At 71.8% G+C, this 176,884-nt stretch carries 148 protein-coding genes, 1 rRNA gene and 3 pseudogenes (1 of these 152 cut by a window edge); 67 read left to right on the top strand and 85 right to left on the bottom strand.

The window, feature by feature from the left end; all coding sequences use genetic code 11:
* Nucleotides 1–812, bottom strand: the 5' portion of a protein-coding gene (cobT, locus tag C2L59_RS25250; RefSeq protein ID WP_103351988.1) for a nicotinate-nucleotide--dimethylbenzimidazole phosphoribosyltransferase. It extends 202 nt beyond the left edge of the window; only the first 812 of its 1,014 coding nucleotides appear in the window; its start codon is at nt 810–812; its stop codon lies beyond the left edge, outside the window.
* A 13-nt stretch (nt 813–825) separates the two neighbouring features.
* A complete protein-coding gene (locus tag C2L59_RS25255; RefSeq protein WP_103351989.1) occupies nt 826–1,467 on the bottom strand; it encodes a bifunctional adenosylcobinamide kinase/adenosylcobinamide-phosphate guanylyltransferase in 642 nt (213 codons plus the stop codon).
* A gap of 36 nt (nt 1,468–1,503) precedes the next feature.
* On the opposite strand from C2L59_RS25255, the gene C2L59_RS25260 reads away from it, so the two are divergent.
* Nucleotides 1,504–2,427: a cobalamin biosynthesis protein gene (locus tag C2L59_RS25260; protein ID WP_103351990.1), complete on the top strand. Its 924-nt coding sequence runs from the start codon at nt 1,504–1,506 to the stop codon at nt 2,425–2,427.
* Nucleotides 2,424–3,905, top strand: a complete 1,482-nt coding sequence (locus C2L59_RS25265; protein WP_103351991.1) for a cobyric acid synthase — start codon at nt 2,424–2,426, stop codon at nt 3,903–3,905. Before C2L59_RS25260 ends, C2L59_RS25265 begins: the two co-directional genes overlap by 4 nt.
* A gap of 214 nt (nt 3,906–4,119) precedes the next feature.
* Here the strand turns inward: C2L59_RS25265 and C2L59_RS25270 are convergent, their stop codons facing one another.
* Genes C2L59_RS25270 through C2L59_RS25280 form a run of 3 tightly spaced genes read right to left on the bottom strand, consistent with a single transcriptional unit; the run spans nt 4,120 to nt 5,757 of the window.
* Nucleotides 4,120–4,725, bottom strand: coding sequence for a DUF4190 domain-containing protein (locus C2L59_RS25270; RefSeq protein ID WP_103351992.1), 606 nt, complete (start codon nt 4,723–4,725; stop codon nt 4,120–4,122).
* A 47-nt stretch (nt 4,726–4,772) separates the two neighbouring features.
* On the bottom strand, nt 4,773–5,528 hold the full coding sequence (locus tag C2L59_RS25275; RefSeq protein WP_103351993.1) for a CbtA family protein: 756 nt from the start codon (nt 5,526–5,528) through the stop codon (nt 4,773–4,775).
* A gap of 19 nt (nt 5,529–5,547) precedes the next feature.
* A complete protein-coding gene (locus C2L59_RS25280) occupies nt 5,548–5,757 on the bottom strand; it encodes a CbtB-domain containing protein (protein ID WP_013228805.1) in 210 nt (69 codons plus the stop codon).
* A 287-nt stretch (nt 5,758–6,044) separates the two neighbouring features.
* Between C2L59_RS25280 and C2L59_RS25285 the strand changes: the two genes are divergently transcribed.
* Nucleotides 6,045–6,941, top strand: a complete 897-nt coding sequence (locus tag C2L59_RS25285; RefSeq protein ID WP_103351994.1) for an ROK family protein — start codon at nt 6,045–6,047, stop codon at nt 6,939–6,941.
* A gap of 54 nt (nt 6,942–6,995) precedes the next feature.
* Here the strand turns inward: C2L59_RS25285 and C2L59_RS25290 are convergent, their stop codons facing one another.
* Together C2L59_RS25290 and C2L59_RS25295 are read right to left on the bottom strand one after the other, a co-directional pair.
* Nucleotides 6,996–8,393, bottom strand: coding sequence for a Dyp-type peroxidase (locus C2L59_RS25290; protein ID WP_103351995.1), 1,398 nt, complete (start codon nt 8,391–8,393; stop codon nt 6,996–6,998).
* 233 nt (nt 8,394–8,626) lie between these two features.
* The gene (locus tag C2L59_RS25295; protein WP_103351996.1) at nt 8,627–9,265 is read right to left on the bottom strand and encodes an RICIN domain-containing protein; all 639 of its coding nucleotides are present in this window, start codon (nt 9,263–9,265) and stop codon (nt 8,627–8,629) included.
* Nucleotides 9,266–9,533: 268 nt separating this feature from the next.
* On the opposite strand from C2L59_RS25295, the gene C2L59_RS25300 reads away from it, so the two are divergent.
* On the top strand, nt 9,534–10,523 hold the full coding sequence (locus tag C2L59_RS25300) for a helix-turn-helix transcriptional regulator (RefSeq protein WP_103351997.1): 990 nt from the start codon (nt 9,534–9,536) through the stop codon (nt 10,521–10,523).
* Between the two features lie 17 nt (nt 10,524–10,540).
* On the opposite strand, the gene C2L59_RS25305 is transcribed toward C2L59_RS25300, so the two are convergent.
* Entirely contained in the window at nt 10,541–11,113 is a 573-nt protein-coding gene (locus C2L59_RS25305) for a TetR/AcrR family transcriptional regulator (protein WP_103351998.1), read from the bottom strand.
* Nucleotides 11,114–11,191: 78 nt separating this feature from the next.
* On the opposite strand from C2L59_RS25305, the gene C2L59_RS25310 reads away from it, so the two are divergent.
* Nucleotides 11,192–12,064 carry an SDR family oxidoreductase gene (locus C2L59_RS25310; protein ID WP_103351999.1) on the top strand — a complete coding sequence of 291 codons (873 nt, stop codon included), beginning with the start codon at nt 11,192–11,194 and terminating at the stop codon, nt 12,062–12,064.
* A gap of 58 nt (nt 12,065–12,122) precedes the next feature.
* On the opposite strand, the gene C2L59_RS25315 is transcribed toward C2L59_RS25310, so the two are convergent.
* Both C2L59_RS25315 and gltB read right to left on the bottom strand, forming a co-directional pair.
* The gene (locus tag C2L59_RS25315) at nt 12,123–13,574 is read right to left on the bottom strand and encodes a glutamate synthase subunit beta (protein ID WP_103352000.1); all 1,452 of its coding nucleotides are present in this window, start codon (nt 13,572–13,574) and stop codon (nt 12,123–12,125) included.
* Nucleotides 13,567–18,138, bottom strand: coding sequence for a glutamate synthase large subunit (gene gltB / locus C2L59_RS25320; protein WP_103352001.1), 4,572 nt, complete (start codon nt 18,136–18,138; stop codon nt 13,567–13,569). Before gltB ends, C2L59_RS25315 begins: the two co-directional genes overlap by 8 nt.
* A 534-nt stretch (nt 18,139–18,672) precedes the next feature.
* On the opposite strand from gltB, the pseudogene C2L59_RS25325 reads away from it, so the two are divergent.
* Nucleotides 18,673–19,281 (top strand): annotated as a pseudogene (locus tag C2L59_RS25325) (YigZ family protein); the annotation flags it as partial.
* Nucleotides 19,282–19,546: 265 nt separating this feature from the next.
* Complete coding sequence (locus C2L59_RS25330) at nt 19,547–22,249, top strand: GH92 family glycosyl hydrolase (RefSeq protein ID WP_103352002.1); 2,703 nt, start codon at nt 19,547–19,549, stop codon at nt 22,247–22,249.
* Nucleotides 22,250–22,297: 48 nt separating this feature from the next.
* Here C2L59_RS25330 and C2L59_RS25335 read toward each other — a convergent pair whose 3' ends face one another.
* From C2L59_RS25335 to C2L59_RS25345, 3 genes are all read right to left on the bottom strand, one after another.
* A complete protein-coding gene (locus C2L59_RS25335; RefSeq protein WP_103352003.1) occupies nt 22,298–22,864 on the bottom strand; it encodes a GNAT family N-acetyltransferase in 567 nt (188 codons plus the stop codon).
* Between the two features lie 40 nt (nt 22,865–22,904).
* The gene (locus C2L59_RS25340; RefSeq protein WP_199199249.1) at nt 22,905–23,162 is read right to left on the bottom strand and encodes a hypothetical protein; all 258 of its coding nucleotides are present in this window, start codon (nt 23,160–23,162) and stop codon (nt 22,905–22,907) included.
* 129 nt (nt 23,163–23,291) lie between these two features.
* On the bottom strand, nt 23,292–23,747 hold the full coding sequence (locus tag C2L59_RS25345; RefSeq protein WP_103337692.1) for an Lrp/AsnC family transcriptional regulator: 456 nt from the start codon (nt 23,745–23,747) through the stop codon (nt 23,292–23,294).
* A gap of 80 nt (nt 23,748–23,827) precedes the next feature.
* On the opposite strand from C2L59_RS25345, the gene C2L59_RS25350 reads away from it, so the two are divergent.
* Complete coding sequence (locus tag C2L59_RS25350; RefSeq protein ID WP_103352005.1) at nt 23,828–24,856, top strand: Glu/Leu/Phe/Val dehydrogenase dimerization domain-containing protein; 1,029 nt, start codon at nt 23,828–23,830, stop codon at nt 24,854–24,856.
* 141 nt (nt 24,857–24,997) lie between these two features.
* Here the strand turns inward: C2L59_RS25350 and C2L59_RS25355 are convergent, their stop codons facing one another.
* Nucleotides 24,998–25,813 carry a PHP domain-containing protein gene (locus C2L59_RS25355; protein ID WP_103352006.1) on the bottom strand — a complete coding sequence of 272 codons (816 nt, stop codon included), beginning with the start codon at nt 25,811–25,813 and terminating at the stop codon, nt 24,998–25,000.
* 57 nt (nt 25,814–25,870) lie between these two features.
* On the opposite strand from C2L59_RS25355, the gene C2L59_RS25360 reads away from it, so the two are divergent.
* Nucleotides 25,871–28,606, top strand: coding sequence for an FAD-binding and (Fe-S)-binding domain-containing protein (locus C2L59_RS25360; RefSeq protein ID WP_103352007.1), 2,736 nt, complete (start codon nt 25,871–25,873; stop codon nt 28,604–28,606).
* On the opposite strand, the gene C2L59_RS25365 is transcribed toward C2L59_RS25360, so the two are convergent.
* From C2L59_RS25365 to C2L59_RS25380, 4 genes are read right to left on the bottom strand one after another with little or no spacing between them, the layout of a single operon-like run.
* Nucleotides 28,607–29,170 (bottom strand): TetR/AcrR family transcriptional regulator, encoded by a 564-nt coding sequence (locus tag C2L59_RS25365; RefSeq protein WP_103352008.1) that lies wholly within the window; start codon nt 29,168–29,170, stop codon nt 28,607–28,609.
* Nucleotides 29,171–29,213: 43 nt separating this feature from the next.
* A complete protein-coding gene (locus C2L59_RS25370) occupies nt 29,214–29,411 on the bottom strand; it encodes a ferredoxin (protein WP_103352128.1) in 198 nt (65 codons plus the stop codon).
* A 2-nt stretch (nt 29,412–29,413) separates the two neighbouring features.
* On the bottom strand, nt 29,414–30,628 hold the full coding sequence (locus C2L59_RS25375) for a cytochrome P450 (protein WP_103352009.1): 1,215 nt from the start codon (nt 30,626–30,628) through the stop codon (nt 29,414–29,416).
* Complete coding sequence (locus C2L59_RS25380) at nt 30,625–31,134, bottom strand: PadR family transcriptional regulator (RefSeq protein ID WP_103352010.1); 510 nt, start codon at nt 31,132–31,134, stop codon at nt 30,625–30,627. The genes C2L59_RS25375 and C2L59_RS25380 overlap by 4 nt, the downstream gene beginning before the upstream one ends.
* Before the next feature lie 116 nt (nt 31,135–31,250).
* On the opposite strand from C2L59_RS25380, the gene C2L59_RS25385 reads away from it, so the two are divergent.
* Entirely contained in the window at nt 31,251–32,441 is a 1,191-nt protein-coding gene (locus tag C2L59_RS25385; RefSeq protein ID WP_103352011.1) for a cytochrome P450, read from the top strand.
* 42 nt (nt 32,442–32,483) lie between these two features.
* On the opposite strand, the gene mtnA is transcribed toward C2L59_RS25385, so the two are convergent.
* The 4 genes from mtnA to C2L59_RS25405 form a co-directional block, all read right to left on the bottom strand.
* A complete protein-coding gene (mtnA, locus tag C2L59_RS25390; protein ID WP_103352012.1) occupies nt 32,484–33,485 on the bottom strand; it encodes an S-methyl-5-thioribose-1-phosphate isomerase in 1,002 nt (333 codons plus the stop codon).
* 322 nt (nt 33,486–33,807) lie between these two features.
* Complete coding sequence (locus C2L59_RS25395) at nt 33,808–34,602, bottom strand: PIG-L family deacetylase (protein WP_103352013.1); 795 nt, start codon at nt 34,600–34,602, stop codon at nt 33,808–33,810.
* A gap of 134 nt (nt 34,603–34,736) precedes the next feature.
* The gene (locus C2L59_RS25400) at nt 34,737–35,528 is read right to left on the bottom strand and encodes an Fpg/Nei family DNA glycosylase (protein ID WP_233223664.1); all 792 of its coding nucleotides are present in this window, start codon (nt 35,526–35,528) and stop codon (nt 34,737–34,739) included.
* 55 nt (nt 35,529–35,583) lie between these two features.
* Nucleotides 35,584–36,210 (bottom strand): glyoxalase, encoded by a 627-nt coding sequence (locus tag C2L59_RS25405; RefSeq protein ID WP_103352015.1) that lies wholly within the window; start codon nt 36,208–36,210, stop codon nt 35,584–35,586.
* Nucleotides 36,211–36,453: 243 nt separating this feature from the next.
* Here C2L59_RS25405 and C2L59_RS25410 point away from each other — a divergent pair, with 243 nt between their 5' ends.
* Complete coding sequence (locus tag C2L59_RS25410) at nt 36,454–37,152, top strand: GNAT family N-acetyltransferase (protein ID WP_103352016.1); 699 nt, start codon at nt 36,454–36,456, stop codon at nt 37,150–37,152.
* Nucleotides 37,152–37,364, top strand: a complete 213-nt coding sequence (gene infA, locus C2L59_RS25415; protein ID WP_103352017.1) for a translation initiation factor IF-1 — start codon at nt 37,152–37,154, stop codon at nt 37,362–37,364. Before C2L59_RS25410 ends, infA begins: the two co-directional genes overlap by 1 nt.
* A 51-nt stretch (nt 37,365–37,415) precedes the next feature.
* Here the strand turns inward: infA and C2L59_RS25420 are convergent, their stop codons facing one another.
* Nucleotides 37,416–37,877: a phage tail protein gene (locus tag C2L59_RS25420; RefSeq protein WP_103352018.1), complete on the bottom strand. Its 462-nt coding sequence runs from the start codon at nt 37,875–37,877 to the stop codon at nt 37,416–37,418.
* Nucleotides 37,878–38,028: 151 nt separating this feature from the next.
* Here C2L59_RS25420 and C2L59_RS25425 point away from each other — a divergent pair, with 151 nt between their 5' ends.
* On the top strand, nt 38,029–38,574 hold the full coding sequence (locus C2L59_RS25425; RefSeq protein ID WP_103352019.1) for a hypothetical protein: 546 nt from the start codon (nt 38,029–38,031) through the stop codon (nt 38,572–38,574).
* Between the two features lie 3 nt (nt 38,575–38,577).
* Complete coding sequence (locus C2L59_RS25430) at nt 38,578–39,558, top strand: hypothetical protein (RefSeq protein ID WP_103352020.1); 981 nt, start codon at nt 38,578–38,580, stop codon at nt 39,556–39,558.
* 9 nt (nt 39,559–39,567) lie between these two features.
* Here the strand turns inward: C2L59_RS25430 and C2L59_RS49195 are convergent, their stop codons facing one another.
* Both C2L59_RS49195 and C2L59_RS49200 read right to left on the bottom strand, forming a co-directional pair.
* Nucleotides 39,568–39,711 (bottom strand): hypothetical protein, encoded by a 144-nt coding sequence (locus tag C2L59_RS49195; RefSeq protein ID WP_233223666.1) that lies wholly within the window; start codon nt 39,709–39,711, stop codon nt 39,568–39,570.
* 38 nt (nt 39,712–39,749) lie between these two features.
* Nucleotides 39,750–39,887, bottom strand: a complete 138-nt coding sequence (locus C2L59_RS49200) for a hypothetical protein (RefSeq protein ID WP_233223667.1) — start codon at nt 39,885–39,887, stop codon at nt 39,750–39,752.
* Nucleotides 39,888–40,207: 320 nt separating this feature from the next.
* Here C2L59_RS49200 and C2L59_RS25440 point away from each other — a divergent pair, with 320 nt between their 5' ends.
* Nucleotides 40,208–40,531 (top strand): YciI family protein, encoded by a 324-nt coding sequence (locus tag C2L59_RS25440; protein ID WP_103352021.1) that lies wholly within the window; start codon nt 40,208–40,210, stop codon nt 40,529–40,531.
* Complete coding sequence (locus C2L59_RS25445) at nt 40,528–41,754, top strand: RNA polymerase sigma factor (protein ID WP_103352022.1); 1,227 nt, start codon at nt 40,528–40,530, stop codon at nt 41,752–41,754. The genes C2L59_RS25440 and C2L59_RS25445 overlap by 4 nt, the downstream gene beginning before the upstream one ends.
* Before the next feature lies 1 nt (nt 41,755).
* Here the strand turns inward: C2L59_RS25445 and C2L59_RS25450 are convergent, their stop codons facing one another.
* On the bottom strand, nt 41,756–42,994 hold the full coding sequence (locus tag C2L59_RS25450; RefSeq protein WP_146060430.1) for a hypothetical protein: 1,239 nt from the start codon (nt 42,992–42,994) through the stop codon (nt 41,756–41,758).
* 162 nt (nt 42,995–43,156) lie between these two features.
* On the opposite strand from C2L59_RS25450, the gene C2L59_RS25455 reads away from it, so the two are divergent.
* The 6 genes from C2L59_RS25455 (at nt 43,157) to C2L59_RS25480 (ending at nt 59,335) form a co-directional block, all read left to right on the top strand.
* Nucleotides 43,157–43,495, top strand: a complete 339-nt coding sequence (locus tag C2L59_RS25455) for a hypothetical protein (protein WP_103352024.1) — start codon at nt 43,157–43,159, stop codon at nt 43,493–43,495.
* A gap of 28 nt (nt 43,496–43,523) precedes the next feature.
* Nucleotides 43,524–44,306, top strand: coding sequence for a hypothetical protein (locus C2L59_RS25460; RefSeq protein ID WP_103352025.1), 783 nt, complete (start codon nt 43,524–43,526; stop codon nt 44,304–44,306).
* Between the two features lie 263 nt (nt 44,307–44,569).
* Nucleotides 44,570–48,826 carry a LamG domain-containing protein gene (locus C2L59_RS25465; RefSeq protein ID WP_103352026.1) on the top strand — a complete coding sequence of 1,419 codons (4,257 nt, stop codon included), beginning with the start codon at nt 44,570–44,572 and terminating at the stop codon, nt 48,824–48,826.
* A 68-nt stretch (nt 48,827–48,894) separates the two neighbouring features.
* The gene (locus C2L59_RS25470; RefSeq protein WP_233223668.1) at nt 48,895–55,812 is read left to right on the top strand and encodes an RHS repeat-associated core domain-containing protein; all 6,918 of its coding nucleotides are present in this window, start codon (nt 48,895–48,897) and stop codon (nt 55,810–55,812) included.
* A gap of 2 nt (nt 55,813–55,814) precedes the next feature.
* The gene (locus C2L59_RS25475) at nt 55,815–56,060 is read left to right on the top strand and encodes a DUF2283 domain-containing protein (protein WP_103352027.1); all 246 of its coding nucleotides are present in this window, start codon (nt 55,815–55,817) and stop codon (nt 56,058–56,060) included.
* Between the two features lie 95 nt (nt 56,061–56,155).
* Complete coding sequence (locus tag C2L59_RS25480) at nt 56,156–59,335, top strand: tetratricopeptide repeat protein (protein ID WP_146060431.1); 3,180 nt, start codon at nt 56,156–56,158, stop codon at nt 59,333–59,335.
* Between the two features lie 29 nt (nt 59,336–59,364).
* Here C2L59_RS25480 and C2L59_RS25485 read toward each other — a convergent pair whose 3' ends face one another.
* The gene (locus tag C2L59_RS25485) at nt 59,365–60,027 is read right to left on the bottom strand and encodes a dienelactone hydrolase family protein (protein ID WP_103352029.1); all 663 of its coding nucleotides are present in this window, start codon (nt 60,025–60,027) and stop codon (nt 59,365–59,367) included.
* A complete protein-coding gene (locus tag C2L59_RS25490; protein WP_103352030.1) occupies nt 60,024–60,731 on the bottom strand; it encodes an arginase family protein in 708 nt (235 codons plus the stop codon). Before C2L59_RS25490 ends, C2L59_RS25485 begins: the two co-directional genes overlap by 4 nt.
* 65 nt (nt 60,732–60,796) lie before the next feature.
* Between C2L59_RS25490 and C2L59_RS25495 the strand changes: the two genes are divergently transcribed.
* Complete coding sequence (locus tag C2L59_RS25495) at nt 60,797–62,149, top strand: TrpB-like pyridoxal phosphate-dependent enzyme (protein WP_103352031.1); 1,353 nt, start codon at nt 60,797–60,799, stop codon at nt 62,147–62,149.
* 223 nt (nt 62,150–62,372) lie between these two features.
* Here the strand turns inward: C2L59_RS25495 and C2L59_RS25500 are convergent, their stop codons facing one another.
* Nucleotides 62,373–63,647: a diguanylate cyclase gene (locus C2L59_RS25500; RefSeq protein ID WP_103352032.1), complete on the bottom strand. Its 1,275-nt coding sequence runs from the start codon at nt 63,645–63,647 to the stop codon at nt 62,373–62,375.
* Nucleotides 63,648–63,855: 208 nt separating this feature from the next.
* Here C2L59_RS25500 and C2L59_RS25505 point away from each other — a divergent pair, with 208 nt between their 5' ends.
* Nucleotides 63,856–64,113 (top strand): hypothetical protein, encoded by a 258-nt coding sequence (locus C2L59_RS25505; RefSeq protein WP_103352033.1) that lies wholly within the window; start codon nt 63,856–63,858, stop codon nt 64,111–64,113.
* A 30-nt stretch (nt 64,114–64,143) separates the two neighbouring features.
* Here C2L59_RS25505 and C2L59_RS25510 read toward each other — a convergent pair whose 3' ends face one another.
* The 3 genes from C2L59_RS25510 to araD all read right to left on the bottom strand — a co-directional run bounded on the left by C2L59_RS25510 (nt 64,144) and on the right by araD (nt 69,045).
* Nucleotides 64,144–65,343 carry an MFS transporter gene (locus tag C2L59_RS25510; protein WP_103352034.1) on the bottom strand — a complete coding sequence of 400 codons (1,200 nt, stop codon included), beginning with the start codon at nt 65,341–65,343 and terminating at the stop codon, nt 64,144–64,146.
* Between the two features lie 51 nt (nt 65,344–65,394).
* Nucleotides 65,395–67,182 (bottom strand): VanW family protein, encoded by a 1,788-nt coding sequence (locus tag C2L59_RS25515; RefSeq protein WP_103352035.1) that lies wholly within the window; start codon nt 67,180–67,182, stop codon nt 65,395–65,397.
* A gap of 150 nt (nt 67,183–67,332) precedes the next feature.
* Nucleotides 67,333–69,045: an L-arabinonate dehydratase gene (araD, locus tag C2L59_RS25520; protein WP_103352036.1), complete on the bottom strand. Its 1,713-nt coding sequence runs from the start codon at nt 69,043–69,045 to the stop codon at nt 67,333–67,335.
* Nucleotides 69,046–69,121: 76 nt separating this feature from the next.
* Between araD and C2L59_RS25525 the strand changes: the two genes are divergently transcribed.
* From C2L59_RS25525 to C2L59_RS25535, 3 genes are read left to right on the top strand one after another with little or no spacing between them, the layout of a single operon-like run.
* Nucleotides 69,122–69,775: a GntR family transcriptional regulator gene (locus C2L59_RS25525; RefSeq protein ID WP_103352037.1), complete on the top strand. Its 654-nt coding sequence runs from the start codon at nt 69,122–69,124 to the stop codon at nt 69,773–69,775.
* The gene (locus C2L59_RS25530) at nt 69,772–70,275 is read left to right on the top strand and encodes a metallophosphoesterase (RefSeq protein ID WP_103352038.1); all 504 of its coding nucleotides are present in this window, start codon (nt 69,772–69,774) and stop codon (nt 70,273–70,275) included. The genes C2L59_RS25525 and C2L59_RS25530 overlap by 4 nt, the downstream gene beginning before the upstream one ends.
* Before the next feature lie 9 nt (nt 70,276–70,284).
* Entirely contained in the window at nt 70,285–71,271 is a 987-nt protein-coding gene (locus C2L59_RS25535; RefSeq protein ID WP_103352039.1) for a PHP domain-containing protein, read from the top strand.
* Between the two features lie 6 nt (nt 71,272–71,277).
* Here the strand turns inward: C2L59_RS25535 and C2L59_RS25540 are convergent, their stop codons facing one another.
* Together C2L59_RS25540 and C2L59_RS25545 are read right to left on the bottom strand one after the other, a co-directional pair.
* A complete protein-coding gene (locus C2L59_RS25540) occupies nt 71,278–72,123 on the bottom strand; it encodes a chitosanase (protein WP_103352040.1) in 846 nt (281 codons plus the stop codon).
* Between the two features lie 174 nt (nt 72,124–72,297).
* A complete protein-coding gene (locus tag C2L59_RS25545; RefSeq protein WP_103352041.1) occupies nt 72,298–72,888 on the bottom strand; it encodes a TetR/AcrR family transcriptional regulator in 591 nt (196 codons plus the stop codon).
* Between the two features lie 66 nt (nt 72,889–72,954).
* On the opposite strand from C2L59_RS25545, the gene C2L59_RS25550 reads away from it, so the two are divergent.
* Nucleotides 72,955–74,427, top strand: a complete 1,473-nt coding sequence (locus C2L59_RS25550; RefSeq protein WP_103352042.1) for an NAD(P)/FAD-dependent oxidoreductase — start codon at nt 72,955–72,957, stop codon at nt 74,425–74,427.
* A gap of 130 nt (nt 74,428–74,557) precedes the next feature.
* Here C2L59_RS25550 and C2L59_RS25555 read toward each other — a convergent pair.
* From C2L59_RS25555 to C2L59_RS25570, 4 genes and pseudogenes are all read right to left on the bottom strand, one after another.
* Nucleotides 74,558–75,358 (bottom strand): annotated as a pseudogene (locus tag C2L59_RS25555) (integrase core domain-containing protein); the annotation flags it as partial.
* Nucleotides 75,359–75,587: 229 nt separating this feature from the next.
* Nucleotides 75,588–76,475, bottom strand: coding sequence for a hypothetical protein (locus C2L59_RS25560; protein WP_103352043.1), 888 nt, complete (start codon nt 76,473–76,475; stop codon nt 75,588–75,590).
* A gap of 76 nt (nt 76,476–76,551) precedes the next feature.
* Nucleotides 76,552–78,660, bottom strand: coding sequence for a M4 family metallopeptidase (locus tag C2L59_RS25565; protein WP_103352044.1), 2,109 nt, complete (start codon nt 78,658–78,660; stop codon nt 76,552–76,554).
* Nucleotides 78,661–78,793: 133 nt separating this feature from the next.
* On the bottom strand, nt 78,794–79,954 hold the full coding sequence (locus C2L59_RS25570) for a trans-acting enoyl reductase family protein (protein WP_103352045.1): 1,161 nt from the start codon (nt 79,952–79,954) through the stop codon (nt 78,794–78,796).
* A 112-nt stretch (nt 79,955–80,066) separates the two neighbouring features.
* On the opposite strand from C2L59_RS25570, the gene C2L59_RS25575 reads away from it, so the two are divergent.
* The 4 genes from C2L59_RS25575 to C2L59_RS25590 all read left to right on the top strand — a co-directional run bounded on the left by C2L59_RS25575 (nt 80,067) and on the right by C2L59_RS25590 (nt 87,477).
* Nucleotides 80,067–81,230, top strand: coding sequence for a lactate 2-monooxygenase (locus tag C2L59_RS25575; RefSeq protein ID WP_103352046.1), 1,164 nt, complete (start codon nt 80,067–80,069; stop codon nt 81,228–81,230).
* A 118-nt stretch (nt 81,231–81,348) separates the two neighbouring features.
* Nucleotides 81,349–81,582 carry a hypothetical protein gene (locus tag C2L59_RS25580; protein WP_103352047.1) on the top strand — a complete coding sequence of 78 codons (234 nt, stop codon included), beginning with the start codon at nt 81,349–81,351 and terminating at the stop codon, nt 81,580–81,582.
* 150 nt (nt 81,583–81,732) lie between these two features.
* On the top strand, nt 81,733–85,620 hold the full coding sequence (hrpA, locus tag C2L59_RS25585) for an ATP-dependent RNA helicase HrpA (protein ID WP_103352048.1): 3,888 nt from the start codon (nt 81,733–81,735) through the stop codon (nt 85,618–85,620).
* A 99-nt stretch (nt 85,621–85,719) separates the two neighbouring features.
* Nucleotides 85,720–87,477: a sialidase family protein gene (locus tag C2L59_RS25590; RefSeq protein WP_103352049.1), complete on the top strand. Its 1,758-nt coding sequence runs from the start codon at nt 85,720–85,722 to the stop codon at nt 87,475–87,477.
* A 98-nt stretch (nt 87,478–87,575) separates the two neighbouring features.
* Here the strand turns inward: C2L59_RS25590 and C2L59_RS25595 are convergent, their stop codons facing one another.
* Nucleotides 87,576–89,264 carry a bifunctional 3'-5' exonuclease/DNA polymerase gene (locus C2L59_RS25595; RefSeq protein ID WP_103352050.1) on the bottom strand — a complete coding sequence of 563 codons (1,689 nt, stop codon included), beginning with the start codon at nt 89,262–89,264 and terminating at the stop codon, nt 87,576–87,578.
* Nucleotides 89,265–89,596: 332 nt separating this feature from the next.
* Here C2L59_RS25595 and C2L59_RS25600 point away from each other — a divergent pair, with 332 nt between their 5' ends.
* A complete protein-coding gene (locus C2L59_RS25600; RefSeq protein ID WP_103352051.1) occupies nt 89,597–91,231 on the top strand; it encodes an acyl-CoA synthetase in 1,635 nt (544 codons plus the stop codon).
* Nucleotides 91,232–91,286: 55 nt separating this feature from the next.
* On the opposite strand, the gene C2L59_RS25605 is transcribed toward C2L59_RS25600, so the two are convergent.
* Nucleotides 91,287–91,583, bottom strand: a complete 297-nt coding sequence (locus C2L59_RS25605) for a nuclear transport factor 2 family protein (protein ID WP_103352052.1) — start codon at nt 91,581–91,583, stop codon at nt 91,287–91,289.
* Between the two features lie 75 nt (nt 91,584–91,658).
* On the opposite strand from C2L59_RS25605, the gene C2L59_RS50115 reads away from it, so the two are divergent.
* Complete coding sequence (locus tag C2L59_RS50115; protein WP_103352129.1) at nt 91,659–94,616, top strand: LuxR C-terminal-related transcriptional regulator; 2,958 nt, start codon at nt 91,659–91,661, stop codon at nt 94,614–94,616.
* A gap of 134 nt (nt 94,617–94,750) precedes the next feature.
* Here C2L59_RS50115 and C2L59_RS25615 read toward each other — a convergent pair whose 3' ends face one another.
* Complete coding sequence (locus tag C2L59_RS25615) at nt 94,751–95,680, bottom strand: hypothetical protein (RefSeq protein WP_103352053.1); 930 nt, start codon at nt 95,678–95,680, stop codon at nt 94,751–94,753.
* 380 nt (nt 95,681–96,060) lie between these two features.
* Between C2L59_RS25615 and C2L59_RS25620 the strand changes: the two genes are divergently transcribed.
* The 5 genes from C2L59_RS25620 to C2L59_RS25640 are packed head-to-tail and all read left to right on the top strand — an operon-like array spanning nt 96,061 to nt 99,839.
* The gene (locus tag C2L59_RS25620; RefSeq protein ID WP_103352054.1) at nt 96,061–96,813 is read left to right on the top strand and encodes an SDR family oxidoreductase; all 753 of its coding nucleotides are present in this window, start codon (nt 96,061–96,063) and stop codon (nt 96,811–96,813) included.
* Nucleotides 96,810–97,868, top strand: a complete 1,059-nt coding sequence (locus C2L59_RS25625; RefSeq protein WP_103352055.1) for a phosphotransferase family protein — start codon at nt 96,810–96,812, stop codon at nt 97,866–97,868. Before C2L59_RS25620 ends, C2L59_RS25625 begins: the two co-directional genes overlap by 4 nt.
* A complete protein-coding gene (locus C2L59_RS25630; protein WP_103352056.1) occupies nt 97,868–98,524 on the top strand; it encodes a histidine phosphatase family protein in 657 nt (218 codons plus the stop codon). The genes C2L59_RS25625 and C2L59_RS25630 overlap by 1 nt, the downstream gene beginning before the upstream one ends.
* 8 nt (nt 98,525–98,532) lie before the next feature.
* Nucleotides 98,533–99,450, top strand: coding sequence for an SMP-30/gluconolactonase/LRE family protein (locus C2L59_RS25635; protein WP_103352057.1), 918 nt, complete (start codon nt 98,533–98,535; stop codon nt 99,448–99,450).
* Nucleotides 99,450–99,839: a VOC family protein gene (locus C2L59_RS25640; protein WP_233223669.1), complete on the top strand. Its 390-nt coding sequence runs from the start codon at nt 99,450–99,452 to the stop codon at nt 99,837–99,839. The genes C2L59_RS25635 and C2L59_RS25640 overlap by 1 nt, the downstream gene beginning before the upstream one ends.
* A 158-nt stretch (nt 99,840–99,997) precedes the next feature.
* On the opposite strand, the gene C2L59_RS25645 is transcribed toward C2L59_RS25640, so the two are convergent.
* Genes C2L59_RS25645 through C2L59_RS25660 form a run of 4 tightly spaced genes read right to left on the bottom strand, consistent with a single transcriptional unit; the run spans nt 99,998 to nt 103,770 of the window.
* Nucleotides 99,998–100,825 carry an enoyl-CoA hydratase family protein gene (locus C2L59_RS25645; RefSeq protein WP_103352059.1) on the bottom strand — a complete coding sequence of 276 codons (828 nt, stop codon included), beginning with the start codon at nt 100,823–100,825 and terminating at the stop codon, nt 99,998–100,000.
* Nucleotides 100,822–101,514, bottom strand: coding sequence for an SDR family NAD(P)-dependent oxidoreductase (locus C2L59_RS25650; RefSeq protein WP_103352060.1), 693 nt, complete (start codon nt 101,512–101,514; stop codon nt 100,822–100,824). Before C2L59_RS25650 ends, C2L59_RS25645 begins: the two co-directional genes overlap by 4 nt.
* Nucleotides 101,511–103,025: a benzoate-CoA ligase family protein gene (locus C2L59_RS25655; protein WP_103352061.1), complete on the bottom strand. Its 1,515-nt coding sequence runs from the start codon at nt 103,023–103,025 to the stop codon at nt 101,511–101,513. Before C2L59_RS25655 ends, C2L59_RS25650 begins: the two co-directional genes overlap by 4 nt.
* Nucleotides 103,018–103,770 carry a creatininase family protein gene (locus C2L59_RS25660; RefSeq protein ID WP_103352062.1) on the bottom strand — a complete coding sequence of 251 codons (753 nt, stop codon included), beginning with the start codon at nt 103,768–103,770 and terminating at the stop codon, nt 103,018–103,020. The genes C2L59_RS25655 and C2L59_RS25660 overlap by 8 nt, the downstream gene beginning before the upstream one ends.
* Nucleotides 103,771–103,818: 48 nt before the next feature.
* On the opposite strand from C2L59_RS25660, the gene C2L59_RS25665 reads away from it, so the two are divergent.
* The 5 genes from C2L59_RS25665 (at nt 103,819) to C2L59_RS25685 (ending at nt 108,677) form a co-directional block, all read left to right on the top strand.
* Nucleotides 103,819–104,634 (top strand): PaaX family transcriptional regulator C-terminal domain-containing protein, encoded by an 816-nt coding sequence (locus tag C2L59_RS25665; RefSeq protein ID WP_103352063.1) that lies wholly within the window; start codon nt 103,819–103,821, stop codon nt 104,632–104,634.
* A complete protein-coding gene (locus C2L59_RS25670) occupies nt 104,631–105,425 on the top strand; it encodes a tryptophan 2,3-dioxygenase (RefSeq protein WP_103352064.1) in 795 nt (264 codons plus the stop codon). Before C2L59_RS25665 ends, C2L59_RS25670 begins: the two co-directional genes overlap by 4 nt.
* A complete protein-coding gene (locus tag C2L59_RS25675; protein ID WP_103352065.1) occupies nt 105,422–106,615 on the top strand; it encodes a kynureninase in 1,194 nt (397 codons plus the stop codon). Before C2L59_RS25670 ends, C2L59_RS25675 begins: the two co-directional genes overlap by 4 nt.
* A 191-nt stretch (nt 106,616–106,806) precedes the next feature.
* The gene (locus C2L59_RS25680; protein ID WP_103352066.1) at nt 106,807–107,880 is read left to right on the top strand and encodes a Glu/Leu/Phe/Val dehydrogenase dimerization domain-containing protein; all 1,074 of its coding nucleotides are present in this window, start codon (nt 106,807–106,809) and stop codon (nt 107,878–107,880) included.
* Nucleotides 107,877–108,677: a serine hydrolase gene (locus C2L59_RS25685; protein WP_103352067.1), complete on the top strand. Its 801-nt coding sequence runs from the start codon at nt 107,877–107,879 to the stop codon at nt 108,675–108,677. Before C2L59_RS25680 ends, C2L59_RS25685 begins: the two co-directional genes overlap by 4 nt.
* Before the next feature lie 4 nt (nt 108,678–108,681).
* Here the strand turns inward: C2L59_RS25685 and C2L59_RS25690 are convergent, their stop codons facing one another.
* Together C2L59_RS25690 and C2L59_RS25695 are read right to left on the bottom strand one after the other, a co-directional pair.
* A complete protein-coding gene (locus C2L59_RS25690; protein WP_146060432.1) occupies nt 108,682–109,428 on the bottom strand; it encodes a hypothetical protein in 747 nt (248 codons plus the stop codon).
* Between the two features lie 119 nt (nt 109,429–109,547).
* Entirely contained in the window at nt 109,548–110,492 is a 945-nt protein-coding gene (locus C2L59_RS25695; RefSeq protein ID WP_103352069.1) for a LysR substrate-binding domain-containing protein, read from the bottom strand.
* Nucleotides 110,493–110,575: 83 nt separating this feature from the next.
* Between C2L59_RS25695 and C2L59_RS25700 the strand changes: the two genes are divergently transcribed.
* On the top strand, nt 110,576–111,514 hold the full coding sequence (locus C2L59_RS25700) for an MBL fold metallo-hydrolase (RefSeq protein WP_103352070.1): 939 nt from the start codon (nt 110,576–110,578) through the stop codon (nt 111,512–111,514).
* Between the two features lie 48 nt (nt 111,515–111,562).
* Here C2L59_RS25700 and C2L59_RS25705 read toward each other — a convergent pair whose 3' ends face one another.
* Nucleotides 111,563–111,748, bottom strand: coding sequence for a DUF5302 domain-containing protein (locus C2L59_RS25705; protein WP_103352071.1), 186 nt, complete (start codon nt 111,746–111,748; stop codon nt 111,563–111,565).
* Between the two features lie 82 nt (nt 111,749–111,830).
* Nucleotides 111,831–112,787, bottom strand: a complete 957-nt coding sequence (locus tag C2L59_RS25710; protein WP_103352072.1) for a helix-turn-helix domain-containing protein — start codon at nt 112,785–112,787, stop codon at nt 111,831–111,833.
* 124 nt (nt 112,788–112,911) lie between these two features.
* Here C2L59_RS25710 and C2L59_RS25715 point away from each other — a divergent pair, with 124 nt between their 5' ends.
* Genes C2L59_RS25715 through C2L59_RS25735 form a run of 6 tightly spaced genes read left to right on the top strand, consistent with a single transcriptional unit; the run spans nt 112,912 to nt 118,770 of the window.
* A complete protein-coding gene (locus C2L59_RS25715) occupies nt 112,912–114,384 on the top strand; it encodes a carotenoid oxygenase family protein (RefSeq protein WP_103352073.1) in 1,473 nt (490 codons plus the stop codon).
* Nucleotides 114,381–116,078 (top strand): class I adenylate-forming enzyme family protein, encoded by a 1,698-nt coding sequence (locus tag C2L59_RS25720; protein WP_103352074.1) that lies wholly within the window; start codon nt 114,381–114,383, stop codon nt 116,076–116,078. Before C2L59_RS25715 ends, C2L59_RS25720 begins: the two co-directional genes overlap by 4 nt.
* A 4-nt stretch (nt 116,079–116,082) precedes the next feature.
* A complete protein-coding gene (locus C2L59_RS25725) occupies nt 116,083–117,099 on the top strand; it encodes an acetyl-CoA acetyltransferase (protein WP_233223671.1) in 1,017 nt (338 codons plus the stop codon).
* Nucleotides 117,003–117,269 carry a hypothetical protein gene (locus tag C2L59_RS49210; RefSeq protein ID WP_233223676.1) on the top strand — a complete coding sequence of 89 codons (267 nt, stop codon included), beginning with the start codon at nt 117,003–117,005 and terminating at the stop codon, nt 117,267–117,269. Before C2L59_RS25725 ends, C2L59_RS49210 begins: the two co-directional genes overlap by 97 nt.
* Nucleotides 117,266–118,255 carry an LLM class F420-dependent oxidoreductase gene (locus C2L59_RS25730; RefSeq protein WP_103352075.1) on the top strand — a complete coding sequence of 330 codons (990 nt, stop codon included), beginning with the start codon at nt 117,266–117,268 and terminating at the stop codon, nt 118,253–118,255. Before C2L59_RS49210 ends, C2L59_RS25730 begins: the two co-directional genes overlap by 4 nt.
* Nucleotides 118,252–118,770: a pyridoxamine 5'-phosphate oxidase family protein gene (locus C2L59_RS25735; protein WP_103352076.1), complete on the top strand. Its 519-nt coding sequence runs from the start codon at nt 118,252–118,254 to the stop codon at nt 118,768–118,770. Before C2L59_RS25730 ends, C2L59_RS25735 begins: the two co-directional genes overlap by 4 nt.
* On the opposite strand, the gene C2L59_RS25740 is transcribed toward C2L59_RS25735, so the two are convergent.
* Nucleotides 118,760–119,605: an SGNH/GDSL hydrolase family protein gene (locus C2L59_RS25740; protein ID WP_103352077.1), complete on the bottom strand. Its 846-nt coding sequence runs from the start codon at nt 119,603–119,605 to the stop codon at nt 118,760–118,762. The genes C2L59_RS25735 and C2L59_RS25740 overlap by 11 nt on opposite strands.
* Before the next feature lie 111 nt (nt 119,606–119,716).
* Between C2L59_RS25740 and C2L59_RS25745 the strand changes: the two genes are divergently transcribed.
* Nucleotides 119,717–120,946, top strand: coding sequence for a CdaR family transcriptional regulator (locus tag C2L59_RS25745; RefSeq protein WP_103352078.1), 1,230 nt, complete (start codon nt 119,717–119,719; stop codon nt 120,944–120,946).
* Between the two features lie 124 nt (nt 120,947–121,070).
* Here C2L59_RS25745 and C2L59_RS25750 read toward each other — a convergent pair whose 3' ends face one another.
* On the bottom strand, nt 121,071–121,529 hold the full coding sequence (locus C2L59_RS25750; RefSeq protein ID WP_103352079.1) for a hypothetical protein: 459 nt from the start codon (nt 121,527–121,529) through the stop codon (nt 121,071–121,073).
* 85 nt (nt 121,530–121,614) lie between these two features.
* Nucleotides 121,615–122,484, bottom strand: coding sequence for an alpha/beta fold hydrolase (locus tag C2L59_RS25755; protein ID WP_103352080.1), 870 nt, complete (start codon nt 122,482–122,484; stop codon nt 121,615–121,617).
* Nucleotides 122,485–122,551: 67 nt separating this feature from the next.
* On the opposite strand from C2L59_RS25755, the gene C2L59_RS25760 reads away from it, so the two are divergent.
* Nucleotides 122,552–123,283, top strand: coding sequence for a TetR/AcrR family transcriptional regulator (locus C2L59_RS25760; protein ID WP_103352081.1), 732 nt, complete (start codon nt 122,552–122,554; stop codon nt 123,281–123,283).
* A gap of 108 nt (nt 123,284–123,391) precedes the next feature.
* On the opposite strand, the gene C2L59_RS25765 is transcribed toward C2L59_RS25760, so the two are convergent.
* From C2L59_RS25765 to C2L59_RS25780, 4 genes are all read right to left on the bottom strand, one after another.
* Nucleotides 123,392–124,033 (bottom strand): TetR/AcrR family transcriptional regulator, encoded by a 642-nt coding sequence (locus tag C2L59_RS25765; protein WP_103352082.1) that lies wholly within the window; start codon nt 124,031–124,033, stop codon nt 123,392–123,394.
* A 92-nt stretch (nt 124,034–124,125) separates the two neighbouring features.
* Nucleotides 124,126–125,817, bottom strand: coding sequence for an NAD(P)/FAD-dependent oxidoreductase (locus C2L59_RS25770; protein ID WP_103352083.1), 1,692 nt, complete (start codon nt 125,815–125,817; stop codon nt 124,126–124,128).
* Complete coding sequence (locus C2L59_RS25775) at nt 125,814–126,557, bottom strand: carbon-nitrogen hydrolase family protein (protein ID WP_103352084.1); 744 nt, start codon at nt 126,555–126,557, stop codon at nt 125,814–125,816. Before C2L59_RS25775 ends, C2L59_RS25770 begins: the two co-directional genes overlap by 4 nt.
* A complete protein-coding gene (locus tag C2L59_RS25780) occupies nt 126,554–127,945 on the bottom strand; it encodes an amino acid permease (protein WP_103352085.1) in 1,392 nt (463 codons plus the stop codon). The genes C2L59_RS25775 and C2L59_RS25780 overlap by 4 nt, the downstream gene beginning before the upstream one ends.
* A 206-nt stretch (nt 127,946–128,151) precedes the next feature.
* On the opposite strand from C2L59_RS25780, the gene C2L59_RS25785 reads away from it, so the two are divergent.
* Nucleotides 128,152–128,985 (top strand): hypothetical protein, encoded by an 834-nt coding sequence (locus C2L59_RS25785; RefSeq protein WP_103352086.1) that lies wholly within the window; start codon nt 128,152–128,154, stop codon nt 128,983–128,985.
* Between the two features lie 111 nt (nt 128,986–129,096).
* Here C2L59_RS25785 and C2L59_RS25790 read toward each other — a convergent pair whose 3' ends face one another.
* The 6 genes from C2L59_RS25790 to C2L59_RS25815 all read right to left on the bottom strand — a co-directional run bounded on the left by C2L59_RS25790 (nt 129,097) and on the right by C2L59_RS25815 (nt 134,929).
* Nucleotides 129,097–130,389: a HAMP domain-containing sensor histidine kinase gene (locus C2L59_RS25790; RefSeq protein ID WP_103352087.1), complete on the bottom strand. Its 1,293-nt coding sequence runs from the start codon at nt 130,387–130,389 to the stop codon at nt 129,097–129,099.
* A gap of 2 nt (nt 130,390–130,391) precedes the next feature.
* Entirely contained in the window at nt 130,392–131,102 is a 711-nt protein-coding gene (locus tag C2L59_RS25795; RefSeq protein WP_103352088.1) for a response regulator transcription factor, read from the bottom strand.
* A 47-nt stretch (nt 131,103–131,149) separates the two neighbouring features.
* Nucleotides 131,150–131,812, bottom strand: a complete 663-nt coding sequence (locus C2L59_RS25800; RefSeq protein WP_103352089.1) for an IclR family transcriptional regulator — start codon at nt 131,810–131,812, stop codon at nt 131,150–131,152.
* 50 nt (nt 131,813–131,862) lie between these two features.
* Entirely contained in the window at nt 131,863–132,675 is an 813-nt protein-coding gene (locus C2L59_RS25805; protein ID WP_103352090.1) for a sugar phosphate isomerase/epimerase, read from the bottom strand.
* Nucleotides 132,675–133,808 carry a dihydrodipicolinate synthase family protein gene (locus C2L59_RS25810; protein WP_103352091.1) on the bottom strand — a complete coding sequence of 378 codons (1,134 nt, stop codon included), beginning with the start codon at nt 133,806–133,808 and terminating at the stop codon, nt 132,675–132,677. The genes C2L59_RS25805 and C2L59_RS25810 overlap by 1 nt, the downstream gene beginning before the upstream one ends.
* Nucleotides 133,809–133,888: 80 nt before the next feature.
* Nucleotides 133,889–134,929 carry a LacI family DNA-binding transcriptional regulator gene (locus C2L59_RS25815; RefSeq protein ID WP_103352092.1) on the bottom strand — a complete coding sequence of 347 codons (1,041 nt, stop codon included), beginning with the start codon at nt 134,927–134,929 and terminating at the stop codon, nt 133,889–133,891.
* A gap of 214 nt (nt 134,930–135,143) precedes the next feature.
* Between C2L59_RS25815 and C2L59_RS25820 the strand changes: the two genes are divergently transcribed.
* The 3 genes from C2L59_RS25820 (at nt 135,144) to lpdA (ending at nt 137,877) form a co-directional block, all read left to right on the top strand.
* Nucleotides 135,144–135,548: a nitroreductase family deazaflavin-dependent oxidoreductase gene (locus tag C2L59_RS25820; protein ID WP_103352093.1), complete on the top strand. Its 405-nt coding sequence runs from the start codon at nt 135,144–135,146 to the stop codon at nt 135,546–135,548.
* Nucleotides 135,549–135,631: 83 nt separating this feature from the next.
* On the top strand, nt 135,632–136,393 hold the full coding sequence (locus C2L59_RS25825; RefSeq protein WP_103352094.1) for a 1-acyl-sn-glycerol-3-phosphate acyltransferase: 762 nt from the start codon (nt 135,632–135,634) through the stop codon (nt 136,391–136,393).
* A 92-nt stretch (nt 136,394–136,485) separates the two neighbouring features.
* The gene (gene lpdA, locus C2L59_RS25830; RefSeq protein ID WP_103352095.1) at nt 136,486–137,877 is read left to right on the top strand and encodes a dihydrolipoyl dehydrogenase; all 1,392 of its coding nucleotides are present in this window, start codon (nt 136,486–136,488) and stop codon (nt 137,875–137,877) included.
* Here lpdA and C2L59_RS25835 read toward each other — a convergent pair.
* A pseudogene (locus tag C2L59_RS25835) lies at nt 137,867–138,229 on the bottom strand (GNAT family N-acetyltransferase). The gene lpdA and the pseudogene C2L59_RS25835 sit on opposite strands and share 11 nt — an antisense overlap.
* Before the next feature lie 71 nt (nt 138,230–138,300).
* Between C2L59_RS25835 and C2L59_RS25840 the strand changes: the two are divergent.
* The 3 genes from C2L59_RS25840 to C2L59_RS25850 all read left to right on the top strand — a co-directional run bounded on the left by C2L59_RS25840 (nt 138,301) and on the right by C2L59_RS25850 (nt 141,824).
* Nucleotides 138,301–138,873 (top strand): nucleotidyltransferase family protein, encoded by a 573-nt coding sequence (locus C2L59_RS25840; protein ID WP_103352096.1) that lies wholly within the window; start codon nt 138,301–138,303, stop codon nt 138,871–138,873.
* Between the two features lie 22 nt (nt 138,874–138,895).
* Nucleotides 138,896–139,783, top strand: a complete 888-nt coding sequence (locus C2L59_RS25845; protein WP_103352097.1) for an NADP-dependent oxidoreductase — start codon at nt 138,896–138,898, stop codon at nt 139,781–139,783.
* A 136-nt stretch (nt 139,784–139,919) separates the two neighbouring features.
* Nucleotides 139,920–141,824 (top strand): S8 family serine peptidase, encoded by a 1,905-nt coding sequence (locus C2L59_RS25850; protein ID WP_103352098.1) that lies wholly within the window; start codon nt 139,920–139,922, stop codon nt 141,822–141,824.
* A 52-nt stretch (nt 141,825–141,876) separates the two neighbouring features.
* Here C2L59_RS25850 and C2L59_RS25855 read toward each other — a convergent pair whose 3' ends face one another.
* Complete coding sequence (locus tag C2L59_RS25855; RefSeq protein WP_199199250.1) at nt 141,877–142,509, bottom strand: class I SAM-dependent methyltransferase; 633 nt, start codon at nt 142,507–142,509, stop codon at nt 141,877–141,879.
* Between the two features lie 21 nt (nt 142,510–142,530).
* Between C2L59_RS25855 and C2L59_RS25860 the strand changes: the two genes are divergently transcribed.
* Entirely contained in the window at nt 142,531–143,265 is a 735-nt protein-coding gene (locus C2L59_RS25860; RefSeq protein WP_103352100.1) for an SDR family oxidoreductase, read from the top strand.
* Here the strand turns inward: C2L59_RS25860 and C2L59_RS25865 are convergent.
* On the bottom strand, nt 143,262–144,281 hold the full coding sequence (locus C2L59_RS25865; protein ID WP_103352101.1) for an SDR family oxidoreductase: 1,020 nt from the start codon (nt 144,279–144,281) through the stop codon (nt 143,262–143,264). The genes C2L59_RS25860 and C2L59_RS25865 overlap by 4 nt on opposite strands.
* 70 nt (nt 144,282–144,351) lie before the next feature.
* Here C2L59_RS25865 and C2L59_RS25870 point away from each other — a divergent pair, with 70 nt between their 5' ends.
* Nucleotides 144,352–145,230: a LysR family transcriptional regulator gene (locus C2L59_RS25870; protein ID WP_103352102.1), complete on the top strand. Its 879-nt coding sequence runs from the start codon at nt 144,352–144,354 to the stop codon at nt 145,228–145,230.
* On the opposite strand, the gene C2L59_RS25875 is transcribed toward C2L59_RS25870, so the two are convergent.
* Together C2L59_RS25875 and C2L59_RS25880 are read right to left on the bottom strand one after the other, a co-directional pair.
* Nucleotides 145,227–145,799 carry an amino acid transporter gene (locus C2L59_RS25875; RefSeq protein WP_103352103.1) on the bottom strand — a complete coding sequence of 191 codons (573 nt, stop codon included), beginning with the start codon at nt 145,797–145,799 and terminating at the stop codon, nt 145,227–145,229. The genes C2L59_RS25870 and C2L59_RS25875 overlap by 4 nt on opposite strands.
* Entirely contained in the window at nt 145,796–147,241 is a 1,446-nt protein-coding gene (locus C2L59_RS25880) for an ABC transporter substrate-binding protein (protein WP_103352104.1), read from the bottom strand. Before C2L59_RS25880 ends, C2L59_RS25875 begins: the two co-directional genes overlap by 4 nt.
* 104 nt (nt 147,242–147,345) lie before the next feature.
* Between C2L59_RS25880 and C2L59_RS25885 the strand changes: the two genes are divergently transcribed.
* Nucleotides 147,346–148,680 (top strand): LVIVD repeat-containing protein, encoded by a 1,335-nt coding sequence (locus C2L59_RS25885; RefSeq protein ID WP_103352105.1) that lies wholly within the window; start codon nt 147,346–147,348, stop codon nt 148,678–148,680.
* Between the two features lie 6 nt (nt 148,681–148,686).
* Here C2L59_RS25885 and C2L59_RS25890 read toward each other — a convergent pair whose 3' ends face one another.
* The 11 genes from C2L59_RS25890 to C2L59_RS25940 form a co-directional block, all read right to left on the bottom strand.
* On the bottom strand, nt 148,687–149,244 hold the full coding sequence (locus tag C2L59_RS25890) for a GNAT family N-acetyltransferase (RefSeq protein WP_103352106.1): 558 nt from the start codon (nt 149,242–149,244) through the stop codon (nt 148,687–148,689).
* Between the two features lie 85 nt (nt 149,245–149,329).
* Complete coding sequence (locus C2L59_RS25895) at nt 149,330–150,907, bottom strand: glycoside hydrolase family 13 protein (protein ID WP_103352107.1); 1,578 nt, start codon at nt 150,905–150,907, stop codon at nt 149,330–149,332.
* Nucleotides 150,908–150,933: 26 nt separating this feature from the next.
* The gene (locus C2L59_RS25900) at nt 150,934–151,803 is read right to left on the bottom strand and encodes a carbohydrate ABC transporter permease (RefSeq protein WP_103352108.1); all 870 of its coding nucleotides are present in this window, start codon (nt 151,801–151,803) and stop codon (nt 150,934–150,936) included.
* Nucleotides 151,800–152,768 (bottom strand): carbohydrate ABC transporter permease, encoded by a 969-nt coding sequence (locus C2L59_RS25905; RefSeq protein ID WP_103352109.1) that lies wholly within the window; start codon nt 152,766–152,768, stop codon nt 151,800–151,802. The genes C2L59_RS25900 and C2L59_RS25905 overlap by 4 nt, the downstream gene beginning before the upstream one ends.
* Nucleotides 152,746–154,122 carry an ABC transporter substrate-binding protein gene (locus C2L59_RS25910; protein WP_103352110.1) on the bottom strand — a complete coding sequence of 459 codons (1,377 nt, stop codon included), beginning with the start codon at nt 154,120–154,122 and terminating at the stop codon, nt 152,746–152,748. Before C2L59_RS25910 ends, C2L59_RS25905 begins: the two co-directional genes overlap by 23 nt.
* A 238-nt stretch (nt 154,123–154,360) precedes the next feature.
* Nucleotides 154,361–155,368, bottom strand: coding sequence for a LacI family DNA-binding transcriptional regulator (locus C2L59_RS25915; RefSeq protein ID WP_103352111.1), 1,008 nt, complete (start codon nt 155,366–155,368; stop codon nt 154,361–154,363).
* A 1,116-nt stretch (nt 155,369–156,484) separates the two neighbouring features.
* A complete protein-coding gene (locus C2L59_RS25925; RefSeq protein ID WP_370444774.1) occupies nt 156,485–157,702 on the bottom strand; it encodes a sensor histidine kinase in 1,218 nt (405 codons plus the stop codon).
* Nucleotides 157,588–157,905, bottom strand: a complete 318-nt coding sequence (locus C2L59_RS49220) for a hypothetical protein (protein ID WP_233223674.1) — start codon at nt 157,903–157,905, stop codon at nt 157,588–157,590. Before C2L59_RS49220 ends, C2L59_RS25925 begins: the two co-directional genes overlap by 115 nt.
* Nucleotides 157,902–158,576, bottom strand: a complete 675-nt coding sequence (locus C2L59_RS25930) for a response regulator transcription factor (RefSeq protein ID WP_103352112.1) — start codon at nt 158,574–158,576, stop codon at nt 157,902–157,904. Before C2L59_RS25930 ends, C2L59_RS49220 begins: the two co-directional genes overlap by 4 nt.
* A 101-nt stretch (nt 158,577–158,677) precedes the next feature.
* On the bottom strand, nt 158,678–160,852 hold the full coding sequence (locus C2L59_RS25935; protein ID WP_199199251.1) for a discoidin domain-containing protein: 2,175 nt from the start codon (nt 160,850–160,852) through the stop codon (nt 158,678–158,680).
* A 12-nt stretch (nt 160,853–160,864) separates the two neighbouring features.
* Nucleotides 160,865–163,123 (bottom strand): discoidin domain-containing protein, encoded by a 2,259-nt coding sequence (locus C2L59_RS25940; protein ID WP_103352131.1) that lies wholly within the window; start codon nt 163,121–163,123, stop codon nt 160,865–160,867.
* A 198-nt stretch (nt 163,124–163,321) separates the two neighbouring features.
* Here C2L59_RS25940 and C2L59_RS25945 point away from each other — a divergent pair, with 198 nt between their 5' ends.
* Both C2L59_RS25945 and C2L59_RS25950 read left to right on the top strand, forming a co-directional pair.
* Nucleotides 163,322–164,104 carry a class I SAM-dependent methyltransferase gene (locus C2L59_RS25945; protein ID WP_103352113.1) on the top strand — a complete coding sequence of 261 codons (783 nt, stop codon included), beginning with the start codon at nt 163,322–163,324 and terminating at the stop codon, nt 164,102–164,104.
* A 294-nt stretch (nt 164,105–164,398) separates the two neighbouring features.
* Nucleotides 164,399–164,845: a hypothetical protein gene (locus C2L59_RS25950; RefSeq protein WP_103352114.1), complete on the top strand. Its 447-nt coding sequence runs from the start codon at nt 164,399–164,401 to the stop codon at nt 164,843–164,845.
* A 60-nt stretch (nt 164,846–164,905) separates the two neighbouring features.
* Here the strand turns inward: C2L59_RS25950 and C2L59_RS25955 are convergent, their stop codons facing one another.
* The 5 genes from C2L59_RS25955 to C2L59_RS25975 form a co-directional block, all read right to left on the bottom strand.
* The gene (locus C2L59_RS25955) at nt 164,906–166,666 is read right to left on the bottom strand and encodes a choline/carnitine O-acyltransferase (RefSeq protein WP_199199252.1); all 1,761 of its coding nucleotides are present in this window, start codon (nt 166,664–166,666) and stop codon (nt 164,906–164,908) included.
* Nucleotides 166,667–166,671: 5 nt separating this feature from the next.
* On the bottom strand, nt 166,672–167,484 hold the full coding sequence (locus tag C2L59_RS25960) for a class I SAM-dependent methyltransferase (protein WP_103352116.1): 813 nt from the start codon (nt 167,482–167,484) through the stop codon (nt 166,672–166,674).
* A 16-nt stretch (nt 167,485–167,500) separates the two neighbouring features.
* Nucleotides 167,501–168,355 carry an arpA protein gene (locus C2L59_RS25965; RefSeq protein WP_103352117.1) on the bottom strand — a complete coding sequence of 285 codons (855 nt, stop codon included), beginning with the start codon at nt 168,353–168,355 and terminating at the stop codon, nt 167,501–167,503.
* A 91-nt stretch (nt 168,356–168,446) separates the two neighbouring features.
* Nucleotides 168,447–168,977, bottom strand: coding sequence for a DUF4232 domain-containing protein (locus C2L59_RS25970; RefSeq protein ID WP_103352132.1), 531 nt, complete (start codon nt 168,975–168,977; stop codon nt 168,447–168,449).
* Between the two features lie 86 nt (nt 168,978–169,063).
* The gene (locus tag C2L59_RS25975) at nt 169,064–171,661 is read right to left on the bottom strand and encodes a bifunctional FO biosynthesis protein CofGH (protein ID WP_199199253.1); all 2,598 of its coding nucleotides are present in this window, start codon (nt 171,659–171,661) and stop codon (nt 169,064–169,066) included.
* Nucleotides 171,662–171,814: 153 nt separating this feature from the next.
* On the opposite strand from C2L59_RS25975, the gene C2L59_RS25980 reads away from it, so the two are divergent.
* Nucleotides 171,815–173,362 (top strand): transposase, encoded by a 1,548-nt coding sequence (locus C2L59_RS25980; RefSeq protein WP_103352119.1) that lies wholly within the window; start codon nt 171,815–171,817, stop codon nt 173,360–173,362.
* Here the strand turns inward: C2L59_RS25980 and C2L59_RS25985 are convergent.
* The gene (locus C2L59_RS25985; protein WP_103352120.1) at nt 173,347–174,105 is read right to left on the bottom strand and encodes an SDR family oxidoreductase; all 759 of its coding nucleotides are present in this window, start codon (nt 174,103–174,105) and stop codon (nt 173,347–173,349) included. The genes C2L59_RS25980 and C2L59_RS25985 overlap by 16 nt on opposite strands.
* Nucleotides 174,102–174,890, bottom strand: coding sequence for an alpha/beta fold hydrolase (locus C2L59_RS25990; protein ID WP_103352121.1), 789 nt, complete (start codon nt 174,888–174,890; stop codon nt 174,102–174,104). Before C2L59_RS25990 ends, C2L59_RS25985 begins: the two co-directional genes overlap by 4 nt.
* Before the next feature lie 455 nt (nt 174,891–175,345).
* Here C2L59_RS25990 and C2L59_RS25995 point away from each other — a divergent pair.
* A 16S ribosomal RNA gene (locus C2L59_RS25995) occupies nt 175,346–176,864 on the top strand.
* Nucleotides 176,865–176,884 lie beyond the last annotated feature (20 nt).

Below are 176,884 nucleotides of genomic sequence, written 5' to 3' on the forward strand. Positions count from 1 at the left end.
GGTGCGACGTCGCGCGCCACCAAGGCCGCCGCGCCGGAAAACACGCCGTCCAGCAGTACCGGGATGCCCAGGACCGCCGCCTGGACCAGGAAGCCCGCCGTGGCCGCCACGCAGGCGCTGCCCAGGGCCGTCAGGCGCTCGAACGGGTCCTCCGTTCGGCCCTCCGCCCGGGTCAGGGCCGCCGCCACCGCGGCCGTCTTGCGATCGAGGCCCGCCGCGTCGACTCCGGTGCCCGTGCCGACCACCTCCGCCGCCGGGAGGCCCAGGGATGCTGCCACCAGGGCCGCGCACATCGCCGTGTTGCCGATGCCCATGTCGCCCGGGATCAGCACGTCCGTTTCGCGCTCCTCGAGCGCGATCGCCCGGCCCGCCTCGAACGCCGCCTGGGCTTCGCCCGGGAGCAACGCGTCCTCGACGTCGATCGAGCCCGAGCCGCGGCGGATCTTGTGCGCCGTGACCTCCGGCGGAACGTCCGCGCCGTCCCAGTCGACGCCGAGGTCGGCGACCCGTACCCGGGCGCCGACCTGGGCGGCCAGGACGTTGACGCCGCTCTTGCCGGCCAGGAACACCCGCACCATCGCCGCCGTCACTTCGCGCGGGTACGCCGAGAGCGCCGAGACGCCGTGGTCGCCGGCGAAGACGACCACGCGGACGTCGTCCAGGGGGCGTGGCGGGACGCTCCCGTGGGCCGCGGACAGCCAGGCGGCGATCTCCTCCAGCCTGCCCAGCGCGCCGAGCGGCTTGACCAGGCCGTCGAGCCGCTCCAGGGCGGCGGTGCGGGCGGCAGGGTCGGGCACGGGTACGTTGAACACGGGCGCCTCCTGGCTACAGGTCGAGCGCCCGGCCCGCGACGACCAGCACGACCCGGTCGGCGTCGGCGGACACCCGGTTGTTGAGTGCGCCCAGCACATCACGGAACAGCCGTCCGGACGACGTTGCGGGCACCACACCGCTGCCGACCTCGTTGCTGACCGCGACCACCGGCACCCGCGCCGCGGCCCACGCGGCGAGGAAGTCCTCGAGCCGGTCGTCCAGCCGGTGCTCCCAGCCCGGCTTCTGCTGCCACGCGCCGACGTCGTCCAGCACGCGGGACAGCCACGTGCCGAGGCAGTCGATCAGCAGCGGCTCGGTCGCGCTCCGGAGGATGCCCGCGAGGTCCGTGGTCTCGACGGTCTTCCAGTTCGCCGGCCGCCGGGCCTGGTGCGCGGCCACCCGCGCGGCCCATTCGGGATCGTCCTCGCCCGCGGGCAGGCCGGGTGCGACGTAGACGAGGCGCGCGTGGTGGGCGACCAGCCGCTCGGCGTGCCGTGACTTCCCCGAACGGACGCCGCCGAGGACCAGCACCTTGCCTTCGTCGCGCCCGTACCGGCGGAGGGCGCGTGCCAGGGTCTCTAGGTACCCGGCGAGCCGGTGGGTCAGCCGCGCCGACGAACGTGTTCCAGCGGAGGCGGCATCGGACACAGTCATACCCGGCATTGTGGTGCACGCGCTACCGTGCGCCACGTGCCACTCCGTCTAGGGACAAGCGCGGCCGGACTCGTGACCGGATATGGTGCCGACGCTCTGTTCGGTGACCCCCGAACGGGGCATCCGGTCGCCCTGTTCGGTACAGCCGCGGCTCGTCTGGAACACCGTCTGTGGGCCGACTCGAAGCCGCGCGGAGTCGCGTACGCGGCGTTGTGCACGTTCGGCGCTGTCGGCCTCGGCGTAGCCCTTCAGGCGGCGACGCGGCGACGTCCCTTCGCGCGCTTCGCGGCCACCGCTGTCTGTACGTGGGTCGTGCTCGGCGGCCGCGGCCTCGCCGCCGAAGGCGCCGAAATGGCGCGGCTGCTCGAAGCGGGCGAAGTACCCGAAGCGCGTCAGCGGCTCTCGCACCTCTGCGCCCGCGACGCGACGACGCTCGACTCCGCCGAGCTGACCCGCGCGGCCACCGAGTCGATCGCCGAAAACACGTCGGACGCCGTCGTCGCGCCGTTGTTCTGGGGCGCCGTCGCCGGGATCCCGGGTCTCCTCGGCTACCGCGCGCTCAACACGCTCGACGCCATGGTCGGCTACCGCTCGCCGCGCTACCGCCGCTTCGGCTGGGCCGCGGCGCGGGCCGACGACGTCGTCAACCTGGCGCCGTCGCGGATCGGCGCCGCCCTCACGGTGCTGTCCGCCGGCGGCCGGGCGCGGGAGGCCTGGCGGACGTGGCGTCGCGACGGTGGACGGCACCCCAGCCCGAACGCCGGCCAGGTGGAGGCCGCCTTCGCGGGTGCGCTGGACGTCCGGCTCGGCGGGACGAACAGCTACGGCGGCGAGGTCGAGAGCCGGGCACGGCTCGGGGACGGGCGCGAGCCGGAACCGCTCGATCTGCGGCGTGCGGTGCGGTTGTCGCGCCGGGTCGGGGCCGCCGCGGTCGCGCTGGCGGCGGTGGCGGCCCGGTGACCGGCCTGCTCGTCGCGGGGACGACGTCCGACGCCGGGAAGAGCCTGGTCACCGCCGGGATCTGCCGCTGGCTGGCGCGCCGGGGCGTGCGCGTTGCGCCGTTCAAGGCGCAGAACATGTCCAACAACTCGATGGTCTGCGCCGACGGCGCCGAGATCGGCCGCGCCCAGTGGGTGCAGGCCCGCGCCGCCGGCGCCGAACCCGAGGCGGCGATGAACCCGGTGCTGCTCAAGCCGGGCAGCGACCGGCGCAGCCACGTCGTCGCGCTCGGGAAGCCGTTCGGCACCCTCGAAGCGGGGGAGTACGCCACCGGGCGCGCCGGGCTGGCCGAGATCGCCTTCGGCGCCTTCGCCGACCTCAGCTCGCGCTACGACGTCGTCGTCTGCGAAGGCGCGGGAAGCCCGGCGGAGATCAACCTGCGCGGCGGCGACTACGTCAACATGGGGCTCGCGCGGCGGTTCGGGCTGCCGGTGCTGGTCGTCGGCGACATCGACCGCGGCGGTGTGCTGGCGGCGATGTTCGGCACCCTCGCGCTGCTGTCGGCCGAGGACCAGGCGCTGGTCGCGGGCTGGGTGGTCAACAAGTTCCGCGGCGACGTCGGGCTGCTGCGCCCGGGCCTGGACAGCCTCGAAAAGGTGACCGGACGGCCGGTGCTGGGCGTGCTGCCGTGGCTCGACCGCGTGTGGATCGACTCGGAGGACGCCCTCGCGGCGGCGGGGTGGCGCCGCGAGACGCACGGCGGCGGGCTCGGCGTGGCGGTCGTCCGGTTCCCGCGCGCGTCCAACGCCACCGACGTCGACGCGCTGGCCGCGGAACCCGGGGTCACGGTGACGCTGACGGCCGACCCCGACGTGGTCGCGGCGGCGGACGTGGTGGTGCTGCCGGGATCCCGCGCCACGGTGGCCGACCTGACCTGGCTGCGCGACCGCGGCCTCGACACGGCGCTGGCGGCCCGCGCGGCGGCCGGGCGCCCGGTCCTGGGCATCTGCGGGGGCTACCAGATGCTCACCGAGTCCATTGTGGACGAGATCGAGTCCGGCGCGGGGGCGGTGCCCGGCATGGGGTTGCTACCGGGGAAGGTGACGTTCGCGGCGGAGAAGGTGCTGGCCCGGCCATCGGGAACGTGGCGCGGCCACCGGGTGGACGCCTACGAGATCCACCACGGCTCGGTGACCACGACGGACCCGGACAAGTCCTTTCTGGACGGTGCCCGCGCGGGCGCGGTGTGGGGCACGATGTGGCACGGAGCGTTCGAGAACGACGCTTTCCGCCGCGCGTGGCTCACGGAGGCGGCGACGCAGGCGGGGGTCGCGTGGACCCCGGCCCCGGGCGCGCCGGGCTTCGGCGAGCTGCGCGAAGAGATGCTGGACAAGCTGGCGGACGCGGTGGACGAGCACCTCGACACGGCGACGCTGGCGACGCTGCTGGAGCGCGGTGCACCACCGGACCTGCCGTTCGTGCCGCCGGGCGCGCCGTAACGCGGTCAGGGGAAGAGCGCCGGGGCGAGGGTCGGAGTGGCGAGGCAATGCTTCGGCCCTGCCACCCGCGGGGCCGGAGTGGCGAGGCAATGCTCCGGCCCTGCCACCCGCGGGCCGGAGTGGCGAGCCAATGCTCCGGCCGGCTCCGGCCCTGCCGCCCGCGCGAAGCCGCAGCCGGCCCCGCGCGAAGCCGCAGCCGGCCCCGCGGCCCGCCTCAGCGGGGCAACGGACCGGTGAGCCGGCCGGAGCGTCCTTCCAGTCCGCACGTTCCGATACGTGCTCCGGCCGACCACGCCTGCTCGTCCGGTGCGTACCCGACGAGCACCAGTGACTGCGGGATCTCGAAGCCGCCGCCGAAGCGGGTGGACAGGCGGTCCTGGCAGCTGCGGTCGACCTCGGCCGCGGCTTCGGGGTCGCCCGGGTACGGCGTCTGGGGGCTCGCCACCGTGAACGCGTCGAAGACCACGCCGTCGTGCTCGCCCGCGCACGGCACCCGGACCGCGTCGCGGCCGGGGAAGGCCTTGTCGTAGCAGTTCTCGACCTCCATGGCCGCGATCGGTGCGTTCGAGGCGCTCAACGCCGCGAAGAACCACACCGTGCTCACGATCGGCAACGCCACCGCCCAGGCCACGCCCGCGGCTATGCCGCCGATCGCCCAGGCACGGCCGCGGTCGCCGGTCCGGCGGATCCGGGCCAGCGCCGCGATGCCGAACACCATGCCCAGCACCGCCGTGACCCCGAAGCACCCCAGCACCCCGGTGACCAGCGATGCGGTCGCGTACCCGTCCCGCTTGCCGGGCCCGGTCGTCGATTCCCCCATGGGAAAAGCGTAGGGGGACGCCCCGGCCCGGCGAGCTAACGATTCGGTCAGACGGCGACGGCCGTCCGCCGGTTCAGGGCCTTCTCCGCGAACGCGCCGAACGTCAGGCCCAGGGCCAGCCACAGCGTCGCCTGGGTGCCGACCGAGGCCGTGCGGAAGCTCCACAGCGTCGAGCCCGGGAACGTCGCCGGGACCTCGTCGACCGACGGCAGCAGCCAGGCCACCACGCCGATCACGACCAGGTAGCCCGCCGCTGCCAGGAGGAAGCCGTTCCACGCGCCCACTCGGTCCGCCAGCTTGCGGCCGGACACCGTGGCGAGGATGCCGACCAGCAGCGAGACCGCGACGAACCCGAAGTACAGCTCCGTCCGGGAACCGATCGTGCCCGGCTGGCCCACCGCGGGCGGGTTGGCCGGGTACTTCAGGAACGGCACCAGGAACACCACGGCGAACGCGCCCGCCGTCAGGAGCAGCGCCGTCAGCCGGGGGCGCAGGGTGCCCAGCCGGCCTTGGGCGAACGCGAAGGCCAGCGACAACAGCCCGCCGATCGCGACGCCGTACACGAGCACGCCGGTCAGCAGGCCGAGGGTGCTCTGGATGTCGCGGGGGACGAGCTCCTCTTCGTGGTCTTCGGCAGGCGCAGGAGCCGAAGCGTCGTGGGAATGCGAGTGGCCGCCGCCGGATTCTTCGAGGCCGATGGCCGCGTTCACCGACGGCTCACCGAAGGCGTAGGCGAACCCGAACGCAAGCACACCGGCGATCAGGCCCGCGAGCATGCCGCGGACCAGCAAGGTCTTCATCATGGGAGTGCGTGCCCGCCGATCAGTGGCAGGGGAAGGCCAGCAGGTGCCGGCCGTCGTGCACGAACTCGTGGACGTAGGAGTTCGCGAACACCGCCGTGGCGCCCTGCTCGGCGCTCACGAAGTAGAGCGCGATCAGCGCGAGGAGCACCACGAACACCGCCCACGGCACGATCTCACGGATCGGGATGCGGATCGGGAGCGGAACGGCGGGAGCTGCCGTCTGGGTCATGAGTGGCCTCCTCGGGCTTTCGCGGCCTCATCGGGGTCGGTCACGAGGGTCCGGGTCTGGCTTCCCCCTGGCGGGGGTCACAGTGGCGCGACCGCGCGGACTTGCACCGCGTTCCGGAATCTCCTCGTCTGGCCGGTTGAGCGTAGGTCCGCCGTTCCGGCCCCGTCAATGAGGCTTATTCAGCCGTCGGCCGCCGCATGGCATCCGTGATGCCTCGCGACCTGCGTGGGGGGCGCGGCGGCCTGACCAGAATAAGCCTCAAATGTGACAATGCCGCGGTGACTCGAATGGTGGCCGCCCTGGACGTGGGCGGGACGACGATCAAGGCCGCGTTGCTCGACGAGCAGCTGCAGCCCAAGGCGGCGCTGCGCGCGGAGACGGCGCGCGGCGCGGACGGGACGGCGCTGGCCGCGCAGACCGCGGACATCGTGGCCGCGCTCGCCGAGCAGGCGGGCACCGGGCAGCCGGCGGCGGTCGGGGTGGTGGTGCCGGGGATCGTCGACGAGCAGACCCGCGTCTGCCACTTCTCGGCCAACCTCGACTGGCGCGAGGTCCCCTTCGGCGAGCTGCTGGAGGACCGGCTCGGGCTGCCGGTCGCGTTCGGCCACGACGTCACCGCGGGCGGCATCGCCGAGTTCCGGGTCGGCGCGGGCCGGGGCGCGACGAACGCGGCGTTCATCCCGGTCGGCACCGGGATCGCCGCCGCGCTGCTGCTCGACGGCCGGATCCACCGCGCGCACGGCCAGGCCGGCGAGGTCGGGCACATCGACGTCGGCCACCCGGGCCGGTGCGGCTGCGGCGCGACCGGCTGCCTGGAGGCCATCTCGTCGGCGGCCGCGATCGCCCGCCGCTACACCGAGCGCACCGGCCGCCCGGCCGACGGCGCCCGCGAGGTCGTCGAGCTGGCCCGCCGCGGCGACGAGGTCGCGGTCACCGTGGTCCAGGACGCTCTCGACGGGCTCGGCCACGGGATCCGGACGCTGCTGACGCTGCTCGGCCCGGAGGTGATCGTGCTCGGCGGCGGCCTCTTCACCGCGGCCGACTACGTGCTGGAGCCGGTGCGGGAGTGGCTGGCCGCGCACCTGACGTTCCAGAAGATGCCGGAACTGCGGATCGCCGAGCTGGGCGACGAAGCCGGGCGCCTCGGCGCCGGGCTGCTCGCGTTCGACCTGCTGGGGAACTGACGCCGGAGGCCACCACCGGGCGGACCGGTGGTGGCCTCCGTCCCCCCCCCGGGATCAGAGTGAACGCAGGAACGCCAGCGACGGCATGAAGAAGTACTCGCCGCCCCGCACGGTCACCGCCTGGGGGACCGGCTCGGCCGTCCGCTGCGCCGAGCCGCCCCAGTCCACGGTGTAGTCCGACGCCGCGCGCTCGCCCTGGCCGATCACCGGGTCCAGGCCCGGCGTGACGCCGTTGACCCGCGGGAAGCCCGGGTTGTCCGCCCAGAGCGCCTGGGTGAACTCGAACTGGTTGTCCAGCACGGAATTGAAGGCCATGAACAGCAGCCCGACCCCGCCGCTCGGCCGGGCCGCGGGCGGCACGTCGGCGTTCGGGTCGTCCGGTCGCTCCCCGTAGGTGACGCCGCGGCGGGCCATCAGGTGCCGCCGCTCGCCGTCCGGCTGCTCGGCGCCGCCGGAGCCGCGCGGGTTCGTCTTGCGGATGTGCGCCTGGAACGGGCACTTCAGCCCGTCGCGGTCGCTGTCGTAGGTGAAGTTGTTGGACACCGGGCTTTCCGCGCCGTCTTCCCGCTGGGTGGTCAGCGGCGTGCCGTCCTCGAAGCGGCCGATGAGCATCGCCCCGGCCCGCTCGCGGTCGTCGCCGGTTAGGCCGAGCGCGTCGGCCAGATCCGCCTCCGCCTGCTTGAACCGCCGGACGTTCTGCTCCAGTTTGCGGAAAACGAAATAGCTGCCGAAATGCACGCCGGGATCCGGCGCCGCGGTGTCGGGAACCAGCACCTGGTCGAGCGGCGCCGCCGGGTTCCACACGTTGACGCCGTCGGTGTTGTTCTTTTCCGCGTCGACGTCTTCGGTCAGGAACAACGGCTGGCTCCGGCCGTCGACGTACCCGAAGTGCTCGATGCCTTCGCCGCGCGCGTTGACCCGGCCCAGCCCGGTCTCCTCGGCGAGCACCGCCGCCGAGTCCGGCAGCAGGCCGAGGATCTCGTTGCGTCGGGCTGTCGCCGCTTTGTCGGTGGCGTCGCCGACGAGCACGACGGCGTGGATTTCCCCGTGGTAGCTCGGATCGAACGTCGAACGCGGCGGGTCGTTCAGCTTCCGCCGCGTCGCCGGGTCCGTCATCCCGCGCAGGAACGCCTCGTCCGGCGGGATGTTCTCGACGCCCAGCGCACGGTAGCCGGCCGCGGTGAGCCCGACGCCGACGTACGGCGTCCCCGCCGCGCCTCCGGCCTTGAACGTGCCCACCTCGTCGAGGTGGTCCTTGGCGGACTTCATCTTCCCGGTGACCGAGACCAGGAAGGCCCGCGCCTCCGCCGCGTCCCCGAACGCGAGGAACAAAGCGGACAGGTGGTCGCGGACGTGGGCCTTGAGGATGTTCGGCTGCAGTTCGCCGAGCATCGTGGCGGCGTCACCGCTCGCAGTGGTCCAGGCCAGCGTGGTGGACAGATCGACACTCATTCCGGGTCCCCTCCCGTGTGAAAAAAAGCCCGCCTCTCGGCGGGCACCCGGCCGACCGGAAATTCCCCCCTCGGCCGACCGGGTCCCCTGACCACAGAATGCCGTGCGGAGGGCGGGGAGTGCCACCCGCCGGCCGGGTTCACACGAAAGATTAAGTTGAGCGCGAAATGTTTCGCCTGGGAAAGCAAAACGCGGGCCCCGGCCGGGGCCCGCGTTTCACTCGCCGTAACGGATCAGAACCACCACTGCGACTTGGCGCCCGCCATGAAGTCCCACAGCTGCATCCGCGTGCCGTTGCCACCGACCTGGCCCTCACCGGTCAGGTAGCGGTTGCTGGCGGGGTTCTGCAGCCGCAGGTAGCCCTCCGGGTTGACGGTGTCGAGCCACCACTGGTTCTTGCCGCCCGGGCTGTAGTCCCACAGCTGGACCTTCGTGCCGTTCTTGCCGATCGTGGTCAGGTCGGCCTCGAGGTACCGGCCGCTCTGCACGTTCTGGAAGCGGAGGTAGCCCTCCGGGTTCCGGGTGATGTAGAACGCCTGGTTCGCGGCGTACACGTTGCAGTCCCACAGCGCCATGATGGTGCCGTTGGCGTTGATCGTGTTCAGGTCCGCGTCCCAGCAGCGGCCGAACGCGGCCGACTCGATCAGGTACGCGTCGGCCTCGGCGACCTGGGCGCCCGCGACCCCGGCGGTGGACCGGTGCGCGGCCCCCACCTTCGCCGGCCGCAGCTTGATCCCCCCGGCGAGCGTCTGCACGGGCACGTCGGTTCCCTTGCCTTCGGTCTGCGCCGCGCCGGCCTGCGGAACGGCGACCAGCCCGAACAGGCCCGCCGCCGCGGCGACCGTCACCATCAGGCGCTTCATCTTCGTCATGGTTCCCCTTCTCGTCGCTTCACCAGTGACGACAACGGGAGAACGCAGGCGGCAACCGGCCCCGGGCCACTGTGGACCCGGCGCGTGGTGGTGCCGGCGAATCCCCCTCGTCGAGACCGTCAAACCCCCGAAAGCGGTCTCTCCGCCCATCATTCAGGGCGTTTCCGTCGTCGTCGAGGTCATTTCCCGGAGACGACAGAACGCAGGTCAGCGCTGTAACGGAACGAGATCGGGTGCCGATGGACGGGCAGACACCCGGGGGGGACGGTTGCGGATCGAACTGACGGTGCCGGACCTGATCCGCGTCGGGCTCGCGGCGGCGGCCGATCCGATGGGCGAGCTGACGGCGAGCCTGCAGGTCCTGCAGCGCCGCGACGGCGGCCGCAACGCGGCGTCGGCGGCGTTCAACCGGTGGCGCCACCGGGTCTGGCAGGGCCTGCCGGAATCGGCGTCGGTGCTGATGTGGCTGTGCCGCCCGGACGCGCCGGTCCCGGCGTTCCTGCTGCCCGCGGCGGGGCGCTACGACCTGGAGTCCGGGCTCGCCGCGGTGCTCGACGTCGAGCCGGTTGCCCTGAAGACGGCGTTGCGCACGGCTCCGGCCGGCCGCGATCTCCCGGCCTGGGCGGCCGCCCTGGCCGACGGCGACCCGGCGGGCCTGCCCCGGCTGGCGCAGGCGTTGCAGGACTACCACGACCTCGCCCTCACCTCGTGCTGGGACGTCGTGTGCGCCCAGGTGGACGCCGACCTCGGGATGCGCACGCAGGTGCTGCTCCACGGCGGGGTCGACGCGCTGCTGACCGGCCTGCGGCCGAAGGTGCGGTGGGCGGCACCGGTCCTGGAGACCGACGACCGCATCGCCGGGACGCTCCCGTCGGAAGGGACCGGGCTGCTGCTGGTCCCGACGTACTTTTCGGTGGGGCCGGCGCTCGTCCCGCCGTTCCCGGGAGGGACGCCCCGGCTGCACTACCCCTGCGTCCGCCAGGTCACCCACCCCGCGGGGCTCGCGGGGCCGAGCGCCCGGAAGGCGTCGGGGAACGCGCTGGCGGACCTGCTCGGGCCGACCCGGGCGACGGCGCTGGCGACGCTGGCGGTGGGGTGTTCGACGTCGGAGCTGGCGGCCCGGCTGGGGGTGACGCCGTCGGCGGTCAGCAAGCACACCGCGGTGCTGCGGCGGGCCGGGCTGATCATCACGCACCGCGAGCGGAACACGGTGCTGCATTCGCTGACCCCGCTGGGAAGCGCTCTCCTGGAGGGTTGAGTGTCCCTTGAGGACAGTCAACCCAGGGTGGCCGTCGCCGCCAGGAACTCCGCCAGCGCCTCGGCCGCCAGCGCCGCGAAGTCCCGCTCGACCCCCGGCTCGGTCCACCGCGCGAACGCCGTCCAGAACGCCAGCCCGCCGATCTCCGCGGCCAGTCCCGCCGCCGGGTCCGGTACCCCGCGCTCGCGCAGCGCCCCCGCCATCGCGGCCGTGAGCGTCGCGCGCTTGAGGAGGCCGCGCTCCCGCAGGTCGCGGTGGTCCGCCACCACGGCCTGGACCCGGCGGCCACGCTCCTGCCGCTCCGGCCCGAACTCCGCCGCCGCGGCCGCCAGGGCCGACCCGACCGCTTCGGCCGGGGTCGCGGACGCGGGCGCCGCCGTGACGGCGTCGGCCAGGATCCGGCTCAGCAGCTCCTGGCCCGCGAAGAGGACCTCGCGCTTGTCCGGGAAGTGACGGAAGAACGTCCGCTTGGTCAGGCCGGCCCGCTCGGCGATCTCGGCGACCGTCACGTTGTCGTACCCGTGCTCGCCGAACAGCTCCAGCGCGGCGTCCAGCAGTCGCTCGCGCGTGTTCGGCTCCCAGCGGCTCATGCCCCCCAGCCTAGGGGGTGACACCCGGTGTCATCACGGTGCTAGGCTTATGGCACCAAGTGTCATAAGGAGGCTCTCATGCGTGTGTTCGTCACCGGCGCGTCCGGCTGGATCGGCCGGGCCCTCGTGCCCGAACTCGTCGGCGCGGGTCACGAGGTCGTCGGGCTGGCGAGGTCGGACGAAGCCGCCGCGACCGTCGCCGCCCTCGGGGCCGGCGTGCTCCGCGGCGACCTCACCGACCTCGGCGTCCTGGAAGAAGGCGCGAACGGCGCCGATGGCGTCGTCCACCTGGCCTTCGGGCACGACTTCAGCCGGCTGGACGACGCGATCCGGACCGACGCGGCCGCGGTGGCCGCACTGGGGGCGGTGCTGGGCGGGAAGCGGTTCGTCGCCGCCTCGGGGACGCCGATGGTGCCCGGGCGCGCAGCCACCGAGGACGATCCCGCCGTCTTCGCGGGCCCGGTGGCCGGCCGCGCGGACATCGCCCGGGCCGTCCTGCAGACGGCGGAGCGCGGGGTGCGCGCGTCCCTCGTGCGGCTGCCGCGCTCGGTCCACGGCGAAGGCGACGCCCACGGGCTCGTCGCGCACCTGATCGCCCTCGGGCGTGAGAAGGGCATCGCCGCGTACGTCGGCGACGGCACGCAGCGCTGGCCCGCGGTGCACGTCCTGGACGCCGCGCACCTGTTCCGCGTGGCGCTGGAGGAGGCCCCGGCGGGCGCGGTGCTGCACGCGGTGGGCGACGAGGGGGTGCGGATCCGCGACGTCGCCGAGGTGGCGGGGCGCCGGCTCGACCTGCCGGTCACGTCCGTGGCCGCCGAGGAGCTCGGGTTCCTCGGCGGGATCCTGGCGTTCGACCAGCCGGCCTCCAGCGAGCGGACCCAGCGGCTGCTCGGCTGGCGCCCCACCCGGCCCGGCCTGCTCGACGACCTGGAAAAGGGTTACTACGACTGAGAAAGTGGTACAGCGCCGGCGGAGGTGGCGACAGTGACACCTCCGCCGGCGCCGGGTCCTACGCGATCGGCCGGTCCGTCGGCGCGATCGGGCGGGGCAGGACGTCGCGGCCGGTCAGGTAGGCGTCGACGCCGGCTGCGGCGCTGCGGCCCTCGGCGATCGCCCAGACGATCAGGGACTGGCCGCGGCCCATGTCGCCGGCCACGAACACGTTGTCCAGGCTCGTCTTGAACGCCTTGTCGCGGGCCACGTTGCCGCGCGCGTCCAGCTCGACGCCCAGGTCCTCGAGCAGGCCCTGCTTCTGCGGTCCGAGGAAGCCCATCGCCAGCAGGACGAGCTGGGCCGGCAGCTCGCGCTCGGAGCCTTCCACGGGGACGAACTTGCCGCCCTCGTTGCGGACCTCGACCAGCTTCAGCGCCCGGACGCGGCCGTCGGAGTCACCCAGGAACTCCTGCGTGTTCACTGCGTAGAGCCGCTCGCCGCCCTCTTCGTGCGCCGAGGACACCCGGTAGATCATCGGGTACGTCGGCCACGGATGGGCGTCCGAGCGCAGCTCCGGCGGCTTGGGCATGATCTCCAGCTGCGTCACCGAACGCGCGCCCTGGCGGTGCGACGTCCCGACGCAGTCCGCGCCCGTGTCGCCGCCGCCGATCACCACGACGTCGAGGCCCGCAGCGGAGTAAGGCGACTCGGAAAGCTCGCCCGAAGCGACCCGGTTGGCCGGCGGCAGGAACTCCATCGCCTGGTGGATGCCGTCGAGCTCCCGGCCGGGGATCGGCAGGTCGCGCCAGTCGGTCGCGCCGCCGGCCAGCACCACGGCGTCGTAGGACGAAGTCAGCTCGGCGGCCGAAACGTCCACGCCGACGTTCACCGACGTCCGGAACTCCGTCCCCTCGGCGCGCATCTGGTCGAGGCGCCGGTCGAGGCGGGACTTCTCCATCTTGAACTCGGGGATGCCGTAGCGCAGCAGCCCGCCGATCTTGTCGGCCCGCTCGAGGACCACGACGCTGTGGCCCGCGCGCGTGAGCTGCTGTGCCGCGGCCAGGCCCGACGGGCCGGACCCGACGACCGCGACCTTCTTGCCCGTCAGGGCGACCGGCAGCTGCGGGGTCACCCAGCCCTCGTCGAAGGCCCGGTCGATGATCGAGATCTCGACCCGCTTGATCGTGACCGGGTCGTCGTTGATCCCGAGCACGCACGCCGTCTCGCAGGGCGCCGGGCACAGCGTCCCGGTGAACTCCGGGAAGTTGTTGGTCGCGTGCAGCCGCTCGATGGCCTGCTGCCAGTCCTCGCGCCAGGTCAGCGTGTTCCACTCGGGGATGAGGTTCCCGAGCGGGCAGCCCTGGTGGCAGAACGGGATGCCGCAGTCCATGCAGCGGCCGGCCTGCTTCTGCAGCTTCGTCGTGGCGAAGTCCTCGTAGACCTCTCGCCAGTCCATCAGCCGGAGATCGACCGGACGCCGCTTCGGCTCTTCGCGGGTGGTGGTCAGAAAGCCCTTGGGGTCAGCCATGTGCGGCCTCCATGATCGCCTCGTTCACGTCGCGCCCGTCGCGCTCGGCCTGCACCTGGGCGGCGAGCACGCGCTTGTAGTCCTTCGGCATGACCTTCCCGAAGCGGTCCATGCCCGCGTCCCAGTCGGCCAGCAGTTCCCGCGCGACCGCGGATTCCGTTTCGTCGTAGTGCTTTTCCAGGGTCTCGCGCAGGAAGTCCGCGTCCTCGGAGTCGAGCGGGTCGAGGTCGACCATCTCCGGGTTGACGCGGTGCGCGGGCAGGTCCAGCACGTAGGCGATGCCGCCGGACATGCCGGCCGCGAAGTTGCGCCCGATCGGGCCGAGCACGACCATCCGGCCGCCGGTCATGTACTCGCCGCCGTGGTCGCCGACGCCTTCGACGACGGCCAGCGCGCCCGAGTTGCGCACGCAGAACCGCTCGCCGACCTTGCCGCGGATGAAGATCTCGCCGCTCGTCGCGCCGTAGGCGATGACGTTGCCCGCGATGATCTGCTCCTCGGCGACGTAGGAAACGTCCTTCGGCGGCCGCACGATCAGCCGGCCGCCGGAGAGGCCCTTGCCGACGTAGTCGTTGCCGTCGCCGTAGAGCCGCAGCGTGATGCCCTTGGGCACGAACGCGCCGAACGACTGGCCCGCGGTCCCGGTGAAGGTGACGTCGATGGTGTCGTCCGGCAGGCCTTCGCCGCCCCACCGCTTGGTCAGCTCGGACCCGAGCATGGTGCCGACGGTCCGGTTCACGTTGCGGACGGGGAGTTCCAGCCGCACCTTGTCGCCCGAGTTCAGGGCACCCTCGGCGAGCTGGATCAGCGTGTTGTCCAGGGCCTTCTCGAGGCCGTGGTCCTGCAGCGTCTGCTGCAGCCGCAGGCCGGCCGGGGCCATCTCCGGCACGTGGAAGATCGGCGACAGGTCGAGCCCGGCCGCCTTCCAGTGCTCGATCGCCTTGCGCTTGTCGAGGAACTCGGCGTGCCCGACGGCCTCGGCGATCGACCGGAAACCCAGCTCCGCCAGGTACTCGCGCACTTCCTGGGCGATGAACTCGAAGAAGTTGACGACGTACTCGGCCTTGCCGCTGAACTTCTCGCGCAGCTTCGGGTTCTGCGTCGCGACGCCCACGGGACACGTGTCCAGGTGGCAGACGCGCATCATGATGCAGCCCGACACGACCAGCGGCGCGGTCGCGAAGCCGAACTCCTCGGCGCCGAGCAGCGCCGCGATGATGACGTCCCGGCCGGTCTTGAGCTGGCCGTCGGTCTGCACGACGATCCGGTCGCGCAGCCGGTTGGCCAGCAGCGTCTGCTGCGTCTCGGCCAGGCCGAGCTCCCACGGGCCACCGGCGTGCTTGATGGACGACAGCGGCGACGCACCCGTCCCGCCGTCGTGACCCGAGATGAGCACGACGTCGGCGTGCGCCTTGGAGACGCCCGCCGCGACCGTGCCGACACCGACCTCGGACACGAGCTTGACGTGGATGCGCGCGTTCGGGTTGGCGTTCTTGAGGTCGTGGATCAGCTGGGCGAGGTCCTCGATCGAATAGATGTCGTGGTGCGGCGGCGGCGAAATCAGGCCGACACCCGGCGTCGAGAACCGCGTCTTCGCGATCCACGGGTACACCTTCGCGCCGGGCAGCTGCCCGCCCTCGCCGGGCTTCGCGCCCTGCGCCATCTTGATCTGGATGTCGTCGGCGTTGACGAGGTACTCGCTCGTGACGCCGAACCGGCCGGACGCGACCTGCTTGACCGCGGAGCGCCGCTCGGGATCGTAGAGCCGCTCCGGGTCTTCGCCGCCCTCACCGGTGTTCGACTTGCCGCCGAGGCGGTTCATCGCGATGGCCAGGGTCTGGTGCATCTCCATGGAGATCGAGCCGTAGGAGATGGCGCCGGTGGCGAACCGCTTGACGATCTCCGAGACCGGCTCGACCTCCTCGATCGGCACCGGGGCACGCTTGCCGTACTTGAAGTCGAACAGGCCGCGCAGCGTCAGCAGCTTCTCGGCCTGGTCGTCGACGGCCTTCGTGTACTCCTTGAAGACCTCGTACTTCCCGGCCCGCGTGGAGTGCTGGAGCTTGAACACCGTCTGCGGGTTGAACAGGTGCGGCTCGCCTTCGCGCCGCCACTGGTAGTCCGCGCCGGTCTCCAGCTCGCGGTGGGCGGCCCGGACGCCGTCGGCCGGGAACGCGTACTTGTGCCGCTTCGCGACCTCGTCGGCGAGCGTCTCGAAGCCGACGCCGCCGAGGCGGGACGTCGTGCCGGTGAAGCAGTTCTCGATGACCTCTTCGCCGAGCCCGATCGCTTCGAAAATCTGTGCGCCGGTGTAGGACGCGACCGTCGAAACGCCCATCTTCGACATCGTCTTGCGGACGCCCTTCCCGAGCGCCTTGATCAGGTTCTGCGTCGCCTGCTTCGGCGTTACGCCGGGGATCAGGCCCTGGTGGGCCATCTCCTCGACGGTCGCCATCGCCAGGTACGGGTTGACCGCGGCGACGCCGTAGCCGATCAGCAGCGCGATGTGGTGCACCTCGCGCGCGTCGCCGGCCTCGACGATCAGGCCGACCTGCGTGCGCGTCTTCTCGCGGACGAGGTGGTGGTGCACCGCGCCGGTCAGCAGCAGCGAGGGGATCGGCGCGTGGTGCTCGTCGACCCCGCGATCGGACAGCACGATCAGCCGCGCGCCGTCCTCGATCGCCTCCGACACCTCGGTGCGAATCTCGTCGAGGCGCTTGATCAGCGCGTCGCCGCCGCCGTGCACGTTGTACCGGCCGAGCACGGTGACCGCCTGGAACTCCGGCAGGTCGCCGTCGTCGTTGACGTGCACCAGCTTGGCGAACTGGTCGTTGTCGAGCACCGGGAACGGCAGCACGATCCGGCGGCAGCTGGCCGCGTTGCCGTCCAGGAGGTTCGGCTCGGCGCCGATCTGGGTGCCGAGCGCGGTGACGAGCTCCTCGCGGATGGCGTCCAGCGGCGGGTTCGTGACCTGGGCGAACAGCTGGATGAAGTAGTCGAAGATCAGCCGCGGCCGGCTGGACAGCGTCGCGATCGGCGAGTCGTTGCCCATCGAGCCGATCGGCTCCGCGCCGGTGCGGGCCATCGGTTCGAGGATGGCTTCGAGCTCTTCCTCGGTGTAGCCGAACGCCTGCTGGCGGCGCACGAGCGCGGCGTGCAGCGGGACCTCGCGGTCGCGCTCGGGCAGGTCTTCGAGGTGCACGAGACCGGCGTCGACCCACTCGTCGTACGGGTGGGCGGTGGCCAGCTCGGTCTTGACCTCTTCGTCCTCGATGATCCGGCCTTCGACGGTGTCCACGAGGAACATCCGGCCGGGCTCGAGGCGTCCCTTCCGGACGATCGTCGCCGGGTCGATGTCGAGCACGCCGACCTCGGAGGCGAGCACGACGAGGCCGTCGTCGGTCACCCAGTACCGGCCGGGGCGCAGGCCGTTGCGGTCCAGGACCGCGCCGATCTGCGAACCGTCGGTGAAGGCGACCAGCGCCGGGCCGTCCCACGGCTCCATCAGCGTCGAGTGGAACTCGTAGAACGCGCGCCGCGCCGGGTCCATCTCCTGGTGGTTCTCCCAGGCCTCCGGGATCATCATCAGGACGGCGTGGGGCAGCGAACGGCCGCCGAGGTGCAGCAGCTCCAGGACCTCGTCGAAGCTCGCCGAGTCGCTGGCGCCGCGGGTGATCACCGGGTAGATCCGCTTGAGGTCGCCCGGGACCAGGTCGGTCTCCAGCAGCGCCTCGCGGGCGTCCATCCAGTTGCGGTTGCCGCGCAGGGTGTTGATTTCGCCGTTGTGCGCCACGTACCGGTACGGGTGGGCCAGCGGCCACGACGGGAACGTGTTGGTGGAGAAGCGGGAGTGCACCAGGCCGATGGCGCTGGTGACGCGCTCGTCGGTCAGGTCGGCGAAGAAGCGTTCGACCTGCGGCTCGGTGAGCATTCCTTTGTAGACGATCGTGCGCGAGGACAGGGACGGGAAGTACACGTCGTCCTCGACGAGCTCGTGCTCGGCGCGCTTGCGGACGCAGAACGCGCTGCGCTCGATGTGCAGCGGGTCCGAATGCTCCGGCTTCGGGCGGCGCGCGGTGAGGAACAGCTGCGTGAAGTGCGGCATGGTCTCGGCCGCGGTCGGCCCGCAGTGCTCGGTGTGCACCGGCAGCTCACGCCAGCCGAGGACGCGCATGTCCTCCTCGGCGGCGATGCGCTCGATGGTCGTCATGGCCCGGCCGCGGCGCTTTTCGTCCTGCGGCAGGAAAGCCGTGCCGACGGCGTAGGTGCCCGGCTCGGGGAGTTCGAAGTCCACGACCTCGCGGAAGAACTCGTCCGGGACCTGGATCAGCAGGCCGGCGCCGTCGCCGGTGTCCGGTTCGGCGCCACGAGCCCCGCGGTGTTCCAGGTTGCGCAACGCGACCAGGGCCTTGGCGACGATCGCATGATCTCGGCGCCCGGTCAGGTCGGCGACAAAGGCGACACCGCAGGCGTCGTGTTCGTAGTCGCTCCGGTAGAGGCCCTGGGCCTCGGCGTTGCTGAGCTGCTCCCCGGACGGGGGCAGGGAACTGGCACGGTGGGTCACGGCTGGCCGCCTCCCAAGGCGTTGGCGCGACCGGTACTCACTCCATCGAGTGGTTCAAGCTGAACCGGTTAACGAAGTGGTCCGGTACCGCGATGGTCAGTCGAGAACGGTTGCTCTGCTCGAGGTGCAAGATGCCGCGAGGTACCGGCCGAGCGGCGGTGCTCGGAAACCTGGACGCGGAGCATCTGGGAGGCCGCACAACACTGGGCAGCCGAACATGTCGGGTGCTGCGAGCGCGCACAAGCCGGCCACTGTGGTGGGGGCCGTCCGGAGCGCGCGGTGTTACTCCCGGGTTCGCCGGGTCTTATGACGATAGTGTGAATTCGCTGTTATCGACATACGTCGTTGCGCCCGGGTGGGAAATGCCACGCTGGCGTTGACGGGCCCGGGGGTAGTCCCATATGCCGGGCCGGCGCTCCCGAAAAGCGGGCTGATACCTTGCTGACCTGCGGAAACGTCCGTCCGAAGTGGTCCGGGGCGGCTGCCGGGCCCCGGTTGCGGGGTGGGAAGCTGGGTGCATGGCGGACTGGCCCGATGACTGATCGTTATCTCTCCGTGGCTCGCGAAGCGGTCCACGAGATCGAGATCAAGCGCTCGCGGTTCCTCTGCGCGCTCGCCCCGGTGACGTCGGAGGCGGCCGCGCGGGAGTTCATCGCCGGTCGCCGGCGCGCCGATCCGGGTGCGCGGCACCACTGCCACGCGTTCGTTTTGGGGCCGGACGGGCGAACCCGGCGGTCCAGTGACGACGGCGAACCGGCCGGCACCGCAGGCACGCCGATGCTGGAAGTGCTGCGCCGGCGTGAGCTGACCGACACCGTCGCGGTGGTGACACGCTACTTCGGCGGCGTGCTGCTCGGCGCGGGCGGGTTGATCCGCGCGTACGGTCAGTCCGTTTCGGACGCTCTGGAAGTTGCCGGTGTACTAGAACACCGGCGTCTCAGCCTCGTCGAGGTGGCGGTGAGCTACGACCGCGCGGGCCGGCTGGAGAACGACCTGCGCGCGTCGCCCTACCTGCTCCACGCGACCCGGTTCGACGAGCTGGCCCGGTTCGAGATCGGGCTGGCGCCCGGGGAGGCGCCGGCGTTCGAAGGGTGGCTGGCCGACCTGACGAACGGCGAGGCGGCGACGACCGGGCTCGGCGACCACGACCGGGCTCGGCGACCACTGGGTGGTCCACCGCCGCTGACTGGTCCGGTCGCGGATCGGTTGGCGCGCAACGAACTTTCGGAGCTACCGCCGGCGGTCCCTTCCGTGGCACCATGTCCTGCCACCGAGTTCCGGTACCACTTCGATCCCCTGGACGTTGCCGGCGCGGCGCGAGCCGCGCTGACAACGTTGTCACCACTCGTTCTGCTTGCCCGACAACGTTGTCGCCCGGCGGAAGCGTGCGACAAGGAGAGGAAGGGTCATGTCCAGACCACTGGCCAGACGGGTGCGCGCGGCCGCGCTCGCCGCGGTTTTCCTGGGGGCGGGGCTCGTCGCCCCGGCCGCCGGCGCCGCGTCGCTCGCCCTCACGCAGTACGTGAATCCCTTCATCGGCACGGACAACAGCAACTCGCCCAACCCGGTGCCCGGCGGTGCCGGCGGCAGCACGTACCCCGGCCCCGTCGTGCCGTTCGGGATGGTGCAGTTCAGCCCGGACACCCCGACCGCGTCCCCGTCCGGCTACCGCTACAGCGACACCAGCATCGAGGAGTTCAGCCTCACCCACTTCAACGGCGCCGGCTGCGCCAACAACGAAGACCTCGGCCTGCTGCCGATCACCGGAGCGATCGGCACCTCGCCGGGCACCGGCTGGACCGGGTACGCGGGCCGCTACACGAAGGCGAACGAGTCGGCCGCGCCCGGCTACTACAAGAACAAGCTCGACACCTACAACACGACCGTCGAGCTGTCGGCCACCCAGCGGACCGGCTCCATGAAGCTGACCTACCCGAACACGACGTCCGCGCGGCTGCTGGTGAACACCGGCCGCAGCGCCACCGGCAGCCGCAACGGGTCGATCAGCATCAACGGCAGCCAGCTCACCGGTTCGGTGACCGGGGGCGGCTTCTGCGGCTCGTCGAAGACGTACCAGATCTTCTACGTGATCCAGTTCGACCGGGCGCCGAGCGGGTTCGGCACCTGGCTCGGCGGCACGGTCAGCGCCGGGTCCGCGAGCACCAGCGGCACGAACTCCGGCGGGTACGTCACCTTCGACACCTCGGCGAACACGACGGTGCAGGCGAAGGTCGGCATTTCGTTCGTCAGCCTGGCCAACGCGCAGGCGAACCTCGCCGCGGAGAACCCCGGCTTCGACTTCGCCGGCATCCGCGGCGCGGCCGACGCGAGCTGGAACTCCGTCCTCAACCGCGTCCAGGTGACCGGCGGCGCGGCCGACGACCTGCAGAAGTTCTACACGGCGCTCTACCACGTGTTCCAGAACCCGAACGTCGCCAGCGACACGAACGGCCAGTACCGCGGGTTCGACCAGGCGATCCACACCGCGTCCCACACCGTCTACCAGAACTACTCCGGCTGGGACATCTACCGCTCGTGGGCCGCGTTGATCGGGCTGCTCGCGCCGAACGAGGCGAGCGACATCGCGAAGTCGATGGTGCTGGACGGCCAGCAGGGCGGGCTGCTGCCCAAGTGGTCGCACAACAGCAACGAGCACTTCGTGATGACCGGCGACCCCGGGCCGATCATCGTCGGCAGCATGTACGCCTTCGGGGTCCGCGGGTTCGACACCGCGGCGGCGCTGACCCTGATGGACAAGAGCTCGAACGGCGGCACGGCGCAGGGACAGGCGATCCGCGGCCGGGAAAGCGGCTACCTCAGCCGGCACTACGTCTACGAAGACCCGTCGGACTCCCTCGAATACTCGGCGTCGGACTTCGCCATCGCGCAGTTCGCGAAGTCGCTCGGTGACACCGCGAAGTACACCACCTACATGCAGCGCGCCCAGTGGTGGCAGAACGTGTTCGGCACGGACTCGGGGTACGTCCAGCCGCGGGGGAGCGACGGCACCTGGGCGTGGCCGGTCGTGCCGTCGAGCAACAGCGGCTACACCGAGGGCAACCCGTCGCAGTACACCTGGATGGTGCCCTACAACTACCAGGGCGTGCTCAACCTGATGGGCGGCCGCCAGACCGCCGTCCAGCGGCTGGACCACCACTTCACCCAGCTCAACGGCGGCCTCACCCAGCCGTACTTCTACATCGGCAACGAGCCCGAGCACGGCGTGCCGTGGGCGTACAACTACGCCGCCCACCCGCAGGGCACGAGCTCGGCGGTGCGGCGCGTGATGAACGAGTCGTTCACCACCGGCGCGGGCGGCCTGCCCGGCAACGACGACCTCGGCGCGACGTCGGCGTGGTACGTCTTCGCCGCGCTGGGGATGTACCCGGCGACGCCGGGCGCGGACGTCCTGGCGCTGCACGGCCCGCTGTTCCCGGCGGTCTCGATCAGCCGGCCGTCCGGGACCATCCAGATCACCGGTAGCGGTGCCGGCCAGGGCGCCCAGTACGTGCAGAGCGTGAGCGTCAACGGCGTCTCGACGACGAAGTCGTGGATCCGCTACGGCGACATCGCGGGCGCGTCGACGCTGAGCTACTCGATGGGCTCGTCGCCGAGCGCCTGGGGCACCGCGGTGTCCGACGTCCCGCCGTCGTACAACGACGGGTTCACGCCGCCGGCCGCGGCGCCCGAGCTCGGGACGAACCTCGCGCAGGGCAAGGCGGCCACGGGCTCGGCCAGCTGCAATTCGGCCGAGACCGCGGACAAGGCGGTCGACGGCAGCCTGGCGGGCAACAGCAAGTTCTGCAGCACGGCGGCGACGAAGTTCCTGCAGGTCGACCTCGGGTCGGCGCAGAACGTGTCGTCGTTCGTGGTCAAGCACGCCGGCCTCGGCGGCGAGACCACCGGCTGGAACACGGGCGCTTTCACGATCCAGACGTCGACCGACGGCTCGACGTGGACGACCGTGGCGTCCGTGACCGGCTCGCGGGCGAGCCGCACGTACCACCCGATCACCACCCGATCGGCGCGGTACGTGAAGCTCAACCTCACCACGCCGGCGAACAACGGCAACGGCGCGGCGCGGATCTACGAGTTCGAGATCTACCGCTGACCCACCGGCCGTGAAGGGGCGAGGCGGGCTCTGACCCGTCTTGCCCCTTCACGACCCGGCGGACCACTCCTCGCGGGTGATGGCGTACTCGACTTCGCCGTGCTCGCTGCCCGGGGCGCGCTCGTGCTCCGGGAATTCTTCGAAGTACGTGCGGATGAACCGCATCCCCAGCTTTTCCATCACCCGGCGCGACGCCTTGTTCACCGTCATGGTGAACGCCGTCACCTTCGTGACCCCCAGTTCGGTGAAGCCCTTCGCGAGCAGTGCCGCCGAAGCTTCGGTGCCGTAGCCCATGCCCCAGGCCCGCTGGTGCAGCCGGTAGCCGAGTTCCGGCTCGTCCGGCGGATCACCCGGCCGCGGCCGGAAATGGAACCACCCCAGGAAATCACCGGTGCGTTTCTCGATCGCCGCCCAGAACCCGTAACCGGGGAAACGCTCGTAGTAACCGAGGAACGCGGGAAGATCCAGGGTGACGATCTCGGCGCGGTCGGCCGGCTGTCCCCCATTGAGGTACTTCATGACGGCCGGGTCGTCGTAGAGCTCGAAGAGCGCGTCGGCGTCGTTCTCGGTGAACCGGCGGAGGATCAGCCGCTCGGTTTCGAGGAATACGTGCATCGGGTGATGCTGGCAGTAACCCCAGTGTGTGGCAACGTGATTACGCGGCGACGGCGAGGACCTCGTCCAGCGCCCGCGAGCCGGCCTCGGTGAGCAGCGCGGGCACGCGCTCGCCGCACTTGCCGGGGTGCGCGGGTGCGATCAGGCCGAGCCGGGCGAGCCGGTGCACGGTGGACTGGTCGCAGCAGCTCAGGCCGTCGATGAACAGGTCGGGCTCGCAGCTGCAGCTGATCTCGGCGTGGCCCCCGGCCACGGCTCTCAACGTGGCCCGCTCACGATGGTTCAATGCGGTGATCATGGCGGTGCCTCCTTCCCTTCGAACTCATTAGACGCCTCGCCACCGACAGTTTCCGCCTCCGAGCGTGCGAACCCGGGTATTTCAGGGGGACACGTAGGGGTGGCGTGTCGTGCCTTGACAGGGGTACCCCTACGGGAGCGGTTCAAGCGTCGTCTTGCGCAGGTGCCGGAAAACGATCGAGGTCCGGAACCCGACGATCTCGCGGCGCAATGCCAGCCGGTCGGTCAGGAATGCGTGCAGCGCGTCGATGTCCGGGGTGGTGACTTCGATCAGGAAATCGTCGTTTCCCGCCGTGACGTATACCGAGAGCACCTCCGGCAGTTCGGCGATCGACCGCTGGAAGGAATCGATCACCGCCCGGCTCAGCGGCCGCACCTGCGCCGTGACGAGCGCCCGGACGCCGCGGTTGAGGCTCGCCAGGTCGACGTCGGCGTGGTAGCCGCGGATGACGCCGCGTTCGCGCAGCAGCCGGATCCGTTCGAGGCACGTCGAAGGCGCGATGCCGACCTTCCGGGCGATGTCCCGGTTGGTCTGGCGGGCGTCCTCCTGCAACAGCCGCACGATCGCCGAATCAAGTTCGTCCAGCACCGGATCCGCTCCCTCCTCGCCGAATTTCGTTCGGCAACCAAGCTTGGCTGCCGGTTGTCACTCTAACTTCGGCGCTCATGACCGCACATGAGCAGCTCGTAGCCCGCCGGGGCCGTCGATCCGGCATCACCACGATGGTCGCGATCCACTCGACCGCGCTCGGCCCCGCCGTCGGCGGCTGCCGCTTCAAGCCCTACGGCACGCTCGAAGAAGCCGTCGGCGACGTCCTGCGCCTCTCGGCCGCCATGACGGCCAAGTGCGCCGTCGCCGGGCTGGCGTTCGGCGGCGGCAAGAGCGTGATCGCGCCCGAGCCGGGCCGTGTCCTCTCGCCCGAGGAGCGCCGGGCCGTCCTGCTCGACCACGCCGACCTGATCGCCGAGTTCGGCGGCCGCTACCAGGCGGGACCGGACGTGGGCACCGGGCCGGCCGACATGCTGGTGCTCCGCGAAGCCTCGCCGTACGCGTTCTGCACGCCCGAGTCCGCGGGCGGAACCGGTTCCTCCAGCGGCCCGACCGCCCTCGGCGTGCTGGCCGCCCTCCGCGCCGCGACCGGCTCGGCGCCCATGGCGGGCCGCCGGGTGGTGATCAGTGGCTACGGCTCGGTGGGCGCCCACCTCGCGGCGAGCCTGCAGGCCGCGGGCGCCGGCGTCGTCGTCTCCGACATCGACCCCGGCAAGCGGGCGTACGCCGAAAACCTGGGCCTGACCTGGGCCGAGCCGGAGAAGGCGCTCACCCTGACGGCCGACGTGGTGATCCCGGCGGCGGTCGGCGGCGTGCTCGGCCCGGAGACGGTGGCCCGGCTCGACACGCCGCTGGTCGTCGGCCCGGCCAACAACCAGCTCACCGCCGACGCCGTCGCCGACGACCTGGCCGCCCGCGGCATCCGGTGGATCCCGGACTACGTGGCGAGCGCGGGCGGCATCTTCTACACGCTCTCGCGCGAAGCCGAGGGCCTCGGCCACGAGGCCGCGCTGGCCCGCGTCGAGACGATCGAGGACACCGTGCGCAGCATCCTGGCCGCAGCCGAGGCCAACGGAACCACCCCGCTGCGGGAGGCGGCCGCGCTGGCCGGACGCCGGCTCGCCTCCGGTGCGGGATCCGCGTGAGTGGTGGGTCGCGCCGCTGTGGGAGGCGGCCGCGCTGGCCGGACGCCGGCTCGCCTCCGGTGCGGGATCCGCGTGAGCGGTGGGCCGCACGTCGCCGCAGGAGGCAGCTCACTTGCCGTCCGATGGGGTGAATGAACCCGTTCAGTGCCCTCCGGCGGCCTGCCGGAGGGCACTGAACACCTCGGGCGCCGTCGTGCACTCGCCGAGGCGGACCGGCTTGCGGTCGCCGTGGAAGTCGCTCGACCCGGTGACGAGCAACCCCAGGTCCGCGGCCACCTCCCGGAGCCGGTCGCGGACCTGGAGCGGCTGCTCCGGGTGATCCGCCTCGAGCCCGGCGAGCCCGGCGTCGCGGAGGGCCGCCAGCTGCGTGTCGGACACCGAAGCACGCCGCTTGACCGAGCGCGGGTGGGCCAGCACCGCCACGCCCCCGGCCGCGCGGACCAGCGCGATCGCGTCCACCGCGGCCAGGACGTGCTTCGGTACGTCGGCCCGGCCGCCGTCGGCGATCCAGTCCGGGGTGAAGGCGTCGGTGATGCCCGCCGCGGCCAGCGCCGCGGCGATGTGCGGACGGCCGAGCGGGGCGCCCCCGGCGATCGTCCGGACCTGCGCGAGGGTGATCGAGGCGCCCAGCTCGCGGCAGCGCTCGACCATCCGCACCCCGCGGCGGTCCCGGTCGGTGCGGATCAGCTCCAGCTCGGCCGCCAGTGCCTCGTGCCCGGGGTCGACGAACAGCCCCAGCAGGTGCACCTCGGCGTCGTCGAGCCGGCACGAGATCTCGACCCCGGTGATCACCTCGACGTCCGCGGCGGCGGCGGTGGCCGCGGCCAGGCCCGCGAACGTGTCGTGGTCGGTGAGGGCAACCGCCGTCAGCCCCGCCCGGGCGGCCAGCCGCGGGAGTTCGGCGGGCGGCGTCGTCCCGTCCGAGGCCGTGCTGTGCGCGTGCAGGTCGATCGTCATGCCGCGGATCGTCGCACGGGTTCGCCGCGGCGGTGCCCCGTCGACTTGAATGGAGGGGTGGAGATCCTCACCGACGCCGCCACGCTCGCCCTGTACACGACCGACGCCTCCAACTACCGGCACGTGCCCCGCGGGGTGGTGCTGCCGGAGTCCGCCGACGACGTCGTCGCCGCGGTCGCGGCCGCCCGGGAGCGTGACCTGCCGGTGATCGCGCGCGGCGGCGGCACGAGCGTGGCCGGGAACGCGTGCGGGCCCGGCCTGGTCATCGACACCTCGCGCCACCTCGGCGGGGTGCTCTCGCTGGACCCGTCCGCGCGGCTCGCGCGCGTGCTGCCGGGGACGGTGCTCGACGACCTGCAGGCGGCCGCGGCGCCGCACGGCCTGCGGTTCGGGCCGGACCCGTCGACGCACAGCCGCTGCACGCTCGGCGGGATGATCGGCAACAACGCGTGCGGCTCGCACTCGGTGGCCTGGGGGCGCACGGTCGACGTCGTCCGCTCGCTGGAGGTCCTGCTCTACGACGGCACGCGGCTGCGGGTGGGCCCGGACGAGCCTGCCGAAGGGCGGATCTTCGACGAGCTGCGCGCGCTCGTGCGCGACAACCTGGCGTTGCTGCGCAAGGAACTCTCGACGTGGCCGCGGCGCGTGTCGGGCTACGGGCTCGAACACCTGCTGCCGGAGAACGGTTTCGACGTCGCCAAGGCGCTGGTCGGCAGCGAGGGCACCTGCGTGACCATCCTCGAAGCGACCGTTTCGCTCGCCGAGCTGCCCCGCGAGCGGGTGCTCGCGGTGCTCGGCTTCCCCTCCGACATCGCGGCGGCGGACGCGGTGCCGTCGATCCTGCCGTGGTCGCCGCTGACCGTCGAAGGGGTGGACGCCGAGCTCGTCGCGATGCTCCCCGGACGGTCCGGCGACCTGCCGCCGGGCGGGGCGTGGCTGTTCGTCGAGCTGGCCGGCGACGACCCGGCTTCGCGGGCCCGGGACCTGGCCGCGTCGCTCGACCTGACGGGGTTCGCGATCCTCGACGACCCGGCCGCGCAACGCCGGCTGTGGCGCATCCGCGAGGAGGGCGCCGGGCTCGCGACCCGGCTCGCGGACGGCTCGGAGGCGTGGCCGGGCTGGGAGGACGCCGCCGTCCCGCCCGAGCGGCTCGGCGCGTACCTGCGCGAGTTCAAGGACCTCATGCGCGCGCACGGCCGTCGCAGCGTGGTCTACGGCCACTACGGGGAAGGCTGCCTGCACCTGCGGCTGGACTTCGACATGCTGTCGCCGGGCGGGATCGCGGACTTCCGGCGGTTCCTCGAGGAGGCCGCGGACCTCGTGGCCGCGCACGGCGGCTCGCTGTCCGGGGAACACGGCGACGGCCAGGCGCGGTCCGAGCTGCTGTCCCGGATGTACAGCCCGGAAATGCTGGACGTCTTCGCGCGGTTCAAGGCGATCTTCGACCCGGCCGGGCGGATGAACCCCGGGATACTGGTGGCGCCGCGGCCGATCGACGCCGACCTGCGCGTGCGGTCGACGTCGAAGTCCTTCGAGGACCGTGTGTTCCTGGGTTACCCGGAGGATCGGGGCAACTTCGGGCAGGCGATGCGGCGCTGCGTCGGGGTGGGGAAGTGCCGCAACACCAGCGGCGGCGGCGTGATGTGCCCGAGCTACCGGGCCACGCGCGAAGAGAAGCATTCGACGCGCGGGCGCGCGCACCTGCTCGCGGAGATGCTCAACGGCGAGGTCATCACGGACGGCTGGCGCTCCACCGAGGTCCGCGAGGCCCTCGACCTGTGCCTGTCCTGCAAGGGATGCCTGTCGGACTGCCCGGTCGACGTCGACATGGCCACGTACAAGGCCGAGTTCCTGCACCAGCACTACCGGCGGCGGCTGCGTCCGGCGTCGCACTACTCGATGGGCTGGCTGCCGCTGTGGCTGCGGCTCAGCGGTTTCGCTCCCCGCCTGGCCAATCTGGTGGGCCGGTCCCGGTTGGCGGGCCTGGTGAAACGGCTCGGCGGGATCGCGCCGGAACGCGCGTTGCCTACGTTCGCGCCGGCCCCGTTCACGGCGTCGCGCGCGGATCTCCGGCGCCGGGCGTCCGGGGAGCGCCGGGTCGTGCTGTGGCCGGACTCGTTCAACAACTACCTGACGCCCTCGGTGCTCGACGCCGCGTACGAAGTGCTCACCGCGGCGGGCTACGACGTCGTGCTGCCGGACCGCGGAGTCTGTTGTGGACTGACGTGGGTGTCGACGGGTCAGCTCGGCGTCGCGCGACGCGTCCTGGACCGGACGCTTTCCGTGCTGGCGCCGTACCTGGAGGACGGCTACGAGGTGGCGGGCCTGGAACCCAGCTGCACGGCACTGTTCCGCGGCGACCTGCCCGCGCTCATGCCGGGCGACGCGCGTGCCGCACTGCTGGCGTCGCGGACGTTCACGTTCGCCGAGCTGCTGGAGCGCGCCCCGATCCCGTTCGCGGCGCTCGACGTCGACGCGATCACGCAGGTGCACTGCCACCAGCACGCGGTCCTCGGCTTCGGCGCGGACGAGTCGGCGTTGGCGGCCGCGGGCGTCCGGAACACCACCCTGGACTCCGGGTGCTGCGGCCTGGCGGGCAACTTCGGCTTCGAGCGCGGCCACTACGACGTCTCCAAGGCGGTCGCGGAGGACCGGATGCTGCCCGCGATCCGTGCGGCCGCCCCGGACACGGTGGTGGTGTCGGACGGCTTCAGCTGCCGGACGCAGATCGCCCAGGAGTCGGGCCGGACGCCGGTGCACCTGGCGGAGCTGCTGCGCCGCGCGCTGCCGTGACTATTCGGTGCGCTCCAGCAGCGTCCTGGTCGCGGTCAGGACGAGCCGGACGATGTCGCCGGGGTCGGCGCTGGCCAGCGGTTCCTTGCCGGTGATCTCGCGGACCAGCGCGATGCCCATCAGCCAGGCGAGCGCGAGGTCGGCGCGCAGGGCGGCGTCCGGGGCGTCGGTCAGCGTGGCGAGCACGCGAGCGTACTCGCGGCCGACCTCCTGGCGGATCGCGGCCGCGACGCCGTCGCTGCCCGACGAGCGCAGGTACGTCTCCAGCGCCCGGTTCCGCTGGCCCTCGGGGTCCAGCATGCTGCGCAGCGACGTGCTGAAGAGCCGCTCGGGCGGGGTGGCGGCCAGCTGCTCGCGCCCGGACCGGGCGATGACCTCCTCGAACAGCGCTTCCTTGCTGCCGAAGTAGCGGAACAGCAGCGACTGGTTCGCGCCGGCGAGCTTGGCGATGTCCCGCACGGTCGTCCGGTCGAAGCCGCGGTCGGCGAACAGCTGCGCGGCGGCGTCCAGCAACGCCCGCCGCGTCGCGGCCGCGTCCCGTCTGCGGCCGGCCTGTTCCGTCATCGGACGAGGCTAACCGGCAAACCGGACGCGGGCGCGACGGACCCTAGGCGCCGGACAGGCGGATCGCGGCGGCCGGGCAGGTGAGTTCGGCCTGCCGGACCGCGTCCTCCTCACCGGCGGGCGGCTCGGCGGCGAGCAGGACGACCGTGCCGTCGTCCTCGTTCTGGTCGAACGTCTCCGGCGCCAGCAGCACGCACTGGCCGGAGGAGACGCAGCTTCCGGTGTCGACGGTGATCTTCACGTTCACCACTCCACGGGCACGCGCTCGACGCCGCCGGCCACGCGGTTGGTGCGGACCGGGATCTCGTCGAGCCCGACGGCCAGGCGCAGGCCGGGGAAGCGGCGGAACAGCTTGGGGAACACCGTCCGCAGCTCGGTGCGGGCCAGGTTGGCGCCGATGCAGACGTGGGCGCCGGTGCCGAAGGCGAGGTGCACGTTCGGCGTCCGGTCCGGGTCGAACCCGTCCGGGTCGTCGAACACCGACGCGTCCCGGTTGGCCGCGTCGCTGGAGATGAGCACGGCGTCGCCGCGCATGATCCGCGTCCCGGCGATCTCGACGTCTTCGTGGGCGTACCGCAGCAGGCCGGTGCCGCTGGTCGCGGTGAGCCGCAGGATCTCCTCGACGGTCTGGTTCACCTCGCCGTCGGGGTCGGCGGCGAAGCGGTCGCGGCGGGCGGTGTCGGTGAGCAGGAACAGGGTGCCCATCGCGATGCGCGTCGACGTCGTCTCGTGGCCGGCGAACAGGAGCCCGGCGCCCATCCGGGCGAGGTCCTCGTCGGTGAAGGACGGGTCTTCGGCCTGCACGGCCACCATGTCCGAGATGACGTCGGGCTGCGGGTCGGCGCGCTTGGCGTCGGCCAGCTTCAACATGTACGCCATGAACTCCGCCATGGCCGCCTGGGCGTCTTCGCCGCCGTCCATCACCGCGATCCGCTCGGACAGCCCGCGGAAGTGCTCCCGGTCGGCGTACGGCACGCCGAGCAGCTCGCAGATCACCAGCACCGGCAAGGGGAAGGCGAGGAAGTCGGTCAGGTCGACAGGCTCGCCGGGGTTGGCGTCGCGCGCGGCCTGCAGGTCGTCGAGGCAGCGGTCGGTCAGCTCGGCGATCCGGTCGCCGAGGGCGCGCATCCGGGGCGCGGAGAAGGCGGGCGCGAGCATCCGGCGCATCCGCTTGTGCACGTGTTCTTCGGTTTCGAAGTCGCCGCTCGGGCCGTCCTGCAGGGCGGCGTAGGAGATCCGCGACGCCTGTTCCGGCGCCGGGTGCGACCGGCCGAACCGGCGGTCGCGGAAGACCTCCTTGGCCTGCTCGTAGGACGTCACCAGCCAGGCCGGGTCGCCGGCGGGGGTGAGCACCCTGGTCACCGGCGCCTGCTGCCGGAGGACCTCGTAGTCCGGGGCGATCGCGAGCGCGTTCGCCCGGGCGAAGGGGAGTCGAGGCGTCTCTTCGGTGGTGGTCATGCGTGTTCCCTCGGATCGGTGGTGAGGTCGGCGAGCCAGCGGAGTTCGGCGTCGAACTGCCCCAGCACGTGCTGCAGCGCGGCCCGGCTCCACGGATCGGCCTGCCCGGCGGCGAGCCGGCCGAGCCGCGTTCGTTCGGCGACGAGCGCGTTCTTCCGCACGTCGAGGACGCGCGCCCGTTCTTCCGGCCGCAGCCAGGCGAAGTTCCCGACCCGCGCCAGGAACTCGGGCTCGTTGAGCGCGAGCTCACCGGGAAAGTCGGCGAGCAGGTCGTGCAGCAGTTCCCGCCCGACATCGGTGACGGTGTAGACGTGCCGCGGCGGCTTGGCCTCCTGCTCCTCCGCGCTGCGGCTCACGGCGCCCGCGTCGACGAAGCGCCGCAGGGTCGGGTAGAGCGAGTTGTTGGACAGGGTGTGGCCGGTGGACGCCTCCACGGCCTTGCGCAGTTCGTAGCCGTGCATCGGCTCGACGGCCAGCTTGGACAGCAGGAGGATCTCGATCCACACCTAGGTCACCGTAACCTAGGTTTCGGTGACTGGGCAATGGCGGATCGTGACAGGTGGGGAGAAACTGTGTAGCGTTGTAAGCAGCTGCTTACAAACTGGAGCACGGGGGTTTCCGCATGACCGCCACCCACACCGAGCCAGTCGCCTACCCGTTCAACGAGGAGGCGGGGCTCGACCTCGACGAGGCCTACGCGGCCGCCCGGGACGCCGAGGGCCTGATCCGGGTGAAGATGACCTACGGGGAGCCCGCGTGGCTGGCCGCCCGGTACGCCGATGCCCGGCTCGTCCTGGGTGATCGGCGGTTTTCGCGGGCGATGGAGAAGGAGAAGGACGCGCCTCGCCGCTCGCCGGTGCAGCGCGACGGCGGCATCCTGCAGATGGATCCGCCCGACCACACGCGGCTGCGGACGCTGGTCGCGAAGGCGTTCACCGTGCGTCGCGTCGAGCTGCTGCGGCCGCGGGTCGCGTCGCTCGCGGCCGGGCTGATCGCGGACATGAAGGCGGCCGGCGCGCCCGCCGACCTCGTCGACGCCTACGCCCTGCCGATCCCGGTCGCCGTCATCTGCGAGCTGCTCGGCGTCCCGGTCGCCGACCGGCCGCGGTTCCGCGTGTGGAGCGACGCGGCGCTGTCGACCAGCGGCCTGACGCCCGAGGAGTTCGAGCGCAACCGCGAGGAGCTGCGGGACTACATGCGCGGCCTGATCGCGGAGCGCCGCTCGCAGCCGCAGGACGACCTGATGACGGCGTTGATCGAGGCCCGCGACGTCCGCGACCGGCTGACCGAGCTGGAGCTGGTCGACCTGTGCGTCGGCATCCTCGTCGCCGGGCACGAGACGACCGCGAGCCAGATCCCGAACTTCGTCTACGCGCTGCTGGACCAGCACGAGCAGTGGGAGCGGCTGTGCGCCGGCCCGGACCTCATCCCGGCCGCGGTCGAGGAGCTGCTGCGGTTCGTGCCGCTGGGGGCGGGCGCGGCATTCCCGCGGTACGCCACCGAAGACGTCGAGGTCGGGGGCGTGCTGGTGCGCGCGGGCGAGCCGGTGCTGGTCGCGGTCGGCGCGGCCAACCGCGACGGGCTCCAGTTCGACGACGCGGACAAGCTGCGCTTCGACCGGGCGGAGAACCACCACCTGGGCTTCGGCCACGGCGTCCACCACTGCCTGGGCGCGCAGCTGGCCCGGATGGAGCTGCAGGAGGCGCTGCGCGCGTTGGTCACCGAGCTGCCCGGGCTGCACCTGGCCGGCGATATCGTGTGGAAGACGCAGATGCTCGTCCGCGGACCGCGGTCGATGCCGATCGGGTGGTGACCACGAGCCGGCACGGGGAAGTCTCGTGCCCGGCCTCGGCCATCACGGTGACGGACGGCGGTCGCGAGATCGGCCCGCGCCCCCGAAGACGCCGTGCTCGGTGACGACGGCGGTGATGAGGTCGTGCGGGGTGACGTCGAAGGCGGGGTTGAAGACGCCGGCGTCCGGCGGTGTCACGGGCACGCCGGCGTAGTGGGTGAGCTCGCGGGCGTCGCGTTCTTCGATGGTGATGCCGGTGCCGTCGGGGAGCCTTGAGTCCACAGTGGACGAGGGGGCGACGACGACGAACGGCACCCCGTGGTGTTTCGCGGCGATGGCCAGGCCGTAGGTGCCGATCTTGTTGGCGACGTCCCCGTTGGCGGCGATCCGGTCGGCCCCGACGAGCACGCAGTCGACGAGCCCCCGGGCCATCGCCGCGGCGGCGGCGCCGTCGGGCTGGACGCGGTAGGGAACGTCCGCCTCCGCGAGCTCCCAGGCGGTCAGCCGGGCGCCCTGCAGCAGCGGCCGGGTCTCGTCGACGAGCACCTCTTCGACGAGCCCGCGTCCGTGCAGGTGCCAGACGACACCGAGGGCACTGCCCCACCCGACGGTGGCCAGCCGCCCGGCGTTGCAGTGACTGAGCAGCCGGAGAGGCCGCCGCGAGGTGGCGCCGAGCACCACCTCGGCGGCGTACCTCGACGCGGTCTCGTTGAGCCGTTCGTCTTCGGCGAGCAGGTCGAGGGCCTCGGCGAGAACGGCGTCGGGGCCCTGATCGAGCTTCCGGAGAGCGCGTTCGACACCCCAGGCGAGGTTGACGGCGGTGGGCCGCGCGTGGGCGATCAGCTCGGCGTCCTGGCGGACGTCGCCGCCGCCTCGCTGAGCGGCGAGCGCAACGCCCAAGGCCCCGGCGGCCCCGAGCGCGGGCGCCCCCCGGACGGCGAGCCGCTTGACGGCGTCAACGAGTTCGCCGACGGTCCGCAGGGTGAGCAGGCGGTACTCGCCGGGCAGCGCGGTCTGGTCGATGACGACGACGGCGCCATCCACCCAGTCGATGGTCCTGCGCACGTGCGCTCCCTCCAGCCGTGACGTCCCCGTCCATTGAACGGCAGAACGAGACCACCCACCCGTGATGCCCCCGGGATCACGCGAGATGCCCCGCCATCACGCGAGTTCCGTCCCCGATCACGCGAGTTCCGTCCCCGATCACGCGAGTGACGGGTCCGGTCACGCGAGTGCGGCGTACCGGAGCGGCGAACTCGCGTACCCAGAGGGTCGACTCGCGTACCTGCGGGGTCGGTTCGCGTGAGCGAGGCCGGGACTCGCGTGATTGGAGACGGGACTCTCGTGATTGGCGGGGCATCACGAGAAGCTGCGGACCGGCGAGGGGTCAGAGGCCGGCCATCAGGTCGGTTTCCGTGATGCCCGGGCCCTGGCCTGCGCGGATGAACCACTCCGTGCCGAACGCGAACGTGAACGCGTCGTCCGGCATGGCCAGCATGAACATGTCCTCGCTGATCTGGCTCGGGTGCGCCCGCATCGCCGCGCGCTTCACCGGGGCGTACTTCGACACGTCGACCGCCGCCGTGATCTCGGCCTCCGGTTTGCCGAACTCGACGTTTTCCGGCGGCTTCGGCGCCGCCTCCGGCGGGATCACGCCGTCCGCCACCGCCGCTTCGAAGCCGCGCTGCATGAACTCGCGGTTGAACGTCGCCTGGAAGACCCGGGGCGTGCCCGCCAGCTCGGCCGCGCGCACGCCGACGCGGTGGACCTGGATGTGGTCCGGGTGGCCGTAGTCGCCGTTGTCGTCGTACACCGTCAGGACGTCCGCCGACTCCTCGCGCAGGATCGCCGCCAGCTGCTCGGCCGCCTTCTCGACGTCGGCGCGCCAGAAGCACGCCGGGTCGTCGTTCGTCGGCTCGCCCATCATCCCCGAGTCGCGGTAGCCGAGGAATTCGACGCGCTCCACGCCGAGGATCTCCGCCGCCGCGTGCGACTCCTGGACGCGGCGGTCCTCCAGCTTCTCGCCCTCGGCGAGGAATCCGTCGGGTACCTCGCCGACCTCGCCCTTGGTGGCGACGACGAGCACGACCCGGTGCCCCTCTTCGACGGCCTTGCGCATGACGCCCGCGGTGCGGAGGCATTCGTCGTCCGGGTGGGCGTGGAAGGTGACCAGTGTTCCCATGTCCGCGACGGTACCGGCTGCCACCGACAAAAACCGCCCGCGAGGATGCGCACCTGCCCGCCAGGGGCCGCGACCGTGGACGAAAACAGCACGTCGCCGGCACCACGGACCCCACGTCCCCGCCGGCCTGGGCGCTAGGACTGTTCCTTCGGGCACCACCAGGTCGACCGGCCGCCGACGGTGCCGTGGGTCATCTCCGCCCCGCAGCGCGGGCAGTGGTCACCCGCACGCCGGTGGCCGATGATCTCCCCGGTGTGCACGCCGCCGTGGCGGATCGCCGCGCGCAACGCCTTCCGCAGCGCCTTGTGCAGGTGCGCGAGGTCGTCGCCGGACAGCTCGTTCACCGGCCGGGCCGGGCCGAGCGCGGCCTGCCACAGGGTCTCGTCGGCGAGCAGGTTGCCGATCCCGGCCACCACCGACTGGTCCAGCAGCCGCGCCTTCAGCGGCGCCCGCCCGCGGCCGACGCGCTCGGCGAAATCGCGGCGCGAGATTTCCCCGGCGTCGGGCCCGAGCGCGTCGAGGTCCGGATCGAGCCGCACCCGGCTGAGCCGCCGCGTGTCGAACAGCTGCAGCCGTTCGCCGTCGGCGAAGGTGATCCCGAACCGGAACCACTCGGGCTTTTCGTCCCGCTCACGAGCCCGCCCGGGCGGCCCGCTCTTCCCGCCGAACCGCAGCTGCCCGGCCATCCCGAGGTGCAACCCGAGCTGCGGCCCGGCCCGCCCGTCCCGGTTTTCCGTTTCACACCACAGGGTCTTGCCACGCCGATGAGCGCCGGTGAGGCGCCCACCGGTCAGGGCCCCGGCGATGTCCCCGGGCGCGTGCGGGCGGCAGACCCAGTCGTCGTGGTCGTCGACGTCCCGGATCTCCCGGTCGAGGGCACCGGCGAGGACCTGACGGGCGAGTTCCACCTCGGGGAGTTCGGGCACCCGGCCAGTCTGCCGGAAGGTCGTCCGGAACGCCGATCGTCAGGTCCGCGGCCGATCAGGACAGGCTCGCGGCGGCGGTCGTCTCCCAGACGAACCCGTCCGGGTCGGTGAACGGTTCGGACGCGCCGCCGACGGCGATGCGGTGCGAGCCGCTGCCCTCGGGCGAGACTCCGGCGTCCTTCGCGAGCGCCTTGCGCCGGTACAGGGCCAGCTTCACCGGGCTCGACCCCGCTTCGAACTCGACGTACATCTTGCCGAAGCTCTTCCCCACAGCCAGCCCCCGATCGATGTAGAACTTCTTGCTCGCGGCGACGTCGGCGACGCCCAGAAGCAGCACCACGGCGTCGATCTTGCGGGTGGCCGGGCCGGTGTTCTTCTTGGCGGAGGTGGCGAGCTTCCAGATCGTCCCGTCCGGGGCCCGGACCGTGCCGCCGTAGCCCCACATGGACTTCGTGGCGGGCTTGATCGTGGTGGCGCCGGCTTCGAGGGCGGTGCCGACGAGGGAGTCGACGTCGGCGGGCTGCGGCACGGTGAGGGAGAGGGTGAACCCGCGGAAGCCGGCGCTGGGGGCGGCCGAGGCGCGGAAGCGCAGCTGGGTGGTGAGGCCGAAGGCGTCGGCGTAGAAGCGCTCGGCGGCGGCGGGGTCGGTGACTTCGAGGGTGATGATTTCGCTGTTCGTCATGCCGGTAACGCTAGGTCCGGCGCGCTGACCGGCGCTTCTCGATTCCTGACCGGTCCTGGCGGCCGGCTCCGGAAAAAGGAGTGGGCGGGACGCGTGCGGTGCTGATAGCTTGCCGGTGACCGTGGCCCGGCCCGAGGAGGTGAGACCCGTGAACGTTGTACGCAGTGGGTGCTCCCTCTCGTCGTCACGGGCGGGCGGCTGACGTAGGTGTCGCCGGGAGCCCTCCTCCCGAAAGGCGACACCATGAACCACCTGCACGAGCGGCCGGGCCCCACCGGCCGCGGAGAAGTTTCCCGGCGGCCGGACGGCCGCCTCTTCCTCAGCATCGACACGTGGGACGACGCGGACTTCGCGCGGCTCGCGGCGGACATGCTGCCGACCCTGCCGAGGCCGCTGTACACAGTGGTCGACGAAGCCGACGCGGAACTGCGGTCCCGCTGGGAATCGGCCGGTTTCGCGACCCGGCGCCGCGAGTGGGAGTACGTCCTCCCGACGGCCCGGGCCGCGGGTTCCGTGCCCGCGGACGTGACGATCGGCCCGCCGTCCGACGAGCGGCTGCTGCGCTCGGCCGAAGACGTCATCCGCGCCGAAGTCGAGGCGGCGGTGGGCTGGCACGAGATGCCGGCGGAAATCCTGCCCCGCCCGGAAATCCCGGACGTCACCAAGTACGTGGTGGCGGAGTCCGCGGGCGACTACGTGGGCCTGCTCCGGCTGGCGGCGGTGACGCGGCAGCCGCGGATCGGGCTGCTCGCGGTCCGGACGGATCGGCGACGACGCGGAATCGGCCGTGCGTTGCTCGCTCATGTGCTGGATGTGTTGCACCACAGGGGAATCCCGGCGGCATCGGCCGAAGTGAACGAAGCTAACTCGGCGGCGGTGGCGCTGGTCGAGGGCGCCGGAGCCCGCCGGGTGGGCAGCAACCTCGAGCTGGTGTTGCGCTGATGGCCGGGATCGAAGTCGAAGGCACCGTCGTCGAGTGCCTGCGGAACGCGACGTTCCGGGTGGAGCTGGAGAACGGGCACAAGGTGCTCGCGCACATCAGCGGGAAGATCCGGAAGAACTTCATCAAGATCCTGCCGTTCGACCGGGTCCTGGTGGAAGTGAGCCCGTACGACCTCGACCGGGGGCGGATCCTGTTCCGGTACCGGACGTAGGGCCGCGAAAGGGGGAGGCGTCGCCGGGCGGCGTCTCCCCGCGCGGTGCGGTCAGTACTCGCCCTTGATGACGAAGTACGAGCCCCTGATCGTGCCCGCCAGCTTCGACTTCTGCCGCGCGAACCTGAACGACGAGAGCTCCTCCGGCACCTCCATCCCGTCGGACAGCTTGAACCCCACCGCCCGCTTCCCACCCTCGTCGACGGTGTACATCACGTTGATCGACAAGCCGCTCTCGTAGAACACGTACGTCATCCGGATGTTCTCCACCTGGAACGCGGTCGCCTCGAGCGGGGGCGAGGCGATCACGATGCCGCGTTCCTCCTCGAGGATCCGGTGCACCCAGTCGATCGCCGGGCGGGCGTCGGCGGCGGGCTCGACCGTGAAGACGTGGTCGTACTTGTTCTTGAAGTAGCGGGCCTCGTTCGCCCGCAGGCCCGCGAGCGCGCCGGCGACCGGCGACGTCTCCAGGCCGGTGGTCGAGACGGTCCCGAAGTCGACGGCATAGGGCATGGCGCAGTCCTCCGCGTGGGTGTCCGGTCGATCGGGCCTCAGCGTATGCGCAGGCAGTGGCGGTGGACCACTCGAACGCCCGGCGTGTGTAACAGCCCGCCGCGGCGGCACGACTCCGTACCGGAAATGCTGTCCCCGGAAGGCGGTTCGCGTGTCGAGGAGTCTGGTCAGCACGGTCGGCGGGCACCTGGTTTTCGGCGACGCCGTGTCGCGGATAGCCGAGTCCCTGAGCCCGCTCGGCGCGGCCGGCCGGGTCATCGCCGAGTCCTACGCCCTGGTCAGCGAGATGCGCCGGATCAACCTGGAGAAGACGCAGGCCGCCGACGCCAAGGAGATCACGCTCGCGCTGCTCGAACGACGCCGGCAGGAGTCGTCCGAGTCGCTGCGGCAAATGCAAGCGGGGCTCGGCCAGGCCGACCTCAGCGCCCGGGACATCCGCCGGTGCATGGTCAACATGCAGGCGGAGACGGTCAAGCCGGGGCTGGAGCTGGCGGAACGGCGGGCCTACATCGAGCTGACGCAGCACTTCACCACGATGCTCGTCCAGCACCACTCCGACCTGACCGGTGGCGTCGCGCTCGTCGTCGACAAGGTGCTCAACGGCACCGGGGCCACCGCGCTCGTGCCGGCCACGCGCACGCCGAACGCCCGGAAGGCGGGCGTCAAGCGCGGTGGCGACCGCGGACGGCGTCGGTGATCCGTGGCCGGTGACCGCAACGGCTGCGGTGGGTGCGCGCTCGTCGTCCTGGCCGTGTTCGGCGGCCTGCCGCTGACGATGGTGCTGGCGGCCCCGGCGATCGCGGCCCGCATCGCCTCCAGCGGCGCGCCCGCGCTGGCGCCCTACCTGGCGGAATGGCGCTGGGCCATGATCGCCTCGCCGCTGCTCGCGCTGGTGCTGGTCCGCCTCGTCCTGGCCCGGGACGGCCGGCTGCGCGGCCGGTCCGTTCGCCCGGGGAAGCGGTGGCTCGGCCTGCTGGGCCGGGCCGGGGTCCTGCTCGCGGTGGTGAACGTCGCCGTCTTCGCGCAGCTGACCCGGGCCGGGCGCACCGACCACGTCATCGCGGACGGGTTGCCGCTGTTCGTCTTCGCGGCGCTGGCCGGGATCGCGGTGCTTGTCGCGATCGCGCGGTGGGACCGCCGTCCGGACCGCGTCACCGTCGAGCAGATCCGCGTCGCGACGGCGGAGGCCGACCGCGCCCTGCGGCGGGTCCGCGCCGAGAACGAGCGGGTGCGCCGGCAGGGCGAGCGGGTCCAGGCGCGGCTGGCGAACCTGCGCACGCGCCCGGCCGGCCGGGTCGACGTCGCTTTCCCGGCCCTGCGGACGTTCCACCGCGAGTCCTACCAGTGCGCCGACACCGCGCACGTGGCCTACCAGTCCGCCCAAGCTTCGCTCCGCACGATGTCGTACGTGGTGCGCCGCTCGCGGTACACCGCCCCGAACTGGCTGCCGGGCGGCCGCCGGGCACGGGCCGAACTGCGTGCGGCCGCGGCGCAGCTGGCCCGTTCCCACGGCGAACTGCGGGTCCAGGTCGACCAGGGGCTGACCATGGTGCGGACGCTGAACGCGAACACGTCCGAGCTGAAGCACGAGATCCGCGACAGCTGCGGCGAACCGGGGCGGCAGTGGTTCGAGGCGCTGGAAGCACGGATCGCCGAGGCCCGCGCGAGCCGCGCCGGCTGACGACCTCGGTCACCCGGCGGTGGCCAAGACGCGGTTCGGCCGGGCGAACCGCACCGGATCCACCGCGGCCGGGTCGTCCGACAACTCGATCACCGCGGCTTCGCCGGCCGTCCGCCGGACCACCGCGCCCAGCACCGCCGGAACGGGCGGCAACGCCCGGTGGCGGCCGGCGTCGAAGGAGGTCGACCAGCTCAGCCACTCCGGCCAGGCTCCCGGCGGCGGCGGGTGTCACCCGAGCGGGGATCACGCAGTTCCGCCCGGATCTGCTCCAGCGACCACTCGTCCTCGACCCGGCCGGACAACGCGCCCGTCTCCGCCGCGAGCGCCACCCACAGCTCGGTGAGCCGCCGGTGCAGCGACCGAAGGGTCCGGGGTCTGCCGGCCGTGCCACGAGTCCAACGACAGCGTCACGACGTCCCAGGCCCCGGACCGGCTGCGGCCGGTCGTGCACCCGGTGTCCGCCCTCGACGGCTGCCGGGGGCAACGCGCCGGCGGGCAGCGTCAACGTCCACGGCCGATCCGGACCCGTGCGGTACAGCTTGGCATCGCGGCGCGGGAAGATCCTCCGAAACAATCCCGGCGAGAGTGTCGGATCGGGCCGGCGGTGTTCGTAGCCGTGGTGAAGCCGTCCCAAACGCGAGGAGTTCGGATGCAGTACCTGGTTTCCGTGGTCGACGACAAGAGCAACCCCGGCCGCACCGACCGGCAGCCCGCCATCAGCGAGTTCAACGACCGGCTGATCGCCGAGGGCTACTGGGTCTTCGCCGGCGGGCTCGCCGACACCGACGCGGCCACCGTCGTCGACCACCGGGGCGAGCAGGTGGTGGTCAGCGACGGGCCGTTCGTCGAGTCGAAGGAGTACCTCGCCGGCTTCTGGGTGTGGGAGGCGCCCGACCTGGACGTGGTGCTCGAGCTCGCCGCGGAGGCGTCGAAAGCCTGTGACCGGAAGATCGAGGTGCGGCCGTTCCGGTGAACGACGTCGAAGCAGCGGTCACCCGGGCCCACCGCGCCGAGTGGGCGCGCGTCGTCGCCGCCCTGACCAGGCGGTTCGGCGATCTCGACGTCGCCGAGGAGGCGACGGCGGAGGCCTTCGCGGTCGCCGTCGAACGCTGGCCGGCCGACGGCGTGCCGCCCAACCCCGGCGCCTGGCTGACCACCACCGCCCAGCGCAAGGCCATCGACCGGATCCGGCGCGAGAGCAAGCGCGACGACAAGCACAAGGAGGCCCAGGTGCTGTCCGGTGACGACCCACCCGAGCCGCCCGGCGCCATCGGCGACGACCGGCTCCGGCTGATCTTCACCTGCTGCCACCCGGCACTGGCCATGGACGCCCGCGTGGCGCTGACGCTGCGCATGGTCGGCGGGTTGACGATGCCCGAGATCGCCCGCGGGTTCCTGGTCGCCGAAGCCACGATGGGGCAGCGGATCACCCGCGCGAAGGCCAAGATCAAGGCGGCCGGCATCCCGTACCGCGTGCCGTCCGCCCAAGACCTCCCGGCTCGCGTCAACGGCGTGCTCACCGTGCTCTTCCTGGTGTTCAACGAGGGCTACCTGGCGACTGGGCCGGGCGCCGACCCGGTGCGCCACGACCTGACCGCCGAGGCGATCCGCCTCACCCGGCTGATCCACACCCTGCTGCCGGAGGACGGCGAGGTGACCGGGCTGCTGGCCCTGATGCTCCTGACCGAGGCCCGCCGCACCGCCCGCGTCTCGGCGAGCGGCGAGCTGGTCGCCCTCGACGAGCAGGACCGCGGGGCGTGGGACACGGCGCTGATCGCCGAGGGGCACCGGCTGGTGCGCGAGCGGCTGGTGTCCGGGGTGGCACCGGGTCGCTACCAGGTCCTCGCGGCGATCAACGCCGTGCACACGTCCGCGCGCGACATGCGCGACACCGACTGGTCGCAGATCCTCGCGCTCTACGACCAGCTCGTCCGCCTCGACCCGTCGCCGGTCGTCGCGCTCAACCGGGCCATCGCGGTCGCCGAGCTCGACGGCCCGCAGGTGGCGCTGGCGGCCGTCGACCGGCTCGGGGACAAGCTGGCCGGTTACCACGCCTTCCACGCCACCCGCGCCGACCTGCTGCGCCGCCTCCACCGCGGCAAGGAGGCACGGGCGGCGTACGACCGGGCCATCGAGCTGGCGGGCAACAGCGCCGAGACGGCAGCCCTGACCCGGCGCCGCGACCGGCTGCGGTAGCTCAGCCCTTGACGACCCGCACCCAGGTCCGGAAGAACCGGCGATCACCGGCGGCGGGCGGCGGCACGCGCTTGTTGAGCGCGTCGTCGCTGGCCTGCCGCTTGAGCGGGGCGTCGGCCAGGGGCACCGGTTTGGCGGGCGGGATGGAGACCTTCCGGTAGCCGGGCCAGTTTTCGTCGAGCAGCCGGTCGATGACGTCGCCGCTCAGGCCGGCGTCGAGCAGGTTGAGCCGGCTGACTTCGGTGTCCGGCGTCTCGACGATCTCCATCAGGTTGAACCACGTGTTCGCGTCCGCGGTGGGGATCACCTTCAGGTAGCTGGAGAACGGCTTGGTGTCGTTGGTCAGCGAGCGGAAGAACCCGCCGAGACCCGAGCACGCGTCGCGGAACGCCTTCCGCGCGCGGCCGGCGTCCTGGACCACGTCTTCGCCGTAGGTCTTGGTCAGGAACGCGGCGAGCTGCCTCCCGCTCACGGTCCGGCCGCCGAGCTGCGGGCTCATGTGGTGGACGGCCTCGTCCACGAACGCGACGAACTGGTCGGGCTTGATCGACGCGATGCTGATCTCGGCCGGTTTTCCGAGCCGGTCGCGGACCCATTGCAGGTCGGTCCGGAATTCCGGCGGCAGCGACAGTTGGATCTGTTCTTCGTGGTGCGGGACCACGGCCGGGTTGAGGACGTATTCGGGGCCGGGAATGACCACGTCGGTGTCGTAGTTGAGGTTGACGAACAGCGTTTCCCCGTAGGTGTCCTTGTGGAGCGTGTCCCGCCCGATCCCCTGCCGGCGGCGGTAGTAGTGGATCTCGACGAGCACCTTCCACCCGTTCCCGACGAAGCCGCTCTTGCGCAGGTAGTCGAGCTGGTGCGCGGCCATCATGGTGAGCAGGGTGTAGCGCACGAGCTGCCGCGCGGCGCCGACCGCCTGCACCAGCGGGAACCCGTTCAGGTTGGTGGCCAGGGCGTGAATGGGCGCCTTGTCCTTGGTTTCGGTGATCGACGGCAGGTTGATCAGGTCGACACGGTCGAACAACGCCCCCTCTTCGGACGGACCCGGGATGACGGGCAGTTCGAGCGCACCGACGAACAGAAGGTGCTTGTCGAACTTGGCAGGATCTTTCTTGATCCCCTCCTCCAGGGCGGCGACAAGGGATTTCTGCAGTTCCGGATCCGGGCAGTCCCCGACGAGCGGCGTGGCGAGCTTCTCGAGAAGCCTGGCCGATTCGCCGGTTTCCATGGTTGTCATGGATCGATCACATCCTGTGTGTTTGCCGGTATGCGCCCCAGGATATCGGTCGGTGTGGGGTGGGAACGTTGGCCTCAACGGGTGGATTCGCGCGCTGAATGGAGTAGGGTGAAAATATCACCGAATAGCCGGTGGCGAGCCAACCCGTTTCCGTGGAGGACGATGGACGCCAGCGAAGCAGTGACAGAGCTGCTCACGGCTCGCCTCCTGTCGTTCGGCGGCCGGGGCTTCGCCGGAGCGGTCGACCCGGGCACGGCCGCCTACCGGCACCTGGCTCACCTGGGCGCGCAGGCGATCCCGCTGCTCGAGCGGGTGGTCGAGGAGGGAACCCCGGCAGGTCGCGCGTACGCGGCGACGTTGCTCAGCGAACTCGACGAACCAGCGGGCCGCGCGGCGTGGGAGCGGCTGGCCGACGAACCCGGGCAGATCCGCTTCTTCCAGGGGTGCGTGTGCGAGGAGCTGACGCTGGGGGAGTACGCCCGGCGCAGCCTCGACCGGTGATCGGCCGGGGCTGTGGGAACCTGTTGGGGTGGAATCCCTCACGCTGCACGTAACCGCTCGCCGGTACCTGATGGCGCGCTACGACGAGCTCGTCGACCGGTACACCGAGCTGCTCGGCCAGGAACGCGCCGGGTTCGGTCACCAGCCCGAGGCTTGGCGGATCTTCCCGCGCTACAACGTCGTCGCGGCGATTCTCGCCCGGGTCGAGCAGCTCGACCCCGATCGGCTTCCCGCGCTGCCGCGCCTGGTCGATGAGCTCGAAAAGGCGGCGACGGCCCAGTCGGCGTTCACCACACCGGCGTCCAGCAAGGTGGCGGCGGCCGCGATGGCCGAGGAACGGGGGCTGTTCTCCTCGGCCGTGCGGGGGTGGGCCGATCGTCACGACCTGCAGGTCGCGCCCCTGCCGTACCGGCGCGTGCTCGCCCCGGCCGAGTCCGCCGCCCGGCAGCAGGCACTGCACCGGCGATGGGGGCTTGACGGCCGGATGTGGCACCCGATGATCGCCGCGCCGATGCCGCCGGACGTGCTGGTCCTGGCCGAGGCATCCCTCTGGGAGGAGGAGCCCGTCGAGCACGTGCGCGCCGCGCTGCGCGAACGCGGCGGGGGTCGCGTGACGGAGCTGCGCGAGTACGGCGAGGACTACCTCTTCGACGTGGACCTCTTCGCGCCTCGGTACACCGGCGCCGAAGGCGTTTGGAGCGACGACACGCTCTCGTGGATCGCCTATGCGTCTCACGAAGGAACCGTCGCGTTCGGTGGTCATCTCGCCACCGCCTTGGCCGCCTGGCCTGCGATCGACCGATGGCGCTGAGTGAGCCTTCGTGCGAATGGCAACCGGGAAATGTCCCGTTTGAGAGTAAAACGCGCATTGGCGGCTTTTTCGCGACTGCGGGCTCTGCGGCGAATACCCCACTTGGCCTATTCCTTTTCGCGAGCTGATCAGTCAAGGTGATCTTGGGTTCGTCGGGGGCCCGGCTCTGTGCTGGTGTCTTTGACGAGGGGGATCTCGTGCGTTTTCGTGGTGCGCGCTGGCGCGCTCTTTTGCTCTGCCTTGCCGTTTCCGCCGGAACCGTGGTGACGACCGGGACGGCCGGTGCCGGCCCGTCCGCGGCCGTTCCGGGGGCGGCTCCCGACGAGATCACCGCGGCCGCCTACGCCCGTGCGGGTGGCAAACCGGTCGAGGTGACGTCGGAGACCACCGAAACCTCGCAGACGCTGGCCAACCCGGACGGCTCGTGGACGATGACCCAGTACGTCCACCCGGTCCGGGTGAGGCAGGCCGGGACGTGGACGCCGGTCGACACGACCCTGGTGCACCGGGCGGACGGCACCATCGGGCCGAAAGCGGTCACCGTCGACGTCAAGCTGAACCCCGGTGGCGCCGGCTCGGCGGCCGCCCCCATCGTGCAGGCGGGGCAGGGCGGCAAGGAAATCGGTCTGAAGTGGACGGCCGACCTGCCGGCGCCGGCGCTCGAGGGTGACACCGCTACCTACGCCGAAGTGCTCCCCGGCGTCGACTTGACCGTGCAGGCCGGTCCCGAGGGCTTCACCCAGAACCTGGTCATCAAGACGCCGGAGGCGGCGAAGAACCCCGCCCTGCGGGAGATCCCGTTCGGCCTCCACACCCGCAACACCACGGTCTCGGTCGCGGAAGGCGAGGGCCGCGGCACCCCGGCGCAGGCCGCCCCGACCGACGGGCTGGAGGTCAAGGACACCGCCGGGCAGGTCGTCTTCTCCGGGGACGCCTCGCGGATGTGGGACTCCTCCGGTGACGGCTCGCCCGCCGAGCGGGAACTCGGCGAGGGCGGCGGCCGGCGCGAGGCGGTGATGGATGTCACCCTGACGCGCGACAAGGTGACCATCACCCCGGACCAGGCGTTCCTGACCGACCCGGCCACCCGGTACCCGGTGCTGCTGGACCCGGACAGCTGGTGCGATTCGTGCGGGAACCAGGCGCACGTGGTGGTCCAGTCCGGTTACCCGGGCGCGAAGAACTGGAACGCCACGGGCGGGGACCTCTCGAACCTCAAGGCCGGCTACGAAAACTACGACCGGGCCGGGACGTCGCGGTCCTACCTCCAGATGAACTCCGCCCGGCTCGGCGGCACGGTGGTCCACCGCGCCACGCTGAACACCAAGGTCCAGCACAGTGCCAAGTGCGATGGGGACGCCCGGCCGACCGGCTTGTGGCTGTCGAACCCCGCCGGCCCCGACACGACGTGGGCCGCGCAGCCGGGCTGGAGCTACCAGGTGTCCACCATGAACACCGCGAACTGCCAGGACACGCCGGACGTGTCGGGCATCTTCGACGCCACTTCGGCGGCGAAGGACGCTGCCGCGAACCGGTGGTCGAGCACGTGGTTCGTGCTCGCGGCGGCCAACGAGGCCGACGGGATGGCGGCGTGGCGGCGGTTCGACCTGAACCCGTACTTCGCGGTGAACTACGACTCCTACCCGAACTCGCCGGCGAGCCTGTCCATGCAGAACGGCGCGCTCCCGTGCACGAGCGGCCCGAACCGGCCGTGGGTCTACACGAAGACGCCGCAGATCTCGGGCCGGCTGTCCGATCCGGACGGTGGCACGGTCTACGGCAAGTTCGCCCTCGCCTACGGCGCACTGGGCCACAACGTCTACGTCCACGAGAACGCCGCCAACCTGGTCCCGGTGGGGACGGCGGGCCCGAACCAGCAGGCGACGGCCCAGCTCGCCGCGGTCCCGGCCGGGTGGATCAACGAAGACGGCATCTACAACTGGTCGATGCAGGCCACCGACGGCGAGCTGTGGTCGAACTGGGTCGGCAACTGCGAGTTCACCGTGGACACCAAGGTCCCACTGCCGCCGGACCTCGCGATGGCGTCGTGGACGGACCCGAAGGTGCAGGGGGACGCGGCCGACTTCAGCGTGTGGACCTACATGGCGACCGACGGTCTCTACGACATCGACCACTTCATCTACACCACCGACGGTTCCGAGCCCCAGACCCAGGGTTCGCCCACCGCGCCGGCGGTGCAGGGCACGGACGCCAACGGGAGGATGGTCGCCACGGCCGCGCTGAAGACGAGCGCGGTCAACGGGAACCAGAACCTGATCAAGGTCAAGTCGGTCAACAAGGCGGGCATGCCCAGCCCCGACGGGACCTGCCTGGTGATCCCCGACTCCAATCCCGCGCTGGACGGGCCCTCCTGCTCCTACCACGTCCAGCCGCTCACCCCCGGCAAGAACCTGGTCGGCGCCTGGGGCGCCGACGAACCGTCCGGGACGACCCTGGTCGACAGCGCCTCGTCGACACCGGGCAACGCGACGCTGCCCACGCATCCGGCCACCACGGCCGGGGGCGTCACCCGAGGTGCGGGCTACGACCACGGCACCGGCTGGACCCACCCCGACACGGCCGGCTACAGCGACGGCGTGAAGGGCGCGATCACGCTCGACGGCACCAGCGGCTACGCCCAGACCGGCGACCGCCCGCTCGACCCGTCGAAGTCGTTCACCGTGGCGGCCTGGGCGAAGCTCACCGACACGACGCACTCGCAGACCGTCATCGCGCAGGACGGCACCCAGTCGATGCCGTTCGCGCTGCAGTACAACAAGGAAAGCAACGCCTGGGCGATGCGCGTCACGGCCGGGGATTCGGCCACCCCGGCGGCCGACTGGGCCTTTTCGAGCGGACCGCCCCGAACCGGGGTGTGGACCCACGTGGCGGCGACGTACGACGCGTCGACTCAGGTCGCCACGCTCTACGTCGACGGCGTGAAGCAGAGCACGGTGATCACCCGGCCGTGGGCCGCGACCGGACCGGCGGTGCTGGGCGCGACGAAGTGGGCCGGGACCCGTGCCGACTTCTTCCACGGCCAGCTCGACGACCTGCAGATCTGGCAGCGCACGTTGTCCGGCAAGGACGTGCACGATCTGGCCGGGGTGGCCGTCCCGCTCGCGAACTACGGCCTCGCCGAAGGCTGTGGCCCGGAACTGATCTCCGCGACCTCGCGTGTCCCGTCGCTGCAGGCGAGCTGGGCGCTCGGGCAGACCAGCGGGAACACCGCCACCGACGCCACCGGTTACGGCAACGACCTGACGATCGTGGGCGGTCACGCCTGGGTGCCGGGGCACGGCGGTGGCGGTCTGCAGCTCGACGGGACCACCGGCTACGGCACCACCGCCGGGCCGGTCGTCGACACGGCGAGCTCGTACACCGTGTCCGCCTGGGTGAACCCCGCCGACCTGAACGCGGGTTACCTGGTGCTGTCCCAGGCCGGCGCGCACGCGGCGAACTTCGCGCTGCGCTACGACAAGGCAGCCAACCGCTGGGCGTTCGGCGCGTCCCCGGCCGACGACGCCACGGCGTCCATGGTGTGGGCGACCGGGACGTCGGTGCCGCAGGCGGGGAAGTGGACGCTGCTCACCGCGGTCTTCGACCGGAACACGATGCGCATCCGGCTGTCGGTCGACGGGGTGCGCGAGGCCGAGGCGCCCGTCACGACGTCCTGGACGGCGTACGGGCCCCTGCTGCTCGGCGCCGGACCGGGCGGGACGAACCCGTTCAAGGGGGTCCTGGACCAGGGCCGGATCTGGGCGCAGAGCCTCAGCGACGACCAGATCGCCGCGACGCGGCCGCTGAGCTACTACGACTCGGTCACGCAGACCACCGGCACGCCGTCGGGCGAGGTCTCGCTGGGCCTGGAGACGGACACCGCCGGCAACCCCGCTGCGTGCGCGGCGAAGTTCACCATCAACGGCGGTGAGGTCGCGACCCCCCGGCCGGCCAACCTGCGGACCGACAAGTCGTTCACGGTCGAAGCGTGGGTCAAGCACACGTGGACGGCCGCGGACGCGGCGGCCAGCGGACCGGTCGACTCGTCACCGCGCGCGGTCGTCGGCGCCGGGGACGCCCAGTACTCGCCCTTCCTGCTCGGCTACCGGCCGTGGGCCGACGCGTCCGGGACGCTGCACGGCCGGTGGAGCCTGCTGATCGCGCCGTACGCCGCCTCCGGGGCCGACGGCCGGTTCGTCCTCAGCGACGCGGTGGCCGAGGACAACACCTGGGTGCACCTGACGGCCACCTACGACGCCTCGACGGGGTACGAAGCCCTTTACGTCAACGGCGTGAAGCAGGGCTTCTACGTCAACACGCCGGACGGCGGCGGGGTGGCGGCCCGGGACGCGGGCGTCCCGCTGACCCTCGGCCACGGCGTGTGGACGGGTCAGCGCAGCGACGTCTGGTACGGCGGCCTGGCGGGCGTGCGGGTCTACTCCGGGCTCCGCGGGGTCGACGCGATCACCTTCGACAAGCGGGCCGACGACCCCGGCAACCTCTTCGGCGTCACCCACTAGCACCGGCTTCGGCGCGTCGAGCGCCCACCACACCTAGGTAGGCAGACATGACTCACTCGCGTGGCTTCGTGCGCTTCGGCAGAGGCAGACGGGCCCTGGCCCTCGGTCTCGCCGTCGTGCTGCTGGGTTCGGCCCAGACCGCGGCGGCGGAGGCCGCGGCCGGCGGCTGGCACGGACTGGGCTGGGACCTGCCCCCGTTGCAGCAGACCAGCTCGGTGCACGGCGTCGACGGCGGCTTCCGTGCGAAGCCCGTGGCGCCGCCCGGGGCGAGCAGCCCGGCGAAGGTCAGCTGGCCGGCGGCGGCCACGGCCGATGTCGATCTTCCCGCGAGCGGCGGGGCGAAGGCGCCGGCCGGGCCGGCGGTCGCCGTGGCCCGGTCGCACGCGGCGGCAGCGGCGGCCCGGCACACCCCCGGCAAGGTCCGGATCAGCACCCTGGACCAGGCCGCGACGGCCAGGACCGGGATCAAGGGGGTGCTGGTCAAGGTGGAGCCGGTGCTCGGTGACACCGGCGGGCCGGTGAACGTCGACGTCGACTACCGGTCGTTCGGCGACGCCTACGGCGGCGACTTCGGCGGCCGCCTGCACCTCGTGCAGTACCCGTCGTGCCTGCTGACGACGCCGGACAAGGCCGAATGCCACGTCGGCACCCCGCTGGCTTCCGCGAACGACACCAAGACCCGGCACGTCGCGGCCGACGTCACGCTAGGGGAGAAGCAGGCCGCGACCTCGATGCTGGTGGCCGCGGAAGCCGACACCAAGAGCGGTGGTGGCGACTTCGGCGCCACCGACCTCAAGCCGGCCGGCTCCTGGTCGGCGGGCGGCTCGTCGGCGGACTTCGACTACTCCTACCCGATCGGCACGCCCGCGGCGCTCGGCGGGACCGGTCCGTCGATCAGCCTGAACTACTCCTCGAGCTCGGTGGACGGGCTGACCTCGGCGACCAACAACCAGGCCTCGGGTGTCGGCGACGGCTGGAGCCTCTCGGGCGGCGGGTTCATCGAACGTCGCTACAAGAGCTGCAGCCAGGACCTGGGCGGCAACAACGGCCAGACCAAGACCGGCGACCTCTGCTGGTACAACGACAACGCCACCATCTCGTTCGCCGGCGCCAACGGTGACCTGATCCTGGACAAGACCAGCCAGACGTGGCACCCGAAGGACGACGACGGCACCCGCGTCGAACGCCTCACCGGCGGCGCCAACGGCGACAAGTTCGGCGAGTACTGGAAGGTCACCACCCCGGACGGCATCCAGTACTTCTTCGGCCTGAACCACCTGCCCGGCTGGGCCGCGGGCAAGGCGGAAACGCAGTCGACGTGGACCGCCCCCGTCTTCGGCAACAACAACCTCGAGCCGTGCAACGCCACGACCTACGCCGCGTCCTGGTGCAACCGCGCGTGGCGCTGGAACCTCGACTACGTCGTCGATCCCCGCGGCAACGCGGTCGCGTACTACTACCAGCCCGAGACGAACCACTACGGACTGAACCGCAACGCCACCACCGCCAACAACCCCGGCACGCCCTACACCCGCAGCGGCTACCTGCAGAAGATCGAATACGGCTTCAACACCAAGGTCGGCGACACCTTCGGCCACGCACCCGCGCAGGTCCTGTTCGACACGGCCGAACGCTGCTTCCCCGGCGGCACGATCACCTGTGACCCCGGCCAGCTCAACTCGGGGACGGCGACGTCGTGGCCGGACGTGCCCTCGGAGACGATCTGCGCCGCGGGCGCCGTCTGCGTCTACAACTCGCCCTCGTTCTTCTCCCGCAAGCGCTACACCAAGATCACCACCCAGGTCTCCGACGGCGGCGCGGGGTGGAAACCCGTCCGCGAATGGGCGCTGGCGCAGTCCTTCCCGCCCACCACCGACGGCAACAAGACGGCGCTGTGGCTGGACTCGATCACGGAAACGGGCAAGATCGCGAGCCCGAACACCGTCGGCCCGGCGATCACGTTGCCCGCCACGACGTTCCACGCGAAGCCGATGGCCAACCGGGTCAACGCGAGTACCCAGTACACCGCGCTGACCCGCAACCGGATCGACGCGATCACCACCCCGCAGGGCGGGACGACCACGGTCAAGTACGCCGACCCCGAGTGCCGGCCCGGCGGGCCGATGCCCGATCCGGCGAACCTCAAGAACAACACCCTGTCGTGCTACCCGGTGTACTGGAACCCGCCGGGCGCGACCGATCCGGTGCTGGACTACTTCACCAAGTTCCAGGTCACCGACGTCATCGAAGACGCGAACACCACGCAGCAGCCGCAGCAGAAGGTGACCCACTACGACTACCTCGGCGGCGCGGCCTGGCACTACGACGACGACCCGTTCAGCGACCCGAAGTACCGCACGTGGTCGCAGTGGCGCGGCTACGGCGACGTCAAGACGACCACCGGGCTCGGCCCGGCGGGCGGTGACCCGTCCGGCCCGCCGGTGACCACCGAGACGTTCTACCTGCGCGGCATGGAAGGCGCGACGGTCACCAGCCCGAACTGGCACGAGTCGGTCACCGACCGCAAGGAGACCGCCGGCGTCACCCGCGAGACCGTCAGCTACCGGGACGGCCAGGTCGTCGGCGGCACCCTGACCGAGCCGTGGGTGTCGGGCGCGACGGCCACCGACGCCGACGGCCGCACCGCCGCGTACACCGACACCGACACCACCCGGACCCGCACCTGGCTGGACACCACGAGCACCTGGCGGGTGTCGCGCACCCACACCACCCACGGGAAGTACGGGCTCGCGACCGCGGTGCAGACCGAAGGCGACACCGGCGACCCCCAGCAGACCAGCTGCACCTTGACCACCTACCTGGAGAACACCACCGGCTGGCTGCTGAACTCCTCCAGCCAGGTGCAGAAGATCTCGGGTGCCTGCGACGACAAGGCCAACCCGCCCGGGCCCGGCAACATCATCAGCGACACCCGGACCTACTACGACAAGCAGGCCTTCGGCGCGGCGCCCACCGAAGGGAACATCACCCGGATCGACAGCCTCGACGACTGGCCGGCGGGTGGCACGGAGAAGTTCAAGTCCCCGGCCGCGACGACGGTGTACGACAAGTACGGCCGGGTCGTGAGCGCCACCGACGCCCTCGGCCTGACCAGCACGACGGCCTACACCCCGGCCGAGGGCGGCCCGGTCACGCAGGTCGACACGACGACGCCACCGGTCACATCGGCCGCCGGCGCGCCCAAGTTCACCTCCACGAAGTACCTCGACGCCGTTTCCGGCGGCACCGTCGCGAGCAAGGACGCGAGCGGGCTGCGCACGGACGCCGCGCAGGACGCCCTCGGCCGTGTCCTGTCGGTGTGGAAACCCGGGCACAGCAAGGCGCAGAACGGGCCGGCGGACGTCATCTACAGCTACAGCGTCCGCAATTCCGGCGGCGTCAGCAACGTGACCACGCAGAGCCTGCTGGCGAACGGGCAGTACGCCACCTCGTACAGCCTCGTCGACGGTCTCGGCCGCACGATCCAGACCCAGGCGCCGCGCACCGACGACGGCCCCGGCCGGATCATCACCGACACCTTCTACGACTCGCAGGGGCGCACGTACAAGACCCACAACGCCTACTGGAACAGCGGGGCCCCGTCGGCCACGTTGTATGTCACCGATGACGCGTCGGTCCCGAACACGACGTTGGCGACCTTCGACAGCGCGGGCAGCCCGCGGACGAGCGCGTACCTGCTCCACGCCGTCGAACAGTGGCGGACGACGACGATCCCCGACGGCGACCGCACGACCACCATCCCGCCGGCCGGCGGCACCGCGTCGACCACCGTCACCAACGGGCTCGGCCAGACCGTCCGGCTGCTGCAGTACAAGGATCCGACGAAGTACACGCCGGGATCGCCGGCGGACACCACGACCTACACCTACACCCGCAGCGGCAAGCAGGCGACGGTCACGGACACGACCGGCAAGAACGTCTGGACCTTCGAGTACGACCTGAAGGACCGCAAGACCGCGACGACCGACCCGGACACGGGCCGCACGACGTTCACCTACGACGCCGCGGGCCGGCTGCTGACCACCACGGACGCGCGCCAGCGCCTGATCAGCTACACCTACGACAACCTGAGCCGCAAGACGGCCGAGTACGACGGCCCGGCGCTCACCGGCACGAAGATCGCCGGCTGGACCTACGACACCCTGCTGCCCGGGCAGCCGACCGGCTCGACCCGGTTCGCCGGCACCAAGGCCTACACCAAGGAGACCACCGGCTACGACACCGCCGGCCGGCCCACGGGCAGCAAGGTCACCATCCCGCCCGGCGACAAGGGACTCTCGAACTCCTACCAGTTCGGGATCACCTACAACGCGAACACCGGTGCCGTGCGGACGATGAACACGCCGGCGGCGGGTGGCCTGCCGGCCGAGGAACTGTCGTTCACCTACTACGACAACGGCGCGCCGAAAACGATGCTGGCCGCCAACGACTCGGGCGGCGGCACGACCCTGGTCTCTTCGACGTCGTACAACCCGCTGGGTCAGGTGCTGCGCACCAACTTCAACGACGACCTCAGCCCGTACCAGGTTTCGGTGACCAACACCTACGCCGACGGCACGAACCAGCTCAAGACGGTCCAGGCGCAGCGTTCGACGTCGTCGGACTACTGGATCGCCAACCGCGGCTACACCTACAACCAGGTCGGCAACGTCACGAAGATCGCCGACACCCCACCGGACGCGAAGGCCGACGTCCAGTGCTTCCGCCAGGACTACCTGCAGCGCCTCACGGAGGCGTGGACCCCGTCGTCGGGCGACTGCGCGGCCCAGCCGACAACGGCGGCCATCGACGGCGCGGCACCGTACTGGACATCCTGGACCCTGGACGACACGGGTAACCGCAAGACCCAGGTCCAGCACACCCCGACGGGCGACATCACGACGGCCTCGACGTACCCGGCTCCCGGCGCTCAGCGGCCGCACGCGGTCGAAGCCGTCACCACGACCGGGCCGTCGGGCACGTCGAGCTCGGCCTACGACTACACCGACGCGGGCAGCACCAAGTCCCGCGGCCCGGCCGGCTCGGCGCAGACGTTCACCTACGACGCCGAAGGCCGGGTCGCCACGGCGAAGGAGGCCAACGGCGGAGACAGCAGCTACCTCTACGACGCCGACGGCAGCCTGCTGATCACGAAGGACCCGAGCGGCACGACGTTGTCGATCGGGGACATGGAGCTGTTCGTCCCCACGGGCGGCCTCTTCGCGTCCGGCACGCGGTTCTACACCTACAACGGCCAGGTCATCGCGACCCGCCTGTCCTCGACGGGGCTGAGCTGGAAACTGGCCGATCACCAGGGCACGACGTACGCCACGGTGGACGCGGGCAACCTCGTGGTGTCCAAGCGCTGGCAGGACCCGTACGGCACCAGCCGCGGAGCACCGCCGTCGACGTGGCCGGACAAGCACGGTTTCGTGGACGGCTACCGGAACACGACCGGGCTGACCCACCTGGGTGCGCGCGACTACGACCCGGTGTCCGGGCGCTTCCTGACCGCGGACCCGATCCTGGACACGGGCAACCCGCAGGCGTTGAACGCCTACAGCTACGGGAACAACAGCCCGATCTCGTTCAGCGACCCGACCGGCATGATGTGGGGCGCGGAGTGCGGCCCCGACGGCGTCCTGTGTGGCACGGGCGAGGCGATGTCGGACCCGAACTACGTCGACAACCGCGCTTACTTCATGAAGAAGCGTGGGTACAGCCAGCAGTCGATCGACAGCTTCCGGCACATCGCCGCCAACAGCGGCTGCAAACGCGGTTCGGCGTGCAGCAAGCAGCGGGAGGTCGTCCGGGGGCACGTCAAGAAGTACTCCCCGGTCACCGACGATCCCCAGCGCCTGATCAGCCTCTGGTCGTCGCTGGCCCAGCAGATCGACGGACCGCGCCCGTTCTGGAACACGGCCACCGGTACCGGCGACGAAATGGCGTGCTTCGGCCAGCGCGGTTGCCGCATGGCGTGGATCTACCTGCTGGAGCACGGCCAGGACACGGCAGGCGCCAAGGTGATCGCGGCGACGTACTGCGTCGAGCACCTCGACGAGTGCGTGGACGAGAAGAACTTCGACGACATGGTCATGGACGACCTGACCAACCTGCTGATGCTCGGCGCGATGGGCGTCGGCTCCGCCGCGGAGGCGGCGGCGGGCGCGGAGACGGCGGCGGGGGAGGAAGCCGCCGGCGCCCGGACCGGTTGCCCGAACAGTTTCGCGGGCTCCACCCCGGTCCTCCTGGCCGACGGCAGCACCAAGCCGATCGAGCAGGTCGAGGTCGGTGACGAGGTCGAGAACGCCGAGCCCGACGACACGGTCGTGCAACACCACGTCGTGACGGCACTGCACGTGACCGACGAGGACCACGACTTCGTCGACGTCGCGGTCCGGACGCCGGAGGGCCTGCAGACCGTGGTCACCACGGCGCACCACCCCTTCTGGGACGCGACGGCCCACGCCTGGAAGGACGCGGCCGACCTGGCCACCGACGACCAGCTCGCAACCCCCGGCGGCAGCCGGATCACCGTCGGCTCGGTGCACCCTTACCCGGCCTCCCGCCGGACGTACAACCTCACGGTCGACGGCGTCCACACGTACTACGTGCTCGCCGGAACCGCGCCGGTACTCGTGCACAACTGCGGCGGTTACTTCAACGGGCACGCCGAATCGTGCAGTTGCGAGGGAATCGGCGACATCACCAAGGCGGGGCCCGAGGTCGCCGGGGCCGGCGATGCCGCCCTCGGCCTCACCAAGCATGCTCTGCAGCGGCTGCAGCTGCGTGGGGTGTCCGTGGAGGAAGCCCGGGCCGTGCTCGGAAAAGAGCCGTTCACGTACCAGCACGACGGGGTGTGGAAGAGCGGCTACTACGATCCGGGTTCCAAGGTGTTCATCGCGAAGACCATCGACGGCAATATCAACACGGTCATGACCAACGTCGACGGTGCCTACATCCGCCGCCTGCAGGGAGGCCGTTAGCCATGGCCGTCGTCAGGGTCACCTACGACCAGCAAGCCGATGCGGCGTACATCTACTTCACCGACCCGCGGGAGAGCCGCAGCGTCGCCCGGATGTACGCCTGTGATCCCCTCGAAGTCGGCGGGATGGTCAACCTGGACTTCGACGAAGACGGACGGGTCCTGGGTGTCGAAGTGCTCGACGCGCGGTCCAAGCTGCCGCAATACCTGCTCGACGCGGCTGAACGGCTCGAAACGGAGAAGGGATAGCCCAGCCTGCGCTCGGCCACGACCTCCGGACAGAGCCGATCGATCGCCGCCTCCAGGTCTGGTGCCCGGCCCCGCGCGGACGCGATACTCGCACGGTGACTGAGCCCCCCGAGGTCGTGAACGCCGTTGGTGGCTTCGTGTCCGGATCCGTCGTCCAGGCCGGGACCATCACCGGTGGCGTGCACTTCCACGCTCCGCGCGCCGACACCACGCCGGCCGCGGGGCGGGTGCCCGCCGCGGCTCGGCTGTTCGTCGGGCGTGAGGGGGAACTTGCCGAGCTCGAGCGCCTTCTCGCGCAGGAGAAGCGAGCGGTCGTGCACGGGTTGGGCGGGGTCGGCAAAAGTACCCTCGTGGCGCGACACGCGCGGCTGCACGCCGGGCGCTACCGGCTCGTCTGGTGGATCACCGCCGACAGCTCCGCCGCCATCCGGAGCGGGCTGGCCGAGCTCGCCGTCGCCCTGGCGCCCGAGGCCGCCGGGGTGTCCCTCGGCGAGCGCGTCGAATCGGCGATCCGGTGGCTCGGCAGCGCCGGTGACTGGCTGCTCGTGCTGGACAACCTCGCCACCCCCGCCGACGCCGGGGAACTGCTCGGCCGCGTCTCCGGCGGGACCGTCGTCATCACCGCCCGGCAACGCACCGGGTGGCGGGGCCTGGCCAGTCTGGCCCTCGATGTCCTGCCGGCCGGTGACGCCGAAGAACTGCTGACGCGCGTCGTCGTCGCGGAGTGGCCCGAGGGCGGGGTTCCGGCCGCCACCCGGCTGTGCGCGGAGCTCGGGTGGCTGCCGCTCGCCGTCGAGCAGGCCGGGGCCTACCTCGCGCAGACCCGGATCACCGCGTCCGCCTACCTCGACCTGCTCGCCCGGTACCCGGCCCGGATGTTCGCCGCCGCCGGGGAAGGCGGGGACTCGCAGCGGACCATGGCCCGGGTCTGGCACGTCACCTTCGACCGCCTCGCCGACACGCCGGCCGCCGGGACCCTGCTGCGGCAGCTCGCCTGGTACGCCTCGGCCGGCATCCCGCGCGAGCTGTTCGACGGCGACGGGCCCGACACCCTCGACGCGCTGGGCCGGCTCCACGCCTTCAGCATGATCAAGCTTTCCGCCGGCGACATCGCCGTCCACCGGCTCGTCCAGGCCGTCACGCGCACACCCGACCCCGCCGATCCCCATCGCCGGCCGGAGCTGATCGAAGGCGCCCGGATCGCCGCCACCACCCGGCTTCGGGAGCACGTCGACGGCCAGGACTTCCGCGACCCGCGATGCCGGGCCCGCTACCTGGCCGTCCTGCCGCACGCGCAGGCCCTTTTCGGGTTCGCCGGCGCGGAAACCGACGTCGCCGACACCTGCCGGCTCCTGGCGGACGCCGCGGGCTTCCTGCGCGACCAGGGTGACGTGGCCGGTGCCACCGACCTGCTCGAACGCTGCGTGCACAGCACCCGGCGGGTGTTCGGCGACCAGGACCGCTCGACGCTGACGGCCCGCGGCAACCTCGCGAGCGCCTACAGCGCAGCGGGCAAGCTCGACCGCGCCATCCGGATGTCCGAGGAGATCCTCGCCGGCGGCGACGGGACCCTGGACCCCGATTCGCCCGAAATCATGGCCGTCCGCAACAACCTGGCGGTCGCCTACCACTCGGCCGGCGACCTGGCGAGGGCCATCCCGCTGACCGAGGCCGTGCTCGCCCGGTACGAGCGCGTGCTCGGTCCGGACCACCCGACGACCCTCACCTGCCGCAGCAGCCTCGCCGCCTGCTACGAGTCCAAAGGGGACTTCACCCGCGCCATCCCGCTCTACGAGTCCACTTTGGATCGGCGCCGCCGGGTCCTCGGCCCCGATCACCGCGGCACGCTGACGTCGCAACGCAAACTCGCGTCGGCCTACGCGCAGCTCGGTGACCTGGTCCGCGCGGTCGAGCTGCACCAGGCGACCGCCGACGCCTTCGAGCGGGTCATGGGCCCCGAACACCCGGATACGCTGACGGCCCGCGACGACCTCGCCGACGCCCACCTGTCGGCGGGTGACTCCGCGAAAGCCATCGCCGGCTACACGGCGACCCTCGGAATCCGCACCCGCATCTCCGGGCCGCTCCACCCCGCCGCCCTCGACGGCCGGAGGCGGCTCGCCGAGGCCACCCTGTCGGCGGGGCGGACAGCGGACGCCCTCGCCGAGCACCGGCAGATCGTCGCGGACTGCGAAGTGGTCTTGGGCCGCACCCATCCGACGACGTTCCTCGGCCGGGCCGCCCTGGCCAGTGCCCAGCACCGGATCGGGAACCTCGCGCAGGCCATCGCCGGCTACCGGGAACTGCTGTCCGACAGCGAGACGGTTCTCGGCCCGGACAACCCGACCACGCTCGGGTGCCGCGTGCACCTCGCGCACGCGTTGGCCGCGGCCGGGGACGTCCGCCACGCGATCCCCCTGTTCGAAGCCGCCGCAGCCGCCTTCGAACGGGTGCTCGGACGCAGTCACCCGACCACCCTCGGTTCCCGGGACCACCTCGCCGGCGCCTTCCTGTCCGCCGGGAAGGTGGCGACGGCCCTCCGCCTCCACCGGGAGGTCCACGCCGAAGCAGCACGCGTGCTGGGCGAAGAGCACCCGGACACGATCAAATACCTCAGCAGCCTGGCCGCCGCCCACGAGGGGGCCGGCGACGTCGCGACCGCGCTCTCGCAGCACCGGGCCGCGCTCGCGGCCGCCGAACGCGTTCTGGGCGACGACAGTCCGAGCACGCTCACCTTGCGCGGCAATGTCGCCAACGCCCGTGAGTCGGCCGGGGACGTGGAAGGGGCGATCCCGGAGCACGAGAGCCTGCTGGCCGACCGGATCAGGCTCCTGGGGCCCGAACACCCGGACACCCTCCGCACCCGGAACAACCTCGGCCTCGCCTACCTGCGCATCGGCCGTTACGACGAGGCCGGCGCGATGCTCGGGGCGGTGGCCGCCGACCGGGCCCGGATCCTGGGCGCCGACCACCCGGACACCCTCGTCTCCCGGGACAACCTGGCCACGGCCGCCCTCGTGGGTGGCGACACCCCGAAGGCGCTACGGCTTTGGACGGACGTGGTCGCGCGCCGCGGCCGCATCATGGACGACGAGCACCCCGACCTGCTCGGTTCCCTCATCGGCCTCGGAATGGCTCAGGTACGGGAAGGGAACCTCCCCGAGGGGCTTTCCCTCCTGCAGCGCGCATACGCCGGCTTCGCGAAGGTCCTCGGCCCCGACGATCCGCAGACAAGAGCGGTACAAGCCCGCATCGACGAGATCCGGACCTGGTGAAGTATCGACCCACCGGCGTGAGCGCCCGGTCAGGCCGGCAGGGTCCGCCGCAGGAACGCGGTCGTCAGCTCCCACGCGCGCGCCGCCGCCTCCGGGTGGTGGAACATCGGGGCCACGTGGTTGTGAAACGCGTGGCCGGCCTCCTCCTGCACGTGGATCTCGGCCCCGGGGTGCGCCGCCACCGCGGCCTCCACCTCGGCCACGTCCGAGCGCGGGATGTACGGGTCCTGGCCGCCGAAGTGGAACTGGATCGGACACGTCACCCGCGCGAGGTCCGCGATCTGCCCCGCCACCTTCGAGCCGTAGAACGACACCGCCACGTCGGGATCGCCCTCGGCCGCCGCCGCGAAGGCCAGCGAGCCGCCCAGGCAGAAGCCCAGCACGCCCACCCCGCCCGAAACTTCGGGCAGCGCCCGCAGGTGGGCCACCGCGCCGAGCACGTCGGCCAGCCCCAGCGCCGGATCGAAGGAAGCCGCCACCTCCATCGACGCCGCCACGCCGGCTTCGTCGTGCGTCGACGACCAGCCCGGCGCCGTGCGCCGGAACAGCTCCGGGATCGCCACCACGTACCCCGCGGCCGCCAGGCCGGCCGCCACCGAGCGCAGGTAGTCGTCCAGGCCGAAGATCTCCTGGATCAGCACCAGGCCCGGGCCGCGGCCGGACGGCGGGTGCCACAGCGGGAGGTCGGTCATCGCAGGGTCCTTTCCAGGACGTCGGCGACCAGGGCGGCCTGGCGGCCGTCCGGGTCGGGGTCGGGGTCGAACACGGTCAGCTCGAAGCCCGCCGCGCCCGGCCGGGACAACAGCTCCCGCAACACCGGAACCAGGGTGTCCGGATCGAGGCCGCCCGGGTCCGGACTGTCCACTGCGGACACGTACGCCGGGTCGAGGACGTCTTCGTCGCGAACGTAGGGGCGCAGGCCGTCGATGTCGGCCAGGTCGCTCGCGCCCCGGCCGGTCGTGATGGCCAGGTCCTCGCCCGCCGCGGCGCCGACGTGGTCGGCGATGCCCAGGTGGCGGAAGTCGTCGTGGCCGTCGAGGTAGGCGATGCCGTACCGGCCCGCGCGGCGCAGCGCCGGCATGGCGCCCAGGGAGATCGAACAGTCGCCGCCGAGGACGACCGGGAAGCCGCCGGACGCCCGGACCGAGGCCACCCGGTCCGCCAGCGCGCGCGTGTAGGCGGCCAGCGCCGCCGCGTTGCGGACACCGTCACCCGGCTGCCACGTGCCGACGTACCGGCCCGGCGTCACGACACCGCCGTCGGCCGCCCCCAGCCGGTTCAGGATGCCGAGGTCGCGCAGCACGCCGGGGGTCTTGTAACAGCCGGGCACCGCGCCTTCGGCCGGCGGGCGCAGGCCCAGATCGGACGGTGCGTCGATCAGGACCGGGTTCCTCACCCGGTCACCGTACTGGCTCCGGGGCCGGGAGCGTCCTAAGTTGGAGTGCCGACCAAGGAGGCGTGATGGCTGAACAGACCAAATACGTCCTGGACGAAGCCGATCTCCCGACCCAGTGGTACAACGTCGTCCCCGATCTGCCCGAGCCGCCACCGCCGCCGCTGCACCCCGGCACCCGCGAGCCGCTCGGGCCCGACGACCTCGCGCCGCTGTTCCCGCAGGCGCTCATCGCCCAGGAAGTAACGACTGATCGCTATGTCGACATCCCGGAAGAGGTTCGGGAGGTCTACCGGCTCTGGCGCCCGTCGCCGCTGTTCCGCGCGCGCCGCCTGGAGAAGGCGCTGGGCACCCCGGCGCGGATCTACTACAAGTACGAGGGCGTCAGCCCGGTCGGCTCGCACAAGCCGAACACCGCAGTACCGCAGGCGTTCTACAACGCGGCCGAAGGCGTCACGCGGCTGACCACCGAGACCGGCGCCGGCCAGTGGGGCAGCGCGCTCGCGTTCGCCTGCGCCCAGTACGGCCTCGAGTGCGAGGTCTGGCAGGTGCGCGCGTCCTACGACCAGAAGCCCTACCGCAAGCTGATGATGGAGACGTTCGGCGCGACGGTCCACCCGAGCCCGTCCGAGCTGACCGAGTCCGGCCGGGCGATCCTCGAGCAGCACCCCGATTCGACCGGCAGCCTCGGCATCGCGATCAGCGAGGCCGTCGAGCAGGCGGCGCAGGACCCGGACACGCGGTACGCGCTGGGCAGCGTGCTCAACCACGTGCTGCTGCACCAGACGGTGATCGGCGAAGAGGCGCTGAAGCAGTTCGAGCTGGCGGGCGACACCCCGGACGTCCTGGTCGGCTGCACCGGCGGCGGCTCCAACTTCGGCGGCCTGGCTTTCCCGTTCCTGCGCGAAAAACTGGCCGGCCGGATGGACCCGGTGATCCGCGCGGTCGAGCCGGCCGCGTGCCCGTCGCTGACGCGCGGCAAGTACGCGTACGACTTCGGCGACACGGCGGGCCTCACGCCGCTGCTGAAGATGCACACGCTCGGCCACGAGTTCATCCCGGACCCGATCCACGCGGGCGGCCTGCGCTACCACGGGATGTCGCCGCTCATCTCCCACATCCACGAGCTGGGCCTGATCGAGGCGCTCGCCATCGGCCAGCAGGAGTGCTTCGCGGCGGGGGTGCGGTTCGCCCGGTCGGAGGGGATCATCCCGGCTCCGGAGCCGACGCACGCACTGGCGGCGTGCATCCGGGAGGCGTTGCGGTGCAGGGAGACGGGTGAGGAGAAGGCGATCCTCACGGCCCTGTGCGGGCACGCGCACCTGGACCTGCCGGCTTATGGTGCTTACCTGGCCGGGGAAATGGTGGACGACGAGCTGTCCGAAGCGACGCTGGCGGAGTCGCTGGCGACGTTGCCTTGACCCGAGCGCTCGAGTAATCATTCCTTCGCCCCACTCTGTCCCGGGTCCAGGTGTCCGGTTCGATCTCGGGCTCTCTGGATTTCGGCCCGCTCGAAAACGCGGCTGCGATCACCGCCACCAGAATCGCGCTGCCGAAGACCACGGCCAGGATCAGCAACGGAGACATGAAGGCTCCTGCTCGGTATCAGCTCCCGCTTCCGGTGTCCGCCCTCCCTACTGGTAGTCAGAGGGCGTCCGGGATTTCCGGGCGCGTGAGCTCCGTGCGGGCGGTCGCCAGGACCACGCGGTCGCGGCCGCCCGCTTTGGCCTCGAACACCGCGTCGTCCGCGGCCTGCAGCAGGATTGTGTACTCCGTGGCCGTTTCCGGGTACACCGCTGCGCCGATCGAGGCCGTCAAGCCGGTGATCACCTCCGGCTTGCCCGGGCGGATCACCGGGACCGGGACCTCGACGCGGGCGATCGCCGTGCGGATGCGGTCCGCGACCGACGCTATCTCCGCGCTCGTCGTGCCCGGGAGCAGCACCACGAACTCGTCGCCGCCGAAGCGGCCCACGTAGTCGCCGCCGCGGACCGAGCTCTGGATCGCCGCCGCCACCGCGCGCAGGACCTCGTCGCCCGCCAGGTGGCCGTTGCCGTCGTCGATGGCCTTGAAGTGGTCTATGTCGATCATCAACACGCCCGCCGTCGAGGACAGCTCCGCGGCGCGGGCCAGCTCGTTGCGGGCCAGCTGGACCCAGAACTCCGGGGCGAGCAGCGCGGTCTTGGAGTCCGTGCGGGCCGCCGCCTGGAACTGGGGGAGCAGCAGGCCGATGTGGAGCGCCACCGGCGTCACCATCAGCACCGGCAGCAGCCACGGCCGGACCGTCATCACCAGCGCGATGCCGCAGCCGACGCCGACCGCCGCCAGCACGATCAGCACGTCGGACGGGTTGCCGAACGCCTGCCGCGCCGGCTTGCCCGGGTTGCTCATCAGGATCACGACGATCACGAGCACGTAGTTCAGGCCGAAGTAGACGAGCCCGGACACCAGCAGCGCCGTCATCCCGCCGAAACCGTCCAAGTAGGGGACGTACGGCGCCACGTGTCCGGTGCCCACCGAAAGCACCGCACCCGCCGTGGCGCAGGCGAGGATCACCGTGGCGCCGGAAAACACTTTCCGGTGAATCACGCCGCGGCGTTTGTACACCCGGACCCACGAATGGGCGTAACTGACGACGATGACCACAGTGGCCAGTGGCGGGGGCAGCAGGAGGAGCCCGGCGAAGATCCAGATCGACTGGAGGTGCATGTGCGGCCGGCCGTCGGCGGCCAGCTCGCGGATGCGCTCGATGCGTTGCGCCGCTTCGAGGTGCACGATTTCGCCGGCCAGGATCAGGCCGCACCACAGCAGCGACTGGGCCGTGAGCGGCACCAGCGCGGCCGTCGTCACGACCATGATCAACGCCAGCGCGTCGACGACGAGGACGTAGCCGAGCACCGGAGTGGCCAGCTTCCACATCGCCCACGTACGGATACCTGATCGTGGACGTTCTGAGCTGGGCTTTCGCCCTTGGGACCCGGACAATCCCACGAAACGCCCCTCTTCCCAGGACGGAACTCTTCGCGGAAATCGTCACTGTAATCGAATGAACGCGGTGTGTCACTAGGCTGGTCGGGCTACCGTCCGGTCACGCACCGTGCACCATTCCTCACCACCAGGAGAAATCATGTCGCACTTCCTGCCCAACGCCAACATCGTCCCGTCCCGCCGGCGCGCGCAGCGGCCGACCGACTGGACGCGGCAGCTCCCCACCGACTGGACCCGCGCGATCCCGACCGACTGGACCACGCGGCAGCTGCCGACCGACTGGACCGCCCGCGAACTGCCCACCGACTGGACCGTCCGCGAGCTGCCCACCGATTGGACCCGGCCCGGCGTCTCGCCAGCGCTGCCGCAGTGCCCGACCGACTGGACGCGGTCCTGAGCCGTGCCCGGTGACCGGCCCGCGTGCCGGTCACCGGGGCTCCGGCTGCGCCTGCCGCCACCGGTGCGCCGCACCGAACGCCGCCACCACGCCCACCGCGCCCGCACCGGCCACGACGGCGTGGGGCGCCACGCGTTCCGCCGCCAGCCCCGCCAGCACCACACCCACCCCCTGGGACACCCGCAGCGCCGTCAACGCGAACCCGAACGCCTGCGCGCGCTGGGCGTCGGGCGTCAGCTGCACGAACGTCGTGTTCGCGATCAAGTTGTACGAACTGGCCACCCCGGACAGCGTGAGCAGCGCCAAAGTGGCCGCCAGGTCCGGGTGCAGCGCGCAGCCCAGCAGCGCCGCGCACGCCAGCACCGCCAACGGCCCCAGCAGCCGGCTGCGCCGCGCCGGCGGGATCCGCGACAACGCCGCCATGCCGAGCACGTTCCCCAGCGCGTACGCCCCGAGCAGCAGCCCGACCACCACCGCGCCCCCGCCGAGTTCGGCGGCGTACGGCGCGGCGATCGCCTCGCCCGCGATGTAGCAGCCCGACACGCACCCCAGCGCCACCAGCGCGAGCCGCCGCCGGTCGCCGGCCACCACCGTCCAGCCGGCCCGCACGTGCCGCCACCAGCGGACCCCGGAGGACTCGCGCGGTGGCCGCGGGTGGACGCCGCCGACCAGGAACAGTGCCGACACCGCGAAGCTCGCCGCGTCCGCCACGAGGGCGCCGCCGGTGCCGAGGCCCGCCACGAGCAGCCCGCCGAGCGCGAAGCCGGCGACCTGGCCCGCCTGCACCAGCATCATCAGCAGGCCCATCCCGGGCACGAACGTGTCGCCGGGCAGCACCTGCGGCAGCAGGGCGGCCCGCGCCGAGTTCCACACCGGGTTGACGAGCTGGACGCCGACCAGCAGGGCCGCCACCGCCGCCAGCGGGAGGGCCGGCGTCGCCATGACGGCCACCGCGAGGGTCCGCAGGACGTCGGCCACGACCATCACCGTCCGCGGCGGATACCGGTCGGCCAGTCCGGACAGCAGCGGGCCGCCGACGAGGTCCGGCAGGAACGTCAGGGCGTAGGTCAGCGCGGCCCAGCCCGGCGAGTTCGTGCGGTCGTACACCAGGATCGACAGCGCGACCCGGGCCAGCTGGTCGCCGGTGACCGAGACCAGCTGCGCCGAGAACAGCGCCCGGAATTCGGTCACGCCGAGGACGTCCCGGAACCCTGCCGCGCGTCCGTTCATGGACACCCAGGGTACCGTCGCGGGCGCCCAGCGTGAACGGCCGTTAGGAGGTCACTGACCCCCTCCGCAGACGATTTTCGGCTGCGGGTTGTAGTGGACGGTCCGGGTCGAGCGGCTGACCTCGCGGCCGGTGGCGGCGTCCTTGAGCACGCGCGTGTCGGTGGTGGTGAACCCCGGCGCGCCGTTCGAGGCGTGGCAGTTCTCGGCCGGCCCCGGCTTGGGCTGCGGGTCGCTCTGGTTGGTCTGCGCGCCGGGGATCGACTCGACGGTGTAGCGCTTGGTGCCCCACAGCTTCACGGTGATCGACGACGGCGTCCAGATCGTCTGGATCGCGATGCCGGTCGGCGAGTCGTTGGTGAACTTGAGGTCGATGACGCTGGACCCGTTGGGGTTCTGGAACACCGTCGCTTCGCGCGCCGCCGGGTAGCGGCTGATGTAGTAGCTGTGTTCCTTGTGCCCGGCGTCCTTGAGGCCGGCGAAGTACGCCGCGTTGTACAGCGTGGTCGCGAACTGCGAAATGCCGCCGCCGACCTCGCGTCCCGGGGCGCCGTCCTTGATCACGCCCGCCTCGACGTACCCCTGCGCGGTGCCGCGCGGACCGGTGAAACCGTTGAGGCTGAAGGTTTCCCCGGGCTTGACGATGGCGCCGTTCACCTTCTGGGCGACGACGCGGATGTTGACGCCGGAGTCCGCGGCGAACTTCTGCGTCGTGAACTCGCCGACGACCTCCTTGACGCCCAGCTGGTTCGCCTGGTCGGTGGTGACCTTCGCCGGGCTGTCCTTGTAGATCGCCGGGACTTCGCGGCCGTCGGCCTTCTTCAGCACGTCCGGCAGCGGCTTGAGGCTGGGGTCCCAGTCGACGGTCCGGCCGTCGGTGGAGGGGTCGACCGCGGGCTTGCCGCCTTCGAAGACGATGGTCGCGTCCTTGCCCTCCTTCTCGGTGGACTTCAGCTGCGGCCCGGCGGCTTCGGCGATCTTCGCGTTGTCGATCTTCGGCGTCAGCCCGCCGCCGTCGGCCGGCTCGAAGGTGATCGCCGCGGCGATCGCTTCCGGCTTCACGGTGGCGTCCTTGCCCTCGCCCTTGACCACCAGCGGGCCGGAGACGGCGGGGCGCGCGAACCCGTCGAGCGCCGCCTGGACGCCTTCGGGCGTGGTCCGGACCGGCGTGTGGGTCACCGGCAGCGCCAGGGCTTCCCCGCTCGCCCACTTCTCGACGACGGCGGCGGTGGCGGCCGGCACGTCGAGCTTCTGCCCGGGCTTCGGCGGCACGGCGACCGGCTGGACGCCGTCGAACTTCACAGTGCCCTCGGCCGGGTCGCGGTCGATCCTGCCGCGCAGCTGCTCCAGCGCGGCGGTGAGCTTGGCGTCGTCGGCGTGGCTGACGACGCCGACCTCGCGGCTGGAGAACAGCGATGACAGCCGCGTGAAGGGGTTAAGCGGCTGCTCGCCGGCCTGGTCGAGGGTCTGCGGCCAGTCGAGCTTCAGCCCGGCGATGGTCGGCGAGAGCGTGCCCTGGACGTCGCCCGCGGTGACGGCGACCGGGCGGGTCAGCCGCGGCTCGATCTTCCCGCGCAGTTCCTGCTCGGCGGCTTCGCGGCCCATCCCGCCGACGTCGACGCCGGCCACGGTCACCCCGCGCGGGACGCTGCCCTGGCTGACCAGCAGGTCGACGCCGTAGACCGCGACGAGCAGCCCGAACACGCCGCCGGCGATCCAGCCGGCCTTGCGGAGGGAGCGGTTCGCCGTGCGGCCGGCGCCCGGTTCCGGTTCGGGCCGGACGACCGGGAGGACGTCGGTCTGCTCACCGTGTGAGTCGGGCCAGCGCGGTTCGTACGGCAACTCTCCACCCCTTCAACGCGGCGCTGGAGCACGCCGGTGACGAGGTCAGCGTACGGGGCACCCGGACAAGCCGTACGACTCGCCCTAACGGGGGATGAACCGGTCACGGACGGGTGAAGTGGCACTTTCACGTGAAAGTGCCGCTCGGGTTCAGCGGGCGTCGGGTTCCGGGTTGCGGCCCGCCCGGGCCAGGAAGTCGAAGTCGCAGCCTTCGTCGGCCTGCGTGATGTGTTCGCTGTAGAGCGCGCCGTAACCGCGCTCGAACCGAGGCGCCGGGGCCGTCCACCCGGCACGCCGTCGCTCGAGTTCCTCATCGGACACTTCGAGCCGCAGGGTCCGCGCGGGAACGTCCAAGGTGATCAGGTCGCCGTCGCGGACCAGCGCCAGCGGGCCGCCGACGTGCGATTCGGGGGCCACGTGCAGCACGCAGGCGCCGTAGCTGGTCCCGCTCATCCGCGCGTCGGAGATCCGGACCATGTCCCGGACGCCCTGTTCGAGCAGGTGCGCGGGAATCGGCAGCATCCCGTACTCGGGCATGCCGGGGCCGCCGAGCGGGCCGGAGCCGCGCAGCACCAGCACCGAGTCCGCGGTGATCGACGGGTCGTCGATCCGCTTCTTCAGGTCCGGGTAGTCCTCGAACACGACGGCCGGGCCGGTGTGCGTGAGCAGGTGCTCCTCGGCGGCGATGTGCTTGATGACCGCCCCCGACGGCGCCAGGTTCCCGTGCAGCACCGCGACCCCGCCCTCGGCGGCGACCGGGTTGTCCCGCGTCCGGATGACGTCGTCGTTGTGCACCTGCGCCTGGGCGAGGTTCTCGCCGAGGGTGCGGCCGGTGACGGTGAGCCGGTCCGGGTGCAGCAGGTCGGTCAGCCGCGAAAGCAGCCCGGGCAGGCCGCCGGCGTAGTAGAAGTCCTCCATCAGCCAGTCGCCGCCGGGCCGGATGTTCGCGAGCACCGGCACGCGCCGGGCGATCGCGTCGAAGTCGGCCAGCCCGAGCGGGATCCCGCTGCGGCCGGCCATCGCGACCAGGTGGATCACGGCGTTGGTCGAGCCGCCCAGCGCGAGCACGGTGGTGATGGCGTCGGCGTAGGCGCGCTTGTCGAGCACCTGCGTGATGGTCAGGTCTTCCCAGACCATGCCGACGATCCGGGCGCCGCCGGCCGCGGCCATCCGGTGGTGCGCCGAGTCGACGGCGGGGATCGACGCGGCACCCGGCAGCGTCACGCCGAGCACCTCGGCGGCCGAGGTCATCGTCGAGGCCGTTCCCATGGTCATGCAGTGCCCCGGGGAGCGGGCCAGCCCGCGTTCCAGTCCGGACATTTCGGCGTCGCCGATCAGGCCGGCGCGCTTGTCGTCCCAGTACTTCCACATGTCGGTGCCGCTGCCGAGGACCTCGTTGCGCCAGTGCCCGCGCAGCATCGGCCCGGCCGGGACGAAGATCGCGGGCAGCCCCGCGCTGGCCGCGCCCATCAGCAACGCCGGCGTGGTCTTGTCGCAGCCGCCCATCAGGACCGCGCCGTCGATCGGGTAGGACCGGAGGATCTCCTCGGTCTCCATGGCCAGCAGGTTGCGGTAGAGCATCGGGGTCGGCTTCTGGTAGGTCTCCGACAGCGTGGCGACCGGGAACTCCAGCGGGAACCCGCCGGCCTGCCAGACGCCGCGCTTGACCTGCTCGGCGCGTTCGCGCAGGTGCATGTGGCAGGGGTTGATGTCCGACCAGGTGTTGAGGATGCCGATGACCGGTTTGCCGAGGTGCTCTTCCGGGTTGTAGCCGAGCTGGCGGCTGCGGGCGCGGTGGCTGAAGTTGCGCAGTTCTTCGCCGCCGAACCACCGGTGGCTGCGGAGCTCCTCGGGTTGCTTCATGGGTCCAGTATGGCATCTGATATATGATCTGGCGGGCCTGGTTGAATGGGTGCCGACACGACCATAGGAGCGCGCCATGACCGGGACGTTCAGCCTGCCCGCCTCCCGGACCGAAGTGGTCCTGGAGGAGATCCGCCGCGGCATCCTGACCCGGGAACTGGTGCCCGGCCAGCCGCTCGTCGAGGCGGAGCTGGCCGCGCGGCTCGGCGTGTCGAAGACCCCGGTGCGCGAGGCGCTCAAGGTGCTGTCGAACTCCGGGCTCGTGACGTTCAGCCCGTACAAGGGCGCGTCGGTGATCACGGTCGACGCCGAGCTCGCGAAGTCCGTCTACGACGTGCGGATGGTGCTCGAACCGGAGGCCGTCCGGCGGACCGTCGAACTGCGCGACCCGGAGCTGCTCGAGGACGCGGGCGAGGCGCTGAAGGAGGCGTCGACGGCGATCGCGGACAAGGACCAGGCCGCGCTGAGCCTGCTGAACCGCCGCTTCCACCGCGCGCTCTACCGCGGCTGCGGCAACCCGCTGCTGGTCAGCATCCTCGACGACCTCAAGGACCGCGCGGCGCTGATCAGCGTCGTCGGCTGGGAGGCCAACCCCAGCTGGAAGAAGGAGTGGACCGAGCACCGGGCGGTGCTGGCCGCGGCGAAGAAGGGCGACGCCGAGGGCGCCGCGACGCTGCTGCGCGACCACATCGGCGGGTTCCTGGACCGGGTGCTGAAGGCCATCGGATGAGGCTGCTGCTGATCTCGGACACCCACCTGCCGGCCCGCGCCCGCGAGCTGCCGCCGCCGGTCTGGGCCGAGGTTGCGGCCGCCGACGTCGTGGTGCACGCGGGCGACTGGGTCGACGTCGCCCTGCTGGACGAGCTGGAGGAGCGCAGCAAGCGGCTGATCGGCGTCTTCGGCAACAACGACGGCCCGGCGCTGCGGGCGCGGCTGCCCGAGATCGCCCGGGCGGACCTCGGCGGCGTGCGCCTGGCCGTGATCCACGAAACGGGCGCCAAGCAGGGCCGCGAGCAGCGGTGCGACGCGCGGTTCCCGGACACCGACGTGCTGGTCTTCGGCCACAGTCACATCCCGTGGGACACGGTGGCGCCGTCCGGGCTGCGGCTGCTCAACCCGGGTTCGCCGACCGACCGCCGCCGCCAGCCGTACTGCACGTACCAGACCTGCCGCATCGAAGACGGCGCGCTGGTGGACGTCGAGCTGCACCAACTGCCCCGGAGGGGGTAGACAGGTCCCATGGATCCGGCATGGGCGTTGCGGGAGATCGCGTTCCAGCTCGAACGCGCGGGGGAACCGACCTACCGCGTCCGGGCGTTCCGGAACGCGGCGGCGACGGTCGACAAGACCGGCGTCGAGCAGCTGGCGCAGCTGGCCGAAAACGGCACGCTGACGTCGTTGCCGGGCATCGGGAAGGCCACGGCCGGCGTCATCGGGGACGCGCTGGCGGGCCGTGATCCGGCGTACCGGGGGAAGATCGTCGAGAAGAAGCTGCCGGACGGCGAGCCGCTGCGATCGGCGTTGCGCGGCGACTGCCACACCCACTCCGACTGGTCGGACGGGGGCAGTTCGATCGGCGAGATGGCGGTGGCGGGCCGCGACCTCGGCCACGAGTACATGGTGCTGACCGACCATTCGCCGCGGCTGACGGTGGCGAACGGGCTGTCCCCGGACCGGCTGCGGACGCAGATGCAGATCGTCGCGAAGGCCAACGAGCTGATGGCGCCGTTCCGGCTGCTGCACGGCATCGAGGTCGACATCCTCGACGACGGTGCCCTCGACCAGGAGGACGAGCTGCTGGGGCAGCTGGACTTCGTGGTGGCGAGCGTCCACTCGAAGCTGCGCATGCCCGCCCGCGACATGACCCGGCGGATGGTGGCGGCGGTCCGGAACCCGCACACGCGGGTGCTGGGCCACTGCACGGGCCGGCTGGTGGTGGGCCGCGGGCGCCCGGAGTCGGAGTTCGACGCGGAGGCGGTGTTCACCGCGTGCCGGGAGAACGGGGTGGCGGTGGAGATCAATTCCCGCCCGGAGCGCCTCGACCCCCCGATGCGGCTGCTGCGCCTGGCGGCGGAAATCGGGTGTGACTTCACGATCGACAGCGACGCGCACGCGCCGGGGCAGCTGGATTGGCTGGGCTACGGGTGCGAGCGCGCGATCAAGGCGGAAATCGGGCCGGAGCGCATCCTGAACACCCGCACGGCGGATGCGCTCCTGGCCCGGTAGCCGACGTCAGTTGATCGTGTACGAGTCGCCGTACACCTTCCACTTCAGCGGCGTGTGCAGGTCGAAGTTGCCTTCACTGAGGAACTTCGCCTGCTCGGTGTCCACACGGGACGTGTCCGCGTGGGCCTCTTCCTGCTTCATGATGACCTTGCGGGCCGCGAAGAACGCCTTGAGGTACGTCGCTTCGTCGCCGCCCTGGGCCGGGGTCTTCGCCTTCTTCATCGCGGCCTTGCGGATGCCGCCGAAGCTGTCGCTGCTGTCGCCCGGGCCGTACATCACGATGGCGTCGTAGTAGGCGAACTGGCCGAGGTTGCTCAGGCCGTCCGCCTTGCCCTGGTTGACCGCCGGGTTGAAGTACACGCGGTCGCGCTCGTTGTTCTGCGCCGTCTGGAACGCCGAGGTGGCCGCGGCCTGCTTCCACGCGCTCTCGAACGCCGAGCCGAGGCCCGCGTGCGAGTCCGTGCCGTTCACCTTGCGCAGCGCGGGAAGGAACTTGGCCAGCGGGTTGCCCGGGACCGAGTTCGTGTACGCCTCGACGAGTTCGAGCATGTCGCCGGTGCCCGAGCAGAACCCGATGATGCCCGCGGTGTAGCCGCGGCCGTCACCGATGTCCTCGATGTACTTGTACTGCGCCTTCCAGTCCAGCGACGAGTTCTCCGCGCTGGACACCAGCTTCATCGCGATTTCCTTCTTGGCCGGTGCCGAAAGGTCACCGGTCGCGAGGATCGACGCGCTGCTCGCGGCCAGCGGCGCGGGGGCGGCGGAGGAGAGGGCCGGCGTGGTGATCACGAGGGCGGCGACGGAGGCCGCGCCGAGCGTGCCGACGAGGACCGGCCGCAACTTCTTGCTCATGGGGAGGGGACCCTTTCCGCGGGATGCGCCGTCGGAACACGGCGGTTACGGGTGGTGTGGGTGGAGCTGCGGCGTAACGACACGGTAGCGAAGGGTCAGCGGGCTCCACAAGAGGCGGAATTCGTTCATGTTCGTGAACGGTCCAGACCACTCTCCCGCGTCCGGAAAGGACGGTCAGCGGCCCCCGGCGAAGAGGCGGATGACGTCGGGCAGCACGCTCACCGGGATCGTCGGGTCGATCGCGCGCTGGACGCCGAGCCCGATGCCCAGGGACAGCAGCGCCGTCGCGGCGTCGTCGGCCGACATCGGCAGGGTGATCCCGAACCGCTCGGCGAACCCGGTGAGCAGGCCGGCGATCGTGTCGCGGATGGCCTTGTCCCGCGCGGCGAGCTCCGCCCGCACGTGCGGGTCGCGCCGGGCGTTCGTCGCGAACTCGACCTCCAGGGACGTCCACGCCTCGTCGCCGATGCTCCGCTCGGCCCAGATCTGGAACGCCGCGAGCAGCCCGTCCACGCCTTCGGCGCCGGCCAGCGCCTCGGCGACCAGCGCGACCTGCTCGTCGTGGATCCGGTCGAGCACCGCCAGGCAGAGCTCGTCCTTGTTGCGGAAGTTCGAGTACACCGCGCCCTTCGAGTACCCCGCCTCGTCGGCGACCTTCTCCAGCGACGTCACCGAGTAGCCGTCGCGCAGGAAGAGCAGCTTGGCGGTCTCGACGAGCTGCTCGCGGGTGCGGGCCTGGCTTTCCGCGCGGGTGAGTCGGGGCATGCGGGCACTCTAGCGAACTTCGGGATTGGGGTACCGACAGTATTCGAATACTGTTAGTCTCCGGAAATGGAACAACGTGACTTCGCGGTCCTCGTCGTCGGAGCCGGGGCTTCGGGGCTGGGCGCGGCCATCCGCCTCGGCCAGGCCGGCGTCGGCGACCTCGTCGTGCTGGAGAAGGCGGACACGCTGGGCGGCACCTGGCGCGACAACACCTACCCCGGCTGCGCGTGCGATGTCCCGTCCGCGCTGTACTCGTACTCCTTCGCGCCCAATCCCGAGTGGACGCGCGCCTTCGCCGGCCAGGCCGAAATCCGCACCTACCTGCGGGACACGGCGGCGCGGTTCGGGGTCACCGAGAAGATCCGCTACGGCGTGGAGGTGACCCGGGCGCAGTGGAACGAGCGCGACGCGCGGTGGGATCTGGAGACGTCACAGGGCCCGTACCGCGCCCGGGTCCTGGTCGCCGGCACCGGTCCCTGGCACGAGCCACTGGTCCCGGACCTGCCCGGGCTCGGCGGTTTCCCCGGCGAGGTCTTCCACTCGGCGCGCTGGAACGACGGCTACGACCTGGCGGGCAAGCGGGTCGCGGTGATCGGCAGCGGCGCGTCGGCGGTCCAGTTCGTTCCCGAGATCGTGCCGCGCGTGGGGCGGCTGCACCTGTTCCAGCGCACGGCGCAGTGGGTCCTGCCGAAGCCGGACCACCACGTCCCGGGCGTCGAACGGCTTCTCCTGCGGCGCTTCCCGGCGCTGCAGCGGGCCCTGCGCAGCGCCGAATACGGCGCGATGGAGACGCTCGGCTTCGGCTTCCGGCACCCGTGGCTGCTGCGGCAGGTGCAGAAGATCGGCCTCGCCCACCTGCGGCTCGCGGTGCGGGATCCGGCGCTGCGCCGCGCGTTGACCCCGGACTACACACTGGGCTGCAAGCGCTTGCTCATGTCGAACACGTACTACCGGTCGCTGACCCGGTCCCATGTGGACGTGCACCCGACGGCGGTGCGCTCGGTGCAGGGTTCGCGCGTGCTGGGAGCGGACGGTTCTTCGGCGGAGGTCGACGCGATCATCTTCGGCACCGGCTTCCACATCCTCGACATGCCGGTGTCTTCGCGAGTTTTCGACGGCGACGGCCGGAGCCTCGACGACCACTGGAAGGGCAGCCCCCAGGCGTACGCGGGGACGACGGTGGCCGGGTTCCCGAACCTGTACCTGCTGCTGGGCCCGAGCCTGGGGACCGGGCACTCGTCGGCGTTCATGATCCTGGAGGCCCAGCTACGCCACACGGTGGCGGCGGTGACCCGGACCCTGCGTTCGGCGGGAACGTCCCTGTCGGTGCGGCCATCGGTGCAGGAGGCGTTCAACGCGGAGGTCCAGGCGGCGTTGCCCGGGACGGTGTACGAGTCGGGCGGGTGCTCGAGTTACTACACGGATGTGAACGGGCGGAACAGTTTCAGCTGGCCGTTTTCGACCGGGCGGCTGCGGTCGCGGGTGGGGGCGTTCGACGAGACGGACTACGAGATCGGGAGGGCGCCTGTGGTCCGGTAGGCGCGGTTCGTGGTCGGTGGTACCGCAGTGAGCGGAGAAAGGCCACCGAGCCATCCACCGGGGCCGAGTCGTCCACAGATTCGGTCCGCCACTCTTTTGGGCGGCCATGTCCCGATATGCTGGACTGGGTGTGATGTCCAGGGAGGTTGGTCAGCCGGGTGATCGGCGGCTTGCCGCCGGTTGCACTGTGGGGTCGATGATGATTGCAGAAGTGCAGCCAACCCGGTAACGCCGCCCGGCGCCGGCTCTCGGACGGGTAGAAGCGGGCGTAGGCCCACCCGTCGGCCAGGGTGCGGTGGAAGCGTTCGATCTTGCCGTTGGTCCGGGGCCGGTAGGGCCGGGTCCGTTTCGGGGTGACACCCCGCTCGGCGCAGACCTCGCGCCAAGTGTGAGAGCGGTAAGCCGCCCCGTTGCCGGACAACTCGCGTTCGACGGTGACACCGAGGTCGGCGAACCAGGCCACCGCCGTCGGGGATGTTGCCGAACTGGGTGACATCGACATGGAGCAGCGAACCGGGATGGTCGTGTTCGTAGCGGCGCAGCGGTTCGCCGGTGACCCGGTCGATCCGGGACAAGCGGTTGATCCGGCAGCGCACCAGCACCGCGTGCACCGTCGAGGCCGGGATCCCGAGCCGGCCGGCGATCTGGACCGGGCCCAGCCGGTGCCGCCCACCGGTGCCGCCCACCGCAGCCGCACGATCGCCCGCACGAGTTGGGCGGGTGCGCGGGTCGGGCTGTGGTGCGGGCGGCTGCTGCGGTCGGTCATCCCGGCCGCGCCTTCGGTGCGGTAGCGCTCAGCCCACGTGCGCGCGGTTCTGGTGGCGACCATGAACATCTTCGCCGCGTCGGTGTGGGTCCAGCCGTGCTCGACGATCAGGCGCGCCGACCGGAGGCGGGTGCCTGGGGTGAGGGTGGCGTTAGGGTGGGACATAAAGGCCGCCGGTGGTCACCGCAACTCGGGACAACGTCCCTGAACATCACAACTAGGGACGCCCCCCGGGGACGGGCGAGGCCGTGGCTGGCCGGCTGAGACCTCCTGGTGGCGTTGACGCCCGAGCCGGTGATGGCCTGGGCCCGCAGCCTCATCGGCGACCGGGCGCTGACGGAACTGGACCCGGCCGCCCGCGCGGCTTACGTGAGCCGGGTGGGGCGGCGCAGGTTCACTCCCACTCCCAGCACATCCCGTAAACCCCCGGCTGGGCGTCCAGCACCGCGATGTGGCTGGTCGAGCTCGGACCCACCGGCAGCTCCGGCCGCGAAGCCGCCTCCCCCGCGTACCGGTAACACCGCACCGGGACCGCCGCCGAATCGAAGCACGCCTGCAGCACGATCTGGCGGGCCGGGGCTCGCACGCCGAACTGCAGGTAGTTCGTCTCCGGGGGCGTTCCGTCGTACGCGAACTCGAAGTCGAACACGTACGTCTCGCCCGCCCGCAGCGGGTAGTCGAACCTCAGCTCCAGCGCCAGCAGCTCGGACGCCGCGTCGCGGCGGACGCGGCCTGGGCGGCAGCAGTGCGCCGAACGCAGGACCGGCTGGTGGCCTCCGCCGGTCTGGGGGCGGAAGAACGACACCCAGCGGTCGACGCCGTCCGCGCGGCTGGTCACCACCAGCTCCGTGCGGACCGATCGCTCGGTGCGGTCCGGGCCCATGGTCGCCCGCTGGTGCACCGACACCAGCGCCAGGCGGGCGTTGCCGTCGAGGTCGATGCCTTCGCAGGCGGCCAGGTCCATGGACTCGGAGCCGAGGGCGCTGGCCAGGCTGACCCCGCCCGGCCACGGCTCCGCCCGGCGCACCCGCGGCCGCGTCACCAGGCTGGTCAGCGCGTTTGCGGGCAGGCCGAGGCAGCTTTCGGCGACGCCCACCGCGTGCAGCGAGCGGTGGCCCTCCGGGTGCCGGCGGCCCCGGCGCCAGTAGCTGAGCGTGGCCAGGCTGACCTGGGCGCCCCGGATCGCCATCCGCCGCTGCAGCGCCTCCAGGCTCAGGCCGCGCTGCCGGATCGCCACGTCGAAGGCCTCGGCGAACGGGGCCGACGCTGATAACGCCTCCATCCGGGTAAGCATGAATACCGGACGCACCGGGCGCAACGAGGGCCTGCCACCAAAGTAGGTGGCAGGCCCCGCCGGGTCAGCTCAACGCGAGCCCGGTGTCGTCGACGGCGAACGACGTCTGCAGCGACTGGTCCTCCGTCCCGGCGAACTTCAGCGTGACCGTCTGCCCCGCGTACGCAGACAGGTCGAGCGTCTTCTGCACGTACGCCGAGTTGCGGTCGAGGTTCGAGTACGTCGCCAGCGTCGTCGTCCCCGCGGACACGACGAGCTTGTCGTAGGCCACGTTCTCGGTCTCGGCCGTCCACACGCGCAGCCAGAACGTCAGGCTCGCCTTGCAACCCGCCGGGATGGTGACCGGCTGGGTGAGCGTGTCCGTGTGCGCCGAACCCCAGCCGCCGAGCCAGGAGTCGTAGCTGCCCGAGCGCGCCGGCGCCTGGCTGCCCCACTGGCCGATGGTCGTGTTCGGGTCCGACCAGGACGCCGGGCCCGACTCGAAGCCCGGGTTCTGCACCAGCTGGCCGCTGCACCCGCCCGGGGGCGTGGTGGACGTCGGCGGCGTGGTGGTGGGCGGCGTGGTGGTGGGCGGCGTCGTGGTGGTCGGCGGTGTGCCGGTGCACGTCGGGTCGCCGGACTGCGCCGGGACGCTCACCGCGTTCCACGCCGCCTTCACGGCGTCGAACTCGGCGCAGCTGTCCGGGTACAGGTTCTTCGCCGCCTGCAGCGTCCACGTCCGGTAGCGCAGGTACGAACTGCCGGAGGTCTTCAGCTGCACCGCGCCGTGCATGATGTTGATCGCCTTGCGGATGCCGATGCCGGCGATCGTGCTGTTGTTGCAGGTCGAGCTGGTCGGCTGCCCGTTGGCCGGGTTGCTGCCTTCGGCCAGCAGGTAGAACCAGTGGTCGCCGGGCCCGGCCGCCTTGTGCACCTCGGCGTTCGGCGTCGAGCTGGAGTAGCAGTTCGGGTCGCCGACCTTCGACGGGTCGTACATGTACCGGATCGCGCCGGTGCCGACCAGGTTGACCTCCTCGCCGATCGCGTAGTCCGGCGGGTCGTACTGCGACGGCTCGTTCGCGTAGAACTCCGTCGCCGTGCCGAACGTGTCCGCGATGAACTCCTGCGTGCCGCCGCCGGAAAAGCCGCCGGAACCCGAGTAGTCGTCGATGCCGTGGCCCATCTCGTGGCCGAGGATGTCGAGCGAGCCGACCCATTCGCCGCTCGGGTTGTGGCCGAGGTTCACGTACGCCGGCCGCGAGTTGTAGTAGTACGCGTTTTCGTCGTCGAGCCCGACGCGGATCTTCCACGCGCCGCCGTTGCCGGTGAAACCGTTGCGGCCCACCCATTCCGAGAGCATCTTCTTCTCGGTCTGCGCGACGAACAGCGCGTCCGCGCAGCCGGTTTCGATGTTCGTGCCGGTGCCGTTGCCCCAGCTGTCGTCCGGACCGGTGAGGACGGAGTCGCTGCTGTAGTTGCGGCAGTCCAGGTTCGGCGTGTTCGGGTCGGCCATCGAATACGTGCTGCCGGACTTCGTCGTGTTCAGCGGCAGCGGCGCCGGGCCGTTCCACTTGCCGGTGCCGGTGCCCGCGGCGACGTGCTGGACGGTCCGCAGCACGCGCCCGTCCACGGCGTCGACGTAGACGCTCAGGCTGCTCGGCTCGCCGCGGGAGTCGGTGCCCTCGACGTTGCTTTCGTAGGCGAGCCGCCCGCTGCCGTCGGCGACCACGACGAGCGTGCCGCCCGGCAGGCTCTTCGGCCCGCGGACCTGCTTGCGCGCCACGGCATCGGCCTGCGCGGCGGACAGCTTCGCGCCGTGGACGTCGAGGTCGCCGAGGGCCTGCTGCTGCGCGACCGACGTGGTCTTCACGGTGCCGGCCGCGTCGGTGGCGATGACCAGGTCGCCGCCGATCACGGGCAGGCCGTCGTAGGTGCGGTCGTAGACCACGTACGACAGCCCGGCCGCCGACCGGACGTCCCGCTGGACGAACTTGTCGTGCTTCCCGGCGTGCAGGGCGGCGGGCCGGGCACCGACCAGGCTCGCGGCGGCGCCGGTGGCGTTGGCCTGGGCCTGTGCGGCGGACGGCGGGGGTTCGGGGGCGGGCTGCGCGGGCGCGGCGACGGCGATGCCGACCACCACCATGCCCGCCGCCGTCGCCCCGCCGAGCGCGGCGAACCGTTGGGGCAATCTCATGACGCTCCTTGAGAAACGCGAAGGGGAAGGGAGAACCCGATCGACGCTAAGGGGCGAGCAGGACCGTCAGAAGATTCATCACAGCGCCGGAATTTCACGCTGCCGGACTGTGAAATTCCAGCAGCGTGAAAGGTCAGAGGGTGGTGAAGCGGAGGCCGGCCTTGGTGAGGCGGTCGACGAGCGCGCCGCCCATCGCGGTCGCCGTCGTCACCTGGCCCGCCGTTTCCGGCAGGTCGTCGGTCGCCAGGCACAACGCCGATTCCGCGAGCATCTTCGCCGTCTCGTCGTAGCCCGGGTCGCCGCCGGACACCTCCGTCACCACGCGCGAGCCGCCGCCCTCGCCGAAGAACCGCACCGAGAACCACGACCGCGCGCGCCGCTCGGGACTCGGGCCGCTGCCGGGCGCGAGCAGCCGGGACAGCGCCCGGCGGGCCGGCGGCACCTGCGCCGCGGCGAGCAGCGCCCCCGCCCCGGCGACGCCGCCGGCCAGCACCGGCAGGTGCTTGACCGCGGCGAAGTGCCGGTAGGTGAAGTCGGGCCCGTAGCGCTCGGACGCGGCCGCCGACCGGCGGACGACCTGCGCGTCGATCGTCGGCAGCGGGACCGCCCACCAGCCCGCGGCGGCGACCCGGTGCGGGCGCCCGAGCGGCGCGTGCGTGAACCGCCCGGCCGGCCGCGGCTCGGCCGCCGCGCGTTCGCGGGCCACCCGGGCCCCGGCCGGCAGCCGGGACATGATGGTCAGGGCGCTGAGCACGGTGCCGCCCGACGGCATCCCGCCGGCCCGCACGTAGCCGTCCACCGTCAGCGGCACGCCCTCGGGCAGCTGCTGCACGGTGAACCAGGCGCCGAGGTCGTGCGGGATGGAATCGAACCCGCACGCGTGCACCAGCCGCGCGCCGGTCTCGCGGGCACGCCGGTCGTGCGCGAGGTACATCCGGTCGACGAACTCGGGTTCGCCGGTGAGGTCGACGTAGTCGGTGCCCGCTTCGGCGCACGCCGCCACCAGCGGCTCCCCGTGCGTCAGGTACGGGCCGACGGTGGTGATCACCACTTTCGCCGATTCGGCCACGGCCCGCAGGGACGCCCGGTCGCCGGTGTCGGCGACGAGCAGGTCCAGCGAGCCGAACCGGTCGTCGATCGCCGCGAGCCGCGTCCGGACGGCCTCGAGCTTGCCGCGGTTGCGCCCGGCCAGCGCCCAGCGCAGGTCCGCGGGCGCGTGGCGGGCCAGGTATTCGGCGGTCAGGCCGCCGGTGAACCCGGAAGCGCCGAACAGGACCACGTCGTAGGCGCGCATGTCTGCTCCTTCGAAGGGACATCGACGGGGCTCAGGTTACCCGTGGGTCACTTCCCGGCGCCGGGTGAACTACCGGCGGGTACAGTGCCCCCTCGAACGCGAGGAGGCAACCGTGACCGAACGCTTCGGCAGCTACCAGAACGAGATCTACCTGCAGGGACTCGGAGGGCAGCTGCCGCCGTGCTCGACCGACGCGACGAAGCTCGAAGCGTCGGCGCGCGAGGTCATGGCGCCCGGCCCGTTCTCCTACGTCGCGGGCGCGGCCGGCTCCGGCGCGACCGCCCGCGCCAACCGGGAGGCGTTCGACCGCTGGCGGATCGTGCCCCGGATGCTGACCGGCGCCACCGACCGCGACCTGGCCACGACGGTGCTCGGCACCGGGCTGCCGGCACCGGTGGCCGTCGCGCCGGTCGGCGTCCAGTCGATCGTGCACCCGGACGCGGAGTCCGCGACCGCCCGCGCCGCCGCGTCGGTCGGCCTGCCGTTCATCCTGTCGACGGCGTCTTCGACCGGCATCGAGGCCGTCGCCGCGGCCAACGGCGACGGCCCGCGCTGGTTCCAGCTGTACTGGCCCGGCGACAACGACGTCTGCGCGAGCCTGCTGACCCGGGCGAAGGCCGCGGGCTACACGGCGCTGGTCGTCACGCTCGACACGTGGACGCTGGCCTGGCGGCCGTCCGATCTGGACCAGGCGTACCTGCCGTTCCTGAAGGGCGAGGGCTGCGCGGTCCCGTTCACCGACCCGGTGTTCCGCGGCCTGCTGGAGAAGACTCCGGAAGAGGACCTGAACATGGCGATCCTGCGCTGGATCGGCATGCTCACCGGCACCGACCGGACCTGGGACCAACTGCCGTTCCTGCGCGAGCACTGGGACGGCCCGATCGTGCTCAAGGGCATCCAGCAGGTCGCCGACGCGCGCCGCGCGGCCGAGGCGGGCATGGACGGCATCGTGGTGTCCAACCACGGCGGCCGCCAGGTCGACGGCGCGCTCGGCGCGCTGGAGGCCCTGCCGGCCATCGTCGCGGCGGTCGGCGACCGCATGGAGGTGCTGTTCGACTCGGGCGTCCGCACCGGCGCGGACGTGCTCAAGGCGCTGGCGCTGGGCGCCCGGGCGGTGCTGGTGGGACGCCCGTGGGTGTACGGCCTGGCCCACGCGGGCGAGGCCGGCGTCCGGCACGTCCTGCGCAGTCTGCTGGCGGACTTCGACCTGACGATGGGCCTGTCCGGCCACCGCACCCTCGCCGACCTGGGCCCGGAGTCGCTGCAGCGGGCGTGAGGTAACGAAACGGCAAATCCGGCGACAGCCGGGACCACGGCCGCTACGGTTCTGCCTCACCACGGCCGCTCGGGGACGGACCGGTGGTTCCACTGTTGCTTTCACGAGGGGTTTTGCCATGGTCCGGATCGGCGGCATTCTGGTTTTCCTGGGGGTCGGCTCGCTGCTGCTCCCGTACATCGGGCTGGAGATCCGCGGGCAGGAAGCGGTCGAGGGCGCCCAGCCGTGGCTCGGCATCGTCCTCGCGCTGGTCGGCGCGGGGTTGATCGCCGCCAACGCGCTCGTCGCGCGGCGCAAGGCCGCCACCACGTCCGCGGCCCCGGCGCCGCAGTCACCCGGCCAGCCCGGCTGAGCCCGAACGCCCCCGATGTGGCGTTGGGTGCGTTGAACGCACCGAACGCCACATCGGGGCGCTTGCGGCGGGCCCCCGACGTGCGCCCGGTCACGCGGCGGGGATATTCGGAGGCCCGGTCCGTCACGCACGGCTATCCTTGGTCCGAGAATGTCCGAGCCATCCCCCTTCCCCGCGCTGCGTGCGCGCCTGCCCGAGCTGATGCCGCGCGACGAGCAGCGGCTGCGCCGCCGGCTCGACGGTGCCCGCAAAGCGCGAGACCGTGACGCCGCCCTGGCGCGGATCGCCGCCGACATCGGCCGGGCCGAGCTGCGGATCCAGGCGCGGCGCGAGAGCGTGCCCAAGATCGAGTACCCCGAAGAGCTGCCGGTCAGCCGGCTCAAGGACGAGATCGCCGCCGCCATCGGCAAACACCAGGTCGTGATCGTCGCGGGGGAGACCGGCTCGGGCAAGACCACCCAGCTGCCGAAGATCTGCCTCGAGCTCGGCCGCGGCATCCGCGGCCAGATCGGGCACACCCAGCCCCGCCGGCTGGCCGCGCGCACCGTCGCCGACCGGATCGCCGGCGAGCTGAAGACCGAGCTCGGCGAGACCGTCGGCTACAAGGTCCGGTTCACCGACCAGTCCGGGCAGGACACCCTGGTCAAGCTGATGACCGACGGCATCCTGCTGGCCGAGATCCAGACCGACCGCTCGCTGCGCCAGTACGACACGCTGATCATCGACGAGGCCCACGAGCGCAGCCTCAACATCGACTTCATCCTCGGCTACCTCAAGCAGCTGCTGCCGCGCCGCCCCGACCTCAAGGTCATCATCACCTCGGCGACGATCGACCCCGAACGCTTCTCGAAGCACTTCGACGACGCGCCGATCGTCGAGGTCTCCGGCCGGACGTACCCGGTCGAGACGCGCTACCGGCCGCTCGTCGACCCCGACGATCCCGAGGGCGACGACGAACGCGACCAGACCCAGGGCATCCTCGACGCCGTCGAGGAGCTGTGCGCCGAGGGCCCCGGCGACATCCTGGTGTTCCTCTCCGGCGAGCGCGAAATCCGCGACACCGCGGACGTGCTGAACCGGGCGAACCTGCGGGGCACCGAGGTCCTGCCGCTGTACGCGCGGCTGTCGTCGGCCGAGCAGCAGCGCATCTTCCAGTCGCACACCGGGCGCCGGGTCGTGCTCGCGACGAACGTCGCCGAGACGTCGCTGACCGTGCCGGGCATCAAGTACGTCGTCGACCCGGGCACCGCGCGGATCTCCCGCTACAGCCACCGCACCAAGGTACAGCGGCTGCCGATCGAACCGGTGTCGCAGGCGTCGGCGAACCAGCGCAAGGGCCGCTGCGGCCGGACGTCGGACGGCATCTGCATCCGGCTCTATTCCGAAGAGGACTTCGAGAGCCGGCCCGAATTCACCGATCCGGAGATCCTGCGGACCAACCTTGCCTCGGTCATCCTGCAGATGACGTCGCTGGGCCTCGGCGACATCGCCGCGTTCCCGTTCGTCGAGCCGCCGGACCGCCGCCAGGTCAGCGACGGCGTCGGCCTGCTGCAGGAACTGGGCGCGTTCGACAGCGTCAGCTCCTCGGACCGGCGGCTCACCGACACCGGCCGCAAGCTCGCGCAACTGCCGGTCGACCCGCGGATGGGCCGGATGGTCCTGGAGGCGGCGAAGAACGGCTGCGTCCGCGAAGTGATGATCATCGCCGCCGCGCTGTCCATCCAGGACCCGCGCGAGCGACCGGCCGAGAAGCAGCAGGCAGCGGACGCCCAGCACGCGCGGTTCGCCGACCCGACGTCGGACTTCCTGGCCTACCTGAACCTCTGGGAGTACGTCGCCGAGCAGCAGAAGGCGTTGTCCGGCAACCAGTTCCGCCGGATGTGCCGCACCGAGTACCTGAACTACCTGCGGCTGCGCGAATGGCAGGACATCTTCAGCCAGCTGCGCCAGCTGGCCAAGCCGCTCGGGATTTCCCTGAACCCGAACACCGCCCCGGTCGACCCGCAGCGCGTGCACACGTCGCTGATCGCCGGGCTGCTCTCGCATATCGGGCTCAAGGACCCGGCCAAGGGCGACTACCTCGGCGCGCGCGGGGCCCGCTTCGGCGTCTTCCCGGGTTCGGCGCTGTTCAAGAAGCAGCCGCGCTGGGTGATGTCGGCGGAACTGGTCGAGACCTCCCGGCTGTGGGCGCGGGTCAACGCGCGCATCGAACCCGAGTGGGTCGAGCCGCTGGCCCAGCACGTCGTCAAGCGGTCGTACTCCGAGCCGCACTGGGAACGCAAGCAGGGCGCGGTGATGGCGACCGAGAAGGTGACGCTGTACGGCGTCCCGCTGATCGCCGACCGCCGCGTCAACTACGGCCGGATCGACCCCGAGGTGTCGCGGGCGATGTTCATCCGGCACGCCCTGGTCGAGGGGGACTGGCAGACGCGCCACCACTTCTTCGCCGAGAACCGGGCGCTGCTGGAAGAGGTCGAGGACCTCGAAAACCGCGCCCGGCGCCGCGACATCCTGGTCGACGACCAGACGCTGTACGAGTTCTACGACGCGCGGGTGCCCGAAGACGTCGTTTCGGTGCGCCACTTCGACAGCTGGTGGAAGAAGGCCCGGCACACCGACCCCGACCTGCTGTCGTTCGAGAAGTCCATGCTCATCAACGAGTCCGCGGGCAGCGTCCGCGAGGGCGACTACCCGGACTCGTGGACACAGGGCACGCAGGTCTTCGAGCTGACCTACCAGTTCGAGCCGGGCGCGGACGCCGACGGCGTCACCGTGCACGTCCCGCTGCCGGTGCTGAACCAGGTGACGCCGGACGGGTTCGACTGGCAGGTGCCGGGGCTGCGCGCGGAACTGGTGACGCAGCTGATCAAGTCGTTGCCGAAGGCGTTGCGGCGCAACTTCGTCCCGGCGCCGGACACCGCCCGCGATGTCCTTTCGCGAGTGTCGCCTTCGGACGGCCCGTTGCTGGAGGTGCTCGGCCGCGAGCTGCGGGCCCTGCGCGGGATCACCGTGCCGTACGCGGACTGGGACCTCGCTTCGGTGCCGGACCACCTGAAGATGACGTTCCGGGTGGTGGACGAGCGGGGTCGCCGCGTCGCCGAGGGCAAGGACGTCTCGGAGTTGCAGCGGCGGCTGGCCCCGAAGGTCCGGGAGACGATCTCCAAGGCGGCCAACACGCTGGAGAAGGCGGGCCTGACCAAGCCGTCGTTCGGATCGCTGCCGCCGGTGTTCGAGTCCCACCAGCGCGGTCACGACGTGAAGGCGTACCCGGCGCTGGTCGACGAGGGCGCGTCGGTGGCCGTGCGGCTGCTGGACACGCCGGCCCAGCAGGAGCACGCGATGTGGGCGGGCACGCGGCGGATGCTGCGGCTGAACCTGAACTCGCCGATGAAGTTCATCACGCGGTCGCTGTCCAACTCCTCGAAGCTGGTGCTGAACCGGAATCCGCACGGGAGCGTGGCGGCGCTGCTCGAGGACTGCGTCGACTGCGCGGTGGACGCCCTGATGACGTCGGCGGGCGGCCCGAAGTGGGACGAAACCGGCTTCAAGGTGCTGCTCGAACAGGTCCGGGCCGGCCTGCACACCGAGGTGCTGGCCGTGCTGACCGACGTGGAGAAGATCCTCCGCGTGGCGAACGACGTCGAGGTGCAGCTGTCGTCCTCGCGCGGCCCGGCGGAGTCCCTGGCGGACGTCCGCGCCCAGCTGGCGGCGCTGGTGTACCCGGGTTTCGTGACGGAGACGGGCGCTTCGCGGCTGCGTCACGTAGTGCGTTACCTGCAGGGGATTTCCCGCCGGCTGGAGAAGCTGGTTTCCGAGCCGACCCGCGACCTGCAGCGGACGGCGGACGTCGCGTGGATAACCCGCGAGTACGCCGACGCGCTGGCCGCGTTGCCGCCGGGAACGTCGTCGCCGGCGTTGCGCGAGGTGCGGTGGATGATCGAGGAACTGCGGGTGTCGTTCTTCGCCCAGACGCTGGGGACGGCGCACCCGGTGTCGCTGAAGCGGATCACGAAAGCCCTGGACGACGCCCTGGCGTGACGCCGGGAATGTCCGGCTCCCCACTTCCGTCGGTTGACCGGGGCCGGACGGAAGTCAAGCCTGGGTCGGCTGGAGACCTTCCTGGGAAAGGACTGTCCGATGTCCTTGGGTGTTTCGTCCGCGAGGCGAAGAATCTTCGCCGCCTGCACCGCACTGCTCTTGCCGCTCGTCCTCGCGCCCGCCGCGCACGCCGCCGGGTCGCCGCTGCTCGTGGATCCCGGGCACGGCAAGCACAAGATCGCCGCGGAGGCTCGGCACGACGTGCCGAATCCGCTGCTCAAGGAGCAGTTCGCCGAAGGGGAAGAGGACGAGGACGGCGACGATCCCGCGCTGTCCGCGCTCTGCCAGACCTACCTCGGCAAGCCGAACCCGTACCGGCCGCTCGCGCCGAACACCGACGTCATCGACGGTGACACCATCGTGCCCACCGGCAGCCAGACCGGCTGCAGCACGGCGCAGAACGAGACGACCGTCGCCGTCAACCCGGAGAACCCGCGCAACATCGTCGCCGGGGCGAACGACTACCGGCTGTACAACACGCGCGAGGCGCGCAACGACTCCGGCGGCTTCGCCTACACCTCGTTCGACGTCGGCCGGACCTGGGCGAACGTCCAGCTGCCGCACCTCGACTTCCCGACCGGCGCGGCCGCCCCGCTGTCCTATATGGACGCCGCCGGTGACCCGGCGATCGCGTTCGGGCCGCACAACACGGTGTACTACGCGACGCTGGTGTTCAGCCGGGCCGCGGTGCCCGACGACCAGCAGCTCGCCAGCGGCATCGCCGTTTCGGTGTCGCACGACGGCGGCCGCAGCTTCGGCGACCCGGCGGTCCTGCACCTCGACGGCGTGACGCCGGCGGGCACGCCGACGCCCACGAACATCTTCAACGACAAGGAGTGGATCGCCGCCGACCCGGTCACCGGCGACGTCTACGTGACCTGGACGCAGTTCACCTACGACGCGGCCGGCGCGTTCGTCGAGTCGCCGATCGTGCTGTCGAAGTCCCGCGACTTCGGCCGGACGTGGTCGCCGATGCGCCGGATTTCGCCGTCCCTGACCGGGTTCTCCGGCGGGATCACGCCGTTCGGCAGCGGCTCGAACCCGGTGGTCACCCGCGACGGGACGCTCCAGGTCGCGTACGAGACGTCGGTGTGCGCGACGGCCGCGTGCGACCAGCCGGCCGACCACGATGCGGTCGTCGTGGCGACCTCGCGCGACGGCGGCCGGACCTTCCGGCACGCGGAGGTGGGGCTCGACTTCGACTTCCCGGTGGACGAAGACGTCGCCAACAACGCGCTGACCGGCGAGAACTTCCGGGTCAACAGCTTCCCGCAGCTGACCTACGACCGCGTGACGGACCACCTGTGGGTGACCTGGGCGGACGACCGCAACGGCACGTACCGCGACGGCGAGTCGGTGAAGACGAACGGCGACGCCTTCCTCAGCGGTTCCGACGGCCGCCACGGCTGGTCCAAGCCGGTGAAGATCGGCACGGGCGCGGACGAGGTGTTCCCGGCGGTCGCGGCCCTGGCCGGCCGGGTCGCGGTGACGTTCTACACGCGCGGTTACGACCCGGGCGGCATCGGCCTGGACTACGCGTACGCGACCGGCTGGGGCGACCGCATGTCCCCGGTCCGCAGGATCACGACCCAGACGGCGAACCCCCAGGTCCAGTTCGTCTCGACGGGCGCGGTGACGGGCAAGGAACTCCAGGGCGTGTTCATCGGCGACTACACGGCGGCGGCGGTCGGCGCGGACTTCCGCCTGCACCCGGTGTGGACGGACTTCCGCGGCAACCCGGGGAAGACCCTGCCGAACCAGGACGTCGGAACGCAGTCGCTGCCGATGTTCCCGTAGTGGTGATCGTTCCGGCCGCTCCCGGGTCCGGGGGCGGCCGGAACGGGCATTTCGCGTGCTTGCGCGGGCATCTCGGGTGATCGGCGGGGCATCACCCGCTACTTGGCGTCGGCGTAGGTGTCGACCGCTGCGGTCTGCATCGGGAAGTGGACCGGGCAGGCCGGGCCGAACAGCATTCTGGCCGCCTCCGTGACCGAGTCCGTGATGGCCGTGGCGACTTCGGTGGCCAGGGCGGCCGGGGTGTGGACGATCACCTCGTCGTGCTGGAAGAACACCAGGTGGGCCGGCGACGGCAAGCGGGTGCGCAGGGTCGCCAGCATCACCGCCGTCATGTCCGCCGCGCTCGCCTGGACCACGAAGTTGCGGGTGAAGCGGCCCCAGCCGCGGGAGGCTCGGCGGGCCTTCAGCTCCGCTGCTTCGTCCACGGCCGAACCGCCGGTCAGCGCGCGCCACGCCGCCGAAGGGGCCGGAGACGTGCGGCCCAGGCGGGAGCGGACGCGCTCGCCGCGTTCGCCCGCCTGGGCGGCTCGCTCCACATAGGACACCGCGTCCGGGAAACGCCGGCGCAGCAAGCCCAGCAGGGGCCCGGCCTCGCCGGACGTGCCGCCGTACATCGCCGACAGCATCGCGATCTTCGCGCGGGACCGGTCGTCGCGGTCGTCGTTCGCCGCCGGTACCCAGCGGGCGGCCGAAAACAGGGCCTCGCCCAGGCGTGCGTACAGGTCCGTCGCCGCCGCGACGTCGGCCAGCCGCCGGTCGCCCGACAACGCCGTCAGCACCCGCGGCTCCAGCTGGGCCGCGTCGGCCACCACCAGCTTCCAGCCCGGGTCCGCCCGGACGCACGTCCGCAGCACCTTCGGGATCTGCAGCGCCCCGCCGCCGCGGCTGGCCCACCGCCCGGACACCACGCCGCCGACGACGTAGTGCGGCCGGAACCGGCCGTCGCCGACCCACTCCTCGAGCCACGCCCAGCCGTTCGCGGTGAACAGCCGCGACAGCTCTTTGTACTCCAGCAACGGCCCGACCGCCGGGTGGTCGATGCCCTTCAGCAGGTACTTCCGCGCCGCCGGCACCTCGATCCCCTCGCGGGCCAGCGCCCGGACCACGCTCGGCGGCGAATCCGGGTTCACCGGGCGCCCGCCGAACGCCTCGCTGATCTTCGCGGCCAGCTCCACCAGCGCCTTCGGCCGCTGCCCGGCCGGCACCCGCGGGCCCAGCCGGGACACCAGCAGCTCCTCGTGCACGTCGGCGCGCCAGGGCAGGCCGTCGGCCGACATCTCCGCCGCGGCCAGCGCGCTCGCCGACTCCGCGGCCAGCAGCAGCCGCATCCGGTCCGGGTGCCCGGTCGCCGCCACCCGCCGCTCCTGCTCGGCGAGCACGCGCCGGACCGCCGTGACGACCGTCACGCCCGCCGGCAGCGTCGGCACCCGCGTCTCGAACAGCGTCGGCTGGGCCAGCTCGACGGCGGATTGCTCGGACGGCGGTTCCTCCCCGTTCGCCCTGGCCCAGGCCGCGCGCAGGCTCCGCGACTGCGTCTCCGCGCCCTCGTAGGCCAGCAGCAGCCCTTCGGCCAGTTCGAGGTCGTAGCAGCGACGCACCCGCAGCCCGGCCGCGAGCAGCACCGGGTAGGTCCGCTCCACCGACGAGAACACCCACCGCGGCGCCAAGGACGCCTCCAGCTCCCGCGCCCGCGCCACGAACGCGGCCTCGTCCAGGCCGGTGACCGTGTCGGTCTGCGTGTGCACGGTGAAACTGCCGTCCTCCTCCCGTCCCGCTATCACCTGCACCCGGACATCATGCCGATCGACACCGACATTTTCCGGGAGTGCGGGTGGCGGGAGCCCCCGCCCGGGGGCGAAGCCCCGGCTGTCACTGTCGGTTTTCGGGGGTGCGGGTGGCGGGAGCCCGCGCCCCGGGGCGATGCCCCGGCTGCCACTGTCGGTTTCCGGGGGTGCGGGTGGCGGGAGCCCGCGCCCCGGGGCGAAGCCCCGGCTGCCACCGCCAGTTTCCGGGCTGGTGCGTTCGGCGTACGGTTGGTTTACTCTCCAGTAGCTCCCATACCGCCGGTACGCCCGCCGTCGGCGTGGGCTCTCTTCCCCGCAGCAACGGAGGTGCTTGGATGAGCCTGGTCGCGCTCGCCACCACGGTGGCGGACAAGGTGACCGAGACGGTGCGCAGCGTCGACGTGATGCGGCGGGCGGGCCTCGTCCCCTTCCCCCGGCTCGACGAAGGCGTGCGCTCGCTGGTCGCGCTGCGGAAGTTCGGCCCGTTCGCCGGCGCCAACCACATCTCCGCCCGCCGCGACCCGGCCGCCGTCGGCATCGTCGACGAGCTCGGCCCGCTCACCTACAAGCAGCTCGACGACCAGTCGAACGCGCTGGCCCGGGCCTGGTCCGAACGCGGCATCCGGCCCGGCCAGGTCGTCGCCGCGCTCTGCCGCGACCACCGCGGCCTGGTCATCACCATGGCCGCGTCCGGCAAGCTCGGCGTCCGCCTGCTGCTGATGAACACCGGGTTCGCCAAGCCGCAGCTGGCCGACGTGGCCAAGCGCGAAGGCGTCACCGCGCTCGTCTACGACCAGGAGTTCACCGGCCTGCTCGACGCGATCCCCGACGGCGTCGACCGCTACCTCGCCTGGGTCGACCCCGGTTCCGACCTGACCGACCGGACCGTCCCGGTGCTCGACGAGATCATCGCCAGCACCGACGACCGGCCCTGGCCAGCGCCGGCCAAGCCGGGCGGTTTCGTGCTCCTGACCAGCGGCACCACCGGCACGCCGAAGGGCGCGCCGCGGCCGCACACCTCCGCGCTGGCGTCCGCGCAGTTCCTCGACCGGATCCCCCTGCGGTCCAACGAAGCCACGTACATGGGTGCGCCGCTGTTCCACGGCACCGGGCTCTCGCAGTTCATCCTGTCCTTCGCGCTCGGCTCGAAGGTGGTGATGCGGCGCAAGTTCCACCCCGAAGAGGCGCTGCGCGGCGTCGCCGAGCACCGGTGCACCGCGCTCGTGCTCGTCCCGACCATGCTGCAGCGGATCGTCGACCTGCCCAAGGAGGTCCGCGAGAAGTACGACACGTCGGCGCTGCGGATCGTCTTCGTGGCCGGCTCGGCCCTCTCGCCGGACCTCGGCAACCGCGCGAACGAGGCGTTCGGCCCGGTCGTGCACAACCTCTACGGCTCGACCGAGGTCGCGGTGGCGACGGTCGCGACGCCTGAGGACTGGGTGAAGGCTCCGGGCACGGTCGGCCGCGCGCCGGTCGGCTGCAAAGTGGCGCTGTACGACCAAAACGGCAGCCGCATCACCGAGCCGCACGTGACCGGGCGGGTGTTCGTCGGCAGCGGCCTCAGCTTCGGCGGCTACACCGACGGCCGCCACAAGGAGATCATCGACGGCCTGCTTTCCAGCGGCGACGTCGGCCACTTCGACGAGGACGGCCTGCTGTTCATCGACGGCCGCGACGACGAGATGATCGTCTCCGGCGGCGAGAACGTGTTCCCGATCGAGGTGGAGAACCTCCTGGTCGAGCGCGAGGACGTGATCGAGGCGGCGGTGATCGGCGTCGAGGACCCGGAGTTCGGCCAGCGGCTGAAGGCGTTCGTCGTGCGGGCCGAAGGGGCCGACCTGGACGCCGACGAGCTCCGCGACTACGTCAAGGCGAACCTGGCCCGCTACAAGGTGCCCCGGGACGTCGAGTTCCTCGACGAGCTGCCGCGCAACGCCACCGGGAAGGTGCTGCGCACCAAGCTGCAGTGACCACCGAGGCTTCGCCTCGGGCCGGGGACTTCGCCACCCGGACCCCCGAGAAGCGTCACGAGCCGCGCTGGACGTTGACGATCCGCCAGCGCCCGGCCCGGCATTCGCCGACCACGGTGCAGGCGACGCCGTCGCGGGTACCGGTCGCGACGCCGACCGACGGCGTCACCTGCAGGCGCGTCCACCGGAACGCGCCTGCGGGCACGCGACCGGGCCAGCCGGCCTTGCCGAGCACGCGCCCGGCCGGGCCGTCGCCGCGGAAACCGTCGGCCAGCAACGACGCCAGCGCCTCGACGTCGCCGGCCGCGTCGGCGTCGCACCAGCGGGCCAGCACCTCTTCGAACGTCTCCACGACCTGAAGGTCGCAGGCACCGGGGAGGTGAACATCGGCCACCTGGCCGAGATCCGCTGGCAGACTGGCCGGGCCATGACTGCGACGAAACTCCTCCCGGCGGGCACCGTCACGATCCTCTGCGCCGGCGACGCCGACCCGGCCGTCTTCGCCACCCCCGGCGAGGCGCTGGCGGCGCTCAGCGGCGGGCCGGCGGCCGTGCACACCGGGGACGTGCTGCTCCGCGACGACGGCACGCCGGCCGGCCCCGTCGTCCGCCGCTGCCAGCAGCTGCGCGCCCTGGCGGACGAGGGCCGGGTCCTCGTGTCGGCGCGCACCGCGGCCGACCTCCGCGACGCCGTCCCGCTGCACGACCTCGGCGTCCACCGCCTGCCGGACCTCACCGCGCCCGAGCGGGTCTTCGAACTCGGCGAGGCCCCCGCTCCCCGGCCGCCGCGCTGGCTCGACGCCGTCCCGAACAACCTCCCCGTGCAGCTGACCGGGTTCGTCGGCCGTGACGCCGAGGTGGCCGACGTCCGGCGGCACCTGGCCGGGACGCGGCTGGTCACCCTGGCCGGGCCCGGCGGCAGCGGCAAGACGCGGCTCGCCGCGCAGGTCGCCGCCGGTGGGGCGTGGCCCGACGGCGTGTGGTGGGTCGAGCTCGACGCCGTGACCGAGGTCGCCGGACAGGTCGCCGCCACGCTCGGCATCCCGGTGGAGCCCACCGCCGGCGCGGCGCGTTCGGTCGCGACGGACCTGCGTGACCGCCGCGTCCTGCTCTGCCTCGACAACTGCGAGCACGTCCTCGACGGCGCCGCCGAAGTCGCCCTCGAACTGCTGCGGTCCTGCCCGGAGGTGGCGGTGCTGACCACCAGCCGGGAACCGCTGGGCGTGCCGGGGGAGACGGTGTGGCGGGTGCCGCCGCTGGCCGTCGAAGAAGCCGTCGCGCTGTTCGTCGAACGGGCCGGCGCGGTCCGGCCGCGGTTCACCCTGGACGCCTCCAGCGTGGCCGCCGTCCGGTCGATCTGCACGCGGCTCGACGGCATCCCGCTGGCCGTCGAGCTGGCGGCGGCCTGGCTCGGCGCGCTGACCCCGCACCAGATCGACGCCGGCCTCGATGACCGGTTCGCGCTGCTCACCCGCGGCCCGCGCGGGGTGCCGGCGCGGCAGCGGACCCTCGAAGGGTCGATCGCGTGGAGCCACGACCAGCTCGGCGACGAGGACCGCGCGGTGTTCCGGCGGCTCGCGGTGTTCGCCGGCGGGTTCACGCTGGCCGCGGCGGGCGGCCCGGCCGTGCTGCCCGCGCTCGGCCGGCTCGTCGACAAGTCCCTGGTGCTGGCCGAAGACGGCCGGTACCGGCTGCTGGAAACGCTCCGCGAGTACGCGGCGGCCCGGCTGGCCGAGGCGGGGGAGACGGCCGCTGCGCGCGACCGGCACCTCGACCACTTCCTGGCTCTGGCCGAAGCCGCCGAACCCGACCTCGACCGCGACAAGGACGCCTGGCGGGCGCGCGTCGAACCCGAGCGCGACAACCTGCGGGCGGCCCTGGAATGGGGGCTGGCGCTGGAGGACCCCGGCCGCGGGCGCCGGCTCGCGGCCGCCGTCGCGTGGCTGTGGAACCTGCACGGCCGCGGCCACGAGGGCCTGGCCTACCTCGAGCGCGCGGTCGCCCGCCGCCCGGACGACCGGACCGCGCTGCAGGCCCGGCTGCTGACCGGGATGGGCCTGGTCGCGGACACGACGGCGCCGTTCGACCGCGAAGCCGCCCGGCGGGGCCTCGACTTGGCCATCGAGCTCGGCGAAGCGGGCCTGCGCGCGCGGTGCCTGGCCCTGACCGCCCTCGGCCACCTGTACACGGACCTGGACGCCGCCTGGGACATCACCTTCGAAGCCGAGAAGGTCGCCGAGGACGCCGGAGACGGCTTCGCGCGGGACAGCGCGTTGATGCTGCGCGGGATCGTCCGCTTCGCCCGCGACTGCCACGACGAGGCCGCGCCGCTGCTGGACGAGGCGGCGGACGGGCTGCTGCGCCGCGGCGACCGCGGTCTCGCGTCGACGGTCCTCAGTGTCCGGTCCGGGATCGCGCTCGCCGCGGCGGACCTGCCGCGGGCGCGGGAGCTCGCGGTGCAAGCCGTCGACGTCGCGGCCCCGCTCGCCGACTTCCACCGGGTCAACACGACGCTGTGCCGGCTCGCGTCGGTGCACGGCCTGGCCGGGGACGTCGACGCCGGGTTCCGCGTGCTGGACCCGTTCCTGCGGCTGGTGGAAACGGCGGGCGACGTCTTCGTGCCGGGCCTGGCCGGGGTGCTGGGGGAGCTGCACCGGCGGCGGGGCGAGCCCGAAGCCGCGTTGCGCTGGTTCGAGCGCGAAGCCGTCCCCGGGACGTACATGGCCGCGCAGGGCCTGGCCGAGCGCGGCGCTCTGCTGCGGGCGCTCGGCCGGGCCGACGAGGCCGCGGAGGTGCTCGCGACCGCCGTCGACCTCACCCGTCGCTGGTCGCTGCCGTCGCCGCTCGCCGACGCCCTCGACCAGCAAGGCCACCTGGCGGAGCCGGCCCAGGCGGCCGAACTGCACTACGAAGCGTTGAACCTGCGCCTCGACCACGGCCTGCGGCTGGGCGTCCTGGCCAGCCTGGACGCGCTGACGACGCTGCTCGCCCGCACCGGCCGCGAGGCCGACGCGGCCCGCGTGCTCGTCTCGGCCGACCGGGCCCGGTCGGACCTGGGCTTCCCCCGGCGCCCGCTGGAGCAGGCGGAGCTGGACGCGCTCGGGCTGGTGCCGGCCGGGCCGCCGATGGGCCTCGACGACGTCGTCGCGTTCGTGCGCCGGGCCCGCGGCAGCCGCGGCCGGCCGTCGAGCGGCTGGGCCAGCCTGACGCCGACCGAGCTGGAGGTCGTGAAGCTGGCCGCCGGCGGCTGCACGAACCCGGAGATCGGCACCCGCCTGTTCATGAGCCGGGGCACGGTGAAGACGCACCTGGCGCACGTCTACGCGAAGCTCGGCATCGCGAACCGCACGGAGCTGGCCACCCGCGCGGCGGCCCACCTGAGCTGAGGACGTACCGGACAGGTCGGCTCGCGTACCCGGAGCGTCGGCTTGCGCCTGGAGGGTCGGTTCGCGTGCCTGGAGGGTCGGCCGGCGAGCCGACCGCCTGGGTACGCCAGCCGACTGGCTGGGTGCGTGCGGTGTCAGTCCCAGTCGATGCCGAAGACGCCCGGGCCGAAGTCGAACACCACCGCGTGGACGCCGTCGGCGCCGTCGAGGGTGAGCGCGCGGCGGGCGAGCGTGCCGGTGGCGCCGTTGCGGGAGTACTGCCAGCAGCGGCCGGGTGCGGTGCCCGGGGCGAACCGGACCTCCAGCAGGTACTCGCGCACCGGGCGGCGGAACTCGCGGTAGTGCGTGTTGCGGCATTCCGGGTACGGCGGCCCGCTGTTGGTCAGCGTGTACTCGATCAGGTGCGTCTCGCCCCGGTTGATCGGCCGGTCGAAGAGCAGCTCGGCGACGATCAGGCCGTGGGCCTCGTCGATCTCGGCGCGCCCGACGCGGCAGTTGCGCACGGCGTGCAGCTCGGGGGCACCCGCCGCGGGGTCGTCCTGGGTGTACACCAGCAGCCAGCGGTCCTGGCCGTCGGCGGCGGCCTGGAACACCGCCCGCGCGGTCACCGCGCGCTGCCCGCCGTCCGCGGCGATCTCGCACAGGTCGTGCAGGCCGACCATCTTCAGCGGCTGCTGGCGATCGAGCGCGTGCGGTGCGCCCACCTTGTCCAGCAGCGGCTGCAGCACCTGGCGTGGGAACGACATCGGTTCGCCGCCGGCCTGGCGCTTCCCGGCGCCCCCACGCGGCCGGGGCGGCGGCAGCAGCCCGAGCAGGGACCCGGCGGGGACGTCGAGGATCTCTTCGAGGGTGCGGACGGCCGACAGCGAGCTCTGCCGCTCCGGCTGCCGCTTGCCCGACTGCCAATAGCTGAGCGCGGTGACGCTGACGACGACGCCGCGGGCCCGCAGCCGCGCCTGGATCCGGTCCAGCGACAGCCCGCTGGTGGCGATGGCCGCGCGCAGCTGGATGGCGAACGCGGTGCGCCCACTGTCCTGGCCGTCGCCCGCCGTGCTGCCCGCCATTGCTGAAATCACGACCCGCCCCGCCGTCCCCCGACGATCCCCGACACGGAGCACGTTAGCAGTTTTCCGCGCGCTCTCCGCGCCCCTCTTCCGGCCGTGCCGCCGCGGCGGCCACTCGGGCGAACGGGCTAGTACTGGCAACTGTGAACCATTGCCCCGGCCTGGGCGGACGCGCTTGTATGACTTGCCTGCGCCGGTGGCTCCGCCTCCCCCTCACGGCCCACCCGGGCGCAGGTGCGACCGGCCGCGAGAGCGGTTCCGGCTCCGGTTCACCCGGCCGCGTTGTGCGACCGGCCGGTGTGGCCGCGCGATGACCGGTGGCCCGGCGACGCCCCCAGCGCCGGGCCACCGGTCTTGTTACCACCGGGTAGCATCCGGGCATGGTTCTCCGGCAGAACATCCTGATCACCGGCGCCAGCAGCGGGTTGGGCGAGGGAATGGCCCGCCAGTTCGCGGCGAAGGGGCGCAACCTCGCGCTGTGCGCGCGCCGCACCGAACGGCTCGACAAGCTGGCCGCCGAGCTGACCGCGGCGCACCGCGGCATCACGGTCGTCACGCGCACCCTCGACGTCACCGACCACGACCGCGTGTTCGCCGTCTTCGAGGAGTTCCGCGCCGAACTGGGGTCCCTCGACCGGGTGATTGTGAACGCCGGGCTGGGGAAGGGGCAGCGGGTCGGCACCGGCCGGTTCGACGCCAACCGGCAGACGCTCGAGGTCAACTTCGTCGCGGCCGCCGCCCAGATCGAGGCCGCCGCCGGGATCTTCCGCGAACAGGGCGCCGGCCACCTCGCCGTCATCTCGTCGTTCAGCGCGTTGCGCCCGTTCCCGGGCAAGCTCACCGCGTACGCGGCCTCGAAGGCCGGCATCTCGGCGTTCGTCGACGGCACCCGCATCGAGCTCAAGCGCCGGGGCATCGCCGTCACCGACGTCCGGCCCGGCTACATCGAGTCGGAGATGAACGACCGGATCGGCCGGAACCCCTTGCTGGTCAAGGCCGAGACCGGCGCGCGGGCGCTGGCCAGGGCGATCGAGGCCGAGCGGGCCCGCGCCTACGTCCCGGCGTGGCCGTGGCTGCCGCTGAGCGTCGTCATGCGCCTGGTGCCGGCCGCGCTGCTGCGGAAGTTCGCGTGAACGCCCCGGTCGACGTCCGCGCGGAGGACGCCTTCGACACCGCCGCGGTGCACGCCTGGCTGAGTGGCAAGCTTGAGGGCCTCGGGGCCGAGCCGCCGCAGGTCCGGCAGTTCCCCGGCGGCGCGTCCAACCTGACGTACCTGCTGACCTACCCGGACCGCGAGCTCATCCTGCGCCGGCCGCCCGCCGGCCACAAAGCGGCGTCGGCGCACGACATGCGGCGCGAGTACCGGGTGCAGCACGCGCTGAAGCCGGTGTTCCCGTACGTGCCGCGGATGCTGGCGTTCGGCGACGACCCGGCCGTGCTCGGCGGCGACTTCTACGTCATGGAGAAGCTCGACGGCCTGATCCTGCGCGGCGACCTGCCCGCCGGGCTCGAACTGAGCCCGGAGCAGGCGCGGGAGCTGTCCGGCAAGGTCGTCGACCGGCTGGTCGACCTGCACGCCGTCGACGTCGGAAAGGCCGGCCTCGCCGACCTCGGCAAGGGCGCCGGGTACGTCGGACGGCAGATCGGCGGCTGGTCGGAGCGGTACGTCGCGGCCCGCACGGACAACGTCGGCGACTTCGGCGAGGTGCGCGCGTGGCTGGCCGCGAACCAGCCCGCCGAAGTCAGGATCTGCCTGATCCACAACGACTACCGGCTCGACAACCTGGTCCTGGACGGCCCGTCGACGCTGAACATCACCGGCGTCCTCGACTGGGAGATGGCCACCCTCGGCGACCCGCTGATGGAGCTGGGCAGCATGCTCGCCTACTGGGTCCAGGCCGGCGACGACGACGCCATGCACGCGAGCCGCCGCCAGCCGACGCACCTGCCCGGCATGTTCACCCGCGAAGAGTTCGTCGCCCGCTACGCCGAGCGGACCGGGCTCGCGGTCGGCGACTGGCGGTTCTACGAGGTCTACGGCCTGTTCCGGCTCGCCGCGGTGCTGCAGCAGCTGTACCGGCGCTACCGCGACGGCGCCACCCGCAACCCGGCGTTCAAGGACTTCTGGCAGTTCGTCGCGTACCTGGACTGGCGCTGCCGCGAGATCATCGCGAAGGGGAGCGTGTAGTGGGCGCGATCTACCTGGTCCGGCACGGGCAGGCGTCGTTCGGCGCGTCCGACTACGACGCGCTGTCCCCGCGCGGGTTCGAACAGTCCACTGTGGTCGGTGCGGAACTGCTGCGGCGCAACGTCACCTTCAGCCGGATCCGGTCGGGCACGCTGGCGCGGCAGCGCGACACGGCGGCGACGGCGCTGAAGGTGCTCGACGCGGTCGTCCCGGTGGTCGAGGACCCGCGCTGGAACGAGTACGACCACGTCGACATCGCGCGGCAACACGCCGGCGGCGCCCCGCAGGAGGATTCCCGCGCCTACCAGGGCGTCCTGGACGCGGCCCTGACCGCGTGGACGGCGGCCGGCGCGGCCGGGCCGTGCGCCGAAACCTGGCCGGCGTTCCTCGCGCGCTGCCGGGACGCGCTCGCGGACCTGGTGGCGTCGCTGGGGAAGGGCGAGCACGCGGTCGTGTTCACCTCCGGTGGCGTGATCGCCACCATCTGCGGCCTGCTCATGGGCACCCCCGAAACCGGCCTGCTCAAGCTCAACCGCGTCACGGTCAACGGCGGGATCACCAAGCTGGTGTCCGGACGCGGGGGTGTCACACTGCTGTCGTTCAACGAGCACCCGCACTTCGAGGCCGACGCGGCTTCGCTGCTCACCTACCGGTAGGAGACCCGATGCGGTTCGGTGAAGTCACGCTGTACCCGGTGAACGGCCACGGCCCGGAGGACGTCGTGGTCGACGCCGAGGGCCGGATCTACACCGGCGTCGACGACGGGCGCATCCTGCGCCTCTCGCCCGACGGCCGGCGCATCGACGTCATCGCGGACACGGGGGGCCGCCCGCTGGGCCTCGAGCTGTACGGCGAGGACGAGCTGCTGATCTGCGACGCCCGCGCCGGCCTGCTGGCGGTCCCGCTCACGGGTGGTTCTCCCTCGACGCTGGCCACTTCGGCGCTGGGGCTGGACTTCGTGTTCTGCAACAACGCGGCGGTGGCGGCCGACGGCACGATCTACTTCACGGATTCCTCCCGCCGTTTCGGCATCGACAACTGGCGTGACGACCTGATCGAGCAGACCGGCGGCGGCCGGCTGCTCCGCCGCACGCCGGACGGCTCGATCGACCTGCTCCTCGACGGCCTCCAGTTCGCCAACGGCGTCGCGCTGGCCCCGGACGAGTCGTTCGTGGCGGTGGCGGAGACCGGCGCGTGCCGCGTGTCGCGGGTGCGGCTTCCCGACGGTCGCGCGGACGTCTTCGTCGACGGCCTGTGGGGGTTCCCGGACAACATCTCGACGGGCACGGACGGGCTGATCTGGATCACCCAGGCGTCCCCGAAGGTGCCGGCGCTGGACGTGGTGCGCCGGCTGCCGGCGGTGCTGCGGGCGGGTGTCCGGCGCCTGCCGGCGTCGCTGCAGCCCAGCCCGGGCCGCGAGGTCGGCGTGCTGGGCGTCGCGGCGGACGGGACGGTGGTGCGGGAACTGCGCGGCGAGATCGACGGCTTCCACATGCTGGTGGGTGTGCGCGAGTGGCGGGGGCAGCTGTATTTCGGCTCTTTGGAGGAGCCGGCGATCGCCGTGACGCCTAACATCGGGTGATGCTGAGCAACGTCCGCATCGAAACGCGCATCCCCACCCAGGACCTGGCCCGGGCGCGACGCTGGTACGCCGAGAAACTCGGCCTCGAAGCGGTCGAGGAACGCGAAGGCGGCCTCCGGTACGAAGGCGAGTCGGGCGTCTTCTGCCTGTACGCCTCGGCCGGCGCGTCCGACGGTTCGTTCACCCAGGCCGGCTTCTACGTCGACGACCTCGAAGCGACGGTCGCGGTGCTGCGCGAGCGCGGCGTGGTGTTCGAGGAGTACGAGGGCACGCGCGGCGGGATCATGGAGATCCGCGGCAACTACCCGAGCAAGGGCAGCGGCGAGCGCGCGGCGTGGTTCCGCGACAGCGAAGGCAACCTGATCGGCCTGGCCGAAGTGGTGCCCTGAGGGATTGCCATGGGACGGTTCTGCCGCGCCCGTCTCCGCGTCTGTCGTCATCGGCGAGCGGAATCCTCGATTGCGGCTGTGCCTCTCCGGCAGCGGCACCTCGCGGATGCTCTTCGCCAATCTGCGGATGCTCGGCTGATCGGCGAAAGACTGAGCCCTCAGCGGCCCGTCCAGCGCGGCTCCCGGCCCGCGGTCCACGCCGCGTAGAACTCCTTGTGGTCCTTCGCCGTCATCAGCAGTGCCTGGGTGATCGCCTCCAGCTCGATCGCGCTGCCCAGGTCCATGTCCAGCTCGCGGGTCAACAGCACCTTCGTCGTCGCGTACGCCAATGCCGGGCCGTCCGCCAGGCGGCGGGCCAGGGCGGCCGCCGTGGCCGGGAGATCCGCGTCCGGCACCACCTGCGAAGCCAACCCGATTTCCGAAGCGCGTGCCGCGGACACCTTGTCGCCCAGGATCAGCAGTTCGGTGGCCCGGCCCAGGCCCACCAGCCGCGGCAACAGGTACGCCGATCCCATGTCCGCCCCGGCCAAGCCGACCTTCGTGAACAGGAACGCGAACTTCGCCGACTCCGCCAGCAACCGGAAGTCGCTCGCCAGCGCGATCACCGAGCCCGCCCCCGCGGCCACTCCGTTCACCGCCGCGATCACCGGCAGCGGGCACTCGCGCAGGGCCTTCACCACCGCGCCCGTCATGCGGGTGAACTCCAGCAGCTCCGCCGTCTCGAACTTCTGCAGCTCGCCGATGATCTCCTCGACGTCGCCACCCGAACAGAACCCGCGGCCTTCGCCGGTGATCACCAGGACCCGGACGTCCTCGTGCTGCGGGAGCTCGATGATCAGGTCCCGCAGGTCCGCGTACACCTCGAACGTCAGCGCGTTCAGCTTCTCCGGGCGGGTGAACGTCACCGTCGCCACCCCGTCGGACACGGTGAAGCCGAAGTGTTCCCACTCCTTCGTCAGCGGTGCGGTTGCGCGGAACGGGCTCATGACTGGATTCCTCCGCCGTCGAGTACGAGGGTCTGGCCGTTGATCGCGGCGGCCTCCGGGGCCGCCAGGAAGGACACCGCGAACGCCACTTCCGCCGGCTCCAGCAGCCGCCCGAGCGGGGACGCCGCCGCCAACGCCGCTTCCGCGTCCGAAGTGGACCGTCCCGACCGGGAGACGATCCGCTCCACCGAGGTCGCCGTCATGTCGGTGCGGACGAACGCGGGGCACACCGCGTTCGCCGTGACGCCGGTGCCGGCCAGCTCCGCCGCCACCGCGCGCATGAAACCCACCGCCGCGTGCTTCGACGCGGTATACCCCGCCGTGTAGCGGTAGCCGACGTGCGACGCCGTCGAGGCCACCGTGACGATCCGGCCGCGGTCGCGCGAACGCATGCCGTCCAGCACCGCGCGCGTGCAGAGGAACGCGCCCGTGGCGTTCACCTCGAACTGCGAGTGCCAGTCGGCCAGCGAAGTCCGGGAAACCGGGGCGCTGGACGAGATCCCGGCGTTGTTGACCAGGACATCGACCGGGCCCGCCGACGCGAAATACGCGGCCACGGCGTCCTCGGAGGTGACGTCGCAGTCCGCGCGGCCCGGCGCCAGCACGGTGTCGCCGGAAGACCGGAACCGGCCGGCGATCGCCGCGCCGATGCCGCGGGTGCCGCCGGTGACCACCACCAGGCGGCTCACGACCGGGCCGCCAGGGTGCGCCGGTCGAGCTTTCCGTTGGCCGTGCGGGGGAGTTCCGTCATGAAGACCACCTCGCGGGGATACTTGTGCTTGGCCAGGTGGGCTTTCGCGTGCGCCTTGAGCTCATCGGCCGGCACCGCGGAGCGCACCACGACGTACGCGCGCGGCACGACCAGGCCGTCGACTTCGTGGCCGACCACCGCGCAGTCCACCACCGCCGGGTGACCGAGCAGGCAGTCCTCGATTTCGCCGGGTGCGACGAACACCCCGCCGACCTTGAGCAGTGCGTCCGCGCGGCCGTGGTGGCGGAAGTACCCGTCCGGCGTGCGGCTGAACAGGTCGCCGGAGGTCAGCGTGTCGCCGTCGAAGGTCCGCGCCGACTTCTCCGGGTCGCCGTAGTACTCCAGCGCGATCGTCGGCCCGGTCACGCGCAGCGGGCCGATCTCGCCGTCCGGCAGCGATTCGCCCAGCTCGTCGACGACCTCGGCGGTGTAGCCGGGAACGGGGGTGCCCAGCGTGCCGGCGCATGCGGCGCCCGGGCGGTTCGACAGGTAGATGTGGTACGCCTCCGAGGAGCCGATCCCGTCCACCACGGGCACTCCGAAAGCCGCGTCCCACTTCCGGTGCAGCTCCGAAGGCAGCGCCTCGCCCGCCGACGTCGCCATCCGCAGGCAGCTCAGGTCCTGCTCCGCCGCGGCCGGGTGGGCGACCATCGCGCTCATCATCGTCGGCACGTTGACCAGCACGGTCGGCCGGTAGCGGGCGATCAGCTCGAACATCAGGTCCGCCGTGCTGCGCTCCGGGAAGGCGATCCCCGCGGCGCCGACGCCGAACGGGAACAGCGCCACCAGGTCGCGCGCGTAGCCGAAGAACAGCTTGGGGACGGCCAGGACCCGGTCGTCCTCCCGCAGGCCGAGCACCTGCACCGCGTACCGCTCGAAGCTTTCGAGAGGACTGCGCAGGGTGTGCACGCACGCCTTGGGCGCGCCCGTGCTGCCGGTGGTGAACTTCCAGATGCCGAGGTCGTCCAGAGTGGTCGGCGCGGCTTCCAGCGCCTCCGACGCGGAGTCGACGAGTGTCCTGAACGGACGCTCACCGGGGAGCAGCTCGGCTTCGGGCACGCCCGTGACGAGCAGTCCGGTCGCGCCCGCCTCGCGCAGCGCGGGCAGCGTGACGGCGTCCGCGAGCACCGCGACGGCTTCGGTGTAGCCGAGGTAGTACGCGTAGTCCTTCGGCTGCAGGAACGGGTAGACCTCGGCGGTGACCGCACCGATCTTCTGGGCGCCGTACCAGGCCGCGACGAACTCGTCGCCGTCGCTCAGCGCCAGCAGCACGCGCTGTCCACGACGGACACCGGCGTCCAGCAGCACGTTGCCGACGCGGTTCGCCAACGCCGCCAGCGCCGCGTAGCTGACCGCGCGATCCCCGACGTACAACGCGGTCCGGTCACCCCGGCCTTCGGTCACGTGCCGGTCGAGGAAGTGCGTGGCGAGGTTGAACGGCTCACTCACGGGCCAGCTCCCGGATCGCTTCCACCAGCAGGTCGGTCAACGTCGAAAACGTCGCGTCGCCTTCTTCGGCGGTCGCTTCCGCGGGCTGGCCGCAGTACGCCTCCGACATGCCCATTTCCCGGAAGCCGCCCTCGGGAGGAGCGGCGGCCAGGCTGACCGGCACGTGCGGCAACGTCCGCATCAGCGCCTGATCGACCAGCTCGGGCCGGTCCGCCAGCACCAGCGACGTTTCGTACCGCCCCGCGTGGCACTCGCCGGACCGGAACTCCTCGGTCAGCCGCTGCGCGTGCCGCCGCCGGACCAGGTCGAGCAGGGCGACGCGCCCGTCGTAGGCGAAGTTCAACGTCTCCACGGCCCGCCGCAGCGTCACCAGGTGCGCGGGCTCGAAGTGGTTGTTGACCAGCAGGATCCGCCGGAGCCGCTGGCCGATCAGGGCCGCGCCGATGTCGACGAGCAGCGCGTGCAGCGTCTCCTCGCCGACGTGGATGCCGCCGGCGAACCCGGCCGCGAACCGCGTGACGCCGTAGGGCACCTCGGGCAGGACCAGCACTTGGACGTCCTCGTCGGCGGCCAAGCGAGAAGCCGCGCGCTCGCACATCCCGCGGGAGATGAGCGGGTCCGTGCCCAGCGGCGCGTGCGGACCGTGCGGCTCGACCGCCCCCAGCGGGAGCAGCAGCACCGGTACCCGCGAGCCGTCCGCGAGGGCGGCGACCTGCCGCGAGCTGAGGTCCGCGAAGTACGTCACGCAAATCAAGCTACACCGCAGCGGCCTGGGGTGTATAGAGTTGCGCCCATGCCCGCCGACGCCTTCGAAGCCAGCCCTCAGGAGCTGGTCGTGACGTTGCTGGGCAGCTACGTGCACCCGCGCGAAACCCGCCGGGTGTGGTCGGGTGGTCTGGTCGCGGTGCTCGCCGAGCTGGGCTTCTCCGACGGCGCCGCCCGGATCGCGCTCACCCGCCTGGTGCGCCGCGGCCTGCTGCAGCGCCACCGCGAAGGCCGCACCGTGCACTACTCGCTGACCCGGCGCACCATCGCGCTGCTCGCCGACGGCGACCAGCGGATCTTCTCCCTCGGCCGCCGCGAGCGCGCCGCGGGCGAGTGGACGGTGCTGTGGCAGAGCATCCCGGAGAGCCGCCGGCCGGCCAGGGAACGCCTGGTCCGGCGGCTGCGGTTCCTCGGGTTCGGGCCCTACTCCGACGGCACCTGGATCGCCCCGCACGACCGCGAGGCCGAGGTCGTCGCCCTGCTCGAGGAGCTCGGCGTCACCGAGCACGCCGGGCTGCTGCTCGGCCGCCCGTCGGCCGCGCTGGACGTCCGCCGGTTCGCCGGCCGGGCCTGGGACCTCGACGACCTGGCCGCGCGGTACACCGCGTTCGTCGGCCAGTTCGGCGGGTACGCGGGCCGGGAGCCGCCGGACGCCGAGGCGTTCGAGGTGCGCACCCGGCTGGTGCACACCTTCCGGATGTTCCCGTCGCTCGACCCGGAACTGCCCGCCGGCCTGGTGCCCGCGCCGGACTGCCGGGCGGCGGCGGTCGAGCTGTTCCACGACTTGTACACCGCGCTCGCGCACCCCGCGCAGCGCCACTTCGACGAGGTGACCCGAGGATGACCGAACCCAGCCAAGCGACCCAGGAAGCCCTGAGCTACACCTCGTACCTCGGGCTCGACGATGTGCTGAACGCGCAGCGGCTGCGCTCCGACGAGCACGACGAGCTGCTGTTCATCGTGATCCACCAGGTGTACGAGCTGTGGTTCAAGCAGATCCTGCACGAAGCCGAGTTCCTCCAGCGGAACCTGGAAAAGGGCAACACCGCGCATTCCATCCGCACGCTGCGCCGGATCCTCACGATCCTCAAGGTCGCCGTCGCGCAGATCGACGTGCTGGAAACCATGACGCCCAGCCAGTTCACCAGCTTCCGCGCCCGGTTGGACGCTTCGAGCGGCTTCCAGTCGGCCCAGTTCCGCGAGCTGGAGGCGGTGCTCGGCCGCCGTGACGAGCGCGTGTTCGCGCACTACCCCGAAGGTGGGGAGCAGCGGAAACGCATCTCCGAAGCGATGGCGCGCCCGTCGTTGTTCGACTCTTTCCTCACGTACCTCAAGGTTTCTGGCTATGCGGTCGAGTGTGACCGAGACGTCACTCGCTCGGTGGAGCCGTCCCCGGCCCTGCAGGCGATATTGCTGGACGTGTACAGCGACGACGGGGGATCCTCGGTCGTCGCCGAGTGTCTGGTCGATCTCGACGAAGGGATGCAGGAGTGGCGCTACCGGCACGTGAAGATGGTCGAACGCACCATCGGCGACAAGACCGGGACGGGAGGATCATCCGGCGCGACCTACCTGCGTACCACGCTCTTCCAGCCGATGTTCCCGGATCTCTGGGCCGTACGGAGCCGACTGTGACCACTTTGGACGACCTGCGCGCGGACCACAACGTCCTCGCCGCGCACTACACCCGGTTCGCGGTGGCCGACCGCCTCCTGCTTTCCGGGCATTCGCACCAGGCCTGGCCGGACGTCGCCGAGGAAGGACTCCTCGAGTCCTTCGCCGACGCCGCCCGCGACGTCGACGGCAAGTGGGACCGCGCCTTCGCCAAGGCGGACCAGCTGCGCGCGGGTTTCCGCCTGCTGCTGGGCGACCCGCACGGCGAGTACGCGCTCGGCGCGAGCACGCACGACCTGGTGCTGCGCTTCCTGTCGGCGATGGAGCTGCCGCGGCGGCCGCGCCTGGTCACCACCGACGGCGAGTTCCACACCCTGCGCCGCCAGCTCGCCCGCCTCGAAGAGGAGGGCGTCGAGGTCGTGCGGGTGCCCCTGGAACCGGTGACGACGCTCGCCGAGCGCGTCGCGGGCGAAGTGGACGACAACACCGCGGCGGTGCTCGTGTCCGCGGTGCTCTTCGAGACGTCGAGGCTGGTCCCCGGCCTCGCGCACCTCGCCGACGTCTGCCGCGGCCGTTCGATCGAGCTCGTCGTCGACGCCTACCACGCGCTCGGCGTCGTCCCGTTCCCGCTGCACGACCTCGGGCTCACCAACGCCTGGGTGCTCGGCGGCGGCTACAAGTACCTGCAGCTCGGCGAGGGCAACTGCTTCCTGCGGCTGCCCGCGCACGCCCAGGAGCTGCGGCCGGTGATCACCGGCTGGTACGCCGAGTTCGGCGCGCTGGCCGACGAGCGCCACCCCGGCCAGGTTCCGTACGCCATCGGCGGCGACCGGTTCGCCGGCGCCACCTACGACCCGGCCGGCCACTACCGCGGCGTCCGGGTCCAGCGGTTCTTCGCCGAGCACGGGCTGACGCCGGAGTTCCTGCGCGAGGTGTCGCAGCACCAGGTGGGCCTGCTCGCGTCGGTGTTCGACAAGCTCGGGTTGCCCGAGGACGTCGTCACCCGCGACCGCGAGACGCCGCTCGGGATGCTCGGCGGGTTCCTGTCGCTGCGCTGTGCCGACGCCGCCGGGCTGCAGGCGGCGCTGGCCGCGCACGGCGTCCGCACCGACAGCCGGGGCTCCCACCTGCGCTTCGGCCCGGCGCCCTACCTCTCCGACACCCAGCTGGAGACGGCGATGGGCACGCTCGCCACGGTGGTGCGCGGCTGATCCAGGGGCCCCTACTTCCGGGCTACCGGTCCGTATCGCGGGACCTCCACTGGTCCGGGATGCGGAAGGGATCTAGGTTGGTGCCGGGACCCGGCACAGCGGCGGACGACCTCCGCCCGGCGCCGGTTCCCGGCCACCCGAAGCGCGTCCCGGCCACGAAACCGGGCGCGGATGACAAAGGAGTCACCACCGTGACCGAAGGAGTGTTCGCCCGGGGCACCGGACACGAACAGGTCGTGTACTGCCACGACCAGGCCAGTGGCCTGAAGGCCATCATCGGCATCTACTCCACCTCGCTCGGCCCCGCCCTCGGCGGGACGCGCTTCCACCCCTACGCCACCGAAGCCGACGCGCTCGACGACGTCCTCGCGCTGTCCAAGGGCATGGCGTACAAGAACGCGCTGGCCGGGCTCGACCTCGGCGGCGGCAAGGCCGTCATCATCGGCGACCCGAAGACGCTCAAGTCCGAAGCGCTGCTGCGCGCGTACGGGCGTTTCGTGCAGTCCCTGGGCGGCCGCTACATCACGGCGTGCGACGTGGGCACGTACGTGCAGGACATGGACGTCGTCGCCCGCGAAAGCCAGTACGTCACCGGCCGTTCGCCCGAGGACGGTGGCGCCGGCGACTCGTCCGTGCTCACCGCGTTCGGCGTCTTCCAGGGCATGCGGGCTTCGGCCGAGCACGTCTTCGGCCGCCCGGACCTGGCCGGCAAGCGCGTCGGCGTGGCCGGCGTCGGCAAGGTCGGCCACCTCCTCGTCGGGCACCTCGTGGAGGCCGGCGCGCAGGTCACCATCACCGACGTCGCCGCGCCGGCCATCTCCCGCACGCTCGACGTCTACCCGTCCGTGCAAGTAGCGTCCGATGTGGACACCCTGCTGCGCACCGAACTGGACGTCTTCGCGCCCTGCGCGCTGGGTGGCGTCCTGAACGACGAGACCGTGCCGGTGCTCGGCGCCCGGATCGTCTGCGGCGCGGCGAACAACCAGCTCGCGCACGCCGGCATCGACAAGCAGCTCGCCGACCGCGGCGTCCTGTACGCGCCGGACTACCTGGTCAACGCCGGCGGCGTGATCCAGGTCGACGACGAGCGCCACGGCTTCGACTTCGAGCGGGCGAAGCGCAAGACGACGGCCATCTACGACACGACGAAGGCGGTGTTCGCCCTGGCCGACACCGACGGCGTGCCCCCGGCGACGGCGGCCGACCGGCTCGCCGAGCGCCGCATGGCGGAGGTCGGGCGGCTGCGGTCCATCATGACCGGGTGAGTCCTTCCGCGTTCTTCGAGGCGGTGGGCGTGCGGGGGTTCCTGCACGCCCGCCGCCTCGGTTCGTCCGGCGAAACCGGCCTGGACGCGGACGAGCCGGTGGTGCTGGCGTCCGTGGTGAAGGTGCCGCTGGCGTTCGAGTTCGCGCGCCAGATGGCGGCCGGCCTGCTCGACCCGGCCGACCGGGTGCGGGCGACCGCGGCGGACCGGCTGGGCGGCACCGGTTCGGCGGGGTTCGCCGACGACGCCGAGTACAGCCTGCGGGACGCGGCCCGCCTGGCCCTTTCGGTGTCCGACAACACCGCCGCGGACCTGCTGTTCGACCGCGTCGGCGTGGACAACGTCCGGTCGCTGCTGGCGGAGCTGGGCCTGACGCGGACGTCCGTCATGGGCGCGCCGCGGGACGTGCTGCGCACGATCATCGAGGACACCGAGGCCGGGCGGCCACCGCGGGCCCTGGACCCCCTGCGAACATCGGCAACCACCCCCCGCGAGATGACGACGTTGCTGGCGGCGATCTGGGCCGCCGACGCGGCCGCACCGGTCCGCGAGTGGATGTCGGCACAGGTCAGCTGGCACCGGCTGACGGCGGGATTCCCGCCGGAGGTCGCGGTGGCGGGCAAGACGGGCACGATGCCGGGAATCCGCAACGAAATCGGCGTCGCAACCTACCCGGACGGCACCGCGTACGCGGTGGCGGTGTTCACGACCGGCGGCGCGGAGACGTTGCGGCGCCCGGATATCGATCGCGCAATCGGCGAGGCGGCTCGCACGGCGGTCGATCAGCTGCGCTCGTGAGACTTCAGAACGCTATCTTCACCTGATACGGTTCCCTCGCGTCCGACCCCGCCTTCGCCAGGTCCACGCCGACATGTCGCTGTCGCTTTGTGAACATATTCAGCTCATGGCAATTGCATGACAGGAATGCCGTGGTTTCTTCGAGTCCGAAGAGATTCTTGTCGATGTGCAGTGTTGCCGAATAGTCTTCGTCGTAGGCGGGCAGGTCTTTCGGCGTCCGCTGGTGCCAATTTATCTCCAGCGTATCAGCGGACGTCTTCTTCATGCAGGTCAAGATGGCTCCACTGTCACCATCGTTGAAATGCGTGATCTTGAATTCGTCATAAGTGCTTTCGAATGCCGCCTTCAGGTCGGCCGGGATCTCATCGCCCGGCGTGCACCGGTTCGGCGGCAGGCTTTCCCAGAGATAGTCGCGAATGAGACCGTCGATGTGGTGCTGCTCCTCCGGGATCTGGGCCCCGAGTTGGCGGAATTTCCGGATTACCGCGGCACGTGTGGCGGCGTTCCCGGAAGACAACTGGCCATAGGCGGTCGTCAAGACTGACTCCTGCTGACTCCGCGCGGCGAGCTGAGCTTGCCATTGATTCGTCTGAGCCTGCTGCTGGCTGGTGATGGCATTGTCGGCGGTGAACCACAACGTCACAACGGCGGCCAACGACGCAAGCCGCACCCATCCCTCCCAGACGGCGAGCTTGTTCAGGAGGGCAACGGCTCGAGTCGTCCGTCGCGCCGGTCGGGGACGGGCCTTCATCGCAGGCTTCCTGCGTCGCAAACCGGCTGCGGGAACATTGATGGGTCTCGACGTGATGGTCCGTCGTTCTCGCGAAAAGGAGCTCACCATGGGAGGTATTCTGCACACCACGCGGTCGATCAGCTGCGCTCGTAGAACACGTCCCAAGGCCGGGGGCCCTCCGACGGCGGCACCAGCCGGGAGACGCCGTCGTCCTGAAGGACTTCGGCTGCGATTTCGGCGAGTTTCGCCGCCTGCGGGTGGGGGCTGGTCGACGGCCAGGCGAACGCCGTCCGGGCTCGCAGCACCTCGCCTTCCAGTGGCCGCCAGACCACCCGTGGTTCTTTGCGGACGTTCGGTTCGAACGCGACGCCGTGGCCGGCCAGTACCAGGCCGAGGACGAACTCGGGGTTGCGGGCGTGGCGGATCGACGCGGGGCGGAAGCCGTGGTCCCAGCAGGTGCGCACCAGGGCGTCGTAGCTGCCGGGCGCCGCGGCACGCGGGGCGTGGACCAGGCCCTCGCCGGCGAGGTCGGCGAGGGTGAGGCGGGTGCGGCGCGCCAGCGGCGAGTCGCGGGGGAGGACCACGCCGAGCGGGGTGTCGACGGCCGGGCCGAGGTCGAGGCCGACGACGTCGACCGGCAGCTGCAGCAGCCCCGCGTCGAGTTCGCGGTCGGCGAGCAGCCGGGCCTGCTCGGCGGTGGTGAGCTCCTGCAGGTCCAGCCGGACGGCCGGGTATTCGCCGGCGAACCGCGTGAGGATCGCGGCCAGCAGCCGGCCGGGCAGCTCCGGCGGCACGCCCGCGCGCAGGGCGTCCATCTCGCCGCGGCCGGCCTTCGCGACGAGCGTCGTCATGCGGTCCCACCGGGAGAGCAGGTCGCGTGCTTCGGCGCGGAGGACTTCGCCGGCTTCGGTGAGCGTGACGCGGCGGCCGCGGTCGAACAGGTTCGCGTCCAGCTCGGCTTCCAGCCGCTTGATGCGCTGGCTCAACGGCGGCTGCGCGATCCCGAGCCGTTCGGCGGCCCGGCCGAAGTGGAGTTCTTCGGCGACGACGAGGAAGTAGCGCAGCGAACGAAGGTGGTCCACGCTGCGACGATACCCGCCTGCATATCGACATGCCGACGTCTCGATCTTGGACAGCGCTCCGCCGCGCGTGGTCGAGTGGCGCCATGGAGACAGGATTCAGCAGGCGCGGGCTGTTCGGCGCGGGCGCGGCGGCCGCGGCCATCCTCGCGGGCGCGCCGGCGACCGCCCGCGCGGCTTCGGCGCCGGGTTCGGGGATGACGTTGCGCTGGTGGGGCAACAACGGCTGGGAGATCCGCATCGGGACGAAGACGATCCTGATCGACCCGTGGCTGACGAGGTTCAAGACGGGCACGTACACGCCGGCGGGCGCGGACCCCCGCACCCCGCTCTCGGTGAACCGGGCCCTGATCGACGGCTACCTCGACCGCGGCTTCCTCCGCGCGGACCACATCCTGGTGACGCACGGCCACTACGACCACCTGACGGACGTCCCCTACCTGGCAAAACGCACCGGGGCCACGGTGCTCGGCACCGAGACCCATTTGAGTCTCATGGCGGCCCTGGGCGCCCCGGAGGACCAGCTGGCGATCGCCACGGGCGGCGAGGACCTGACGTTCGACGGCTATTCGATCCGGGTGCTGCGGTCCCTGCATTCGGCCACCGGAACCCGCGCCCAGGTGGCGTTCCCGGGCACCCGGCCCCTGTCCCGGCGCGACCGCCCGCGGGTGATCTCGGACCTGCTGGAGGGCGGCACACTGGCGTACCTGGTGTCCGGCGGCGGGGCGAGCGTGCTGGACTTCGGCGGCTCGAACTACGTCGAGTCCGAGCTGGCGGGCCTGCGCCCGGACGTGGTCCTGCTGCCCCCGGGCGGGGCGAAGGTCCGCGAGTACGTCCCTCGGCTGCTGCGAACCGTGGGCCACCCGCCGTGGGTGGCGGCCACGCACTGGGACGACTTCGACCTGCCGCTGGGCCAGGCCGACGACCCGAACGGCGGGCTGGAGCTGCTGCGCAAGGCCGTGGCCGCGGCGAGCCCGGCGAGCGAGTTCGTGGTGCTGGACCACCTCGGCGAGTTTTCGCCCTGAACCGACGAAGGCCCCCACCGCTCGCGGTGGGGGCCTTCGTGCTGCCTGCTAGCCGCTCTTGCGGCGGAACGTCCGCTTGTTCGCCGCCGGGCCGTGGGCGTGCTGGTTCTTGCCGCCGCCGTTCTCGTGGGCCGCTCCCGTGCGGGCGTGGGCCTGCTTGCGCTCCAGCGCCTCGCGGAACTTGCGCTTGACGTCGTCCTCCTCGCCGCTGGGCGACGGGTCCGGTTCACTCATGCTTACCTCCGAAAACGACGACGTGTGACCGCTCCAGCCTGGCACCACTCCCAGCGCTTGGCGAGCCGATTTCCGTCACCCTTCAGCGTTTGGGCGACGGCACCCCGCCGAACTGGACCGACTTGCGGGTCAGCGGGCGGCCGCAGTGGTCGCACAGGAGCATCGGGCGCAAGCGCTCGCCGCACTCGACGTGGTGCAGCGTGATGTCCGGCTCCTGGCCCGCCACCTCGAACCCGCGCGACCACTCCGCGATGAACGCCAGCGCCGGGAAGAACGCCAGGCCCTTCGCCGTCATCCGGTAGTCGCGCGCGTCCGTGCGCGTGGCCGCCGTTCCCGTGCGCAGGACACCGACCTCGACCAGCTTGCTCAGGCGGGCCGACAACACGCTCGGCCCGATGCCCAGCTCGCGCTCGAACTCCGAAAAGTGCCGGCAGCCCAGCAGTGCCGAGACCAGTAGCCCGGTCGACCACCGGTCGCCGAGCAGCTCCATCGTGTCCGGGAAGAACATCAGCGGGTCGCCGGCCAGGGAATCCGCGTCCTTGCGGCGGAAGCGCTTGGACGCCGTCGCCGCCGCGACGCCGGTGCTGTCCAGCCGCGACGCCCGCACGTCACGCGCGTCGACCCGGCGGCTGCAGGCGGCGCAGCCGAGGGGCGCTGATGTAGCCAGCTCGCAGTCGAGGTGGATCAGCGTCGGCAGCACCTCGCGGCGGCCTTCGACCCACTCGCGCTCCCACGCCCAGATCGAAATCAGCAGCGGCCACAGCTCGAGGCCGCGTTCGGTCAGCCGGTACTCGTGCCGCGTGCGGCGCGCGTCCCGGTACGGCACCCGGGTGAGCAGGCCCGCGTCCACCATGTCCCGCAGCCGTCCCGACAACGCCGTCGGCGAAATGCCCAGCCGCAGCCGCAGCTCCTCGTAGCGCCGGAAGCGCAGGAACAGGCTCTGCAGGATGAGCAGCGTCCACTGGTCGCCGACCAGCTCGAGCGCCCGCCGGAGCGGATCGCCCGCCGGCCGGACGCGGTGTGCAGTCGCTTCGGTCACCCGTTTCCCCTCGTTACTGACGGCCTCAGCGTACACCTGGCTACACCAAAAGAAGCCTATTGACACCTGGGTACACAAATCATAGTCTCTTCCCCATCACCCCGCGCAGCCAGGGAGCAGCCCGATGACCAGCACCTCCGAACAGCCGCTGATGGTGGCCCGGGCGGCGGACGCGGCCGAGGACAACCCCTACCTGCTCGGCGTCTACGCCCCGGTCGGGACCGAGATCGACGCGGAAGACCTGCAGGTCATCGGCGAGATCCCGAAGGACCTCAACGGCGTCTACCTGCGCAACGGCCCGAACCCGCGATTCGCCCCGGAAGGCCGCTACCACTGGTTCGACGGCGACGGCATGATCCACGCCGTCCACCTGGAGAACGGCCGGGCCCGCTACCGCAACCGCTGGATCCGCACGAAGGCCTTCGAGGCCGAGTCGGCCGCGGGCAAGGCGCTCTGGACCGGCGTCATGGAAAATCCGAAGGGCAACCCCTTCGGCAACGCGCACGGCCTGGGGCTCAAGGACAACGCCAACACCGACGTCGTCTTCCACCGCGGCCGGATCCTCGCCACCTGGTACCTGTGCGGCTCGCCGTACGCGGTCGACCCGCTGTCGCTGGAGACCCTCGGCGCCGACGACTTCCTCGGCACGCTGGCCGGCGACATGATGGCCCACCCCAAGGTCGACGAGGTCACCGGCGAGCTGTTCTGGTTCGACTACGGACCCCGCCCGCCGTACCTGCGCTACGGCGTGATCAGCGCGGACGGCAAGGTGGTGACCACCACCGACGTCGAGCTGCCCGGCCCGCGCCTGCCGCACGACATGGCCATCACCGAGCACTACGCGGTGCTGATGGACCTGCCGCTGGTCCAGGACCTCGCGGCGGCGAAACAGGGCCGCCACAAGCTGCACTTCGACCGCTCGCTGCCCAGCCGCTTCGGCGTCATGCCACGCTACGGAGACGGTAGCCGGATCCGGTGGTTCGAAGCGAGCCCGTGCTACATCTACCACGTCGTCAACGCCTGGGAGCAGGGCGACGAAGTCCTCCTCGACGTCTGCCGCGTGCAGCGCCCGCAGCCGCGCGCCGACGCACACACGCCACTCGCGAAAATGCTGTCCTACCTGCGGCTCGACGCCCAGCTGCACCGCTACCGCTTCGACCTGCGGACCGGTGCGTGCCACGAGGAGCCGCTCGACGACGACAACACCGAGTTCCCGACCGTCGACGCCCGGGGCGTCGGACGGCGGAACCGGTACTCCTACGCGGTGCACATCTCGCCCGAGTCGACGCTGAAGTTCGACGGGCTGGTGCGCCACGACAATCTTGCCGGCGCAAAGACCGAATACCGGTTCGGTCCCGGCCGGTGGGGCAGCGAGGCTCCGTTCGCACCCCGCGAAGGAGCACCCGTCGATTCGGCGGACGGGTACCTGGTGACGTTCGTGCAGGACGAGCGTGAGGGGCGCTCGGAACTGGACATCTTCGACGCCGCCGACCTCGCTGCCGGACCCGTGGCCAGGGTCCTGCTCCCCCAGCGTGTCCCGCTCGGTTTTCACGCGACCTGGGTCCGGGCGGACCAGCTGGAAAACCTCCGTCCATGAGATGCCATCGAGAGGGTCGCGCCCGGGACTTCCGGGCGCGGGGATGGTGGAGTGCGGAGACGATCGACCGGCTCGTGAAGGAGCGGGTCAGTGCCGACCCGGAGGGTCTCGCGCTGGTCGATCCACCGAACACCACCGCACTGGTCGGACGCGACCCGGTGCGGTGGACCTGGAACCGGCTCGACGAACGCGTCGACGTCCTGGCCGCGTTCCTGCTCGCCGGAGGGGTGCGAGCAGGTGACGTCGTGGCCGTGCAGCTGCCGAACTGCTCGGCCCTGGCCCAGGCGTTCCTCGCGATCGTGCGGATCGGCGCGATCGTCACCCCGTTCCCGGTGTCCTACCGGGAACACGAACTCGGCCCGATGTGCCGGCGCACCGGTGCCGTCGGGGTGGTGACCGCATCCAGATACGGCGAGCACGAGCTCGCCGGGGCGGCCCTTGGGCTAGTAGGCGCTTCGGCGCCGTCGGTCCGGTTCGTCGTCGCCTGCGGGGACGACGAACCGGCCGGCGCCCTGGGCTGGCCCGAAGCTCCACTGTCCGAAGCGGAGCAATCCGCTTTGGACAGCTATTTGTCCACACTCGACACCGACGTGAACGACTGCGTGACGATCTGCTGGACGTCCGGCACCGAAGCCGAACCGAAGGCGGTCCCGCGCTGCCACGGCGACTGGCTGGCGACCGCGCGCGGCTGCGTGCAGGCCGCGGGGATGACCCCGGACGACGTCCTGCTTTCGCCGTTCCCGATGACGAACATGGCCGGCATCGGCGGCATGTTCCTGCCGTGGCTGCTGACCGGCGCCGTGTTCGCCCCGCACCACCCGTTCGACCTGCCGATGTTCCTCGGCCAGCTCGCGGCCGAGCGGGTGACCTACACGCTCGCGCCACCGGCGTTGCTGACCATGCTGCTGCACAACGAAAAAATGCTGTCCGGTGTGGACATTTCGGCGCTGCGGAAGATCGGGTCCGGCTCGGCGCCGCTCTCGCCGTGGCTGGTGCGCACCTGGGCCGAGCGGTACGGCATCGGCATCATCAACTTCTTCGGCTCGAACGAGGGCACCGCGCTGCTGTCCGGCCCGGTGGACATCCCGGCCCCGGACCAGCGCGCGAGCTACTTCCCGAACTACGCCTCGGACGTCACCTGGTCGACCCCGGTCGCCGGCTGGACGTCGGTGCGGCTGCACGACCCGGTGACCGGCGAGCACGTGACCGAACCCGGGCGCCCGGGCGAGCTGCACATCGCCGGGCCGACGGTGTTCGCCGGCTACCTCACGGAAATCGGGCAGCCGCTGGACACTTCGGCGTTCGACGAGGACGGCTGCTTCCGCACCGGCGACGTCTTCGAGATCGCCGGCGAGCGCGGGGAGTTCCTGCGGTACGTCGACCGGACGAAGGACCTCGTGATCCGCGGTGGCATGAACATTTCGCCCGCCGAAGTCGAGGGCCTGCTGGCCGGGCACCCGGACGTGGCTGACGTCGGTGTTGTCGGCGTGCCCGACGACGTCATGGGGGAGCGGGTCTGCGCGGTCATCGTGCCGGGCGCGCGCAAGCCGTCGCTCGACGAGCTGGTCGCGCACCTGCGCGAGAAGCAGGTGGCCGCGTTCAAGCTGCCGGAACGCCTCGAGTACGCCGACGCCTTGCCCCGCAACCCGGTGGGGAAGATCCTGAAGCGGCAGCTGCGGGAAAGCCTGGGGTGAGGTCATGACGGTGTACGTGCTGGGCGGGGCGCAGACCGACTTCGCGCGCAACTTCACGAAGGAAGGCCGCGGGCTGCTCGAGCTGTTCGCCGAAGTCGTGCCGGCCGCGCTGGCCGACGCCGGCGTGAGCGCCGACGACGTCGAAGTCGCGCACGTCGGGAACCTCGCCGCCGAGCTGTTCACCGGCCAGGCCCAGCTCGGCGGGCTGCTCGTGGCGGCCGTACCGGAGCTGGACGGCGTGCCGTCGGCCCGGCACGAAGCCGCGTGCGCGTCCGGCAGCACGGCGGTGCTCGCCGCGTGCGCCGACCTCGAGGCCGGCCGGTACGACCTGGCGCTGGTCGTCGGCGTCGAGCTGATGCGCAACGTCGACGGGCAGTGCGCGGCCGAGCACCTCGGGTCCGCCGCGTGGGCCGGGCACGAGGCCGTCGCCGCGAAGTTCCCGTGGCCCGCGCTGTTCGCCGACGTCGCTTCCGCCTACGACGAGCGGTACGGCCTCGACCCGGCGCACCTCGGGCTGTTCGCCGAACACGCCTTCGCCCGGGCGGCGCTGAACCCCCTGGCCCAAGCCCGCGACTGGCGGTTCCCGGCCGGCTCGTTCGGACCGGACGACGAGCTCAACCCCGTCGTCGAGGGCCGCCTGCGCAAGCAGGACTGCGGCCGGATCACCGACGGCGCCGCGGCGGTCCTGCTGGCCTCGCCGGCGTTCGCCGAACGGCTCGGCGGCGGGTTCCCGCGCATCGCGGGCTTCGGGCACCGCACCGCGCACATCGGCCTCGCGCCGAAGATCGCGGCCGGCGGGGAGTACCTGTTCCCGCACCTGCACGGCGCCGTCGCCGACGCCTACCGGCGGGCGGGCGTGCCCGGCCCGGCGCGCTCGACGTCGTCGAACTGCACGACTGCTTCACCATCACCGGCCTGGTCGCGCTGGAGCACCTCGGCGCGGCCCCGCCCGGCGAGGGCGGCCGGTTCATCGCCGGCGGCGGTCTCGGCGCGGCCGGGATCAACCCGGGTGGCGGCCTGATCGGGCTCGGCCACCCGGTCGGCGCGACCGGCGTCCGCATGCTGCGCGACGCGGCCCGGCAGGTCTCCGGCACGGCGGGCGAGACGCAGGTCGGGGGCGCGCGGACGGCGTTGACGCTGAACGTCGGCGGCTCGTTCACCACGGTGGTCACCCTGGTGGTCACCGCATGAGGCTGTCGGTGTCGCTGGGGCTCTGGCAGGACCGGCCGCCGGCGGAGGCGCTGGAGACGGCCCGTGCGGCCGAGGCCGCGGGCTACCCGGAGCTGTGGATCGGCGAAATGGCGACGTGGGACGCGTTCGCCCTCGGCACGGCGATCGGTGCGGCCACCTCGACGATTTCCCTGACCTTCGGGCCGCTGGCGGTCACCGTGCGGGACCCGGCGACGATCGCCATGGGCGTCGCGTCGGTGGCGGCACTGACCGGCCGGGAAACCGGCGTCGCTCTGGGGACCTCCAGCGACGTCGTCGTGCGCGGCTGGCACGGCCGCTCGCGCGATCGTGCCGCCACGGCGCTGGCGGAGTCCGCGGTGGCGGTCCGGCAGCTGCTGAGCGGCGAAAAGTCCACTGTGGACGGCCAGGTCGTCGGTTCGCGGGGTTACCGGCTGCGCTTGCCCGCTCCGGAATCGCCCCTGACCATCGCCGCGTTCGGGCCGCGGGCGCTCGACGTCGCCGCGCGGCACGCCGACCGGATGGTCGTCAACCTCGTCAGCCCGGCCGCCGCGGCCACGCTGGTGCGCGGGCTGCGCGCCGCGGCCGAGCGGGCGGGCACCACCCCGCCGCCGGTGGCCGCGTGGGTGGTCGGCGCGGCCGGCCCCGGACCGGCCGAGCTCGAACAGCTCCGCCGGGGCGTGGTCGGCTACCTGGCCGCGCCCGGCTACGCCGACATGTTCCGCGCGGAGGGCTTCGGCGACCTCGTGGCCTTCGCCCGCAGCCGGCCGCACCCGCGCGAACTCCTGGCGGCGATCCCCGCCGAGGCCATCGCCGCCGTGGGCCTGCTCGGGTCGGGGGCGGAGATCGCCGCGAAGATCGGGGCCTACGCCGCGGCCGGCGTCGACGAGCTGGCGATCGTCCCGGCCACCGGCGACGGGGACCCCGGTGGGGCGAAAACCCTCGAGGCGTGTCGATCCGCGGCCGTTCTGTCCGACACTGGGGTATGACCGAACCGACCGCCACCCGCAACCTCGACCGAACCGGGGCCGCCCCGCTGCCGTGGAGCAGGGCGCGTGACCTCCTCGCCACCCAGACCCCGAAGGAGGACCTGACGTTCTTCGTCGGGACCGCCCGCCCGGACGGCCGCCCGCACGCCGCCGGCGTCGGCGCCATCTGGGTGGACGACACGCTGTACTTCGTCAGCGGCCCGGGCACTCGCCGGGCCCGCAACCTGGCCGCGAACCCGGCGTGCAGCGTGTCGGTGCGCCTGAAGGGCCTCGACGTCACGTTGGAAGGCGAGGCCCACCGCGTCGCCGAAGCAGCGACCCTCGAGCGGGTGGCGGCCGTCTACCGCGAAGGCGGCTGGCCCGCGACCGTGCTGGACGAGGGTTTCACCGCCCCGTTCATGGCGGGCAGCGCCGGCCCGCCGCCGTGGCACCTCTACCGGCTCACGCTGCACCGGGCCATCGGCGTCGCCTGCGCCGAGCCGTACGGCGCCACCCGCTGGGACTTCAGCCGCTGATCGCCGCGGCGACCAGCCCGCCGATCGCGGCCATGCCGTCCGCGTTCGGGTGCAGCGGCGCGGCGACCGACGTCGGGATCACGCTCTCGAACCACTTGACGCCGGGGACCTTGCAGACGTCGTGGCCGACGGAGGCGGTCCGGACGTCGACGTAGTGCGCATGGTGCGCGGCGGCCTGCCGGGCCAGGGCAGCGTTGGTCCGGTCGACGCTGCCCTGGATGTAGTTCGCGTCGCGCGGGGTCAGCGGCGCGATCGGCCAGCACCCGTTGTGCGGCAGGTAGGTGCCGTAGCCGGCCACGAAGACGTCGGCGTCCGGCGCCTTCGCGTGGATGGCGTCCAGCAGCGCGCCCCACACCGGCTCGAACGTGGCGATCTTCTCGGCCAGCTGGTCGTGGCCGCCCGCGGTGTACCGGTCGACGCAGTCGGGGTTGATGCCGGGCAGCAGGTTGATGCAGCTCGTCGCGGCGCCGACCAGGCCGATGTCGTTGCCGCCGATCGTCACGGTCACCGTGCGGGTCTGCGCGCCGAGCGCGTCGAGCTGGGGCGGCACCGCGCCGGCCGACGTCCGCTGCGGCGCGGTCATGTCCGCCGTCGTCGCGCCGGAGCACGTGACGTCGGTCAGCGGCACGCCCAGCTGCTTCGCGGCGACGTGCGGATAGTTCGCCAGGGACCGGAGGCAGCCGGGGGAGGCGAGGTCCGGGGGCAGGACCAGCGGCCCGGCCGCCGCCGAATCCCCCAGCGCCACGTACTCCCCGGTGGTGCCCGCCGCCGCCGGGGCCGCCGCCGCGCCCGCCAGCGCGGTGACCATGATCGCGATGAACGCCGTCGTTCTCACTCGCACGCCGTCCTCCTTGACGTTGTGCCGATGGCTGGTCTCCGTGACACCATCGGCACGGCGCGGGGCCGGGTTGACTGGGAATCCGGGTAGAGAACGAGGGGATCGGTTGTGACCGAGCACAAGGGCGGCGGCGAGCTGACCCTCGGCGGCCAGCGCGTGCACGAGCGGCTCACCCGGGAGGAACCCGAGCTGATCGCCCGGGTGCTCCGGCGCATCCAGGCCGAGGTCGCGGACTACCGGCGGCTGCCGGTGGAGGAGCTGACCGGCGACATCGCGGGGATCACCCGGCAGGCGGTGCGGGCGTTCGCGCGCAGCCTGCGCGAGGATCGCGAGCTCAACGCGGCCGAGCTGCGGGAGGTCGGCGCGTCCGCCGTCCGCCGGGCGGAAGAGGGCTTCCCGCTGGAGGCCGTGCTGACCGCGTACCACGTCGGCGCGCGGGAGATCTTCGCCGTCGGCTCGGCTTCTTCGGGCCGTGCGGACGTCGCCGACCTGCTCGAAGTCGCGGACCGGGTGCTGGCGTTCGTCGGGACGGTCACCGGCGCGGTCACCCGCGGGTACCTGGAGGAACTGCGCACGAAGGTCGGGCAGGAGCACACCGCGCGCCGGACGCTGCTGTCGGTGCTCGTCGACGGCGGCCCGGTCGACGTCGTCGCCCGCAGCGCCGGGATCACGCTGCCGGCGCAGTACCTCGTGCTGAGCGTCGAGCTCGGGCCGCACGCCGACGAGGCGTCGCCGGGGGTGGACGCCGAGATCGCCGTCCGCCGCAAGCTCCGCCGGTTCCTGGCGGCGTTCGAGCACGCGTGCGGCGACGGCGTGCTGGCGTCCTTGGACGGCCCGGGCGGGCTGGTCCTGCTCCCGGTGGCCGGCCGGCCGTCGGACTGGCACGCGGTGCTGGATGCGGCCGGGCGCGCGGCGGGCGTGACGGTGCTGGCGGCGGCGGACACGGCGGCGCCGGCGGAGGTCCGCGAGGTGGCCGCGCAGACCGGCGAGGTGCTGGACGTGCTGCGCTGGTTCGGCCGCGACCCGGGGCTCTACCGCCTCGACGACGTCCTGGTCGAGTACCAGCTGACCCGCCCGGGCGCGGCCCGCGACCGCCTCGCGGCCGCGCTCGGCCCCCTGGACGCGCACCCCGAGCTCGTCGAAACCCTGAAGACGTACCTGGCCCTGGACACGAACCGCCGCCGGACGGCAGCCCGCCTGCACGTCCACCCCAACACGGTGGACTACCGCCTGCGGCGCGTCCGCGACCTGACCGGCATCGACCCGCTCCACCCCGCCGGCCTGGCCCGCCTGACGGCGGCCTCGGCCGCCCGCCGCGCAACCCTCGCCCGCCGCTGACGCTCGTCCCCCGCCGGGGGATACGCGAGCCGACCCTCTGGGTACGCGAACCGACCCTCTGGGTACGCGAACCGACCCTCTGGGTACGCGAACCGACCCTTCCGGTACGCGAGCCGGCCTCTGGTTACGGAACCCGGAGCACCCGGCCGGCGAACTCGCGTGCCCGGACGGCCGACTCGCGTACCTGGACGGTCGGTTCGCGTGTCTGAACGGTCGACTCGCGTACCTGGACAGTCGACTCGCGTACCTGGACGGTCGGTTCGCGTGTCCGGAGGGACGACACGGCGGTGCGGGTCAGGGTGCCGGTGACCAGGGCGGTCGTGAGGACCAGGGCGGCGAGGGCGGAGGCGGGGTCGAACGTCAGCTCGCCGAGGCGGCCGAGGACGAAACCCGCGTGCAGGGCCCACGCCACCACCGCCACACCGGCGGCGGGCGGGGGACTCCGGTAGGCGGTGGTGGTGACCACCGCGCCCAGGGTGACCAGCGCGTACCAGGGATGGCCCGTCGCCCCGGCCAGGTCCGCCACGATCACCGCGGCGACCGCGGCCGCGCAGCCGAACGGAAACCCGAAGCCGTCTGTCATCCGTCCAGTCCAGTCCGGCGCAGGCGCGCCGGCGTGGGCCAGGACACGATTCCGTACGCCCGCGCCCGGGATCTTCACGCTTCGTTTACTCGGACGCCGTCACCTGGGCGATCGCGTCGGCGAGTTCCGGCCAGACCGCGCGCGGCAGGTTGTGGCCCATCCCCGGGATGACCAGCAGCTCCGCACCCGGGATGGCCTCCGCCGTCGCCTTGCCGCCGCTGACGTTGATCAGCGGGTCGGCGTCGCCGTGGACGACCAGGGCCGGCAGCCGCACCGAACGCAGCCCCGCGGTCCGGTCGCCCGAGGCGACGACCGCCGCCGCGTGCCGCAGCGTGCCCACCGGGTGGCGGGCGCGGTCGTAGTGCAGGGCCGCCTTGGCCAGCAGGAACGCCTCGTCGTCCGGGTAGCCGGGGGAGCCGAGCTTCCGGTAGCCCTCGACGCTGTCGGCGATGGCCTGCTCGCGCGTGTTCGCCGGCGGCCGCGTCAGCATCGCCAGCGCCCACGGCTCGGCCTGCCCGACGGCCCGGTCACCGGTGGTCGACATGATCGAGGTGACCGAAAGCAGCCGGTCCGGGTGGTCGATGGCCAGCTGCTGCACGATCATCCCGCCCATCGACGCGCCCACGACGTGCGCCCGGGAGATGCCGAGGGCGTCGAACAGCCCCACGGCGTCGTCGGCCATGTCCGACAGCGTGTACGGCGCGGTCGTCAGGTCGCCGGCGGCCAGCGCGGCCAGGTCCGGCGGGGGCAGGTGGTCGAGCCACGTCGAGAGCCCGACGTCCCGGTTGTCGTAGCGCACGACGAAGAACCCGCGGCCGGCCAGCAGCTCGCAGAAACCGTCCTCCCAGGTGATCATCTGGGCACCGAGGCCCATCACCAGGACCAGGGGCGGATCCGCCGGATCGCCGAAGGTGTCGTACTCGAGCTCGAGACCGTTGGCCTGTGCGCGTGCCATGCCCCGATCCTGCCGTACCCGTGCGGAGCTGGCACCCGCCCGGCTGGTGCCGTTACCGTTACGCCCCATGCCGACCTCATCCTCGGGTACCGGACAGCGCCCCCGATCGCGGGCCGCGGCGGGACTGCCGGCGCTCACCGCCGACCGCATCATCAGCGCCGCCACCGACCTGACGGGCCGGCGCGGCCTGGACAACTGGACCCTGCGGGAGCTCGCCCGCGCCGTCGAGGCCTACCCGGCGGTGGTCTACCACCACGTCGGCGACCGGGACGCGGTGGTGAACGCCGTCGTCGACCGGGTGGTCGGGCTGCTCGAGCTGCCGGACGAACACCTGCCGTGGCAGGCGTGGTTCACCGAGCTGCTGGCCTCGCTGCGCGCGGTGCTGCGGAGCTACCCCGGCTGCGCGCGGCGGCTGGCGCTGTTCGGCCCGTCGGTCGAAGCGGCCACGCGGTCCATCGACGCCGGCATCGGCGTGCTGCTGGCCGCCGGGTTCGGCCGCGAGAGCGTGCTGGCCTACAACCTGCTGCTGATGACCGCGTGCCAGTTCGTCGCCATGGAGGACGACCGCGACGGCGCCCTCGCGCTGCGGATCGACAACACCGAGGAGTACGCCACCTACCGCCAGCGGGCCGACCTGCCCGGGATGGCCGAACTCGGCGCGGCGATGCACGACCTGATGGGGGACCCCGACCTCGCCTCGGGCTACTACGCACAGCTCTACGACTACGCCGTCCGGCGTTGCCTCGACGGGCTCGCCCACCGTCTGGCGGAACTGCACGATTCGGACAGTGCCGGTTGACAGCGACTTGACAGTGCCGGGGCGTACCGTGGGCGTGCGTCGGTGGTTCGCCCACTGACCCGGAGCCCCTGGCGCCCTCCTCCCCCTCGTGGCGCCGGGGGCTTCGGTCTACACGCGACCGCTGCCCGGCGGCTCGGCCTGGATGGCCGGGAAGATTTCGCCGACCAGGGTCACCAGCGACTTCGACAGCAGCAGGTGCACCTGGTCGCGGGTCAGTGACCGGCGCACCAGCCACTCCCGGCCGGCCGACTTCACCATCCCGCCGAACGCGCGCACGAGCGCGTTCAGCTCCGGCCCGTGTTCGCTCTCCCGCGACAGCCCGACGGCCTCCAGCACGCGGTCGGCCGATTCGCGGTCGGCTTCTTCGAGGATGCGCTCCACCTCGAGGTCGCGGCCGATGCCCTCGGGCGCGATCGCGGCCAGCCACATCCGCTCCTGGCTGGTGACCATGTCGAGGAACCACTCGATGGCGACGTCGGCCCGCAGCTCCAGCGGCCCGTCGGGGAGGATCTCGACGGCCAGCCGCGGCACGGTCAGCGCGCGGCGGATGATTTCCAGGTACAGCTCGCGTTTCGTGCCGAAGTAGTGGTTGATCAGCCCCCGCGCGACGCCGGCCGCCGCGGCGATGTCCGAAGTGGACACTGCGGAATAGGGACGCTCACCGAACAGCCGCGCGGCACAGGCGTAGATCTGTTCCTTCCGTTCGTCCGGTTCCAGTCTTCGCCATCTCGGCGCCGGCTCGGTGTTCATGTGCTCATCGTCGCACGGGCCGTTGCGCCGGGCAGGGCAGTCAGCACGATGTCGGATGCGCCGCCACTGCTATCCCACGATCGGGGCACGCCTCAGTCCGGCAGCGTGATCGGCGCGATGTCCGCGAAGCCGTCACCCGGGCCGGGGTTCGCCGGATCGGTGGCCCCGCCGAAGTGGTGCAGCACACCCCACACCGCGTTGAGCGCCGTCTGGACCGCGCCCTCGGCCCAGCCCGCCGTCCAGGAGATGTCGTCGCCGGCGAGGAACAGGCCGCGGTACCGCGGCGGCAGCTCGTCCTGCACGAAGTGCGTGAACAGCCGCTGCTGGTAGCGGTAGTGGCCGGGCAGGTTCGCCTTGAACGCCCCCATGAAGTGCGGTTCGGCTTCCCAGGACACGGTCACCGGGTCGCCGATGATGTGCCGCCGGACGTCGACGCCGGGGTAGATCTCGCGCAGCGACTGGAGCATCACCTCGACGCGTTCGCCCACCGAGAGCGGCAGCCACTTCAGCGAGTCGTCGGCCCACGTGTAGGACAGGCAGATCACGGCGGGCTTCGCCGGGTCGTCGCCGAGCAGGTACGTGCCGCGCGGCATCCGGTCGGTGAGCGTCATGCTCATCGCGTCGCGGCCGGTGGCCGGGTCGCGGTCCAGCCAGAACGGCCGGTCGACCGGCACGAACACCTTCGACGACGCCATGTAGTGCGTGCGCTCGATCGCCGTCCAGTGGTCGATCGGGAACAGCGCCTCGTCGCACTCGATGTTCGACAGCAGCATCCAGCTCTGCGCGGTGAACACCGCCGCCGGGTACGTCCGGATGTGCCCTTCGGTGTCGGTCACGGTGATGTTGCCGGGCGCCGTGCGGTGCAGCCGCGCGACGCCGGGCTGCGGCCGTCCGCCGTGCAGCGTGCTCAGGCTGGTGCCCGCCGGCCAGAACGCGAGGTCTTCCGGCGCGTGCTCCCACAGCCGCAGGGGAAGCTGCCGGCTGCCGCCGGCGATGCTGCGGTGCTCGTCGTCGGCTCCGGTGTAGACCACCCGCAGGATCTCCAGGATGGAGTTCGGGAAATCGGTGTCCCAGCCGCCGGTGCCGAAGCCGACCTGGCCGAAGATCTCGCGGTGGCGGAAGGAGGCGAACGCGGGGGAGTCGCAGAGGAAGCCGTAGAACGTCTGGTTGTCCAGCCGCGGCACCAGCTCGTTCCACAGCCGCTTGATCGTCTTCGCGTCGCGGTCGCGGATCGCCGTCTGCATCTCGGCGAAAGAGGCGTGCTCGGCCAGTGTCCGGTCCCAGGCCGCGGCGACCTCGCGGAAGACGGCGGGCAGGTCCTCGGGCGTGCGCGCGTAGTGGCTCTGCCCCTTCAGGTCCACGACGGTGCTCGGGGTCCCGGGTGCCAGCGGGTTCGGGAACGGCGTGGTCGCCAGCCCGACCTTGTCGATGTAGTGGAACAGCGCGGTCGACGCGGGCGGGAAGCGCATCGCGCCCATCTCGGCGACGACGTCGTCCGGGCAGCCGGGGAACCGCACGGTCCGCAGCCGGCCGCCGAGCTCGGCGATCTCGTACACCACCGGGCGCAGGCCCACCTTCATCAGCTCGTAGGCGGTGACGATGCCGGAGAGGCCGCCGCCGATCACGGCGACCTCGGTGCCGTGCCGGTGCGCGGGCAGCGAGCCGAGGCCGGCGGGGTGGGCGAGGTAGTCGTCGTAGGCGAACGGGAAGTCGGGGCCGAACATGGTGATCGGGCGGCCCGCCGGTTCGTCGTGGTGGATCGCGGTCGGGACGGCGGAGGTCATGCGGTGGTTCCCCGGTACAGTTCGGGCCGTCGGTCGGCCAGGTGGGTGTTTTCCAGGCGGGACGCGGTCAGGGCGTCCCGCGTGACGTCGGCGGCGATGACCTCGGGCCCGGCGCCGGCGCGGGCCAGCACCGCGCCGGTCGGGGCCACGACGCAGGATCGCCCGCAGTAGGTCAGCTCCCGCTCGGTGTCGCAGCGGTTGGCGTAGGCGACGAACAGCTGGCTTTCGTAGGCCCGCGCGGGTACGAGCGTGTCGGCGACGATCTCGTAAGGGCTCATCAGCGCGGTCGGCACGACCAGCAGCTCGGTGCCGGCGAGCGCGTGCGCGCGGACCAGCTCCGGGAACTCGACGTCGTAGCAGATGAGCAGCCCGACCCGGATGCCGCCGAGGTCGGCCTGCACCACCGGCTCGTCGCCGGGGGTGAACCAGGCCTTGTCGAGGTCGCCGAAGAGGTGCGTCTTGCGGTAGTTGGCGAGCCGGTGCCCGGTCGCGTCGATCAGCTGGACGCTGTTGTAGACGTGCTCGCCGTCGGTTTCCGGGTAGCCGTACGCCAGTGCGGTGCCTCTTTGCCGCGCCAGTGCGGACATCCGGGCCGCGGTGGGGCCGTCGGCGGGTTCGGCGAGCTCGTGCGTGCGCGCGCCGATGTGGTAGCCGGTGGTGATCATCTCCGCGGTGACGACGAGGTCGGCGTCGATCCGCGGCAGGTCGCCGAGCGGGCCCTGGTGGACGGCGACCCTCATGCCAGCCTCGACTTCCGGATCCCGTAGCCGAAGTAGATCAGCAGGCCCAGCACCATCCAGGCGCCGAAGACCAGCCAGGTGGCACCGTCGAGGCTGAGCATCATGTAGCCGCAGCAGAGCACGCCCAGGATCGGCGTGACCGGCGAGAGCGGGACGCGGAACGTCCGCGGGCGGTCGGGCTGGCGCTTCCGGAGCAGCAGGACGGCGACGTTGACCAGGCCGAACGCGAACAGCGTCCCGATGCTGGTGGCGTCGGCCAGCTTCCCGAGCGGGATGAAGGCGGCCAGGACCGCGACGAAGGCCGACACGACCAGGGTGTTGATCCGCGGGGAACCGGACTTCGTGTCTACTTTGGACAGCGCGGGCGGGACAAGGCCGTCGCGGGACATCGCGAACAGGATGCGGGTCTGTCCGTAGAGGACGGTCAGCACCACGCTGGAGATGGCCACGATCGCGCCGACGGCCAGGAGCGCGGCCCAGAACGGGTTGTCGGAGACGACGTCGAGCACGTGCGAGAGGGCGGCTTCCTGGCCGTCGAACTGCTGCCACGGCAGGGCGCCGACCGCGGCCACCGCGACCAGGCAGTACAGCACGGTGACGATGCCGAGCGAGAGCAGGATCGCCCGCGGCAGGTCGCGCTGCGGGTTCTTGGCTTCCTCGCCCGCGGTCGACGCGGCGTCGAAGCCGATGTAGGAGAAGAACAGCTTGGCGCCGCCGGCGCTCAGCCCGGCCAGCCCGAGCGGCAAGAACGGGGTGAAGTTCTTCGCCTGCACGGCGCTGAAGGCGATCGCGCAGAACAGCACCAGCGTGCCGATCTTGACCACGACCATGACCGCGTTGGCCCGCGCGCTCTCCTTCGCGCCGGACAGGAGCAGGAGCATCGCCAGGACGACGACGAGGATGGCGGGCACGTTGACGACCCCGCCCGAGCCCGGCGGCCGGCTCAGCGCGTCCGGGATGGTGAAGCCGAAGGCCAGCCGCAGCAGTTCGTTGAGGTACTGCCCCCAGCCGACCGCGACCGACGCGACCGAGACGCCGTACTCGAGCACCAGGCACCACCCGCAGACCCAGGCGACGAGCTCGCCGAGCGTGGCGTAGGTGTAGGAGTAGGACGAACCGGACAGCGGGATCATCCCGGCGAGCTCGGCGTAGGACAACGCGGAGAAGAACGCCGTGACGCCGGCGAGCACGAAGGAGAGCACGACCGCCGGGCCGGCCACCGGGACGGCCTCGCCGAGCACGACGAAGATGCCGCTGCCCAGCGTCGCCCCGATGCTGAGCATGGTGAGCTGCCCGAGGCCGAGCGACCGCTTCAACGTGCCATGATCGCCTTCGGCGACGAGGTCGGCGACCGGTTTCCGCCGCACCGTCGCGGCTCGCAGAGTCATGCCGACGACCGTAACGGCCGTTTCCGGCCCGCAAAACACGAGGACGTTGCGCGTACAGATGAATCACAGGTGATTCATTGCACAGTAGGTGCAGATCGTGGCGATTCGTTCCAAGTGGGTTCCGAGGTGTCGGATCCGGCGAGGGGCCTTCGTGGAGGGGGTGAGCGGGTCGCCACGAGGGCGCCGCCACGTACCCAGGAGACGAAATGCCGCATCCGGAGCCTGTCGCCCGCCGCATGTACGACCTGGTCGAGCCGATCGGCCTGGTGCCCTACTTCGCCGACGAGTCGGACGAGGAGCTGATGGCGCTGGGCCTGCGCAACGTGTGGGACGCCTACTTCGCCGGGCGCGCCGCGCCGCTCGGCCGTGCGGCGTCTCCTGAGGTCGTCCACGCGATCTTCTACAACTTCGCGCCCGGCGAGGTGGCCCGGCACATCCCGAAGGTCTGGGACCTGACCACGCCCGAGGCCGCCCTGGCGGCCCGCGAGCGGGGGTGCGCGGCGGGGATGCGGCGGATCCTCGGCGACCTGGCCGACGACCCGGGCGTCGCCCGCGCCGCCGACCTGCTGCTGAAGGCGGCGACCAGCGCCCCGGTGGAGGGCCGTCCCCTGTACGCCGCCTTGCGGACGGTCCCGGTGCCGCAGGAGCCGGTGGCCAGGCTCTGGCACACGGCGACCCTGCTGCGTGAACACCGCGGCGACGGCCACACGGTCGCCCTGGTCGCCGAGGGCATCGGCGGCACCGAAGCCCACGTGCTGCACTCGCTGTCCGTCAACCTGCCCGCGAAGGACTTCGGCCGGGTCTGGCACCTCCCGGCCGCCCAGCTGGAGGCGGTCATCGAGGGCATGCGCACCCGCGGCCTCATCGGCCCCGACGGCTGGCTGACCCCCGCCGGCCACGCCACCAAGGACCGCGTCGAAGCGCTGACCGACCGGCTCGCCGAGGCCCCCTACAACACCCTGACCCCCACCGAACTCGCCGACCTGATCACCGACCTCGAACCGATCTCCAAGACCTTCCGCGCCACCTTCCCGATGTGACCCGTGCTTCCCGGGCCATCACCCGTGATTGAAGGGGCGACACGGCCCGCCTTTGTGTCGACCTTCTGATCACGCGAGTTGGCTCTCCGATCACGCGTGTCGACCTTTCGGTCACGCTGGTGGGGCGGGGTCGTCGGCCGGGAGGAGGAGGGTGAACGTCGGTGGGCCGGGGCGGCTGAGGCGGAGCCGGCCGCCTTCGGCTTCAGCGAGGCCGCGGGCCAGGCGCAGGCCGATGCCGTGGCCGGTGGGGACCGTGGCGAACGGGTCCGTTTCGCCCAGGTCGGGGCCTTCGTCGGCAACGTCGATGGCGAGCGCGTCACCCGCGTCGCGGGCGACCACCGTGACCGTGCCGCGTCCGTGCGTCACCGCGTTGTCGAGCAGCACGCCGACGACCTGCCGGACCGCCGCGGCCGCCACGTGCGCCCGGGGCGGGTCGTCCCGGACGATCCGCAGCACCCGGCCCCGCGGCCCGAGCAGGGCTTCGCCGGCCTGCTGGACCTCATCCAGGAGCGCGTCGAGGTCCAGCTCGGCGCGCGGGGCGCGGCGTTCGCGGCCCAGCGCCAGCAGGTCCTCGATGGTGCGTTCCAGGCGGTCGGCGGAGGCGATGCCGGCGCGGATCGCCGCGTACGGGTCCGCCGCCGGGGTCTCCAGCGCGGCTTCCAGCTGCAGGCGCAGCCCGGTGAGCGGGGTGCGCAGCTGGTGGGACGCCTCCGCGGAGAACGCGCGCTCGCGCTCCAGCGTCGAGCCGATCCGGGCCGCGGTGGCGTCCAGCGTCTCGCCGACCTGGTCGATCTCGGGGATCCCGGCGCGCGGGGACCGGGCCGTGAAGTCGCCGTCGCCGAGCCGCTCGGCCGTGGCGGCGAGCTCCTCCAGCGGCCGGACGAGCCGCTTCGTGAACCGCCGGGCGAGCAGCCAGCTCACCCCGGTCGTCGCGACCGCGAGCCCGGCCATGCCGACCCAGGTCAGGATGATCCGCAGCCGCAGCTGGGACAGCGGCCGCGCGGCCCGGACCACGCCCGTCACGCGGGAGCCGCTGACCACCGGCACCGCCAGCGCCAGTTCGTCGCCTTCACGGCCGATGACGACGTCCACCCTCGCCTTCGACGCCTGCCGTTCGACCGGGCCGCCGACGGCGGGCCCGTGACCGGCGAGGAGCCGCCCGTCGGGCAGGTAGATCGCGACGTCGACCTCGCCGTCCTCCGCCTCGACCGGCGGCAGGACCGGCTTCAGGCCGGCGTTCAGCTCGTGCGACACGGCGAGGGCGGCGGCGTCCGCGGCCCGCTCCAGGTCACCCTTCGCGTCGTCGTGGTAGTACTGCCACACCGCGAAGCCCAGCGGCAGCGCGAACAGCAGGGTCGCCAGCAAGGCGGCGAGTACGGTCAGCGAGGTGATCCGGCGGCGCACGGCTACCCTTCGGCCGCGGACCGGGCCGGGTCCTCCAGCCGGTAGCCGTGCCCCCGCAGGGTGGCGATCCGCGGCACCTCGTCCTCGGGCCCGGCGGCCGCCGCCAGCTTGCGGCGCACCGCCGCGATGTGCACGTCCAGGGTCTTCGTCGAGCCGTACCAGTGCGCGTCCCAGACCTCGGACATCAGCGTCTCCCGGCTGACCGCGGTGCCGGGCTGCTCGGCCAGCCGGGCCAGCAGGTCGAACTCCTTGGCGCGCAGCACCACCTCGCGCCCGCCCAGGGTGGCGCGGCGGCCGGCGATGTCGACGGTCAGCCCGCCGATGGTCACCGGCGGCCGGGCGCCGGCCGGCGCGCCGCGGCGCAGGTGCGCCCGCACCCGGGCCAGCAGCTCGCCCAGCCGGATCGGCTTGGTGAGGTAGTCGTCCGCGCCGGCGTCGAGGCCGACGACGACGTCCATCTCCTCCTGCCGTGCGGTGAGGATCACCAGCACCGCGGCGGGCAGCGCGGCCCGCAGGCGGCGGCAGACCTCGACGCCGTCGAGGTCGGGCAGGCCGAGGTCGAGCAGCACCAGGTCGAAATCGCCGGTCTCGGCGGACTGCAGGGCGGTCCGCCCGTCGCGGCGCCAGCACACCTGGTGCCCGTGCAGCCGCAGGGTCGATTCGAGCACGCTGCCGATCGCCGCGTCGTCTTCCACCACCAGCAGGTTCGGCATGCCGGGCAGCCTAACCGGCGCCGCCCCGGAATCCGGCCGGTTGTGGCCTATTCCGCCCGCGTCCCGAGGCCGATCTGCGATATCCGCACCGCGGCGGCGGTGACGGCTTCGGCGAACGCGGCGGCTTCGCCGGGGCCGAACCGGCTGCTCGGCCCGGTGATCGCCAGGGCGGCCGGCACCCGTCCGTCGCCGTCGTGCACCGGCGCGGCGACGCTGGACGCGCCCGCCTCGGGCGTGCCGTGGCTGACCACGGCCCCCTCGGCGCCGTCGAGGACCCGCCCGGCGGCGCCGGAGCCGAGCGGCAGCTCGTCGCCGACGCGGCCGACGTGCCGGATGGCCAGGGGTCCTTCCTGCTGGGCCACGCAGACGAGCACGGACGTGCTGCGCACGTAGAGGTTCACCGTCTCCCGGCACTCCCCGGCCAGCTCCCGCAGCACCTGGCGGACCGGCTCGGGCAGCTGCCACGCCGTGTTCGCCAGCTGCGCCCACCGCAGCATCCCGGGCCCGACGGTGATCCGCCCGTCGGGCCGGGTCCAGAGCAGGCCGCGCTGTTCGCAGGTGGCGACCAGCCGCAGCACGGTCGTCTTCGCCAGGCCGCTGGCCACGGTGAGGTCCTTGACCGCCCAGGTCCGGCGGTGTTCGGTGAACAGGGCGAGCAGGTCGAACGCGCGCAGCACGCTCCGGACCGTTCCGTCGTCTTCCGCCGGCATCGAGGCCCCCGTCCGCCTGATGGACCCAGGGTACCGCCAGGTGGACCGCTTCAGGCCACGTGTCGCTCGAATGCCGCAACGGTCTCGGCGAGCACCTCCGCGCCCGGGCGCGCCCACAGCCCGGCGTTGAACACCTCGACCTCGATCGGCCCGGTGTAGCCCGCGGCTTCGACCGCCGCGCGCAGCCGCCGGTGGTCGATCGGGCCGTCGCCGGGCAGGGCGCGGCCGAGCAGCGGATCGGGCAGCGGCACCAGGACGTCGCAGACGTGGAACCCGGCGATCCGGCCGGCGGCCGCGGCGATCGACGCCTCGATCCGCGGGTCCCACCAGACGTGGAACTCGTCCACCACCACGCCGACCTGCTCGGCCGGGTGCTCGGCGGCGACGGCCAGCGCCTGGTCCACAGTGGACAGCACGGATCGGTCCGCGCACTGCATCGGGTGCAGCGGCTCCAGGCCGAGCCGGACCCCGCGATCCCCGGCGTACGGCGCGAGCTCGCCGACGGCGTCCGCGACCCGCTGCCGGGACCCGGGCAGGTCGTTGCCCGCGACCCCGCCGACGACCAGCACGAGCACGCCGGCGCCGAGGGCGGCGGCTTCGTCGATCGCCTCCCGGGTCTGCGCGACGCCGTCCACCGGGGCGCCCTCCGGCGTCACGCCGGTGAAGAACCCGCCGCGGCACAACGACGACACCCGCACACCGTGCTCCTTGAGCAGCCGCGCGGCTTCGTCGACGCCGGTTTCGGCGACCTTGTCGCGCCACAGCCCGATCCAGCCGACGCCCGCCGCGGCGCAGCCGGCCACCGCCTCGGGCAGCGACCACGACTTCGTGGTGATCTGGTTGAGGCTCAGCCGCGGGTCCATCACGCGACCCCCGCGGCCTGCAGCAGCGGCCGCATCCGGGCCTCGGCCAGCTCCGGGTCGGCCAGCACCCCGGCCTCGTCGGCGAGCCGCAGCAGCGTGGCGAGGTGGGTGATGGTGCGGGCGGACTCGCTCCCGGCGATCATCCGGAAGTGGTTCTGGTGGCCGTTGAGGTGGGCCAGGAACACGACGCCGGTCTTGTAGTGCCGGGTCGGCGTGCGGAAGATCTCACGCGACAGCGGCACGGTGGGGTCGAGCCGGGCGCGGAACCCGGCTTCGTCGCCGTCGTCCAGGCAACGCAGCCCCGCCGCGGCGACCGGGGCGATCGGGTCGAAGATGCCCAGCAGCGCCTCGCTGTGGCCTTCGGCGTCACCGGCGATCAGCCCGGGGTAGTTGAAGTCGTCGCCGGTGTAGCAGGCGACGCCGGCCGGCAACGCCCGCCGGAACTCCACCTCGACCTCGGCGTCCAGCACCGAAACCTTCACCCCGGCGATCGCGGGAGCGTGCTCGGTGCACAGCGCCGCCAGCTCCCGGGCCGCGGCGCGGACGTCGTCGTGGCCCCAGTAGCCGGCCAGAGCCGGGTCGAACTGCTCGCCCAGCCAGTGCAGCAGGACCGGCCGGCTCGTCCCGGACAGCAGTTTCCCGTACGCCGCGTGGTAGTCGTCCGGGCCGGCCGCCGCGGCGGCCAGCGCGCGGCTGGCCATCACGACTCCGACCGCGCCCGCCCCGGCGACCAGGTCCAGCTGCTCGCGCCAGGCGTCCACAATGGACGCCACGGTGGCCGGTCCCGGCGGCAGCTGGTCGGTGCCCACCCCGGCGCACCAGCGGCGCCCGGCCGCGGCCGCGCCGGTGCGCGTGACCAGCTGCTTCGTCGTGGCCCAGTCCAGGCCCATGCCGCGCTGCGCGGTGTCCATCGCCTCCGCGACGCCGAGCCCGCACGTCCAGAGGTGCTCGCGGAAGGCCAGCGTCGTGTCCCAGTCCACGGCGTAGGGCTCGTCGGCCAGCGCGTCCGCGACGACGTGCGCGGCGGCGTAGGCGATCCGCGACGACGGCGGCGTCCCCGGTGTCGCGGGGAGCGGTGGTCCGGACGGCGACCAGTTCAGCAGCCCGCCGCCGGGGACCGGGAGCACGAGCATCGGGACCTCCGGGAATCAGAAAGCGCTTTCTCAACCCACGGTAGGGCCTGTGCTGGAGCTCGACAAGGCCCTGGCCGGGGTCAGCGCTTGGGGCGTGCGGTGCTCTCGCGCAGGACGACCTCGCCGGACAGCCGGACCGTCCGCGGCCGCGAACCCGCGGCCCCCTTGATCGCCAGGTCCATCGCCCGCTCGCCGAGTTCTTCCAGCGGAAGCCGGACCGTGGTCAGCGCCGGGGCCAGGTCGCGGACCACCGGGATGTCGTCGAACCCGGCCACCGAGATGTCGCCGGGCACGGACAGCCCTTCTTCGCGCAACGCCGTCAGTGCGCCGATCGCCATCACGTCGGTGACGGCGAACAGGCAGGTCGGCAGCTTGCGGCGGCGGCCGGCGAGCAGCCGCTTCGTGGCCTCGTAACCACCGTCGCGGCTGAAGGCGGCCTCGACGACGTCGTCCTCGCGCAGTTCGATGCCGTGCGCGGCCAGTTCATCGGAAAACCCGGCCAGCCGGTCGAGCACGGTGCTCAGCCGCCGCGGCCCGGCCAGCACGGCGAACCGCTTGTGGCCGAGGCCGACCAGTTCCTTCGCCAGCGCCGCGGCGCCGCCCTTGTTGTCCGGCTGCACGGTGTCGATCTTGAGCCCGCGGTGGCGGCTGACCGCGGCGACCTGCCCGCCGCCGCGGCGGTAGGGCTCCAGTTCGGCGGCCATCGCGCGTTCCCACGCCCGGTCTTCGAACGCCGAGCCGATGAGCAGGATGGCCGCGGCTCGCTGCGCGCGCAGCGTCGAGACGTAGGCGACTTCGCGGTCCGGGTCGCGGAATGTGCCGGCGAGCATCACCAGCAGCCCGTTGTCGGTCGCCACCCGCATCACCCCGCCCGCGATCGCGGCGAAGTACGGGTCGCTGACGTCGTGGCAGATCACGCCGACCGTGCGGTGGGTGCCGCCGGCGAGCGCCTGCGCGTGCGCGTTGGGGGCGTAGGCCAGCTCGGCCGCGGCGGCGGAAACCCGCTCCCGCAGGTCGGCGCGGACGGACGCGGTGCCGTTGAGCACCCGCGACGCCGTCGCGAGCGAGACGTTCGCGCTGCGTGCCACGTCTTCCAGTGTCACGTGCGGCCGGGCCTTCATGGCTGGCTCCTCCAAGGGTCGGTCTCGGGTGTCGCGGCGTGCTCGGTCGGTGCAATCTACTGGGAGGGGGGTGTGTCCCGAGAAGCCGCTGCTCGGGGGACCTCCCCCGAACGAGTGAACCGCACGGGAAGATCGGCCGGGTCGCGTGTGTTGCAAACAAGGAAAACCTTCAAGTGGTGAGCCCGCCACTGCTTCCGACCGCGAAAGGAACCGCATGCTGTTCGGTGACGAGCACGTCCGCCGCTACGAGGAGACCGACGGCGAGGTCGGCCACGACTGGAAGGACGGCGTGCCGACGCTCGTGCTGACCACGAAGGGCCGCAAGACCGGGCAGGAGCGCAAGTTCGCCCTGATCTACCAGGAAGTCGACGGGAACCCGGTGATCGTGGCCTCCAAGGGCGGCGCGCCGAACCACCCCGGCTGGTACTTCAACCTCGTCGAGCACCCCGAGGTCGGCGTCCAGGTCAAGGCGGACAAGTTCACTGCCCGCGCCCGCACGACCTCCGGCGAGGAGCGCGCGAAGCTGTGGGAAAAGCTCGTGGCCGTCTGGCCGGACTACGACGAGTACGCCAAGAAGACGGACCGTGAGATTCCGGTCGTGGTGCTCGAGCGGCTCTGACTCCGAAATCGGTGCTGTGATCTGCGCCGCGTTCGGCGCGGGCGCGGGCCGATCCGGCCGGTCGTGGGCTACGAATGACAACCATGGACCGCTGGACCGCCCTGGACACCGAAGGTGAGCTGCTCACCCGACGCCAGATGATCGCCTACGGCCGGCGCTTCGCCCGCGCCGGCCGGGGCGCCTGGTACAGCTTCGCCATCGAGGTGGTCTGGCAGTTCCTCGCCCAGACCACCCGGTTCCGGGTGCGTGGCTCGCACCACATCCCGAAGACCGGCGGCGTGCTGGTGGCGTCGAACCACCTGTCCTTCGCCGACCCGACGACGCTCACGGCGTTCTGCCTCGCCGCCGGCCGGGTGCCGCGGTACCTGGCCAAGGCATCGCTGTGGAAACTGCCGGTGGTCGGCCGCGTGATGCGCTCGGGCCGCCACATCCCGGTGTACCGCGGCGCCGCGACGGCCGCCGAGGCCTACCGCGACCTGGTTTCGTCGGTGCGGTCCGGCGAGTGCGTCGCGGTCTTCCCGGAGGGCACGTTCTCGAAGGACCCGGACGGCTGGCCGATGCGCGGCAAGACGGGCATCGTGCGCGCGGCGCTGGAGACGGGCGCCCCGGTGATCCCGGTGGCGAACTGGGGCACCCACCACCTGCTGCCGTCGACGGCGAAGCTCCCGCGCGTGCTGCCGCGCAAGACGGTCGAGCTGGTCGCCGGGCCGCCGGTGGACCTGTCGGACCTGCGCGACCGCCCGCTCACCCGCGAGGTGCTGGAAGAGGCGACGGCCCGGATCATGGGCGCGGTGACGGTGCTGCTGGAGGGAATCCGCGGCGAGGAACGTCCGGCCGCGGCCTGACGACCGCCAGGCCGCGGCGAGGGCGCCCCGGCGGCCTGCCGTGAGGCCCGGGTCACCCCGCCCCGACCTGCCCGAAGGGGTAGTTTCGAAGCATGAGTGCACAACACTTTGATGTCGTCGTGCTGGGGGCCGGAGTGGGCGGCTACGTCGCGGCGATCCGCGCGTCCCAGCTGGGGCTGAGCGCCGCGGTGGTCGAGGAGAAGTACTGGGGTGGCGTCTGCCTGAACGTCGGGTGCATCCCGTCGAAGGCGCTGCTGCGCAACGCCGAGCTGGCGCATGTCGTCACGCAGGAGGCGAAGACGTTCGGCATCTCCTCCGACAGCCCGATCAAGTTCGACTACACGGCCGCCTACGAGCGGAGCCGGAAGGTCGCCGACGGGCGCGTCAAGGGCGTGCACTTCCTGATGAAGAAGAACAAGATCACCGAGTTCGACGGGCACGGCACCTTCGTCGACGACCACACCCTCGAGGTGAACGGCGAGCGGATCACCTTCGGCCACTGCGTCATCGCGACCGGCGCGACCACGCGGCTGCTGCCCGGCACGTCCCGCAGCGAGCGGGTCGTCACGTACGAAGAGCAGATCCTGTCGAGCGAGCTGCCGTCCAGCATCGTGATCGCCGGCGCGGGCGCGATCGGCGTCGAGTTCGCGTACGTGCTGCACAACTACGGCGTCGACGTCACGATCGTCGAGTTCCTGGACCGGATGGTGCCGCTGGAGGACGCCGAGGTGTCGGCGGAACTCGCGCGCCGCTACCGCAAGCTCGGCATCAAGGTGCTGACGTCGACCCGCGTCGAGTCGATCGACGACTCGGGCTCCGCCGTGCGGGTGACGGTGTCCTCGGAGAAGAACGGCGAGCAGGTCCTCGAGGCCGACAAGGTCATGCAGGCGATCGGCTTCCAGCCGCGCGTGGAGGGCTACGGCCTGGAGAAAACGGGCGTGGCCCTGACCGAGCGCGGCGCGATCGCGGTGGACGGCCGCGGCCGCACGAACGTCGAACACATCTTCGCGATCGGCGACGTGACGGCGAAGCTGATGCTGGCGCACGCGTCGGAGTCGATGGGCGTGGTGGCGGCGGAGACGATCGCGGGCGTGGAGACGATGGAGCTCGACTTCCCGATGATCCCGCGCGCGACCTACTGCCAGCCCCAGATCGCCAGCTTCGGCTGGACGGAGGAACAGGCCCGAGAGAAGGGCTTTGACGTCCAGGTGGCGAAGTTCCCGTTCACGGCCAACGGCAAGGCCCACGGCCTGGGCGATGCGGCCGGCTTCGTGAAGCTGATCAGCGACGCGAAGTACGGCGAGCTGATCGGCGGGCACCTGATCGGCCCGGACGTGACGGAGCTGCTGCCGGAGCTGACCCTGGCCCAGCAGTGGGACCTGACGGTGCACGAAGTGGCGCGCAACGTCCACGCCCACCCGACCCTGGGCGAAGCGGTGAAGGAGGCCATCCACGGCCTCGCCGGCCACATGATCAACATGTAGGGACGTCGAAGCGGAGCTCCGGCCGTTCCCAGCGGACCTTCGGGGGTCTCGCCGGGATCGTGCCGGTGCGCCGCGCGCCCATCCGCAGGTAGAACGGCAGCGCGGGCGGGTGCGAGACGACACGCACACTCGCCAGCCCACGCCGGCGCGCTTCGGCGGGCATGTGCGCGATCAGACGGTCGCCGACGCCGCGCCCTTGGGCATCGTCGGCGACGAAGAACAGGTCGAGTTCGGCGCCCACGAGCGCGTAGATGGACGCGTAATCGCCGCGTTAAGCCGCGGAAGCGTGCACCAGGACGGTCAGCGTGCCGGCCTGCGCCGGGGTGGCGCGGCGGATTTCGATTTCGGCCATGCCGCGGACCGTACGGCAGGGCACCGACAGTTTCCGGCCGCTGCCCGTGCGCGCGGACCTACGATGGCGGTGTGGCGGACCTCGACCGGCTCCAGGAAGCCCTGGCGCGCAACGAAGTGCTCGTCGAGCTGCTGCGGCGAGCCGGCGGGTTCGGGCTGCCGGGCTGGTACGTCACGGCCGGGTGCGTGGTGCAGACCGTGTGGAACGTCCTGACCGGCCGTGCCGCGACGCACGGCATCGAGGACTACGACCTCTTCTACCACGACCCCGCGGACCTGAGCTGGGCCGCGGAAGATCAGGTGATCCGCGCGGTCACCGGCGCCTGCGAAGACCTGCCCGTCGACGTCGAGGTGCGCAACGAGGCTCGCGTGCACCTCTGGTACGAAGCGAAGTTCGGTACGCCGTGCCCGCCGTTCGCGAGCACGGAAGCCGCGATCGACGCCTTTCCCGCCGTCTGCTCGTGCGTCGGGATTCGGCTCGAGACCGGGGGCAGCTGGCTCGTCTACGCACCCTACGGTCTCGACGACCTTTTCGCGATGGTCGTCCGGCCGAACCCGGTGCTCGCACCGCAGGCCGTCTACGAACGGAAAGCCGTACGGTGGCGGGGCCGGTGGCCCGAGCTGACCGTCTTGACTTCGAGGTAACTGGAAGTTTGAGACTGGATCCATGAAAGCCGTCGCGTTCACCGAGCCGGGCGGGCCCGAAGTGCTCCGCGTCCTCGATCTGCCCGAACCGCACGCCGGGCCCGGGGAGGTTCGCGTCCGCGTCAAGGCCGCCGGGGTGCAGCCCTTCGATGCCGCCGTGCGGGGTGGGTGGGAGCCGCCCGGGCTCGTGCTGGGCTGGCCGCGGGTGCCCGGGAACGAGTTCGCCGGGGTGGTCGACGAAGGCGAACTCCCCGCCGGTACCGAAGTTCTCGGCTTCACCGCCGTGCGGGCCGCCGCCGAATACATCGTCGTGCCCGCTTCCGATGTGACGCCCAAGCCGGCCGAAATGCCCTGGGACGTCGCCGGCGGGTTCACCGCCGGGACGCAGACCGCGTCGATCGCGCTGGAGGCGCTCGAGCTGCGGGCGGGGGAGACGCTGCTCGTCCACGGCGCCGCCGGGTCGGTCGGCGCCGCCGCCGTTCAGCTCGCGAAACTCAACGGCGCCAAAGTGATCGGCACCGCGAGCGAGGCCAACCACGACTACCTGCGCGAGCTGGGGGCGCTCCCCGTCGTCTACGGTGAAGGGCTGCGGGACCGCGTCGCGCCACTGGGGGTCGACGTCGTGCTCGACGGCGCCGGCGGGGAAGCGCTCGACCTCTTACTCGAACTGGTGAGGGACCGGAACCGGATCCTCACGCTCGTCGACCACCACCGGGCCGCGGAACTCGGCGTGCTCGTCTCGAAGTCCGGACGCTCCGCCGCCCGGCTCGCCGAACTGGCCGCGCTCTACGCGAAGGGTGACTTGCGCTTTCTCGTGCGCCGCGCGTACCCGTACCCCGAGGCGGCGGCCGCACACCGGGAAATCGAGACCGGGCACGGCCGGGGAAAAACAGTTCTCATGTTCCCCTGATCGTTCCAGTATGTGGGCCGACGGCCGTTCCCGACTTTGGTCGGTGGAATCCCGGCCGGTCGCTCCTTAGATTCTCCCCATTACACCCAGTTGGGTGTCATTCGGTCGAGTGGCCGAGTACCACAGGGAGACATCGATGGTGAGATTCAGCCGGGTCGCCGCGCACGCGGTTCCGCTGACGGTCGGCACGCTGCTGCTGACCACCGGGGTTGCGGCGGCGCAGCCGTCCACCGTGGACGCGGCCACCGCGCGCACCGAGGCGGGCATCAGCGCGCTTCAGAGCATCAAGCAGAGCCTGAGCCCCGCGGAGCGCAAGCAATCGAGCCAGCTGGTCGTCGAGAAGCGGTTGCGGGCCGACCGGTCGCTGGCCGCGAAACTGCCCGAATACCGCTCGGGCGTCGGCGTGAGCTCCACCGGCACCGTCGCGGTCGACATCTCCTCCCGTGACCAGGGCGTCGCCAACGCCGTCAAGGCGGCGGGCGGCACCGTCCGCTTCGCCACGCCGGACGGGGCCGTCCGCGCCGACCTGCCGCTGTCCGCACTGGACGCGATCGCCGGCCGCGCCGACGTCGTCGAGGTGAAACCCGCCGCGCAGGCCACGACCTGGCGCGAGCCGGGCAACCGCGACGCCCGCCAGTCGGTGGCCGCGCAGGCCGCCGCCGCGACGCAGGTGTCCGAGGGGGACAAGGCGCACGGCGCCGACGCCGCCCGCGCCACCTACGGCGTCAGCGGCGCCGGCACCAAGGTGTGCGTGCTCTCCGACGGCGTCGACTCCCTGGCGAAGTCGCAGGGCGCCGGCGAGCTGCCCGCGGTGGACGTCCTGTCCGGCCAGAAGGGCAGCGGCGACGAGGGCACCGCGATGCTCGAGATCATCCACGACCTCGCGCCGAACGCGACCCTCGGCTTCGCCACCGCGTTCACCAGCGAGGCGAGCTTCGCCGCGAACATCCGCGCGCTGCGCACCACCGGCAAGTGCCGGATCATCGTCGACGACGTCTCCTACTTCGACGAGTCGCCGTTCCAGGACACGCAGGTCGCGCAGGCGGTCAACGACGTGACCGCGGCGGGCGTGCTCTACTTCTCCTCGGCCGGCAACTCGGGCAACGTGACCGACGGCACCAGCGGCTACTACGAAGGCGACTTCCGCGCGTCTTCGACGAAGATCAGCGGTGTCACCGGCACGCCGCACGACTTCGACCCCAGCAGCACCACGCAGAACTTCGACGCGCTTTCGGCCGGCTCGCTCGGCAAGCCGGTGACGCTGTTCTGGTCCGACCCGTGGGGCCGGTCCGCCAACGACTACGACCTGTTCATCCTGAACTCCGCGGGCAGCGTCGTGGCCTCCAGCGAGAACGCGCAGTCCGGCTCGCAGAACCCGTACGAGATCGCGAACGTGCCGGCCACCGGCTCGGGCTACAAGGTCGCGGTCGTCAAGTACAGCGGCGCCGACCGGTTCCTCGCGCTGAACGTGATCCGCGGCCGGTTCGTGGCTTCGGGTTCGCTCAAGGCGTTCAGCACCAACGGCGTCACGAACGGCCACTCGGCCGCGGCGGCCGCGTTCAGTGTCGCGGCGGCGCCGGCGGCGGGCGCGTTCAGCCGTCCGCTGGAGACCGGTGACCCGGCCAACCCGGCCGGCCCGTACCCCGGCCTGTTCACCGCGTCGAGCAAGTGGGAGCGGTTCTCCTCCGACGGCAAGCGCCGACTGTTCTACAACGCGGACGGCACCGCGATCACCCCGGGCAACGTCTCCTCGACCGGCGGCACGGTCCGCAGCAAGCCGGACATCACCGCGGCCGACGGCGTGGCGACGTCGGTGACCGGCTTCCAGCCGTTCTTCGGTACGTCGGCGGCGGCCCCGCACGCGGCGGCCATCGCGGCCCTGCTGTTGTCCGGCAAGCCGGCGGCGACCCCGGCGCAGATCCGCTCGGCCCTGGTGTCCTCGGCGATCGACCTCGGCGCCCCGGGCTTCGACACGGTGACCGGCACCGGCGTGATCATGGCCGGCCCGGCGCTGGCCGCGCTGGGCGTGCCGGCCAAGTAGCACCCCGCACCGGACCGGCCCGGCGAGCAGCGCGCTCGCTGGGCCGGTTCCGTCACGGGCGGCCGGTGACCAGGAGGTGGAAGCCGAGCCCGCCGCCGGCGAGCCGTTCGTGGGCCCGTACTTCCAGCCCGGCGCGCCCCAGCGCGGCCTCGACGTGGTCCAGGGGACGAATCCGGAAACCGTTGCGGGTCAGCATTTCGGCGCGGTTCATCGCGTCCGGATCGCCGATGCCGAGCACGAACCGGCCGTCCGGCCGCAGCACGCGGGCGATCTCGGCGAGGGCGGCGTCGAGGTCGTCGATGAAGTAGATGGTGTTGGTCGAGACGATCACGTCGACCGAAGCGGCGGCCAGGGGGAGCGCCGTCATCGAGCCTTCGTGCACCTGCAGCCGGCCCGCGGCGATCTCCCGGCGGAACGTCTTGCGGGCGCGCTCGAGCATCGTCAGGGAGATGTCCACGCCGTGAACCTCGCCGGCTTCCCGCAGCAGCAGGGAGAGGCCCAGCCCGCCGCCGAAGCCGACGTCGAGGCCCGTTTCGGTGCGGCCGGGCTTCAGCGCGGCGACCGCCCGCACGACCACCGCCCGGTTCCGGCGGTTGAGCATCGCGCCGACGATCCGCCCTCGCAGGCCGTTAGGGTGGCCGAGTTGCCGGGCCAGCCCGGCCTGGAAGCTCTCGCGAAGTCCCATGCGGGCAGTCTAGGAGGAACGATGGCGAAGGTGGCAGTGGTCACCGGGGCGGGTTCGGGCATCGGACGAGCGGTGGCCCGCGCGCTCCTGGCGGACGGCTACCGCGTCGCCCTGGCCGGCCGGCGCGCTTCGGCGTTGGAGGTAACCGCGTCGGGCTTCGAGAACGCGCTCGCCGTGCCCACCGACGTGTCCGACGAAGGCTCGGTCGAAGCACTCTTCGAAACCGTGCGCGACCGGTGGGGGCGGCTCGACCTGCTCTTCAACAACGCCGGGATCTCCGCCGGAGGGACGGTCGCCGACCTGTCCGTCGAGGACTGGAAGCGGACCGTCGACGTCAACCTCACCGGGATGTTCCTCTGCGCGCGCCAGGCCGTGCGGCTGATGAAGGACCAGGACCCCCGCGGCGGCCGGATCGTCAACAACGGCTCGATCTCGGCGCACGTCCCGCGGCCGGCGAGCGTCGCCTACACCGCGACCAAGCACGCCGTCACCGGCCTGACCCGGTCGATTTCCCTGGACGGCCGGGCCTGGAACGTCGCCTGCGGCCAGCTCGACATCGGCAACGCGGCCACCGAGATGACCGAGCGGATGGCCGCCGGCATCCCGCAGCCGGACGGCCGGGTGGTGGCGGAGCCGACGTTCGACGTCCGCCACGTCGCCGACGCGGTCCGGTACATGGCGGGGCTGCCGCTCGACGCGAACGTCCAGTTCCTGACCGTCACGGCGACGACCATGCCGTTCATCGGCCGCGGCTAGGGGATCACCCGGGCCTTCCGGAACTCGTCGAAGAGCCGGTAGAACATCTGCTCCGTCTCGACGTACTCGTGGAACCCCGCCCGGCGCGCCTTCGACGTGTCCGCGAACATGTCGTAGTCCCAGCCGAACACGAAGTCGCCGAACGCCCATGATGCCGAAACGTCCGCATAGGACGCCGAAAGGCCGTGGCGTTCCGCCAATGACGTCCACAGTGGACCCTTGTCCGCCATGACGTCCGCCAGGGACATCGGCAGCGGCGGGGCGACTTCCAGGCCGAAGTACGCCGCCAGTTTCGGCCAGAGCTCGCGCCAGCGGAACAGGTCGCCGTTGGCGATGTTGAACGCGCCCTGGTGGCCGGTGGCCCAGACCGTGGCCGCGGCCAGGAGGCCCGCGTCCGTCATCTCCAGCAGGCTGTCGTACGCCCCCGGCCGGCCCGGGAACCGCAGCGGGAGCCCGAGTTCCTTCGAAATCGACGCGTACACCGCGATCACCAGCGCGAGGTTCATCGGGTTGCCCAGCGCGGTGCCGCCGACCACCGACGGCCGGATCGCCGACCACGTCCAGGAACCCGCCCGCCGCTCGAGGAACTGCTGCTGGTCGACGTTGAACTCCGGCGGCATGTGCCCGGCGTCGGTCTCGCGCGCCGGGGTCTTGAACGGCCCGAGGTGCGCGCCGTACACCTTGTAGCCCTGCATCAGGCTGACGTGCTCGAGGCCGGGGGCCGCCGCCTCGACGGCGTCGACGAGGTTCGTCAGCATCGCCAGGTTCGGCGGGACCAGCTCGGCCCACGTCGGTTTGTCCTGGTAGGCGGCGTAGAAGAGGTGCGTCGCCGCGGTCAGGGGAGCGAGCGTCGCGCGGGTGCCGGCGGGGTCGAGCAGGTCGACGGCGACCGCGCCCGGGCCGCCGCGGCGGGAGAGGCCGACGACGTTCCAGCCGCCGTCCGCCCGCAGGTGCTCGACCAAGTTCTTGCCGATGATGCCGTTCGCGCCGGCGACCAGTGCTGTCTTGCGTTCCATGACTTCAGCTTCGGCCGGACATGCGGATAAGTCCAAGGCTTAGTAATCACCACCTCGATAAGCTGTAGTCATGACGAGCCTGCGGCAGCTGGAGTATCTGGTCACCGTGGTCGACACCGGGTCGTTCACCCGTGCGGCCGAGCAGCTGCACGTGACGCAGCCCGCGTTGTCGCACCAGATGCGGGCCCTCGAACGCAGCCTCGGCGGGCCGCTGCTCGAACGGCTGCCCCGCGCGGTCCGGCTCACCCCGATGGGCCGGGCGATGCTGCCGCACGCGCGTGCCGCGCTGGCCGACGCCGAACGCGCCCGCTGCGCCGCCCGGCTGGCGTCCGGCACGACGGCGGGCGAGCTGCAGGTGGCGACGGTCTACTCGATGAGCCTCGGCGTGCTCCCGCCCGCGTTGCGCGTGTGGCGCCGCGACCGCCCCGAGGTCGACGTCCGGCTGATCGAGTTCCGCCACGCCGACGAGCTGCGCGAGGCGATGGCGGCGGGCGAGGCGGACATCGCGCTCGGCCCGCGTCCCACCGGCTGGCCGGGGCCGGTGCGCGAGCTGGGCACGGAGGAGTTCGTCGTCGTGCTGCCCGCCGACGGCGCGACCGAGGACGAGGCCACCGGCGAGGTCGACCTGGCCACGCTCGCGGACTGCGCGTGGGTCCACTACGCCCCGGGCAACGGCCTGGCCGAGCTGGTGGACGCGGCCTGCGCGGCGGCGGGCTTCCGCCCGCGGCCGGCGGTCCGCACGGAGCAGACGGCGGCGGCCCCGATCCTGGCGGCGGCGGGCCTGGGGCCGGCCCTGGTCCCGGCGAACGTCCTGCCGGCCCGGTTCGAAGGCCGGGTGCTGCGGCCGTCGGTGCCGGTCCGGCGGGTCCTGGCGGCCTACACCCGGGCGGCGGTGGACCCGCTGACCTCGGCGTTCATCGAGACCTTGGCCGAGCACGCGGTGGTCTAGAGGCGGTCCTGCCAGGGGTGGGTGTCCTCGAGTGCGTCCGCGAGCCACCGTCGCTGAGCGGTGTCGAGCACCGGGAGCACCGCGGCGAAGTCCTGCTCGTCCTTGGGCCGGGTGCCGTGGGCCTTGGCGAACAGCTGCACCTCGGGCGCCAGGTAGGGGACGCCGTCCGGCGAGACCCTGCCGAGCTCGGCGACCGGCCGCCGCACGGCCGGATCGCGGCGGGAAACCCACTCGTTCCCCCGTGCCTCGTCGAGCATGACCTGGATCCGCCACGGTGCGGCCGCCGCCGGGCGGCACCACACGTCGTCGATCCCGGTGGACAGCAGCTCGCCGCGCGCCCACGGGCGCAGCGTGCCCGGCGGGTCCGCCGCCCACCACTCCCACGACGGCAGCGCCGCCTGGACGGCGAGCTGATCGCGCCGCAGCAGCAGCACGTCGACGTCGCCGTGCTCGCGGAACGCGCGGCCGGCGGCCAGTTCGATCGCGTACCCGCCGGCGATCCACCACGGCACGCCGGTGCCGGCGAACAGCCGGGCGACCTCGGGCAGCGGCGCGGGGTCCCAGCTCACGAAACGCCGATTCCCGCCAGTACCGGGCCCGTGAACGGCGTCGTCGTGACGTCGTGGACCCGCGATCCCCACACCGCGTGGCCGTGGCCCGACCACAACGGCGCCGCCGGCAGGTCACGCAGCAGCTGGTTCTCCGCCAGGCGGTACAGCTCGCCCGCCTCATCGGGGGTCGCCGCCGCGTCGGCCATGGCCAGGTTCTGGCGGAACACCTCGTCGGTGTAGCCCGACTGCGCCGCCAGCGCCGAGAGCAGCTCGTACGGGCTCGGCGTCGCCAGCTTGAGGTCCACTGTGGATGGCCCGTCGAGCTGACCGGTGTTCGGGAGCGCCTGAGCCGTCACGGAAACGTCCAGGGCCTTGTGCAGCCCGACCGCCAGGGTCCGGGTCCACGCCTCGGCACCCGGTCCGAAGTAGACGGTCGCACCGCCCGGGAACGCCGCCTGCTTCAGCAGGGCCTTGCCCGCCGCCGGGTCGAAGCTGCACGGCCGGCAGGTGCCGGTCCGCTCGCCCGGGGCGTCCGCCGGGGGCAGCAGGGCCTTGGCCGGGTCGACCTGGTGGGCCAGCGGGCCCGCCTCCAGGGCCGCGCGGTCCACGCCGAGCGCGAAGCCGTGGCGGACCGTCGGGTCGGCGAACCGGGGGTTCGTCACCGGGAAGGCCAGGTAGCCCGCCTCCGGGAGGGCCCAGGTCGCGTGGCGGTCGGCGAAGTCGCCGTGCATCGCCTCGTGCCGGGCGCCGGGGACCTCGGTCGCGAGGTCGAGCGTGCCCGCCTTCACCGCGTCGTACTGGGCGCCCGGCTCGCCGACGCGCAGCTCGATCTGCTCGGCCTTCCCCGCGCCGACGCGCTTCAGGGTGCCGCCCAGGCCGGGGTGCCAGCCGCCGTCGAGGCGGTACGGGCCGTTGCCGATCGGCGCCTTCGCGAAGCCGTCCCAGTCGTGGGAGGCGAGCACCGACGCCGGCAGGGGGACCAGGCCCGGCGCGGACAGCAGCGCCGGCACCTGACCGGACGGGCGCTCCAGCGTCAGTGTGATCGTGTCGGGGGCCGTCGCCTTGATCTCGCGGGCGCGCAGGAGCTTGGTCAGCACCGGGGACGAGACCCAGCGCGCCGCCGCGACCGCCCGCCACGTGTCCACATAGGACTGCGCGGTGACCGGCGTGCCGTCGTGGAACGTCGCCGGCCGGAGCTTGACCGTCCAGTGCACCCGGTCGGCGCTCTCGATCGACGCCGCCGCGCGCGGGGTGAGCTTGCCGGCCGCGGCGTCGTAGTCGGCGAGCGGGGTCCAGAGCGCGCCGGTCACCAGGCGGCCCGCCTGGTCGTCGAGGTCGGCCGGCAGCAGCGTCGCCGGCTCGCGGATGCCGACGGACAGGACACCGGGCCGGGCGGGATCGGCACCGGAACAGCCGGTGACGGCGAGGGCCACGACGGCGAGCAGGGCGAGCAAACGCATGAGCAAGTCCTACCAGTCGGAAGGCAACGAAAGACGGTTGTGTCCGGTTGATCTCCGTCGTACCGTTCGGGAGGTCACGGTCGGAGCGTTCTGGGAGGTTTCGCGTGCGCACCTGGTTGCGGTCGTGCTTCGCCGCCGTCACCGTCAGCGCCACGCTGGTCGCGACCGGGCTGCCGGCCGCCGCCTGCGGCGAAGACGACAAGCCCGCGGTCCCGGCCGCCCGCACGCTGGGCGATCCCGGGGCGATCAAGAACGTCAAGGCCGTCGGCAACGTCCCGGACGCCGCCGGCGCCATCTCGATCAACTTCCTCGACTACGGCCGCCGCGACGTCATGGTCGTCTCCGGCGAGTTCGGGTTGAAGGTGTACGACCTGACGAAGAACCCGGCCGCGCCGAAGCTCGTCGGGCAGGTCAGCCTGCCCGGCCTGTGGGAGACCGAGGACACCGAGGTCGACCAGAACCGCAAGCTGGTGTTCCTCTCCCGCGATCCGCGCGCGTACGGCGGCACCACGCACACCGGCGAGTCCGGCATCTACGTCGTCGACGTCTCGAAGCCCGAGGCCCCGGCGATCCTCAGCTACGTGAAGGTGCCCGCCGGCCACACCACCAGCTGCGTCGACGGCTGCCGCTACCTCTGGACCGGCGGCCCGGCCAAGGCCGACGACCAGCCGGCCGACTGGGGCGGGCGGCCGATCTGGGTCACCGACATCCGCGACCCGAAGCACCCGAAGGTCAACCCGCAGCCGATCGAACTGGCCCGCAACGACGGCAAGACCGACTACGTGCACGACGTCCAGGTGGACGGCAACGGCGTGGCCTGGGTGTCCGGCCGCGGCGGCGTCCGCGGCTACTGGACGTCCGGGATCCACCGCGACCCGCTCACGAACAAGATCCGCCGGGCGACCGCGCACGAACCGGTCCCGTACGCCGGCGGCGGCATCGCCGAGACCGCGGCGCCGTCGCGGTTCATGCACAACAGCTTCCACCCGGCCGGCCACCGCGTCGGTGACGGCGCCTGGCGCGGCCAGGACCTGATCTACGCGACGGAGGAGAACTTCGTCGACGGCTGCGCGGGCGACGGCGTCCTGACGATCTCGTCGCTGGCGGGCTCCTACCACGGCGAAGGCTGGCGCTCGACGCCGGAGAAGCCGTTCCGCCTGCAGAGCGTCGGCACGTGGAGCGTCAACGGCCAGGAGGGCAGCGACCCGGCCTCCGACGACTGCTCCGCGCACTACTTCGACGTCCGCGGCAAGATCCTGGTCCAGTCGTTCTACGCGCAGGGCACCCGGTTCCTCGACGTCAGCGACCCGACGAACCCGCGGCAGATCGCCTACTACCGCCCGGGCGACGCGAGCGCGTGGGCGCCGTACTGGCACGGGAAGTACGTCTACGTGGCCGACAACACGCGCGGAGTGGACGTCCTGCAGCTTACGAAGTAGGGCTTTTCAGGGGCTCCGGGTGGCGGAGCCCCCGGCTCGGGGCGAAGCCCCGGATGACGCCGTAGGGCACCAGTAGCGCAGGCGCCCGGCCTGGCTGGTGTCGGTGAGGACGCCGCCGTTGCGTTCGATCACGCGCCGCGAGGCGTGGTTGTCCGGCGCGCACGTCAGCAGCGCGCGTTCGAGGCCGCCCTCGTGCGCGGTGGCCAGCACGGCGCCCAGCAACGCCGTCGCGTGGCCCCGGCCACGTGCGGTGGGGCGGATGTCGTAGCCGATGTGCCCGCCGAACTCGGTCAGCTCCGGGGTGAGCCGGAGGTTGAGGCGGGCGCGGCCGAGAAACTGCCCGCCCTCGACCCACCAGTAGATGCGGTGGGGGGTCCGGTCCCGCACGCTGGGCGCCGCACCCACCAGGCCGGCCCAGCGCAGGTGCTCGAGCCAGTCCCGGAACGCCGCCGGTTCGGCGACGTCGCGTGGCCGGACCTCGAGGGCCTCGCCCTGGTCCTGGAACTCGTGCAGGGCGGCGAGGAACGACTCGTGGTAGCTCTCGTCGGGGACGACCAAGGACATCGCCCGACCATCCCCGACGCCCGCGCCGTGGGCAACCGGGTTTCCGGAGGCCGCCACCCGGTCGGCGACGGCCTCCGGCGGCTCTTCAGGAGCGCAGCCACACCGCCGTGTCGGTCGGCAGCTCGCCGTCGACCGGCCCGCTGGCCAGCAGGAGTTCGCCGGGCGGGAGCGGGACCGGCGTGGCCGAGAAGTTCAGAGCGAAGGTGAACCCGGGGCCGGTCCGGAACGCCAGCACGCCGTCACCGGGCGACAGCCATTCGAGCTCGCCGGCGGGCAGCGTCCGGCGCAGCCGCAGGCCCTCCCGGTACAGCGACAGCATCGACGCCGGATCCGCCGCCTCGGCTTCCGCCGTGTACGCCTTCCACTCGGCGGGCTGCGGCAGCCAGGCCCCGCCGGAGCCGAACCCGAACGGCGGCTCGTCGCCGGACCACGGGATCGGCACGCGGCAGCCGTCGCGGCCGGGGTCGGTGCCGTTCGTGCGCGCCCACACCGGGTCCTGCCGCAGCTCGTCCGGGATGTCCAGGACTTCCCACAGCCCCAGCTCCTCGCCCTGGTAGACGTACAGCCCGCCGGGCAGGGCCAGCGTCAGCAGCGCCGCCGCCCGCGCCCGCCGGGTGCCCAGCTCCCGGTCGACCGGCAGCTCGTGCAGCCGGTTCGCGAAGCTGAAGCCGGTGTCCTCCTGCCGTCCGTAGCGCGTGACGTGCCGGGTGACGTCGTGGTTCGACAGCACCCACGCCGCCGGGGCGCCGACCTCGTCGTGCGCGCGCAGGGTCCGCGTGATGACGTCCCGGAAGCGCGCGGAATCCCACGGGCAGACCAGGAAGTCGAAGTTGAACGCCGAGTGCAGCTCGTCGCGGCGCAGGTAGCGCGCCGCGCGCGAGGCGTCCGCCAGCCACATCTCGCCGACCAGCACGCGCTCGCCGCCGTAGCTGTCGGCGATCTTGCGCCACGACCGGTAGATCTCGTGCAGCCCTTCCTGGTCGGAGAACGGCGTCTCGTCGCCGTCGTCGACGTCGGGCAGGTGCGGGTCCTTGACCAGGCCGTCGGCGACGTCGATGCGGAAGCCGTCGACCCCGCGGTCGAACCAGAAGCGCAGCACGTCCTCGAACTCGGTGCGGATCTCCGGGTTGTCCCAGTTGAAGTCGGGCTGGCGGGAGCTGTAGAGGTGCAGGTACCACTCGCCGTCCGGGACGCGTGTCCAGGCGGACCCGCCGAAGCGGGACTTCCAGTTGTTCGGCGGCTCGCTGCCGTCCGGGCCGCGGCCGGGCCGGAACCAGAACCGCTGCCGCTCCGGTGATCCCGGGCCCGCTTCGAGGGCGGCCTGGAACCAGCGGTGCTCGTCGGAGCAGTGGTTGGGCACGATGTCGATGATCACCCGGATCTCGCGCGCGTGGGCCTCGGCGATCAGCGCCTCCGCCTCGGCGAGGGTGCCGAACAGCGGCTCGATGTCGCGGAAGTCGGCGACGTCGTAGCCGCCGTCGTCCATCGGGGACGGGTACCACGGGGTGAACCAGATCGCGTCGATCCCCAGGTCGGCCAGGTGGTCCAGCCGGGCGCGGACGCCGGCGAGGTCGCCCACGCCGTCGCCGTTGCCGTCCGCGAAGCTGCGGATGTACACCTGGTAGATCGCCGCGCTCCGCCACCAGCCGGTCTTGTCGGTCACGAAAGTGCCCTCCTAGTAGTCGAGGCTCAGCCCTTGAGCCCGCCGGCGGTCAGGCCGGCGAGAATCTGCCGCTGGAACACCAGGAACAGCGCCACCATCGGCAGGCTGGCCAGCACCATCCCGGCGACGAGCACGTTGAGCGGCATGTCGATCGCCACCCGCTGCAGCATCACCGAGAGCGTCTGCTTTTCGGTGTCCGGGAACACCAGCAGCGGCCAGATGAAGTCCTTCCACGCGGTGACCACCGCGAGGATCGACACCACGGCCAGGATCGGCCGCGAGATCGGCAGGATGATCTTCCACAGGGTGCGCACCGGCCCGGCGCCGTCGAGGCGCGCCGCTTCGACGAGCTCGTCGGGGATCTGGTCGAAGAACCGCTTCAGCAGGTAGATGTTGAACGCGTTCGCCGCCGCCGGCAGCCAGACCGCGGCCGGCGAGTTGATCAGGTTGAGGTGCAGCAGCGGCAGGTCGGTCACCGTCACGTACGTCGGGACCAGCAGCGCCGTCGCGGGCAGCATCAGCGTGGCCAGCATCAGCCCGAGCACGACGTTGCCGAACTTCGGCCGCAGCTTCGACAGCGCGAACGCGGCCGGGACGTCGATGGCCAGCTGCGCCAGCCACGCGCCGCCGGCCACGATCAGCGTGTTGAGGAAGTACTTGCCCAGGCTGAGCTGGTCCCAGGCGTCGGCGAAGGTTTCCGGGTGCCACTCGTGCGGGACGAGCGTCGCCGGCGTCTGCGCCAGTTCCTGCGGCGACTTCATCGCGCCCGTCACGACCCAGTAGAGCGGGAACATGAAGGCGAGGACGAAGACGGCGAGCGTGCCGGCGAAGACGACGCCGTAGACGAGCTTGCCGCGCGGGCTGCGCAGCGCGCCGGGCGAGACGAGGGTCCTCATGACTGGTCCGCCTTCCGCGTCAGCCGGACGTACCACGCCGAGAACACGCCGAGCGCCACGAACAGCAGCAGGCTCATCGCGCTCGCCGCGCCGAAGTCGTTGTAGACGAAGGCGTAGCGGTAGAGCAGCAGGAGCACGGTCACCGTGGAGTCGTCCGGGCCGCCGCCGGTCATCACGTACGGTTCGGTGAACACCTGCATGGTCGCGACGACCTGCAGCAGGAGCAGCACCAGCAGGACGAACCGGGTCTGCGGGAAGGTGACGTGCCGCAGGCGTTTCCACGTCCCGGCGCCGTCGAGCTCCGCGGCTTCGTAGAGCTCGCCGGGGATGGTGCCGAGGGCGGCGAGGTAGATGAGCGTGGTGCTGCCCATGTTGGCCCACGTCGAGACGAAGACCAGGGACAGCATCGCCGTGGTGCTCGAATCCAGCCACTGGCCGCCGGGCAGGCCGACCGCGCCGAGCGCCGAGTTGAACAGGCCGGGGCCGGGGTCGTAGAACCACTTCCACATCAGCGCGGTGACCACGGGCGGCAGCATCACCGGCAGGTAGACGGCGAGCCGGAAGAACGCCTTGGCGTGGCGGAGTTCGTTCAGCAGCACCGCGGTGAGGAACGGGACGGCGAAACCGAAGACGAGCGCGAGCCCGGTGAACAGCAGCGTGTTGCGCCAGGCGACGCCGAAGAGCGGGTCGTCGAACAGTTTCGCGAAGTTGCCGAAGCCGACCCACGCCGGTGCGTTGACGAAGTCGACCTGCTGGAAGCTCAGCAGCACCCCGCGCACGATCGGGTACCAGGAGAACAGGGCGAAGACGACGAGCGCGGCGCAGAGCAGGCCGTACGCGGTGACGTTTTCCTTGAGCTTGCGGCGGAACCTCGCCCGGTTCGCCGGCGTTGCGGCCGGGCGCCCGGCCCGCGACGGTTTCGCCGCGGGCCAGGCGAGCAGGCTACTTGACCTGGGCGAGGACACTGTTGACCTTCGACGACGCCGACGACAGCTGCTGGTCGAGGTTGGCGTTCTGGTCGGTCAGCACGGCCTGCATCACGCTGTCGAGCGCGGCGTAGATCTGCTGCGCGTTCGGCGGCTCGATGCTGCCCTTGATCTTGCTGGTCGTGTCCACATAGGACTGGAAGTTCTTCGCGGGCACGTTGGCGTACTTGGCCTTGAGGGTCAGCTGCTGTTCGCGGACGGCGCCGGTCCAGACGTCCGGGGTCGGCTCGGCGGGCAGCCCGACCGGCTGCTTGCCGTCGACGTACTGCTGGATGTGCTTCTCGAAGCGGTCCGGGTTGAGGTACTTCCACTGGATCCACTCGAGGCCGGCCTTGATCTTCTCCGGCGACGCCTTCGGGTTGACCATGTAGCCTTCGCCGCCGAGCAGGGTGCCCTGGCCGCCGGGCATGCCGGCGATGCCGTAGTCCTCGTACTTGCCGTTGAACTGCTTGACGAGCACGGGCACGTTGTCCGGGGCGGCCATGTACATGCCGAGCTGGCCGGCGCCCATCATCCGCTGCACGTCCTGGGCTTCGAGGAGCTGCTTGGCGCCCATGGAGTTGTCGGTCCAGCGCATGTCGTGCAGGTACTGGAGGGCTTGCTTGCCCTTCTCGTTGGCGAAGCCGGCGACCCACTTGTCGCCGTCCTTGCGGGCGATGTCGCCACCCATCGAGTAGAGCCAGCCGGTGAGGTGCCAGCCACCCTGGTTGTTCTTGCTGTAGTCGGCGTACCCGACGACGCCGTTCCCGAGGGCGGAAATCTTCTTCGCGGCCTCACGCACTTCGTCCCAGGTCTGCGGCGGCTTGTCGGGGTCGAGCCCGGCCTTCTGGAACAGCGGGCGGCTGTAGAGCAGCCCCATGGTGTAGTTCATGGTGGGCAGGCCGTAGAGCTTGCCGTTCGCGTCCCGGAAGTTGTCCAGCAGTTCCGGCTTGATGTCGTTGATGTGCGGAACGCTCTTCGCGGCTTCCGTGATGTCGGCGGCCTGGTGCCGGGCGATGATCTGCGCGGGATCGGTGAAGTAGACGTAGTAGACGTCTTCGAGCTGCCCACCGGCGAGCTTCGCGGAGAAGGTCTTCGGATCCATGAAGCCTTCGTGCGGCTCGATGTCGATGTTCGGGTGGGCCGCCTCGAACTCCTTGACGTCGGCGTCGAAGACGCTGCGCTCGAACGGCTGACTGGTCGGCGGCTGCCCGGTGACGGTGATCTTGACCTTGCCGCCGGTCTGGGCGGCGGTGTCGCCGTCCCCGCAGGCGGCTGCGGTGACGGCCAGGCTGCCGGCGGCAAGCAGGCACAACATCCGTCGGGCGGCGGTTCTGGACCAGGGACTGCTCATCTCGAGCCTCTTCTCGGAGTGGCGACGGCTGTCACGTGATTGCGGTCACTCTAAAGTGGCAAACCGGATCGGCGCAATAAGCCGACGAGAATCTGCAAGTTACGAACAGACGCGCAGGGGCCCGTCGTCCGCGACCACAGTCAGGCTTCGGGGTGGGGGTTCCACCGACGTACCTCCCGGCGGCGCGCACGAAAAAGCGCGACGGCTCGCAAGCCGTCGCGCCTCTCGGACGCCGGGGTCAGGCGATGCGGCGGGCCGTGGACCCCCGCACCACCAGTTCCGGCGCGAACAGCAGCTCCTCCGCCGCCACCTCGCCGCCGTTGATGCGCTTGACCAGCAGTTCCACCACCGCCCGCCCCATCGCCTCGATCGGCTGGCGGGTGGTCGTCAGGGGCGGGTCGGTGCAGTTCATCAGGGCCGAGTCGTCGTAGCCGACCACCGAAATGTCCTCCGGCACCGACAGCCCCTGCCGCCGGGCCGCCCGGACCGCGCCCAAGGCCAGGAGGTCGCTCGCGCACAGCACCGCCGTCGCCCCGCGCGGGTACAGGCGGGCCGCCGCCGCGTGACCGCCCTCGATCGAAAACATCCCGTGCTCGACCAGCTCGTCCAGCACCGGCAGCCCCAGCTTCGCCGCGTACGACCGGAACGCCTCGAGCTTGCGCTGCGACGGGACGTGGTCCGACGGGCCCAGCACCAACCCGATCTTCTCGTGCCCCAGCGAGCTCAGGTGCCCGACGACCTGCTCGACCGCCACCGCGTCGTCGCACGACACCTGAGGCAGCCCGAGGTGGTCGACCGCCGCGTTGATCAGCACCGTCGGCAGGCGGCGCTCGACCAGGTGGTGGTAGTGCGAATGGACCGCGTCCGCCTGCGCGTACAGCCCGCCGGCGAACACCACGCCCGACACCTGCTGCTGCAGGAGCAGCTCGACGTACTCCGCTTCGGACACCCCGCCCGCCGTCCGCGTGCACAGCACCGGCGTGAAACCCTGCTGGGCGAGGGCGTTGCCCATGATCTCGGCCAGCGCCGGGAAGATCGGGTTCTGCAGCTCCGGCAGCACCAGCCCGACCAGCCGGGCGCGCTCGCCCCGCAGCTGGGTGGGCCGCTCGTACCCCATCACGTCCAGCGCGGTGAGCACGGCGGCGCGGGTGCTGGCGGACACCCCGGACCGGCCGTTGAGCACCCGGCTGACCGTGGCTTCGCTGACCCCGACCTGGCGGGCGACTTCGGCAAGACGACGCGTCATGGCTGAAACTTTACAGCAACCGAGCGCAAAAGCTCGACGTGCGGAACCGGCGCGGAACCGGTGGACAACCGTCACGGCACCCGCACATCCCGTTCCTGGCTTGGCCGTCGTGACCAGCACCCTCGACCGCACGACCACGTCCCGCGGGCTCAACGCGCTCTTCGCCCTCGCCCTCCTCCTGGCGGCTTACCGCGGGTTCCGGCTGCCGGGCGACTGGGCCGTGACGCTGGAAGCGGTCTCGCTGACCGACGGCTTCCACCGCCGGTTCCTCGTCGGCACCCTGCTCCACCCGCTCGCCGTCGCGACCGGCCACGCGTACTGGGTCTTCGCGGCGGCCGCGTTCGCCGTCCTCGCCGCGCTGCTCGGGGTGGTGGCCGTCGCATTCGCCCGCGCCCGGCACCCGGGCCGGAAGCTGCTGGTCGCCGGCTGGCTGCTGCTGCCGTCCGGGGGTTTTCTCTTCCACGAGGTCGGCTACTTCGATCAGGTCCTGTACCTGCTGCTGTTCGTCGCGCTGGGGCAGCTGCCGCGCCGGCCCGCGGTGGCCTCCGGGCTGCTGACGGCCGCGGTCTTCACCCACGAGATCGCGGCGCTCACCGTCCTCCCCGTCTTCGCCGTCGTGCTGCTGCGGCGATTCCCGGTGCGGAGCACGGCGCTATCGCTCGTGACGCCGATCGTGGCGGAACTCGCCGTGCTCACGCTCCCGGCCTCCAGCCCGGGCGCGGTCGCGCGGCTCACCACCGCGCTGGCGACCGCGGACTTCACCCCGCGAGCCGACGCGCTGGCCCTGTTCGAACGCACCCAGAGCCAGAGCTGGCAGCTGTATTCGATCACCGAGGTCCTGCTGTGCGTGACGCCGATCCTCGTCGTGGTTGTGTCCGGAGCCGTCCTGCAACGCCTCGACGCGCTCGCCGTCGTGGCGGTCGCGGCGCCCGCGTTGCTGGCCTTCGCCGGCTGGGACTGGGCGCGCTGGGGATTCCTGCTCGTCGTGAACTTCGCCGTGGTGCTGTGGCTGAGCCCGGCACTGCGCCCGCTCCCGCTGCTCGCCGCCGCCGCGCTGCTGGCCTACCTGCCGCTGCCGTACTTCGACGCGCTGCACCCGCGTGAGCTGACCGCCGGTCAGGTGTTTCCGGCACCCTGGGGGAGCCGCACGGTGAACACGGCCCCGCAATCGTTGTGCACCGTGAGCGAGCCGCCGTGCGCCAGCACGTTCTCCCGCGCGATCGCCAGGCCCAGTCCGCTGCCCTCGGTCGCCTGACGCGCGTGGTCACCGCGGGTGAACCGGTCGAACAGGATCGGCAGCAGCTCCTCCGGGACACCCGGGCCGGTGTCGGCGACGCGCAGGACGACGTCGTCGCCGGTGCCGTCGAGGGTGACCGTGACCGGCGGGCCGCCGTGCCGGACGGCGTTGCTCAGCAGGTTCGCCACCACGGTGTGCACCCGCCGCGCATCGGCGACGACCGTGACGTTCCCGCTCGCCGTCACGGCGGCCTCGACGCCGGTGACCTCGGCGGTGTCGGCGACCAGGTCGGCGAGGTCGACCGGCGCCACCCGCAGGTCGGCCTTCCCGGCGTCGAACCGGGCGATCTCGAGGAGGTCTTCGACGAGCTTTGCCAGCCGCCGGGTCTGGGTGCCGAGGATTTCGGCGGCGCGGGTGCGGGTGGCGGGCTCGGCGTGGTCGAGGCTGTCGACGGTGGCGAGCATCGACGCGAGCGGCGTCCGCAGGTCGTGGGCGACGTCGGCGACGAACCGCCGCTGCTGGCGGTCCTTCGCGTGCAGCTCGTCGATGGACTCGCCGAGCCGCGCGGCCATCGCGTTGAACGACGCGGCAAGCGCGGCCACCTCGTCCCGACCCGTGACCGGCACCCGGGTGTCCAGCGCGCCCGCGCCGAGTTCGTCGGCGGCCGCGGACAGGGCCTGGATCGGACGGCGGATCCGCCGTCCGATGAGGAACGCGACGCCAGCACCGAGCACGCTCACCCCGGCGGCGATGCGGACGAGCTTCCAGCGCAGCGCGGTCAGGTCGTCGTCGAACCGGCTGAAGTCGAAGAACTCGACGAGGTGGTAGCCCTCCTTGGGCAGGTTCGCGTTGACCACGAACACCTTCCGCCCGGTGCCCGGCACCGTCGTGTAGGTGGTGGTGAGCTGGTCGGCGCCCTGCCGGCCCGGGAACAGCGCGGCCCGCGCGTCCTGCACCATCGCGACCTTGTCCGCCACCGGGATCAGCCCTTCGTACCCGGCGGCGGCCTGCCCGATTTCGACGGCACCGCCGGGCCGGTCGAACACCAGCGCCCAGTCCGGGTCGGCGCCGAGCCGGCCGGGGCCTCGCCGAGCCACCCCACGGGACCCGGCTGCGTGAACTCGAGGAGCACCTTCCGGTCGGCCGCGGTGTTCCGCACCGCCGACCAGGCGAACCGGCCCACGGCCTCGTTCGCCTGCACCTGGTAGGCGGAGTACGCCATGATCGCCGTCGCGGTCGTGGTCACCCCGACGATCGCCGCCACGATCCGCGTCCGCAGGCTGACGGCCGGGAGCCTCACTTCGTCACGAGCCGGTAGCCGAGGCCGCGGACCGTCCGCAGCAGCACCGGGTTCGCCGGGTCGTCCTCGACCTTCGCGCGCAGCCGCGCGACCGCCGCGTCGACGATCCGGGAGTCCCCGACGTAGCCGTAGTCCCAGACGCGCTTGAGCAGCACCTGCCGGCTCAGCACCTGGTTCGGGTGCTCGGCGAACTCGACGAGCAGCCGGATCTCGGTGGCGGTGAGCGCGAGTTCCTCGCCGCCGCGGGTGACGCTCATCGCGGCGGCGTCGATCTCCAGTTCGCCCGCGCGCAGCAGGCCGGCTCCGGGCACGGCGGGCTGCGCGCGGCGGCCGATCGCCTTGATCCGCGCGTCGAGCACGCGCGGTTCGGCCGGCTTGACCACGCAGTCGTCGGCGCCGCACTCGAGCCCGGCGACGACGTCGATCGGGTCGCCGCGCGCGGTCAGCAGCACGATCGGCAGGCGGCTGCGGGCCCGGATGCGGCGGCAGACCTCGAAGCCGTCGATGCCGGGCAGCATGACGTCGAGGAGGACGAACTCGGCGTCGCCCAGCGCGGTCAGCGCGTGCTCGCCGGTGGGGGCGTGGACGACGTCGTGGCCCAGGGCGCTCAACGCCAGCGAAAGTGCTTCGGCCAGCGGTTCGTCGTCCTCGACGAGCAGCAGACGCGGCACTGGCCCTCCCCGGGATGATCTCTCCGGCGAGACTAATGCAGCACACGGCGGCCCGAAGGTTCCCGTGCGGAACCGTCGAGCCGCCGTGCGGTTTCGTCACATCAGGCCGCGGCCACCTCGAATTCGGAGACCTGGCCGGCGGGCCAGCCGGTGTTGCCGGTGAACGTCAGCCGCACGAACCGCTGGGACGTCGCGGTGAACGACACCGACGCCGTGTTGCCGGACGCCGGGTCGAACGTGTAGCCGCGCGAGCCGGCCAGCGTCGTGTACGAGCCGCCGTCGGTGCTGCCGGAGATCGTCACCGTCTGGGTGCGGGCACCCCATGCGGACGACGGCGGCAGTTTCAGCGTCACCTTGTTGATCGACGCCGCCGCGCCCAGGTCCACCGTCAGCGTCTGCGGGAAGGCGTTGTTCGCGCTTTCCCAGTACGAGTTCGCGTCCCCGTCGTTCGCGTTCGACGGCGGGAAGCCGCCCTGGGACCCGGACGCGCTGATCGCTTTGCCCCGGGCGAGGTTGGTGCCGGGCTGCGGCGGCTGCGGCGGGCCCGAGTTCGGCGCGGGCCAGGTCGAGCAGTCGCCCCAGGTGCCGGTCCAGCCGCTGTTGCCCGACCCGCTGAACGTCATCTTCGGGATCGAGGCCGGGTAGGGGCAGTTGTACGTCCCGGTGACGCCGACGCCGGACGCCGTCAGGTTGCTGATCGTCACCGACCCCTGCGTCTGGGACTGCGCCACGAACGTGCCCACGCCCTGCACGGTGACGCCGTCGATGGTGATGCCCTGGATCGGCTTGCCCGCGCCGTTGCCGTCGATGAACTGGATGGCCTCGTACGGGCTCTGGATCGCGGTGAACCCGGTGACGCGGATGGTCACGCCGGTGATCGCCTGGTCGCGGGCGTCGAACCAGAGCGCGCCGACGCCGAACTGCCAGTTCGGGTCGAGCGCCCCGGCCCGCAGCGCGGTGTTGTTCGACAGCGTCACGGTGCCGGACAGCGGCACCGAACTGAACCGGTTCGCCACCAGGTAGCCGCCGCCGAGGGCGTTGGTGTCCTGGACGAGGTTGCCGCTCACCGTGTTGTTCGAGCCGCCGTACAGCGCGATGCCGTTGGCCAGGTTCGGCTGCACCACCGTGTTGTCGAGCAGCGAGTTGCCCGAGTCGGCCTGGCCGTTGGACCACAGCGCGAGCCCGTCGTCGCCGTTGTTGCGCAGGTAGTTGTTGCGCAGCGTCGAGTTCGTGACGGCGCCGTCGAAGTTGACGCCGTCGGCCTGGGTGTCGAGGATGCGGTTGTTCTCGATGGTGAGGTTCGACGAGGCGCCGTTCATCAGCCACAGCCCGCATTTCGTGTCCTGGATCCAGAGGCCGCTGACGACCGAACCGTTGCCGAGGACGCCGTGGAACGCGTTGTCCGGGCTGCCGTCGTTGCGTTCGGTCACGTCGCCGAACACCGCGAAGTCGTACAGCTTGATGTTCCCGGACGCGCTGCCGTTGTTGAAGATGTTGTTGCCGTGCAGCACGGTGTACCACTGGCCCGCGCCGCGGACGGTCGTCTGGTCGATCTGCAGCGCCGAGCCGATCTCGAACCGGCCTGGGGGCACCCACACCTCACGCCCCTGGGAGCGTGCGGCCGAGAGCGCGTTGCGGAACGCCTGCGAGTCGTCCGACGAGTCGTTCGCCGTGGCGCCGTAGTCGGTGACCGACAGCGCGTTCGCCGGTTTCGCGCCCGCGCCGCCGACCTGCTCGAAGTCAGCGAGGTCGAGGGTCGCCTGGCCGACGTCACCCGAGTCGGCCTGCACGCGCACCTTCGCACCCGCCGCCAGGTTCTGGCCCAACAGCAGGCGCGCGTCGTCAAAGAAGTGGTGCGTCTTCGCGCCCGGGATCCAGCTGGTGTCCACATAGGAATAGCGGGAGGTCACGGGCAGGGCGAGCCTGGTCCCGTTGACGGACACCGTGAGGCGCCCGGACGAGCCGTCGGGCAGGTTGTAGTGGACGTTGATCGAGTTCGCCCCCGCGGGCAGGGTGAACTCGACGTACTGGCCGGTCGTGATCCGCACGGCCTGGCGTCCGGACGCTTCCGAGGCGATCGAAGCCTGGGTGTGGTCCGGGCCGACGGCCGAGCCGTTCGTCGCCGAACACTCGGCTTCGACGGTCCGGAACGGCACGCTCGCGCCGCCGGACGCCGTGGTGGGGCAGGTGGCCGCGGCGGCCGGGGTGGCGCCGGCCAGCACGGTCAGGCCGGACGCGGCGAGCGCGGCGGCGAGGAGAGCCGGAATGCGGGACATCGTCAGCACCTCTCAGGACGAATAGGCTTCGAGCTCGGACAGCTGGCCGGCGGGCCAGCCGGTGTTGCCGGTGAAGGTGAGCCGCAGGGTGCGCGCCGACGTCGCGGGGAAGGTCACGGTCGCGGTGTTGCCGGACGCGGGGTTGAACGTGTAGCCGGCGGCGGCCTTGACGCCGTCGACCGAGATCGTCTGCGTGCGGGTCCCCCATGCCGACGACGGCGGCAGCTTCAGGACCAGCCGGGAGACGGTGACGGTGCTGCCGAAGTCGACGGTCAGCGACTGCGGGAACGCGTTGTTCGTGCTCTCCCAGTAGGAGTTCGCGTCGCCGTCGACCGCGTTGCCCGGCGGGAAGCCGCCCTGCGAGCCGGACGCGCTGATCGCCTTGTGCAGCGCCAGGTTCCCGCCCGGCTGGGTCGGCGTGGTGGTCGGGGTGGTGGTCGGCGGAGTCGTCGTCGTGCCGCCGTTGTCCGAGCCGTACACCGGCGTCGGCCACGAGCCGCAGTAAGTCGTGCTCCAGCCCGAGTTGCCGCCCTGGTCGGCCAGGCCGCTCATCGCGTCGGGCCCCATGCAGTTGTAGACGCCCGCGCGGCCGACGCCGGTCGCGACCACGTTCTTCACCGACCCCGACGGCTTGGCCTGGATCTGCCAGGCGAACGTGCCGGCGCCGCTGATCCGGACGCCGTCGAAGTGCACGTCCGTGGTGGCGCTGTCGATGAACTGGATCGCCTCGTAGTTGTTGTCCAGCAAATCGTTGTTCGTGACGTCGATCCGGCCGGTGATGGCCGAGTCGCGGCCGTCGAACCACAGCGCGCCCACGCCGAACTGCCAGTTCGAGTCCAGCACGCCGGTGCGGATCGCGGTGTTGCGCGCGACCGTCGTCGTGCCCGAAAGCGGCACCGCGCTGAACCGGTTCGCGATGTGCAGGCCGCCACCCTGGTCCTGGTTGTCGGCCACCACGTTGTCGGACACGGTGTTGTCGTGCCCGCCGTAGACCGCGATGTTGTTGGCGAGGATCGGCAGCAGCACGGTGTTGGAGGAGAACGTGTTGTGGTGGTCGGCGTCGTGCTCGGACCACATGGCCAGGCCGTCGTCGCCGGTGTTGCGCAGGAAGTTGTTCGTCACCGTGACGTTGCTGATGCCCTGGTGCAGGTTCAGCCCGTCGGCGGTCTGGTCGAGGATCCGGTTGCCGGCCACGGTGAGCCCGTCGAACGGCCCGTCGAGCCACAGCCCGACCTTCGTGTGCTGCAGCCACAGGTTCTGCACGACCGAGCCGCCGCCCAGCGCACCGCCGATGGCGTTCGACTGGTCGCAGTCGACGCGGGCGTCGACCTGGCCGATGATCGCGAAGTCGTAGAGCTTCACCGCACTGCTCGTGCCGGGCACGGCCGGGTTGCCGGGGTACGTCGACGTCCCGCAGCTGGCCGGCTCGCCCTTGCCGAAGATCCCGGCGCGCGGCCCGGTCAGCACCGAGTACCAGGGCCCGGCGCCGCGGATCGTCACCTGGTCGACGGTGATGTGGTGGCCGAGGGTGAAGGTGCCGGAGGGGATCCAGACTTCCTTGCCCTGGCTGCGGGCGGCCGCGACTGCCGCGTCGAACGCGCCCGCGTCGTCGCTCGTGTCGCCCGCGGTGGCGCCGTAGTCCGTGACGGACACCGAGTTCGCGGGCCGCGCGGCGGCCGCGCCGACCTGCTCGAAGTCGGCGAGGTCGACGGTGACCGGGGTGGCGTCGCCCGCGTCCACCTGCAGCCTGATCTTCGTGCCGGCCGGGTAGGACGTGCCGAGCAGCGCCCGGGTCTCGTCGTAGAAGTGGTGCGCGTGCCCGTCACCGGGGTTGTTGGTGAACGGGTACGAGCCGTAGTACCAGGCCCACTTCGACGTCACCGCGAGGTCCCGGTTGTGGGCACCGCCGACGTACAGCGAAATCGTGCCGGCGACGGAATCCGGGACGCTGTACCGGAAGTCGATCGAGTTCGCCGGCGCGGTGAGGGTGAATTCGACGTACTGGCCCTGGCCGGACAGCGTCACCGCCTTGCGGCCGGAGGCTTCGCCGGCGAGGGTGCCGGCGGCGCGGTTGGGGCCGATGACCGCACCGTTCGTCGCGGCCGTTTCCGCTTCCTGCTCGAGGAAGGGCACGGACGCGCCGCGGGCGGCGGCGGGCGCCGAACTCGCCGCCGGACCGGCGGCGATGGTGAGCCCCGCCGCGGCGATCACGGCGGCGGCTAGAGCGCCGAATCGGAATTCGGGCGCACTGAACACAGAGCTGGGAGACATGGGCAGCACTGGCCTTTCCGCAGCAGGTGGGGACCTCTGTGACGGGGATCATACGAATCCTGGACAAGAAATCGCAATAGTTGAACGAACTTACGCAAGTTTGCGACAGAAATTGACGGCTGCGCCGGATGCCCGACGCTCGCTTACACCCCGCGGAGCAACGCCCGGGCACCCCCGCTCCGCTGCTACTTTTCAGGGATGAGCCAGCGACGTGCGGACGGGAGCGCCGGGGACGCCGACTACGGCGCCATCGGCGGGGTCTACACCGACTACCGCAAGCCGGATCCCCGGATCGGCCAGTACATCCTCGACGCACTGGGTGACGCGCGAACCGTCCTGAACGTCGGTGCGGGCGCCGGCGCGTACGAACCCGAAGACCGCGAAGTGACCGCGGTCGAGCCGTCGGCGTCGATGCGCGCGCAGCGGCCCGCGGGCCTGCCGCCGGCGGTCGACGCCGTCGCCGAGAAGCTGCCGTTCGGCGACCGGGCGTTCGAGGGCGCGATGAGCACGTTCAGCGTGCACCAGTGGAACGACCTGTGGGCCGGGCTCAAGGAGCTGCGCCGCGTCACCCGCGGCCCGATCGCCATCCTGACCTGCGACCCGGAGCTGCTGCGCCGGTTCTGGCTGCTCGACTACGCACCCGAGGTGATCGAGACCGAGGCCCGCCGCTACCCGTCGGTCGACGACATCGCCGACGGCCTCGGCGGGCACACGTCGATCGTCGGCGTGCCGATCCCGATCGACTGCACCGACGGCTTCAACGAGGCGTACTACGCACGGCCCGAACGCCTCCTGGACCCGGGCGCGCGGCTGTCGTGCTCGGCGTGGAGCTTCGTCGACGACCGCGTGCACCACCGCTTCGCCGCGGAACTGCAGCACGACCTCGACGACGGCACCTGGGAGCGCCGCTACGGCAAGCTCCGCGAGCAGCCGGCGTTCGAGGGCTCGCTGGTGCTCGTCGTCTCTGACCCGACGGCGTGACACCGCGGCCGTCCGGCCCGGAGCCGGCCGCGGTCGCCGAAGAGCTCCGCGCCGGACGCCCGCCGGCGACATCCCGCCCCGGCGCGCGGTGGTCGCGGCAGACTTTCCGGACCGCGGCGGAGCTGGCGGCCGCGCACCCCGGGTTCGTCTTCCGCGAGGACCACGCCGTGACGTCTCGCTGCTCGGCCCGCACCCCGGCGAGCGGCGGGGGTCGGGAACGGCCGCGACGTATGATCACGCTGAGGGCGAAGCGCCAGGCCGGGTTTCCGGCACCGGCGCGTGGGAGGGGGCACGGTGTTCGGGCGGAAGAAGAAGCGCAGCGGTCTGAACGATCTGATGGCGCAGCTCAGGCCCGACCTGAGCCGGGAATCGCTCGGCGTCGGGCCCGCCTTCCCCGGCGTCGCCCCGAATCCGCTCCTGAGCAATGACGCAGGCAAGCGCAACGCGGAACTGCGTACCGGGGCTCTTGCGCTCGGCGTTCTCGTCGGCTGGCGGGAGGTCAACAGCAATCCACGTGTGGTCCTGATCTTCGACGTGGAGACCGCCGAGGGCATCTCGTTCCGCGGTATCGCGGACGAAGACCTCACGATCACCGAGCTCACCCGGCTCGCCCCGGGACAGACGTTGCCGGTGCGCTACCGGCCGGCCGTCATGGACCATTACGTCGCCCTTGCCCGGGACGCGGACCCCGCCCGGGTGCAGCAGCTCTCCGACGAGATCGCGAGCCGCAAGCGGACCTGACCCGAAGCCACCGGCCGCAGGCGGCCAGGGCCGTCCCCGACCGCGCGCATCCACGCTTTGTCAGGCACGCTCCAGTAGGTCCTGCAGCTCGCGCACCGCCTGCGCGAGTTCCTCGGCAAAACGGTACATCTCCGCCGAGACGTGCTTCGGCGTGCTCAAGTAGATGTTCCAGCGGTCCGGCAGCAGCACGTAGGCGACGCCGATGCACTGCGGGCTCGTCGAACCGAAGCCGAAGTACTGGATGTTGACCGACGGTGCCGAGCTGGTGCTCAGGTAGTCGTCACGCAGCTTCAGCCAGCCCGGCGAGGTGTAGAGGGCCGGGGTTTCGGTGTCGCCGCGGCGTTTGCCGATCAGCTGCAGCTCCCACAGGTGCTGCTCCGGCGCGTCCCCGGCCTGGCACTCCTTTGCGCGGGCGACGTGCTTCGCCGCCGCCGTGCGGAGAGCTTCGCGCTTCTCGTCGGGGGAGGCGTTTTCGTCGGTCATCACGTCGGCGAAGCGCACGACCTCGGGGGTGACGACCCGCATGGCTTCGGTCCGGCCGTTCCGGAACTGGCGGGTGGCGATCGACTCGTACGTCGCTCCCGTCAGGTCCTTCGCCCGGCGGTGCGCCAGCTGGTACGCCATCTGCGCGAACGCGTCCGGGGACATCCCGAGCTCCTTCGCCCGGTTGGCGCCGAAGGCGAACGACACCGTCTGCGTCGCCGTCGCGTCGGCGTACGCGCGGAAGGCGATGCCGGCCGCGCGGGCGTCCTCGCGGAGGGCGTCGGTCAGCGTGAAGTCGACCGGCTCGTGGCCCGGTACGCCCGACGCCGGCTCCCGGGGCGCGCGCGAGCCGCTCAGCAGCGCGTCGGTGAAACCGAGGATCGTGGTGCCGTCGAGTTCGCAGTGCTCGACGTTGATGCCCGCGGTGCCGTCCTCGAAGACGATCAGCGACACCGCCTTGTCGTACCAGCGGTTGTCGCCGTACAGCAGCCGGTCGCACGCTTCGAGGGTGTCCGATGGGCTGAAGTCGTCCAGGCACAGGCAGAACAGCGCGGTCTCGATGGTCTCCAGCGCGGCCGCGTTGCCCGCGTCGAGCAGCGCCGTCCGCGAGGCCGCCCACTCGGCGCGGGCCTTCGTCGTGAAGTGCCCGGCGGGGACGTCCGTGCTGTGGTCGTCCTTGAGGATCGCGCGCAGCCCTTCCGCCAGCTGGGCCGGTGAGTACGGGCGGCCGTCCTCGGCCAGGACTTCCAGCCGGAACGGCGTGTTGCGGTGGAACACGACGATGTGCCGCTCCCGCGACGGTCCTTCCCAGCCTTCGCGGTACGGCGTGCGCGCGCTGTCCAGCACGTCACCCGGGATGCGCGTGGCCGAGAACAGGAACTTGTGCTGCACCATCGACTGCGGGGTGCCGCGCAGGAGCACCGGCGGGACGAGCTCTTCGTCGAGCTTGAGCTTGTAGTCCACGGCGGACGCGGTCAGCTCGGCCGCGCGCTCCACCTGGCCCAGCGGGGAGTCCCGGAACAGGAAGAAGAAGTTGGCGTTGAGCGCGATCCGGTCGCGGCGGCCGAGGTAGCGGTACGGCCAGAAGGTGTCGAGCCAGCTGCGCACGCCGGGAGAGCGGTCGTACTCCTCGAGCCGGGCCTGCAGCTCCGGCCCGGCACCGGCCAGGAACTCCGCGACGGCGGCTTCGGTCTCCGCCAGCTCGTCCGGCGTCAGCAGCGGGGCGCACCACTCGAGGAAGCGGCGGCCGCTCGCCTCCAACGTGGGGAGCGGGACGCGGGGGAGCCGGTCCTCGTTGCCGAAGGTGCGGGTGGACCATTCCGGACTGCTCACGGTCATCCTTCTCACTCGGAAGTTTCGAGCGCGGCGGCGAGGGCGGCTGCGCCTTCAGGACGGGAAACATACAGCTGCGCGTAGAGCCACCCGTCGGACTCCAGCCCGGCCGGGTCGACGCCGGCCGCGTTCAGCGTGTCCAGGATCTGCGTCTGCTCCTCGGCGGAGACGAACTGCCGCTGCCGGAAGACCCCGCCGACGCTCGCGGTCTCGTACCCCAGCCCGGCCAGGCTCTCGGCGATCGGCTCGTAGGAGAACATCCGCAGCACGAAGTGGGCCATCCACGGCCGCGCACCGCGCGCGACCCGGGTGAGGGTCTTCTCGGTGACGTACCCGACGCAGCCGGTCGAGACGACGAGGTCGACGTCGTCCAGCAGCTTCTGCTGGGTGCTGTCCGGGTCGTCGGCCTCCAGGTCGGCGTGGATCACCTCGTCGAGGAAGCCGGCGGACAGCGCGTACTCGAGGGCCGGGGCCGAGCTGTCCAGGCCGTGGAACTTCGGGCCGCCCGGGTGGACGCGCTGGCGGTCGGCGTCCACCAGCGCCGCGTGGTCCAGCGCGCGCACGGCCGGATCGGTGTAGTGGGCGTAGAGGTCCTCCATCGTCGCGTCGCAGCGCTGCAGGGCCGCGTTGACGCCGTACGAGCAGCCGATGTCGAGCACCGTCGGGCGCTCGGCGGGGTGCGCGCCGATCAGCTTGGTGAAGTACGGCTTGGCCAGCTGGGGAATGCCGTAGCCGACGCGCTTCAGCGTGCCGAAGAACGGCCGCGGGTCGGGTGCGGTGTAGATGTGGTCGAACGAGATCTTGCCGGTCGAGTCGAAGGGCACGGGCCAGGCTCCTGATCTAGTCGAGCAGTTCGTCGCCCCGGACGCTGCGTCCGGCGAGGTGGACGGGCAGGACCCGGCCGAACAGCTGCCGGGTCCGCTCCGCACTGCCGATGACCCCCGGCCGCTCGCTGTAGGCGAAGATCGCGGAGTGCCGCGCGATCGCGCCCGCCACGGTACTGACCCGGTGCAGGGCGAAGCGTCCTTTGAAGAGCTGGAGATCGCCGGGCCGCAGGTCCAGGCGCCGGACCGGCCGGGTGTCGCCGGCCAGCACCGCGCGCACGCCGGCGAAGTTCTCGTCCGTCGAGGACCGGATGGCCGGGCAGTACTCGAAGGTCCCGCCCTCGGCCGCGGCCTGCGTCAGCATGCTGACGGTGTGGGTGTTCGTGTCGAAGTGCCACGGGTGCGCGCGGCCGGGCGCGATGACGTTGAGCGTGAGCCCGGACAACGGGTCGGCGAGCTCGTGCAGCTGCGGCAACCCGAAGCAGTCGGCGACGAACCGCTGGAACACCGGGCTGGTGTAGAGCCGGCTGATGATCGACGACCCGGGGATGCGGTCGCGCGCGACGAAGGCGTTGCCGCGTTCCATGACCGTCCGGCCCGGGTGGTCTTCGGGCAGCGGTTCACCGATCGCCGTGTTGTAGGCGTTGACCTGTTCGACCTTGGTGTACGCGTGCGGTTCGAGCGCGGCGCACTCGGCCCGCAGCACCTCGTGCAGTCCGGGTCGGACGAAGTCGGCGAGCACGCTGCAGCCGGCGCCGGCCAGTTCCGCGCGGGTGCGGCCGACGACCTCCCGCCAGGCAGGACCGTCCGGTTCGGTGAGCGGGTAGCGGTCGGTGTCGACCATTTCCGGCGGCGCTACGGAGGTGCTCATCGTCGAGGTCCCTTCCGGCGGGGTGAAGGAACAGAGGTAGCACAGATCCCCGCTGGTCAACCGTCGGTTTGTGAGCGGTGACACACGGTCGTCAGGCGCCGACCTCGGTGGCCCACGAGCTGACCGTGACGGTGTCGGTAGTGCCCAGATCCGTGTCGAGGGGCTGCTTCTGCTCCGGCTCGCCGGGGACGGGGACCACCGAGACAGCCGCGCCGGTGCGCTGGTCGCCGCTCGTCACCGTGGCCGACCACGCCAGCACGGCCACGACTTTCTCTCCGGGTTGGACGGTCAGGTCCTGCGGACCCAGGTCCCGGGCGAAGTACGACGTGCCGTGCTCGACCTTCACGTCGAGGGACGAGCCGTCGCCCGCGAGGATCTTCAGGTCCGGGTAGCCGGTGACCTTCCGTGGTGCGGTGTCCCGGTTGGTCAGCGTCAGCACGCTCGCCCGGTGACCCAGCCCGGCCTCGACCTGACCGACCGAAAGCGACAGGCCGGTCGGCAGCGGCGGCCCGTACGTCGGGCTCGGGGTGGTCGTGGGCGTCGGCGCGGGTGGTGGCGGCGGAGTGCTGCAGCCCGCGAGAAGCGCGACGAGGAGAACTGGTGCGAAGCGGAAAACCCCCATGCGGCGCAAGGGTAGCGGGCGCCCCGAAAGGCGCCCGCCTCACTGTGTCAACCGGGGCTCCGCCACCCGGACCCCCGAACCACTATTTACGGTGTGAGCAGTGGCAGCAGCGGCTTGCGCACGGCGGTCGCGACGCCGTCCGACGCCTCCGCCGCGGCGAGCCGCTCGGCCGGCGGCCGTCCGTAGCCCGTCGTGCGCTGGACCAGCGGGCGGCCCAGCGGTTCGACCATCGCGCGCATGTCGCTGATCGTCTTGTAGGACCCGTTGGAGGCGCCCGCCATCCGGCTGATCGTCTCCTCCATCAGCGTCCCGCCGATGTCGTTGACGCCGCCCTGCAGCACCGCGCGGCTGCCCTCTTCGCCGAGCTTCACCCACGAGCTCTGGATGTTGTCGATCATGCCGTGCAGCAGCACCCGGGCCAGCGCGTGCACCGCGCGGTTCTCGCGCAGCGTCGTGCCCGGGCGGGCCAGGCCGGCCAGGTAGATCGGCGCGCTCTGGTGGATGAACGGCAGCAGCACGAACTCGCTGAACCCGCGCTTGCCGTGCTTCTCGAGCCCTTCGCGCTGCAGCCGCGCCAGCAGCTTGAGGTGCGCGACCCAGTGCGCGGGCGTGTCGACGTGGCCGTACATCATCGTGGACGTCGTCGGCAGGCCGACCTCGTGCGCGGTGGTGACCACCTTGATCCACTCCGACGTCGGCAGCTTGCCCTTGGTGAGCACCCAGCGGACGTCGTCGTCAAGGATCTCCGCGGCCGTGCCCGGCAGCGAGTCCACGCCGGACTCCTTCGCCGCGATCAGCCAGTCGCGCAGGGACAGGTTCGTCCGCGAAGCGCCGTTCACGACCTCCATCGGGCTGTAGGAGTGCAGGTGGATCTCCGGCTGACGGCGCTTGACCTCGGCCGCGAGGTCGAAATACGCGGTGCCCGGCAGGTCCGGGTGGATGCCGCCCTGCATGCAGATCTCGGTCGCGCCCGCGGCCCACGCCTCGTCGACGCGGTCGCCGACCTGCTCCAGCGAGAGCGTGTACGCGTCGGCGTCGGTGCGACGCTGGGCGAAGGCGCAGAAGCGGCAACCCGTGTAGCAGACGTTGGTGAAGTTGATGTTCCGCGTGACGACGAAGGTGATGTCGTCGCCGACCGTCTCGCGGCGCAGGTCGTCGGCGATCCGGGTGAACGCGTCGAGTTCCTTGCCGTCGGCGTGCAGCAGCGCGAGCGCGGCGTCGTCGGAAAGGCCGGCCGGGTCCTTTTCCGCACTGCGCAACGCTTCCAGGACGTCCGTGTCGAACTTGGCCGGCCCGGTCTTGATCCGGTCGCCGATCTCCTTCCAGTCCCCGTAGACGGAGTCGAAGTCGCTGCGGCGGTCCTCGGTGCGGCCGCTGGTGTCGATCCCGGTGTGCAGGTCGGTGCGGCCCGACTCCTGCCAGCCGCCGTCCGGCTCCTGCCACGGGATGCCCACCGGCATCGCGCCTTCGCGGGCCAGCCCGGTGTCGTAGTCGACGAGCGCGGCGACGTGCCGGGTGATCCGCGGGTCCAGCCACGGCTCGCCGGCCTTGACGTACTCCGGGTAGATGGTGAGCCGTTCCTTGAGGTCGAACCCGGCCTTCTCGGTGCGGCGGGCGAGCTCGTCGATCTGCGGCCACGCGCGTTCCGGGTTGACGTGGTCCGGGGTCAGCGGCGAGACGCCGCCCCAGTCGTCGATGCCGGCGCGGATCATCAGGTCGTACTGGTTGCCGATCAGGTTCGGCGGCGCCTGGATGCGCATCTTCGGCCCGAGCACCAGCCGCGCGACCGCGATGTTCGCGGCCAGCTCTTCGAGGTCGGCGTCCGGGGTCGCGCGCATCTTCGTGTCCGGCTTGGCCCGGAAGTTCTGCACGATGACTTCCTGGATGCCGCCGTAGGTCTTGGCGACCTTGCGGATCTCGAACAGCGCGTCCGCCCGCTCCTCGAACGTCTCGCCGATGCCGATCAGCACCCCGGTGGTGAACGGGACCGAGCTGCGTCCGGCGTCTTCGAGGACCCGCAGCCGGACCGCCGGATCCTTGTCGGGCGAGCCGTAGTGCGGGCCGCCCTTCTCGCTCCACAGCCGGGTCGCGGTGGTCTCCAGCATCATGCCCATCGACGGCGCGACCGGCTTGAGCCGCTGGAAGTCCGGCCAGGTCAGCACGCCGGGGTTGAGGTGCGGCAGCAGGCCGGTCTCCTCGAGGACCCGGATCGCCATGGCCCGGACGTAGGAGAGCGTGTCGTCGTAGCCGTGCGCGTCCAGCCAGTCGCGGGCGGCCTTCCAGCGGTCCTCGGGCCGGTCGCCGAGCGTGAACAGGGCCTCCTTGCAGCCCATTTCGGCACCCTTGCGGGCGATGTCGAGGACCTCGTCCGGGGACAGGAACGGCGACTCGAGCCGGCCCGGGACGGTGACGAACGTGCAGTAGCCGCAGCGGTCGCGGCACAGGCGGGTCAGCGGGATGAACACCTTGCGGCTGTAGGTGATGATCCCGGCGCGTCCGGCCTCGGCCAGGCCCGCGTCCCGGATGCGGGAGGCGTACTCGGAAAGCGTGGTGAGGTCGTCGCCGCGAGCGTGCAGCAGGACGGCCGCTTCGGTGACGTCCAGTGTCTTCCCGTCACGCGCCCGGGCGAGCGCGCGGCGCATCGCGGAGGCGGTCGGGGCGGTGGCGTCGGGTTCGGGTCCCATTCCGCCCACGCTAGGACCGTCCTCGCGGGACCAGCCAGGGTGTGTTCCGCACCCGGCTGACGTCGTACGCGGACGTGATCGTCGTCGCAGGTCAGCGGGTTCACGTGGTTGTCGATCAGCGCGGCGGCGTGTATTACCTAAAGGGTGGCATCGGTGGTCGGCAAGAAGATCGGCGGACGGACGTACTACTACCTCGCGGAGTCGGCCCGGGTGGACGGCAAGCCGCGGGTGGTGACTCAGCGTTACCTCGGCACGGCCGACGAGATCGCCCGCGCCGTCCCGGGCGGCGAGCCGGACTCGGCGTCGTACCGGACCTACGGCGACGTCGCCGCGGTGTGGGCGACGCTGACCCGGCTGGACTTCGTCGCCCGCGTCGACGAGGTCGTGCGCGCGAAGCCTTCGCTGGGCCGGACGCTCGCCGTCGCGGTGCTGCACCGCGCGACCGCGCCGGAGACGCCGATCGGGTCGTGGTGGGAGTCGAGCGCGGCGGCCGACCTGGTCCGGCCCCGGCTGTCCGCAGTGGATGGCCTGTGGCGGGCCCTGGAACGCCTGACGCCGGAGCGCATCGCCGGCATCGAGACGGCCGTCTCCGCCGCCGTGCTGGGGGTGCTCGACGACCACGCGGCGCTCGCCGTCGACGTCCCGCAGTTCGCCGCCTTCGCCGCGGCCGACTGCACGCTGCCGTCGGCCTGCCGGGGCGTGCTCGCCGGCGCGGGCCTGCGGGTGACGCGGGACGGCGCGATCCCGCTGGCGTCGCGGCTGTACCGGCGGGACGACGGCGCGGCGCCGACGTTCGCCTCGGTCATGGCGGGCCTGGGCCCGGCGACGCTCGTCTTCCACGCCGGTCAGGCGGCCCAGCTGGATCTCGGCTCACGCAGCGGGTTCGTCGGGTCGCTGCCGCTGACCGACCACCCGGAGCTGCTGACCCAGCCCGCGTCCGCGCGCAAGCGCGTCGACCCGGAGCGGTTCGCCGGGCTCACGGCGCTGGACACGCACGCGGTCGTCGACGGCGTCCGGCGCCGGGTGATCCTGACCCACTCGGCGACGCTGCACGCGGCGCAGTCGCGCGCGTTCGCCGACGAGCTGGCCACCGCGACCCGCGAGCTGGACGGCCTGGCCGAGGCGCTGGCCGCGGGCACCCACCGCGGCGACCGCGCCCAGGTCCACGCCGAGATCGGCCGGGTGACGCGCGGCCGGCGCATCGAGCGCGTGGTCACCGCGGTCCTGAGCGGGAACCGGCCCGGGGAGATCCGGGTGGAACGGCGGATCGACGCCGTCGCCCTGGCCCGGCTGGACGAGGAGTTCTTCGGCAAGCAGGTGCTGGTCACCGACCGGGACTGGCCGGTCGCCGAGGTGGTGACCGCCTACCGGGCCCGCACCCACCTCGAATCGACGTTCCGCTGGCTGACCGGGCCCGCCGTCACCGGCCCGACCCCGCGCTGGGAGTGGACGCGGCAGCGGATCGCGGCGCACGGCCTGGTCTCGGTGCTCGCCGCGACGGTGACCCACCTGATGCGGCGCGAGGCCGACCGGGCCGGGATGAACCTGTCGGTGCGGGAGCTGCTGGACCAGCTCGCGGGCATCGGCGAGCTGGTGCTGCGCTACCCCTCGACCGGCGGGCGGCCGCGGGCGAAACGCCTGCTGACCTCGCTCGAGCCGGATCAGCAGGCGTTGTCCGACCTGTTTCAGCTTTCCCGGTAGATCTGCAGCGCCGAGAAGCTCTGGACCACCGGCATCAGCTCGATGACGTTGATGTTCACGTGCTTCGGCTGGCTCGCGGCCCAGTGGACGGACTCGGCGATGTCCCCGGCGGTCAGCGGCGTGGTGCCTTCGTAGACCTTGTCGGCCTTGGCCTGGTCACCGTCGAAGCGGACCTTCGAGAATTCCGTGCCGCCGACCATGCCGGGCTCGACGTTCGTCACGCGGACGCCGGTGCCGTGCAGGTCGCTGCGCAGGTTGAGGCTGAACTGGTGGACGAACGCCTTGGTCGCGCCGTAGACGTTGCCACCGGGGTAGGGGTAGGTGCCGGCGATCGAGCCGAGGTTGATCACGTGGCCGCGGCCACGCTCCACCATGCCCGGGAGCAGCGCGCGGGTGACGTGCACGAGGCCGCGGACGTTGGTCGCGATCATCTCGTCCCAGTCCTGCAGGTGGGCCTGGTGGGCGGGCTCGAGGCCCTTGGCCAGGCCGGCGTTGTTGACCAGGACGTCCACCTGGCTCCACTCGGCCGGGAGGTTCTCGATGGTGGTCCGGACCGCTTCGGGGTCGCTGACGTCGAGGGTCACCGGCAGGACGGCGTCGCCGAGCTCGCCGGCCAGCTTCGCGAGCTTGTCCTCACTGCGGGCGACGGCGATCACCCGGGCGCCCTCGGCGGCGAACCGGCGCGCGATGGCGGCACCGAAGCCGGCGCTCGCGCCGGTCACGAACACGGTCTGCTGGGTCATGGGGTGGCTCCGCTGCTGGTCAGGAAGGTGCTGAGGGCCTCGTCGAACTCGGTCTCGCGTTCCAGGTTAGGCAGGTGGCCCGCGCCGTCGATCACCACCAGGGTCGAAGTTGCGATTTCCCGGTGGATGAGCTCGGCGTCGCCGACCGGGGTGAACTCGTCCTCACTGCCCACCATGACCAGGGTCGGGACGTCGATGCGCTTCAGGCTGTTCGTGTAGTCGGGGCGCTCGGCGCGTCCCCGGAGCGCGGCCGCGGCTCCCTCGGCGGGGGCGTTGCGCATCATCCGGCGGACGTGCGCCTCGACGTCCGGCCTGCTCGCGCGGGTCTGCTTCGAGATCATCTTGGGGAGGAGCTCCTCGGCGTACTGCTCCATGCCTTCCTCGGTGATCCGGTCCGCGGTGTCGTAGCGGGCCTGTTTGGCCTGCGGGGTGTCGAGGCCGGCGAAGGTGTCGGCGAGCAGGAGCGCTTCGACGCGGCCGGGGTGGTCCGTCGCCAGCTGCATGACGATCTGGCCGCCCATGGAGAGGCCGCCGAGGACGAACCGGTCCAGCCCGAGGTGGTCGGCCAGGGCGACCAGGTCTCCGGCGAAGACGTCGAGGCCCGTCTTCGTGTCTTCGGTAGGGGACTCGCCGTAGCCGCGGAGGTCGGGGGTGATGACCCGGTACCCGTTCTTGGCGAGGTGTTCGGCCTGGGGCCGCCACATCGAGCGGTCGAAGGGGTGGCCGTGGACGAGCAGGACGGGCCGGCCGGTCCCGGGCCCGAGGTCGTCGTACGCGAGGTTCATGCCGCCGACGCTAAGCGGAGCTCTCGGCCGGAGCAATACGGTGCAATGTAGTCGGAGCAATGTTTTTCGGAGGCCTTTCGGTGGCGCTCGGCGCCGGTTCGGGGCAGACTGGCCCGCAGACGGGCTTCGTCATGGGGCCTGACCTGCGCTGATCTTGTTAAGGGGCCCCCCTGTTTCGGGCCCTTCCGGGGCATGTAAAGTTCTCCAAGTCGCCAGGGAAACCGGGTGGCCACCGGGACACGAACCAAGCTCTCGCGGATCGCGATTGAGTGGGTGTCCCACCAAAAACTGCTAGAAATGACCCGCTTCGAGCGAGCTGCTTGATCGCGGCGGACTCGGGGTGTGTTGCTTGAGAACTCAACAGTGTGCTAGTGAACTAAGCCAGTAGAGCTTATGTATTGAACCTCGTATGAGGTTCCTTTGAGAGCATTAAATTGCCTCGATTAAACTGTTCATTGTTGGAGAGTTTGATCCTGGCTCAGGACGAACGCTGGCGGCGTGCTTAACACATGCAAGTCGAACGCTGAACCACTTCGGTGGGGATGAGTGGCGAACGGGTGAGTAACACGTGGGTAATCTGCCCTGCACTCTGGGATAAGCCTTGGAAACGAGGTCTAATACCGGATATCACAACTTCTCGCATGGGGGGTTGTTGAAAGTTCTGGCGGTGCAGGATGAACCCGCGGCCTATCAGCTTGTTGGTGGGGTAATGGCCTACCAAGGCGACGACGGGTAGCCGGCCTGAGAGGGTGACCGGCCACACTGGGACTGAGACACGGCCCAGACTCCTACGGGAGGCAGCAGTGGGGAATATTGCACAATGGGCGAAAGCCTGATGCAGCGACGCCGCGTGAGGGATGACGGCCTTCGGGTTGTAAACCTCTTTCGCCAGGGACGAAGCGCAAGTGACGGTACCTGGATAAGAAGCACCGGCTAACTACGTGCCAGCAGCCGCGGTAATACGTAGGGTGCGAGCGTTGTCCGGATTTATTGGGCGTAAAGAGCTCGTAGGCGGTTTGTCGCGTCGGCCGTGAAATCTCCACGCTTAACGTGGAGCGTGCGGTCGATACGGGCAGACTTGAGTTCGGTAGGGGAGACTGGAATTCCTGGTGTAGCGGTGAAATGCGCAGATATCAGGAGGAACACCGGTGGCGAAGGCGGGTCTCTGGGCCGATACTGACGCTGAGGAGCGAAAGCGTGGGGAGCGAACAGGATTAGATACCCTGGTAGTCCACGCTGTAAACGTTGGGCGCTAGGTGTGGGCGACATCCACGTTGTCCGTGCCGTAGCTAACGCATTAAGCGCCCCGCCTGGGGAGTACGGCCGCAAGGCTAAAACTCAAAGGAATTGACGGGGGCCCGCACAAGCGGCGGAGCATGTGGATTAATTCGATGCAACGCGAAGAACCTTACCTGGGCTTGACATGCGCCAGACATCCCCAGAGATGGGGCTTCCCTTGTGGTTGGTGTACAGGTGGTGCATGGCTGTCGTCAGCTCGTGTCGTGAGATGTTGGGTTAAGTCCCGCAACGAGCGCAACCCTTATCCTACGTTGCCAGCGCGTTATGGCGGGGACTCGTGGGAGACTGCCGGGGTCAACTCGGAGGAAGGTGGGGATGACGTCAAGTCATCATGCCCCTTATGTCCAGGGCTTCACACATGCTACAATGGCTGGTACAGAGGGCTGCGATACCGCGAGGTGGAGCGAATCCCTTAAAGCCGGTCTCAGTTCGGATCGCAGTCTGCAACTCGACTGCGTGAAGTCGGAGTCGCTAGTAATCGCAGATCAGCAACGCTGCGGTGAATACGTTCCCGGGCCTTGTACACACCGCCCGTCACGTCATGAAAGTCGGTAACACCCGAAGCCCATGGCCCAACCCCGTAAGGGGAGGGAGTGGTCGAAGGTGGGACTGGCGATTGGGACGAAGTCGTAACAAGGTAGCCGTACCGGAAGGTGCGGCTGGATCACCTCCTTTCTAAGGAGCACAACACATCC

This window comes from Amycolatopsis sp. CA-128772 (assembly GCF_002904295.1).
Classification (GTDB): domain Bacteria; phylum Actinomycetota; class Actinomycetes; order Mycobacteriales; family Pseudonocardiaceae; genus Amycolatopsis.

Coding starts and splice junctions, on each gene's coding strand:
- C2L59_RS25450 (WP_146060430.1), bottom strand. CDS start 42,994: ATGACAACCATGGAAACCGGCGAATCGGCCAGGCTTCTCGAGAAGCTC.
- C2L59_RS25280 (WP_013228805.1), bottom strand. CDS start 5,757: ATGACCCAGACGGCAGCTCCCGCCGTTCCGCTCCCGATCCGCATCCCG.
- C2L59_RS25290 (WP_103351995.1), bottom strand. CDS start 8,393: ATGAGTGTCGATCTGTCCACCACGCTGGCCTGGACCACTGCGAGCGGT.
- C2L59_RS25285 (WP_103351994.1), top strand. CDS start 6,045: ATGGTGGCCGCCCTGGACGTGGGCGGGACGACGATCAAGGCCGCGTTG.
- C2L59_RS25820 (WP_103352093.1), top strand. CDS start 135,144: ATGCTGTTCGGTGACGAGCACGTCCGCCGCTACGAGGAGACCGACGGC.
- C2L59_RS25910 (WP_103352110.1), bottom strand. CDS start 154,122: ATGAGCAGTCCCTGGTCCAGAACCGCCGCCCGACGGATGTTGTGCCTG.
- C2L59_RS25640 (WP_233223669.1), top strand. CDS start 99,450: ATGCTGAGCAACGTCCGCATCGAAACGCGCATCCCCACCCAGGACCTG.
- C2L59_RS25525 (WP_103352037.1), top strand. CDS start 69,122: ATGACCGGGACGTTCAGCCTGCCCGCCTCCCGGACCGAAGTGGTCCTG.
- C2L59_RS25825 (WP_103352094.1), top strand. CDS start 135,632: ATGGACCGCTGGACCGCCCTGGACACCGAAGGTGAGCTGCTCACCCGA.
- C2L59_RS25315 (WP_103352000.1), bottom strand. CDS start 13,574: ATGGCTGACCCCAAGGGCTTTCTGACCACCACCCGCGAAGAGCCGAAG.
- C2L59_RS25570 (WP_103352045.1), bottom strand. CDS start 79,954: ATGCGCGCCTACGACGTGGTCCTGTTCGGCGCTTCCGGGTTCACCGGC.
- C2L59_RS25940 (WP_103352131.1), bottom strand. CDS start 163,123: ATGTCTCCCAGCTCTGTGTTCAGTGCGCCCGAATTCCGATTCGGCGCT.
- C2L59_RS25485 (WP_103352029.1), bottom strand. CDS start 60,027: ATGACCGACCTCCCGCTGTGGCACCCGCCGTCCGGCCGCGGCCCGGGC.
- C2L59_RS25770 (WP_103352083.1), bottom strand. CDS start 125,817: ATGACCTCCGCCGTCCCGACCGCGATCCACCACGACGAACCGGCGGGC.
- C2L59_RS25700 (WP_103352070.1), top strand. CDS start 110,576: ATGGAGACAGGATTCAGCAGGCGCGGGCTGTTCGGCGCGGGCGCGGCG.
- C2L59_RS25340 (WP_199199249.1), bottom strand. CDS start 23,162: ATGATCACCGCATTGAACCATCGTGAGCGGGCCACGTTGAGAGCCGTG.
- C2L59_RS25355 (WP_103352006.1), bottom strand. CDS start 25,813: ATGACGATCGACCTGCACGCGCACAGCACGGCCTCGGACGGGACGACG.
- C2L59_RS25310 (WP_103351999.1), top strand. CDS start 11,192: ATGCGTGTGTTCGTCACCGGCGCGTCCGGCTGGATCGGCCGGGCCCTC.
- C2L59_RS25945 (WP_103352113.1), top strand. CDS start 163,322: ATGAGCCAGCGACGTGCGGACGGGAGCGCCGGGGACGCCGACTACGGC.
- C2L59_RS25440 (WP_103352021.1), top strand. CDS start 40,208: ATGCAGTACCTGGTTTCCGTGGTCGACGACAAGAGCAACCCCGGCCGC.
- C2L59_RS25495 (WP_103352031.1), top strand. CDS start 60,797: ATGGCTGAACAGACCAAATACGTCCTGGACGAAGCCGATCTCCCGACC.
- C2L59_RS25530 (WP_103352038.1), top strand. CDS start 69,772: ATGAGGCTGCTGCTGATCTCGGACACCCACCTGCCGGCCCGCGCCCGC.
- C2L59_RS25845 (WP_103352097.1), top strand. CDS start 138,896: ATGAAAGCCGTCGCGTTCACCGAGCCGGGCGGGCCCGAAGTGCTCCGC.
- C2L59_RS25890 (WP_103352106.1), bottom strand. CDS start 149,244: ATGTCCTTGGTCGTCCCCGACGAGAGCTACCACGAGTCGTTCCTCGCC.
- C2L59_RS25765 (WP_103352082.1), bottom strand. CDS start 124,033: ATGAACACCGAGCCGGCGCCGAGATGGCGAAGACTGGAACCGGACGAA.
- C2L59_RS25395 (WP_103352013.1), bottom strand. CDS start 34,602: ATGGGAACACTGGTCACCTTCCACGCCCACCCGGACGACGAATGCCTC.
- C2L59_RS25900 (WP_103352108.1), bottom strand. CDS start 151,803: ATGAGGACCCTCGTCTCGCCCGGCGCGCTGCGCAGCCCGCGCGGCAAG.
- C2L59_RS25255 (WP_103351989.1), bottom strand. CDS start 1,467: ATGACTGTGTCCGATGCCGCCTCCGCTGGAACACGTTCGTCGGCGCGG.
- hrpA (WP_103352048.1), top strand. CDS start 81,733: ATGTCCGAGCCATCCCCCTTCCCCGCGCTGCGTGCGCGCCTGCCCGAG.
- C2L59_RS25990 (WP_103352121.1), bottom strand. CDS start 174,890: ATGAACCTCGCGTACGACGACCTCGGGCCCGGGACCGGCCGGCCCGTC.
- C2L59_RS25785 (WP_103352086.1), top strand. CDS start 128,152: ATGCCGCATCCGGAGCCTGTCGCCCGCCGCATGTACGACCTGGTCGAG.
- infA (WP_103352017.1), top strand. CDS start 37,152: ATGGCCGGGATCGAAGTCGAAGGCACCGTCGTCGAGTGCCTGCGGAAC.
- C2L59_RS25795 (WP_103352088.1), bottom strand. CDS start 131,102: ATGCCGAACCTGCTGGTGGTGGAAGACGACGCGGCGATCGGCAGCGTG.
- C2L59_RS25385 (WP_103352011.1), top strand. CDS start 31,251: ATGACCGCCACCCACACCGAGCCAGTCGCCTACCCGTTCAACGAGGAG.
- C2L59_RS25535 (WP_103352039.1), top strand. CDS start 70,285: ATGGATCCGGCATGGGCGTTGCGGGAGATCGCGTTCCAGCTCGAACGC.
- C2L59_RS25615 (WP_103352053.1), bottom strand. CDS start 95,680: ATGGCGGGCAGCACGGCGGGCGACGGCCAGGACAGTGGGCGCACCGCG.
- C2L59_RS25335 (WP_103352003.1), bottom strand. CDS start 22,864: ATGCACGTATTCCTCGAAACCGAGCGGCTGATCCTCCGCCGGTTCACC.
- C2L59_RS25780 (WP_103352085.1), bottom strand. CDS start 127,945: ATGACTCTGCGAGCCGCGACGGTGCGGCGGAAACCGGTCGCCGACCTC.
- C2L59_RS25720 (WP_103352074.1), top strand. CDS start 114,381: ATGAGATGCCATCGAGAGGGTCGCGCCCGGGACTTCCGGGCGCGGGGA.
- C2L59_RS25670 (WP_103352064.1), top strand. CDS start 104,631: ATGACCGAACCCAGCCAAGCGACCCAGGAAGCCCTGAGCTACACCTCG.
- C2L59_RS25505 (WP_103352033.1), top strand. CDS start 63,856: ATGTCGCACTTCCTGCCCAACGCCAACATCGTCCCGTCCCGCCGGCGC.
- C2L59_RS25330 (WP_103352002.1), top strand. CDS start 19,547: ATGTCCAGACCACTGGCCAGACGGGTGCGCGCGGCCGCGCTCGCCGCG.
- C2L59_RS25850 (WP_103352098.1), top strand. CDS start 139,920: ATGGTGAGATTCAGCCGGGTCGCCGCGCACGCGGTTCCGCTGACGGTC.
- C2L59_RS25620 (WP_103352054.1), top strand. CDS start 96,061: ATGGTTCTCCGGCAGAACATCCTGATCACCGGCGCCAGCAGCGGGTTG.
- C2L59_RS25545 (WP_103352041.1), bottom strand. CDS start 72,888: ATGCCCCGACTCACCCGCGCGGAAAGCCAGGCCCGCACCCGCGAGCAG.
- C2L59_RS25760 (WP_103352081.1), top strand. CDS start 122,552: ATGCCGACCTCATCCTCGGGTACCGGACAGCGCCCCCGATCGCGGGCC.
- C2L59_RS25275 (WP_103351993.1), bottom strand. CDS start 5,528: ATGATGAAGACCTTGCTGGTCCGCGGCATGCTCGCGGGCCTGATCGCC.
- C2L59_RS25550 (WP_103352042.1), top strand. CDS start 72,955: ATGGAACAACGTGACTTCGCGGTCCTCGTCGTCGGAGCCGGGGCTTCG.
- C2L59_RS25810 (WP_103352091.1), bottom strand. CDS start 133,808: ATGCTCGTGCTCCCGGTCCCCGGCGGCGGGCTGCTGAACTGGTCGCCG.
- C2L59_RS25590 (WP_103352049.1), top strand. CDS start 85,720: ATGTCCTTGGGTGTTTCGTCCGCGAGGCGAAGAATCTTCGCCGCCTGC.
- C2L59_RS25305 (WP_103351998.1), bottom strand. CDS start 11,113: ATGAGCCGCTGGGAGCCGAACACGCGCGAGCGACTGCTGGACGCCGCG.
- C2L59_RS25475 (WP_103352027.1), top strand. CDS start 55,815: ATGGCCGTCGTCAGGGTCACCTACGACCAGCAAGCCGATGCGGCGTAC.
- C2L59_RS25970 (WP_103352132.1), bottom strand. CDS start 168,977: ATGGGGGTTTTCCGCTTCGCACCAGTTCTCCTCGTCGCGCTTCTCGCG.
- C2L59_RS25715 (WP_103352073.1), top strand. CDS start 112,912: ATGACCAGCACCTCCGAACAGCCGCTGATGGTGGCCCGGGCGGCGGAC.
- C2L59_RS25455 (WP_103352024.1), top strand. CDS start 43,157: ATGGACGCCAGCGAAGCAGTGACAGAGCTGCTCACGGCTCGCCTCCTG.
- C2L59_RS25350 (WP_103352005.1), top strand. CDS start 23,828: ATGACCGCACATGAGCAGCTCGTAGCCCGCCGGGGCCGTCGATCCGGC.
- C2L59_RS25365 (WP_103352008.1), bottom strand. CDS start 29,170: ATGACGGAACAGGCCGGCCGCAGACGGGACGCGGCCGCGACGCGGCGG.
- C2L59_RS25560 (WP_103352043.1), bottom strand. CDS start 76,475: ATGGAGGCGTTATCAGCGTCGGCCCCGTTCGCCGAGGCCTTCGACGTG.
- C2L59_RS25805 (WP_103352090.1), bottom strand. CDS start 132,675: ATGGACCCGCGGCTGAGCCTCAACCAGATCACCACGAAGTCGTGGTCG.
- C2L59_RS25755 (WP_103352080.1), bottom strand. CDS start 122,484: ATGGCACGCGCACAGGCCAACGGTCTCGAGCTCGAGTACGACACCTTC.
- C2L59_RS25855 (WP_199199250.1), bottom strand. CDS start 142,509: ATGGGACTTCGCGAGAGCTTCCAGGCCGGGCTGGCCCGGCAACTCGGC.
- C2L59_RS25270 (WP_103351992.1), bottom strand. CDS start 4,725: ATGGGGGAATCGACGACCGGGCCCGGCAAGCGGGACGGGTACGCGACC.
- C2L59_RS25870 (WP_103352102.1), top strand. CDS start 144,352: ATGACGAGCCTGCGGCAGCTGGAGTATCTGGTCACCGTGGTCGACACC.
- C2L59_RS25645 (WP_103352059.1), bottom strand. CDS start 100,825: ATGAGCCCGTTCCGCGCAACCGCACCGCTGACGAAGGAGTGGGAACAC.
- araD (WP_103352036.1), bottom strand. CDS start 69,045: ATGAAGCAACCCGAGGAGCTCCGCAGCCACCGGTGGTTCGGCGGCGAA.
- C2L59_RS25665 (WP_103352063.1), top strand. CDS start 103,819: ATGCCCGCCGACGCCTTCGAAGCCAGCCCTCAGGAGCTGGTCGTGACG.
- C2L59_RS25375 (WP_103352009.1), bottom strand. CDS start 30,628: ATGACCACCACCGAAGAGACGCCTCGACTCCCCTTCGCCCGGGCGAAC.
- C2L59_RS25775 (WP_103352084.1), bottom strand. CDS start 126,557: ATGAGGGTCGCCGTCCACCAGGGCCCGCTCGGCGACCTGCCGCGGATC.
- C2L59_RS50115 (WP_103352129.1), top strand. CDS start 91,659: ATGACTGCGACGAAACTCCTCCCGGCGGGCACCGTCACGATCCTCTGC.
- C2L59_RS25540 (WP_103352040.1), bottom strand. CDS start 72,123: ATGAGCAAGAAGTTGCGGCCGGTCCTCGTCGGCACGCTCGGCGCGGCC.
- C2L59_RS25295 (WP_103351996.1), bottom strand. CDS start 9,265: ATGACGAAGATGAAGCGCCTGATGGTGACGGTCGCCGCGGCGGCGGGC.
- C2L59_RS25815 (WP_103352092.1), bottom strand. CDS start 134,929: ATGAAGGCCCGGCCGCACGTGACACTGGAAGACGTGGCACGCAGCGCG.
- C2L59_RS25635 (WP_103352057.1), top strand. CDS start 98,533: ATGCGGTTCGGTGAAGTCACGCTGTACCCGGTGAACGGCCACGGCCCG.
- lpdA (WP_103352095.1), top strand. CDS start 136,486: ATGAGTGCACAACACTTTGATGTCGTCGTGCTGGGGGCCGGAGTGGGC.
- C2L59_RS25915 (WP_103352111.1), bottom strand. CDS start 155,368: ATGACGCGTCGTCTTGCCGAAGTCGCCCGCCAGGTCGGGGTCAGCGAA.
- C2L59_RS25510 (WP_103352034.1), bottom strand. CDS start 65,343: ATGAACGGACGCGCGGCAGGGTTCCGGGACGTCCTCGGCGTGACCGAA.
- C2L59_RS25880 (WP_103352104.1), bottom strand. CDS start 147,241: ATGCGTTTGCTCGCCCTGCTCGCCGTCGTGGCCCTCGCCGTCACCGGC.
- C2L59_RS25500 (WP_103352032.1), bottom strand. CDS start 63,647: ATGTGGAAGCTGGCCACTCCGGTGCTCGGCTACGTCCTCGTCGTCGAC.
- C2L59_RS25955 (WP_199199252.1), bottom strand. CDS start 166,666: ATGACCGTGAGCAGTCCGGAATGGTCCACCCGCACCTTCGGCAACGAG.
- C2L59_RS25965 (WP_103352117.1), bottom strand. CDS start 168,355: ATGAGCACCTCCGTAGCGCCGCCGGAAATGGTCGACACCGACCGCTAC.
- C2L59_RS25800 (WP_103352089.1), bottom strand. CDS start 131,812: ATGCCGGCGGAAGACGACGGAACGGTCCGGAGCGTGCTGCGCGCGTTC.
- C2L59_RS25750 (WP_103352079.1), bottom strand. CDS start 121,529: ATGACAGACGGCTTCGGGTTTCCGTTCGGCTGCGCGGCCGCGGTCGCC.
- C2L59_RS25690 (WP_146060432.1), bottom strand. CDS start 109,428: ATGAAGGCCCGTCCCCGACCGGCGCGACGGACGACTCGAGCCGTTGCC.
- C2L59_RS25985 (WP_103352120.1), bottom strand. CDS start 174,105: ATGACCCAGCAGACCGTGTTCGTGACCGGCGCGAGCGCCGGCTTCGGT.
- C2L59_RS25410 (WP_103352016.1), top strand. CDS start 36,454: ATGAACCACCTGCACGAGCGGCCGGGCCCCACCGGCCGCGGAGAAGTT.
- C2L59_RS25705 (WP_103352071.1), bottom strand. CDS start 111,748: ATGAGTGAACCGGACCCGTCGCCCAGCGGCGAGGAGGACGACGTCAAG.
- C2L59_RS25725 (WP_233223671.1), top strand. CDS start 116,083: ATGACGGTGTACGTGCTGGGCGGGGCGCAGACCGACTTCGCGCGCAAC.
- C2L59_RS25730 (WP_103352075.1), top strand. CDS start 117,266: ATGAGGCTGTCGGTGTCGCTGGGGCTCTGGCAGGACCGGCCGCCGGCG.
- C2L59_RS25420 (WP_103352018.1), bottom strand. CDS start 37,877: ATGCCCTATGCCGTCGACTTCGGGACCGTCTCGACCACCGGCCTGGAG.
- C2L59_RS25565 (WP_103352044.1), bottom strand. CDS start 78,660: ATGAGATTGCCCCAACGGTTCGCCGCGCTCGGCGGGGCGACGGCGGCG.
- C2L59_RS25860 (WP_103352100.1), top strand. CDS start 142,531: ATGGCGAAGGTGGCAGTGGTCACCGGGGCGGGTTCGGGCATCGGACGA.
- C2L59_RS25975 (WP_199199253.1), bottom strand. CDS start 171,661: ATGGGACCCGAACCCGACGCCACCGCCCCGACCGCCTCCGCGATGCGC.
- C2L59_RS25735 (WP_103352076.1), top strand. CDS start 118,252: ATGACCGAACCGACCGCCACCCGCAACCTCGACCGAACCGGGGCCGCC.
- C2L59_RS25600 (WP_103352051.1), top strand. CDS start 89,597: ATGAGCCTGGTCGCGCTCGCCACCACGGTGGCGGACAAGGTGACCGAG.
- C2L59_RS25405 (WP_103352015.1), bottom strand. CDS start 36,210: ATGACGAACAGCGAAATCATCACCCTCGAAGTCACCGACCCCGCCGCC.
- C2L59_RS25580 (WP_103352047.1), top strand. CDS start 81,349: ATGGTCCGGATCGGCGGCATTCTGGTTTTCCTGGGGGTCGGCTCGCTG.
- C2L59_RS25865 (WP_103352101.1), bottom strand. CDS start 144,281: ATGGAACGCAAGACAGCACTGGTCGCCGGCGCGAACGGCATCATCGGC.
- C2L59_RS25935 (WP_199199251.1), bottom strand. CDS start 160,852: ATGTCCCGCATTCCGGCTCTCCTCGCCGCCGCGCTCGCCGCGTCCGGC.